The sequence below is a fragment of the Segatella copri DSM 18205 genome (assembly GCF_025151535.1).
GTDB lineage: Bacteria > Bacteroidota > Bacteroidia > Bacteroidales > Bacteroidaceae > Prevotella > Prevotella copri.
Map to the genome: position 1 here is coordinate 2,924,902 of NZ_CP102288.1, position 230,686 is coordinate 3,155,587.

Consider the following 230,686-nt stretch of genomic DNA (forward strand, 5'->3'; position numbering starts at 1 on the left):
ATATGACAGAAGAAATGGCCTACAACTATCTGTTGGCGGCATGTATGGCCGAGGTTGAGTATCGTCATCGTGAATTTATCTACAACGACGAAGTAAAGTCTCAGTTGAATCAGATGGCGCACTGGCTAACGTCCAATGATTCTAAGTTCGGAATACTCCTATGTGGAGAGTGCGGCAACGGTAAGAGTACTATGCTTAAAGCTTTTCAACAACTATTGAATCATTTGGAGATACTAAATCCCGATGACCATAGCAGCTACGGAATACGAATTGTGGATGCCAAATATATTGCCCAGTTGTGCAAGGATAACTATCAAAAGTTTCTGGAACTGGCGAAAACAGATATGCTTGGCATTGACGATTTGGGTACAGAACCCATGGAGGTATTGGCTTATGGTAACGTCTACACGCCCGTGATTGATTTGCTGACCAAGCGTTACGACGAGCAGCTGTTTACCTTTATAACCACGAATCTTACTCCTCAAAAAATCCGTGAACATTACAAAGACCGTATAGCAGACCGTCTCAATGAGATGGTTGAGAAAATTATCTACACTAATGACTCTTATCGAACAATTTAATCATTAACTTGGCGAAAGCCATATACTATCTGATTTTGCAGAGGGATTCAGTGAAGAGGACAATATGGACTCTGTACATGCTGTTGACAATGTAGTCTTTGTGGACAATGTGGACTTGACAAACGGGATTCGATCATCCATTGAAAAAGTACACAAAGTAAACAAGGTGGACAAAGAATACAAGCTTTACAGAAGAAACATTAACCACTTCTGATAACGGAGGTAAGAAACAGAGTTATAGACTGCCTTTTTGAACAACAGACAACGGCACAAGGCGCCAAGCCCTTTGAATGGACATTCATCTGGTCAGTCTCACTCTTTTTCCCTTTTGTTAAGTTCTGGTTATTCACTCCCCTCTTAACATGGCAGACAAAAGTCCTCTGTCTGCTTATTATTAACATTAAAAATGTATTTGATATGAATACTACTTCAAACCGAAATGGTGAGCATTTGCCAGTGGTAAGACTCACCAACCGCGACATCCAACGCATTGCTAAGGCTGTCGGTAGCGAGATTGGAAAACAGGTCATTGCAGCAATGCGTATGGACGTAGAGCCTTCTAGCATCTCGTCTGATGAAGCAACCCTTCAGGAGCGTCTGATGAAAATTCACGACCTCCGCATGGAGAACGAGCGTTTGAAAGAGCGTATTGATTCTTGCATGGCACGCATCGCTTCTACTAACGAATCTTGTGCCAGTGATTTTACATCTGGCGAGGATTTCTCCCCTTCTGATGAAGCCCTCAGCATCTTGAACTTTGCTTTTGGCTGTGATGAAAGAACAGGAACTTGGCGTCGTCTCCGTCGCTAAACGAGCAGTCTGTCATCAGAAATAAAGGCCTGACGACGGCTCTGCCGAGCTGTATATGTGACTAAGTAGGTAGGGACTGTTTTGAGGGTGGCGAGTTTAGTTTATTGTGCCACAATAAACGCCCCAAATGGATGCCTCCCAAGACAATGAAGAGATTACCTTCAATAAAGTCAAACTCTTTCATTGGCCAGAAGACCACCCATTACTCGTACCCCTCAAAACGATGAAGACTATCCATCTACCAAGGCTGACGGAAAATCTTCTGTCCTTACCTTTTTCTACTAATATATAACAAAAAAGACTATTGCATGTCGAAGTATAAGAACAAGGATCCCGATTCGGGAGAATACGTAAAGAGGTCTGCAGGAAGACCGAAACTGTCCGAAGGTTCTGTTCGCACCATCGTGAAGAAGTTCCGAGTTAACCCGATGGAGAATCTGAATATCCAGACCAGTTTTGGAAAATCTCGTAAGAAGAAAGAAAGTGACTACCTGAGAGACGTGACTCAGTTTGGCAAGATTTTCGCTATTGCCTCACCTGAGGAGCTGCAACTGGGACGTGAGTATGCTGGTGCCCTGAATAACCTGAGCCAATTTGTTGCCATGGGGCATAAATACGGTATGTCCAAGTTCATCGAAGACCAGGTCATGGAAGTGGTCAGTCTTCTTAAAACAGGACTGGAAAAGCTCTACCATCCACACCGCTTCATAAAGCGTGAGGAACTGGAGGGCGTTCCGATTGTTGAACCTAACGAAGAGGAGATTACATCATGATGGCGAAAATCAAGGATAACATTGCATCCTTTGGCGGACGTGTCAACTATGTCAACAACCCCAAGGAGAAGAACAGCACCATCCTTGCCAGCAATGGATTATTGCTTGAAAGTAATCGCACGATTACTGAGAGTTTCAATTTCCAGGCGGCAGCAAATCCAAGAGTCACGAATCCTTCTGGGCATATTGCCATTGGCTTTGCTCTTCAGGACAAGTCAAAAATGACTGATGAACTTATGACTACCATCTGTCTTGACTATATGGCACGAATGGGTATTACTGAAACTCAGTTTCTTCTTGTCAGACATAGGGACAAAGACCATGACCATGCTCACCTTTTATACAATAGGGTTAACTACGATAGGAAGACTATCAATGCTAATAACTTCAAGAAGAACATGAAGGTGTGTCGTGAACTTAGTCAGAAGTACGGACTTTATATTTCAAGCGGAAACGAGCAGATGAATCTTGATCATCTTCGAGGTAAGGAGAAGCATAGGTACGAACTTATGGCTAAAGTCACCGAGGCCCTGGAGGAAAGCCATAGCTGGGACGACTTCAAGGAGGCTCTTCTTTCTGAGGGTGTCACTGTTGAGTTCCGCTTTGACAAGGTGATTGGCGAGCGTGTTGGTATCAGTTTCAAAGATGGCGAGTACAAGTTCAAAGGTTCTGCCCTGGGCAAGGATAAGTTCTCTCTCCCTGCTCTCGACAGATACTTCAAATACGAGGAAGCCAAGAACAAGGTGTACACAGACGAGTACAACCAACGCTACAGAATTGATCCAGAGTTCCCGGATATACGTCAGTACGAATATGTGGAGAATGAGGATGTAACCCTTGTGGACAAAGTACACACCGATGAACCATTTGACATCAACAATGTGTTTGACTTCTCACAGAAATTCTCTGATTCTGGTTCAAGTTCTGCTGATGAAGGTTTTGGCATTGGTCGCAAAATTGCAGCTGCTGCTCTTGAACTGGCCATGGGTGGAACAGAAATAGCCCAGACTTCGGGCGGTGGCGGTAACAGTTCTTCCGGTGGATGGCGTGATGATGACGATGATAAAGAAGAGAACAAGAACAAGTATAAAAGAAAAGGAAGGAGGTGATTTTATATGGCAAACAACGTAACACAACTACAGCAGACTGTTAACAATCTTGGCGCGATTGTGGCAGCCATCAAGAAAAATGAGGACGACATCCTCAAACGTGTAGAGAAGTTAGAGGGTAACTCCAAGATTATCCATGCGCGTGACGAGAAGCGTGAGATCGAGGATGCAAGCAAGCGAACAATGGAGTCGATCCTGTTCCTGCCCAAGGGTGCAGTCTGCCCTGCACCAAGGCTGAGTTGATTGAATGGATTCAGTATGCCGTGCATCAGGAGTTCTTCATTCTTGCAGAGAGTATAACACATGAGGCTTACATCGCTTCTCCAGAGGTGACTTATGCCAAGTGGTGCGAGAACAACAAGGATTTATTGGAGAAGATGGCTTCCATGAAGGAGAAGATGGACACCTTGTCTGGGTCTCTTAGAACCAATGACGAGTCCATGAAGCAACTAAGGACTGATGTCGGCAATTATGGTTTTCTGCTGAACAATCACAACGAGAACCATATCCGTACTGATGAGAAGGTTGACTACATGGCTAAGACGTTCAACAACCAAAGCATTCATCGCAAGCTCATGGAGTGGGTTCATCTAAAATGGTACAAGAGTCCTGTTGCATGGACGATTATATACATTTATGCGATAACTCTCGTTGTGCTGTGCCTTTATTCTGTTAAGGTTGAGAAACTGAGTACGGCTGCGGCAACACACAACATCATGGATGTATATTTCCGTAACGATTCCATCTACAATTCCACCTATCGACAGATTCATGACATAGTGGAGGACGAAGGTGTGGATGCTGTCATAGAGCGCATGAAGAAGAATCAGAGAATGTTGAAGAAGTGATGTATACTGATTTGTTAACTTTTAATTGATTTCCGTATGGATAATAAGATTATTCTATTCTCAAACCTGAAGGGTGGGGTCGGAAAAAGTTGCCTGTCGGTGCTTTTCTCTACCTACCTTCATGAGCAGGGCATTCCGGTTATGGTGGTTGATGCTGACATTCAGCAGTCAATCTTCCGTCACCGTCAGCGCGAGTTGTCGGAGAACCCGTATGCCGCTCTACCCTGGCAGCTCCAGCCATTCAATTCTGATGACTTGGAAACTGTCAAGTCTGTGATTGAGTCGCTAAAGCAGGTTCCTGCTTGTATCGTCGTTGATTGCCCTGGCAATATCAATGACCGTGCACTTGGTATGTTCTATCAGGGTGCAGATGTTGCCGTGACTCCTGTTCGTTATGACAGCGACAATCTGGATGCTACCCAGATATTCGCTGAGGTATTCAAGAGTGTGAGCAAGGCGAGGATGTTCTTCATTCCCAACAGCATTGCAGCAGTTGAGGAGCGGAGAAACGAGGTGCAGGAGGCACGTGAGTCCGCCAAGAATCTGCTGGGGCCTTATGGAACGCTGACACCTCGCATCAAGCAAAGCGTTGTTGTGAAGTGCTACAGTACCATACTGCCATTGACCACGTATCAGCGTAATGCCGTGAAGTTTGCATTCGAACCTATCATTGACTATATCAAGAAGTAGGCCTATGTCGGACACAAACAACAATCAGGCATTGGTAGAGTTGCCAAACCTGAGCGATATTGTAAGAAGAAACACAGGTGCTGTTCCTCAGCAGGTTCAGAAACAGCAGGTAGCAGTTACAGAACCTGTTGCAGAAGAGACGAATCAGCTAAAGACTACACCTCCAACAGGTAAAGCTCCTCCAAAGAGGAAAATTTCCAAGGGCTCATCCGACAAATCGTCGGGTCAGCCTTCGGAACACTTTACCTTCATCTGTGATAATGTTATTGTAGAGAAGATAAAAGCTATTGCTAGCCGTGAAGGCTTTACCATCCGTCAGGTAATGGAACTTTTTCTCAACCACGGCATTGATGCCTATGAACGCAAGCATGGTTCTGCCATATTTGTAGGTAAAGACATCAAAGACCTCTTGTAGATGAAACCGATTGGTAATAGGCTAAATACTTATCACCAATCGGTTATATTTTATGAATGTCACACCTAATCACTCATCCTTCCTCTGGAACATCACCCCTGTTCCAAAGTCCAGCACCCACTTGTTCTTGTGCATGAAGTTCGAAGACAACATGCCTGAGATAGGCATGAGGTCATTGCCTTCTGCATCCTTCAAACCGTCCATTATATATTGGCAATTGCTGATGACCTGTACTTTGTCGTTTTGAGTGTATAGCTTAGGGCATTCTGGAGTTCCACCCACGCTGATGATGCTCAACGTGACATCGTACAATGCAGTTTCCAACGTATCTGTGGTAAAACAGGTTACAGTTCCCTCGTTATCCAAATGTCTTACACAGATTCCTGCATCATCCATCAAGTGCTTTGTTATGACCGTATCATTTGCTCCAGAATCTGCCACCATCAGATACTCCTTATCGCCATAGACAAGTCCTACGACAGGAATGTTGTACTGCTTTAATCCGTATGACATCGTGAAGAAGAACGCATAATCCTCTGGATTGCCTTTAATAGATCCTTCTGAAGCATGTAATGTTTCCGTCTCGTAGTCAAGCACCATGTTGTTGCGCCTTAGAAACTCATGCCCAATGATGCCGATGAATGGGCCGTCGAACATCTGATCAAAGTCCATTTCCTTGTTGACATAGAAGGTATCGGAGAACACTCCATTACCTATGCGAAATGACAACGAATAACCTTGACACTCCACACCTCTACCTTGTACAGAATGAATCTTCATCGTTTTCCCCTCTATGGGAGCATCGTCATTGAGATTAGGAAGAACAGACTTGTTCAGAATACAGTTTACCGAACCGGTGTCTATCATCATGACACCGATGTAAATCTGCTCATCCTTTCCCTTGAATGCAGCTTTGACAATTGGGAATTTCGTCTCTTGTATGTCTCTCAGTTTTGCTGTGAATTTCTCCATGTTTATCTTTCCGGTTTGAGAAGAGCCCCCATCATTCCTCGATGGGTTGCTCTTCGTTGAACTCCTGCTTCTTGATTCGGCGAATCAGGTAAGCAATTGCTTTTGGTACTTTCTCGCGACACACCTTCAGTTGGGCAAGGAACTCCTCTTCTGTAGCATCAGAGTTGAAGAGATCCACCAACTCGCAGTTGTTGTCCGACAATTTGTCGAGCTGCAGGCCATGCTTCTGCATCAATGTGCGCAAGGCAAGGATGCCGAGGTCGTACTTTGGCCGTGCTTCCACCAGCTTTCGCATGAGATCAAGACCTGGATCACCAATGTGCATCTCATTGAGCATGGCAATCATGAAGAGTACCTTTGCGTCAGGTGTTGCCATCTCGAACACATTCGCCAACTGGCAGTTCGTTTCGTCAGCTTCCGTGTAGCGTTCAAGCTTTGCCAAAGCGCGCGACTTCACGTACAAAGCCTCCGCACATTGATGACCTTCTAGGACCTCACCGATGAGAGCCAAGGCATCCTCGTACTTCTGAGCGTAGAGACTCAACAAGGCTGCAATGTACTTCGGAGCCCAATGATTTGAGCGGTGAAGACTTTCTGGTACGCCCTCTATTGTCCCATACAGATGTTCGTCACACACCAGTATGTCCAGGAAACGCTTTGCCTGCTGCATCGCCTCCTTGAAGTCGCCATCCTCAGCCTTCTTTGCCACGAGCATCAGGTACTGTTTGGCAGCCTCATCGTAGTCGTTCTGCTGAAGAGCGCCATAGACAGCCTTGCCACTCTCGATCTCGTTGCCAATCTGCTGTTCGTTGTTGTACTCGCTTGCGTAAGTGAGCACTTCACGACTGGTGTGGGCATACTGAGGAATGACGTTCTTCGAGAGGTAAAGACCTTCCAGCGTACGCACACGGCTGAGTGCTACGTAGAGCTGTCCTGCTGCAAACATACCTCGGCTCAGGTCGAGCGAGAGTTTGTCAAAGGTCATGCCTTGGCTCTTGTGTACCGTTATCGCCCATGCCAACTTCAGAGGGTATTGGGTGAAGGTACCTGTTAGTTCCTTCTTCATTTTGCGCTCTTCCTTGTTGTAGTCGTAGCTGTACGATTCCCATGAGCAACAAGGCACAACATACGTCTCGCCATTGTTGAGCGTAACGCTAATCTCGTCCTTGTTGAGCTTAGTCACCTTTCCGAGCGTACCGTTTGCCCAACGTTTCTGCTGGTCGTTGCGTGTAAACATCACCTGAGCACCAACCTTCAGGCGAAGTTTCAACTCTACAGGGAAGCGTTTCTCCTCAAAGGTTCCGTCAACTGTACCTTCGTATACGAACTCCTCTGCGTCAATCTCCTCCAGTCGCTGAAGGTTGATCTTGTCGGCAGTCTTGTTGATGGAAGCTAGGGTAATGACAGCACCATCTTCCTCGCCTGGTGTGTGTACACGACCATTGAGGTGCATGATGTTCTCGGGTGTCACCTTGTTCATGCGGACGTTTTCCAAGATGTGAAGGAAGTGTTCATCATCCTGACGGTACACCTTCTGGAACTCAATCTTCACCAATCGCATGCGCTTGATGGCATCCGACTTGTAGAAGAAAAAGTCATCTGTATGGTACAAGTCCTTCAGCAAGTCTTTTTCTGGACCTTGCTTCACCACAGGAGGCAACTGGAACATGTCGCCCACGAAGATCATCTGCTTGCCTCCGAATGGCATGTTGTTTCTGAGTGCCTTACGCATGGTGTAGTCGATGGCATCCATCACGTCACATCTTACCATCGACACCTCATCGATGATGATGGTATCTGCATGGAGGAGGGTGAGGATTCTTGCTTCGTTCATCTTTCCGCAGGTTCCAGGAGTGCAAACCTCCATCGGAAGACCGAAGAAAGAGTGAATGGTATCACCACCGGCAAGGATAGCTGCCACACCTGTTGGCGCAAGGGTGATGAACTGTTTTCCGACCAACTTCTGCACATTGTGGAGGAAGGTTGTCTTACCGGTACCAGCACGTCCTGTGAGGAAGAAACTGGAGTTTGTATTGGCAACAAGCTCGTATGCAAGTTGCTGCTCGTGGTTCTGTGGGTCTATCTGTGTGTTCTGCATGTCCTACTTCTGTTCGATTTGTGGGAGGATTTGGGTGAGACGTGTGTTGAAGTCGCTGTCGAGGAAGCTCTTGTAGCAACCTTCGACGATACCTTTGGCTTGTGCTTCAAGTTGTTCCTTCGGCATGGATGACCTCTGTGCCTTCAGAACGCCTTCGAAGTAGTTGCGCACCATGGTTTCCGACTCCTGACGGATGAACTCTTCGTTGCGAAACGTCTTGCCGTAGTCGCGCTTTTGTACGAGTTCCAGCCTTTTGCCGTTGAAGGCATAGACTTCGATGCCGTCGATGTAGGTCCAGGTATGGTAGAGTCCCACCTTTTCCACTATGACGATGCGGTCGCAGAATCGTACGCCTTTGTAGTAGCGGTGTCCGTTGCCGCTCTCGTATTCCTCGCAGAGGAACATCTTCTGACCTTCGTCCCACACAGGAACGTGAACTCTTGGGTTGCCGAATGTTGGCAGGATCTTGTCGAACAAGTCTTTGTTGATCGCTTTTGTAAGTGATGCCATCTTCTTGTCTGTTTTTCTTGGTTTGTAACTTTGGTTGTCCTTCTCTCTGTGCCCTAGGCTTATCGGAGCAACTTCTGCTGGGTTTCCTCGATCATGTTTCTGGAGAAGGCGAGCAATTGGCTGTCAGCGATGACGCTTCCCATGGCTTTTGCCTGTCCTGCGAGGAAGTCCTTCAGCATGATGATGCTCTCTTCCTTAGCTGTGCGCTCGTTGAAGCATCTCCAGTTGCAGCCGCCCCAGAACTTCTGTGCGATGATGTTCGCCTTCTGGCCGTTCCATGCGAAGAGCGTGATGCCGTTCAGGAAGGTGTGAGCGTAGCCTTCACCTATGTGGTAGTACACGGCAAGTCGGTCAGAGAGGCGGATTGCCTTGTAGTAGGTGTTGCCAGCAGCGCTGGTGTAACCAAGGGTGAGGTACACGTTCTTCTCAGGATTGTAGGTGAGAGAACTGCCCGAGAGGGCTGGGAGTGCCTTTGCGGCAACGAGTGCGAGTGATGTGTTCATCTTCGTTTCGTTTTGAGTTTGTCTGTTTAGCGGAATAGGCCGCCACCTCTGTTGTTGATAAATAAAATAATGTATAAACAAAACCAACTCTCTCGGAATTGCGGTGCAAATTTACAGACTTTTTATCGTCCTGCCTAAGCTTTTCCCAAGTGTATTGGTTCCTCTCGATTTGGAACCAATACACCGGATGTACGCATTACTTCCTTCCTGCGAAGTAAGCTGTGATTGCAGTACCAATAGCTGAGCAGATAGCAGCAGCTAACATCCAACGATCTTTTTCTGTCATGGGCGTTTCTGTTTTTGTTGTTTCCATTTGTGTATTGTTTTTGTACACCACCAACGATTTGCAGCGTCAACTCCAAGGTGGTGTTGAAGTTTGACGCTGCAAAGGTAATACGTTTTTCGCAAATAAAATCAAGTAGTCGTGTGTATAATGGTTCCTCTCATTTTGGAACCATTCCGCTATTCATTCTTGGGGTATAAAGTTGCTAATTCACGCACCCGTTGTGCCATTTCATCTCTAACAGATTCTGGTGAAATCACCTCCAATCCTGCTCCCATTTGAAGTATGCGTCCGTAGAACTCGTTGTTCGGCTCAACATCAACAGAAAACTCAGCATACTCACCATCTTCATATAGGGCGTATGGCTTAACAACGGTGTAACTCTGATGAAGAGGCTTCGTGTCCATCAACTTATAAATATATAATGATCGCGCACGTATAATAATATGCTCCTTCTCTGCATCTTTCATGTGACTCACGCCAACGATGTCCTCAAAGAACCCATCATAGAAATGCTTTGGTGCTGACACATATTCTATTCTTGACCTCTCACGAGGCTTTGACTGTATTCTGTCAAGAGCAATGTTATAGCCATACTCCGGCTCCCTTCCTTCTGTATGACCGAACAGATGCCATCTGCCGTTATACTCCTTCAGGTAGTGTGGGTGGAACATCAGCGTGACCTCTTCCTCATCGAAAGGTTTGTAGTCAATCTCCAGTACAGTTTTGTTTGTGATGGCTTCATACAACGATGGCAGGTACTCTATGTTGGTCAGAATACGATCAAGACTTGCACTTATTACCTGTTCTCCCTTTTGTCGTTTGGCTTTCATGTCCAGCAAGTCCTGACAATCTTTGAAGAAATACTCCAACCATGATTTAGGGAAGAACCCAGCAGAATCCTGACAGAACTTCCAGTACTGACGCAGATTATTTATAGCCTTAGCGTTTCGCATATCTGCGAGAGGATCATTGTCCTTGCCTACATAACGGAAACGCTTATTTCGGTTATTCCCTTCCTCTTCAAAGCAATCGTTCCCAACCTTCTCGCAGATAGCCTTCTTTACTATGCCAACAGTCTTCTTCAGCTCGCCATAACCTTCGCAGTTGGATAGGTTTGCGGGTAGTTCTTCTGTAGAACATCCCAATCTGTCTGCCATAATATCCGCATAAGTAACCCATCGGCGACTCATAAGCCACCGATAGGTTACTATGGCAAATTCTGCCTTATAACTTTCGCCATCAAAGAGATTCATGCGTTGCATATTTATTCCTCACAGGCAGGTCTAATATTAATCGCGAATCCGAATGGAAGATTTGTTTTCGGATTTATTGTTTCAAAAATATCAAATACAACCTCTTCATTATCACGATAGTCGTATTGCGAAGGATTACAATCTGGAGCAAATCCATTATTTCTATCGACAATATAAGTGAGTGTTCGGGTACTTATACGATCACGTCTATCGTTGATAAAACCATGGAGATTCTTCTTGCCATCTTTATCAATAGTTTTCTCCTTAAATTTAGACAAATCTATAGTACCGACAACTCTTGGCTGCAGTACTGTCGCTTCCTTCGTTTCTATTTCTTCAGCTGTTGGCTCTTCTTCTATTAGAACTTCTGTTGGAACATAAGATTTCTCAAGTTCCTCAAATGTTGTTTCAGTTTCATCCTGTTCGTCATAGATTTCGGAACTATTAACTACATTTTCAGGTCTAAAATCATACAATCCTGGTCCACTATAAGAAAAACCTAACACACCACGTAGGGTTTGACCTTCATCGTGAAGTATTTCGAATCCCTTGGCATTAAATGTTACTTCTACACCGCAAAGCATCTTTAAGATACCTTTATTATTGTGTATATGATGTATAACACCTGTTACCGTGTCAGCATCGGTATCTTTCATGTTCTTGTCTATAATGCAATGAATGTCATCTCTTTCGCCTAAGTAACATTGAGGTAAAACTGTACCTTTGTCAAATCTCTTTGCAAAGTCTTCTGACTTTCTAAAATAAGTCGAAGCTAACGAGGTTAACTCGAGATTAGGAACAGCTCTCTTAATAGATTTAGCGCAATAACAAACTGCTAGATAGAAGCAAGCATTTAAGTACCCCCATCCTAATTGACTATTTTCGTCATATTGACTTTCCCATTCTTTGAGCAAATCGATGGCCTCATCAAGGGAGTATTCTTCGTTGCCATAAAGCTTAAGCATAAACATTGTTTCAAAACTCTTGACATCACCTTTGTTCTTTTGAAACTCCAATATTCCTTCAATTTCTTTGCGCTCTTGTCTAGTCAGATTTCTATATGCCTTGCGAGTGTTTTTTGTAGAAGTTTTACTGTATACAATAGACTTGAGAAGTAAATTACCATAGAATAATTTCTTCTCTTCACTTGCATTGTTATACATTTTGCGATATTTATCTATTGACTCTTTGCTCCTGCCAACAAGATTTTCATGATATGCTCTTACACTTTCATATATGTAGTAAGAATTAAGAATTTGGGTTAATCCGTCATTTTTAAATGCATAGCATATTTGTTCAAACATATCAAGAACAACTCCCAACTTTTCTGTATAATCTGAAAATACATAATCAGTTTCACAGAAAGTATAATCTGTTGCTTGAAGCAATTTTTGGCCAAACTCTATAGCTTCTTTAAACAATTGACTTTCTGCCGCATATCCATAAGGGCTAGCAGGGCTTAATTGGATGCTTTTCTCAAACGCTTCATAAGCTTGCTGAACCCAATCTTCAAGGCAATCGCGAATGCCACGAACATCTATTTCTTCAAACTCTTTCGTTTGAAGATCTCTATGGAACATCTTTGTGAGAGCGTTTATTCTACGGCGAAGTAACATTCCCTGCATATGATACAAATCCGTATCGTCCGGATTAATATCAAACGCTTGGTGAAGTTGGTCTTGTGCATCAATAAACAAACGATCATCGACAGTTATAAATTTACTCATGTTTGCTTTCTCATACAAGAAACGAGCAAAATGTCCTCTAAAGACGGCATCCTCAGGGAAAGCTTCGACTAAAGAATGAAATAAAGATTCAGCTCTTTCAATATCATTAAGATCTTTTACTAACAAAGAGAATTTGTTTCTGATGTTAGCGGCTTTATCTTCGAGGGCTCGATAGTCAGCATTTTTTCTTATGACAAATACACTATAAAGCATATCCTTGTCATCAGAGCCTAATTCGCCTGCGGCTTGGCACAGAGAGATAAATTCCTTCGCAATCTCTGATAGTCCAGCCTCCCAATTTGATTTGTATGCTCCAAGAATAAATGTAGAAAATCTATTATAACGAGGACGCCAAATACCAGTATTAGAACCTTCCACAGTCTCTTCTATCAAAATCTTCTTAATAGCATTTACGACTTCTGGAGGATATGACATTATAGAAAATTTACCTTCAATTTTCCATATTGATTTTAGCAATGTTTGATTTACGCCTAGGTCAGAGTACTTAAATACAAAGCCAACGAATGCACAAAATTTAACTAAATTATCTGGCAAAACGCCCATCCATTCTTGTACGTAAGAACCGAGATTTTGGCTGGTTTTATTATCTCTGAGCATTAATGGGAAATCAACGACCTCTAAATTGTTGTGCTGTCTCTTTTGATTTTCCAGAAGAGACTCATTTAATCCTAGTTGTTTATACTTATCTTCAAATCTCAGAAGTTCATTTGCTTTTAATGATGATTCTAGCAGAACAACATTGTCCTTTGGTGTATGGTATGATCCAGTGAAAGGCTCAATGTAAAAGAAAACAACTTTCTTTCCTGCATCTGACATCCTTTTTACAAGATAGTCAAATTTTTCTCTACCAATATGTTTAGACTCTACCATTGCTAGAATAGGAGTGTTTTCCGTTTTCTCTGAAAGTTGACACAAATACTGGTCGGTTATACGAAGGTTGCTGCAATTCTTTATGTCTACAACAGTACATGACAAGAGTCCACTCTCATCATCCTTTGTTATATCATAGCCAAGCCTTTTTGCTAAAGTTGTAGCGCCACTGCCAGGCCTATGACGAAGAGTAAAAATGGATGTTTTTCGAATTGTACGAATCAAATCTGTTACTTTTGAACGTACGATTCTATACAAGTCTCGTTGAACGTCACATTGTTGTTCCAATTCTTCCCATGTAATCTCAGCGCCAGAATAAAAATCCCATTGTGACTTTTCTGAATTATCCTTCGTAGGGCAATAGAAATCAATACCTGCTGCATGATATCGTTCTTTTGCTTCAGAGATATCTAATGATTTGCCCCTTAATAGTAGTTTGGTCGCGTTGATTTCTTTTTGAGGCTTGATTTCACTTACATGTACTAAAAAATCTGCAAATGTGGCTTCAACAAAGAATACCTGTACACCAGAATACTCCGCCCATTCCTCAAGTTTCTCTTTGTATGCGAGATTACTTGTAAATGAAATGATTTTACAACGGTTAGCCACAGCATCCCAATCTTCAAAAACATCCTCTAACTTCAAGAAAAGTTTTTCTGTAAGACCAAATGCATTATTTGAAAAATCAAAAATAATATAGTCTTTGGTTAATCCTGTCTTGACAAGCTTTGCGAATGTTTTAGAAAATAATTTGGGAGTATTTTTTAAAGTAGTTCTATCGTCCAATCCGCCCAAATCTACACGCCCCTTTGCAAATAACCAATTAGTGAGATTTGAAGCACCTGTTACTTCGCTGATATTATCAGTAATTATGCGTATAGATGATTTTTTGAATGATGGAGCCTGCTCGTAAAGACCATCTGATGTTTTTTTGTTTAAATCAACGATAAAATGCCAATCTAAACGGAATACGTCTTGCAGTCTTCCTGCTTTCAATGTTTGTCCGTAGTTATCTTGTAACGTTTCTGGAAGAAGCGCTACGTAGTAATCATCTGTTGATTGTTCTAGATTATGTGTTATGTTGTCCAGTATTGAAAAATCATTGCTTACGTGAATGGCTTTTTCAATATTAATGTCTGGCTTTATTTCGTTTTTTATAGGCATATCAAGAGATGCAAAGAATACTGCAGCCTCTTCGCTTACCTGCGTTTTTAAATCGTTAAATGCCTTTACGAAAAATGTTGCGCAAGAATCAGCCTGAGTTTTTTCGTCTAAAGAGGAATCTGCTGTATGCATTACTACTTCACTTGATGTATTGTAGTACTCTATCATATAATCCAGGCAGGTGTCTATTTTTACCTTGATTCTTTTTGACTTCGGAAACTGTCCTGGATCAAAAAGAGTCGGGAAAGCATAGTACATGGTCGACTTTGCAAGAGTTATAAAGAAAGAACCTTCTGGCTCTCTTGGTTGGGGTATTTGTACCAAGTTGCATACTTTGTTGCGAAAATCAAGGTCAAAAGAACTATCTCCGGCTATAATTTTTGAAGCCATCTCTTCTTCACCCTTGATTTTCATAGTATCGTATATCAGAAATTTTCCGATTAATTCTATACTTTTTCTTGTATGAAAGAAGTAATGCTCATAGTCTCCCTTGTTATAGAATTCTATGGACATGTTATATTGTTCCTTTAATTGTTCTTGAATATTTTCCATAAACTTAAAAGTTTTGATTTACCAATAGTTCTCGAATGTTAATCTTTAGCATCTCCGAAATCTTTGCCAGCGTCTGCAAATTGGGTTGTGTGGTGTTTGTGCACCACTTGGAAACCGTTACGGGATCCTTCCCTAATTGACCGGCAAGCCAGACACCAGTTTTACCAGCATCAGCCAATGCTCCTTTGATTCTATTCAGATTTTCCATGCAAATTTCTTAATGTTTGATGCAAAGATACTAAAAACCATTGAAAATATTGCTATATTCTTTGCAAATCATGCGTTACAACTTGATTTTTAACAATAATTGCACAAGATTTCGTGTCATAGATGCCATTTCTGGTGTATATATGATGATTATGTTACTCTGTTACTATTTGTTTTATCTTCTCTTATGCTTGGGCTTGGTCTTAAGTTAAGCCTCGGGGTGGTCTTAAGTTCTTGCTTGTGGCAAGCGTCTCCTTTGTCGCAGAGCGAATACAGAAAAGAGGACAAAGAGACACGTGGAAAAGAAGAAGGAATTACATGTAATCCAAAGTGTCATAAATTTAGGTCGTTTTGCGGGTCGTTCGGGTCGTTATTGGGTCGTTTTCTTGATGTGGCAGGTCGTTATTAGGTCGTTTCTGAAATCGAAAGAAACGTAAACTATGGGCTGCTATGTACGACATAAGATGTATCTAAATGACAAAACCATCGAGAGAAATTTGAGCTGCTACAGGAACAATTCACAGAGTAATACATTGAGGAGTATATGGTTTACGATGAAAATGGTAAGCTGGTAGAGATTCTACGTCTAAGTGATGCTTGATAATGCTGAACGAGGTGGTCAGAGAAGGTGGTCAGAGGGTGGTCAGAAAGATGACGTTTACAGAAACTTTACAGGAACCTTACAGAAATAGACAGAAACATGTGACGAGTTGTGTTAACGATTGCTTTGCTCGTTATGGCACCGTATTTCACGGCTCCATCCTATACAAAGCGTTAATTGAAATGTCACTTAATCATCAATTATTTCACGAAATTTCAAAAGGTCACGAAAGATGAGTTTTGGTTCGAAAAGGTCACTTAAAGGTCACCAATAAAAGAAAAAGCAGTTAAGTTTTTGACTTAACTGCTTGATTTTTAGTGTGGACCAGCCTGGGCTTGAACCAGGGACCTCCAGATTATGAGTCTGTTGCTCTAACCAACTGAGCTACAAGTCCGTTGAATTTTTATTAAATACGAGTGCAAAGATACTAGATTTTGGGGAAATAACCAAATAAAATCTTAAAAATTTTCTTAGAATCAGAAAAATAGCGTATCTTTGCACCAAATTATGTGCGCACACGTGCGTATGTACTTATTAATCGTACAAAAAAGAAAAAGTATTTCTATTCAGAAATGAACATAGACAAAAATAAAAGAATCGGTCTTACCGATGAACAAGTTAGACAGAGTAGGGAACAGCATGGCAAGAACGTACTAACCCCTCCTCAACGTACTTCATTATGGAAATTGTATTTGGATAAATATCGCGACCCGATTATCCAGATACTTCTTGTGGCGGCTTTCGTATCCCTCATCCTTGCTTTTATCGAAAAGAATTTCATGGAGACCATCGGTATCTTCGTGGCAGTTTTCCTTGCTACTACCGTGGGCTTCTACTTTGAGCGCGATGCTGCCAAGAAGTTTAATCTGCTTACGGCGCTCAGCGAAGAGCAGCCGGTAAAGGTGCGCCGCAATGGTAAGGTGATGGAGATTCCGCGCCACGATGTGGTGGTGGGAGATGTAGTGCTCGTGGAAGTGGGCGACGAGGTGCCTGCTGATGGCGAACTCATCGTCTGCAACGACCTGCAGATTAACGAATCTGCCCTTACGGGCGAACCTGTTGCCGAGAAATCTCTGGAAGGTGGTGGAGATGGAGCCTATCCTCGCAACGTCATCCTCCGTTCTACCATGGTGATGAATGGCAGGGGTGAGTTCGTGGTTACTGCCGTGGGCGATGCTACCGAGATTGGTAAGGTGGCGAAGAAATCTACCGAACAGACTTCGGTGGAGACACCGCTTCACATGCAGCTCGATAAGTTGGCGAAGAGGATTTCCAAGGTAGGCTCCGTGGTATCTGTGACAGCCTTCTTCATCTTCCTGATTCACGATATCCTCACCAATCCGGCATGGGGCGGCAAGGATTATTTCTATATGGCAGAAATTGTGCTGAAATACTTCATGATGGCTGTTACCCTGATTGTTATGGCGGTGCCTGAGGGATTGCCGATGGCGATTACCCTTTCCTTGGCGCTCAACATGCGAAGAATGCTGAAGTCGAACAATCTGGTGCGCAAGCTCCATGCCTGCGAAACCATGGGTGCCGTTACCGTGATCTGTACCGATAAGACCGGTACGCTTACCCAGAACAAGATGCAGGTGAGCGCCCTGGAACTCAAGCAGGGTGATGAGACGCTGCTCGATACTGCCATCGCCCTTAACTCTACAGCCGAGTTGAATGACGGCAAACCTATCGGAAACCCTACCGAGTCGGCTCTCCTGCTCTGGCTCGATGCCCAGGGCAAGGATTATGAAGAACTCCGCAAGCAGGTGAATGTGCTCAAGCAGTTGCCTTTCTCTACTGAGAGAAAGATGATGGCAACCTTGGCAGAAGTTGATGGCGAGACCTATCTCTTCGTGAAGGGTGCGCCTGAAATCGTGATGAAGAAATGCATCATCGAAGATAGAATGCAGAGACAGTCAGCCGAAGAACTCGATGAGTGGCAGCATAAGGCTATGAGAACCCTGGCGTTCGCCTATAAGAAGATAGAAGCTTCTATCATGAGAACTTCCAGAACCTCTACTGCCGAAGTGGTAGCACTTCTCGATGCCAACGATCTTCAGTTGCAGGCCATTGCAGCCATTGCCGATCCTATTCGTCCGGATGTTCCTGCTGCCGTGCAGGAGTGCCGCCATGCGGGTATCGAGGTGAAGGTGGTTACGGGTGATACGGCTGCCACCGCCTTGGAGATAGGCAAGCAGATAGGTGTCTTCGAAGATGAACCTGAGAATATCGGAGCAGATGGCTCTCTGACCTCGCTCGACCAGCAGATGATTACGGGTGAACAGTGGGAGGCTCTTTCTGACGAAGAGGCTTACGAGCGGGCAAAGGATATCCGTGTGATGAGCCGTGCCCGTCCTACCGATAAGCAGCGACTGGTGGCCATGCTCCAGAAGCGTGGCGAGGTGGTTGCCGTAACAGGCGATGGTACCAACGATGCTCCGGCGCTTCACTATGCTCACGTGGGCTTGTCGCTGGGTTCGGGAACTTCCGTGGCTAAGGAGGCTTCGGATATGACCCTGCTCGATGATTCGTTCAAGTCTATCGCCAACGCCGTGATGTGGGGACGCTCGCTCTATCGCAACCTGCAGCGCTTCCTCTTCTTCCAGTTGGTAGTAAACGTGGCAGCCCTCCTGCTGGTGCTTGGCGGCTCAGTCATCGGAACTGAAATGCCGTTGACGGTAACCCAGATTCTTTGGGTGAACCTTATCATGGATACCTTCGCAGCCTTGGCACTTGCCTCATTGCCTCCATCTCACGAGGTAATGAAGGATAAACCACGCAAGGCATCCGATTTCATCATCAACAAGAGCATCGGTTTCGGCATTCTGTTCTGCGGCATCGTCTTCTTCCTCGTGATGTTTGCCCTGCTGGTTTACTGCGAGCGCAGAGGCAAGGGTGGAGTAGATGTGCATGAACTGACCATGTTCTTCACCACCTTCGTGATGATTCAGTTCTGGAACCTCTTCAATGCCAAGGCGCTGATGAGCCATCACACAGCCTTCCGCCATTTCCTGAAGGATAAGGGAATGATTCTGGTGCTTGTACTGGTATTGGTGGGTCAGTGGATTATTGTAACCTTTGGTGGCGAAATGTTCCGCACCACACCATTGTCGCTCCACGAGTGGCTGCTCATCATCGGCTCAACCTCCGTTGTACTTTGGGCGGGCGAGCTGTGGAGAACTTTTAAGAGAATGATAGCAAAGAGAAGATAATCCATCGGAGTTCTTCTTCTGATATGAATGTTAAAGACAGTCCTTATGAATACAATACATTATAATGATATCGTGCAGTTGCCGCCTTGTGTGGCAACCATCGGTTTCTTCGATGGGGTGCATCGGGGACATCAGTTCCTGATTCATCAACTCGTAGAGACGGCACGAAAGGATGGCTTGCAATCTACCGTCATCACCTTTGATGCGCATCCCCGCAAGGTATTGCTGGCGGATTACCAGCCAGAGATGCTGAGTACGCTTGATTCCAAACTGCTGCTGCTTTCGAAGACGGAAGTGGATAATGCTGTGGTGCTGCATTTCGACAAGGCGATGGCTGCCATGTCGGCAAGAGAGTTCATGCAGCAGGTGCTCCACGACCATCTCAACGTAAGGAAACTCTTCATCGGCTACGACCATCGCTTCGGTCATAACCGCGAGGAGACTTTCGAAGATTACGTGCGCTACGGCAAGGAGATGGGCATCGAGGTAATCAGGAACGAAGCCTTCCAGATAGATGGCATCAACATCTCTTCTTCCGTAATCCGCTCATTCCTGAAAGAGGGAGAAGTGGAGATGGCAGCCCGGAGCCTCGGTTTCCCTTACACCCTCATCGGAAAGGTGGTGAACGGATTCCATGAAGGCAGAAAACTCGGCTTCCCTACAGCCAATCTCGACATCTCTCACTTCGGACAGCTGATTCCTGCCCCTGGTGTCTATGCCGTAAGGGTAAGACTGGAGAATATGGTGGAATGGAAACGGGGAATGATGAATGTGGGCAATCGCCCAACCTTCAATGGCAGACAACTGACGCTAGAGACGCACATCTTCAATTTCGAAGGCGATATTTATGACCAGCTCTTGCTCGTAAGCTTCGTGAAGCGAATAAGGGGCGAACAGAAGTTTGACAGTCCCGAGGAGTTGGCGGCGCAGCTGAAAGAGGATGAGCAGACCGTGCTGGATCTCTTTGAAAAGGAAGCGGAATGATAGCGAGAATGCTATTAACTATAAACGATTAATTATAAACAGTAAAAGCAATGGCAAAGATTAATTTAAAGAGAGGTTTGACGGATATCGTCCTCTACCTTATTATATTTATAGTAGTACAGATTATCGTGATGTATGCTGGCGTAGGAATCTGGGCGGGCATTAAGGGCGAAGGTTACCAGGCAACGCTCCTGGCTATCAGTTCGGGCAGCAATCCTATCCTGACGGCGCTTACCTCAGCGTTCAGCAACGTTATCACCCTCGTCATCTTCCTGAAGACGAAGTGGACACCGCTGACCCGCGATTATCTGCTTTCCAAGCCTTGGGCAACGCTTCTCTGGGTGGCATTGTTCACTCTGGGAACCATCATTCCTCTGGAGTTCATATATGAGCAGATAGGCATCGAGATGGACGAGAATGCCGAGCAGATACTCGCATCGCTCATGAAGGAGCCTTGGGGCTATGTGGCTATCGGCGTTCTGGCGCCTTTTGCTGAGGAGGTTGTGTTCCGTGGAGCCATTCTCCGCACCCTGCTGGGTCTTATGAGCAAGAAGAACCATTGGGTAGCCATCATGATTTCGGCTGCCATCTTCGGTCTGGCTCACGCCAACGTAGCGCAGTTTGTCAATGCCCTCCTGCTGGGCTTACTCCTGGGTTGGATGTATTATCGCACCAAGAGTCTTGTTCCGGGCATCCTGCTCCACTGGGTGAATAATACGATGGCGTATGTCCTGTCCAATATCATGCCTCAGAGCGATGGCAAACTCATCGACCTCTTCCATGGCGATGAGAAAACCATGTATTATGCCGTAGGCTTCTCTCTCTGCATTATGATTCCAAGCTTTATACAGCTGGTTATCAGATTAAAGAAGGTGAAGGCTTAAGAGATAAATAAACGAGTAAAAAGGTTACCTGGATGGGTAGCCTTTTTTCAGATATATAACCGGATAGATAAGTAGATTTTATGAAGATAATAGAAAGCAGTATCAAAGGAAAGAAGAGCCCTGAGGCTTGTGAGGATGGAATGGTAGTTACCGATGATTTCATCGCTGTGATTGATGGCAGTACGAGCAAGACGCCGAAGCATCTCAATCCTGATATGAAGAACGGAAGATACGCCATGATGCTTATCTCGGAATATATTCGTGAGGAGTTGAAAGCGGATGCCTCGGTAGATGAATTCTGCCAAGGCGTAACGGCGTATATATATAATAAGGTGTATGAAAAGCTTGGGGTAGAAGAGCGGTTGAAGGAGCATCCGGAAGAACGGCTTACCGCCTCGGCTATCCTTTATAGCCGGACAAGGAATGAAGTCTGGATGGTGGGCGATTGCCAGGCCATCATCGATGGAAAACTCTATGAGAATGGCAAGCCTTATGAGGAGAAGATTGCCCGTAAGAGGGTAGAACTGATAGAGCAGGGCCTTTCGCCTGCTGAGGCTAGAAAGCAGATAGAGCCTTTATTGATCGAGGCGATGCTTTCGGGGCAGAACCAGACCTATACGGTTATCGATGGATTTCCTATCTATCGGGAGGGAGTGAAGGTTGTTTCTGTTTCAGATTCTAGTTCAGTTCAGGATTCTGTTCCAGCATCAGATTCTGTCCCTTGCTCTGACTCCGCTTCTGCATCAGGTACAATTCCATCTTCTTCCTCCGAGATAGTCTTGGCGAGCGATGGCTATCCGTTTCTGAAGCCAACCTTGGCAGCGAGCGAGGCGGCATTGGCAGAGCAGATTGCCAACGACCCTCAGAACATCCATTCCTTTATCGCCACCAAGGGCATCGTAGAGGGCAATAAAAGCTTTGATGATAGAACTTATATTCGATTTGTTTATTGCCAGTAAATAAAAAGCAGCAGATTTATTTATTGGCAATAAACAAAATGGCTGATTTCGGCTGAAAAATAAAACACGGACAAATTGAATTTGTCCGGCTTGCTTGTCCGGACGCTTGTAACTATCCAATAATCAGTGAATTATGAACGCTCGGACAATTTGTCCGGACAAATTCAATTTGTCCGTGTTATTTTTTTAGCATGAATTTGTAAAGAAAAGCAAGGATTTCCATCCGGTAGGCGATGTATTCCTAAGAAGAAAACTATGAGTTCCAACCCGTGAACCGGTGAGTTCTGGAGGAGAAAACTATGAGTTAGTATTTTTAACAAAAGGGGCAAAGGGTTAACTGTTAACTCTGTTAACCCCCATCTGGAAAAATAACCTCTCAAACGCTCCTTCTTAAACAGGTTAAGTGTCTTATATTGAGCCTGGCAAGAGTCATCTATGATGACCGGCAGAAGGCTTAAATGAAGCCTCGCAGTGGCGATAAATTGAGCCACTTGCGTATCCTTTATCATACGCTTGCGTGCAAAATATATTAAATAAGTAAGGGCTGCCAGTACATCCTGGCAGCCCTATTACGTTAGTATGTTATGAAAAATTTGAGAGAATTGAAACTTCACAGCTTCAGAATTGTTTTACTAAACATGATTTTTTATAGAGAAAGCATAGAAATAATCTACTTTAATAACGTTGGAGACGTTGTTGGATTGCTTACCTGATCGATGCCTGTGCGTTGCATAGAATCAACCGAAGCAGAATCTCCCATGGCTACGGACACGCCCTTGCCACTCTTGATGTATCCTACGTTTTCAACAGAATCAATGTCATTGCTCTGGAAAGGAACCTGAACTGCATTGCCCAATGTCAGGATGATAGCTACCACGGCAGCAGCCTTGAAGAGAGGCTTCAGGCGCTCTGTCAAAGAAATCACCTTTGCCTTGTTAGGCTTCTTGGTGTATTCATCTTCAATCATCGCCATCATCTTCTGGTCGAAGTCATCACCCAGCGCCTCTTGCTTAGCCTCGCCCATCTCGTAAGAGAAGAGCGCTTGGTATGGCTTCAGCTCGGCAGGCAACTCGTCCTGGCTGAAGAATGCACGGAGAATCTCCTCTTCTTCGAGAGAAGTCTCGCCCTTCCAGTAGCGATCCAAAAGTTGGTTGATGTACTTATAATCCATATCTGTCGAATTGTTGAAATCTTTGTTTGACTGTTTGACGAGCCCTGAAGATGTTCACCTTGACCTGGTCTTCCGTGATGCTGAGGATGTCTGCTATTTCCTTGTAGGACTTTCCTTCGATGTCTCGAAGCTGCAGACAGCTGCGCTGCTTTTCAGGCAACTCGTCGATAATATTCTTTACGATGTTCAGTTTGTCTTTCTGAATCATCCTTTCTGAGGGGGTAGAAGTGTTTTCGTCTAACCTTTCTGTATTCTGCTCTTCCAGCGAATCATTCTGATTTTCCATCTTCTTGATGCGGTCGAGCGAAAGGTTGCGAGCGATGGTGAGACTGTATGCCTCGATGGAGTCAAGCTCCTGCCATCTGTCGCGGGCGTTCCAGACTTTAATCAGCGTATCCTGCACAACGTCTTCCGCTTCCTCCCGGTTGAGAGTAATGCGAAGAGCCAGCCTGAAGAGTTTGTTCTTCAGCGGCAAAACATCGTTCTGGAAACTGATTTCTTTCATCCCTCTATAATTAATGACGACTATGTTATAAGAAAGTTACAACCAATCTTGATTTATTTCTATTTTTAACTCTTGTTAAGAAAAAAGGTGATGAATTCTTCACTCTTCACTCTTCGTTCTTCACTTAATCACCGTTCCGTGCTTTCCGTCGATGGCGGTAGCAAGGGTGATAATCACCTCTTTCACACCAGCATCGATGGCTGCAAGGGCATTCTCCAACTTAGGAATCATGCCGCCTGCCACGGTACCATCTGCTTTATATCTCTCAAAATCGGCATGGGTAATCACTGGAATCACGCTGTCATCATCCTCAGGATTACTGAGCACGCCTTTCTTTTCAAAACTATATATCAATGTCACATCGTAGTAAGGCGCCAGAGCCTTGGCAGTCTCGCTGGCTATGGTGTCGGCATTGGTGTTGAGGATATTGCCCTTGCCGTCATGGGTCAATGGAGCCATCACTGGAGTAATACCTTCATTAATCAGGGTTTGGAGCATCTTGCCGTTGGCACGCTCTACATCGCCCACGAATCCGAAGTCGATACCATCCTTCAACGGACGCTTGTGACTGTGGATTACGTCCATATCAGCACCGGTCAGACCGAGGGCATTCACACCGTTAGCCTGGAGCTTGGCAACCAGGTTCTTGTTGACCAGACCGCCATAAACCATTGTTACCACTTCCAGCATGTCTGCATCGGTGATACGGCGGCCGTTCACCATCTTGCTCTCGATGCCGAGGGCTGCGGCTACTTTAGTGGCACGGCGGCCACCGCCATGTACCAATACTTTCTTGCCAGGAATGGCTGCGAAATCCTTCAAGAGCTGTGCCAGCTGCTCGCTGTCTTCAACGATGGCACCGCCTACCTTTACTACTGTTACTTTTTCCATCTTTAAGTTTAGTTTATAGTTTATAGTTAATAGTTTATAGGGCAATCTTGCTGTAAACTATTAACTATCAACTGTTAATTCTTACTGAAGATATGTGTATCCGAAGAGACCATTGCGATAGGTGCCCAGGAATTCCTTGCCCTCATCGAGCGAAATCTTGCCTTCTTTCACACTCTTGGTTACCCACTGCTCCAACTGGCGGACGAGCTTCTTCGGATTGTACTGTACGTAATCCAATACCTCCTCTACAGTCTCGCCGTCGAAAATCTGGTCGATGCAATATTTGCCGTCCTTTACAGAAATGTGGGCAGCATTGGTGTCGCCGAAGAGATTGTGCATGTCGCCCAGAATCTCCTGGTAGGCACCAACGAGGAATACACCGAGATAATATGGCTCGTTCTTCTTCAATGGATGAAGAGGAAGAACGTTGCCGATATGTCCGTCGGTAACGAAGTTGGCAATCTTTCCGTCGCTGTCGCAGGTGATGTCCTGCAAGGTAGCGTTGCGGGTAGGACGCTCGTTCAGACGCTGGATAGGCATGATAGGGAAGAGCTGGTCGATAGCCCAACTGTCTGGTAGGCTCTGGAACAGAGAGAAGTTGCAGAAATACTTGTCGGCAAGAATCTTATCCAATCCTCTGAGCTCCTCAGGTACATGCTTCATGTGCTTAGCAAGATTGTTGATCTCGTGGCACACGCTCCAGTACATTGCCTCAATCTCTGCACGGGTCTTCAGATCTACGATGCCGTGAGAGAAGAGCTGCAAGGCCTCTTCGCGAATCTGCTCGGCATCATGCCAGTCTTCCAGCATATTGCGAGGATTCAGGTTGTCCCATATCTCATAAAGATCCTTCACCAGCTGGTGGTCGGTCTCCTTCGCCTCAAACTCCTCAGGCATCTCTGGCAGGGAAGCGGTTTCCAAGACATCGATGACCAGGACAGAATGATGGGCAGAGAGCGAACGGCCGCTCTCGGTGATGAGGTTAGGGTGCTCGATATTGTTCTTGCTGGCTGCATCTACGAATGTATAGACACAGTCGTTTACATACTCCTGGATAGAGTAGTTTACGGAGCTCTCGCTGCTTGAAGAGCGGGTGCCGTCGTAATCTACACCGAGTCCGCCACCGCAATCTACGAAATCTACATTGTAGCCCATCTTGTGGAGGCTAATATAGAACTGGGCTGCCTCACGGAGAGCTGTCTGAATGCGGCGAATCTTGGTAATCTGACTTCCGATATGGAAGTGGATAAGGCGCAGACAGTCGTGGAATCCCATCTCGTCTATCTTCTTGAGGGCTGTGAGCAGTTCTGCGCTGGTCAAGCCGAACTTAGATGCATCGCCGCCGCTTTCAGCCCATTTACCTGAACCTGAAGAAGCCAGTTTGATGCGGATACCGATGTTTGGCTTTACGTTGAGCTTTTTGGCTACCTTTTCGATGATGTCCAGCTCATTGAGCTTTTCTACTACGATAAAGATGCGCTTGCCCATCTTCTGAGCCAGCAAGGCAAGTTCGATGTAGCTCTCGTCTTTGTAGCCGTTGCAGATGATGAGCGAGTCGCTCTGTGCCTGTACGGCGATGACGGCGTGGAGTTCAGGCTTAGAGCCAACCTCCAGTCCGAGGTTGAACTTCTTGCCGTGAGAGATAATCTCCTCAACGACCGGCTGCATCTGGTTCACCTTAATAGGATAGATGACAAAGTTTTCTCCCTTGTATCCATACTCTTCCTTTGCCTTTTGAAAACAGCTGGCTGTCTTCTCGATGCGGTTGTCGAGGATGTCTGGGAAACGGAGCAGTACGGGAGCGTTGATGTCGCGTAATGCCAACTCGTCCATGATGTCGCGCAGGTCTATCTGCGTGTTGTCCTTGCATGGAGTTACATAGACATCACCCTTGTCGTTGATGCCAAAGTAAGAAGTACCCCAACCACAGATGTTGTAGAGCTCCTTCGAGTCTTCAATAGTCCATTTCTTCATTTTCTAATCTTGCTTGCTGGAAATCAGTTTTGTTTGTTACCTTTATTATATATTACTTTTTAGATACGGCTATATGTTCAGCAGGTCTCTGATCTGCTGAACAATAGCGTTGATTTTATCATAATTGTCCATCACGTTGATATCGATGATGTGTTTTGCCTTCTCGTAGTAAGGCTCGCGAAGTTTCAGCTGCTCATGGATAAACTTGTCTACCTCTTCCGGTGTTTTGTTGAGCAGTAGAGGGCGTACGCCTTTGCCCATCTTCAGATGAGCGTGAAGGGTTTCTGGAGAAGCCTTCAGGTAAAACGTTTCGCCAAGTTGGTTCATGTAGTCCATATTGTCGAAGAAACATGGTGTTCCTCCTCCGCAACTTACCACTACATTTTCAAACTCTGCCACTTCGTGTAGCATATTGTGCTCTATCTTGCGAAATCCCTCTTCTCCAACTTCGTCGAAGATCTGTTTAACGGTCTTGCGCATTCGGCTCTCGATATACCAGTCGAGATCGTAGAACATAACGCCAAGGTCTTTGGCGAGGGCTTTGCCGACCGTTGTCTTGCCGGCGCCCATGTATCCTATGATGATGATTGACTTCATTTTCTTCTGTTTCTATGTCAATGAGGCATGTTTATGATTTCTTTCTGCCTCTAGCCTTTGGTTCTGGAGCAGCTTTGATAATTTCCATACACTCCTCGTATGTAAGCTCCTCTGCACTCTCATGTTTTGCCTTTGGAATGCGGTAATTCTTGCCGTCGTAAGCAATGTATGGACCATACTTGCCATTGAGAATTTCCATCTTATCGTCCTCATCGAAAACTTTGAGATGGCGCTTCTCTTCGGCTTCGCGCTTTTCCTTGATCAGTTCGATGGCTCTATCCAGGGTGATGGTCAGCGGATCATCCTCCTTAGGAATAGAAACATACTTGCGGTTATGGAGGATGTAAGGGCCGTAGCGACCAGAGCTAACTGTTACAGTAATGCCTTCATAATCACCGAGTTCTCTTGGCAGCTTGAAGAGTTCCAAAGCTTCTTCCAGGGTGATGGTTTCTATGCTCTTGTCTGATGGCAACTGGGCAAACTGAGGCTTGTCCTTATCCTCAGCAGAACCAATCTGTACCACTGGTCCAAAACGGCCAATCTTGACGAATACTGGCTTTCCTGTCTTTGGATCATTTCCGAGATTGCGCTCGCCGGCTTTGTGCTGGTTGCGTGCTTCCAGAACTTCCTTCACTTCAGGCTCAAAGCCCTTGTCGAAATCCTTCATCCAGTTGGTCCATTCGGTCTTTCCTTCTGCAATATCATCAAACTTCTTCTCTACGTCTGCCGTAAAGTTGTAGTTCATGATGTTCGGGAAGTTCTCCATCAGGAAATCGTTTACTACGATGCCGATATCAGTAGGCAGAAGCTTACCCTTTTCAGAGCCTGCCATCTCTTTCTTCAACTTCTGGGTTATCTTGATGCCCTTCAGGGAATCTATGGTAAATGTGCGCTCTTCGCCCGTCTTGTCACCCTTTACCACGTATTGACGCTGCTGGATGGTACTGATAGTTGGAGCATAGGTAGATGGACGGCCGATGCCGAGATCTTCCAGTTTCTTCACCAGACTGGCCTCTGTGTATCTTGCAGGAGCCAGAGAATACTTCTCTGTAGCAAGGATTTCTCTGCGCTGCAATTCATCGCCTTCTTTCAGGGCTGGAAGAATGTGGGAAGAATCCTCAGCATGCTCTTCATCGTCGGTTGACTCAAGATAAACCTTGAGGAAACCATCGAATGAAACAACCTCGCCGGTAGCAACAAACTTTTCGCTTGTGTTGCCGATATTGATGTTGATGGTTGTCTTTTCGAGTTGTGCGTCAGCCATCTGAGATGCGATGGTACGCTTCCAGATGAGTTCGTAAAGGCGCTTCTCCTGAGCGGTTCCTTCGATGGTTGGTTCATTCATATATGTAGGACGGATAGCCTCGTGCGCTTCCTGTGCACCCTTTGAACTGGTGTGGTAGGCACGAGTCTGGCTGTATTCCTTGCCATATTCTCTGATAATCTCTTCTTTGCTGGCGTTGGAACAGAGCGTAGAGAGGTTTACGCTATCGGTTCGCATGTAAGTGATGCGTCCGCTTTCGTAAAGTTTCTGGGCTATCATCATGGTCTGTACAACGGTGAAACCAAGCTTGCGTGCTGCCTCCTGTTGCAGAGTAGAAGTAGTGAAAGGTGGTGCAGGAGAACGCTTTAAAGGCTTTTTGGTTACAGATTCAACCATAAACTTAGCGTCTTTACACTTCTCAAGGAAAGCTTCAACCTCTTCGTGGGTATTGAAACGCTGGTCCAGTTCTGTCTTTACCTCTGTTGCATTGCCGCTGTCGCTGATCAGGGCGAAAATAGCGGTAACGCGATAGTATGGAACACTCTGGAACTTCTGGATTTCACGCTCACGTTCTACTATCAGACGGACAGCAACACTCTGTACACGACCTGCAGAAAGGGCTGGCTTAACCTTTCTCCACAAGATAGGAGAAAGCTTGAAACCTACTAGTCGGTCGAGTACACGACGTGCCTGCTGGGCATTCACCAGGTTCATGTCCAGATGGCGTGGGTTCTTGATTGCGTCAAGAATAGCCTGTTTGGTAATCTCGTGGAAGACAATACGGTTTGTCTTCTCCTCATCCAATCCCAGTACTTCGCAAAGGTGCCAGCTGATGGCTTCTCCCTCGCGGTCCTCATCGGATGCTAACCAGATTTTCTTGGCTTTCTTCGCATTCGTTTTCAATTCTGTAACGAGTTTTTTCTTTTCCTCTGGAATCTCATAATCAGGTTCCATGGTTTTCTCGTTTATACTAAGTTCCTTCTTCTTCAGGTCACGGATATGACCGTAAGAAGACATAACCTTATAGTCCTTACCTAAAAACTCTTCGATCTTTTTAGCCTTCGCAGGGCTCTCGACGATTACTAAATTCTCTTGCATAAGCTTATACACAATTTTTTTCGGTTGGCAAAAGTAAGTAAACTTTTTGCTTATACCTTATTATATGGTGTTTTTTTTGGTTTTTTTAATGTTTGGGAGCCATATTTGGCTGTATTGAACCCTTTTTACCCCAATTTTGTTTCCAAATAACGATGGAGCCCCTTGCGTATGGAATCGAATGCAAACTCATCAGGATTGAGTCTGCTCAATGGTATCCAGAATGATTCTTCTGCATCGTCCATTGCTTCTATATGAGTGTCGTCTTTCACCTTCACTTCATAGAACATATCGAGGGTATGAACCATGAAACCTGAGTAAAGGTAGAGATTTGGGTAGCTGAACTGATACTTAACCTCAGTTGCATCCAGTCCGGTTTCCTCTTTTACCTCTCTTGCCATACCTTCTTCACCTGTTTCATCCATGTCAACAAAACCGCCTGGCAAATCGAGTGCCCCCTTGGCTGGGTCTTTCTTGCGCCTTACTGCCAGGAGCTCTTCCTTACTGTTGAGTATGAGAGCTACCGTAGCACTGCTTGGATTGAGGTAATAAGAGAATCCGCAGTCCTTACACTTCTTGCTCTTGATGTTGTTGATTTCGAAATGATTAGAGCCGCAAACCGGGCAAAACTGAAACTTATCTAATACGTGACTCATATTATGATTAATGTATAATGATTGATGTTTAATGGAAAAGAATTTATCATCATGTTATAATTGAAAAGCGGCCGGTCTTTGACTGCTGAACAAAGATCGGCCGCTAGTTATCTGATATTTACCAATTATCTGTACGGAATGGGAAGAGAGGCAGGTTGCCTGCATTTGCCATATTGCCGAGCTGGAAGTTGCGGAAACAGTAGCGAAGGGCTACTGGTTTCTTTACCTCAGGACTGGTTACGATGACGCACTCATTCCAAGGATCGTTGCCTGCCTGCCAGAAGTGCTTGGCTGTAGCCTTATGGAATACCTTATCTTCGCCTGCAACTTCGAAACCTTCGATACCTTCAAAGCGGTTGTAGGCTCCGTAGGTGTTGTCGAAATGCACCTTTACAGTATCACCTACAATCTTCATCTCCTTGAAGGTCATGCACTCGCTGAAGAGTCCCTTCATGCCATAGGTCTTGCTGAGTGCCTGGAGTGCAAGACGTTCGCCTACAGGCTGTTTCTGACATGGATGAATCTGCTCAACCTCGTATGGGTAAACCAGGTCTTCGGTACAGACGATGCCGCTGTTTGGAATCACCTTGGCTGCATTGAACTGCTGTTCACGGAGCTTAGGTCCCCAATCGCCATTTACGTCGCCATTATGATAAGGTGCAATCTGTACGAAATAGAATGGCAGTTCGCCCTGCTTGAAGTCTCTGCGCCACTGGGCAACGAGGTCGGCAAGACGTTTGGTATACTGGCCGTCCGGGTCGCCCACGTTAGAACATCCCTGATAGAAGAGGATACCTCTTACGCTATAGTTGAGGATAGGGTGGAAAGTTCCGTTACCCCAGAGAAGAGGGTAGAGGAAATCCCACTTAAACTTAGGGTTCTTGGTCATCTTTACAGAGTCGAGATCTTCCTTGGTGTTCTTCTTCAGGTAGTCGCGGTCGAGCCAGCTTTCTACACGACTTCCACCCTTGTTTGCCATGATCAGACCTACCGGAATATCAAGAGTCTTGTTTATTACCTGTGCAAAGAAGTATCCTGTAGCAGATGCATCGCCTACGGTTTCCGGGTTAACCTCCTTCCATTCGCAGTTGGCATCATCTAACGGCTTGCTGCTCATTACGCTAGGAATCTTTACGTAATGTACGCCTTTGTACTGGTTTGCTTCGAGCACCGCCTTGTTGTAACCTTCTACAGGGCAGTTGCCGAATCCTTTTACAGGCATCTCCATGTTGCTCTGACCTGCACAAACCCATACTTCTCCTGACAGCACATTGTTGAGAGTGGTCTTTTCGCCATCATCGAAAGTGATGGAGAGTGGGGTGTAGCTCGCCTTCGGAGTTTGTACTTTGATAGCCCATTTACCATCCTTTCCGGTCTTGGCAGAATATTTCTTCCCAGACCATGAGGTGGTTACCTCTACTGTGGTTCCTGGTTTGTCCCATCCCCAGAGGCTAGCCTCTGTGTTTTGCTGTAAAATCATGTTGTCACCCAAGATGTGTGGCAACTTTACTTTAGCCTGCGCTCCTGTTGTGATAAGTGCCAAGGCTGCCATTGCTAAAAATTTCTTATTCATTTTTTAGGGTTTAAAAGTTTATCGTTTTTTGTTCTTAAGTTCCTTGTATGGTTCGTATTCTGATATTGCCATCTATGTTATCATGAAAGCAGATACAGAACTGACGTTAAAGAATAAGAGTTAGAAGCTGAAAGATGAAAAGCCGAAACTGTTCTCTCCAAACTTCTAACTCCTGGTTATATTAAAGAAGGTTCTTGATGGCTGCCTCTATGTCCTTAATCTGTGCATCACGTGCCTGCAGGGTGTTGGTGCGGTCGATCAGGAAGAAGGTAGGAATGCTCTGGACATTGTAGAGAGTCAGACTCTTGCCCTGAATGCCATCTTCATCGCGTACGCAAATCCAAGGGATAGCAGCGGTAGAGGTTTTCCAGAAGTGCTCATCAGGGTCTACTGATACTTGATAAATCTCCAGTCCGGCAGCATGATACTTGTTGTAGAGTTCACGCAACATCATGATGCGCTTGGTGCTCTCTTTGCTGGCGAAGAGATGGAAGTCGAGCAGTACCACCTTGCCCTTGAGGTCGGAGAGACGGCGTACCTGTCCCTTGTTGTCCTGAAGTGCAAGTTCGATGCATCCGTTTACGCTCACCTTGCTGGCTTCAATCTGCTGCTGTGCCATCTGGTTCTCGATGATGCGGATGTCCTTCATTCCCTCGATGGCGATATTGTGGAGGTTCTTGCCACGCTCAGCGCCAGGATAGTAGGTATCCCAACTGGTTGCTACGGCAGCAAATACCTTCACGTCGTCTTTGTTGTTGCGAGGGTTGAAGATAAGTGTATTCACATTGCCCAACTGTACCGTTTGGAAGAGCGCATAGTAAGCGTATGCCTTCATTGGCTCCTTGAAGATGTAGTTGGTTTTGATGTCCTGTTTGTAAGCCTGGAGCATGCGGCCTACGATGGATTCGATAGAATCGTTGCCGATGTTAGGATCTTTCACGAGCCCGTTGATATTGCTCTGGAGAGTCATCTGCTTAAGAGACAACTCCTTGATCTTGTTGCAGTTTTCAGAACCTTCCACTTCGTATTTGAAACTCATCTGCGGATAAGCCGCCTTTACCTTGACAGTTTCTGTAGAATCGATGGAAAGATTGATGGTTTGGTTGGCGATGCGTAAGCGGTAGAACTCTGGGGTAACAGAGTCCATGGCAGCCTCGTCGAAGGCAAAGGCGCCATCCTCGTCCAGTTTCACAGAGTCGATTTTCACAGGACCGTTCAGGCTGATGTTCTCCAGATAGAGCATAGAGTCCTGAGCCTCTGTGATATTGCCGTTGATGTGGAATTTCTTGTTGTTACAAGAAGTCAAAGCCAGTGCAGCTACCATAATCGCTGCCACTGAAAAGAGTCTAGTTATCTTCATGAATTTTATTATTTTGCAAAATTATCGAGTGCAAAGATAGTAATAAAATTGCGAATAATGCACCTTCTATAGATAAATTATTTAAAAAAGTGGAAAATAATTGCTGATTTATTTGTTTATTAATAATTAAAGAGGTATCTTTGCAGCGTTTTAGATATTTTAGATGTTAGACAAAACAATAAGTTTTTAAATTTAGATGAACGTAATTACAAAAAGTGTTCAGTTGCCTGATGGAAGAACCATCACAATTGAGACCGGAAAAGTTGCAAAACAGGCTGATGGTGCTGCGGTTCTCCGCATGGGTAACACAGTGCTTCTCGCAACTGTTTGTGCAGCAAAGGATGCCGTTCCGGGTACAGATTTTATGCCTTTGCAAGTAGATTATCGTGAGCAGTACAGTGCTGCAGGTCGTTTCCCTGGTGGTTTCACCAAGCGCGAAGGCAAAGCCAGCGATGAGGAAATCCTTACCTCTCGTCTTGTGGACCGTGCTTTGCGTCCACTTTTCCCTTCTAACTACCATGCAGAAGTTTACGTACAGGTAATGTTGCTCTCAGCCGATGGTGTTGACCAGCCAGATGCCCTCGCAGGTTTCGCTGCTTCAGCTGCCATGGCTTGTTCAGATATTCCTTTCGAGTACTATATCTCTGAGGTTCGTGTAGCTCGTATCAATGGTGAGTATGTTGTAAACCCTACATTCCAGCAGATGGAAGAGGCAGACATGGATATCATGGTTGGTGCTACCAAGGACAATATCATGATGGTAGAAGGTGAAATGAAGGAAGTTTCTGAGCAGGATCTTATTGGTGCCCTCAAGGTGGCTGCTGAGGCTATCAAGCCTATGTGCGAACTTCAGTATGAGTTGGCTAAGGAGAAGGGTACTGACGTGAAGCGTGAGTACGACCATGAGATCAACGATGAGGAACTCCGTGAGCAGATTAAGTCTGAGCTTTACAAGCCAGCTTATGATATCAACCACCAGGCTTTGGAGAAGCATGCACGTCAGGATGCTTTCGACAAGGTTTTGGCTGATTTCCTCGAGAAGTATGACGCTGCTCATACCGATCTTTCTGAGGAAGACTTGGAGGAGAAACACGCTGAGGCTACCCGTTACTATGATGACGTAATGCGCGATGCTATGCGCCGTTGCATCCTCGATGAGGGCTTGCGCCTTGATGGTCGTGCTACTACAGATATCCGTCCTATCTGGTGCGAGGTATCTCCACTCCCAATGCCTCACGGAAGCGCTATCTTCCAGCGTGGTGAGACTATGTCTCTCTCTACATGTACGCTCGGTACCAAGATGGACGAGAAGCTTATCGACGGTGTGCTTGAGAAGAGCTACCAGCGCTTCCTCCTTCACTATAACTTCCCTCCATTCTCAACAGGTGAGGCTAAGGCTCAGCGCGGTGTAGGCCGTCGTGAGATTGGTCACGGTCACTTGGCATGGCGTGGTTTGAAGGGCCAGATTCCTACTGACTTCCCTTACACAGTACGTTTGGTAAGCCAGATCTTGGAGTCTAACGGTTCTTCTTCTATGGCTACTGTTTGTGCCGGTACTCTCGCCCTGATGGATGCAGGTGTTCCTATGAAGAAGCCAGTTTCTGGTATCGCTATGGGTCTTATCAAGAACCCAGGTGAGGACAAGTACGCTATCCTTAGTGATATCCTCGGTGATGAGGACCACTTGGGTGATATGGACTTCAAGACCACAGGTACCCGCGATGGTTTGACCGCTACACAGATGGATATCAAGTGCGATGGTTTGAGCTTCGAGATTCTTGAGGAGGCTTTGATGCAGGCTAAGGCTGGTCGTGAGCACATCCTCAACTGCATGATGGAGACAATCTCTGAGCCACGTGCTGAGATGAAGCCACAGGTTCCACGTATCGTAGCATTCGATATCCCTAAGGAGTTCATCGGTGCTGTTATCGGCCCTGGTGGCAAGATTATCCAGCAGATGCAGGAGGATACTGGTGCGACAATCACTATCGAGGAGACTGATGGTCAGGGTCACGTCCAGGTATCTGCTCCTAACAAGGATTCTATCGATGCAGCTTTGGCTAAGATTAAGGCTATCGTAGCTGTTCCTGAGGTTGGTGAGGTTTACGAGGGTACTGTTCGCTCTATCATGCCTTACGGTTGCTTCGTAGAGATTCTCCCTGGTAAGGATGGTTTGCTCCACATCTCTGAGATTGATTGGAAGCGTCTTGAGACAGTTGAAGAGGCTGGCATCAAGGAAGGCGACAAGATCAAGGTGAAGTTGATGGAGATTGATCCTAAGACTGGCAAGTACAAACTTTCTCATCGTGTGTTGATGGAGAAGCCAGAGGGTTATGTAGAGCGTGAGCGTCGTCCACGTCCTGAGCGCGGTGAGCGTCGCGGTCGTCGTGATGATCGTCATGAAGGTCGTGGTGAGCGTCCAGCTCGTCAGCCACGTCGTTACGAGCATCGTAATGATGAGCAGGCTCCTAAGGAGTTCAACGACTCTTTGGATCACAACAATGATGTAGAATAATCTGCGTATTAGACACATTATTATATATAAAGGCACATTCCGCATAGGAATGTGCCTTTTTGATATTGCTTTCTCTGGTTATTGCCGGATATAGTATTTGTAAATGGGAATGGAGAATGCAAAGTGGGATAAAATGTGGATAAACAAAAAGAGTCACAAGTTTTACTTGTGACTCTTTTCTGCGCTTCAAGATGGGCTTGAACCAACGACCCCCTGATTAACAGTCAGGTGCTCTAACCAACTGAGCTATTGAAGCAATTTGCTATGAAAGAAGATGAGTTACGAGGCTAACCTGAAACTCTCTTGCGCTTCAAGATGGGCTTGAACCAACGACCCCCTGATTAACAGTCAGGTGCTCTAACCAACTGAGCTATTGAAGCGTTTTTTTTCTGTAAAGAACATGACGTTCCTTATTTGCGTGTGCAAAAGTACTAACTTTTCTTCATTCTGCCAAATTTTTTGCTGACTTTTTTCGCTTTTTCTCTAAAAAAGTGTATTTTTTCTTATCTTTGTGCCACTTTTTGCCTATTTTATGGTGTTTTTCGCAAAGAAATGAGTACTTTTGTGGTCGAAATCTTCTCCCGAGGGCGAATGCCGTGAAGAGGGGGAGAAAATAACCAATAAGTTGAATCATATACAATTAAATAAGGTAACAATGAAAAGAATACTGTTCTCCTTGCTTATGGTGCTCCTGGCAGTTCCTACTTTTGCCCAGGTTGACAAAGATCATGACTTCAAAGCCGCAAAGAATATGGAAATATTCAATGCCATCTACAAAAATCTCGATTTAATGTATGTTGATACGCTCGATGCTGAAGTTGTGGTCGGAAATGGAATCAATGCCATGTTGCGTAGTCTCGACCCTTATACTACCTATTATCCTGAGCAGAAGATGAAGGAACTCAAGAACCTGCTCACCGGCAAGTATGCGGGTGTAGGTGCGGTGATACGCTACAATTTCCAGTTGCAGCGCGTCTGTATCAGCGAGCCTTACGAGAATATGCCTGCTGCAGAAGTGGGACTGAAGAAGGGTGACATCATCCTGAGTATTGATGATGAGGATATGACCAATAAGGAGGTGAGCTATGTCAGCGATCATCTTCGTGGTGACCCAGGTTCTTCTTTCATGCTGAAAGTTAAACGTCCAAGTACAGGCAAGACGATGAAGGTGAAGGTAACACGCCGTACCATCCAGTTGCCGTTCTTGCCTTATTATGGCATGTTGGAGGGTAACATCGGTTACATCAACTTCAATTCCTTTACCGAGCAGTCAGCCAAGGAAGTGCGTCGTGCTTTCATCGATTTGAGAAAGCAAGGAGCCAAGAGTTTTGTCTTCGATCTGCGTAATAATGGTGGTGGTTCTGTTACCGAAGCGGTCAGCATCATCAATATGTTCTTGCCTAAAGGTAAGACAGTCTTGGAGATGAAGGGAAAGTTGCAGCGTTCTAATCATGTTTATAAGACCACGGTTGAACCGATAGATTCCGTTATGCCGATGGTGGTATTGGTGAACGAGAATTCTGCCAGTGCCAGTGAAATCATGAGTGGCAGTCTGCAGGATTATGACCGTGCTGTAATATTAGGTACGCGCACGTATGGAAAGGGATTGGTGCAGACTACCATGGATTTACCTTATAACGGACAGGTGAAACTTACTACTGCTAAATATTTCATTCCTAGCGGTCGATGCGTTCAGGCACTCAACTATAAGCACGATAAGGGTGGTTATGTGGAGCATGTTCCCGACTCTCTTACCAAGGTGTTCTATACCGCAGGTGGCAGAGAAGTGAGAGATGGAGGTGGCGTGAAGCCGGATGTTGAAGTAAAGCCTGATTCTTTGCCAAACATCGCCTTCTATCTGGCTGGTGCCCGCGACAGTAATGAGGTGATGCTTAATTATGAGGTTGATTATATCGCCAAGCATCCTACTATTGCTCCTGCGAAGGAATTCTCGCTGACCGATGCCGACTATGATGAATTCAAGACACGCGTGTTGAAGGCTAACTTCCAGTACGACCGTGAAACAGAAAAGTATCTCAAGGACTTGGAAAAACTCGCTAAGTTTGAAGGCTACTACGATGATGCCAAGGCTGAGTTTGAGGCTTTGAAGAAAAAACTGAGCCATAATGTGGCAAAGGATCTGGATTATAACAAGGATTACATCAAGCATCTGTTGGAAAATGACATCGTTTCTGCCTATTATTTCCAGCGCGGTGCCATCCAGAATTCCATGCGTTATGACAAGCAGATTAAGGAAGCAGTAAAAATGCTGAATTCTCCATCAGAATACGAAAAAATACTGCATCCTGTGAAGAAATAAGTACAAAAACGTGCACAATCGATTAAAAATGTGCACGTTGCGAATAAAAAGTTGCATTTTTTTTGGCTAATCACAAAAATATTTGTAATTTTGCAACGTTCAGTGGAATGAGGGGCTCACAAGAGTTCCTCATTTTATTTTAATAAGGTATATATGATTGATAAAAACGTCGTAAAAAAATTAGTTGAAGAATGGCTCCAAGATAAGGAATATTTCTTGGTAAGCATTGAAATCAGTCCCGACGATAGAATCGTTGTTGAGATTGACCATGCCGATGGAGTATGGATTGAGGATTGTGTTGCCTTGAGTAAGTATATTGAGGATCATTTGAACCGTGACGAGGAAGACTATGAGCTCGAAGTTGGCTCTGCAGGCTTGGGTCAACCGTTCAAAGTTCCGCAGCAGTATATCAATTTCATTGGCAAGGAGGTAGAGGTGCTTGATGCCGACGGCAAGAAGGTGAAGGGTATCTTGAAAGCTGTTGAAGGAAATGACTTCACAGTTGGCGTTGAAGAAAAGGTAAAGGTTGAAGGTAAAAAACGTCCGGTTAAGCAGGAGGTTGATCACGTTTACCAGATGGATAAAGTAAAATATACAAAATACATAATTAGTTTCAATTAAGTTATGGCTAAAAAAGAGCAAGAATTGACAGCGAGTATGGTTGATACATTCCGCGAGTTTAAAGAAACAAAGAATATCGACCGTACTACATTGGTAAGTGTATTGGAGGAGAGCTTCCGTAATGTACTTGCCAAGATTTTTGGTAGTGACGAAAACTTTGATGTCATCGTGAACCCTGACAAGGGTGACTTCGAAATTTATCGCAACCGTATAGTTGTTGCTGATGGCGAAGTTGAAGATGAAAATAAGGAAATTACACTTTCTGAGGCTCGTAAGATTGAGCCGGATTACGAGGTTGGTGAGGATGTAAGTGAGACGGTTGACTTCAATAAGTTTGGTCGTCGTGCCATCTTGACTCTTCGTCAGACTTTGGCTTCCAAGATTCTTGAGTTGGAGCATGATTCACTCTACAACAAATACAAGGATCGCGTAGGTCAGGTTATCTCTGGTGAGGTTTATCAGGTTTGGAAGCGCGAGGTTCTGATTGTAGATGATGAGAACAACGAGCTCATGTTGCCTAAGACTGAGCAGATTCCTGGTGATACTTACCGCAAGGGTGAGACTGTTCGTGCGGTCATCCTTCGTGTAGACAACGAGAACAATAATCCAAAGATTATCTTGAGCCGTACTGCTCCAATCTTCCTGCAGCGCCTGTTGGAGGCTGAGGTTCCTGAGATTGCAGACGGTCTGATTGCAATCCGCCGTATCGCCCGTCTTCCGGGAGAGCGTGCTAAGATTGCTGTTGAAACATTCGATGAGCGTATCGACCCGGTTGGCGCATGTGTAGGTGTTAAGGGTAGCCGCGTTCACGGTATCGTTCGCGAACTTTGCAACGAGAATCTCGATGTCATCAACTACTCAAGCAATACCAAACTCTTCATTCAGCGTGCGTTGGCTCCAGCCAAGGTTTCTTCAATCAATGTTGATGATGAGAACAAAAAAGCAGAGGTTTACTTGCAGCCTGAGGAAGTTAGTTTGGCTATCGGCCGTGGCGGTATGAACATCAAACTGGCTTCTATGCTTACAGAATATACCATCGACGTATTCCGTGAGGTAGACGAGAATGAGGCCGATGAGGATATCTACTTGGATGAGTTCTCTGATGAGATTGACCAGTGGGTTATCGATGCAATCAAGGGCATCGGTCTTGATACTGCCAAGCAGGTACTCAATGCACCTCGCAACTTGCTGATTGAGAAGGCCGACCTCGAAGAGGAGACCGTTGATCATGTACTCAGCGTGTTGCGCGCCGAATTCGAACAATAATTCCCTTGCCAGCGAGTGCTTGCAGGGAATCTAACTTTAAAAATAGGAGAATAAATAATTTATGAGCATCAGATTAAATAAAGCACTACGTGAATTAAATATAGGACTTCAGACGGCAGTTGAATTCCTAGAGAAAAGAAAAGACCTGGGAGATGTCAAGGCAGAACCGAGCTTCAAACTCACCGACCAGCAATACAAGGCATTGAATGATGCCTTCAGTCAGGACAGAGAGGTTCGTGATCAGGCTGAGAAACTCTTTACCAAAAAAGCAAAAGATAAGAAGCGTGCGCCAGAGCAGAAGGACAATCGCGCTGAAAGCTTGTTGGAGTCTAATGGACAGCAGCAGTATAAGCCGCTGGGAAAGATTGACTTGGACAATATCGGTAAGAAGCCTGCTGCAGAGTCTGTTGCGGAAAAGCCTGAGACTGCTGCCGTCAGTCCTGAGCAGAAGAAAGACGCTCCTAAGGCTGAGCAAAAGAAGGAACAGAAGCCACAACAGGCTTCTCAGCATAAACAGCAAATGAAACAGGAAAATCATCAGAAATCACAGCAGTCAAACGCTCAGATGAATAAGCAGAATGCTCCTCAGGGAAAGAAAGAGCATCATCATGCTAAGAATGAAACTGCACAGCATTCTGCTGGCGCAGCAGACAACAGCGTGTTTACTCTCAAGAGTGAGAAGAAGTTTACTGCTAATGAGCCTAAGGTGTTGGGCAAGATAGATTTGTCTTCCCTCAACCAGAGTACTCGTCCTAAGAAGAAAACCAAGGAGGAGCGCCGCAAGGAACGTGAGGAGAAAATGGCTCAACAGCACAATGAGCGCAAAAAGCGTGTTCGTATCAACAAAGAACGTGTTGACATCAATGCCGAAGCTAAGAATAATGGCGGAGGTAATGGCAACAACGGCGGTAATAACAAGAAGAACAAAAACCGCAACAGAAATAATAACAATAATAATCGCGGCAATAACAACAACCGCGGTAACCAGCGCCAAATCGAGGTTGATGACGAGGCTGTAGCACGCCAGGTTAAGGAGACTCTTGCACGTTTGACCAGCAAGAGTCAGAACAAGAAGGGTGCTAAGTACCGTAAGGAGAAGCGTGAGGCTGTTCAGGAGAAGTTGCAGGATCAGGCTCGTCAGGAGCAGAAGGAAAGCAAGATCCTGAAACTTACTGAGTTCGTTACCGTTAGCGAGTTGGCTACGATGATGGATATCAGCGTTACTCAGGTTATCTCTACGCTGATGGGCGTAGGTATCATGGTTTCTATCAACCAGCGCCTGGATGCAGAGACCATCAACATGGTAGCTGAGGAGTTCGGTTTCAAGACCGAATACGTGAGTGCCGAGGTTCAGGAGGCCGTGAGCGAGGAAGAGGATGATGAGAACGACTTGGTTCCACGTGCTCCAATCGTAACCGTCATGGGTCACGTAGACCACGGTAAGACCTCTTTGCTCGACTATATTCGCAATACCAATGTGATTGCCGGTGAGGCAGGTGGTATTACCCAGCATATCGGTGCATACAGTGTTACGCTGAACAGTGGCCGCAAGGTTACCTTCCTGGATACTCCAGGTCACGAGGCGTTTACCGCCATGCGTGCCCGTGGTGCCCAGGCTACCGATATCGCCATCATCATTATCGCAGCCGATGACTCTGTGATGCCTACTACCAAGGAGGCTATCGCTCATGCCCAGGCTGCCGGTGTGCCTATGGTATTCGCAATCAACAAGATTGATAAGCCAGGTGCTAACCCAGACCGTATCCGTGAGGACTTGGCTAATATGAACCTGCTCGTTGAGGAGTGGGGTGGTAAGTATCAGTGCCAGGAAATCAGTGCCAAGAAGGGTATCGGTGTTCACGATTTGCTCGACAAAGTGCTCCTCGAGGCTGACATGCTCGACTTGAAGGCTAACCCTAACCGTCGTGCAACAGGTACCATCATCGAGTCTTCTCTCGACAAGGGTCGTGGATATGTTTCTACCGTATTGGTTGCCAACGGTACCTTGAAGGTAGGCGACATCGTACTCGCTGGTACTTCTTGGGGTCGTGTCAAGGCGATGTTCAATGAGCGTAATGCCAACATCAAGTCAGCAGCTCCTGCTGAGCCAGCTATCATCCTCGGTTTGAATGGTGCGCCTACTGCAGGTGACCAGTTCCACGTAATCGAGACTGAGCAGGAGGCTCGCGAAATCGCCAACAAGCGTGAGCAGTTGCAGCGTGAGCAGGGCTTGCGTACTCAGAAGCGCTTGACCCTGGGTGATATCTCTCACCGTATCGCACGTGGTGAGTTCCATGAGTTGAACGTTATCGTGAAGGGTGATACCGATGGTTCTGTTGAGGCTTTGAGCGACTCATTCATCAAGCTTTCTACCGAGAAGGTTCAGGTGAACGTGGTGAACAAGGCTGTGGGTCAGATTTCAGAGAACGACGTGATGCTGGCATCTGCTTCAGATGCAGTCATCGTTGGTTTCCAGGTTCGTCCATCTGCCGATGCTCGTAAGGCTGCCGACCGTGAGGGTGTTGAAATCAACACATACTCTATCATCTACGATGCTATCGACGATATCAAGAGTGCGATGGTTGGTATGCTCGACAAGGTGAAGAAGGAAATCGTTACCGGTCAGGTTGAGGTTAAGCAGACCTTCAAGATTTCTAAGGTGGGTACTATTGCCGGTGGTCTCGTTACCGAGGGTAAGGTGCACGCTAAGGATAAGGCTCGCGTCATCCGTGACGGTATCGTGATCCGTACTGCTGAAATCGGTGCCTTGAAGCGTTACAAGGACGATGTCAAGGAGGTGGTTACCGGTATGGAATGCGGTTTGAGCCTCGTCAACTACAACGATATCCAGGAGGGCGACGTTATCGAGACCTTCACTGAGATCGAGGTAGAGCAGAAGCTTTAATAAAGTGAAGAGTGAAGAACGAAAAGTGAAGAATTCATTTGTTTTTCGCTCTATCATATATATAATAAGGTAGGGATGAGTCCGCAGCGGCTTATCCCTATTTAGGGTTAAAATAACGAAAGGTTATTCTAAATAACAATGGCAGAGAAAGAGAAAGAACAGAATCAGGTTGTCAAGGATGTGATAGACCAGAAATACGAGTATGGTTTTACCACCGATGTACATACTGAAATCATAGAAAAGGGTCTCAACGAGGATGTTGTGCGCCTGATCTCGCAGAAGAAGGGAGAGCCAGACTGGATGCTCGAATTTCGTCTGAAAGCCTACAATTACTGGAAGACGCTCAAGGAGCCAAAGTGGGGACACGTTCACGTGCCACCTATTGACTACCAGGAAATTTCATACTATGCCGACCCTTTGGCAAAGAAGCCGAAGAACAAGGAGATTGATCCTGAGTTGGAGAAGACATTCGACAAACTCGGTATTCCTCTGGAGGAGCGTCTGGCTTTGAGCGGTACCGCCGTAGATGCCATCATGGACTCTGTGTCGGTGAAGACTACTTTCAAGGAGAAACTCCGTGAGAAGGGCGTCATCTTCTGCAGTATCGGAGAAGCTGTGAAGGAGCATCCTGATTTGGTAAGAGAGTATCTGGGAACTGTAGTTCCTTATCGTGATAACTTTTATGCAGCCTTGAACAGTTGCGTATTCAGTGATGGCTCATTCGTTTATATTCCTAAGGGCGTCCGCTGTCCGATGGAATTGAGCAGTTACTTCCGCATCAATGCCCGTAACACCGGTCAGTTTGAGCGTACATTGATTATCGCTGATGATGATGCTTATGTTTCTTATCTGGAGGGATGTACAGCGCCGATGCGTGATGAGAACCAGCTCCATGCGGCTATCGTAGAGATTATCGTCAAGGATAATGCTGAGGTGAAATACTCTACCGTTCAGAACTGGTATCCTGGTGATGAGCATGGTAAGGGTGGTGTGCTGAACCTGGTAACCAAGCGAGGCGACTTGCGCGGTGTGAACTCTAAGTTGAGCTGGACTCAGGTAGAGACGGGTTCTGCGATTACCTGGAAGTATCCTTCCTGTATCTTGCGTGGCGACAACTCTGTAGCTGAGTTCTACAGCGTAGCTGTTACCAACAACTATCAGGAGGCTGATACCGGTACCAAGATGATTCACATGGGTAAGAACACCAAGAGTACCATCATCTCGAAGGGTATTTCGGCAGGTCATAGCCAGAACTCCTATCGTGGTCTGGTTCGTGCCACATCCAATGCCGATAATGCGCGCAACTACAGTTCCTGCGACTCTTTGTTGCTGGGCAGCGATTGTGGAGCGCATACCTTCCCATATATGGATGCCCATAACGACACAGCCGTGTTCGAGCATGAGGCAACTACCTCGAAGATTTCAGAAGACCAGCTCTTCTATTGCAATCAGCGAGGTATTCCTACCGAGGAGGCTGTCGGCTTGATCGTAAACGGTTATGCCAAGGATGTGCTTAACAAGTTGCCTATGGAGTTTGCCGTTGAGGCACAGAAACTCCTGAGTGTTTCACTCGAAGGAACCGTAGGATAGTTATCATAATTCTCGATGAAATCGATAAAAAATGACTAAAATTATGTTAGAGGTAAAGAATCTGCATGCAACTATTGCAGGCAAAGAAATATTGAAAGGTATCAACCTGACTATCAACGATGGTGAGATACATGCTATCATGGGACCTAACGGTTCCGGTAAGTCAACCTTGAGCGCTGTGCTTACAGGTAACCCTCTCTATACCGTAACCGAGGGCGAGGCTATCTTCAACGGCAAGAACCTTCTGGATATGAAGCCAGAGGACCGTGCCCGTGAAGGCTTGTTCCTCTCTTTCCAGTATCCGGTGGAGATTCCTGGCGTATCCATGACCAACTTCATGCGTGCGGCTATCAATGCCAAGCGTGAGTATCAGGGGTTGGAACCATTGAACACAAGCGAATTCATGAAGCTGATGCGTGAGAAGCGCGAGTTGGTGGAATTGGACAGCAAGTTGGCTCGCCGTTCAGTAAACGAAGGTTTCTCGGGTGGTGAGAAGAAGCGCAACGAGATTTTCCAGATGGCTATGCTGGAGCCAAAGCTTTCTATTCTCGATGAAACCGACTCTGGTCTCGACGTGGATGCGATGCGTATTGTAGCAGATGGTGTGAACAAGATGCATACCGACAAGACATCTGCCATCGTCATCACTCACTACGAGCGTCTGCTCGATATGATTAAGCCAAGTGTGGTTCACGTACTCTATAAGGGTAGAATCGTGAAGACTGCCGGTCCTGAACTTGCCAAGGAGATTGAGGCTCGTGGCTACGACTGGATCAAGGCTGAAGTAGATGAGAAATAATTAGGAGGATGGCTATGCATTCAGAAAAACAATATTTAGACTTGTATCAGTCTTCTTCGAGAATAATCAAGAAGAACAGTGCTGAGGTGCTCAATGCGGTGCGCGATGCAGCATTCGAGGACTTCCGTCGCTTGGGCTTCCCTTCCCGAAAGATAGAAAGATACAAGTACACAGATATGAGCGCCATCTTCGAGCCAGACTATGGCTTGAACTTGAACCGTCTGGAAATTCCGGTAGATCCATACGAGGCTTTCCGCTGCGATGTGCCTAATCTGAGCACTTCGCTCTACTTCGTTGTAAACGATGCTTTTTATAACAAAGCATTGCCAAAGGTAGAGTTGCCAGAGGGTGTTATCGTGGATTCTTTGAACAAGATTGCTGCAGAAAACCCTGAATTCATCGGGAAATACTATGCCAAGATTGCCAAAACCGATGAAGATGGCATCACCGCATTGAATACATTCCTGGCACAGGATGGTTTGCTGATTTATGTTCCAAAGAATGTAAAGGTGGAGCGAACCATTCAGGTCATCAATATTCTCCGTTCGGATGTAGATTTGATGGTGAACCGCCGTGTTCTCATCGTGATGGAACCGGGTGCTGAGGCTAAGTTCCTCTTCTGCGACCATGCAGCCGATGACAAGAACTTCCTCGCTACTCAGGTTATCGAGGCATTTGTAGGCGAGAATGCCAGTCTCGACCTCTATTGCCTGGAGGAGACTCATTACAAGAACAGCCGTGTCAGCAACGTTTATATCGAGCAGCAGGCTAACAGCCGTGTAAACCATAACGTCATCACGCTTCATAACGGTATTACCCGCAACCGTCTTGACCTCGTATTCAAGGGCGAGGGAGCTGAGTGCTTCTGCAATGGTTGTGTGATTGCCGACAAGAACCAGGTGGTTGACAACAATACGCTCATCGATCATCAGGTGGGTCATTGTACCAGCAACGAGCTTTATAAGTATGTACTCGATGGTGAGGCACGTGGTGCTTTTGCCGGTAGAGTGCTGGTTCGTCATGGTGCCCAGAAGACTATTTCTCAGGAAACCAACCAGAACCTCTGTGCTACGAAGACTGCCCGCATGTTCACCCAACCGATGCTGGAGATTTATGCCGATGATGTGAAGTGTGCGCACGGTAGTACTGTAGGTCAGCTCAACGATGCCGCATTGTTCTATATGCAGCAGCGTGGTGTGAGCCGCGAGGAGGCTAAGTTGCTCCTTCAGTTTGCATTTATCAACGAAGTCATCGACAAGATGGAGCTGGAGCCATTGCGCGATCGCCTGCATCATCTCGTAGAGAAGCGATTCCGTGGTGAACTCAATAAGTGCGAGGGCTGCAAGCTTTGCAAGTAGATAATTATGTAGTTAAAGGAGTTAAGAAGTTAAAGGAGTTAAGACAATTGTTATATTGTTTGAGATTCCTTTTGAAGACAGATTTACCGATGTCTTAACTTCTTTAACTCCTTAACTTCTTAACTTCTTAAAATTATGTATGATATCAATCAAGTAAGAGCAGATTTCCCGATTTTATCGAGAAAGGTCTATGATAAGCCATTGGTGTATCTGGATAATGCGGCAACCACGCAGAAGCCATTGTGCGTGCTCGATGCCATGCGCGACGAGTATCTCAATGTAAATGCGAATGTGCATCGTGGTGTTCACTATCTCTCTCAGCAGGCCACCGACCTACATGAGGCAGCCCGCGAAACTGTGCGCAAGTTTATCAATGCGCCTAAGGTTGAGGAAGTCATCTTTACCCGCGGTACTACCGAGAGTCTGAATCTCGTGGTTTCATCGTTCTGCGATGCCTTTATGAGCGAGGGCGACGAGGTGATTATCTCTACCATGGAACATCATTCCAATATTGTGCCTTGGCAGTTGCAGGCTGCCAAGAAGGGAATCGCCATCCGTGTAATCCCTATTAACGATAAAGGTGAGATTAACCTCGATGAATTCGCCAATTTATTTACCGAACGCACCAAAATCGTGAGCATTGCCCAGGTGAGCAACGTGCTCGGTACGGTGAATCCGGTAAAAGAGATGATTAAGATAGCTCATGAGCATGATGTGCCTGTCATGGTGGATGGCGCTCAGAGTACTCCTCACTTCGCAGTGGATGTACAGGATATGGATTGCGATTTCTTCGCTTTCAGCGGACATAAGATTTATGGTCCTACCGGTATCGGTGTGCTTTACGGCAAGGAGAAATGGCTCGACAAGTTGCCTCCTTATCAGGGCGGTGGCGAAATGATTGAGAGTGTAAGTTTCGAAAAGACTACTTTCGAGAAGTTGCCTTTCAAGTTCGAGGCTGGTACTCCTGATTATGTAGCTACCCACGGTCTGGCAAAAGCCATCGATTATGTTTCTGTGCTCGGCATGGATAACATTGCCAAGCACGAGCAGGAACTCACCCGCTACTGTATGGAGCAGATGCGAACCATCGATGGAATCAGACTTTTTGGTGAACAGGAGGGCAAAGATGCCGTTGTCAGCTTCTTGGTTGGTGATATTCATCACATGGATATGGGCACCTTGCTCGACCGTCTGGGCATCGCTGTACGTACCGGTCATCATTGCGCTCAGCCTTTGATGGACCGCTATGGTATTCTCGGCACCGTTCGTGCCAGCTTTGCCCTATATAATACAAAGGAAGAAATAGATGCGCTTGTAGCGGGCGTAAAACGAGTGGCTATGATGTTCTAAGAAAAAAACATTTTAGCCGTTTACAGCGCACGTAAAAGCCTTATTTAGCCAACTGGCGAGCGAAAGACAACCCACTGGCAAGCAAAGAACAGCCAACTGGCGCTACTGCGGACAGTTGGCTGTTTGCGTTTGGCAGTTATCAGAAACTGAAGTTTCGCATGTGGTTTAAGTACGGGCTGAAGGCCCAAAAGCTCCTAGCCCAGGGCAGCGCCCTGGGTATAATAGCAATCAGCAAGGCGCCCTGTAAGGGCAAAAGCTTTATGTTTTGTCTGGAGTTTTAAAGCTTTTGCCCTTACAGGGCGACAGGTTTGCGTCCATAATAACCCAGGGCGATGCCCTGGGCTAGGAGCTTCTGCCCTTTCAGGGCGTGTGGAGCAAAACTTGAGTTAGAAAGTAAAGGTTGGAATGCCCAAATACTCTTCACTCTTCACCCTTTTGTTGTAACGTGTTGCTATACTGGTACTTATGCGCTGAAGAGACGCTCTGACTCTTCATCCACTCTTCACCCTCTCTTCACCGCCTGGTGCTATGAGGGTGAAGAGTAGGTGAAGAGTAGGTGAAGAGTAGGTGAAGAGTTGGTGAAGAGTTGAAATGCTCTTATCTTTGTAACTGCCCTATAATTAGGCGGCTACAGAATAGAGGTGAAGAGTGAAGAGATAAACGTAAAATTCATCATAATTATGTTAGAAAGTCATTATTATAAGGATATGGTAGAGGCTGGCTGCGATGAGGCTGGCAGAGGATGTCTGGCAGGCAGCGTATATGCAGCAGCCGTTATCCTTCCGCCCGGTTATCAGAATGCCGAATTGAACGACAGTAAGAAGCTCACAGATAAGAAGCGCAAGGCGCTCCGCGAGCAGATAGAGCGTGATGCTGTAGCTTGGGCCGTGGGCATTGTTACTCCCGAAGAAATCGATAAAATCAATATCCTCAACGCCAGTTTTCTGGCTATGCACCGTGCCCTGGACCAGCTCAAGGTTCGTCCGGAAGCAGTTATCGTGGATGGCAACCGTTTCAAACCCTATAAGGATTTGCCTTATACAACCATCGTAAAAGGCGACGGCAAGTATATGGCGATAGCTGCGGCAAGCATCCTTGCCAAGACCTATCGTGATGATTACATGGATGCGCTGGCAGAAGAATACCCACAATACGATTGGAAAGGCAACAAGGGCTATCCTACCAAGAAGCATCGTGCTGCCATCAGGGAATTTGGTGTTACGCCTTATCATCGTATGAGCTATAATCTTTTAGGCACTGGAGAATTGAGTATAGATTTCAAGGATTAGAGCCTGCAGATATGCCCCTTTTTATGAAACAGGCTTCGATGGCTAATGAAACAGGCTTCGATGGTCAATGAAACAGGCTTCGTTTGCCATCGAAGCCTGCTTCATTTTTTAGGGCAGTTTTGATAAAAAAGTAAGAGGACGAACCTTCACAGGCTCGCCCTCTTTGTTTTTTATTAAATATGTATATCTGATAATATAATTACTTGATGTTAGTTCTCCATTTAGAAGCACCGATACCCAATTTGTAAATCTTTGAGTTCTTAACTTTATCGGTATTCTTATAGTAGAGTCCATCCATATTGTCATGCCAGTGACGTTTTGTAGGATCAGCTCCATTCTCATAGTTCTTTGGATTAGGATCCATCATCAGTTCAGTAGCTGAAATGTCATCTGGAGTAACCATAGCTGCCTCTGCACCATTTACAAGCATGCTTGGCCACTTACCGGCAGAGTTCTTCTTTGCATTGAATGCACCACCAGTGAACACCTGACCGGCAGTCAGATTGTTATTGGTAGACCAGTTGTTCTCAATGTCAAAGATGGCAATACCAGAACCATTGATAGTACGGATATCCATACCACCCTGATAGAGGTTACGGGTATCAGCCTCTTCCTTGGTCAAGATGAACAAGTTGTTCTTGACAGTAATCTTAGAACCACCTGGCAAGTATCTCAAGTCAAAGAGCTGACGGCCAGAACTACGTGTAGAGAAGTTTACGAATGTATTGTTCTCGAGCGTAATATTGTATGTGATATTATCGTTCCAAGCCAGATTCTTACCATTATCTGTGAAGAGGCAGGTACGAGGACTGTCATAGAATGTGTTGTTGCGGAATGTCATATTGTTGAAGATATTTGACTTAGGCTGCTTTCCGTCACCTGCAACCCATGCATATCCACGACCGTTGTTATCGTAGTAACCGCAGTTGTAGAAGTCGCAACCCTCAACGATTACCTTCTCGAACTTCTTGATCTTAGAACCCTGTACACGGATGAAACCACGAACCATGTGCTGGAAGCTACAGTTTCTAACCTCAAATGACTGCAAGGTAATTGCCATACCGTTAGAGTACATGTTGATGAAGTAGTTACCTGTACCATTTACACCTCCATTGAAGAATTCTGCCAAAGGACAGTCGAAATCAATGTCTTCGAAAATCAGAGATTTTACGAAGAGAGTAAATGCTTCACCGCTTTGTGGCTGGCGTCCAAACATGAAGTTGTTGCTCTTAGGAGCATTGTTTTCTGTCCACAAACCACCCATGTAAACCTTTGCGCGTCCCTTGCCAGCAGCAATATCTTCAGGCTTTGTACGGAGAGTGAAGCCCTTAGAGAGACTCATGTTGTCTCTGAAGTAGTAAGTCTTACCACCTTCAAGCTCGAAAACAGTACCTTCGGCAAGTTTGTTGTTCTTGACATAGTCAGTAAAGACTTCATCAAGGCGCATGGCATTCCACTTAGATACGTCTACAGTTTTACTCTTGTCACTCAATGTATCAACAGCAGTAACTTCGTGCTTGATAAGAACAGGTTCTCCTACCTCGCCATCTGTACGTACAGAGAGTGTGTTGTAAACAGCATCTACCTTTACAGGCACGTTCTCATTCTCAACATTGATGATGTATACGCTACTTTCGTCCAATCCTTCAATATCAAAGTAACCGCGTTCGATGTCTTCATCTGTAATCTCATGGTTAGCCCATTCTGCTGGTACCTTTGCTTGTGGATTTTCTGATGATGCAGCTACTGTCAGTTTCTGCATAACGAATTTATCATCTTCAACCTGGAAGTTTTTGGTAAACTCATCAGGATCACTTTCACTGGCTTTCCAGTCGGCTACAGCATCTGTATATGATTTATTCAGATAGATGCGCACTGAGTTCTTGGTAGGAGCACTCTGGGTAATAACCTCTGGTACAGGATAACGGTTACCGGTAGTTAGTCCGAAATATTCTGCCCAATGGCGACCATCTCCATAACCATACCACTTAGAGTTGTAGGCTTCACCTTTCTTGGAAAGTGTACGGATGGCAAAGCGGTAATCTGTAGAGTATTCCAGATTGTTGAAGATAATGTCGAGTTTGTCAGGACCTACGATTGTATCGAAAACGATTTTTTCAGGATTTTCCCAATCTTCTGCCAGACCTGATGAAACATTTGGCTGGAGTGCATATTTAATCTCGTAGCCTTTGCAGTCATCTACTCCATACCAGTATAGGTGGACACTGTTGTTGTGACCATTTACTGTAATAGTCTGAGAATTGTAAGGATCGCTATCTCCACGACCTGTATTGTCGTCCTTACGGAACATGGTCATGAACTCACGCTGGTCCTCTGCGCTTACGGTGTCATCATCTTTGCAGGAATCGAATGACAACGCACTCAGAAGCATGATAGTATATAATAAATATTTTTTCATTGTTATGTCCTGTTTAATCATTAATTAGCGTAACCATAATAATTCTTGTAAGTGCCACCACTACGCTGGATTGCGGCATTTGGAATAGGTAGGATGTAACGTACAACAGGCAGTTTGTCTGATGTCATTTCTGCGTTGGCAGAACCGATTGGGCTCAGCTGACCATTGTTCTGTACCAATGCAGGCTGTCCTTGTGCGTCACCACGCATGAAGCCATACAGAGAGTAGAGGCACTGGTTAGTTGGAGTACCATCGCCTTCGCTCCACCATCCAAAGTTATTTTCCTTTTTCTGCCACTTGTATTCATCGTTTGTGATGTCTTCAGGGTCAATTGGTTTACGCTCAAGCGTATTATATGGATTGGCAATTTCCAGAATTTCCATCGCTGTGTTAGGGAAGATGGAAGTATTCTTTGGGTTTGCTATGCGGCGGTAATACAAGTCTACAGGGAGATCATTGTATCTGCCAGCTTCTACGCCGAAGTCGTACATCTCAACAGCATCGAGATATTGGCTGGTACCACCTGCATTTTCTCCAACACCATAATAGCGGAGGAAAGTGTAGTAAAGAACCTCTGAGTACATGTTGTTGCGAACCAGGTCCTTCCAGCGCATGTTCTCACCGGCGAATTCCCATTTGCGCTCATTCAATACCGCACGCAAGAATGCCTTCTTGGCTGTATTGTATCTTTCACCAACACCAGCCTGGCTTACAGAATCTACGTATGCATCAACTTCCTTACTCCAGTCTGTTGATTCAAAAGCACGGCGACGAACAGTCTTGAGGGCTTCCTTGGCTGCATCAGTAGGACCATCGTTCAGTTCATTGTCTGCTTCAGCAAACATCAGTAGAACATCGGCGTAGCGAAGGTAAGGGTAATTGATACCGGTGTTACCGCCACTATAGTTGGTGAAGTTTCCGCTGTTTGACCAGAGTTTAGACCACTTGTTGTTATACAGAGTATAATCGGCTCTGATAGCTGGAACACAGAGGGTATCACCTTGGTTAGAATAACTCCACATACCAATAACGTAATCACGGCGCAGGTCTTTCTCGTTGAAAGAGTAGCCATAGAATGCACTTACCTGAGCACTTCCCTTGGTTTCACCCCATACGTTTGGAGCAATGGAATAACCGGAACTTAAACTGGCTGCTGGACCTTGTATATAACCGATAGAGCCTGAGTTTTCCTTGGTAAAAGGAATCTCAAAGATTGGGTCGTCTGAATTGTCTACAACAAAGTTACATTCGTCGATGAATACATTTCTGTATGACTTTGTCAAATGATGGGTATTTGACTTGATAACAGAGTCTGCATAGTTTCTGGCAATTGTATAGAACTCCTTGTAGTTTTCAGGGCGCTGCATCACACCATGATTTGTTGCATCTTGCTTGTCAGGACGCAAAGAGTAGCCTCCTGCAGAAAGAGCCAAACGAGCAATCATAGCCCAACATGCTTCCTTGGAAACATGCTCGATGGTATTGTCAAGCTTGCGGGCATAGCTCATCTTAGGAGCAGCCTCACGCAAATCTTCTATCAACTTTGTGCGAATCTCGTCACGGCTGACAATAGGAGTTACGTAATCCTTCTTTTCTGAAGTAGGAGTGAAGGTAAATGGAACATCGCCCCACAAGTCTACCAGGTCGTTGTAGAACATGGCACGAATCACCTTAGCTTCTCCTAGCATCTGCTCGCAGTTAGCATTGCCTGCTTTATAAACAGGACTGTTCTCTAACTGGTAGATGAAGTTGTTGGCATACTCAATACCCATATAGGCAGCATCCCAGGTCTTCTTGAGCTGGCTGGCATCACTTGTACAGTCAAAACGACGGAAAGCACCACTTGCTGGAGTTTCTGATGAGTTGGTTGAAAAATCAACGTCACTGTTAAAGCAGAAATTGGTCAGGAAATTCTCACCATACAAATTGCTGTTGAGCAACTGCGCATATACGCCGTTGAGCGCACGATTAATTTCTGTTTCTGTTCCGAAGACATATTTGTCATCGTACTTAGACGGGGTATCTACATCAAGATAATCGTTACAAGATGCAAATGTGGCGCAAGCCAATCCCGCCATTAATATATATTTTAATTTCATATATCTCAATTTTTTAGATACTAGAAGTTCACATTAACACCGAATACGAAACTGCGGTTACGTGGGTAACGGTTGTAGTCCATACCACAAGTCAAACTTGTCATAAGGTCAACTTCAGGGTCATAGCCTGAGTAACCTGTAATGATGAAGAGGTTTGAGCAGCTGGCATAGAAGCGTAACTTAGACATACCCCATTTTGCAGTCAGCTTGTGAGGAAGAGTATAACCGATAGTTATATCCTGACAACGCAGGAAAGAACCATCCTCTACGAAATATGAGTGCAATACGTTGTTGGTTACGTCTGCAGGGTTCCAGAGTGTTGCACCGGCATTCTGTGCCAGATACTCTTCTGTAGCTCCATCCAGATAATAGTTCTTGTACAGGTTCTCATGATCAGATGGGCGTGTGTAGCGCCAACTGTTGCTGGCGAACTTGCTGAGAACATTATTGAATGTCTTGCTGTCCTTTACAGAAGAAGACAATGCGTAAGAAGTTGCATTGACAATATCGAAGTCGAGCATGTAGTTGAAGTTTGCTGCGAAGTCGAAGTTCTTCCATTGTCCGCTTAAACCGAAACCACCCTGTACGCGAGGAGTAGTATGGCCAATCTGGGTACGGTCTTTCTCATCAATAACGCCATCGTCATTCAGATCCTTGAACTTGATCTTACCTGGCAAGGTAGCAGTACCGCTCTGGCTGTCATTGAATACGCCATCCATGCTTACGGTTTTCTTATGCTGTACGCCATTCTCATCGGTCCATGGCTCACTCTTAGGAATAGCCAGGAAGTTCTGGTTTGGATCGTATGTGAATTCATCGCCAGAGTACAAGCCGTCATATACATAGCCATAGATGATACCTACTTCGTCGCCTACCTTGATGCAGTAGTCATTGGTTGAAACGAGGTTAGAAGAAGACCAGCGGCTATTGTTACTCCAGATAACATTGTCGGTTTCGTTCAGCTTGATGACTTTCATCTTGTTGGAACCCAAAGACAAGTTTCCTGTCAGGACATAGTCTTTGCCACGAAGAATGTCATAACTTACGCTCAGCTCAACACCCTTGTTGGTAACCTTACCGATGTTGCGCATCTGGGTGTTGTAACCTGTTGTTGTAGCAACCTCTGATTTGTAAAGCAAATCGCGGGTTGTGTTCCAGTAAACCTCAGGAGTAATGGTCAGACGGTTGTCAAACAGAGTGATGTCTGCTGCTAAGTTTCGGGTGATAACAGTTTCCCACTTAATCTTTTCGTTGGTCAGCTTGTTGCCGTTACCAAAAGCGTAATATTGGTCACCATTCTCTGTTGATTCGCCAAATCCAGGTCCGCCAGTAGAGCTTACGGCATAGAGATAACGCCACATGTCGTCATCAATGCTATTGTTACCGGTTAAGCCGAATGCGGCACGAATCTTCAGGTTGTTGATCCATTTGATATTCTTCATCCAAGACTCTTCAGACAATACCCAGGCACCTGAGATAGAAGGGAAGTAACCCCACTGGCTTCCTGGTGCAAACTTGGTAGAACCATCGGCACGGAATGTGAATGATGCCAAGTAGCGATGCTTGAAGTTGTATCCCAACTGACCAAAGAACGAAGCTGTTCTGTTTGGAGTAGACAAACTGGATGAAGACTCATAAGGAGTACCTAAGCCCATGTTATTGAAAGCCTTCTCTGCAGCTATTTCGCGAGGGAAGTAACGGTTAGCCTGATAGGTTTCCTTGGTCTGGGAATTCTGGATTTCCTGACCAATCAGAGCGTTGAAGTTGTGCTCCTTGTTGAAAGACCAGTCATAGCTCAAAGTATTATTCCATGTGTATGACTCTTTATGAGTATTGGTAATCTGAGCAACAGGCAATTTGTTATTACCAAGTCCGGTCTTGGTCAATGGACCGAAGAAACGGTTCTTGTCGCTAAATGAGAACGAGTATGAAACATTTGATTGGAAAGTCAATCCCTTGATAGGAGTCCAGATGATGGCAGCCTGGTTAGAAACGCTGTAGCTATGTTTCTTCTGGACATTGGTCATGATGTCGTTCTTAGGATTGGTATATGAGAAGTTTGCCTCTTCATCAGGATCTACAGTTGTAGGGTCCCAGAAAGCAAATTCGCGCAAACCATTCATCGGACGGTATTTCAATACGTCAATAATACCACCGGAACCGATGTTGTCACCACCGGCACCTGTATCACGGCGATAAGAAATCTTAGGGTTGAACTTAAGAGTCAACTTCTTTGAGATGTTGACATCCAACTTCATGTTCAAGTTGGTACGGCGAACACCTGAACCAAGGATAATACCCTTATCTTCACTCTGGGTTAAAGATGTGTTGAAACGGATTTTGTCGCTACCACCTCCAACTGTTACGTTGGCAGAGTAATTGAGAGGAGTTTCACCCATCACCTCGTCTTGCCAATCATGTGTAGTTGCTCGCTTGTAAAGATCGAGGTCGGCAGGGTTACCAAAGTTGTTGCGGAAGTATTTTGCCGCAGAACCACGGGTAGAACCAGCAGCAGCGCGGTCCCACTGATAGTTTGCAAACTCTTCTGCATTCATCAAATCCAGTTTCTTAGAAAGCTTGCTGACAGAAAGACGGCCGTTGAATCCTACAGTAACCTTACCGGCAGCAGCACTCTTGGTGGTGACAATCACAACACCACGTCCACCCTTAGCACCATAGATAGCTGTAAGGGAAGCATCTTTTAAAACGTCGATAGAAGCGATATCTGATGGAGGGATATCATTGATGTTTGGAGCCTCGAATCCATCAACAATATAAAGAGGCTCATTGCTCTGTGTTACAGAACCGGCACCACGGATACGGATGTTGACATCTGCACCTGGGTCACCATCGGCTGTGGTAACCTGCACACCGGCAATTTTACCCTGAAGTGCTACCGCTGCAGAAGTTACAGGAACTACAGACAGTTTTGCTCCAGAAATAGAACCTACAGAACCGGTGAGGTCCTTGCGGGCTTTACTTGTATAACCGACAACGACAACTTCGTTGAGCTGACTGTTGTCATCCTTCAATACGATGGTTTGGGCTTGCCCCCCCCAGACCGTCCGAAAACCTTGATTTTCTGCTGTTTATCACTGTTTTGAGGGCATATAAAGCCCTCTAAGCTAGTCTGGGGACCAGCTCTAAAATTTCGATTTCTAATAAAATTCATAATTGATGTGCTCAAATCGAGCGAAAATAAGTGATAGGAGGTCTAAAAATTAAGTTGTGGGGACCTCCTTCTTCCCCTTATGCCATCTTTGCGATCAATTGTGGAACGCCAAGCATAGAGATGGCTCTACGCATGTTATAGGAGAGGCAGATGAGGGCCATTTCGGCCTCCACCTTAACCTTCGTTTTCAATAAAAAATAATACGCCCCTAAGGTTCTCTTCATCGTTCCAAAAGGATGTTCTGAGAGACACATTCTTTGCGCCATCTTCTTCTTGTCTAAATGAAGTTTGTATGTCACAATCTTGTGTTCTTTAACTTCTCGTTTCATCTTAGTCTTAGGAGGTTCCTGGTCTTCCTGATGATTACTGGAGTCTACCTTGTAATTCTGAGCTTTCATCACGAGAGTATCCTTGTTGAAGTCTGCTTCTTTAAATGCTGCTTTAGTACACTTATGCGAGCATTTTTTGCAAGCCAACTTATTGCAATAACGGATACGACCATCCTTCTTTAAGGACTTCTGACGTAATATAGAGCCCTGCGGACAATACACTAAATTCTTAGCAGCATCTCTAACAAAGTAGCCTTGCAGCGCAAGCTGTTTGAGTTCCTCATCAGACATTTCCTTTATATTACTTGATGCCGTACATTCGTAGGATTTACGAACACCAATTTGGGGAGAGTCAAGGATGCCTGCATAGGCAGTCGGTATTTTGCCAGCCTTAAGGCAAGTTTCGAGATTCTCGGGCTTTTTGCTGTTTAGCATATCATCTGTTACGGTAGCTTCTACATATTCAAACTCTACTTCAGCAACATCATCGCCATCTCGCTGTATTACATTAGGGATGATTCCTGCAGCCAAAGCGTTTGCCATGTCTTTTGGATCCTGATAACCCTTGTCGGCAACAACTTCTACTATTTCATGTTCCAAATCATTCTTGGCCTCAGTCAGTGTTTCCGTAATTTCGCCATGATCAGTAGGATTGGTGGTAACATTGTAGGTGGCTATCAGATGACTGTCTGCCTCGACGGCTGTCTGTACATTATAGCCAACGTTAAAACCGTCATTGAACTTCATCAACTTAGAATCAGGATCTGTGAGTGAAAGTTGTTTCTCTCCACTTTCCTCCAGTTGATTACGATATTCTTTGTAATCCGCCTGACGCTTCTGAACCACCTCCAGATTAAGCTCGGTTTCATCCCTGCCAAACTTACGTTCATCATCGAAGTCGTTCTTTTCCAAATCCTCCAAGTACTGACGCTCATGCGCTTCAAGACGGGCAATACGATCATCAAGCTTATTGAGAGTAAAGTTGTTATCCTTTGAATTTACAGCCTTGAACTTACTACCATCAATAGATAAGTAAGAATGGCTGAAGAGTCCAAAGGAATCCAACTGCTTATTCAATGATTTAAAAACTTTCTTGATAGGCTTCAAATTATCCTTTCGGAAATCAGAAACTGTACGAAAGTCAGGGGTTACCTTGCTTAAAAGCCACATAACCTCGATATTGACAACGCACGCTTTGGCCAACTTTCGAGAAGAACGGATAGAATTGAAATAACCATAAATGAGTAGTTTCAATATGTCTGAAGGGTCATATGAAGGTCGTCCACCATTTCCAGGAGCCTCACGTTTAGTATGATTGAAGCCGAGTTCTTCTAAATCCTGGCTATCTACAAACGCATCAATGTAGCGAACGGGATTATCCTGCTCGATGTACTCGTCCAGACAAGCCGGAAACAATACGTATTGTCTTCTATCTTCACCTTTAATGTACTTCATAAGCGATAAATGTTTGATAGCTACAAAGTTACGAAAATATTTCGAGAAAACCAAAGATAAAGTGTTAACAATAAGAAATATTAGGAGACATTTTGGCTGCTATGGGTTTTCAGACAATCTCCCCCACTTTTACCTCTTGTGCCACCATACCGATGTAAGAGATAACGGCAGTCTTGCCTGCTTTCAGGTTGAGCGTAAAATTACCATCGAGGTCAGTAACTGTGCCATTCTTAGGGTTGCCCTTTTCAATGACAGATGCTCCGATCACTGGCTCGTTGTTTGCGTCCAGCACGGTACCTTTCACGACATTCTGTGCGAGGACAGAAGATGGTGTTAACACCATTGTCGTTACTAGGCAGACTTTACACAATTTTTTGATTGCGTTCACCATGTAACTAACTTTTAAAATTTTACTATTTGTTTTTGTTTATGTAAATTAGGCCTTTAAGCATGCTACACATTATTATATAATATATAGGAGCCTATTACCAGAATTTTCTTAAATTATTTATTGCATCTTCTAACATCAGGGAAAAACTTCGGCTGAATCTATATAAAAGAATCCAAGAGGAAAGTTTCTTAAGTTTAAATTTCTAGGTTGCATCTTTATTTATCGCCTACAAAGGTATAAAAAAGATTTAAGACTTCCAAGAAAAATCTGAATTATTTTAAGGAAAAGCGTGATTTTTTTCTCTTTTGGTTAAAAAGTGTAGCCTCGTAAGGAAATATTGCTGATAAAACTAAAAACAGACTGTCGGAACTTTGTGCTCCAACAGCCTGTTTCTTCTTTGTTGCTTCTGACAGATACGGCGATATTCTTATCTGTCTTTTCTTGTCAGAACGAGATTAGAAATCGAGGGTAATACCCTTCTCGTCAATCTTCTTATATGTCTTGTCGTTGACAGTTACATTCTTTGAGTTCTTGGCATCGAAGGTGTGGGTCTTTGCACTTACCTTGATGTTCTCAAGTTTCACGCCATCGGTACGGTTGATGACAATACCCTGCTGGGCATTGTTTACCTCCATATCCTTGATGTGGATATTGCTTACCGGCATCTCTGGGAGACCGTTGAAGTAAGCTGCACGACGGGCTGTGCGGCAGATGACATGATTGATGTCGATATTGCGGAAGCAAGGTGTTGTCTCGTCTACCTTGAACTTCTGTACCTTCTGGCTCTTAGCCTCATCGCCATCGTTGAGAACCTCAACGGCAGACTTGCCACCGTAGTAAAGGTCGAAGGTGATGACATCTGTCTGAATATCAAACATAGACATGTTGTCGATGTAGATATTCTCTACTATACCACCACGACCGCGGGTACTCTTGAAACGGAGACCTACATCGGTGCCGAGGAACTGGCAGTCGCTCACCTTGATATTCTTTACACCACCGCTCATCTCGCTACCAACAACGAAACCGCCATGACCCTTGAATACGGTACAGCCGTTTACGATGACATTCTCGCAAGGAATGCCGCGCTTTCTTCCGTCAGCATCCTTACCGCTCTTGATACAGATACCGTCATCGCCTACATCGAAAGTAGAGTTGACGATAAGTGCATTCTTGCAGCTCTCCAGGTCAAGACCGTCACCATTCTGAGCGTATGAAGGGTTGCGAACCAATACATCTTCTATAAGAACGTTCTCGCACATCAGCGGATGGATGTTCCATGCAGGTGAATTCTGGAAGATGACACCATTAAGCCAAACGTTCTTGCAGTTTACGAGACTGATCATTACAGGGCGGAGGAAACGCTTGATCTCATTCCATTCTTCTTCTGAAGCTGGAGTTTTAGGCACATTCATGTTGGCACTGTTGTCTGCCTTCAATGCACCTTCTGATGGGAACCAGTAATCGGCTCTCTTGAATGCACCGCCACGTGAAGTAATCTGCTTCCACTGTGCAGCGGTAACCTTCTGCTTCTTCAATGGGCGCCAGTATTCTCCGTTTCCGTCAATGCAACCTTGACCGGTAATTGCCACGTTGGTAAGATGATGACCTGAGATAGGCGACTGGCAGCGGCGTGTATCCAGACCCTCGAACGATGTTTCTATAAAAGGGTAGAGGGCATCGTCTGGTGAGAAAAGGATAACAGCACCTTTTTCGAGATGCAGGTTGATGTTGCTCTTCAATACGATAGGACCTGTGAACCATACGCCCTGTGGAACGATGAGTTTACCGCCGCCTTTCTGAGTCAGCGCATCGATAGCCTTGGCAAAGGCTGTGGTACAGAGAGAAGAGCCATCGCCAATAGCACCAAAGTCTTTGAGATTTACCTCATTGGCTGGGAATTGCGGACGAGTCACCTTCTCCATCTGGAATGGTAGATTTTCGTAAAGAGCATCATACTTCTTGATGTCTGTTGCCTGGGCACTTAGCGCCAACAAGCAAGCACATACCATGCTAAAAAATTTCTTCATCTATTTTTTCGGTTTGTTGGGTTATTATATATAAGTTATTTCTTCTGCAAAGATAAGTATTATCTTTTGAAAAGCCAAAAATAGAAAGACTTATTCTAAAGAAATCGCTGTAAACGTTTTCGTGAAGTGGGGGGTATGATAAGATATAAGCGGATATATAATGATGTTATAAGTGCATATATAATAATAAGGTATATAAACGAAAAAAGGAGAGAAGTGAACTTCTCTCCATCTTGGTACCCAGACCCGGGATCGAACCGGGATGGATTGCTCCACTGGTGTTTGAGACCAGCGCGTCTACCGATTCCGCCATCTGGGCAAATACCACTTAGCTTATTTGCGGTTGCAAAGGTACTAATAATTTTTGAACTGACAAACTTTTTGGGAACTTTTTTTTCGAAAAATGCATTTTTGATGCAGAAACATTAAATTTTTGTTGTTTTTATAGTCCACTTTATTAAATTTCAAGAAAATCTTTGGCACTTTCACGGATAATCACTAACTTTACAGATGAATTTAGAAAACCAACAAAATATTAGACTCAAGATATGAAGAGTAACGGAAATAATTATTGTGTGATATTGGCAGGAGGTAAGGGCCGCAGACTTTGGCCTTGCAGCCGCAGCAACTATCCGAAGCAGTTTGTCGACTTCTTTGGAGTGGGGCGCACCCAGCTTCAGCAAACCTTTGACCGTATGGCAAAGATCGTGCCTGCCGACCATATATTTATCAACACAAATGAAGAATATGTTCAACTGGTAAAGGAACAGTTGCCTGAGGTTCCTGCAGAACGAATATTGGCGGAACCTATTCATCGCAATACGGCACCTAGCATGGCATGGGCCAATCATCGCATCTCGATGCTCAATCCTGATGCCTGCATCATCGCCACTCCTTCGGATCAGGCTATCTTCAATGAAGATGCTTTCCGGGAAAACGTATTGGAAGGTCTGGCTTTTGTGGCAGAACATGACCGTTTCCTGACGATGGGTGTGAAACCAACCCGTCCTGAACCTGGATATGGATATATTCAGATGGGTGAAGCTATCGGCAACGGATTGTACAAGGTGCAGTCGTTTACAGAGAAACCGGAAAGAGAGTTTGCCAAGATTTTTGTAGAAAGTGGAGAGTTCTATTGGAATACGGGTTTATTCCTTTCTAATGTGAAGTATCTGCGTGAGTGTTTCTGCAAGATTCTGCCCCCTGTACTCCGTGATTACGATAAACAGTATCCCGAATTCAGTGTGGAGACTGAGAATGCATACATGAAAGAGAGCTTCTCTTCTTATCCTAATATATCAGTAGATTTCGGGATTCTTGACAAGCCTAGCAATGTCTATATGATGAAGTGTGACTTCGGATGGGCTGATTTGGGTACCTGGCACAGTATCTACGAGGCGATGCAGAAGAGCAGCGATGACAACGTGGTGATTGACAGCGATGTGATGATGGAGAATTGTCACAACAATGTAATCAAGTTGCCTAAAGGAAAGCTGGCTGTATTGAACGGACTGGAAGGTTTCATAGTAGCCGAGAATGACAATGTATTGTTGATATGCAAGAAAGAAGATTCTTCTGCCCTGGTGCGTAAATATGTAAACGAGGTGCAGATGAAGAAAGGCGATGAGTTCGTCTAAGCAAGAGCTTATGAAATAAAGATATAAAAAGAGCTGCGAAGCATATTCGCAGCTCTTTTTCTGTTTGAAACTTCTTGCTTTTAAAGTTTCTTGAATTCTGTATAAATCTTATCAGCAATTTCCTTGAACTCTTCCTCTGTGAGTTTGAGATGCTCCTTGCAGAAGTTTACATCAGCTTCGCTGTTCATTGGGATGAGGTGGATATGGGCATGAGGAACCTCCAGACCCAAAACAACCTGCGCCACTTTCTTGCATGGGAAGGATGCCTTGATAGCCTTGGCTACCTTCTTGGCGAAAACCTCAAACTCAGCCAGGTCTTCGTCTTCCATATCGAAGATGTAATCCACCTCCTTGCGGGGAATCACCAAAGTATGACCTTTGCCGATAGGGCTAATGTCGAGGAAAGCATAGAACTTGTCGCTTTCTGCACACTTGTAGCTAGGAATCTCTCCTGCTGCAATCTTTGAAAAAATGCTTGCCATAATCGCTAATCAATTTATAATTAATAATTTATAATTTACAATTCATATTATCTTATTCTCTTTTTGATGTCGTTGCATCGGCTACTTTCATTTTCTATAGAGTATATCGGGTAGGCTTACATATAACATAAAAGGAACCGTCATACGGGCATTGCTGCCGATATGATAGTTCCTTTTATTCCGTTTTATTCAAATGAAATCTTGTCGATGCGAAGGTTGATGGTGCCGCGAGGAATCTTGATTTCTGCAACCTCACCTACCTTCTTGTTGAGCAATCCCTGTGCGATAGGAGTCTTGATGGAAATCTTGCCTTCCTTCAAGTTTGCCTCGCTCTCGCTCACGATGGTATAAGTCATCTTTGCCTTGTTAGCCATGTTGGTCATCTCTACCTTCGACATAATCTGCACGCTGTCGGTGCTGAGCTGCTTGGTATCGATAATCTTGGCCTCGGCAATGGTGAGCTTCAGGCGATTGATCTTATCTTCCAGATGAGCCTGTGCCTCTTTAGCGGCATCATACTCAGAATTCTCACTTAAATCACCCTTGTCGCGGGCTTCAGCAATTGCGGCTGATGCCTTAGGGCGCTCTACAGATACGAGCTGTTTCAGCTCAGCTACGAGTTTGTCGTAGCCTTCTTGTGACATGTAAGCCATAATTTTCTTGTTGTTTTAATGTTATTAATAATCGGTTGGCAAGTAGCATAAAAAATAAAGAATTCCAGTGCCAGTGAAGCACCGGAATCCTATATCTGTATTTATGTCTCTTGTTTATCCTTTTGTGTATAATCCGAATGCAAAGATAGGACTTTATTTTCGTATCACCAAACTTTTTGGGGGAAATTTTAAAAATATCCTCCTTTTTCCTTCACATAGTTCATTAATTCGCTAAAAATCTGATTATTGCGCAATATCTCCGGGTTGCCTGTCATAATCATCTGCTTTCGGGCACGGGTGATGGCTACGTTCAGCTTGCGGTCGATGATGGCGCCGTCTTCTACGAAACTGTTGCCGGCAAGGAAGTCGAGCTGCCAGATGTTCTGGATGGTGAAACTGTAGATGATGACATCTCGCTGGCTGCCCTGGTACCGCTCTACGGTATCGATACTGATTTTCTCCAGTTCCGGAATGCCGAGCTTTTCGATGCCTTTGCGCACCATGGCTATCTGGTTGCGGTAAGGAACGATGACGCCTACCGTCTTCTTGGCATCGAAACGCTCTCCATAGAAGCGGTGGATGCGGCGAAGCAGGTCTACCACGATTGCTGCCTCGTTGGCATTGATCTTATCGGATACATTCGGTTCCTTGCAGAATTTGGATGGGAGGAATATCATGCGGTGCTCCTTCAGCAGGTCGTCGAGCGCATCTTCTGACGGGAGAGTATATGCCAGCTCCGTCTCCAACTGGTGTGGACATGGCACGGGTTCCAGTTTCTCCCGACGGTAGAACATCCGGTTAGGAAACTCTGCAATCTCGGGATGCATTCTGCCTTGGCGGCGCAGAATGCCGATGAATTCGCTGCGCTCTTCGTGATCTTCCCAATGAATCAGACGTTCGAAGAGGGAGTTGCGGCAGTTGGTAAGACAGATGTCCTGCAGGATGCTCATGTCGATGATGCCACCTTTCTGACTGTCGTTGATGGTAGGAATGCCTGAATCCTGCTCGCTCTGCTGCACCACGGCTGGCAACTGCTTGTAGTCGCCAATGAGGATGAACTTATCCACGGCAGACAGGAGACCGATGAGATTTGGCTCCAGTATCTGGCTCGACTCGTCGATGATGGCAAGCTTGAAGTGCTTCAGCGAGAAGATGAACGGCTTGGAGGTCATCATCGAAGTGGTGCCCACGATTACTCGCGTTCCTATTATATATTGTTTGATGGCTTCGAGCTTCGGACAGTCGCTGATGGCTTTCTCTATCAGATAAGGGCGGAACCGCTCGTCGCAGGAGTACTCGCTGCCGAGGCGAAGGAATGGAATGCCCGAATCTACCAGCATCTCGCAGATTTCATCTACGGCTCGGTTGGTATAGCTCATCAGGAGGATGGAGGATGCAGGCTGCTGAGCCGTCTTGCCTCCCGAGGCGATGCTTTCTGCTGTCGGCATTCCCGTTCCGTCGTTCAATGCTTCTTCTAACATAAACTTCAGGGCACGACTGGTCTTTCCTGTTCCCGGAGGTCCCACGAGCAGGAAGTAATCCTGTGCCTGCTTGGCACGGAGAATGATGTCGTCCAGTACATCATCGTAATGTCTGGTTAATGACAGCGAGGCGTTTCTTTGCGGGGCACGCTGCCCTAACAGCAGGTTGCGTTTCTCCTTGGGTGCACAGATAAACTGGTGCAGGTTACGTATGCTTCCGCCTGTCGATGCATCGCTCGTTCCATGTTCTATGGCGTAAGGCAGATTCATCTCGAAGATATCGGCATTCTGCTGTCCGTCGGTGAGATGCACCACAATCTCATCGCTGTGAATCTCCTGCAGTACACCTTTATATAATATAGCCTTTCTTACGTCGGGTTCTTCCTTCAGCCTGTAGGTATAGAGATACACCATGTCGCCGATACGGAAGTTGGGCAGGAAGTCCTTTCCCTGGTCGGGCACGCTCAGGGTGATGGTATCATATCCGCTTCCTGCGCTGCTCTGTTCCTTTCGGATGATGTGCAGGTCGGTATAGATATTGCCGGCATCTTTCTTTTCGGCGAGTGGCATGGTCCAGAGGTCGGAACTGGATGTGTTCGTTCCTTCCTGTGCGCCCACCTTGCTGATCATCTGTTCCCGTAACACGAAGGTCATCATGCGGCAGAAGTAAGCCTCCTCTAATGGGGTGAGGTTGTGGAGCGGACTGGTGATGGCTTCTATCTGCGGCTTCAGATACTTGTTGTAGAAGAAGTCCTGTGTGCCTGCTACATTGAGTACATCGGGTGTAAACTCGTTGAGTGCATGTTCAAAACCTTCCTTGGCTATTTCGAAAGAAGCGGCTACCAGCTGGTTGCGGTAAGTGATGGCTTCCTGGAAGAGCTTGTGGTAATACGCCACTACCATCAGTCCGTCTTGCGGCTGATACTTGGAGTAGAGCAGACGGATATTCACGCGGTCGTTGCTCAGCTTGAAGTTGTGCTGCAATACGCCATAGTAGAGCAGCAGCTGTACATAGTGGGGCTCCAGCTGATAACTGTGATAACCCGGATCTACCTGATGGGTTTCAATATTCATGTTGCGTCCCGATTTCTGCTCCACCAGCAGTTTGCAGTCGGTGGTCATCAGGTCCACACGTCCCTGTATGCCGAGTGCTTCGCAGACGAACGAAGGTTCGAGGATGGCTTTCTTCCTGTCGTAAAGACTTTCACCGCGGAAGGCTGACATCTGTGCCTGCGATGCGGTGCGGGGAAAGAGGATATCCACTACCTGCTGCAGATTGAATGCCTGCTGGTTGGCATCGGTATAGAATTTCTTGGCATCAAACCAGGGACAGGTGCAGAACTCCAGTGCTTTCTCCCTGAAATTCGTCTTTATGGTTTCGTTCATCTGGTATTTGCCGTTTGTATTGATGATGTCATCCAGCGCTGCACCGGCAAAGTTACCGAGCAGGGTAGCCTGGGTGTTGGCGCGGGGTTTCATCTGGTTCAGCAGATAGAGCAGGGAATGATGACCGAAAGCCGTGAAGCAGGTGGCGATACTACTGATATCTACCAGATAATCGGGTTCCACCACGATGAGTCGGGGGGTGATGACGGGCTGCTTTACCTGACAGTCGAGCAGGTTGAGCTGCATACCTTCCTTCAGGATATCCCAGAGGTAGGTATGGTCGATATGGTTCTCTTCATCTTTCAGTTGAACGAGATATTCCTCTTCGTCAGCATCCTGGTCAATATCCACGCGGATGAAATCGCTGTCCCAGTTCTTCACGATGCAGCGGATGCGGCGGTTGTTGATTTCCAGTCCTTTCTGATAAGGGCGGTTGGTATGGGGAATGAGCACGTTCAGCTCGTGGGGAACATCCACTCCGAATACGGCAGAGATGAAGATGGCTAGGGCACGTGCATCATATTTCAAATCTTCGCTTGAGAGTGGTTCCTGCGAATTACTGTGCCGGCGCATGGTCTGGATGGCAATCTTGTCTGCCACCTTGATGCCGTGAGCCTTACAGAGATAATCCACCTGGGAGAAAAGGTTACCGAAAGCCTGTTTGGTATCCTTCACTCCTTCGTGGCAGCAGAGGATGAGCGTATCGTGCATCATCTTGTTGCGTGTCTTCGGCTCCAGTTCGGGGAGTATCAAAAGTTCTCTTACCCTAAGGAAGAGTTCTGCGGCGCTGATATTGTTTTGATTCATGAAATATTGCTTAATCTTGAGAGATGTTTACCTCATCTCTTTCCTCGAAAATGCGATTATTGGTTGCTTTTATTCCCATTATGGTAAAATGTTGTATTCTCTCTTCAGCCAAAGTTCGAAGACAGGATCGACGAATGAGAAATCTTGAAGATGTTTCTCAACGAGATCTTTCTCTACTAATACTTTCTTGTTACGTGTGATGCTCTGTGGCTGCCCCAGACCATACGTCTCTACGACATCCTTGGCATTGAAGTGCTTTTCGCCAGAAGCGATGGCTTTCAACATGCCGATTTGGGTGGGAGTGAGCTCGTCCATCTCTGTCAAGAACAAGTCTTCGTTGGTGTCCAAAACCAGTTGGAGCTGGTTGTCGAGGAGTTCTTGCGTCACCTCTTTGTCTGTGTGTGACCATAGGAAGAAGCAATATTGCTGTACGTACCAAGAGTTATACTTCACTCTTTCGCATAGACATTCTGCTTGGCTCTCAGAGATAGTTTTTCCTGTCTTCTTAAAATTGTTCATGATGTATGGAATCCAATATTCCTTGGCTATTCTCTTCAGGTTCATCAGTTGTCCGAACTTAAAGAAAGGACTGTTCGCCTTGTTGAAAATATCTTTCATCATGTGCATCTTGCTGCCGTAGAGACAGTAGGTGGTATGGTGCTGCAACTGCCATTCAGCCCTCAGCATAGCTTCAAGGTTCTTCCATTTTGGCAGGTTGGCGAGTTGCTGAAACTCATCGATGCAGACGATAATCTTGATGCCTTTAGCCTCGGCTATCCTTTCGGGGAGTTGCAGAATGTTTTCAGGACTTTCCTTTACAGGATTCACCTTTAGGTTGACCTCTACACTATTCATTGGGTCGGAAGTTATCGTAATGCTTGGGGTAAAACGATTGATAAATTTCACCAGGTCAGATAATTTCTGTTCCAATGTGGAAGAAACTCCTTGTATCACGATGGAGGCAAATTTGTTGTAGAATTCCTCCTCCGTATGAATCTTGGAGGCATCCATAAAGCAAACCTTTGTTTTGGATTCTTCCTGCATTAATTCTTCCATAGAGGTTCTGACAAGCGAAGATTTTCCCCATCTTCTTGGAGATACCAAGATGACGTTGATGCCGTGGCGAAGGAAATTCTTCAGTTCCCTTCGGTCTTCTATTCTGTCGATAAAACTCTCTTTCTCAGCGAGTCTTCCATAAATAAAGGGTATATCCATAATCAATTTTTTATAAGTGATGGCGCAAAGTTACAAAAATTATAAATACTCTTATAATAAATGTATTTATAATTATGGATAATTAACGAGGTGATGGTGAAAAAGTATTCCATTAAGCATTTTTTCGTATGAAATGCTTGCCGTATCATTTCTTTTTTGTATATTTGTAGCCCCCAATTGAAAAGAAGGGGGTATTATTAATCTAAAAATATTAAACAATGACAAAAGAAGAATTGATGCATAGAGCCATTGAGCTCTCAAAGAATAGCGTGAAGACGGGGGGCGGACCTTTTGGTGCTGTGATTGCCAAGGATGGTATTATCATCGCTGAGGCTTCCAACAGTGTAACCATCGACCTCGACCCTACGGCTCATGCCGAAGTGAACTGCATCCGACAGGCCACCCGCAAGCTGAAGACCTTCAATCTGGAAGGTTGCGAAATCTATACCTCCTGCGAGCCTTGCCCGATGTGCCTGGGTGCCATCTATTGGGCACATCTCGACCGTATCTATTATGCCAACGACCGGAAGGATGCGGCAAAGATAGGTTTCGATGATGAGTTTATCTACGAGGAGATAGACCGCAAGATAGAAGACCGCCACAAGCCGATGATTGCCCTGATGCGCGATGAGGCGCTCGGTGCTTTCCGCATGTGGGAGGAAAATGCGGAAAAGACGGAGTATTAACCCACATTGCAGTCACCCGTCATGTAACTCCCTGATTTCCAATATCCAGATTTTTTGAGGTATGATTTGGGTGTAGCATGGATTTTCTTTTCCCGAGCGGTTTGGGGTTAATGTAGAGCAAATCATAGATGGCGGAGAGTTTACTCTCTGCCTCTGTGCTCTGTCTTATACTAATGACCTGCCCATCTACGGTTTCAACTTTTGCAGTAACCACAACCTGTGTGCTGGCAATGCGCATGATTTCATCCCATCTCACATTCTCATGCTTCTTCAATTTCAGGCGATACTTGGTGACGCTGACCACCCAATATGCCAGTATGGCAAGGTTGAGATGAGCCTTGATTCCATTGTCGCTCTTATGATAGACAGGACGGATATCCAAGTCTGTCTTCAACACATGGAAAGTCTCCTCTACGGTTCTGATTACATTATAAAATTTCCAGATGTTCAATTCCTGGCTTTCATCAAGGCTCGTCAGCAAGACATATTTTCCATGGAACTTTCTTCTCTGAGCAGCCTTGTCCTCTCTGCATTCCCAGGTCATGGAAGTAGCAACCTCGTTCTTTCCTGTACCCTCATAGGTAAAGGTAACGTTGTATGACAGGCGAATGGCTCCATATTGCTTGTCCAATTTGCCCAATCGCTTGTTCACGGCGTCACGTTTCTTGGTTCCGCCCTTGGTAAGAATACCCTTTTTGATTGCTTCCAATCCCTCCTCATAGCGTTTGCATGCCTGCTCATACATGGAGCGTTCCTTGGCCCCCTTTGCGTCACTATCCACCATGAGAGCCTTGACGGATTCTCCATCCATGTCAACCTTACCCATCTGCAAGCGTATCTGCTGTCCCTTTTTGTCGGTATGATTGATGATTTCTGAACTTGTAGACTCGAACTTGCTATCGCCGGAAGGGAGTACGGTAATGTAGTCGAATCCATTGGCTTTTAACCAATTGACATTCGGCTTGGAGTAGAAGCCTGCATCCATCACTACGACACGTTTGGCTTCCTGAGTGGTGGTCTTGGCCAAAGTGCCAACGACTTCCTCAACGGTAGTAGAATCATGACGGTTTCCCTCGTATATCATTGTGCGGACGAGTAATCCCTCTGTGTTTACTACAGCAGCAAGGACAACAATCCTGCAGTCGTCCCTTTTCTCTTTGGAACGACCATACTGACAGAGTTCACTGTTCTCCATTTTCCCCTCAAAGTAGGAGTTTGTGATGTCAAACAGAAGGATTTTCTCCTCGATGCCGAACATGCTGCATACCCTGTCATGGAGCCAGTCCTCAAGACCATGGTGCTCGTCCCACAGACGCTTGGCACTTTCGTACAAGGCATCTTTGGTTATTTTCTCCTTAGGAATGCCGAACATCTCTGCAAGTGCAGTGTTCTCACGAAGATAGCGGACGGTCTTCAATTCTGAATATGGATAGATGGCACGTGCGATAATCTGCATGAGGGCAAAGTTTATATGGTCACGCTTCCATCCCCTGGAGGTCAGATATTTACGAATATCAAGCATACGCATGGTAGAGTTGCAGAGGTTCTCGCAACCGATGATGCGAGCTTCATGCTGGGTGAGCGTTTCAAGCTTAACGGCAACTGCTTTCTTGCGCTCCTCTTCTTCGCGAACCTTGCGCTCGGCGATGAGACGGGGATCGTTTTCCTGGGCATACTTGCTGCTGCGGTACTTCACGTATTGAGACATGGCTTCCTCGTAGAGCTTTTTGTTATCACACATCACGCTTTGTCCATCCTCAATCATAGTGGTAAGCATGGCTGCCAGTCGGTTACGTTCATCCTTGTCAAAGCCGGGAAGTTCTCCAAGGCAAAGAACACTACGATGCTTAGTCTTGCCATCTTTGTCGATGTAAGACTTCGTGAGACGATAGTAATCATATGCGATTGCTGTACCATCTCCCTGATCGCGATATTTCTTTGCCTTGGATATATACATTTCGGGGGCAAAGGTACACACAATTTTTTAACTGGCAAAACGGGCGGGTGTAGCATTTTGGGGATTTTCCCGAACATTCGCCGCAAATTAGGATTCTTTATGCAAAATCAGCTAGGTAATTGGCTGAAAACTGCCAAAATCTAGGATTTCGTTAGGAATCTTTAAGTTTTTCATCAAAGACTGCTGCAATGTGGGTTAATGAGATAAGATAAAAAGGGAAGGTTGCACGGAATATGAACCGCAGCCTTCCTTTTTTCGTAGATTCTTCTTGTATTCTATCATGCGGGATAGAGAAAAATGGAGAAAAGGAACGATTTCTCAGATTTTCTTTGTAATTTTGTCGCCAAATTCAGAAAAGACACTGAATTGATGGATAATGGAAATTCTCTAATTATTATAACGACAATGGAACAGTCAATAGAAAACCTCTACAAATTAGACGGCAGAGTGCCCGTAGGTAAAGCACTCCCATTTGGTCTTCAGCATGTGCTGGCGATGTTTGTCAGCAATATTGCGCCAATCATGATTCTCGCTGGTGCGATAGGTCTGGACAGTTCGGTGAGCGCCGTGCTTATCCAGAACTGTATGGTCATCGCTGGTATCGGTACCTTGGTGCAGCTTTATCCGGTATGGCGCATCGGTTCACGCCTTCCTATCGTGATGGGTATCTCCTTCACCTTCCTTTCGCTCGCCATCGCCATTGCCGGTGCTCATGGTATGGGTACTTTGATAGGCGCTGTCATCATTGGTGGTCTGGTAGAAGGAACACTCGGACTTTTCGCCAAGTATTGGATCAAGCTCATTCCGCCTGTAGTAGCCGCTACCGTGGTAACAGCCATCGGTTTCTCGCTCCTTCCTGTTGGTGCCAACTCTTTTGCGGGTGGTCAGGGTGCTGCTGATTTCGGTAGCATGAACAACTGGGTTGTGGGTTCTGTCACTTTGCTGGCTTGTCTGCTTTGTCAGATTTTCGCCAAGGGTTTCTTGCGTTCTCTCTCTGTATTGGTAGGATTGCTGGTAGGTTACATCCTGGCTCTGTTTATGGGAATGATAGATTTCAGCGGACTTTCTGGTCTCTCTATCGTAGCTTTGCCAAAGCTTCTTCCATTTACACCTGAGTTTAATATTGGTGCTATTCTCTCGGTGGTAGCAGTATATCTGGTTTCTGCCACAGAGACGATTGGTGATACTTCTGCGCTCTGCAACAGTGCGTTGAAGCGTGATCCTAAGACTAAGGAGATGGGTGCGGCAGTCTGCTGCGATGGCTTCGTCAGTTCGGTTTCCGGTCTTTTCGGTTGTACTCCTATCACTTCTTTCAGTCAGAACGTAGGTTTGGCAGCGATGTCGGGAGTGGTGAACCGCTTTACTATTGCCATGGGTGCCATCATCATGATTATCGGTGGTATCTTCCCAGCTATCGGTTATGTACTTACTACGATTCCTCAGGCAGTATTGGGTGGCTGTACCATCATGATGTTCGGTAGCATCCTCTTTGCCGGTTTCGGCATGATGGCGCGTACCGGCTTCTCTCAGCGCAACATGGTCATCGTGAGCCTCTCGCTCAGCGTAGGTCTCGGATTCACATCTGCAACAGGTATGTTCAACATCTTCCCAGAGATTGTGCGCACCGTTTTTGCTGATAACTGTGTGGCAGTAGTCTTCCTGCTCGCCGTTATCCTGAACCTCGTGTTGCCGAAGAATCTGGATAAGGCATAAGAATCAAAGATATTTATAGATAAAAAGGTGCAACTCACAAGTAAGGAAAGTGAGTTGCACCTTTTTTGCTATAAACTGTTAACTATAAACTATTAACTAAATCACTGTCCTCCCAGTCTTTCGAAGAAGGTGATGATTTCTTCGAAGGTCTTGAATTCATCGCTGCCGTATTCTATCGTCGTACCCATGAAACCATCGCATGGGCTAGGGTCGATGAAGTAATCGCCGTAGAGCAGGTTCTTCTGGTTGCAGAAGATGATGTGGTTGTAGGCTGGGGTAGAGAGATATTCCTCCACCCAAGTCTGTACCTTCGCCATGTATTCATGGTCGTTGGTTGGCGCTGGGGCTACGATATATACGTTGTAATGCTCTATCAGCATCTCGTAAGCCTTGTGCATCGAACTGGTTGCCTTCATGTAACTGTCGTGCAGAGCATCGAAGTCGATGTATACGATAGGGCGCTCCTTGCCGTTCTGCTTGTCGTCTATCCATCGGATTACCGGACAGAGATAGTGGAATGCTACCTTGTCGATAAGTCGGTGCTCGCCGTGGAATGGGATGGCGAGCGGATAGTGCTCATGGAAGAGGTCGAAGGTATGGACCAACGGATCAGCATCTCCGAAGAGACCGTAAACACGTTGCTGCTCCTCGGGAGTAATGTCCTGGAAGCAACGCTCGGTAAAGTCACGGTATTCCTTGATGAGGCCTTTGGTAACCATCAGTTCGTTCACTCCGTCCTTTCTCGGGTTCTGGAATTCCTGCTTGCCGGTCATGCTGCTCATAGTATCGCCCATCTTGAAGGCAGGGTTTACGAGGATGCGGTCGAATCCTTTCAGCAGTTCGGTATACATGCCTCCCATCGAGGTACCGATGATGAGGTCGGGCTTCTCAGTCTCCGCCATCTTCTGCAGCATTTCTATGCCCTCTTCCGGATGTACCGGGATGTCTTCAGCCACGAGGGTGGCATTCGGCATCAGTTCCTGCAACATCTTTACGGTGCCGCTCTGTGCAGAAGAGAGGAAACCGTGAACATACATGATTTTCTTGCCCGCCATGAGGTCGGGGAATTGTTTGATATATGGATTCATATTCTTATAGTTTTATAGGGGGCATCATATCATGCTCCCTGAACAACTTATTCATTTCTGCTGCAAAATTACGCTAAATTGCAGACAAAACAAAATTATTGGGCGATAAACTTCCTTGTTTGCGAAAAAAGTAGTAAATTTGCACCCAATAACCATATTAAAGTTCAAGTCATAATGGATTTACTGAAAGAAAGAATTATGCAGGAGGGCAGATGCTTTCCTGGTGGAATCTTAAAAGTAGACAGCTTTGTGAACCATCAGATGGACCCTATTCTGATGATGGACTTAGCTAAGGAATTCGTGCGCCTTTTCAAGGACATCAAGTACAACAAGATTATTACTATCGAGGCTTCGGGCATCGCGCCTGCCATCATGGTAGGTTATCTGACCAATCTTCCTGTTGTATTTGTGAAGAAAAAGCAGCCTAAGACTATGGAGGGTATGATTACCTCTGTGGTTCACTCTTTTACAAAGGACCGCGATTATACGGTTTGTGTGAGCAACAGTTATCTTACTCCTGAGGACCATGTTATCTTTATCGATGATTTCCTTGCCAATGGTAATGCGTCTAAGGGCGTGATGGACCTTTGCGAGAAGGCTGGTGCCAAGATTGAGGCGATGGGTTTCATCATCGAGAAGGCTTTCCAGCATGGTGGTGACTTCCTGCGCAAGGAGGGAATCCGTTATGAGGCGCTCGCTACCGTAGAGAGCCTGGATGATTGCAAGATTGTCTTGAAGTAAAATCTTTTATATATATTAAAAGCCGCCTGTAATAGGGCGGCTTTTTTCTTACTTGACGATATCAGCGGCATAGATTCCCATCGCCTTGTAGCCTGCCGGATTCGGGTGGAGCCAGTCGTTGCTGGCATATTCCCGTTTCATCCTTCTGTCATCATTCGGGTCTTGAAGCAGCTTGGCGAAGTCTAAAATGCCATCTGCGTTCTTTGCCTGACTTCGAATCCAGTCGTTTACATAGAGTCGGGCTGCTTCGTGGAAATGGCTGTAGTAGCCGGCACCCTTGAAAGGCGTGATGGTGCCCAGATAAACTTTCATCTTCCGGGCCTTCGCCTTCTTCATCATTCCCTGTATGCTCTCTATAATCTGGCGGGCTACCGTTTCGCTGTTGCCGCTCTTGGCTGCACCTATGTCGTTGATGCCTTCAAAGATAATTACCTTCTTTACGCCGCTCTGCATCAGAATATCTCGGTCGAAGCGTTCCTTGGCGAGTGCCCCGAAACCGCCCGGCACGGTTACCCGGTTGTTGCCGATGCCCAGGTTCAATACGCCCTGGTTGGTTATCTTATGCTTCAGCTGCAGCATCTCCGACATAACATCCGGCCACCGGTTCTGGGCATTATCCGTAGAACATTTGCCGTCGGTAATAGAGTTGCCCATGATGGCGATGGCACTCATGTTGTTGCTCATCGTATACACATCGATGCCGCTGATGTTGTACCAGTGGTTCTCGCGGAAAGCCTTTTCGAAGTTGGAGTGGGCATTGGTTACTCCCTTCATGATATAAGAGGTGGTACGTGAGCCCATGTGAACGGTAGGCACATCGGGAGCCGAGGTATAGTTGATGGTGATGGCAACGCGCTCCAGGTTCTTGAGATTGAACTTCAGCGCATCGCTCACTATCTGCCTGCCGGCAGGAATGGTAGCTTTGTAGCTGTTGCCGAACTTGAAGTATTGAGCCGATTTGGCATCAATCTTGAAAGAGTCTTTGGCGTGGGCGATATAGATGGAGCGTATCACTACGGGTTGCATCGAGTAGATATTGCTCAGTTTCAGTCTTATCACGTCGCCTCCCACGCTTACTTTTACTATCTGGCGAACCGAACGGTTTGTCATGTTGTTATTATAGGGCATAAACGCTTTCACCACAGTCTGTGGTGCCGTAGCCCAAGTTCCAATCCATGTTTGTGCCGCCATCTGTAGTGTGTATGTGCAGATGAAGCATAGTATCATTATAAATCTTTTCACCTTGTTGTATTTTAAAAGTATATATTTGTATGTTAATGAGGTGTTGTCACTAGGCTCGGCAGCTCTGCTGACTGCAGTCGGCAGAGCTGCTGACTAGGCTCAGCAGAGCTGCCGAGCCTAGTGGGAATCTTCAAGAAGCAGTCTGCTTGAACCTCAGATACAGTCTGCTTGAACCTCAGATACAGTCTCTCTGAACCTCAGATACCGACTGTTTGAACCTCCTAATCTATATCTTTGACCCAGTGCAGTCGTATCCTTGCGCCAGATGAGCCGTCTCGTTACGCTTATTCAGCCGCATTGTTATGCTTGATAATAAATAGTATCTTCTGCATTTGACGGTTTGTATATGCCAGCATCTGCGAACAGTCCTTCAAAGCATAAATCTTCGTCTAATTCAGGCCAATGGATACCATATCTGCTCAATACGAAAGCCTTACGCTGGGCAGGTGTGGCGTTAGCAAGACGGCTCCAACGGCTGAAAGGATAGTTAGCCTTCCAGCCATTTTGGGTTTCTGCCCAAATATGGGCATCGTCAACCCAAACGCGATTTACTCTATATTGCTCCATAATATCTTATTTTTGATTAAAATACTCTTTCCATCTATCTATAATGACCGCCTCATTCTCAGAAATAATAGATTCAATCAAGGCAATATCATGCTTTTTGAATCCATGATTATAAATCTGGGTCAGAGGGGATACATTGTATTTTGCTTCATTTCCATCCTTGATAACATGGACATGAATTGGTTCATGATCATTAGAATAAAACATGAATCTGAATCCGAAAAATATAAATATTGTTGGCATCGTTTCTTTTTTTTGCAAAGATACGCTTTTCTTCTGAAAGATGCAAGGAATTTTTGGAAAATGTTTGAGGATGAGTGAGATAACAAGAAAAATGTATATCCTCGCTTGCCCGATGTGTTGGGCAAGAAGGATATACATTCGTAAGCGTCTCCGCGTTTATACCTTGCATAATTCAAAAAAAGCAGTAACAGCTGATTAAACTAATGCTGTTACTACTTTTTCCATCGGTCAGGAAGTAAGTTTCTATATTTTTCCAATGGGGTATTGGGTTGCCATTCTGCACTCCATCGCTGAAACTGCTATGAAGAACGGAAATTCGAAATTCAATGCAATTCTTGCTGTAGTACAACAGTAAGACGATTACTCATGCCCATAGGGGTGCTGAGTAGTTACCTACTTATTGATAACGTTCAAAATATCCTGACGTATCTTCTCATTGGTACCATTCACCATATAACGTATCAAGCCATCCTCACCTAGGACGATAAAGAGAGGAAAACCGCCTGAGCCAACAAATTTCACGAAATAATTATCACCATAAAGATGAGTCCAATTGAAGCCACGTGCCTCCGTTATCTTCCTTACCTTATCAGCTTTCTCGAAGTTTACAGAGAGAAATATCACATTAGGATACTTATTCTTCCACTCCGAAAGGATAGGCATTTCTCGCAAACAAGGTCCACAGCCTGAATACCATGCGTTGATTACTACCTTATGTCCCTTGAGCGACTGTTCTGTCCAAAGTTTTCCGTTCAAATCCTTGACATAGAAATGTCGATTCACCACTATACTAGGAGACAGCAAACTATCTACTTGTTCCTGTACGACATGAGTTTCCTGTGCGCTTGCTGCAAGAGGCATCATCGCCAAAAGCAACGCCATCATCATTTGTTTTATCATTTGCTATTAAATAAATCTATATACTACCTCCTTGTCTAAATTATTCTCCACGATAAAAGCCATTATTGCTCATTTCCGACCATTTCAAGAACATTTCCTGATAATTGTCTTTTACGAACTCACGAATGATTCTCAATTCTTTATTGGTCAGAACACCTTGTTCTTTTACGACAGTATCGCCATTTCCCATTACAAACAACTTGGCAGAACCTGATTCTGTTAAGTGCCGGTCACTAGCATGTACATGCATAGCTTCCACGATACAATGGGAAGTAAAATAGAGGTAATACCCACATATCATAAAGTCGTAATATTTAGGCATAAGCTTGCTCCATTAATTTTTTGTTTCGTTTCCAATACTTTTGAACGATGCTGATTTCTATATCATCCATATTGGTTTCTGTTACTTCACCCTCGCTTGTCATTACAAGAGCATGATATGGGGAGTGTAGATACACTACACGTATAAAACCTTCTTCGGTTTGCGAAAATGCATATCCGCAAACTATCATCATGGCTTTTTCTGCTACGGCTTTAATTTCTTCTTCCTTCATGATAATCTATTTTTACTGTCTTGATTGGTTTGAGAAAAGTCTCAGGATTAATATACAGATTCTTCAATATGGGCAAAAGATCAATGTACTCTTCGGTTTCTCCCATACCTTCGTAGTCGGCCATGACAACAATATATCCATTATCCCATTCCTTAACCTCTGTGTATCGTTTGAGGCATTTTGGAGTACGAAATCGGATATTACTATTGCCATATCTAAATGAAGTCATATCTCCCTGATTGGAGAGTAATGCTTCTGATGAAAGATTCACGTTGTCCATATTCTACCTCCTTATTTTAATGATTTACCTTTCATGCTGCAAAGATAAGAATAAAAATGGAATATACCAAAGATCTTTTCGAAAAATTACGTCCGGACGCGTCTGTCGCTACGTCGTGACGTAATTTTTGCTGCATCATGGTAGAAGTTTTTTGGGAAAAGTTTTGGAGATTAGGAGATAAAGTATTATCTTTGCCATCAGATTCAAAAACGAATAATCAAACTGAGTTATGATAGTAAGACCAAAGCGCATTTATCGCAAGCGCATACCATACGGCATGCAGAATTTTGAGGATGTCATAAAAGAGGATTGTTACTATGTGGACAAGACTCCTTTCATAGAGCAAATAGAAGAATCCAACAAGTATTTCTTCTTCATTCGCCCTCGCCGTTTCGGCAAGACACTTACCCTCTCCATGCTTGAGAATTACTATGACATCAACAAGAAAGACAAGTTTGATGAAATCTTTGGCAAGCTATACATCGGGCAGAATCCTACACCAGAGCATAATACATATCTCATCATCCACCTCAATTTTGCCGAGGTGGCAGCAGGATTGGATGATTATAAGGATGGACTGGACAACCATTGCCGCCTTGTATTCAATTTCTTCTGTGACATCTATGCACATATTCTTCCTGCTGGTACCAAGGAAGGATTGCAACAGGAGACTGATGCGGTATCCAAATTGAGGTTTCTTTGCCAGAAATGCCAGGAGGTGGGAAAGAAGATTTATCTCTTCATCGATGAGTACGACAACTTCACCAACATGATTCTCGCCCATGAGGAGCATCTCGTGAGGTATCGCAACCAGACCCACGGAGAGGGATACTTGCGCCAGTTCTTCAACACCATCAAGGGTGCGGCTGGCAATACTCTGGGCAGAGTGTTCGTCACGGGAGTAAGCCCTGTGACCATGGACGACCTGACCAGCGGATTCAACATCGGAACCAACTACTCGCTCTCACCTGACTTCAATGAGATGACGGGATTTACCGAGGAGGAAGTGAGAAAAATGCTGGATTATTACGGCAGCGTCCTGCCATTCAATCACACTACCGATGAGCTGATTAAGGTGATGAAGCCTTGGTACGACAACTATTGCTTCGCCGAGGAGAGATATGGTGAGACCACCATGTACAACTCGGTAATGGTGCTCAACTTCGTAGATAATTACATCCGAAGCAATTACCAAATCCCTAAGAAGATGGTAGAGACCAACATCCGTATCGACTATGACAAGTTGCGAATGCTCATCCGCCACGACAAGGAGTTCGCCCACGATGCCAGCATCATCCAGCAGTTGGTAACCCAGGGATTCGTGATAGGCACGCTCAACGAGAACTTCCCTGCCGAGCGAATCAACGACCCAGACAACTTCCTCAGCCTGCTGTTCTATTTCGGCATGGTAACGATAGACGGAACTTATGATGGTGAGACCAAGTTCATCATCCCGAATGAGGTGGTGCGTGACCAGATGTACACCTACCTGCTCGACACCTACAAGGAGAACGACTTGGTATATGATAGATATAGCAAGGGTAAACTGGAGAGCAAACTGGCTTATCATGGAGAATACAAGCCATACTTTGAATATATCGCCGACTGCCTGAAGAAGTACTCCTCCCAGCGAGACAAGCAGAAGGGAGAGGCTTTTGTGCATGGCTTCACCTTGGCGATGACAAGCCAGAACAAGTTCTATCGCCCTATCTCTGAGCTGGACAATGACGGCGGCTATGCCGACATCTTCCTCTCTCCGCTCTGTGACATCTACAAGGACATGGTAGATTCATATATCATCGAGTTGAAATATTGCAAGAGCCAAACCACAGATGAGCAAGTGAAAAAGCTCTTCGAGGAGGCTTCAGCTCAAATCTCTCGCTATGCGGACAGTGATATGGTCAGAGAGGCAGTAAAGACTACAAAGCTCCACAAGCTGGTGGTTATCTACCGCGGAGCGGAAATGGTGGCTTGCGAGGAGATATAAAACTATTTCAACCATCAGGTTGAAAATGTTTGAGAGAGATAAAAAGAAAATTTTTGGTTAGAACTCTACTTTCGCATATCTTTCCACTTAAAAAAAGTGGCACATGTGCCATAAATTTTAAGTAGAGGAATCTATTCGAGCCCACACGCATTTGCAGGTGATCCTTTTTTTGCAAAGATATGCTTTTCTTCTGAAAGAAGCAAGGATTTATTGGAAAATGTTTGAGGGTGAAGGAGATAAAAATAAAAAAGGTGTATCCTCGCTTGCCCGATGTATGGGGCAAGAAGGATACACCTTTTTATATTATGGGTTAGGATAATCTTGATTGATTTCTCTTGGGAGGAAATAACCCTTGATGCAATTAGGATTGCAGACACAAATCTGAATATGATTCTTTTCTCTGAATCCTGCATTAGGATATAGTTCCTGTCCTTCCCAAAATACTCCTTTTACAGAATCGTAAGAATGGGCATTGGCATCCTGATTGTATGTTAAAGCAGTTTGTACAACTGCACAATCCAATTTTCTAATCAATAAATCTGTAGAATTTCCGATAGATGTATTCTTCGGTAATTCAATCCCTGATTCTTTATAAACAGTAACCATAGACTCATAAGCAGCCTTTAATTCCTGAAGATATGTGCTATCTGTTAAGTCAAAACAATACCCCAAGTCTATAATTGCACCAACAACTGCAGGCTCTTTGATTTGTGAGTTCTTTCTTTTGGCTAAATCTTTAGCCCATTGCCAAGCTCGTTCCTCATTATTTTCCCAAAAATAGATGCCGTTTCCTAACCAGTCATAGTCATTAGTGCTGGAAAGAAGATCGGTCTTACCAGCAACTACGGCATCAACAACAGACTTGTCGCAGCCATGAAATCCTATTACTAGGTTGGAGCGCCTTGAATATAAAGACTTATCCATAATTATCTCAAATGTGGTGCAACTTCTCCATTAGGTAAAAGAATTCCTGCCCTAATTAAAAAGGCACGTGCTGCTTCTTTACTGGCAGTAGAAGCCTTTCTTGCAGCCTCTAATCTTTCTTGTCTTTTGCTATCAAATAAATCCATATTCTACCTCCTTGTTTTAAAAGTGAACATTTCTTCTGCAAAGATTATGCAAACGAGCGCAATGTAAGCTTGCTTACAAATTGCCGAGCGCCGCTAATCTTCTGCAAAGATTATGCCAGCGAGTGCAATGAAAGTTTACTTTCAGATTGCCGAGCGCCACTAATCTTCTGCAAAGATACGCTTTTCTTCTGAAAGATGCAAAGAATTATTGAAAAATGTTTGAGGATGAGGGAAATAATCAGAAGAATTAAAACCCCGGGGACATCACCAGCATCGAATAATCTGGGAGAGGGCCTTGCCGGGACTGCGCTGCAAAGATAATAATTAAAATGGAATATACCAAAGATCTTTTCGAAAAATTACGTCCGGACGTATCTGTAGCTACGTCGTGACGCGTCTGTCGCTACGTCGGGACGTAGGAAATACTACGTCGGGGCGTAATTTTTGCTGCATCGTGGGAGGTTTTTCGATAAAAAGCATAGAAAAACACTAAAAATTGAATAGAAAATAAGCGTTTTTGCTCAATATTTTCAACCTTTTAGCTCCAAAAACACCTCTAAAACGCCCGAAAAACGCTGTTTTTTGCAAAACGTGGCAATAGGTGACAATAAGGTGATAATAAAAAAGCCCCTTGTTGCCACCCGTTATTCTCTTATTATCAGCTACTTATAATAAGCGTGGCAAATGTGGCAATAAATTTGAGAAAAACATGTTCCTATGCGTAGAGGATCTTTGTTTCTCAAGCATCCTATCAAAATCCGATAGGTATAAATACTATTGCCATCGTTTCTTCTTGTGAAAATGTTTGAGAGTGACGAAAAGTGGTAAAACTACCACTTTTCGCTTGTAAATCATGGTGAAAGCCTTCGTTAGAGCCTTTGCAGTGACGAAAAACGGTAAGTTTACCACTTTTTGATAATACAGTATAATTATGGATATTAAAAGACAACAATATTTAGACCAACTAATCGCAAGCCAAAGGAATGGCTTGATTAAGATTATTACAGGTATCAGAAGATGTGGGTATGGTGGAAGTCAGAGAGCCAGACAAAAGTGGCAAGTTGATAAGAAAGCAGTTGGAGGTGGATTTTGTGGTGAATCAAGGAAGTCAGCGATATTACATTCAGTCAGCTTTCGCCATGCCAACATTAGAAAAAGAGGCGCAGGAATCTGCATCACTATTGAGAATTAAGGACTCTTTCAAGAAAATAATCATTGTGAAAGATGACATCAAGCCCAAGAGAAATGAAGATGGCATCCTTACAATTGGGCTGAAAGACTTCTTGTTAGACAAAAACAGTTTAAATTATTAATGCTTAAAATATGGAAAAGTGCCATTCAGCAGGAATGAACTAATTATAAATACCACATACATTATCTTTCTATTATAACCATATCTCTGCAAAAGAAGGTGGTACACAAAGTCAGCCGTGAGAAAAATTCTTGTGGCTGATTTTGTATTACGATTGTTCTACAGGATAGTCGCAAGAACGAAAGTATATAAATCAAAAAGCGATTATCAAGAATGGAAAGAAAAGGCTCAGGGGAGATTGTCCGTGGATAAGACAATCTCCCCTGAGCCAGTATTTACCTCAGTTCGGGATAAAAAATGTTGTCATGTATTGATGATCTTTGTTTCTCAAACATTCCATCAAAATCCGATAGGTATAAATACCTATTGCCATCGTTTCTTCTTGGGAAAATGTTTGAGAGAGGGGGAGATAAATAAAAAGAAAAAGGTGTATCCCTTTGCTCATTGTGTTGAGCAATAAGGATACACCTTTATTATATAATTTGTTACTTGGTGCTTGGAACAAATCTTTCAACACCTGACGCGAAAGTACCTGCTTTAACATAATATACCATAGCGATATAGACCTTACCATTTGGCAATATTGCACTCGGCATATTAGCTAATTTATTAGTTATAGCATCAGCCATGAAAAGGGCTCCGTTGCTTCCTAGTGTAAATGGTGTTGTCTGTGCAGGAACTATAATGACCTTGCCTCCATCACCATATTTACTGGTAGTGTCATCTGTTATAGAGAATGTAACATGTTTGCCTATGCCCCAGAAATCCTTAAAGCGATATGTTGTAGGATCATCATCCTTGTATTGAAGTGTTGTCGCTTTAGATTCACCAAAACTTTTTGCTGCGCCCTCGCAGAAATAATATGTTCCTGCGCTTACAGTAGTCCATGTATATCCTGTAAAGTCAGTTGAGACTAGTGATAAAGAACCATTACCTTTTGCAACAACAGTAATAGTATTATCACCTATCAAATTCTTTACGGTATAATCAGTATTGGCAGCACCAGTTGCACCTTCGACTTTCTGTCCTTTTTCAACAACATAATTTTTATAACCATCTTCACCCATTTCTTTTATATGGGCATTATAGTTTTCTGTTTTTTCTGCAAGAAGATAAACTTCTTGTGTTGCTGAATTTGTTGCAATTCGAAGCTGAGTATCAACATCTGGATCATTTGGAGCAGAAGCTACATATTGATATAAAGTTACACGAGCACTGCCATCATTTCCTTCATCTGTTCCCTCATCTGCAGAACATGCTGTAAACATTGCTACTGAGATAAGAGCAAAGAACAAACCATAAATATATTTTTTCATATTCTTCTTTCTTTATTTAATTATACAATGTTTACCAAACATACTCTTCTGAGTTTTCTGTAGGAGTAACTGGTGTAGGATTGTTAACCAAAGCATGGTTTACATCAGCTTCTGAACCAACGATACAGAGTGTCATCCAATCTGGAACCTTAGTTGTGTTCCATTTGTCACCATCGAAATGGTTAGAGTTAGCATAACTGCGGATGATACCCTTGTTAAGACGCTTGATGTCGAATGTTGCAAATCCCTCACCCCAGAGTTCAACACGACGCTGCCACCATACTTCGTTCTGGAATTTAGATGTTGAAGTATTACCATATGCCTCATTGTGCTTACCATACTCATATTGTGGGTCACGCTTCTTTGCAAATTCCGTAAGCATCTCAATACCTTTGCTTTCATTCTGCATACCAGCTGCTTCGATTTCGATGAGCTTCATTTCCTCAACACGCATCAATGGTACGTCTACTGCACCAGCAGTTGCTAATGGCTGATCGCATGCACCATTTACTGGACGGAACTTTACAGAAAGACCACCTACATTGCCACCATATGTAGCAGCAGCGGCACCAGCTTTTAAGATATAGCTTGGTTCATTGCTATATTTTGCCAATGCTTTGAGTTTTTCTGCGTTTGTTGCTAAATTGTCGATATTGAAGTCAACAAAGCAGTTCTTGCGGAAGTCAGTTGCTGGAATTGTCTCATAAAGATGACGATCCACAACGAGAGGAAAACCATAGTTTGCGGCATAACCACAATCTCCCTTCTTACCACCGATTTCGATAATCATCTGTGAAGCCCAAGATGTATCACCATCATTGTCACGCAAGTTTGGATCATCAGACTTGAAGTGAGTAGCAAACATCCATGAGCTGTTGGCTGTATTGAAACCTGTGGTCTTGCTTGTATATTCTTCACCTGTCATCTCGGTATAGCCTTGCTGAGCCAATTTGGCATATTTCTCAGCGTTAGCCCAATCTTCCATTGTGAGATATGCACGAGCCTTCAAACCATATACAACAGAGAGATCAGGAGTATATTTGTTCTCACGCTTATAACCTGCAAGGTATTCTTCTGCCTTATTCAAGTCAGAAAGAATAAACTCAAACATCTTCTCATTGGTCAGACGAGGGTTGTTATACATGTCTTCAGTACCCTTTTCTGTTATCAATGGAACAGTTAATGCTTCTTTATTCTTGCCATAAGTTTCAGGTGCATACATACGAGCCAAGTCCATGTAGAACATAGCACGCATTGCATATGCGATACCTTCACCAGCCTTAAATTTCTCATCAGGGTTTTCACCACCAAGTGAAAGAACAGTATTACAGTTCTTAATCCAACCATAGTAATATGTCCATGGCAACTGGCATGCCGCATAGCGTGGTCCTAAACCGATACCAGATGCATACCAAGTCTGGTACCAGCTACCATCATTTGCCAAGGCAATATCTTGTCCCATGACATCACGCTGCAAGAAGAATGATGTGTAACCAAAATCCCATGGACGCATGTCGCTGCCACTATAAGTAAATTGACCACTCAAAGAAGAGGTGATGTTATTGACAAAGTTATCGAAAGCTCCTGGAGCTTGTGATGCTTGGTCTGTTGTGACATAGTTGCCATAACCTTCTGGCTCATATTCTTCTATACAGCCAGTAAGAGAAGAAAGTGTAAATGTGGCAATAGCCAAAGAAACTATATATTTTTTCATATTGAAGTTCTTTTTATTATTAAATAACAACTTAGAATGTTACTTGGATACCTCCAGAGATGTTTCGTGTTGGAGAGTAAACGCTAGTATAACCACTTCCTTCGTATGAGTAACGTGGGTCAAGACCCTTACGTGCTGACCAGAAACAGAGATTCTCACCTGCGCAATAAACACGAATCTTGGAAACCATTGGGATAAGACCCTTTGGTAATGTATAACCTACGGTGAATGACTGGAAGTTGAAGTAGCCGGCATTCGTCAAGAAACGATCTGATGTAGCTGTGCTATACAGGTCGCCATACTGCCAACGAGGAATGTTGCTTGATGTGTTGTTAGGACTCCAAGACTTAATGTAATCCTTATGTATAGCGTGACCTGCATCATTTCCACTCTGGGCTGGTGCCATCAATGTTGCATACTGGACATCATATACCTTACCGCCAATCTGATAATCGAATGTTGCAGCGAGGTCGAATCCCTTATAACGGAAACTTGTAGACAAACCACCGAACACCTTAGGGAGCAAAGATCCCTGCTCATAGTAAGATGCCTTGTTGATGTTAGTTGTAGTATAGTCCTTAGACTTACCTGGCTGTGCACCTGTTGTAGTTGCATTGCCGTCAATCTTTTCATCTACCCAGTAGAGAGCTTCACCCTTCTCGTTTACACCAGCGTATGAAGGAAGGTATGCGTTATACATAGGACCACCCTCACGATACCAATACTGGTATGTTTTACCAGTGTTTGACTCACTAAAACCACCATATTGTTCTGTCTTCATTGTTGGCAACTTCAATACCTTTGTTGCGTTATGTGACATATTTGCAGTGATTGACCAGTCGATGTCCTTTGTACGTACCAATACTCCTGTGAGTACCAATTCGATACCTGTATTACGCATATTGCCAATATTGGTGTAGTAGCCACGGGAACCCTGTGACTCAGGAATTGACAACCAGAAGAGCAAGTCTGTGGTCTTCTTTGAATAGAAGTCAAAACTACCCATCAAACGATGCTTGAGGAAACTGAACTCAACACCAAGGTTCAAATTGGTAGTTGTCTCCCAAGTAATGTCTTTGTTACCCATACGATAGAAGGTTGGTGACATTAATGTATTGGAAGCCTTAGAAACCGTATAGAGGTCTGTATATGCCCAGTTTCCGATGTTATCATTACCTTGCTGACCGATAGATGCCTTAACCTTCAACTCATCAACGAAAGGAGCATTAAACCACTTCTCTTTGTTGATAAGCCAAGCACCACCGAGCGACCAGAAGTTACCCCAACGATTTTCCTTGGCGAAACGTGAAGATGCATCACGACGGTAAGAAGCAGAAGCGAAATACTTGTCATCATAGTTGTATTGTGCACGGCCAAAGAAACCTTCAACGTTGTAATTCAACTTATATGAACCATTGTCCTTCTTGTTAGCGAAAGCATTCAACTCTGTAATTGAAGGTGAAAAACCACCCTCACCCTGCGCATTCAGGTATTTGCGAGTCAATTTATAATACTCATGACCGAGGAGAACATCAACATTATGCTTGCCGAAGTTCTTCATGAAAGTCAAAGTTTGAGTATTATTGGTGCGAAGATCTGCTAAGTTGTACTTAGTTAACTGACCATTAACACCTGCCTTAGGTCCCTCGTATGCATTCTCGTAATCAGAGAAGTCTTCCATGCCATAAATAACGGTACTTGTGGCATTAAATTTCAACCAATCTGTAATTTTAATATCAGCGAAAACGGAACCATTAATTTGGTTGATACCTTTTTCTACCTTGTTGTAACGATTGCTACCCAATGGGTTACCAGTAGAAAGGAAAGGACGAGTTACACCATAATTCTTAGGCAAACCATAATCATACATATCGTGACCATATGAATCTTTCTTGATTGCTACATTTCCGTTAGCATCAATTGTACGCACGTAGATAGGGTAGATTGGTGCAATTGAAGAAACGAAATACATCAAGTTGGTTGAGTTGGTCTCATCACTCAGATTAGGGTTTGACTGGGTTGTAGAATGAACGTACTGAGCGTTGACACCTACCTTCAGCCATTTCTTAGCTTGATAATCAGCCTTCAAACGAGCGCTGATACGCTCATAGCTACTGTTGGCAATAACACCGTCATCGCTCAAATAGCCTAAACTTGTATAATAAGATGAACGGTCTGTTGCACCTTTGATGCTAATATTATAGTCCTGACGGAGAGCATCCTTATAGGCAGCTTTGTTCCAGTCGTCAGCAGTCATATAATACTTTTCACCATTCAATTCGTATGTACGTCCAAGTGTAGCATTTGGATTCAACTTACCATTAATACCGATAAGCTGTTCGTTCTCAGGTACAGTATATGCGTTATAAGCCAACTGTGAAAGCATAGAAGAATTTGCCTTCAAGTTTGCATTGGCAGCGCTCATACCCTGACCATAGTAATAGTTGTTGTACAACTGAGCATAATATGCCTCATAATACTGACCTGGATCTTTAATTACATCATACTCAGGAACGGCACGAGAGTTAGAACCCCACTTCATGTCAATAGAAACCTCAGCTTCCTTGTTTTTACCATTCTTTGTTGTAATCAGAATAACACCAGCAGCACCACGAGCACCATAAAGTGCAGCAGATGCAGCATCTTTCAATACGGTTACAGATTCAATATCATCTGTTGGGATAGAAGAAAGGTTTCCTGGATAAGGAGCACCATCAACGATTACCAATGGGTCAGTAGCTGCATACATAGAAGCAATACCACGAATATTGACACCATTGTTGTCTGAACCAGGCTGTCCTGATGCACCCCGCAACTGAAGACCAGGTACAGAACCTACCAAAGCGTCTGTTACGTTGGTAGAAATCTTCTTTGAAAGTTCTTCAGAACCTACTACGGCTGCAGAACCGGTAAATGCACTCTTCTTAGCAGTACCGAAAGCTACAACCATGACTTCATCCAATGCATGATTGTCTGGGTCAAGAACAATTTTCATGTTCTTGGCAGCCTTTACAGTCTTGCTGATCATGCCGATGTAAGAAATCTCCAACTTGGCATTTGCTGGAGCAGCCAGTGAGAAATTACCGTCAACATCGGTAATAGTACCGGTTTGTGTACCAACAACTTTGATAGAGGCACCAATGACTGGGCTTCCATCCTCAGAAGAGGTAATAGTACCGGAAACTTGAGTTTGCGCCAACGCCATTCCTAAACTAAGGAAGAGGCAGGCAATAAACGTCATGAGTCTTTTTTCCATAAATCTCTCTCGTTTAATTAATTAATAAATATATAATGTTTTATATTTCTTTCTCACTACATATCCTCCCAACTTTTATTGAGCGTGGGGACTCATTTCTTGTCTCCAACTCTTATCCCGAACTGGTGGGGGTGGGTATGTTGCCATACCTTATAATATAGGGAAGCATCTCAAACTTCACTAAATTTTAATAATATTTTTAATCGGCTGCAAAAATAAGCATTTTTTAGGAAATCACCAAACTTTTTTCTAGAAAAGTTGCACTTTGCCTGATATTTTATTATAAATATGCGGTTTTTATACACTTTTGCTTATGAAAAACAAGCGAAAGCGGCAGTTTTGTCAAAAACTGCCGCTTTCGCTGAAATACTAACTTTCTGCCTTTAATTCTTTGTCTAGAACAAAGAGCATATAGAGGGGGATGTTGATGGTTTTTGAACTGTTGTTTCTCTCGTATGGCAAGAGACTGGTGCGAACCGACCATTTGGGTGAATATCTTTCCCGATACAGTTTCAAACTCTTGGCATTCATGGTTACTCCTGCCTTTGCTTCCAGTGGATATACATCCAAACCGTCGGAAATAAGGAAGTCAACCTCTGCAGTGGCTGAAGAAGACCAATAATAATTGGTTTCCAAAGTTTCTGTAAAGTTCTGAAGTTCCTGACAGACATACTGTTCTGTCAACGCTCCCTTAAATTCTTCAAAGATTCTGCTTCCTTCTAATATTACTTTCGGCGAAATCTTGCTCATTGCCCTCAACAGACCTACATCTAGTAAGAATACCTTAAACGATTTGAGATCAGCATAGGCTGAAATCGGGATGTCGGGCTTGCTGACATTGTTGGTTCTGATGATTTCACCTGCATCAGAAAGCCACATGATGGCATCCTCATATTCCCGTGCTCTGGCTCCCTCTCTCACCAGTCCATAGACAAACTTCTTGTTTTCCTTCGCCAGTTGCGAAGGGATGCTGTTCCATACATAACGGATTTTCTCGACCATATTCTTTGGAGCATGTTTGGAGAAGTCTTTCTGGTAGGCTGCTATCAGTTCCTGCTGGATGCGGTTTACCTTGTTGTAGTCTTTGCTGCCCAGCCACTCTGCTACAACAGCAGGCATACCTCCTATTATCATGTATTTTTTCAGATAATCTGTAAGGCGAGCCTCGAATGCTCCCAGGTTTCTGTTTCCTTTATCGATATAGTCTATCAGCATGTTCTCTCCGTTTGCTATCAGAAACTCTTTAAAGGACATGGGATATAGATGCAGGAAATCTGTCTTTCCTACAGGGAAGGATGTGCCTTCGTGCAGGGCTATGCCTAGCAATGAGCCTGCGCAGCAGATGGCATACTCTGGTGCCTCTTCGCAGAAATACTTCAAAGAGGTGAGTGCTCTTGGCATTTCTTGTACTTCATCGAAGATAATAAGAGTTTCCTCGGGTATTATCATCTTACCATTATATATAGAGAGCTGTTCTATAATGCGTTGTGGTGATAAGTCGCCAGCAAATATCTCTTCGAGTACATCACTCTGTTCGAAGTTGATGTAACATACGTCTTTGAAGTACTTGCGCCCAAATTCTTTCAGTAGCCAAGTCTTGCCAACTTGTCTTGCACCTTCCAGTATGAGTGGCTTCCTTCCGTGAATGTCTTTCCATTTTAACAATTGGGATATAAGTAGTCTTTCCATACGCTAAAAATTATGTTTTGGCAAAGATACTAATAAACAGTGATTTACGCAAGAAAAATCACATTTTCCTAAGGACTTTTAAGTATATTTATCACATTTTCCTAAGGACTTTTCTGTTAAATCATCACATTTTCCTAAGGACTTTTAGGGACTTAAATCGAGAATTCTGTCGTAATCTCAGAAAAAAAGCAAGATTACGACAACTTTTAAACGAGAAATCTGTCGTAATCTCGATAAAAAAGTGAGATTACGGCAGATTTTCATGATTTTTCTCTTTAATTACTTGTCTACGGTAGAAGAAACATTGTTCTTCTCATAGAAAGCTTTGTATTCTTCACCACCATACTTCAGACCAAGATCTTCACCGGCGATACCATCGCAGAAGCCCTTGTAAGCCCACTTGCGCTTGTAGTCCTTGTCGAAGAGGTTAGGCACCTGACCCTTGAGCCAGTATTCGTGTTCAGCCTCGTTGTCTGACAGACTCCAGATGGTGATACCGCTCTGCTGAGCCTCTGGCACATTTGCCTTGTAGCTCTCCACAATCATGCGGTTGGTATCCTCAGGGGTAGGAGTGAAGGTGAATTCGCATTTTACCCAGTCGGTACCTACGTTGAAGGTATTGTAACCACCCTGAGAAGCGTATGTAGTTCCATTCTGATACTGGAACTGCAACGAACATAAACAATAATGACAGGTACTTTAAAGCATTACCTGCATGTCTCATGATTAATTGGTTTTTGTGATTTAATTGGTTTAAAACTCGTTCGTTGGTTTATATACGAATTTTGTTTTTATTGATTTTCTGCTGCAAAGATAGTCTCTTATCTGTTAAGTGCCGTTAACTAACAAAGCAAAAAAGAAAGTGTACCATGATTCCATGGCACACCCTCTTCTAGTATTGCTTAGTTACGATAAGCTGGATTTTGATAAGCTTCCTTTTCCGTATCGCTCATCATCAATGCATCTATCTGTCCCTGTGGAATAGGGCGGAGATAGAAACCATCAGGAATATTGCGAGTGAAGGTCTCTGGTGTATGGTCTTCTGCTTTATCACCACAAATCGTGTATTTCCCTGCACGATCTTTCCATGTCTGTGTTCTAACAAGGTCAAACCAACGATGTCCCTCACCGAAATACTCACGACCTAACTCGTCGAGAATGTAGTCAATAGTGATTACTTGTGGAGTGGCTGCAGTCATTTCTGCACTGTGGTCTTCAATCTTCTGCTTGTTACCATTGTTGTCCCAACGCCATTTTCCTGCACGAGCACGAATTACGTTGATTAATTCACGAGCAGAAAAACCTGTTTGTGTTGTGGCGCCCTTTACAGCTGCTTCTGCTGCAGCAAAGTAGAGCTCTGAGAACTTGCAGATAGGGAACGGACGTGTACTACCTGCATTAGGTTGTCCGACAGTTCCATTGTTGTCAGTACGATAAGGACCAAGTTTCCAAAGGATAGGATATTTGAAACGACTAATGCCGGATGGACCTACTACATAATCTGCACGACCAGCGGTTGTACCTGCGCCTACACCTGCGCCATTTCCATTGTAAGAGATGTTGTTATCGTTATCAACGAAAGTGAGGACAGCGTCACCCACCTTGATGTCCATACCATTGGCACCAATACCTTTTTCTGTGTTATTGCCGCCTAAGTCCCAGTTCGCACGGAATGTGTAGGTGAATGTGCCATCATAACGAGAGTCATTGGTCTTGTCAGCAAAAGTCTCTTTGAAAACATTCTGCGTAGGTGCCATACGAGTCCAAGGACGTCCTAAGGCTTGAACAGCAGCACGCAATACTGGATTGAACTTAGAACCATCAGCCTTATCGATTACCATGTTAGGGTAGTTCCAGCATACCATCCAAGAGGCGAAGTTGTCTGGTGCGCCACCACCGCCATAACTAAGTGAGCCACCATTGTATTCCTCGCTTTTCTCTGTATGGTCAGCGTAAAGCAACATCTCCTTGTTGCGGTCGTTTTCTGCGAGGTTTACGTCATAATAGGTGTCCATCAAGCCAAAATCAGCTGGGTTCTTGATGCCTTCAATGGCGATATCGTATGCCTGCTGGAAATACCAAGTAGCATCGTGCCCGTCAAGATCTTTACGTTCGCACTCTGGGTAAGTTGGAATGTTATTAGGATTCTCCAACCACCAAGCGTAGGTGAGATATGCTTGTGATAAGATAAGGCGTGCCAATGTTTTGGTGACGCCACCTGTTACACGTCCTTTTTCAGGTAAGTTCTCTACTGCTTTCTTCAAGTCAGGGAAGATGGCCTTAGTGTAAACTTCTGGTACAGTATTACGTGCAGAGGTGCGAGTTGGAGAGGTGTTGAATTTCAATTCGCCAGCACCTAAGTCCAAAGGTACACCGCCAAATGTCTGTACAAGACGGAAGTAGTCGAATGCTCTGAAAAAACGAGCTTCGCTAAGAAGAGATTCGTTAATACCTGCTTGTTCACCGTTTTCAATAACGCCACTGGCTGTATTGATGTATGTGAAAGCGTTGCCCCACAAGACGTCAGAACGTGATGACAGAGAGGTCAGAGTTCCTACGCCAGAAAGGTCTGCGTCCTTAAAGTTGCCATCGGCTGACTGTGCCCAGGTATATTCATCCGTACCTGTCTCGCAGTTGTTGTAGTAGTATGCTTGACCGTATGTGTCACGGAGATGTGAGTAAAGTGCTGTAAGACCTCCCTTGATACCATTTTCTGTCTTGAAGAAGGTTGGGTCGTATTGGCTGCGTGGTTGCTCGTCTAGTATGTCTGAGCATGAACCCAGCATTAAAAGTGCGATAGACGCAATGCCAAGGCCTTTTATATTTTTGCTTAATATCTTATTCATAATAGTATATCTTTAGAATGTTGCATTAATACCGAAGATAAAGTTACGTGTAGATGGGGTGTTGTAACCTACTACAGGTATCTTATGAGCGTTGGTGTAACCATCCATGGTTACTGCCATTGTACTACCATTGTTACTCAATGTGTTGGTCTCTGGGTCAAGACCACATTCATTCTTGAATGGAGAGAAGAATACAAATGGGTTTTGTACTGAGCAATATACACGGAGTTTGCTTATACCAAGATTCTTGATGGCATTCAACTTGTCGAAGTTATAACCCAATGTGATGGTGCGAATCTTGAGATAGCCTGCGTCGAAGTAACCCAATGTAGAACCATATTTTGGATTGTCGCCAGACATGATGCCACCAGGTTTTGGATATTTGGCATTCGTGTTGTCTTCTGTCCAATAATCTACCTTGATGTTGTTGCGGCGACCAGACAATAGGTTAAGATAACCGTTGGAAGAATGGAGTGCACTGACCAACTTGCCACCAATCTGGAATGAACCGATGACAGTCAAGTCGAAGTTCTTATAACCCACTGTTGTGTTAAAACCACCCATTAAGTCTGGATCCATATCCATGATTTGCATATCATCGCTGTTGATTTGACGAGTAGGTGTTCCGTCTTCATTGTAATCACCGGTGTATTCAACCTTGATCATACCCACATTTCCACCTGGCTCAAGAATGTCGAGATATTTGTCGTCTTTTTGCCACAAACCAATCTTCTTGTAGTCGTAAATGACATCAATAGGATGACCTACGAACCAGCGGTTGCCCAGATCACGATCTGCACCTGATGCCAATGCTACCAACTTGTTTTTGTTGGCATACAAATTGATACCAGCGTCCCAAGTCCAGCCGTTTTTGCCATCAAGAATGGTACCGTTTAAAGAGAACTCAATACCTTTGTTACGTGTCTTTCCGACATTTGCTGTATAGCTGTTCACGCCAGAGGTAGATGGGAGAGATACGCCTAGCAACAAATCCTTGGTGTCCTGAATATAGTACTCCAAAGTACCACTCAGACGACCTTGGAAGAGACTGAAATCAACACCGAAGTTCCAGGTAGATGAGTATTCCCAACCCAATTCTGTGTTAGGTAATGTGCTTACATAGAATCCACGGTCATAAGTAGTTGGACCAAAGTTGTATGGACGTGTACTGAGTGCACCGAGGGTAGAGTAAGGATTGATACTCTGGTTTGAGGTTTCACCATAACCAATGCGGAGCTTCAAGTTGTCAAGCCATGTCAAGTTTTGCATGAAATTCTCACGTGCGATATTCCAACCTACAGAAACTGCAGGGTAGGTGTGCCACTGGTGTCCTTTTGCCAGACGAGAGGATGCGTCAGCACGGAATGTTACAGAAGCCATGTATTTATTGTCGTATGAATACATAAGACGTCCCATCCAAGACATCAAGCCGCTCTGCCAGTAATTTTGGTTGCTTGGGTTGACGGATAGATTCTTTGTGGCTGCACCTATATTATAATACTGGAAGTATTCTGCAGGTATAGCTTGACCAGACATTTGTGTCTGTTCATAAGTCGTCTGCTCGGCAGAATACATACCAACAACATTGACATGATGCTTTTCTGCAAAAGTGCGATCGTAAGTAATCAAATTCTCGACAGCCCAGTTTTTGTAAACTGATTCTTGTACCGATGCACTGTTTGGAGAATCTGCGTTGTCACTACCAATGCCTGTACCTGTGAAAGCACCTTGTTTGTTGGAACGGTAGTTCAGACCCACGTTGATACGGTATGACAAACCTTGTATCCAAGGGCATTTTACCTCCGCGAACAAGGTGTTGTAAGAACCGATACCCTTGCTCTCATTGAGCCAAGAGTCTTCGAGGCTTTCTGCTACGTCCTTGGTCAATACCCATGTGTTGTCCAGAGGCATCTTGATGACTCTCTTTAAGTTGCCTTCCTCATCGTATGGATTTGCAAGAGGACTCATGGTCAAAACATTGTAGAGGCCAACGTTGCCACCTTTGATTTCACGATAACTATTGTTGGTTGACAAGCCGAAATGGAAGAACTTACCGACATTTTGGTCAAAGTTACCTCTTACAGAGATACGATTGAATCCCTGTGTAGGAACGACAGACTCGTCATGGTAGTAACCTGCGCCGAAGCTATAGCTTCCGCCCTTAGTTCCGCCTGCTACGCTGACATCGTGACTTGTGGTGATACCTGTTTTGAAGAACATATCTTGCCAGTCGGTATCTGTGTCATCGCTTTCGTCCAAGGTGTTTTCGTATTTACCAGCAGCCTTGCGTAAAGCTGCGAATTCCTTACCATTCATCATAGGGAACTTATGGAATGTTTTCTTGAAACCAAAGTAACCATTGTAACTTACTTTGGCTGGAGTTCCTTCGGCACCCTTGTTGGTGGTGATGATGATGACACCATTGGCACCACGGGAACCATAAATGGCCGTTGCGGAAGCATCCTTGAGAATGTCCATAGACTTGATGTCTGTCGGATTGATGTCGGAGAGATTGCCCATAAATGGAATTCCATCAAGGACAATCAATGGGTCATTACTGGCTGTCAATGAGCGCTGGCCACGGATGCGAATTTGCATCTCTGCGCCAGGTTGTGAGGAGGTTTGGGTCATCAATACACCTGCAACACGACCTTGGAGGGCTTGTGCGGCATTTGATGAAGCAATTTGGTTCAACTTGTCACCACCCACATTGGCTACAGAGCCTGTGATGGCTTCCTTGCGCTGGGTACCATAACCGATAACGACAACATCGTTGAGGCTATGACCTTCTTCCTCCATTGAAACCTTAATGTTTGTCTGATTGCCTACTACAATTTCCTTGGTGTTGTAACCAACATAAGAAATCACGAGCGTAGCACCAGGCTTTACATTAATAGAGAAATTACCTTCCAAGTCGGTTACTACACCGTTACTTGTTCCTTTCTCCTTGATTGTTGCACCAATCAGCGGACCCATAGAGTCGCTGATATTACCTGTAACCTTTTTGGTTTGTTGTACTGAAGTTGCTATCAGAGAATTTGCTTCTCCATTGCTAGCTTGTACCTCTGGAGCATACATTCCAAGTGCGGAACACATACCCATTAAGATTGTTGTTTGTTTTAAATATAACTTCATAGTTTAACAGTTTGTAGGTATATTAAACGTTTGTTACTCACTATTTTGTTAATTGTTTACGGCTGCAAAGATATGTCCTTTTTCGTAAAGTGCAGTTAAAATTTGTATCTTGCGTGTTTTAAAATGTTTCATGTACAATAAAACAGACATGTTTAGGTGAAAAAAAAGGGGATATGCAACTGCAAATCCCCTTTATACCTTATTATATATAGACATTTTAGTATTCGTATAGCTTGATGTGGAGTATTTTATTGTCTCCACATGAGATGCGGGCATGGCGCCCCTGGTGGTCCTGATCGCCATTATCACGACGGATAAACTGTAATTTGCCGTTTTTGTTTACTTCAACCTGGTCTACATATCCGATACCGATACGCTTACCTTTGAAGGTTGTGGCTTGTTTCTTTGTTTCGGTTCCACCGTTGTCTACAAATCCGTCCTCACCGAGTTTCTTTTCTTCAGCTTGCGCTTTTTCAGTCTTGCTTTGGAAGACTACGACGATTCCATTACCTGCTATGATGTATTCGTTCTTGGCTAGTTTCACAATCAAGCCACCGCCTTCAGGCCATTTACTTCCATCTGTAGCGCGAGGATCCCATGGTAGCGTGAAGAAATGACGGCAGGTCATGGTGATATCTCCATCTTCGATGATTCGCTCTTTATCTTCCTGATCGAAGAGCAATCCCCAGTTTTTACCCTTTCCCTGATGCTGAAGCAGGATAGGAGAGAGTTGGTTGATAACCTTATATGAACGTCTGATACTGTTCTTCACCTTGTAGTTAGCTTCATCGAGAGCAAAGGGACTGAAACTGATAGCATCTGTTTCGCCGAAGGTATAATATGCCTTTACGCCGCTATTGATATCGCATTTCACTTCTGGAGTGAAGAAAGGATTGTCGGCACGCTTGTATTTCTCTACCCATCCCTTGTAACCGGTATCATAGATATCTGGTGCAAAAATATCGATACTTGGTGCACCACATTTCCAGATGTCAATCAGATGAGCAAGTGGTCCGGCAGAAGGATATTCGCCTGGTTTTCTGCCACGACTGTTCATAGCTGCATTTACATACATCGGAATATTGTAGATGGCTTTGCCTGCTGAGGCTAGCTGCTCTACATACTTGGCATAATAATATGCTTGGAATTTCTCGTCAGCATAACGGTCTGTTCCGAAAACTTCTGCCCATGTACCTTTTTTCTTGAGCTTGAGCGCCTTGAGTAATGGGGCAGGAACGGGTTGTCTGTAAGCTTTTTCGGCAAGAGGAGAGTGGTCGCGGGCAGATTCGAGCATGCCGATTTCGTTTTCTACCTGCATCATGATAACGGTATTCTCCTGACTGTCTACTGCTTTAATGTGTTTCATCAGTTCGCAGAAAGCTCGCTTGTCTGCTTGAAGCAGGTTATCGCTGAAGGCTGTGCATATCTCTAATGGCTTGCTGTTCTCTGTGAGTGAACGAGGGAAACGTTTGGTGTTTTCCTTTACCCATAGTGGAGCATAGCAGCTCATGGAGTTCTTCCAGGCACCGAACCATAGGAAGACAATCTTCAAGTCATGCTTACGGGCAGTTGTGATGACGCTGTCTACAAGTGCAAAATCATATTTGCCCTCATTAGGTTCTACAAATTCCCAATATGCAGGAACGAAGACAGAGTTGACTCCGCTATTCTTCATCTGTTTCAATGCTTTCCTGATGTCGGCAGGACTCGTTGCGGCAGAGTTGCTCAACTCACCAGCCAGGAGAAGCATCGGCTTGTCATTGACAACAAGCTGGGTTGCAGAGCCTTGCTTCTGCAGTTTTACTCCAGCTTGTATGTTGATGCAGCATAATAATGTTAGAAAAGATAATACAATCTTATTCATAAATCTTCATTTTTGAAAAGGTTTGAAAATACTTGAGACAGGTATTGCGCCATTCCTTTGCATTCTCCAACTGTACATTGAGCAGAGAGTCTGTATGTTGCCATTCCTGCTCATGCCCCTTCATAAACTGCTTGGCTGAGGTATGCCAGAAGTCGCGGTATACTTCTACCATCGCCACACCCATGTTGTACTTCATGCAGAGTTCCTGCCAGAGGGTGCTGCCTGATTTCATCTTGTAAGTCCAAGGCACATGGTGGAACCAGAGAAGATATTCCTCAGGACAGGTCTCGATGTTATCATACAGATTGCGATATGGTTCTGGGTACTGACCGACAGCATCTGTTCCCTTGGATGAACGGTCGAAACCTACACCCTGAGCATCAGCCTTGTGATAGTAGACCGGACACCATTCCAAAGGATAACTTGCGATGAAACCATCTGGCTCCGGACCGTAGTGGTGGTCGAACTTGAAGATGTGGTGCAAACCCAAAGGCATCATATAGTTGACGCAAGCTTCGCGCGAAGTCATCATCATCATCTCTACAGGTTTAGTGAATCGCTCGTCCTGGTTTTCGTAGGTCTGTACGAGCCATTCGTGAGCAATCTCTTCAGCTGTAAGTGAAGGATTCCATGCCAATCGGCCAAAAGCATACCAGTTAGCCTGTGAGAACGGATGACCGCACCAGTTGGCATCATCACCGATATTGGCTACACCTGAGATTCCAACCAGTCTGTCTGGATTAACAAAGCCAAAGAATTCCTTCCACATAGGAGCGAGATAGGTGAGGTGCTTAGACTGACCAAGATATTCCTGGGTAATCTGAAGTTCTGCTATCTGTGGAGTCTGTTTGATGTTGTCGAAGATAGGAGCGTATGGCTCACGAGGCTGGAAGTCGAGCGGACCATTCTTTGACTGCAAGATGACGTTGTCACGGAACTTGCCATCCATACCTTTGAATTCGCTGACAGCTTGCTTTACACGGTCTTCTCCCTTATGGTTAGCACCATATACAAAGCTTCGCCACATGATGATGCCTCCGTATGGTTTGACGGCATCGGCAAGCATGTTGGCTCCATCGGCATGTGTGCGGTGGTAGTCGCCAGGACCAGGCTGTCCTTCAGAATTGGCTTTTACGAGGAATCCGCCAAAGTCTGGGATGGTAGCATATATCTCTTTTGCCTTCTTCTTCCACCACTGCTGTACCTTCTTATCCAGTGGGTCGGCAGTCTTGGTGTAGCCTAAAGCCATAGGCGAAGCGAAGTTGATGCTGAGGTATACCCGGATACCATAAGGACGCAGGATGTTGGCGATGATCTTCACCTTATTAATATATTCTGCAGTCATCATCTTTGGCGATGCATTCACATTGTTGAGCACGCTGCCGTTGATGCCCAAAGAGGCGTTGGCACGGGCGTAGGTGATGAGTCGGTCGTGCAGACTCTTACTGATGCTGCCGCCCTTACCGTTTTTGCCGAGTTTGATTTCTTCCCATTTGAAGATGCTCTTTCCGGCATAGCCACGTTCGATGCTGCCATCGAGATTGTCCCAATGGTTGAGAATGCGGAGACCCACCTGAGGTTTCTCGGTTTCATCGATGGTCTTGCTGAAGTTCTGCTGCTTGCCGCTACCTGTGTTGTAGGCATCGGTGTTCTGAAGTCGAATCAACTCGTAGGCACCGTAGAGCAAACCGATAGGATTGCTGGCGGTGATAGTTGCCTCGTACTGAATGTTGTCGCCTTGCTGTGCAGGACGGGCGTAGATGTTATAGCCCTCGCCAAGATTCAGAGCCTTGTCTATCTTGAGCTCAACATTCTTGCCACGCCAGTTGTTTTCCAACTCCTGCTTGGCAATCTTGGCTGTTGCATCATCAGGCAACTGTGAAATGACTTGGCATGAGTTAGCATACTGCTTTCCGAGCCATAACTGTGAACCGTCACTCTGTGCAGAAACATGGAGTGATGTAAGTACCGTAAATAATAAAATGAGGTATTTCTTCATATCTTTGCAGACCGTTAGTTTATATTGTTATTGTTTCTGCTGCAAAGATACGAAAAAATACCTTATTCTCTTCTATTTGTTGTTTATTTCTCATTTCTCTTTGTTTCAGCATACTCGCTAGGCGACATGCCATAGTGTTTTTTGAACACGGTAGAGAAGTGGGTCTGGTTGTTGAAACCTACAGAGTAGGCTACCTGCGTGATATTGATCTGTCCCTCTTCGATGAGTCGTGCCGCCTGTTCCAGACGGAGGTTACGGATAAATTCTCCGGCAGAAACACCAGCAATCTCCTTCAGTTTACGGTGGAGCTGTGCACGGCTGATACCTACCTCCTCGGTAAGTTTCTCTACATTGAGGTCCGGGTCGGCAAGATGGGCGTTGATATATTTCATCACGCGTTCCATCAGGGCATCGTTGTTGCCCTTTACCTGAATCTGCTCAATCTTTGCCTTCTGACCTTGTGCTCCGCTGTATTTGCCGCGGATGCGTCGCACATTATCCACCAGGTTGTCGATAAGGATATGCAGCTCTTCCATGTCGAAAGGCTTTGCCAGAAAAGCATCGGCTCCTCTGCGAAGTCCCTCCAACCGGTTTTCAACCTCGCTCTTCGAGGTGAGCAGGATGACAGGAATATCGCTGATGTTGCTGTTACTCTTGATGTTCTTGAGCATGGTGATTCCATCCATCTCCGGCATCATCACATCGCTTATCACGAGGTCGTACTTGCCGGTGAGCAGCATCTTCAAACCCTCCTTGCCGTTGCAGGCATGCTCAAAGCGGTACCAGTCGCTCAGTTCTGTCTTGATGTATTGGGCAATCTCGTTGTCATCGTCAACTATCAGGATATTGAAGTTGCGGTTGGCCTGTACTTTCTTTTTGGTAATCTCCTGCTCCTTCTTGTCTTCTTCTTCCAGTATCTCGCCTGGCTGCAGATGGCTGTTGCCCAGCGGGATACTTACTTCGAAGCAGGAACCCTTGATGCCGTCGGTACGGTTGTAGGCCTTAATCTTGCCTCCGTGCATTTCTACAAACGCCTTACAGAGGTTGAGTCCGATACCGGTTCCTTCGATATGGAGTCCGCTGCTGTTGTTCCCCTGATAGAAACGTTCGAAGAGGCGGTCGGTCTTTTCTTCCTTCAGTCCGATGCCTGTATCTTCTACCCTGATGATGGCATTCTTTTCGTCTTTACCTATGATAACAGTAATCTCGCCGCCATCAAAGGTATACTTCATGGCATTGGAGAGCAGGTTGGAGATAACCTTGTCAAAGTTGATGCGGTCTATCCAAACCTTCAGCTTGCCTTTGTCGCTGCTGAGGCTTTCGTCTTCTTTGAGCGAAAGGGTGATGTTGCGCTCCTGTGCATTGAAGCGGTAGAGCGATATGATGCCATGCAGGAAATCCTTGAGCGGAGTCTCCTGACAGTGGAGATGCATCTGGTTCTTGTCTATCTTTCGCTCATCAAGTATCTGGTTTACCAGAAGCAGGAGGCGCTGGGCATTGCGGTCGATAGTATCGATATCCTGTTTGCTTTCGGCATCTGTTAATCTGGTTTTCAGCTTGTTGAGCGGCCCCATGATTAATGTCAGCGGCGAGCGGATATCGTGGGTGGCATTGATGAGGAACTGCATCTTGGTCTCTTCCAGGTCTGCCTTGCGGCGGCGCTCGTATGTATAGATAACATACAGGATGACGCTTGCTATGATCAGGATATAGAGGAGATATGCCTCGGGTGATGCATACCAAGGATCGCATACCTTGATGTTGATGATGGTAGGATTCTTGGAATATCTGCCATTGCTGGTAGCTCTTACTTCCAGCGTATAGTCGCCCGGTTTCAACTTGTTGAATGCTACGGCATTGGCTCCCTCATTGGTACTGTTCCATTTGCCGTCGTTGATGCGGTATTGGAAACTGATATTATCGGTATTCCTGTAGTTGAGCAGCGAGAACTCCAGAGTGAATGAATTCTGGGAGTAAGGAATGCTGAAGTCTTTTGCCATGCAGTTGATTGGCTTTCCGTCGATGATGAAGTTGGTGAGATGTACATCTCCCAGTTCCATCTTCTTGGCCCTGACAACGTCAGGATAGAAGGTTGTGATACCATCACTGGTTCCGAAGGCGATAAGGTCGTTGGCGGTATGCATGGAAGAGCCCAGCACGTACTCACGGGTAGTAAGTCCGTTGCCGTTGATGTGGCCGATAAACTGTCTGTTCTTCTGTTCATACTGCCAGATGCCCATGGTTGTACTTACCCACAAGTCACCCTTCCGGTCTTTGATGATACTGCAAACCTGCTTGCCTTTCAACGCTTCGGCATGAGGAAAGTTCATCGTCTTGTTGTTCTTTCTGTCAAACAGATAGAGTCCTTCTTCGGTACCGATGATTATATCGCCGTTCTTACTTTCGCAGATACCATTCGCCTGTCTGTCTTTCAGAATATTGTTCCATCCGAAATCCTTGAAACTGAGCGTTCGGGTATTGAGACAGGAAACTCCATTAGAGGTTCCTATCCATAAATGTCCTGTATGGTCGAGCGCCATGCTTCGTACCCAGTCGTTGCAGAGGAATCCTTTATCGCCTCTTTGCTGCATATTCAGAACGGTAACCTTGCCGCTTTCCACATTATATATATATAGGCCTTTGCTGTATACAGAAATGTAAAGGTTGCCCTGTGCATCGTCAGTCATACAATAGATGCCGGCGCTGGTAAAGGTGAGTTTCTGCTGGTATGTACCTGTATGAGGGTTGTAGCTGTAGAGTGCGCTGCCATTGCTGATCCAGTAATCGCCACGTCGGTCTTTATAGATGATGCAGGTACCTGCAGGTGACTGAGGGTGGGCGATAATCTTGCCTGAAGCGTCAAAACAGAACACACCACTGTTCTGTACCGTACACCATGTTTCACCATTTTCGCCTTGTGCTATAGATGAAACGCTGCCGCCGATGATGTAGTTCTGTGCAGAGAAACTCCAGCTGTTGAAAGCCTGCTGGCGCTGGTTGATCAGGTACAGACCTTTCTTGTAACAGCCTATCCAGAGATTGTTGTCCTTATCTTCGATGATATCGTTGACGAAGGCGGTAGCCAGATTGAAACTGCTGTTGCTGTTCTCCAACTGTTCTACCCTGTTGCTTCCCTTTCTGATCATGAGAACACCATGCTCGGAGGTACTGATATAAAGGTTGCCTTCGTGGTCGAAGGTAGCATTGTTGATGGTTACATTATTCTGATAACCGCCAAAGTCGTAGCCGGCATCAGCGATGCGGCCTGTGCGGTAATCATAATAGACGATGCCATACATACAGGCGATGAGCATGGTCTGCGGACGATGTTGGATGAAAGCCACAGGTGCTCCGCATGGCGATTTGAAGTCTTTGCGCTGCACCTTGCCATGTTTCTTGATGAAACGGGTGAAGATAGAAAGGTGGCTACTCTGCCAGAGATAATGATGCTTATCTTCGTAGATATGGGTAAAGAATACATCAGAATCGCGCTCAGCGTATTGCCTTTCCTGTCTGATAGTGAAAAGGTCGTCTGTTCCTTTCTGGGTATTTCTGTCTTTTACAGAATAGAGACCATATCCTGCTGTACCCAGCAGGATATCGCCATTGTGACTTTCTACCATAGAATAGATACGTGGCTTTCTGCCATCAGGAAACTGGAGACGGGCGAAATCGTTCGTCTCATAATTATAGCGCATCAGTCCCTTGGCACTACCTATCCACAGGTTACCTTTCTTATCTACCAGCAGGTCGGAGATAATGTTGTCAGTAATGGAGGTTGTGTCTTCTTCGTTGTGCAGATAGTTGGTAAAGCGGTAGCCGTCAAACTTGCTGAGTCCGTATTCGGTTCCCACCCAGATATATCCGTATTTATCCTGCACCATGCAGTTGATGAGCGAACTTGACAGTTTGCCCGATGTGAAAAGTTCACCACTGTCTGCCCATACCATGAGCGAGATGGTGATAGCGAAGAGTGCCGTGAGGCAATGTCTGATATGCTTCATATTTTCTGTCCGTTTTCTTGTTTAAATTAGGTTGTTACGGCTGCAAAAGTAACAAAAAACAATGAAAGAAACAAATTCTAATGCAATAAAATGTTTCGTTTCTTTTTGTTTCTTTATCTTTTTGTGCCCTTTTTGTAAGTATGAAACAAATAGAAAAGTAATGGTAACTATTAAATACCTGTTATTTCATTACTTATTAGTAAATTTGCATCGTCAACAACAATAGAAACATTAAAAGCATCATAATAACAATGAATAAACAAGCAATAAGAATCTTATCTTTGGCGCTCGTATTGGCTGCGTCAAGTCCTGTAGTTTTTGCCCAGAAGGTATGGAAAGGATCTTGGGCTACAGCAGTGGAATGGACTGGTAAAGGAGATATGCCTAAGGAAAGCTTAAGCAATCGCTCTTGCCGACAGGTGGTTCATGTATCTTTTGGCGGAGAGGAACTCAGAGTGAAGCTCAGCAACGAGCAGAGTAAGGAGCCGGTAGAAATCAAATCGGTGTATATTGCAGATACTGATGTTCCAAGCAATTGGGGAATCAATGCCAAGACGGTGAAGTATCTTAAATTCAATGGCAAGAAGAATGTAACCATCGCTCCTGGCAAGGCTATCTTCTCAGATGATTTGAAATATGCCTTGAAGACTGGACAGCGCCTCACGATTACCATCGATTATGGCAAGCAGACTCCAGTGAATGCAACATCCCATCGTGGTTCACGTACCACATCTTATATAGTAAGTAATGTGAAGGGCAAGGCGGTGAAACCTGCAGATGCAGCTTTCGATAAGCAGGAAAAGGCTGACCACTGGTACAATCTTTCTGCCATTGATGTGAAGACCGATAAAGCTACCCCTGTGGTAGCTATCCTCGGAAACTCTATTACCGATGGCCGCGGAAGTACTACCAACCATCAGAACCGCTGGACCGATTTCCTCTCGGATGCCTTGAATGCAGAGAAGCCATACGGCGTATTGAATCTTGGAATCGGTGGCAACTGCGTGGTGCAAGGTGGATTGAGCGAACCAGCCATGAAACGTTTCGATCGTGATATCCTGGGACAAGCAGGTGTGGATAAGCTCATCATCTTTGAGGGAACCAACGATATCGGTTGCTGCGGAGGAAATTATGAACATGTAACAGATACCCTGATTGCCTGCTATAAGGTGCTGATAGCGAAAGCCAAGGCAAAGGGAATCAAGGTGTATGGCGGAACCATCACCCCAACCAAGGGAAACGGCTGGTATTCTTATTGGCATGAGGCGATGCGACAGACCGTGAACGAATGGATCAGGAAAAGTGGTGCCTTCGACGAGGTCATCGATTTCGATGAGCTGACCCGCGATCCGAAAGACCCTCAGCGTCTGAAGGCTGAGTATTCTGACGACTGGCTGCATCTCAATCCGAAGGGATATGAGGCAATGGGCAAGTTTGCCGCAGAGAAATTGAAGTAAATATATTATATGCATCTTTTATGTTATATATATAATAAGGTGTAAACTTAATGACTGAATAAAATATGGAACAGACAACTGTATCACAAGAATCTAAGGGATTCTACAAACTGAATTGGCTACAACGCATCGGATTCGGATCTGGCGACTTGGCGCAAAACCTCATCTATCAGACCATCTGCATGTATCTGTTGTTCTTCTACACCGACATCTATGGACTTAATCCTGGTGTTGCTGCCACCATGTTCTTGGTGGTTCGCTTGGTCGATGTACTCTGGGACCCGTTGGTGGGAACTTATGTAGATAAGCATAATCCACGTTGGGGTAAGTATCGCTCTTATCTCGTCCTGGCGGGTTTGCCACTCACCGTACTTGCCATCCTCTGTTTTTGGAATGGTATGGAAGGACAGACAGAAACCATCAAGCTCATCTATGCTTACGTAACATACGTAGGCTTGTCAATGCTCTATACATTGATTAATGTACCTTACGGAGCCTTGAACTCTTCGCTGACTCGCGATACAGACGAAATAACCATTCTCACCTCTGTACGTATGTTTATGGCAAATGTGGGTGGACTCTGTGTATCAGCAGGTGTTCCAATCCTGGTAGCCATGCTTGCAGCAGCCAAGGATCTTCCTTTCGAAATGGCGCTCTTCATGGGTTTGGGTTCTCTGCCATCCTTCATCTTTATGCCGCTGGTGCCTGCCATCAAGAAAAAGGTAGGCAAGAAGAATATGTTCTACATCTTCCTTACTGTGGCTATCGTGGGTATGGCGATGCTTTATATCATCAGCAAGATGGGACCTGTAAAGGATCATATCACGCTGGTTTATATCGCTCAGTTCATCAAATCAACAGGCGTAATCGTAGCTACAGGATATATGTGGGCTCTGATTCCAGAGGTCATCTCTTTTGCAGAATATACCAGCGGCAAGCGTATTGCGGGTATTGTCAATGCTCTGACCGGTATCTTCTACAAGGCTGGTATGGCTTTGGGTGGTGTTGTTCCAGGTGCAGTCCTTGCATGGACCGGTTATCAGGCTGCGGCAGCTCAAGAGAGCAACTCGCTTCCGATTGATGGTAATGCCTGGTTTGTTGCCATGCTGATCTATGCTCTGGTAGGTTTCGCCCTTTTGGTATTCTGCTTTACCCAGACCAAAGAGCGTGTGGTGATGGACGAGAAGGAAACCAAGAATGTTAAGGTGAGCGATCTGTGGACAGAATTTTTCCATAACCGTCCTCTCCGTATCGTGGCTCTCTTCTTTATCACCGCCTTCGCCATGATGTCGGTTGGTAATGCTGCCGGTGCTTACTTCATGAACGATTTGGAGCAGCAGACTCCTTTGGCACAGGAAGGTATCCGCTGGCTGGTATGCGTAATCCCTGCCATCTTGCTGGGCTTGGCGATGTTCATCATCTCTAAATATGAGTTGACCGATGAGGTTATTGACGACATCAACAAGAAGATTGAGGCCCGACACAAGGAAGAAAACTAGAGACTATAATTATTAACGAGAAAAATAGATATAAGATATGAAAAAGATCACAACTCTGGCACTGGGGCTGATGCTTGCTTCAACAGCTTTCGCTCAAAAAGCGAACTCTGCAGCTCAAATCCCAACATTCCAGGAAACTATGGGTAAGTACTTCCTGGTAGGTGCTGCCATTAATACCGATTTGCCTAATGGACAAGACCCTGCAGGTGAGGAAGTAGTGAAGAAACAGTTTAACCAGGTGGTTGCCGAGAACTGTATGAAGGGCGAGAAGAATCATCCGGAGGTGAATCGCTTTGATTTCACTGATGGCGATAAACTCGCTGACTGGGCAGAGAAGAACGGCAAGACCTTGATCGGTCATTGTCTGGTTTGGCATTCTCAGCCACCTAAGTGGATGTTTACCGATGATAAGGGTAATCTGGTAAGCCGTGAAGTGCTTATCGGCAGAATGTATAACCATATTATGAATGTGGTTACTCATTATAAAGGTAGAGTAAAGGGTTGGGACGTTGTGAACGAGGCTTTCGAGGATGATGGCTCTTACCGCAAGTCTTTATATTATAAGATTATCGGTCCGGAGTTCATCGAGTTGGCTTTCCGCTTTGCGCATGAGGCTGATCCAAACGTAGAACTCTACTACAATGATTATTCTACTTCGAAGCCAGCCAAGCGAGAGGCTATCTGCAAACTGGTTCGCGATTTGAAGGCGAAGGGTCTCCGCATCGATGCAGTAGGTATGCAGAGCCATAATGGTTTTGATTATCCTGACTATGCTGAGTATGAGAAGAGCATCGAGGCTTTTGCTGGTGAAGGAGTGAAGGTGATGCTGACGGAGTTGGATATGAACATGCTTCCTAATCCGGAAGGATTCGGCGGAGCGGAAATCAGCCAAAGGTTTGAACTTCAGAAGAAGTACAATCCATACGTGAAGGGACTTGACAAGAAGGCACAGAAACTCTTCAACCAGCGTTATCTCGATCTCTTTAAGATTGTAGAGCGTCACAAGGATGTCATCAGTCGTGTTACCTTCTGGGGTGTCAACGATGGTCACTCTTGGTTGAATGGCTGGCCTATCCCTGGCAGAACCAACTATCCACTGCTCATCGACCGCAACAACGAGGTGAAGCCAGTGGTGAAGGAAATCGTCAATCTCTTTAAGTAAAATCTCTTTAGATAATATTGTACATCTCTTAAAATAATAAACAACAATGAAAGCAAGATATTTGTTCCCAAAGGATTATATGGCAGATCCATCTGCCAATGTGTTTAACGGTCGCCTGTATGTTTACCCATCTCATGACTGGGATAGCGGCGAAAGCTTCGACGATGATGGCGGTCACTTCCAGATGAAAGACTATCATGTTCTCTCTATGGACGATGTGATGGATGGTGAGGTAACCGATCATGGTGTGATTCTCGATGTGAAGGATGTGCCATGGGCTGAGAAGCAGATGTGGGACAACGATGTTGTAGAGAAGGATGGCAAGTACTATCTCATCTTCTCTGCCAAGGATTATAATGGCGTGTTCCATCTCGGTGTGGCTGTGGCTGATAAGCCAGAAGGTCCTTTCATTCCGAATGCCGACCCAATCCGCAAGTCATACAGCATCGACCCTTGCGTGTTCAAGGATGATGATGGCAAGATTTACTGCTACTTCGGTGGTATCTGGGGCGGTCAGCTTCAGTGGTACAAGGACAACAAGGCACTGAAGGATGAGCATCTTCCAGAGGGCAAGGAGAACCCATTGCCATCTCGTGTAGCCATGATGACTGATGATGTGCAGCAGTTTGCTGAAATGCCAAAGCCTGTTGTCATCGTTGACGAAGAGGGTAATGTATTGCCAGCTGATGATCCACATCGCTTCTTCGAGGCCAGCTGGATGCATAAGTATAAGGGCAAGTATTACTTCAGCTACTCTACCGGTGATACTCATTATCTCTGCTATGCTGTAGGTGATAATCCTTATGGTCCGTTCACTTACAAGGGCGTCATACTGGAACCGGTAGTAGGTTGGACAACCCATCACAGTATCTGTGAGTACAAGGGACAGTGGTATCTGTTCCATCACGACTGCGTACCATCAAATGATACAACCTGGCTTCGCAGCGTAAAGGTGGCTCCTCTCTTCTATGATGAGGATGATAACATCTTGCCGGTTCAGCCTGAATAAGAGTATTATAAGTTTTAGATGACATACGTTTAGGTTGACTTTTAGGTTTATAATAGTTTTGATGAATAGTTGATATATAAGTTAATGTTAGTTTGGAAGAAACGGCATCTTCGTGAGGAGATGCCGTTTTTGCGTATGTTCCTATTCTTTCTTTTCTTCTCTTTCCGTTTTCTCTTACTTTTCATTTAATGTTATTTTTAAGTTATTTCTATCATTTTGTAGGAGATTTCGGATATTTTTGTTTACCTTTGTGCCCGTAAATCATAAAAAGAATAATTTATGTTGAGATTACTTTTAAGGCTTTGGTGGTTGCAGCAGCGCCGTAACTTCCACAAGCGAGATGCCTTCGTGGCGTGCTACATCATCTTCCTGTATGTGGTGATGGGCGTGAGTTTCTTTCTCAGCTTCACCGAGAATGGGGGAGAACTTGGGGGCGAAGACATGCCTGCCCTGTTGGGAGCCGGTATCGTTGTCGGTATGCTGATTCCAGACATCATCATGAAGATGGTGATGAAGCGGGATATTACGGCGATGGATGATTACGTGAAGTCGCGCCCTGTGCCAGAGAAAATCTGGAACAAGTACCTGCTCACTACCAATCTCGTGAGCTTCTGGAACTATGTGCTTCCGGTGCTTACGCTTCCGGTATTTATCTATTTCCTGCCTGTAGGTCAGGTTATTGCCAGCTTCTTTCTGTTCCTGGCATTTTCTTATATTGACGGCATCTACATCACCTGCTACCGCAAGGCTACGGAGTGGATTCTGAAATGGCCTTTGATATTGGGATGGATGGGAATGTTTGCCGTGCTCATAGGGTATATGTTTGCGGCTTCTTTCTTCCCGGTATATATGGGATGGATAGGTCTCTTCTTCCTTGCCGGAGCGGTATTCGCCGGACTTACCATCTATCTCTATCACGAAAAGATTTATAACGAGCAGAAACAGAAGGTTTCCAAGTTCCGTGGATTCAGCCATATCAACCTCTTCTGTCTGCAATATATCGGCACGTTGAGAGCAAAGCGTGTCCGTAAGATGGTGATTATGATTCCCGCCATCTTCCTTTTCAACGCCTATCTCTTCGCCCTGATGCCTTTAGAGCCGGGACAGGAAATGGGGGATAAGGTGGCTATGACTACCCTCTATGTAGTGGGTGCCATCCTGTTGCCATCGGTGGTGTTGTCGCAATGGACCTTTGGTATTGAGGCAAACTTCTTCCATGGTTTGATGACCAAGCCGGTAAAGGTGAAGCAGATGCTGCAGAATTGCTTCTATTATTATATGGTGGTGAGTGCAGTCGCTTTGTTGCTTACCCTTCCGTTCCTTTTCTTGCAGGTAGGAATCGGAATCCAGGTGCTTATCAGCGGTTTCTGTCTGGCAGTATTCATCAATCTCTTCAATCTGCCTACGGCACTCTTCTCTTCCCGTCTGGAGATATTCCAGACTTCCATGTTCAGCATGCAGGGAGCTAATCTGAAGATTAATCTTTATGCTATCGCCTTCCTCTTCCCGCTGGCTGGCGTCTGTGCTGTCTATTATTTCTTCGGTGAGACGGCATGGTTTATCACCTGCGTAGCGCTGTCAGTCTTCAGCATCGCCATCCACAAATGGTTCATCGCCAAGATAGCTGCCATCTTCGAGAAGAACAAGTATAAGCGCATGGAGAAGTTCATGGAAAGCTAAGTAAACATTAAACACTACACATTAAACATTAGAATAATGGATATCAAGATTCAGAATCTCAAGAAGATATATAATGGCAATACCGTACTCGATATTGATAATCTGGGTGTTGCAAAGGGCGAGCTGATAGGACTCGTAGGTAATAATGGTGCGGGCAAGACCACCTTGCTCCGTCTGATTCTCGACCTGATTCAGGCTGATGATGGTTTCGTGGAAAGCAATGGACAGAAGGTGAACGAGAGTGAGACCTGGAAGGAATATACCGGCAGTTACATCGACGGCAGATTCCTCATCGACTTCCTCACCCCTGAGGAATACTTCGATTTCATCGCTGATGTTTATCACATTGACGATGAAACTCTGCAGGAACGGTTGGCGCAGTTTGAGGGCTTTATGCACGATGAAATCATGGGAACCAAAAAGTATCTCCGCGATTTTTCTCAGGGCAACCGCCAGAAGATTGGTATCATCGGAGCAATGATTATTCATCCGAAGGTTCTTCTCCTGGATGAGCCGTTCAACTATCTCGACCCATCTTCTCAGATGACTATCGCCCACATGATTCAGCGCATCTGTAAGGAGCAGGGCACCACGGTCATCATCTCCAGCCATAACCTCAACTTCGTTGCCGACATATCCTCCCGCATCCTCCTGCTGGAGAAAGGCAAGTTGGTGAAGGATCTTCCGAATGCTGATGGCGCTGCCATCGCTGAACTCAACGAGTACTTCGGTATTCAGGCGGAATAAACTTTTTCCGTTAATATTATACAAATTCCATGATATGATTTGTATAATTATCGTTAAATGCTTACCTTTGCACTCAAACGAAGAAAAAAAGAATCAATGAGCAAAGGAAAATTAGCTAAGTTTGCGGATATGGAGCGTTTCGAGAACGTGTTCCAGTATCCATATAGTGTTGTAGATGACGTGCCTTTCGATATGAAGGGCAAGTGGCGTGAGATGTATTTCCACAATGATAACCCTATCGTGCTGGAGTTGGGATGCGGCAAGGGTGAATATACCGTGGAACTTGCCAAGCTCTATCCTGAAATGAACTTCATCGGTGTGGATATCAAGGGCGCACGAATGTGGACCGGTGCCAAGAAGGCGATAGAGGAAGGACAGAAGAACGTGGCTTTCCTCCGTACCAACATCGAGATTATCGACCGCTTCTTTGCTGCGGATGAGGTGCAGGAAATCTGGCTCACCTTCTCTGACCCGCAGATGAAGAATCCTCGCAAGCGTCTTACATCTACTTATTTCATGAACCGTTATCGCCATTTCCTCGTGGATGGCGGCATCATCCATCTGAAGACGGACTCCAACTTCCTCTTCACCTATACCACTTATATGGTGGATGGCAACCATCTGCCTGTGCTCTTCCGCACCGAGGACCTCTATCATCAGGAGGGTATCGATGAGGAAACCCGTAAGATTCTCTCTATCCAGACCTATTATGAGAGTATGTGGATAGAGCGTGGCTTGAACATCAAGTATCAGAAGTTCGCCTTGCCACGTGAGGGTGAGTTGGTGGAACCTGATATTGAGATTCCGCTGGATGATTATCGCAGTTATCGCCGTGATAAGCGAAGCTCAAAGGATACAGCGAAGTAGATTTCTACAATGATTTGAATAAGCTTCCGTAATGCTTTGAATGTCTTTCCTCAAGCGTTATTGGCGTTTGAAGAATGCGTCATAAGTATCTGAAAGAAGTAACTGAAGTTGTTCGGAGATACAATAGAAGTTGTTGGAACAGTAAGTATCTCGAAGCGCACAACAGTTGATATGCGGTCGCACATCAGCTGTTGTGCGCTTGTCTTTCAGCTGTTGTGCATGCGTAGAACAGCTGTTGTGCGGCTTTTTAATGGCAATTCTATTGATTGTCTTTGTTAATCAGGTTGACGACTACTTTTACCATTACATCTTTTTCCTCAGTTCTGCTTTCTGCAATCATCAGAGTCAGGGCAACGAGTGTGTTGTCGGCAATTCTCTTATGTCCATTTTCAGCATACAGAATGCCATTCTTCTCCATAAACCAAAGAAAAAGCATGGCCGCAATTCTCTTGTTGCCATCGCTGAATGAATGGTTTTTTACGACAAGGTAGAGCAGCATGGCTGCTTTTTCTTCTACCGAAGCGTAGAGTTCTTCACCACCGAAGGTTTGGTAAATCTGACCTATGCTGCTCTTGAATGAATCATCCTTCTCATTGGCAAACCATTTACTGCCTCCAAACTTTTCTTTCAAAGCATTGATGGCTTCCATTGCATTTTCGTAGGTGGCATGGAACGGCTCGGCTTGAGTCGTCTTGTCTATGAGTAATGTCTGATAATCATATTTGTCGAGAGTATCCAGGGCATAAACATAGTCGCTGATGACATTGAACAACCCGTTGTATTCGCCTTCTGAAACCTGATCTTGTAATGTAATTGCACGTGACATCAAACGAACCACTTCTTTCAGTTCGTTGTAATTGTCTAGGCGTTTCTGGTTGATGGCGTAACCCTTGATAATGTATTGCTTCAAGATAGAGGTTGCCCAACGGCGGAAAGAGGTCGCATTCTTGCTATTCACTCTGTACCCTACCGAAATAATCATGTCAAGATTATAATAAGGAATATCACGAATGATTTGTCTCTTACCCTCAAAACGAACCTGTGCATTTTTTGCACAAGTTGACTTTTCGTCTAGTTCTTGACTCTTGTAAATGTTGCGAATGTGTCGTGTAACAGATGTTCTGTCAACAGCAAACAACTCTGCCATTTGGCTTTGTGTAAGCCAAACGGTATCATTCTCTAATTTTACATTCAGCTCTATGTTTCCCTCTGGGGAACGATAGATTTCGATGGAAGATTTTCTCTGCTCCATACCTTTCATTATTTAAATGTCCTTACTCTAGTACCCAACTTTTGGATAATTTGGCAAAGATACGATTATTATATGATACCTACAAGGTTTTCGACTATTTTTTTCTTCTTTTTGACGAAATTTGCGAAAGATTGAAATGGAAGGAATGTTTTGTTTTTGATTACTTCCAGATTAAATATCAGGACTAGTCTTAGGTTAGGGATATGTATAGTATGTTATGTTCTTCCTATACCTTTGTTAAATCCGGGAATAATCTTGTTGAATTCAAGAAAAAAAGGTGGAAATGCTTGGCGTTTCCACCTTATTTTATTATATTTGCAGCAAGTTTTTGAAGAAATGCAGTATTCTCAGGGACTGCATGGAACTGCCGAAACGACTAAAAGAACAGAAAAGTAATAACTAACGAAATAAACGACAAAATGATGAACTACAAGAAATTGGCTCTTACCGTTGCGGCTGGAGCGATGGCAACTACAATGATGGCGCAATCAGCACCCAAACTGAATGCCAATAACATCTACGAAGTGATCAAGGCGATGACCTTGGAAGAAAAAGCCCAGATGCTGGTGGGCGGTGGTAACGATGGATTCGTGGGCAGTGGCGCTATGCTCGGACATCAGAAGAAGTTCGTGCCGGGTGCTGCGGGTATTACTGTAGCCATCCCTCGCCTCGGCATTCCTACTACCGTTCAGTGTGATGGTCCTGCCGGTGTTCATATCGATGCTCATCGAGAAGGTGACAACCGTAGCTACTTTGCCACCGGTTTCCCTATCGGAACCTGTCTGGCTTCTACCTGGAACACCGACCTGGTGCGCAAGGTGGGTGAGGCAATCGGTAATGAAACCCTGGAGTATGGCTGTGATGTTGTGCTCGGACCGGGTATGAACCTGCATCGCAATCCGCTCTGTGGCCGTAACTTTGAGTATTATTCAGAAGACCCAATCGTAACTGGTCTTATTGGAACCGCCTTTGTACAGGGTGTACAGAGTCAGGGCGTGGGTGTAAGTGCCAAGCACTTTGCTGTAAACTCTCAGGAAACTGACCGTACCAAGGTGGATGAGCGATTGAGCCAGCGTGCTCTCCGTGAGTTGTATCTGAAGGGTTTCGAGATGATGGTTCGCAAGAGCAATCCTTGGACTATCATGTCTGCCTATAATAAGATTAACGGTGTCTATGCCCAGGGCAACAAGGAACTCTTGACCGATATTCTCCGCAACGACTGGGGATATAAGGGAATCGTGGAGACCGACTGGATTGGTAAGCGTGCCGACCTTCCTCTGGAACAGGAAGTTGAGGCAGGCAACGACCTGATGATGCCGGGTTATCCAGCTCAGGTGCAGGATATTGTTGATGCAGTAAAGAATGGCAAGTTGGATATCAAGGATGTGGATCGCAATGTTCGCCGTATGCTCGAATATATCGTGAAGACTCCTCGATTCAAGGGATATAAATATAGTGGTGAGCCAGACTTGAAGGCTCATGCTGCCATCACCCGTCAGAGTTCTACCGAGGGTATGGTGCTCCTGAAGAATGATGCCGCTCTTCCTATCCAGGGCTTGAAGACCGTGGCGCTCTTCGGTGTCAACTCTTACGACTTCATGTCGGGTGGTCTTGGCAGTGGAGCCGTTAATGTAGGCTATTCTGTAGATATGGTTACCGGTTTGAAGAATATCGGCGTGGCAACTACTCCTCAGCTTACGGAAATCTATCAGAATTATGTGAAGTATGCCAAGGCTAAGTTGAAGGCAGACAAGAATCCGATGATGTGGTTCCTGGATCAGGGTCAGCCAAAGCTCGATGAAATCGAGATTACCGAGCGTTGTGTGGCAAGCGAGGAGCCAAAGGCTGACGCTGCCATCATCACCATCGGCCGTCAGGCAGGTGAGGGTATGGATCGTCAGATCAATGGTGAGTTCAACCTCAGTCAGATAGAGCAGGATATGATTTTCCGTGTATCTGATGCTTTTCATGCCAAGGGTAAGAAGGTGATTGTCATCATCAACTCTGGTTCTGTGATGGAGACTGCCAGTTGGAGAGACCGTGTGGATGCTATTCTCGTAGCTTGGCAGCCAGGTATCGAGGGTGGTAACTCTGTAGCTGATATCCTGACCGGTAAGGTGAATCCATCGGGTAAGTTGACCATGACCTGGCCTATCGCTGCTACTGATCATCCTTCTACTGCCAACTTTGCCAAGGATTACGATATGTACACCTACAAGAATCTGTTGGATTGGAGCAAGGGTAACATCAAGGGTTACGACTATAGCAACCACGAGGAGGATATCTACGTAGGTTATCGCTACTTTGATACCTTCAAGAAGAATGTGGCTTATCCTTTCGGTTATGGTTTGAGCTATACTACCTTCGAGTTTGGCAAACCATCTGTTAAGGCAAAAGGCAATAACATTGAGGTTAGCGTAACCATCAAGAATACCGGTAAGGTTGCCGGCAAGGAAGTTGCTGAGGTTTATGTCACCGCTCCAAAGAGCGCTTATGAGAAGCCAGCCAAGGAACTCAAGACCTTCGGCAAGACCAAGTTGCTGAATCCAGGTGAGAGCCAGACTTTGAAGATGACCCTCGAAAAGCGCGATCTTGCCAGCTTCGATGAGGCCAACAGCCAGTGGAAGGTAGATGCAGGTAACTATCTCTTCAAGGTAGGTAGTGATGTAGAGAACATCAAGGGTACTGCTACTTTGAAGGTGACAGAATATACCGAGAAGACAAGCAATGCTTGCGCTCCTAAGGTTCAGTTGAACTATCTTCGCAAAAAGTAATTGTCAAGTGAATAAAGCAAAATGACTTGATTGGAAAAAGAAAGTATAATCAACTCTCATCTTTTTAGAAAGGTGGGAGTTTTTTTATCTTAATTTATTTTGTCCTTCACCTATTTTGTTGTAACTTTGCAGTCGAAATTCGAATTTAAATCATTTTATGTAATTATGGCAAAAAAAGCTCTTTTAATGATTCTCGACGGATGGGGAATCGGTAAGCATGATAAGGGTGATGTTATCTACAAGACTCCAACTCCTTATCTCGATTATTTGACAGCAGTTTCAGCACATTCTACTCTCCAGACTTGTGGCGAGGACGTAGGTCTTCCTAACGGTCAGATGGGTAATTCAGAGGTTGGTCACCTCAACATCGGTGCTGGTCGTGTGGTATATCAGGACCTCGTTAAGATCAACAAGGCTTGCGAGAGCGGTGACATCTTGAAGAATCAGGAGATCATCAACGCTTACAGCTATGCTCAGAAGACAGGTAAGAAACTCCACTTGATGGGCTTGACTTCTACCGGTGGTGTTCACTCTTCTTTGGATCACCTCTTCAAGTTGATTGAGATTGGTAAGGAATATGGTTTGAAGGAGACATACGTTCACTGCTTCATGGATGGCCGTGATACAGACCCTAAGAGCGGTAAGGGCTTCATCGAGGAGGTTCAGGCTTGCTGCGACAAGAATGGTGCACACATCGCAAGCATCGTAGGTCGTTTCTATGCTATGGACCGTGACAAGCGCTGGAACCGTGTGAAGGAAGCATACGACTTGCTCGTTGAGGGTAAGGGTAAGCAGGCTGACGATATGGTGAAGGCAATGCAGGAGAGCTATGATGAGGACGTAACTGACGAGTTCATCAAGCCAATCAATAACTCAAAGGTTGACGGTACTATCCAGGAGGGTGATGTTGTTATCTTCATCAACTACCGTAACGACCGTGCCAAGGAGTTGACCCAGGTATTGACTCAGCAGGATATGCCAGAGGAAGGCATGCACACCATCAAGGACTTGCAGTACTACTGCATGACTCCATACGATGCAAGCTTCCAGGGCGTTCACATCCTCTTCCCTAAGGAGAACGTAATGAATACTCTCGGCGAGTACTTGAGCGCTCAGGGCAAGAAGCAGCTCCACACTGCAGAGACAGAGAAGTATGCTCACGTAACATTCTTCTTCAATGGTGGTCGTGAGACTCCATACGAGGGCGAGGACCGTATCCTGGTTCCTTCTCCAAAGGTAGCTACATACGACTTGAAGCCAGAGATGAGCGCTTACGAGGTAAAGGATAAGTTGGTTGGTGCTATCAACACTCAGGAGTACGACTTCATCGTTGTAAACTTCGCTAATGGTGATATGGTAGGTCACACAGGTATCTACAACGCTATCGCTAAGGCTGTTCACGCTGTTGACAACTGTGTAAAGGACGTTATCGAGGCTGCCAAGGCTAACGATTATGAGGCTATCATCATCGCTGACCACGGTAATGCAGACCACGCTATCAACGAGGACGGTACACCAAACACCGCTCACTCTTTGAACCCAGTTCCATTCATCTACGTAACTGACAACAACTCAGCTACCGTTAAGGATGGCCGTTTGGCAGACGTTGCTCCTTCTATCCTCCACATCATGGGCTTGGAGAAGCCTGCAGATATGACAGGTGAGAACTTGATTTCTGACAACAAGTAAAAACGATTTTATATACCTCAAAAAAGTATCCTAAGATACTTGGCCAAGTATCTTAGGATACTTGCATAAGTATCTTAAGATACTTTTGAATTTATATTAAGTATGAACGTAAAGATAGAAGAAAGTTGGAAACAGCATATAGGAGAAGAGTTCGACAAGCAGTATTTTGTTGACCTCACCAACTTCGTGAAAGAGGAATACCTGCGTACGCCCTGTTATCCTCCTGGCCGCTTGATTTTCAATGCCTTCAATCTCTGTCCTTTTGATGATGTGAAGGTAGTGATTATCGGACAGGATCCATACCATGAGCCGGGTCAGGCGATGGGACTGAGTTTCTCTGTGCCGGATGGAATCACTTTTCCACCATCATTGATTAATATATTCAAGGAGATTCAGATGGATCTCGGTACTCCGATGCCAGCCACGGGCGATTTAACCCGCTGGGCAAAGCAGGGAGTATTGTTGCTCAACGCCACGTTGACCGTTCGTGCCCATCAGGCAGCGAGTCATCAGCGCAAAGGCTGGGAGGAGTTTACCGATGCAGCCATCCAGGCGCTCAGCAAGGATAAGGAGCACCTGGTGTTTATCCTTTGGGGCGGTTATGCCCGGAGCAAGGCGAAACTCATCGATACAAGCAAGCATCTGATATTGGAAAGCGTTCATCCTTCGCCATTATCAGCCAACAGAGGCGGATGGTTTGGCAATCATCATTTCTCACGCTGCAATGCGTATCTGCAGCAGAACGGAATTGCGCCTATCCAATGGTAGGTACACCTATTAATATATAGCTATCCACTCATGGGTAGCTATCATTATTTTTATTATCCACTCAAAGAAATTTATTCATCTCAAAAAACATTATGAAGAAAGACGAACTGCGTATTCTGCAGGTGGGCAACGTGTTGGTTTCACCTGATATTATCACCGAAAAATTCTGTTGCGACCTTGATGCCTGCAAGGGCGAATGCTGCATTGAAGGCGATGCGGGAGCTCCTGTTACCCTGGATGAGATCATGGAGATAGAGAATGCGCTGGATGTGGTTTGGGATGATCTCTCGGCTTCTGCCCAGGCTATCATAGATAAGCAGGGCGTGGCTTATACCGATATTGAAGGCGATTTGGTGACGAGCATCGTGAATGGTAAGGATTGCGTGTTTACCTGCTACCAGGATTTGAAAGACCTGGGCGATGGACATACGATTCCGAATTGTTGTCTCTGTGCCTTGGAGCGTGCTTATCGCGAAGGAAAGTCGAAGTTCAAGAAGCCTATCTCCTGTGCTTTGTATCCAATCCGTGCCAAGGATTTCGGCAACGAGGTGTATGGCATCAACTATAACAAGTGGCGCATCTGCAAGGATGCCATCAAGAAAGGTGAGGAGTTGAACCTTCCTGTTTATAAGTTCCTGGAGGGTCCGCTGGTAGAGAAGTTCGGCAAGGAATGGTATGATGAGCTTTGCGAAGTGGCAGAGCAAGTGCTTGCCGAATTAGAAGACTAAATTCAGTTAGAGACTTTGGAAGATAATAGTTCCGAAGTCTTTTTTGTTTTATAAAAAAAGAGATTTCGAAACGCTGTTGAGCTTATTCCGAAATCTCTAATCCTTCTATATTTGTGATATTACTTCTTCTAAAACCTTTATCCCAAGTTATCACGAAATCTTTTTGATGCTCAGCATGGAAACGGTAATAGGCTTGCTCGTCCATTTCGCCACTGCATACATATTGGTTTCCGTTAATATGAAGTGTTGTTCCTTTGCTGGCATTGCGTATCGTGAGCCGGATGGTTCCACGGAACGGACGTCCGAAGTCTATACGGCATCCCTGATGATCGAATTCCTCCTGGTATGGTTCTAATACCATTTGAAGTTTGTTCTGGGTGAGGTATGGCAGCTGGTCAACAAAGATATAGTTTGTTGAATCTTTGAAAGCACCTGTCGGATGAACCCATCCTGAAGATTGGTATTCAGCCGATTTCCACTCAGTAGTGTATATTCTATTGTCAAAGTGTTCCTTTTCGTTGTAACTGCCGCCTTTCAGGGGTTTGCACCACCATGTTTCGTCTGCTTTATGATAAAAAGGAACAGAGTCTGTATACCAGCCATGAAGTTCCAGCGAGAGTTGTTTGCTCTTATTTCTTATTCTTCCTGGTGCATACCAGACCGCAATAATATTTTCACCCTTTTTCAGATATCTGGAGATATCTATTGTTTGCATCAGAAGGATGCTGTCTCTGGCTCCTTCGTTGAAAATGCTTGGCGTAGCATTTCTTTCGTTGATGTATAGACGGGTATTTCCTCCACTTGCTATGTTTATCTCAGCCTTTAAAGGCTTTTGATCAAGATGATAGATTTTCCTGTATAATATCTCAGAAGAATCGTTGGGGAATGGGTATGATACCCAATGGGTACCGAATTCCTGTGCATAGGAATTCAGCACCCAGAGAGTTGTAAAGATGAGAATTGTAAAATATCTCATAGATTATTATTTGTCTATTTTATGAGTTTTGTTTCGCCAGCCTTGAAATTTAATGCTTTCTGCTTACCGTTATACTTGACGGTCAGGTTTCCGGCATTCTTGCTGGTGATGGAAGCTTTGCTGACCTTTCCATTGTTCCATACGAGATTAATCTCGTAGTTTCCACGTGCTTTGATACCCTTAATTTCGCCTGCAGGCCATTCTTTAGGTAGAGCAGGAAGAAGATGCATAGTCTCGCCATCGCATTGCATCAGCATCTCACATACGCCTGCTGTGCCTCCGAAGTTGCCATCTATCTGGAAAGGTGGGTGAGCATCGAAGAGATTTGGATAAGTTCCTCCTGAAGGGCGATTCTTCGGATTGTTGTAATTGCCCGGATGTACATAGTTAAGCAATTTCCTGATCATAGAATATGACTTGTCTGCTCTGTGCAGGCGAGCCCATAAACTGATACGCCATCCTGTGCTCCAACCGGTAGAGAAGTCTCCTTTTATCTCAAGAGTCTTGGCAGCAGCTGCTGCTAAATCTGGAGTCTTATCTAATGAAATCTGATAGAATGGGTGTAAACCGAGAAGGTGTGACTGGTGGCGATGATGCCAATCCTGGTCATCCCAATCGTAATACCATTCCTGCAGATTACCGCGCTTTCCTATCTGATAAGGGTGCAGACGATTGATAGCATCCTGTAACTTTGCCTGATATGCTTGATCTATATCGAGAATCTGAGCACCTTTGAGTGTGTTTTTAAACAATTCTCTCAATATGGTAAGATCGGCAGTACCTCCATAGAAACTGCAGCCTTGATAGCCCTTGTCGGTGATATATTCTGCCTCAGGTGAAGTGCAAGGGGCAGTAAGCAGTTCGCCCGGTTTCTTCGGGTTCTCTATTATCCAGTCAAGCATGAAGTCTGCTGCACCTTTCATCAATGGATAGGCTGTCTGGCGTAGATATTCCTTATCGCGGGTGTAATCGTAGTGATCCCATAAGGTTTGTACAAGCCAGGCACCTCCCATGTTCCAGTTGCTCCACTTAGGACTCTCTTTCTTAGTTCCAACAGGATTGGTCATTGCCCATGCGTCTGTGTTGTGTCCACCGCACCAGCCATTTTCAATTCCATAATAGTGCTTTGCTGTATATTTTCCTGTTACAGACATGGCTTTCACCAGTCCGTCTACAGGCATTACAAGCTCAGACATGTTGGTTACCTCTGCTGGCCAATAGTTTTCTTCCAGGTTGATGTTGATGGTGTAGTTTCCACGCCAAGGAGATTTTCGTGCCGGAGCCCAAAGTCCCTGGAGATTGGCAGGAATGCCTGGAGTTCTCGAACAGCTGATAAGAAGATATCTTCCATATTGGAAATAGAGCATTTCCAGGTAAGGGTTTTGCTCTTCTTTCTCAGTGTAATCAAAGAGTTGCTGGTCGGTGGTTCGCTTGTTGTCGAACTTTGCTCCCTTGAGTGCAAACTTGGCACGGTTGAAGATGTTCTGATAATCGGTTATATGACGCTGTTTTAACTCTGGATAGGTATAGTTGACCAAGTGCCAGGCATTGTCGTTAACCTTTTCAATATATGGAGCCCCTTCTTTTACCGGATGCTTGTCGAATCCGTTGTAGCTGGTTTCATTCACTAAATAGATAACAGCTTCGCTTACGCCCTGCAGATGGAGGATAGAATCAGAGGCAGTAATGGTTCCGTCCTGGTTTTTGATGCTGAGGATGGAGCAGAAGTGGATACTGTTCTCAGGCTTTCCCATAGCATGGCCCGTGATGGTGAGTTGCTTATTGGAAGCTTTTACCTGATGAGGAATCAGAGAGGTGAGAGAGATGTCGCAGTTGATAGCTTTCTTCTGTGTAGCTGTCAGGTGAATGGCAATCATCTTGTCCGGATGTGATGCGAAATATTCTCGCTGGTATTGTATTCCCCCTCTTGTATAACTCAATGCTGCCGTAGCGTTGTCAAGGCTCAATTCACGCTTGTAGTTACTGAATTGTCCTTTATTTGCATCTTTGATATTGATGATGGCAAGTGGCTGATAGTATTCTGAATTGTGTCCTTGTACATGCAGTTGTAAAGAGTCGGCTGCCTTGTAATCTTCTTTGAACAGAGCCTCGCGAATCTTTGGTATCCATTTGTAGGCATCCCCTCCTTCCTCGCGATTGACAGGCTTTCCTGTCCACAAGGTGATGTCGTTGAGATAGATAGAGTCATTGTTGGCTCCACCATAGATCAATGCACCTAACTTACCGTTACCGATAGGTAATGATTCTTCAAAGGCTGTAGCTGGCTTATTGTACCAAAGCTTCAGCGGTGGAATATTACTCTTTGGGACAGCCTGGAGTGTGCTTGCTGCAGAGAGTAATAGGCAAGAGATAAGTAAATGTTTCATAAGTTGGTTTGTTGGGTTTTATATAAGCAGAGGCTGTGTCATTTATTGGCAAATGGCACAGCCCCTTATGTAAATTAGTTGAATTGTCTTAAGCGTCGATGTTTGCGTATGTGGCATTCTGCTCGATAAATTCGCGGCGTGGTTCTACATCATCACCCATCAACATAGAGAAAATCTCATCAGCCTGGGCTGCGTTTTCAATAGTAACCTGCTTGAGCAAGCGTGTAGATGGGTCCATAGTAGTTTCCCAAAGCTGCTCTGGATTCATCTCACCCAAACCTTTGTATCGCTGGGTGTGGATATTCTTGTCTTCTACTCCATCTCCATACTTGTCGATGAATGCCTGGCGCTGCTGCTCTGTATAGCAATACTCGCTTACCTTGCTGCGATAAGTACACTTGTAGAGTGGTGGGGTAGCGATATACAGATGGCCTTCTTCAATAACCTTTGGCATGAAACGATAGAAGAGAGTCATAATCAATGTGTCGATGTGAGAACCATCGACGTCGGCATCGGTCATGATGATAATCTTGTCGTAACGCAACTTGTCGGTATTAGCCTCCTTGCTGTCTTCGCCATCTACACCGAAGCGGACACCGATACTTTGGATGATGTTCATGACAGACTCAGCTTCGAATACCTTGTGCCACTGTACCTTTTCTACATTCAGAATCTTACCACGCAATGGGAGAATAGCCTGACGGAAACGGTCGCGACCCTGCTTGGCAGAACCACCGGCGGAATCACCCTCGACGAGGAAGATCTCGCATTCTTTAGGATCCTTCATTGAGCAATCGGCAAGTTTACCAGGAAGACCACCACCTGTCATGAAGTTCTTGCGCTGTACACTCTCACGTGCCTTGCGGGCAGCTATGCGGGCCGTAGCAGCCAGGACAACCTTTTCGCAGATTCGCTTTGCCTCGTCTGGATGTTCTTCCAGATAATCAGACAAAGCCTCGTTTACAGCCTGCTGAACGGCACCTTGTACCTCGCTGTTACCGAGCTTGGTCTTGGTCTGTCCCTCAAACTGAGGTTCAGCTACCTTGATGGAGATAACGGCAGTAAGACCCTCGCGGAAGTCTTCTGGTGCAATCTCTACCTTTGCCTTCTCAATCTGCTTAGAGATGGTTGGGTCAGCTTCTGCGTAAGCCTTCAAGGTGCGGGTCAACGCCATACGGAAACCAGTCAGGTGGGTACCACCCTCAATAGTGTTGATGTTATTGACGTATGAGTGGATATTCTCAGAGTAATCTGTGTTGTACATCACGGCAATCTCGATAGGAATACCCTGCTTTTCTGTCTTCAGATAGATAACATCATCGAAGAGATGAGTGCGGTGACGGTCTACGTAACGGACGAATTCCTTCAAACCATCCTTAGCGTGGAAAACCTGCTCCTTGGTCTTACCTTCCTCGTCAGGGCGCAAATCTCTCAAGGTAATCTTGATACCTGCATTGAGGAATGCTAACTCGCGCATACGGTTGGCAATGATGTCCCACTTATAGACAGTGTGAGTAAAGATGGTTGGATCTGGCCAGAACTGCTGGCGTGTACCGCGCTTGTTGGTTTCACCTACCACCTTAACCGGATAGAGAGGCTTACCCTTCTCATATTCCTGCTGGTAGATTTTGCCGCCACGGAATACCTGTGATAACATGTGGGTAGAAAGTGCATTCACACAACTTACACCCACACCATGTAAACCGCCAGATACCTTGTAAGAACCCTTGTCGAACTTACCACCTGCGTGAAGCACGGTCATAACGACTTCGAGGGCTGATTTATGTAGTTTCTCGTGCATATCCACAGGGATACCACGACCATTATCTTCTACGGTGATAGAGTTGTCTTCGTTGATGGTAACTTCGATGTCGGTACAGTAGCCCGCCATTGCTTCGTCAATAGAGTTGTCTACAGTTTCGTTTACCAAGTGGTGAAGACCCTTTTCGGAGATGTCACCAATATACATCGCCGGACGTTTGCGAACAGCTTCCAGGCCTTCCAGAACCTGAATGTTACTCGCAGAGTAATTATTTGCGTTGTTTTGATTTTCTGCCATTTTAGTATTGTCTTATTTCCGTGCAAAGATACTAAAAAAAGCTGAGAAACAGGAACTTTTGTTTGTGAAAAATCACCAAAAAGTGAAGAAAAAACGTAGAATGTGAACTTTGGCGGCAAAAGTGTCTTGAAAAAGCTGTTTTATAATCGTTTTGCGCGTTTTTATAGGGTATGTTGTAGTATAAAACCGGTTGTGATGGGAAGATTTTATGATGCAGGAAATGGATAGTCGGATTCATAGAAAAGAATAAGGCTGCGACCCTATAAAGGATTGCAGCCTTATTTATTTTTTTGCTTTGACTTATAAGTTAGGCCAACTTAGCGATGTGCTTTGTAAGACCAGACTTCAAGTTTGCAGCCTTGTTGTCGTGGATAACGTTGATCTTAGCCAACTTGTCTAAAAGCTTCTGAACAGTAGGATAGAGCTTTGCAGCCTCTTCCTTGTCAGACATGTTGCGCAACTTGCGGACAGCATTGCGCATAGTCTTTGCATAATACTTGTTGTGCAAAGCCTTCTTCTTGTCCTGACGGATTCTCTTGATTGATGATTTGTGATTTGCCATCTTCTTTATGTTATTTTTTTTATTTCTTAAATGTTTGTAGTCCCTAGCAGAGTCGAACTGCTCTTTAGAGAATGAAAATCTCTCGTCCTAACCGATAGACGAAGGGACCATTGCTTATTTGCGGGTGCAAAGTTACTACTTTTATTTGAATCTAGCAAATTTTTCATGGAAAATTTTCGCTAAATGCGCATTTTTTTGTATTTTTGCCCTGTTTTTTACTAATATTAGGCAAAATGGAGATAAAAACTAGTGCTATCGTATTGCAAGCCATCAAGTATGGAGACTCTCAACTTATCGTGGATTTCTTCACAGAAAAGTTGGGAAGACTCTCCTTTATGGTACGTGTGCCTAAGTCATCTAAGGGGAAGATGAAACGGCAGCTTTTCCAACCGCTCATGGTCTTGAATTTAGAATTTGATTATCGTCCCAAGTCAAATCTGCAGCGCCTTAGGGATGTTTCGATTCAGATTCCATTCTCTGATATCCCTTTTTCTCCATACAAACTTGGCATTTCCATGTTCTTGGCAGAACTGCTTTCATATGCTACCCGTCATGAGCAGGCTAATGGTGCGCTCTATCTTTTCATACAGGACAGTATCGAATGGTTAGACCATGCTAAAGGTGCTATTGCCAATTTCCATATAGTCTTTATGATTCAGCTCTCTTTTCATTTGGGTTTTATGCCCAATATAGAGAGCGGTATGTCTGGCGATTATTTTGATTTGGTAGATGGATGTTTTGCAGCTCATGTTCCTTCGCATGTACATTATTTAAATAAGGAAGATTCTATGCGGCTTGTGTCTTTGTTCCGTTTAGACTATAAAACAATGCACCTCTACACAATGTCTCGTATGGAACGAAACAGGTGTGTAGAGGTGATACTGGAGTATTATAAACTTCATTTGCCAGGTTTCCCGGAAATGAAGAGTTTTGCTGTTCTTCAGGAACTGTTTGCTTAGTCTTTTCAGGTTTCCTCGCTTGCTTGATTAAACGGGAAACAGACGTTGGCTATGTCCTCTTTTTAGGCAAAACTGATAACGCCCTGTACTGTAGCATCATCATTATTGTCTTCTTTCGGTTCTGTATTACCGGAAGCTATATTACGGATTTCTTCCAGAGTCTGTCGGGTACGCTTATAGGTAGGCGTGTTTTCTACCTGAAGGATGACATCCTCGTTATCCAAATCTTCCTGGCGGAACAGGAATATGTGTGGATGACGCTTATACTGTGTCGTATTGCCATCGCTGCCATAATAGCGCTTGCGGCGGTCTTCTCTTTCAGCACGTTTCTCCTCTTCTTCAGCGAGACGGCGAGATTCTTCCTCAGTATGTTTCTTGAGGTGGCGGTTCATTCCCTCTACATCCTCGAGTCCGAAACCTGTTGCGAGAACGGTTACCTTAACGCGGCTTCCCAATTCAGGGTCAATGGCAAGACCCCATTTCAGTTCGAAGTCCTCACCGAATTTCTCCATAAAGTCGTTGACATCATTCATCTCGTCCATGGTCAAGCCAGGATTATCTTTCTTCTCGCTTGCAAATGCGATGCTGAGCAGAATCTTCTTAGAGTTGAATACGTCATTATCGTTAAGGAGAGGTGAGTTCAAGGCATCTTCTATCGCTTTCTTTACTCTTCCTTCTCCCTCACCGTAACCTGTACTCATGATAGCCACACCGCCATCTTTCAGTACGGTCTTTACATCATTGAAGTCGAGGTTGATGAGACCATGTACGGTAATGATTTCAGCGATACTCTTGGCAGCTACACTCAAGGTGTCGTCAGCTTTGCCGAAGGCATCGAGAACGGCAAGGTCTGGATAAATCTGGCGAAGACGTTCATTGTTGATTACCAGTAAGGCATCTACATGCTTCGACATTTCCTCTACACCATCCAATGCCTGGTCAATCTTCTTAGGACCTTCAAAACGGAATGGGATGGTTACAATACCAACGGTAAGAATGCCTAACTCCTTACTTACTCTGGCGATGACAGGTGCTGCACCCGTACCGGTACCGCCACCCATACCCGCTGTGATGAATGCCATTTTTGTTCCATCGTTGAGCATGTTCTTGATATCTTCAAGAGTCTCTTCGGCAGCCTGGCGTGCCTTTGCAGGTTTGTTTCCTGCACCCAGTCCTTCCTTGCCTAGCTGCAGGTGTACAGGCACAGGTGAGTCGTTAAGTGCCTGGTTGTCTGTGTTGCAGAGTACGAATGTTACATCGTGTATACCTTCGCGGTACATGTGGTTGACGGCATTTCCACCGCCACCACCAACACCAATCACCTTGATGATGCTATTTTCTTTTTCAGGTTCCCCAAAGTCAAGAATATGAGGAGCGTTTCCATTATCTAGCATAGTCGTATAATCTTTATAGGGTTTATCTATCTGATTTTTTATTTAACCTGTTGTGAAATCTGTTTTCTGATAGCCTGGTCTTTGGCATCTTATTCTTCTTCAGAAATGGTATCTTTCACAAACTTCTTGAAACCTCTCATCATTTTATGGATGAGACTGTTTTCTTTGCGTCTCTTTTCTTCTTCTTCGGCTTCTTTTTCTGCCAGAAGTCTTGCCTCAGCTTCTTCCAGTTCTTTTTGCTTGCGGGCAGCCTCGTCTGCAGCCGCTTTTTCTGCCGCAGTAAGAACAACGCCCTTGCCGGCAGTCTCGTTAGGGTTTCTAGGAGCCTTGTGCTGCTCGGCTGCTACTGGCTTTTCGGCAGAATTACTGAAGAGATCAGTGCCGATTTCGTCACCTGCACAGTTCATGTCTCCCTTTGCCAGGAGTCCTAATACGGTATTCATTGTACCATCGTGATTGGTAATCTTAGGATCCTTGGAGTTGACTGTTTGAGAAACAAACTTGGCAATGCGTACTTTGTCGATGTGGGTATGTGTTTTGAAAACCTTATCGATTTCAGGCATGTTGCTGCCGCCACCTGTAAGGATGATACCACCCAACAGCTTATCTGAGAATTCTACAGGAATCTGGAACCATGCGTTTTCTACGATTTCCTCTACGCGTGCTTCTACGATTTCGATGAACTTCTTGCTTTCAACCACTCTATCCTTGTCGATAGGGTAGTTCAGGGTCAGGTCGATATTGTTGATATCGGTATAAGCCTTGGCATACTTGAGTTTCATCTTTTCAGCATCAGGCTCTTCAATCTGAAGACAAGTTAAGTCTTTGGTCACGTTGCCGCCGCCCAATGGGATGACAGAGAGATGACGAAGTATACCTTTATAATATACAGAAACGGTTGTCGTATCGGCACCCAAGTCAACAAGCATACAGCCTGCACGCTTTTCTGAGTCTGTCAAAACGCTGTCAGCCATAGCTAAAGGAGCCAGGTACATTTCTGCAATAGGAATGTTGGCATTTTCAAAACAGGTATTGATATTGTTATAGAAGTTCTTGCGCCAAAGTATATTCAGGAAGATGCCTTCCAGATGGTTACACTGTATTCCTACAGGGTCTATCTGGTATTGGTTGTCTATCTTGTATTCCTGAGTTGCAGCATCCAGGATTTCCTGGTCCGGATAGGTCATGTTGCGGTTGATATCCATCAGTTCATTGATCATCTCTTGTGAGATGATGGTGTTACCTGGGAGATCCTTGACAATGACGTTCTTGATACTGCGTATAGAGCGACCGCCCACGCCTACATAGACCTGGGTGATATCCTGTTTCAGTATATTCTTCAACTTCTTGATGATGTTGGTCAAGCATTGACAGGTTTTGTCAATGTTATAGATCACACCCTTTCTGATGCAAGAAGATGAATCTTCCTCTACGGTGGCAAGTACGGTGATGCTGCCGTCCAAATTCTTCTGACCTGCTATACCTGTCATCTTAGATGAGCCAAGTTCGATAGCTACAATAAATTCCTTTGGCATAGTTCTTATATGTTATCTTAATCTGTTTCTATTTTCTAATTAGCTATTTTGATGCTTTTTACATATGATCTGGTTGTCGAATTCGATATTGATATACGAATACTTGTTCCAGCCAGCTTGTGAGAGTCCATACTTATAGAATTTCTCTAATCGATTCATCTTCTTGTTGACGAAATCGTTGATGGCTTGCTCTCGTTTGTCGCTGAGGTTGGTCTCTGGCAGGTTACCTATATATATAATGTGGTTGCCTACTCGTGGTACCAGTTCTATTCCTCTATCAGGCAGGACATGGATCTGTTCTATCTGGTTTCGCCAGAGTTCATTCGTCATCAGCGCTTTGCTTAGTAATGAGATGTATTTTTTAGCATACCACTTGTTGATGTAGCCCGTTGCGATGATAATGTCGCATGTATAGTTCGTGTTGGGCATGATCTGATTGTGGTCATCAATATAATAGTCCTCGTTGCTGATGTTTTTGATTCTGACGATTGGCATGCGTTGGGTGAGGTAGATGTCAACAAGACCATCCTGAGTCTTTGAACATTCTGCCGTCTTGACGAAAGGACTGGTCTTCAAGGTTTCTTCTATCATGCGGGCGTTCACCTCTTTGAGCGGTTCCCCCAGCGGATAGAGTTTCCTGGCTTCCAGTCGTTTCTTGATTTCCTTCGCATTCAGAAAGCCATTCGTCATCTCATCTTGAATGTTGATGTTCACCTTGGTGCATACCAACTTCGTTTCATCAGGTTTGTTAAATCTGGTGAAAGCGAATACCAGATAAGTACCGAGTACTAAATCCAGTGCGATGATGATGGTTTTCTTCCAATTGATATGCATTTATTTCTCTTCAAGTATTTTGGTAATTTGTGGAACATAGTTGTCCAAATCGCCCGCTCCTAAGATGACTAGAACATCGAAGTCTCGATTCTTTACCAGGTCAAGAACGTCTTCTTTGTGAATCATGCTCTTTTCTACACCTGGTTTCAGATTGTCATAGATAAGCTTGGAGGTTACTCCTGGAATAGGCTGCTCGCGAGCTGGATAGATGTCGCAGAGGATAACCTCGTCCAAGAGACTCAAACTGTTGGCGAAATCTTTATAGAAATCGCGGGTTCTAGTATACAAGTGAGGCTGGAAGATGGCTGTTATCTTACGGTCCTTGTATAACTCTCTGATACTCTTGGCACTCTGATATATCTCCTTTGGATGATGAGCATAATCAGACAGGAATACCAGTTTGTTATTCTTGATCTTAAAGTCGAAACGGCGGTCAACTCCTCCGTAGGTCTTCATGCCGTTACGGAGTTCATCGGCTGTACAACCATTCAACTGTGCCATTGCCATTGCTGCCACACCATTTGTGATGTTGATAGGCACAGGCTGTCCGAGTTCTACGCCCGTTACGTTCTCGATAGGAGAGATGAAATCAAAGGTGATACCTCCATTCTCTATCTTGATGTTCTCAGCGTGGAAGTCGCCCTCGTCCTGGCTGTATTCGTATATCTTGACACCGTCTTGTACGTGTTGCTTCATCTCCAGACCTTTGTGGATGATGAGTGCACCGCCCGGTTGGATCAGTTCTGTATAGTGACGGAAACTCTCCAGATAAGCCTCCTTGGTGCCGTAGATGTCGAGATGGTCTGGGTCTGTAGCCGTGATGACGCTCATCCATGGGCGCAACCAGTGGAAACTGCGGTCAAACTCATCTGCTTCAATGACAACATAGTCGCTCTTGTCGGAGAGGATATAGTTGGTGCCATAGTTCTTTGAGATACCTCCCAGGAAGGCATTACAGTCAATATGGCTTTGGTGCATGATGTGAGCACACATGGTAGATGTTGATGTCTTTCCGTGTGTACCCGCTACGCACAGTCCCTTATGTGTACGGGTTAATGTACCCAGAACCTGAGCTCGCTTCTCGATGGTGAAGCCATTCTCATGGAAGAAAACCAGTTCCTTGTGTTCAGCAGGAATTGCCGGTGTGTAGACTACCAATGTTGTCTTGGCGTCCTTGCAGGCTTCTGGTATGAGGTCTACATTCTCCTCATAGTGGATAAGCATACCTTCTTTCTCCAACTCATGAGTTAGATTGGATGGAGTCTTGTCATATCCGGCTACAACCAACTTCTTGCTGAGGAAGTATCTGGCGATGGCGCTCATTCCGATGCCTCCCGCTCCTACAAAATAAACTGCTTTAATATCTTTTATTTCCATTACTTTGTTGCTAATTTGATTACTTCGTCGGCGATGACGTCGGCAGAGTTCTTTAATCCTAATTTCTTGATATTCTCACAGAGCGAAACAAGCTTAGCCTCGTCTTTTACCGTGTCAACTGCTTTCTTGAGCAATACCTCTGGTGCATCGGCATCCTTTACGTAGATGGCAGCATCTTTGTTGACTAATGCCATGGCGTTCTTGGTCTGGTGGTCTTCTGCCACATTAGGGCTTGGAACCAGGATAACCGGTTTGCCGATGAGGCAGAACTCGCTGATACTGCTGGCACCTGCGCGGCTGATAACCAGGTCGGCTGCCTTGTAAGCTGCACCCATGTCGCTGATGAAATCAGTAACTTTGAGCATTGGCAGCTCCTGACCTTTCAGTTGCTCCATGATGGCAGCATTATAGTATTTACCTGTTTGCCAGATAAACTGTACGCCGCTTTCTTTCACCAGGTCGAGGTGCTGGAGTACACTCTCGTTGATGGTTCTTGCGCCAAGGCTGCCACCTACGAGCAAGATGGTCTTCTTTTCAGGGTCGAGACCGAACTGCTTGCGTGCTTCTTCCTGGGTGATGGTAGTTTCCAATACATTCTGGCGAACAGGATTACCGGTCATTATAATCTTGTCTGCAGGGAAGAAACGCTCCATTCCTTCGTAAGCCACACAGATTTTTTCAGCCTTCTTGGCCAAGAGTTTATTGGTTACACCAGCGTATGAATTCTGCTCCTGGATGAGGCAAGGTATTCCTTTGCTGGCACAAACATTGAGAGTCGGACCGCTAGCATAGCCACCTACGCCCACAGCCGCCATAGGCTTGAAGTTTTTGATGATGCTCTTTGCCATGTGCTGGCTCTTCCATATCTTGAAGAGTACGGCGATGTTCTTGAGCAGATGCTTTCTGTCGAAGCCGCAGATAGGCAAGCCCTTGATTTCATAACCTGCAGCAGGTACACGCTGCATTTCCATTCTGCCGAGTGCACCTACAAACAAAATCTTAGCATCAGGGCGCTTTGCCTTGATGGCGTTTGCAATGGATACGGCAGGGAAGATGTGACCACCTGTGCCGCCTCCGCTTATGATAATTCTTAATTCATTATTCATATCCGTTCATGTTTATAACGCAAAGGTATAAAAAAATATCGATTTAACGGCATTTTCTGCCATTTTTTCACCTTAATTTATAAAACTCTTGTCAGGCAGCCACCATTTTGCTGTCGTCGAGCTCATTTTGAGGTATCTCTTTCTTCTTGGCTGTTCTACTGATACTCAGGATGATGCCCAGGTACAGACAGTTGATGATGGTAGATGTACCACCTCTACTGATGAGTGGTAATGGCTGTCCTGTAACAGGAGCCAAACCTACTGCTACTGCCATATTGAAGAGTGCCTGGGTAACCAGCATGATGGCGAGTCCCATGCAGAGGAAGGCAGGGAAATTGTTCTCACACCGGTTGGCTATTCTGCCAGCTCTGAACAGGAGGATGATGTAGAGAAATGCAACCAGTGCGGCTCCCCATATACCCATCTCTTCGATGATGATGGCATAGATGAAGTCTGAGAACGCCTGTGAGAGGAAGTCTCTTTCTACTGAGTTTCCAGGCCCTTTGCCTACGATGTTGGAAGAGGCGATGGCGATGTTGGCATGTGCCACTTGGGCATCTTTGTCGAGATCGACATCTTGTGGGGCTACAGGCTTTGAGTTCATAAACTTGTCAATACGGGCTTTCCAGGTATCGGCTCTATGGAACATCTTTTCTGCCATGTTAGGCTTGTTCTGTTCCTGCTCAACCTTTTCGGTCAGCGTATTTTCCGGTTTATTGCCCTCTTCGCCCTTGTCCTGTCCTACTATCATGATACCTGCAAAGGCTGTGACGATGACAATCATGCACAGTCCCACCAGCTTGCCAATCTGGTTCATCGGCACTCGTCCGATGAGCATCATGGCTAAGATTGTGATACTGAGGAGCATGGCTGTGGATAAGTTTTCCAGTCCGATGAGAATTACAAATGGAGCAGTTGCTACAAGTATGAACTTGAATGCCTTTCTGTTGGCTCCCTGAGTTGTTTGCATAGCACTAAGAATCTGAGCAACAGCCAGTACTACTGCTCCCTTCGCTATCTCAGAAGGCTGGAACTGTATGCCCATCAGAGAGAACCATCGGGAGGCTCCGTTGGTAGATTGACCGGTAGCCAAGACCAGGACGAGCAACAATAATGAGATGCCCATTACGACGGGGGTAACAATCTTGAAGTACTTGCATTTCACCTTGAGCATGCAAATCATGGTGAACAGACCGCCTCCCAAGAGCAAGATGTGGCGGATGACAGGTGCCATGTAGTTTCCTGTCTTGTACGACAAGGAGCTGGAGGCAGAATATACCTCCACGATGCTTATCATACAGAGAAAGAAGAAGACCATCCAGATCACCTTGTCTCCCTTAAAAATATTACCAATGCTCTTGTTATTCATTTCTTTATAGTTCTATCTGTTCTATTTGTTGAAAACTGTTATTCTCCGATAGCTCTTGCCAGCGTCTTAAACTGCTCGCCTCTATCTTCCATGTTCTTGAAGAGGTCGAAACTTGCGCAGCATGGGCTGAGGAGTACGGTATCGCCCGGCTTTGCCAATTCCTGGCAGGCTGCCACGCAATCCTTCATGCTGTGAGTGTCGCGTACAGGGATGCCGAGTGCGTCAAAGTTGTCGTGCAACTTCTGGTTGTCGGCTCCGAGATATACGATACCAGCACATTTCTCCTTTACCAGGTCCTTGATCTGGTTATAGTCATTTCCCTTATCCTTACCGCCGATGATGAGGATGGTAGGGGTGGTCATACTCTCCAGCGCATACCAGCAGGCATCTACGTTGGTAGCCTTTGAATCGTTCACATAGTAAACGCCCTGGAACTTGCCCACTTTCTCCAGACGGTGCTCTACACCTGGGAAGTCGCTCAAGCCTTTGTGCAGGGTCTCGTGGTCGATGCCTACGATGTTACATGCCAGACCTGCAGCCAGACTGTTATAGATGTTGTGCTTGCCGCGTAGACTCATGTCTGCCTGTGGCATTTCGAAGTCTGAAGGGAAGTTGAGTTTGTATTTGCCGTCTTCGATAAAGCCAACGCAACCTTCCTCCTTGAACTCAGAGAATGGGCAGAGATGTGACTTGAGGTTGTACTTAGCCAGCTCCTTTGTAACGATAGGATCATCGTTCCAGAAGATGAAACTGTCTTCTTCTGTCTGGTTCTGGGTAATGCGCATCTTGGCATCGGTATAGTTCTGCATCTTAAACTCATAGCGGTCCAGATGGTCTGGAGTGATGTTGAGCAGAATGGCCACATTGGCACGGAACTTATACATATTGTCGAGCTGGAAACTGCTCAGCTCGATGACGTAGTACTTATGAGGAGTTTCTGCCACCTGAAGGGCCAGACTCTTTCCGATGTTGCCTGCCAGACCTACATCATAGCCAGCCGACTTGATGATGTGGTAAATCAGCGAGGTAGTGGTTGTCTTACCGTTACTTCCCGTGATACAGATCATCTTGGCATCAGTATATCTGCCCGCAAATTCTATTTCGCTGATGATAGGTGTACCCTTAGCCATCAGTTTCTGTATCATAGGTGCTTCCTTAGGAATACCCGGACTCTTGATGACTTCATCTGCATCTAAAATCTTTTCTTCTGTATGGTGACCTTCTTCCCATTCGATGTTGTGGTCATCCATCAACTTCTTGTAGTTATCCTTGATCTTTGACATGTCTGAAACAAAGACCTCGAATCCCTCTTTCTTTGCCAGCACGGCTGCACCTGCGCCACTTTCGCCAGCTCCTAAAATTACAATTTTGCTCATTGTCTTGTTCTCTATACTTGTCGGGCTGATAAAAGCCTGTATTTTATCTGATCTTCAATGTGATGATGGTCAATGCTGCCAGAATGATGGTTACAATCCAGAAACGGATGGTAATCTTTGATTCATGGAAGCAGTTGCGAGGCTTCTTCCACAGATACTTGCAGTCAGGATCCAGCTGACTGTCCTGTGTGCGGAAGTTGTCGTGGATAGGTGTGCGCTTGAAGATACGCTGCTTCACACCTCTCCGCTTTCCTATCTTGTAATAGTAAACCTGCATCATCACGCTGAGGCTTTCTACGAAGAAAATACCGCAGAGGATAGGCAGCATCAGCTCCTTGTGGATGATGATGGCACCTACTGCGATGATACCGCCGATGGTCAGCGAACCCGTATCGCCCATGAATACCTGGGCAGGGTAGGCGTTGTACCAGAGGAAACCGATGAGGGCTCCGATGAAGGCACAGAAGAATACTACCAGTTCCTCAGAACCAGGAATATACATGATATTGAGGTAGGCGGCAAACTCGATGTGCGACGACACATACGCAAGTATGCCTAGCGCCACACCTATGATGGCGGAGTTTCCGGCACACATTCCGTCCATACCATCGTTGAGGTTGGCACCGTTTGATACGGCTGTTACAACGAAGATGGTCATGATGACGAAGAGAATCCAGCCTGCTGCTACCTTGTACTTACCGCAGAAACTGGTGATGCTGGAATAGTCGAGGTTGTGTCCCTTGACGAATGGAATGGTGGTCTTCAGCGATTTTCTTGCTTCCGTACGATGCTTTACCACCGTTTCCTGTCCCTGTCGATCGATGGCGAGGTTCTCGTTCATCTTTACATCAGGCGAAGACCAGAGTACCAGTCCCACGATCAGGCCGATGCCAATCTGTCCTATAATCTTATATTTGCCCTTCAATCCCTCCTTGTCGCGCTTGAATATCTTGATGAAGTCGTCCATTCCACCGAGAAAGCCGAGCCATACGGTGGTGATGATCATCAGGATCAGATAGATGTTGCGCAAACGTCCGAGTAACAGTACCGGTACGAGGATAGCCAGGATGATGATGACACCACCCATAGAAGGAACGCCAATCTTCTTGACACCGAACGGGTCGATGCTGGCATCGCGCTGTGTCTCTGTAATTTGCTTGCTCTTGAGATACTTGATGAATTTCTCGCCGAACCAGGCAGAGATTACCAATGATAAAATCAGCGCAAGCAGGGCACGGAATGAGATGTAGCCCCACATGTGAGAACCTGAGATGCCCCACTGCTCCAGAAATCTAAAGAGATAGTATAACATTTTTCTTTCTTTTCTTGATTGCTTTTACTTCTGTGAAATTCCGAAGATGTCGCGAATCACCTCCTTATCGTCAAAGTGGTGCTTTACGCCCTTGATCTCCTGGTAATCTTCGTGTCCCTTACCGGCTACGAGAATCACGTCGCCCTTCTTTGCCAGCATGCAGGCTGTGCGGATAGCTTCCTTGCGGTCTACGATGCTGATTACCTTCTTCATCTGCTGGGCATTGAGTCCGGCAAGCATGTCGTTGATGATGTCCTGTGGCTCTTCGAAACGTGGGTTGTCGCTGGTGATGATTACCTTATCGCTCTGCTTTACAGCCTCCTGTGCCATCAATGGGCGCTTGCCCTTGTCACGGTTGCCACCGGCACCGCAAACGGTGATGACTTCTCCGCCCTTGCCTTCTAGCACTTCGTGGATGGCGTTCAATACGTTCTCCAGTGCATCTGGTGTATGGGCATAGTCAACAATGGCGGTATAACCTTCTGGCGACTGGATTGGTTCCAGTCTTCCGCTTACGCTGTGAAGGGTACTCATCACTACGAGTACATCCTCTGGCTTCTTGCCGAGCATAATGGCTGCACCATATACGGCGAGCAGGTTGCTCACGTTGAACTTACCGATGAACTGTACGCCCACTTCTCTGCCGTCAATCTCCAGATACATGCCGCCGAAGTGACACTCCAGGATCCTGGCTCTGAAGTCTGCCATGCTGCGGGTAGAGTAGGTTTTCACGGTAGCCTTGGTGTTCTGTACCATAATCATGCCGTTCTTGTCGTCGGCATTGGTAATGGCAAAGGCAGTCTTAGACAGTCCGTCGAAGAAAGCCTTCTTGGCGTTACGGTAGTTCTCGAATGTCTTGTGGTAATCGAGGTGGTCGCGGGTGAGGTTGGTGAACAAGCCTCCGGCAAACTGTAGGCCTCCTATACGCTTCTGTGCGATGGCGTGAGAAGAGCACTCCATGAAGGCATATTCGCAGCCTGCCTCTACCATCTTGCCCAGGAGCATGTTCAGTTCGATAGGGTCTGGGGTGGTATGGTCGGCAGGGATAGCCTCGTCCTCAATGTAGTTGCAGACGGTAGAGAGCAAACCACACTTATGGCCGAACTTGCGGAACATATTATATAATAAGGTGGCAATGGTGGTCTTACCATTGGTACCTGTTACGCCTACCAGTTTGAGCTTTCTTGAAGGGTCGCCGTAGAAAAGGGTTGCTACCTTGCCGACAGCATCCTCGGTCGAAGCGACCTGAATGTAAGTTACGCCCTCAACTTTCTCTTCAGGCATGTCTTCGCACAAAACCGACTTTGCGCCCAGTTCCAATGCCTTTGGAATAAACTTGTGACCGTCAACCTGCGTTCCCTTCATGGCAACGAAGAGATGACCTTCCTTAATCTTGCGAGAGTCGATGTTTACTCCCGTAACCTCTACATCAGCATCGCCGATTATCTGAACCGGCTCGATGTTTTTGAGTAATTCTTGTAACTTCATATCCTGTTTCTGTTTTATATTCTATATATTTCTTTATCTACACCTTATTATATATAGGGTTTCAGATAACTGTTTCTGAGTTTTATTCGAGCACAATGCTACATACGGCACCTTTCTTGATGACCGTTCCCGGCACCAGGCTCTGCTTTACTACCTTTCCTCTACCTGTAATCTGGGTCTTGATGCCCCGGCTCTCCATATTGTAGATAGCGTCTCGGGCTCCCATTCCGGTAACGTCGGGTACGATCGTCTTGCCGTATTGCTTCTCCCTGATGAGTTTGATGCTGTGGTTACCCACGCGCTCTGCCTTGCCCCAGATAGGGTTGCCGTCGGCATAGCTGCCACTCCAGTTGGCATTGGTCTTGATGCCGAGGTGGCTGAGCACATAGTTGGCAGCAAGGATATTGCCTGCCTTTACGTCAGGAACGAAGACGGATGCTGAGTCGCGGGCGTCCTTTACGTCAACTTTCAGACTCTGCGCCATGATGCCTTCTGAAATCTCATGGAAGACCTTACCGCACATCGTACCGCCCGAAGCAGGCAAACCGGATTTCTGTATGCAGACGATACAGCTGTAGCGTGGCGCATCGGCAGGGAAGTAGCCTGCGAAACTGATGAGATAGCTGGTTCCGCCACTCTTATATCCACCGGCACCTTTTGAAATCTGGGCTGTACCGGTCTTTCCTGCCACTTTGAAGTTAGGCGAACCGGCTTTCTTTCCCAGTCCCAAGCTTACCACCTGTTCCAGGATGGTTTGCAGTTCCTTGATGCTCTTCTCCTTGGCTATCTGCTGGCGCATCACTTCAGGAGGAAATTCCATGATGGTTTCTCCGTTCTTCATTACCTTGCTCACGAATCTTGGTCGCATCATCTTGCCGTTGTTGGCGATGGTGTTGTAGAAGGTGAGGGTAGAGATAGGCGGTATCTGGGTCTCATATCCGATACTCATCCATGGCAAACTGGTCTTTGCCCAGTTGTCATACTGTCCGTTCTTGTTTCTGTGCGGCATGCGGATTCTGGCTGGCGTTGCTCCTACCAGCGGAATCTTCAGGTCGTCGTGCAGACCGGTACGGTAGATTCCATTTACGAATTTCTCCGGGTTGTTGCGGTAATGGTCGTCTATGATGCGGCTCACACCGATGTTCGAACTGTACCACAGGGTCTGTGCGAGGGTCAGCATTCCGTATCCGCCTTTTCGCCAGTTGTGGTCTTTCATTTCTCTGCCGTACATCGGCCATATACCGCCACCGGTTTCTACGTGACAGGTCGTGTCAACCACTCCGTCGTCCAGTGCTACGAGGATAGAGGCTGGTTTGAACACCGAACCTGGCTCCAGAAGGTCGCTCACGGCATGGTTGTGGATTTCTCTGTATTCGCCGTCGAAACATTTCTCCATGTTTACGATGGCCTTGATGTCGCCCGTAGGTACATCCATCACGATGGCTACACCCACATTGGCGTTGATTTCCTTCAGCTCGTCGATGAGTGAGCGTTCGGCAAGGTCTTGTATGCTCACATCGATGGTGGTCACGATATCGGCTCCGTCAATAGGAGGGGTATCGGTAATGTCGAGGAACTTGTTGCGCACCTTGCGGCGATGCACGATACCGTTGGTGCCTCGCAGGATGGAGTCGTAACTCAGCTCCAGACCGAAACGGGCGGTATCCTTGGCGCCATACATGGCTCCGATGGTACGGCCTGCCAGCGAACCGTAAGTTCTGGTTCGGGCATTATATTCTTCCCAGTGGAAACCGCTCTGGTAGGGTTTCAGGCGGAATACAGGGATGTCCTTTATCTCGGTGAAGGTGTTATAGTCTACACGCTTCGGATAAACCGGCCAGTGGCGGCTCATCTTGGCGCGACCTTCGGTGAGGTGCTTCTTGAAATCAGACTCGCTCAGATTCGGGAATATCTGGTGCAGGCAAAGACAGATGGAGTCTTGCTTGGCATCCCACAGCGAGTCGTTTTCTGCATCTTTCAGCGCCTTGAAGTCCATGAAAACCTTAAACTCCGGCAGCGAACTTGCCATCAGCTGTCCTGTGCAGCTCAATATGTTGCCTCGGTTTGGCTTTACGGTCACGGAATCCTTCTTCTGCCGTTCTGCCACCTTCATCCAGTAATCATGCTTGGCGGTCATGATGTAGAGCGCTTTACCCACTACGGCTATGGCGAAAATCGTCATGATGATAGCGATGGCGCTGTAGCGGGGCATTACTTTCTTGTGATCAAATTTGCTGCTCATTCTTCGGGTACGTTTATGATGTATGGAGGTTGGGTAGCGATGTGCAGCACGCTGTCTTTGTTGTTTTTCAGCATGTCGAGCACATTACTTTCACGACTCTTCTCTGTTATCTGGCTGCTTGTAGACAGCGCTTTGTATTTGGTGTCTTGCAGTTCTTTCTGCAGTTTGTCCAACTCGATGATATCGTTCTGGATATTGTATCGGTTGGATATGTAGATAATGACAAAAAACACGATGAGGATAACGAGCCATATCTGCCGGCGTATGATTTGTGCGGTAAGAATGTCTCCACCCAGAATCTTTCGCAGCGTAAAGCTCGATGATCCTGAAGCCTCTTCCTCAATGGCTTGCTTGGCAATCACTTCCTTTAGCGAAGCCTGTGGAGCCTCCTGATGCTGTGGCTCCTGCTGCGGAGTTTCCTGCTTCGGCGGTTCCTGTGATGCCTGTGCCTTTTCTTCGGCTATAGGCTTCTCGCTGATGTTTATGTCTTTATCGTTTATCATTTCTTTTCTGCTATTCTTAGTTTGGCGCTTCTGCTCCTAGGGTTTCTTTCCTGCTCGTCGGCATCGGGAACGATAACCTTGTTGTTCACGAGTTTGAAAGGGGTTTCTATTCTTCCGAAGAAGTCCTGCTCTATCTTGCCTTCTGCATTGCCCGCTTTCATCATGTTCTTTACGATTCTGTCTTCCAGCGAGTGATAGGTGATGACGCTGAGTCGGCCTCCCGGTTTCAGAAGTGCCGTGGCTGAGCGGAGCATCTCTTTCAGGGCGTCCATCTCGTGGTTCACTTCTATGCGCAGCGCCTGAAAGAGTTTTGCCATGTCTTTCTTCTCGCGTTCCCGCTTGAAGAGGGGCTCTACGGCTGCCATGAAGTCTTTGGTGGTGAGGATGGGCTTCTCGGCTCTTGCCTTGACGAGTGCCGAGGCGATACGGCGCGAGTTCTTCAGCTCACCGTATAGGTAGAAGATGTCGGCAAGGGCACCTTCGTCATATTCGTTTACGATGTCGGCAGCAGTCTTGCCCGCACGTTTGTTCATGCGCATGTCGAGTGGGGAGTCGAAACGGAAGGAGAAACCGCGGGTCTCGTCATCGAAGTGGTGGCTCGATACGCCCAGGTCGGCTAACAGTCCGTCGAGTCCGTCTACCCCGTAGTAGCGCATCCAGTTTTTCAGGAATCTGAAGTTGGAGCATACGAAGGTGAAGTTCTCGTTTGCCACCACGTTGCGTTCTGCATCGGCGTCCTGGTCGAAACTGTACAGGTGCGCTCCCTCCGTCAGGCGCGACAGAATCTCTCTGGAATGTCCGCCGCCACCGAAGGTTACGTCTACATAGATGCCTCCTGGCTGTATGTTCAACCCGTCAACGCTCTCCTTGAGGAGCACCGGTACGTGATATGTTTCTGCTGTCTTTATCATATATCTTTTTGCTGTCTTATCGCGTTATAATATTGCGTGCGTACTTATTAGTGTATAAATTTGGGTTCAAAGGTACATAAAAATCTCCATATAGCCTTACATTTTCCCACAAAATTTATAAAACTTAATGAAAAAGTTGTTTTTGGTCAACTTCACCTTCCAGTTTCGGGCATCGCCTTTTTGTTCTCATCAAGTGTGATGTTTTTGCAAAAATACGTGCAAAATGGGCTCGATTTGTCGTGATAGTTTAAAAAAACTAATAAATTTTCGCTTTTTTGCTATTTTTTTTGAAAAAATGGCACGTATTTGAAAAAGTTGAGTTACTTTTGCACTAACTTATATAAGTTTTAGCAAACATGAGTGAATCAATAGAGAAAACGATAGACATAGATAAGATTCTTAAGAGCAAGATGGGAAACAAGGTGAAATTCGTACCGCGCTTCCTGGTTTCCTGGCTCAAGAAGATTATTCACGAGGACGAGGTGAACAGGTTCTTGTGGGAGAGCCGTGGCCTTTCGGGTACTGAATGGCTCACCGAATGTGTGCGCTATCTGAAGATGGATGTTGAAATCGTAGGCTTGGAAAACCTGCCTGACAAGAACGACGGCAAACTCTATACCTTTGTTTCCAATCATCCTCTGGGCGGACAGGACGGTGTATGTCTCGGTTCCATCATCGGCAAGCACTATGATGGCAAGTTCCGCTATCTGGTGAATGATCTTCTGCTCAACTTGCCGGGGTTGAAACCTGTAAGTATCGGCATCAACAAGACGGGTCGCCAGAGCCGCGATTTCCCACGTATGGTGGAGGCGGGCTTCAAGAGTGACAACCACATGCTGATGTTTCCGGCAGGCTTGAACAGCCGCAAGCGCAAGGATGGAACTATTCACGACCTGCCTTGGAAGAAGACGTTTATCTCTAAGAGTGTAGAATATCAGCGCGATGTAGTGCCTATCCATTTCGGAGGGCGCAACTCTGAGCGTTTCTACCGCATCGCCCGATTTAGCGACAAGTATCTGCCGTTCAATCTCGCCATGCTGTTCCTGGTTGACGAGATGTACAGGAATGTGGGCAAGCATTTCCGCATCTCCATCGGCAAACCGATTCCTTGGCAGACTTTTGATAAGAGCAAGTCGGCTACCGAATGGGCGCAGTATGTTGAAGACAGGGTTTATGAACTTTAATGGTTTGCAAAACCCGTGAACATTGTTTTATATTAACGAAATCGTAGAATCATAGCATAGAAGAAGAGTAATATGGAAGAAGAAATCATCCAACCGATTGATCGTGAGCTCCTAAAGAGCGAGCTTACACCCGACAAACAACTGAGAATGACCAATAAGAGCCATAACGAGATTTACATCGTTACGGCAAATGATTCGCCTAATGTGCTGAAAGAGATTGGTCGACTTCGTGAAATCGCTTTCCGTGAGGCGGGAGGCGGAACGGGCAAATCTATGGATCTTGATGAGTTCGACTTTGGTGACAACTGTTACAAGCAGCTGATTGTCTGGAATCCTGAAGCCGGTGAGATTATCGGCGGTTACCGTTATCTCCTGGGTAAGGACTGGCTGCTCGATGAGAAGGGACAGCCTAAGCTGGCAACCAGCCACATGTTCCATTTTTCCGACAAGTTTCTCAAGGAGTATATGCCTTATACCGTAGAGTTGGGCCGTTCCTTCGTTTCGCTCGAATATCAGAATGTGCGTACCAACACCAAGAGCATCTTTGCTCTCGACAATCTCTGGGATGGTTTGGGTGCTTTGACGGTTCTCTATCCGGATGTAAAATATTTCTTCGGCAAGATGACGATGTATCCGTCTTACATCCGTCGTGGCCGCGACATGATTCTCTATTTCCTCAAGAAGCATTTTGATGACAAGGAGAACCTCGTAATCCCGATGAAACCGCTGAAATTGGATACTCCAGAGAGTGATTTGGCTGCTATCTTTACAGAAGATGACTTCAAGGCAGACTATCGTATCCTGAACCGTGAAGTTCGCAAGTTGGGTTATAATATCCCTCCTCTTGTTAATGCCTACATGAGTCTGAGTCCTACGATGAAGCTTTTCGGTACTGCCATCAACTATGGTTTTGGTGATGTGGAGGAGACCGGTATCCTTATCGCCATCGATGAGATTTTGGAAGAGAAGCGAGTTCGCCACATCAATAGTTTTATTAAGGAACATCCTGAGGCTCTGAAGATTACGAGCGGAGCCAATAATTTGATTTATAAGGAAAAAAATATTTAATTCAAGTTTCGCATGTAAGCTTACACGCCCTGAAAGGGCAGAAACTCCTAGCCCAGGGCATCGCCCTGGGTATAAAAGCAATCAGCAAGGCGCCCTGTAAGGGCAAAAGCCTTATGTTTACCTTGGAGTTTTAAAGCTTTTGCCCTTACAGGGCGACAGATTTGCGTCCGTAATAACCCAGGGCGATGCCCTGGGTTAGGGGCTTCTGCCCTTTCAGGGTGTTTGGGGCTTACTTGCGAAACTTCAGTTGAATTATTAAACAGAATTAATCAAGATGGCATTTCGGTGTTTCAGCCATTAAAACAACGAGGGCGTTCCCTTATACAATAGGCAGACTGATTCCGTTGATCTTCTGATAGATGTCGAGCGCATAGATGTCGGTCATGCCGCTGATGTAATCAATTACCGCCATGATGCGCTCCTCCAGATTCTCGTTCTCTATATCGTACTGGCTGCTTACCCGGCGCAAGAGCTGCTTGGAGTAGAAGCGCGATGGGTTGACGGCTGCCTCGATGAAAACCTCCATCAGAGTTGCCATGATTTTATAACCCGACAGTTCTATGTCAAGTACCGGCTTGCTTTGGTAAATCTTAGAGTAGGAGATCTTCTCACATTCCTTGTATGCCTTTTTCTGGCGCTCGGAAATATGGTCGATGAGACTGCCCTCGAAAGTTCCGGCAAGGATTTCCTCCTCGTGAGCCAGGAAGGCTGCCACACATTCGTTCTCCAGTTTGCCGATGACGCTGGCTCTCATGTAAACCACTTTCTCGTTTTCGTCAGTCAGTTCTTCGTCGATAATGCGCTGGCGTATCTTCTGCTGGATATCTTCATCGAAGAAACTCAGCAGCAAGTGCTCCGTCTCGGCAAAGGAAAGAATCTTGAGCTTATGGGAGTCTTCGATGTCCATGATTTCGTAGCAGATATCGTCGGCTGCTTCTACCATATATACAAGTGGATGGCGGGCGTATTTGAGAGGCTCACCCGGTGCAGATTTGCAAAAAATGCCCAATTCATCGGCAATTTTCCTATAAGAATCTGCATCTGAAGCAAAGAAGCCGAATTTGCCGTGGTCGCCGGCAAGACAGCTTGCAAACGGGTATTTTACGATGGAAGCAAGCATGGAATAGGTCATGACGAAACCACCCTGACGGCGCCCCTTGAACCGGTGGGTCAGGATTCTGAAGGCATTTGCGTTGCCTTCGAAATGCGTAATATCATCCCAAAACTCCGATGAAACCATTGATTTTATCTTCTGACCCGGTCCTTCAGAGAAGAAAGTCTGGATGGCTTTCTCGCCGGAATGACCGAAAGGCGGATTGCCCAAATCATGTGCCAGACAGGCTGCACTTACGATGGTACCTATCTCCTCGACGAGCGTATCCTTCAGTTCAGGCCGCTTCTGGATGACGTGTCGGGAAATGTCGTTACCTATCGACATGCCCACACTCGCCACCTCCAGACTGTGGGTGAGGCGGTTGTGAACGAAGATGCTGCCCGGCAAAGGGAAAACCTGCGTCTTGTTCTGCAGGCGGCGGAATGCCGATGAAAAGATAAGACGGTCGTAATCGCGCTTGAATTCAGAGCGATCATCATGGCGCTCGGCATGCTTATGCTCCTGTCCGAAACGCTTGTTGGATATAAGTTGTTTCCATTCCATATTATTGTATTACTTGATTCTGTAGCGCAAAAATACACTAAAGTAAGCACAAATCAAAATAAAATATGATAAATTACATGTTTTTATCCTCAAAAATTCATTTATTCCATCAAAATTGCTTATTTTTGCAGATTATTAAACTCAGACACAGATAAAAAAGAAGAAGTCATGATAAAAGTACAGATTATCAACAAGGGGCATCAGCCTCTACCTGCGTTTGCCACACCTCAGAGTGCCGGCATGGATTTGCGTGCAAACATCGATGAGTCAATCGTGCTTCATCCTATGGAGCGACGACTGGTGCCAACCGGTCTTTATATGGCTTTGCCTGCAGGTTATGAAGCGCAGATCCGTCCTCGCAGCGGTCTGGCTTTGAAACATGGCATTACCGTGCTGAATACGCCTGGAACCATCGATGCCGATTATCGCGGTGAAATCATGGTTCTGCTCATCAATTTCTCTACAGAGGATTTCGTTATCAACGATGGCGAACGTATAGCCCAGATGGTCCTGGCTAAGCACGAACAATGCGATTTCATCGAGGTTAATGAACTCGATGAAACCGAACGTGGAGCCGGCGGATACGGTCATACGGGAGTAAAATAACAGATTATTAAAGATAGAATAGAAAGGATTAGAATCGTGAAGATGAATCTTAGAAATATCAGTTGGGCAATGGGGCTGGTCTTGCTGGGTTCGGTAGCCATGCCGTCGCTTGCCCGTAAGAAGAATGTGCAGCCGGTTCAGAAGCCGGCGGTTCAGGAGGATCATCTCTCTCCGACCGACCGCCAGCGCTACAACTATTTCTTCCTGGAGGGAGCGCGCCAGCAGGCTGCCGGCAATTATTCGGCAGCTTTCGATCTCTTTGAGCATGCCCGGAAGATTGACCCGAAGGCGTCTGAAACCTATTTCTATGAGTCGCTTTTCTATTCTCAGCTCAAGCAGGATTCCCTGGCACTTGCCTATATGCAGAAGGCAATAGAACTGAATCCCGAAAACCAGACCTATGCAGAGCAGTTGGGCAGATATTATATAGGTAGCCTGAAATACGATCTTGCCATCGATGCCTATGAGAATCTGTATGCCAAAAAACACGATAATACCGATGCCCTCCGCATCCTGGTTCAGCTTTATTCCCAGAATAAGGATTATAAATCAGTACTCAAAACAATTTCGCGTCTCGAGGTGGAAGAAGGTGAAAGCGAACAGTTTACCCTCTCTAAAATGAGAGTTTATGAACTGATGAACGACAAGAAGGCTGCCTATCAGGAACTGAAGTCGCTGGTAGACCAGCATCCGCTGGATATGCAGTACAAGACGATGCTGGGCAACTGGCTCGTACAGCACGACCGCCAGAAGGAAGCCTACAAGTGCTTTACCGATGTGCTGAAGGAAGAACCTGACAACTCCTATGCCCAGATGTCGCTTTACGACTATTATAATGCTACCCATAAGGAGCAGCTTGCCGGGCAGATGCTCGATAAGATATTGATGAGTCCGAAATCGGATCTGGAGACCAAGGTGATGATGTACCGCTCTTTCATTCAGAAGAACGAGAGCGAAGGTGGCGATTCTACCAAGGTGATTGCGCTGTTTGACAAGGCGCTCAACGTGGCTCATCCGTCAGCCGAAGTGGCAGAGATGAGAGCTGCTTATATGAGTTTGAAGAAGATGCCGGCCGACTCTGTTTGCCATGCCTTCGAAAAGGTGCTTACCATAGCTCCGGATAACGTGAATGCCAGAATGCAACTCGTACAGATGCTCTGGAACGAGAAGAAATATGACCTGGTTTCCCAGCAATGTAAGGCGGCTCAGGAGTATAATCCCGAAGAAATGGTGTTCTATTACTTCGGTGGAATGGCGTATTATCAGAAAGATAAGGAAGACGAGGCGCTCCGTGAGTTCCGTCTCGGATTGGCGCAGGTGAATGCACAGTCGCCGGCTGACCTGGTATCCGACCTCTATGCCGTAACCGGCGATATCCTTCATAAGAAAGGTGAAGAGCAGGAAGCCTTTGCGGCTTACGACTCCTGCCTGCAATGGAAAGATGACAACGTGATGGCGCTGAACAACTATGCCTACTATCTGAGCGAGAAGGGCGTTGACCTGCATAAGGCTGAGTCGATGAGCTACAAGACCATCAAGGCAGAGCCGAACAACGGTACTTATCTGGATACCTATGCTTGGATTCTCTTTATGGAGGAACGCTATGCTGATGCCAAGATCTATATAGACCAGGCACTCAAAAACCGCGATTCTACCGCAGATAACAGTACGGTTATTGAGCATGCCGGCGATATCTATTATATGAATGGTATGGCCGATGAATCCGTAGATTTCTGGAAGAAAGCCTATACCGGCGAGAACCAGACTGAGGTGCTGGCATGGAAGATTAAGAACAGACAATATATTACCGAAGAAGAACTGAAGAAGCGTAATGCGCCAAAGCAGAAACCTGCCGCTACGCAGAAGTCAGTTAGAAAAGGTAAGAAGAAATAAACGGATAGTAGAAAAATCAGTAAAGATGAAATATACAATGAAGAAGAATAAGATGATGCTGCTTGCCGCAGCCTGCAGCATCCTGCTCCTCGGTTCTTGCGGAACCAGCAAGAATGTACAGGGCTCTGGCTCCTCATCAGCCAGTCATCAGAAAGAGAATGCCACCAAGGGTTCTGGCTCTCGTCAGAGTGAGACGCTCAGAAAGTTGGCTTTCGTACAGAAAGTTTCAGACAATCAGGTGTATACCAAGAATATTGTAGGCAACATGTCGTTTACTCTTCAGGCTGGTGATAAGGACATTACTGTGCCGGGCAAACTGAGCATGCGTAAGGATGAAATCATCCGCATCCAGCTCTTTATTCCTATCTTGGGTACAGAGGTGGGCCGTCTGGAGTTTACTCCCGACCATGTACTTATCATCGACCGTCTGCACAAGGAATATATCAAGGCAGATTATACCCAGGTAGACTTCCTCAAGAAGCAGGGCATCTCCTTCTATTCTCTGCAGGCTCTCTTCTGGAACCAGCTGCTCCTGCCGGGCGAAAGGACTGTAAAGGAATCAGACCTGAAGAAGTTTGATGCCAGACTGGATGTGGCAGGAGATGCTGTGCCGGTTAGTTTCAGGAACGGCAATATGACCTATGCCTGGACAGCCAACCGCACTACCGGCCGTATCACAGCTGCAGATGTTGTCTATAAGAGTGCTCAGAACGGCACCTTCAATCTCCACGTCGACTACGGCAACTTCAAGAGTGTAGGCGTCAAGATGTTCCCTGCCTCCCTGAATCTGGCGATGACCACTACTGCTACCAGGAAAAAGCAGGAGGCTAAGATCAGTCTGGAATTGAATCAGGTGAAGACCGACAGCAAATGGAGCACTCAGACCGAGATTTCGGGCAAATACAAGCAGATATCTCCAACAGATGTGCTCAACAAGATATTGAGTATGTAGATGCTCATCAAGAGTTTGAAATTATAGAACATGGGTTTTTAATATAAGAAATGAAGCGAATCTTATTATTCATCATGGCAATCACCTTCTCGCTCGCACCTTTTGCGCAGAAGCATTCTGCCCAGAAGAAGCCGATGAGAAAGACTGCCGTAACTGCGAAAAAGAAGGCTGCTACTCCTGCCAGAAAGACGAACAGCAGAAGTCATGCGGTCAGAAAGACATACAAACCAGCTGCGCCAACCAGAGCAGAACGCAAGGCGGCAACCTATAGCAATGCCTCTATCCGAGGTTTGCAGGGACAGCGCGCTTCTATCCGGAAGAAGATCAGAGAACAGGAGCAGGCTTTGCAGAGAAATAAGGCGGATGTGAAGAAACGTCTTGAAGACCTGATGGTGCTGAACGGAGAAATAGACCAGCGTCAGAAGAAGATTGACGGTATCCAGAAGGATATTCATCATATTGACGGCAATATCGGCATTCTGCAGGCACAGTTGAAAACGCTTCAGCAACAGTTGCAGGACCGCAAGAACAAGTATATCCGTTCCATGCGCTATATGAGCCGTCATCATACGGTTCAGGACAAGCTGATGTTCATCTTCAGTGCCAAGAATCTGACACAGATGTATCGCCGTCTTTCCTTCATCCGCCAGTATTCTTCCTATCAGAAGGTGCAGGGCGAGGCTGTAAAGGCTAAGCAGAAGCAGGTGAACGAGAAGCACCAGCAGTTGCAGCATGTAAAGGGACATAAGAACACCTTATTATATAAGGGTAAGCAGGAGAAGACGGCATTGGAAGGTAAGCAGACCCAGCAGCAGGAGATGGTGCAGGGACTGCAGAAACAGCAGAAGACCATTCAGGCTGTCATTGCCGACCAGCGTCAGAAAGATGCGGCAATCAACGCTCAGATTGACCGCTTGATTGCTCAGGAAGTAGCCAAGGCTCGTGCCCGTGCTGCTGCCGAGGCTAAGAAGAAGGCCGCTGCCGCTGCTGCCGCCAAGAAACGTGCCGAGGAACTGGCTCGCAAGAAAGCTGCTGCCGAGGCTGCTGCCAGGGAGAATGCCCGTCGTATAGCCGAAGCCAAGGCGCGTGAGGCTGCTGCCGAAGCTGCCCGCAGAAAGGCGGCTGAAGAAGCAAGACTGGCTGCCGAGGCTGCAAGAAAGGCTCAGGAGGAGGCTGCTGCCCAGGCTGCTGCTCAGGCGAAGGCAAAAGCCCAGGCTAGGGCGCGTGCTGCTGCCGAGGCTGCCAAGCGTGCCGCTGCAGAACAGGCTGCCCGTGAGGCTGCTGCCGAACAGGCTGCAAGAAAGGCGGAGGCAGAAAGACAGGCTGCCGAGTTGAAGGCGAAGATGGATGCGGAACGCAGTACCCTTGAGATTGCCGCTGCCAAGAAGGAGGCACAGGAGGCTTCTACCTTGAGTTCGGTAGACCGCATGCTGAGCGGTGGATTCGAGGCTAACCGTGGTAGATTGCCGATGCCTATCAGCGGCAGTTACCGTGTGGTGAGTCATTTCGGTCAGTATCATGTGGAAGGCTTGAAGGGTGTAACGCTCGACAATAAGGGTATCAATATCCAGGGCAAGCCGGGTTGTGTGGCTCGCAGCATCTACGATGGTGAGGTGAGTGCCGTCTTCGGTTATGGTGGCATGTGGAATGTACTGGTCCGTCATGGTGCCTACATCTCTGTTTACTGTAATCTGAAATCGGTCAGCGTTCATAAGGGTCAGAAGGTATATACCCGTCAGGCTTTGGGTAGTGTTGGCTCTGATAACATCCTCCAGTTCCAGCTTCGCAAGGAGACTGCCAAGCTCAATCCGGAGGCTTGGCTGAGCCGATAATGTATGAATGAGCCGATAAAGTATGAATAGTTGCAGCTGAAAGTTTTGCCCCACACGCCCTGAACCAATGGTCACCGGCCGAAGGGAAAGGTAAAGGGCAGAGAGGGTGTGTCATAAGTCACATCCAATACGCCCTTACAGGGCGTCTTGCTGATTGCTATTATATCCAGGGCGATACCTTGGGCTAGGAGTTTTTGGGCTTTCAGCCCGACCTTGCTGCCATTATCTGGACTTATGACACACCTTCTTTCCTTTATGCCCCCGGCTCGCCCAGGTATTCGAAGATGGTGGATACCTGGCGGGGAGGAAAATACTGGCTATGCTCCTGGTAGCCTAAGCGTTGCAGCTCGTTCCAGAGGGGCTCTCAACGCTTAATCCATACCATGATATGACGGCGCGCTGTTGCCCCGTCGGTTGTATCGGGAAAATAGAGCAGACCCAGCTCGGTCTTGCTGTACATACGTTGGGGATAATTCATAAGCTTTATATTTTTTAATGGGGTGAAACGTAAGATTGAGTGATAGGAAAACCGGTTTTACAGCCCTTCTACACCATGATCCTTAAAGAAACCTACCATGGCTGTGGTCATATAGCCACCCATGTTCATCTTCTTGTTCGAACGCTTGCAGTTGGCTATGTAATAATCCTTTCGCAGGAAGAAGTCCTCCAGGTCGCCAATCATATATAACCTGAGATAGCCGCTCAGCCTTCTTCTCGCTCACATCATAATTGCATTGCAGCCGGAGTTTCAGTTTGCTCCGCTGTCCTCTCAGTTCGCTGCTCACTTCTGTACCCTCCGCAGTTTCGTCAGAAGTGCAACGGTCGTGCAGGGTAAAGGTGATGTGCTCGGGCAGGTGATGCTTCTCTTTTTTACCCTCCTCCAGAAAGAAAGGCTTATAGGTAAGATACTGGTCGATGATGCGGTTCCGGTAAAGGCGCGAGGTCTTTGCAGGCAAAAGTCAGACATTTGTTGTCTAGTGCCGACCAGGTCTTGTAGTAATCTTCCCTGCCATGCATCAGTTGCTGGATATGTGCCGTTTTGCTGATGGTGAATCCCTTTACAGCCCAGCAGTTCATGATGAGATATAACTTGATGCTCGATGCGCTGCGGCATTGGTTGATGGCATTGAGGTCGATACGGCTGACTCCCTTGTCGAAATTGTAGAAAAACCGCATCACGTTGTTGTCGAAGCGGAATTTTACCATCCAGTTCTTGTGCCGGTCTTGGTATAGCTCACTCTTAAACAGGCATGCAAATTTCCGGTAGTAGGTTTGGTCGCCCTGCTGCTGTTGATTTACTTGTTCCATTGTTGGTTTTCTCTTTAAATTGTTAGTGGCCTACCGATTGGGGCAAGTCTTTGTTGTTGTTTATTGAAAACCGGCATGGAATTAGAGTAAGGTAAACATGGCAAGATAAAAATTCTCAATCCGTGATGGAAGGAGTTTCAGCCTTTTCTCTTGTTATCAAACATATGTCCTTACTCTGCATCCATGCCGATAAATTTTCATCAAATTTATCAGGCATAGAATGCCCTGTAAGGATTACAGTTTGATTACTCACCTTTTGGGGCTGAATCCTACTCAATGAGCTATGTTCTAATCCTTAACCGAAAGCATTTCCCGGTGTCCTTCATCAGGAGGAGAATCACATTCTCCGCGCTTTCATGTTGCAAAAGAATTAGCTTTTGACTGTTACCATCAGAGCCAATAATAGATACCATCAGGGAGAATAATGCTTCTTCAGAATATGCCCGAATCACTACCAGGGAGAATCTTAAAAATACAAGATATTGAATATCAGACAGCTAGGTATAGTTTTTCTTCCCTACACTATACCAAGTATATGATATATATACATTTACATCTTTTACACTATTCGTAATACGGGAGGAAAAAGATTTTTTTTCAACACTGAAATAAATATTACCGCGAGTTCAACAAACAAGTGCCAAAAATACAGGAATTGTTGAAAATTGTAGGTTGTGAATAGGTATTCTTATTTGCAGCCGATTTGACTTCTTATGAAGAGCTGATTCGCTATTATTCTGTTCAGTTGAAGTTTGAAAAAACAGACGAACATCGTGTTGTTATTTCGATGTATGATTTTCCCAGTCAATTTATGAGTTAGAAGACTTACGTATTAGAGGGAAAAAGAAAACAATTCTTAGAAGAATTTAATGAGTAATAGCCCCATCTTCGAGGTGATAGTCATGCAGTAAGCTTTCCCCTAGTGGTCCTATCCAACAATCTGGCGTAGACCTTTGATGGCTTTCCTCCTGCAAATCGCAGTGATTCCGAGCACTAAATGGTTGTTATATGAGGGTGCGTCATGGTCTTATGACACACCCTCTATTTCCAACCAAAATCGCTTTCCTAGTATTAATCATCATCAACTACTTGTAGTTTTCATCATCGTAAGTGATGATGTCCAGATCTTCTGCAATTTTCTTCAGCCCATTTTTGATTCTTCCACCTAATGTCCATGACTTTGGCTTGGCGATAGGCGTTTCAACAGGAACTTCTCTTGAATCTTCGGTTGTAGAAGGATTGTCTTCCACTAAAACCTTAGCTGGCTCTTCTCCAGACTCATTTCCTGACATTTCTTCTCGATGGACAATAGTAGCTTCCTTCTCTGTAGCATCTGGATTGATGTTATCTATAGATTCTGCTTCTTGCTTTTGCTCGGTTTTATTTGCTAGCGTCTGGAAGTTGTCTCTGATAGGATGATAGAGCTTGTCGATGATTCTCTGATAGTCTTCCTCATCCTTCAATACAGAAGAACTTTCAGGAATATCCTCAGCCAACTCATTGTTCAGACCAGTTGCCAGAATGGTGACTTTGGCATCCTCATCCAGACTGTCATCATCAGAAAGACCCCAAATCACCTTGATATCAGGGTTCAGTTCATCAAAGAAGGCATCAATTTCTCTCATCTCCCTCACAAAGATAGGGTGCTTGCTGGAAGTGTAGATATTGAAAAGGATGCGCTGGGCATTACTGATATCGCTGCCATAGAGCAGAGGAGAGTCTAACGCATTCTTGATGGCACTTTGAACCCTTCCCTCACCACTGGCTCTACCCATGGCCATGATAGCACCGCCACCGCTCTTGATGGTAGTCTCGATGTCTCGGAAGTCAAGATTGATGGTTCCCTCCACAGTGATGAGTTCCGATATACTCTTGGTGGCATCACTCAGTACCTTGTCTGCCAGTTTGAAGGCATCCTTTACGGTAATCTCGGAGTCGGCATAAACATCGCAGAGACGCTCGTTGTTGACGATAAGCAAGGCATCCACGTTCTTGCGCATTTCTTCTACACCCTGCAGAGCCTTGACAATTTTCTTTCGCTTCTCGAAGTAGAAAGGTATGGTGATGATGCCAACGGTAAGGATGCCCATCCCTTTGGCAATACCGGCAATGACAGGTGCGGCACCCGTACCCGTTCCACCACCCATTCCGGCAGTAACAAAAACCATCTTGGTTCCGTCGTCCAGCAGTTTCTTGATGTCTTCCTGGGTATTCTGAGCCTCACTTCTTCCCACTTCGGGATTTGCCCCTGCACCCAAACCACTCTTTCCGAGCATGATCTTGACCGGCACAGGCGACTTGGATAGTGATTGACTATCCGTATTGCAGACGGCGAAACTCATGTTTACTATACCCTCTGCATACATATTCTTAACGGCATTGCATCCGCCACCACCCACACCAATCACCTTGATGATGTTCTTGGTAGTATCTTCTGTCTGTCCGAAATCTATAGGAGTCCAATCTTCTTTCATCATTTCTATATTTCAATTTGGATGCAAAGATACATACAAAGAATCAGATTCCCTATGAAAAATCAAACGCAAGCCTTGCAAAAGAAGTTTTTTTCTAGATGAGAAACGATTTTTCCCATTCTTTTTGTACTTTTGCAACCAGTATGCAAGAAGAAACAAGAAATATGACCCCAGAGGAGAAAGCCGCTCAGGTAAAGACGCTTTCCACCCAGCTTTTAGCAGAAGGTAGAACCGATCTTTTGTTAAAAGCCATCAGTGTGCCCGTATTGGAACAGCTCCGTATCGAGGCAGCAAGGGCAACCCTCAGTCCTCTGGTCATCACGGAAGATTACCGTTTCTTGCTCCCTGACTATGGAAACAGGGAAGTGCAGCTCAGTCCCATCCACAAGGCCCTCTATCTGCTCTTTCTGAATCACCCGGAAGGAATAGAGTTCAAGAACCTGGTGGATCATCGTGAGGAACTGTTTGCCCTCTACCGAAAAATCGGCAACAGAATCGATCCCGATAAAATCACAGAAACAGTGAATCGCCTGACGAACCCTCTTGATAATGCCATCAACGAGAAGTGTTCGCGCATCAAGGCAGCTTTCTCTGACCTGATGGACGAATACCAGGCCGACTATTATATCATCAATAGCCATGTCAAGCGCCACCAAGGCTCTTCCATGAAGCTCTGGTTCGAGAGGTTGAAGATAATCAATCTCCCAAGAGAACTTGTAGTCTATCAATAATGCTTCTCTTACCGTTTATAACGATGTAAATACTATCATGTATATATCTCTCCGGCTTTTCTTTCCCCATTTGTGAATCGTTCTACTTTTCACATGGCTGTTTTCCTCTGTCGTTATAATATACCTTCTATATAGATATTCTTATAAATAAGGTATGGCAAACTTCACCAGACAATATCCACCTCCAATGAGCCAGCAATAAAGAATGGCAGCCAAGAGGAAAGGCTTAATGCCAGCTTTCTTGAATTTGTCAAAGCTTGTCTCGGCTCCCAATGCTGCCATTGCCATGGTCAGGAGGAAAGTATCCAGTTGGTTAATCCAATCCACTATGCTTTCCGGAAGCAAACCAAGAGAATTGAATCCAATCACTACCAGGAAGAGAATGGCAAACCATGGAATGCTGATTTTAGGCTTGTTGGTATCAGTATTTTCCAGATTATCTCTTTTGGCAACATCCCTTGCAACGGTCCATGCAATCACCAGTAATACCGGTACCAGCATCATCACCCTTATCATCTTCACAATGATGGCATTGTTGCTCACCTCGGCTCCCATGGCATTGGCAGCACCTACCACATGGGCTACTTCATGAACGGTGGAACCCGTAAAGAGTCCCATCATATCTGGTGATAGGTCAAAGATGCCAGCTCTGTAGAGAATAGGGTAGAGGAACATGGATAATGTTCCAAAGATGACTACGGTGGCTACGGCTACTGCCGTCTTGTAAGGCTTTGGACGAATGGCCCCATCCACACCCAAAACTGCTGCAGCTCCACAGATGGCACTTCCGCAAGCGGTTAGCAGTGCGATGCTGCGGTCAATTTTCAGGAGTCTTCCCACCAGGATTCCCAAGCCGATGGTGCCACATACGATGATGGCATCCATTACGATGGCAGAGAAGCCCACAGCCATCACATCCTGGAAGGTGAGCTTGAAACCATAAAGGATGATGCCTGTGCGGAGGATTCGCTTGCTGCAAAACTTGATGCCCGGTACCCAGGTGTCGGGCAGGTTGTTACGTAAACTATTGGCATAGAGCATACCAATGATGATACCCACCACCATGGGGCTAAACGAAAGAGCTTTCACCCAGTCCATGCCACCGATATAGAAAGCAGCGCATGCGAAGAGTGCGATGAGCAATACGCCATGCAGCATACTGCTCCTTTGTTCTGATAATCTCATATTTTTCTTTTTTGTCGGTTATTCGCTTTTGAAAAGCGGGTGCAAAGGTACGAAAAATCATGAGATGTTGTATATATATAATAACTATACGTTATAATCTTTAGTTATGAACCTCTTGAATGTCTGCTGGAGTTTAGCGGTCTCGCCTCTCTTCTCAACAAATAGAAATTCTCGTTCCATCTTCAGATTCTCAATTTCCAGAACCTTGAATACTTGTTCATAGATACTCCTGTAGATGGCTCTTATGCTGATGATACCCATGCTTAAGGAATGTTCCACGAAATGCTTGATGCCCTCTGTGGTTCCCAGATTCATCTCAATGTTCAGATCAGAAAGAGCAATGCCGTTTTCCTGCAGGGCTTTTTGGATGACATCCAAGGTTCCGGAACCTAATTCACGCAGTACAATCGGTGTCTGCCTGAGAAGATTCAAAGAAATCTCATCTTGCTGGGCTAGGGGATTGGAACAATGTACGAACGCCACCAGCTCATCTTTCATGAAAGGAGTGTATTTAAAGGTGGGCTGCCGCTTGATGCCTTCCACCATACCCAGATCTATCCTTCCTGCAGCAAGCGCATCCTCTATCTCATGAGAATTTCCGCTGAGCAGGGTAAGACGAATGTCGGGATATAGTTTCCTGAATTCAGCAATCAGTTCGGGGAGAACATATTGTGAGATGGTGGTACTGGCTCCGATGCGCAGTTCGCCACCAGATTTCTCTGTGAGCTTCTTCATGTCGAAATCGAGATTCTGATAGGCATCGATAATCTTGCAGGCATGGTCAAGCATAAGTTGTCCGGCACGGGTGAGCTGGATGCGATTGCCGATTCTGTCGAACAGTTGCACCCCATATTCCTTTTCAAGCTCTTGTATGTGCTTGCTGATGGCAGGCTGACTGATGAACAGTTCGTTGGCAGCCTTAGTGAAACTCAGGAGTGTAGCCACACTTCTGAAAACTTTCAGTCTTGTATCTATCATTGTATGTTCCTTTGTTATTTCAAAAATCCTCGTCAATATGATGCCGAGTGCAGCAAATCTTCTGCAAAGATAACAAAATTCTAGAAATCACTCACTGGTTTCGCCTAAAAATAGTAACTTTGCATCCAACAAAAAGAAACCAAAGACATTATGAACATTAAGAATATCCATTTGGCCTAAGCCATCATCGTATCAGTCTATGGTAACAGAGCCTACCTCATGAGACTTTTCCAATTGTCAAGAAGGTACATGCCCGCCTTTTAGACATGTTTGATGGGATTGTAGTAAGTGGGGAAGAGAAGATGGTGAAACCGAATCCGGAGATTTATCAGCTATTATTAAATCGCTATCACCTCCAGGCTTCGGAGAGCATTTTCATTGATGATAGGCCAGCGAATGTAGAAGAAGCCAATCATGTGGGTATTCATGGCAACCTTTTCAAGGGAAGCTTGGACTTGAAGCTGCAAGTAGGTGCTTGCCTTTGATTTGATAACTATGATAATGGCTAGCAGGAGAGTAATACCCATCAAGGCACAGCTGGTATCCTGTATGGTAGAAGAACGGTCACCCACATTGATTGGTATGTCAAATAGTTCGGGTGCAATGTAGATGCTCTTGCTTTCTGTCTCTGTTGTCTGGAAGCGTTTGAGCATGGTCCATGGAGCTGGCCGTATCATGAGCCGAACTGAAGCTGTAAAGACACTCAATTTAGCGGAGGAAATCCATAAGCTGGACCACTAGTGTCCCGTTAAAACGAGACGATTATTAAATAAATTATTAATACTCAAAAGTTTACGGACTTTTTATAGCGTACTCAGTATTGTAGTCAGAACGAATGTCTCTTTCAGATGCTGGCTCTATCCAAGAGTTCCCGGTATTTAGCTACAGCATCCGAAATCTCGCTTATTTTGATAAATTCATCGGCAGAATGGGAGCGGGAAGATTCGCCAGGACCCAGTTTGAACGAAGGGAAGTGCATCAGAGCCTGGTCGCTGAGGGTAGGACTGCCGAATGGCTTCATGCCCATGGCTACACATTTCCTGATAAGAGGATGCGCTGGGTCGATGCGGGATGACTTCAGACGGAAACTGTGGGCCTTCACCTCGCTCTTCAGGTGCTGGCAGATAAACTTGTAAACCTCCTCGTTGTCATAGAACTCGTTGGTGCGGATATCCACAAGCATCGTACACTTATCCGGAATCACATTGTGCTGGGTTCCGGCATTCACTACGGTAAGCGTCATCTTGGTAGGTCCCAGGAACTCGCTTACCTTCTCAAACTTATAGTCACGAATCCATCGCATATCATCCAATGCCTCGTAGATAGCGTTTACTCCCTCGTTGCGGGCAGCATGACCGCTCTTTCCGTGAGCAATCACATCCAGCACCATCAGTCCCTTTTCGGCAACAGCCGGGTTCATGCCGGTAGGTTCACCTACGATGGCAAGGTCGATATGCGGAAGCAAAGGCAGGGCACGGGTGATGCCATCCTTTCCCGACACCTCTTCTTCGGCGGATGCCAGATAGATAAGATTATACTGCTGAGGCTTTGCGGTCAGCATTCTGAATATCTGGAGGAGCGAACAGAGTCCGCCGCCGCAATCGTTGCTGCCCAAGCCGTAAAGTACACCCTCTTCAACATCCGGTGAAAACGGGTTGCGTGTCCATGAAGCTACAGGCTTCACGGTATCGATGTGAGCGTTGAGCAGCAGGGTAGGTCGGCTCTCATCGTAATGAGGGTCGATAATCCAGATGTTGTTCGCCTCACGATGAGGTTCGAACCCATATTTGCGGATGGTCTGCTCCATGATGTCGGCAGCCTCCTTCTCGTTTCTGCTTACAGATGGGGTGGCGATGAGCTTTTTCAGCAAATCCACGGCATCGCTAACATATTCTTCTTGTGTCATCATAATCTCTCTATTTTTTGATTTTGGGGCAAAGATACGAAAAAAAGAGCAGATAAAGTGGAAAAAATATCTTTTTATTTTGTGTTCTTGACAAATTCTATTATCTTTGCATCAGAATATAAATATAAGCTTATGCAGATTAATAGTCATCTTTCGGTACTGGTACATGATCTCGCCAAGAAATGGGGAGAGAAAACTGCTTTAACTTTCAGAAAGTTTGGCAGCGACCAGTGGCAATCGGTTTCATTCAACCTCTTTTCCTTAAGAGTGAAACAAGTGAGCAATGCCCTCCTGAATCTTGGGGCTAAACCTCTTGACAAAATCGCTGTCTTCTCGCAGAACTGTGTGCATTATCTGTACACCGACTTCGGTGCGTACGGTATCAGGGTAACCTCTGTGCCTTTCTATGCCAACAGTAGCGAGCAGCAGATTCAATATATGATTAATGATGCGCAGATTCGCTTCCTCTTTGTTGGCGAACAGGAGCAGTATGACAAGGCTCACCGTATCTTTGCCCTCTGTCCTTCTCTGGAACGTATCATCATCTTCGATTCCAGCGTGCGCATCAGTACACACGATCCTGCTGCCCTCTATTTCAAGGACTTCCTGAAGTTGGGAGAGAATCTTCCTCGCCAGACGGAGGTAGAGGAACTCTACAAGCAGGCAAGTATGGATGATTTGGCTAATATCCTCTATACCAGTGGAACAACTGGAGATAGCAAGGGCGTGATGCTGACTTATAGCCAGTATTATGCTGCTTTGAAGGCAAACGATGAGTGCATTCCTGTTACCGAAAAGGACCGTGTCATCGACTTCCTTCCATTCACCCATATCTTTGAGCGTGGATGGGCATATCTCTGCTTGAGCGAAGGTGCCGAACTCATCATCAATACTTATCCTCATGAAATTCAGGAGAGTATGAGAGAGATGCATCCTACCTGTATGTGTAGTGTGCCACGTTTCTGGGAGAAGGTGTATATCGCCGTAAAGGCAAAGATGGATGATGCCGGTCCTATCCAGAAGAAACTCTTCTACCATGCCTTGGCGGTAGGAAAGAAGCGGAATATAGAATATCTGGCAAACTGCAAGCGCCCTCCTCTGGCATTGGAGTTGGAATATAAGATTATCAACAAGACTGTTTTGAGCATGGTTCGCAAGCAGTTGGGTTTGGAAAAACCGAATATCTTCCCTACAGCGGGTGCTTATGTAAGTCCGGAAGTAGAGGAGTTTGTACATGCCATCGGTATCAATATGGTGGTGGGTTATGGTCTGACCGAGAGTCTTGCCACCGTATCTTGTGATCATCTCGACAAGAAACGCAGTCTGGGTTCTGTAGGTCGCCCTATCTCCTGCATTCAGGTAAAGATAGGTGAGGATAATGAGGTGCTCCTCAAGGGTCCTACCATCACTCCGGGCTATTATCATCGTGATACCACCAATGCGAAGGCATTCGACAAGGATGGATTCTTCCATACCGGTGATGCCGGCTACTTGAAGGATGGCGAGCTTTATCTCACCGAGCGTATCAAGGACCTGTTCAAGACATCCAACGGTAAGTATATCGCTCCGCAGCAGGTAGAATCGTTGCTCCTGGTAGATAAGTTTATCGATCAGGTGGCTGTTATTGCCGACCAGCGCAAGTTCGTATCAGCCCTCGTCGTTCCAGAGTTCCGTCTCGTGGAGGACTGGGCACGTGAGCATCATATCGCCTTCACCTGCCGTGAAGACCTGTGTGCTAACGAGAAGGTGCAGAAGATGCTGATGGACCGTATCCAGATTCTCCAGCAAAATCTGGCTTATTATGAGCAGATTAAGCGCATTACCCTCCTGGCTCACCACTTCTCTATGGAGTCGGGTGAGTTGACCAATACCTTGAAGATTCGCCGCCCTATCATCAACAAGAACTACAAGGCGGAGATTGACAAGATGTATGAGGAGTAATCATAAAGTTTAAAGTTTAAAGTTCAAAGTTAATGATTACAGCTGACCAGTTGAAGGATGTGATGGACAGAGCTGATGCTCTGCATCACTATCTCAATATAGACCAGAAGAAAGTAGAATTCGAAGAGGAGCAGCTCCGCACCCAGGCTCCTGACTTTTGGGAAGACCCGAAGTATGCTCAGGAGCAGATGAAGAAGGTGAAGGGCATCCAGAAATGGCTCGACGGTTATAAGACCGTACGTCTTTATGCCGATGAACTGCAGCTTGCCTTCGATTTCTATAAAGATGAAATGGTGACTGAGGAAGAGGTGGATGCCGATTATGCCAAGGCGATCAAAGCCATCGAAGACCTGGAGTTGAAGAACATGCTTCGTCAGAAGGAAGATCCGATGGACTGCGTGCTCAAGATTAATTCCGGTGCTGGTGGTACAGAAAGTCAGGACTGGGCACAGATGCTGATGCGTATGTATATGCGCTGGTCAGAGGCTCATGGCTACAAGGTTACCATCACCGATATGCAGGAAGGCGATGAGGCTGGTATCAAGAGCGTGACCATGACCATTGAGGGTGGCGAGTACGCTTATGGTTATCTGAAGAGCGAGAACGGTGTGCACCGACTGGTGCGTGTTTCTCCTTTCAATGCCCAGGGCAAGCGAATGACCAGTTTCGCCAGTGTCTTCGTAACTCCGCTGGTAGATGATACCATCGAGGTATATGTCGACCCAGCCAAGCTCTCTTGGGATACCTTCCGTTCGAGTGGTGCCGGTGGTCAGAATGTGAATAAGGTGGAATCCGGTGTTCGTCTGCGTTATTGGTATACTGATCCTGATACCGGCGAGGAAGAAGAAATCCTCATCGAGAACACCGAGACCCGTGACCAGCCAAAGAACCGTGCCAAAGCCCTGTTGCTCTTGAAGAGCCAACTCTACGACCGCGCCATGAAGAAGCGTCTGGAGGCCAAGGCTAAGATTGAGGCCGGTAAGAAGAAGATAGAGTGGGGAAGCCAGATTAGAAGTTATGTCTTCGACGACCGTCGTGTGAAAGACCACCGTACCAACTATCAGACATCGGATGTAGATGGCGTGATGGACGGCAAGATAGATGATTTCATCAAGGCATACCTGATGGAGTTCCCAACGAATGATGACGAACAACAATAATAATCTAAAAAATATACGACTATGAGTGGAAATAAAGACTTAAGAAGAGCCAAACATGAGGCTTATCAGAAGAAACAGGCTGCAAAAGGCGAGAAAATAATCAAGTGGATATTCGGTGGATTGATAGTCCTCGGTATTCTTTTTGCCATCTATGCAACATCATTAGTATAAAACAATGAGTGGATTAGAGATAGAAAGAAAATTCCTCGTTAAGAAGGGCGACGCTTATAAAAGCGCCGCCTTTTCTTCTAGTCATATCCAGCAGGGATATATTCCTGCCGAGGGGGCTACGGTGCGGGTTCGCACACGGGATGAGAAGGCTTACCTTACTATTAAGGGCAAGTCGGTAAATGGCGGCATGACCCGCTATGAGTTTGAAAAGGAGATAACGATGGACGAGGCGCAGCATCTTCTGCAACTTTGTCAGGGTGGCGTCATCGATAAGCGTCGCTATCTTGTGAAAAGTGGCAGTCATACCTTCGAGGTAGATGAGTTCTATGGCGATAATGAAGGTCTGGTCATGGCAGAGGTGGAGTTGGCTAGCGAGACCGAAGCCTATGAGAAACCTGATTTCATCGGTATGGAGGTAACAGGCGACAAGCGATTCTACAATTCGCATCTCTTGGGCAATCCTTTCTCGAAGTGGCGTGATACCTTGCCGGCTGAATATCGTTAGAAAATGTATCGAAAAAATCATTTCTGCGTCCTAAAACAGACTAAATTGCATAAATATTACTAAATTTGTGTTTTTGCTTTCAAATAATTCATTTATTTCAGAATTATTTTATAATTTTGCATGAAGAAAAATTAAAAAATAAGAAATTAGTAATAGAAAGATAGAAATGACTGATTCAAATAGAGGAAGTTTTGGTAGCAAGATTGGATTGATTCTTGCTACAGCAGGTGGCGCCGTAGGTTTGGGTAACGTATGGCGCTTTCCTTATATGGCTGGTCAGGAAGGTGGCGCAGCCTTTATTCTGGTATACATCGGAAGTGTGCTCCTGTTGGGCATTCCATGTATGATTTCTGAGTTTATCATCGGCCGTCATGGTGCCTCAAATACCGCACGTGCCTATACCAAGCTCTCTAATGGTACGGCATGGAAGTGGGTAGGCTACCTGGAGGTGCTTACCGGTTTCCTGATTACGGGCTATTATGCGGTGGTTTCGGGCTGGTGTCTGCAGTATGTTTATGCCAGCATCATGGGCGAACTGCATGGTGACCCTACCTTTGTGGCGAATTACTTCAAGGAGTTTTCTTCTGATCCTGTGCGTCCGGTTATGTGGACGGTAGCGATATTCCTGATTTGTCATTTCGTGATTATTCATGGTGTGCGCGGCGGTATAGAGAAGGCTTCTAAGGTGATGATGCCTCTCCTGTTCATCCTGCTTTTGATCATTGTGGTAGCAGCTTGTCTGTTGCCGGATGCAGGTAAGGGCGTGGAGTTCCTGTTGAAGCCTGATTTCGGAAAGGTAGACAGAAACGTGTTCCTGAATGCCTTGGGACAGTCGTTCTATTCTATGAGTATCGGTATGGGCTGTATCTGTACCTATGCCTCTTACTTCAGCCGTCAGACCAATCTCTTCAAGAGTGCTTTGCAGATTTCCATCATCGATTTGCTGGTAGCAGTACTGGCTGGTCTGATGATTTTCCCTGCAGCCTTCTCTGTAGGAGTATCACCGGATAGTGGTCCTTCGCTCATCTTTATCACTTTGCCGAATGTCTTTAATCAGGCGTTTGCATCGTTACCTGTACTGGGTTGGATTATCTCGCTGCTCTTCTACGTATTGCTGTCGGTAGCTGCCTTGACTTCGCTGATGTCACTTCATGAGGTGAATACTTCTTTCTTCTACGAGGAGTTGAAGATCGACCGCAAGAAGGGTGCTACCATCGTTACGGTTTCCTGTGCCATCATCGGAGCCTTCTGTTCGCTCTCTTTGGGTGCAACAGATAAGCTTTCGTTTTTCGGAAAGGCGCTGTTCGATTGGTTCGACTTTGTTACGGGTCAGATATTCCTTCCTCTGGCAGGATTCCTTACCTGCCTGTTCCTGGGCTGGTATGTACCTAAGCAGATCGTACAGGATGAGTTTACTAACTGGGGAACCTTGAAGGGCCGTCTCTTCGGTATCTATCTTTTCCTGATTAAGTTCGTTTGTCCTGTCCTCATCTTCCTGGTATTCCTGAACCAGTTTGGTGTCTTCGGATAAAGTATTTGTAATCGGATATAACTATATATAATAAGGTGTAGCATCTGCCGTTTCGTCGGAAGAAATAAACACTACACATTAAAGATTTAGATAATGGAAACAAGAGGAAATTTTGGTAGTAAGTTGGGCGTTATTCTTGCCACAGCCGGCTCGGCAGTCGGTTTGGGTAATGTGTGGCGTTTCCCTTATATGGCAGGTCAGAATGGTGGTGCTGCCTTCATTCTCATCTATTTGGTATGTATCATCCTGCTCGGATTGCCTGGCATGATGAGCGAATTCATCATCGGCCGTCATTCCGCTTCTAATGCAGCCCGAGCTTATTCCAATCTGGGAAAGCATAAGGCTTGGGGTGCTTTGGGCTTGATGGGGGTCATCACTTCTATGATTATCCTGGGTTTCTATGCCGTGGTGGCTGGCTGGTGCCTGCAGTATCTCTATGCCAGTATCATGGGCGGTGTTCATGGCGACGCAGAGTATGTGAAGACCTATTTCCAGACCTTTGCAGCCGATCCTATCCGTCCTACCTTATGGGCAGTAGGTTTTATCCTGCTTACCCACATGGTGGTAGTACGCGGTGTGCGCAATGGTATAGAGAAAGCATCCAAGATACTGATGCCTATGCTTTTCTTCCTGTTGATTGTGATTGTGATAGCTTCCTGCTCTCTGCCGGGAGCGGTGAAGGGAGTGGAGTTCCTGCTGAAGCCGGATTTCTCTAAGGTAGATGAAAACGTGTTGCTCGAAGCGCTGGGACAGGCGTTCTTCTCTTTGAGTATGGGTACGGCATGTCTGTGTACTTATGCCTCTTACTTCAACAGACAGACCAATCTCTTGAAGTCTGCTACTCAGATTGTGACCATTGATACGGTAATCGCCGTATTGGCAGGTTTGATGATCTTCCCTGCAGCCTTCTCGGTAGGTGTGCAGCCAGACAGCGGTCCTTCGCTCATCTTCATTACCTTGCCAAACGTATTCCAGCAGGCTTTCGGTAACATGCCGGTTGTCGGTTATGTGATTTCGGTGTTGTTCTATGCTTTGCTTGTATTGGCAGCCCTGACTTCTACCATCTCGATGCACGAGATAGGTACCGCCTTTATTTATGAGGAGGGTAAGATAAGCCGTGCCAAGGGAGCCTGGTTCGAGACCATCGTTTGCAGCATCATAGCTGTATTCTGTTCGCTCTCTCAGGGTGCCGTACCTGATTTGGGCTTCTTCGGCAAGGATTTCCTGAGCAATTGTGACAACTTTACTGCCCAGCTGCTCATGCCGTTGAGTTCATTCATCACCTGTCTGTTCCTGGGATGGTATGTGCCAAAGAAGATTGTGCGTGATGAGTTTACTAACTGGGGAACCCTGAAGGGAACTCTCTTCCCGGTCTTCCTGTTCACCATCCGTTTTATCTGTCCAGTCTGTATTTTCCTTATCTTCCTGCACCAGTTTGGTGTCATTTAGTAAAACCGGCAAACTTGCAGACAGGCTATCTTGCCCCTAATAGGCAAGATACGGCTTGATTCTTTCTATTTCGGCAGGTGGAAAGTCTTTGAGGAGACGCAGCTCTTCAGCACTTTTCAGCGGACCATGGGTTCTGCGGTAGTTTACGATTTCCTTTGCCTGGTAAAAGTCCAGGTAAGGATGTTTGCGCAGTTCGGCTAAACTGAGCTGGTTGACATTCATTTTCCGGATATGTTTTGCATCAATATTCATATAGTGGAGGGCTGTCTCGGGCACGCCTTCCACTTCTTGTATCTGGCTCATGGAAACAAAACCGCCTAACCGCTCTCTGTAACGGATGATGCTTCTGGCATAGTAAGAGCCTATGCCGGGAATTTTCTGCAGTTCGGTCGTATCAGCAGAATTGATGTTGACATACTGACCTTCTTTCAGTTTTCGTGGATAACTGTATTGGGTAGAGTCTTTCTTCCTTTCTTCTCTAGTTCTTATAGCCGTCTCTTGATAGCCGTAGTTGTATCTTTCTCTTGGGTAAAAGTTGGCAGCCGGCTGGTAGTCTTTACCAATTCTGATAAAGGGCAGCAGTTTTTCGAATTGCTTCTTGGTTAGTCCGTAAACCCGTGCAAAGTCTCTAGGTGTCCTGAAGATACCTCCTTTATTTCGATATTTGATGATGTTTCTGGCTTGCCATGATTCCAGTCCCAGCCGTTGGAAATCAGAATGGCTTGCCGTATTGGGGTCAAAGGCGAATACTTCGCTCGACTGAAGTCCTTCGTCATAATAGCCTGGCTGTTGCCGCGTGGCATGTCTGATGATACTATCGTTATGGGCTTGTTGCTTTTCTGAGGGCATAGTTTCTTTAGAACCTACAATGAAAATCATTGTGGTACTGACAACGAGCAGGGTCAGGATTACGAGTAATGCTCGCCGTTCATGGTAATTGATATAAAAAAAATCCTTTAAAAACTTCATAGGCTTACGGATTTTAAGTCTATATGATTGTTTGGTCGGGATTACTGGACTCGAACCAGCGACCTCATCGTCCCGAACGACGTGCGCTACCAACTGCGCTAAATCCCGATATCTGCTGCAAAGGTACATTAAATAATGGACAATACCAACAAAAATAGACTTTTTTATCTTTTTTTGAAAGAAATTTCCCGAAAAATTTGCAGGAACCAGAAAAAAGTATTACCTTTGCACCCGCAAATGATAAATCGCGATTTGTGAAAGTTGGTGCCATAGCTCAGTTGGTAGAGCAAAGGACTGAAAATCCTTGTGTCCCCGGTTCGATTCCTGGTGGTACCACTTCTTTATGAGACTGAATCTTCGTAACAGGATTCAGTCTTTTTTTATGCTCTTTTTTATAATACTCCATTTTACACTTATGAAAACGTTTGCGTAAGAAAAATGTGCCAGGATGTTTTAGAATAGATATTTTTTCACTACTTTTGCATTGTAAAATTCAAAAACAAACCAAAAAATTAATCTAGCAAACATTCATTAAAATGAAAAAAGCTTATTTATTATTGTTGGCTGGAATGTTGTCTACGGCAGTATTTGCCGGCAGCAAACAGACGGTTAAGATTGATGGTCAGCTCATAGAAAAGACTGTCTCAGAGATTACCTTCGATGGTGACAATGTTGTTCTTCAGTATTCAGATAATACATCTAATCAGGCAGACATGTCGCTCGTAACCCTTTCTTTCACTTATCAAACTACCGGCATCAGCCAGATAGAAGATATAAAGAAAGCATTGCAAGGTAAGGTTTATAACCTTCAGGGCCAGTATGTAGGTTCTTCCCCTAAGGGCTTATCTAAGGGCGTTTATATGATTAATGGTAAGAAAGTAATTATCAAATAAAAAAGGAGGATTGAACAATGAAGAAAATGGTATTTACTTTGGCACTCCTCTTGATGAGTTTGAGTGCAGCTTTGGCACAGACTTCGACATTTAAGATTACCCATGCCGTGGCTCGTAACAGCAAGGTGAACCAGATGTATGTTACCACCAAGTCGGGTGATGTAAAGTATTATAATACTGCAGACTTGACAAGTGTGAAGTTCGAAGGTGATAAGGCAATCATCACACCTAAATCAGGTTCAGAGAATGATGAGTACAATGCTTCAGTTCAAGCCATCAGATTTGCTAAGAAGGCCGATCAGGGCGAAAGTGGTGATATTGACAATCCTGCAGGTGTGATTCAGATTACTGAGGCAAAGGGCTGGCAGGAGTCTGCCTACCTGAAGTGGGCTCCATTCGAGGGTGCTTCTTCTTATAATGTATATGTAGATGACAAGAAGATTGATGCTCAACTGGTTCGTCAGTATAAATCTTACTATCGTGCTGATGTTCTCGGTTTGAAGGAAGGCACTTATTCTGTAAAGGTTGTTCCTGTAAATGCTGACGGTAAAGAGATTGCTGGTGCCAATACTGCTTCTAACTTGGTTGTAAAGAGCTACAACCGTGAGGGCTTTGCTCATTTCAAGTATGATGGTGTAGGTGCTTATAATAATGATGGTACTTTGAAGGCTGGTGCTAAGGTTCTGTATATTACAGCCAAGACAGCTAAGACCGTTTCTACAACCGTTAATACGGGTAAGCTTGAGACGATTACAGGTCTTCAGTCTATTATTGATGCTTATTCTAAGGGCAAGGATACTACTCCTATCGCCTTCCGTATCATCGGTAAGGTAAATCTTTCTGATTTGGATCACATTTCAAGTTCTGCTGAAGGATTGCAGATTAAGGGAGCTATGATGAATATGACATTCGAAGGTGTCGGTGATGATGCTACCGTATATGGCTTCGGCTTCTTGCTTAGAGAGGCTGAGAGTGTAGAGTTCCGTAACTTTGCTATCATGCGTTGTCTGGATGATGCCATGTCTCTTGATACCAATAACTCTCATGTATGGATTCACAACATGGATCTCTTCTATGGTAAAAAGGGTAGTGCTGCCGACCAGGCTAAGGGTGACGGTACTGTAGACATCAAGGGCGATTCTAAGTATGTTACTGTAGCTTACAACCGCTTCTGGGATAATGGTAAGGCTTCTATGTGTGGTATGAAGAGTGAAACTGGTGAAAACTGGATTACTTATCATCACAACTGGTTCGACCATTCAGACTCTCGTATGGCTCGCGTTCGTACCATGAGTGTTCACATGTACAACAACTACTATCAGCATTGTGATGTTTATGGTATTGGTGCAACCAGTGGTTCAAGTATATTCATGGAGTCTAACTACTTTGATGCTGTTAAGCGTCCTATCATGAGCTCTTTGCAGGGTACTGATGCCAAGGGTGATGGTACTTTCTCTGGTGAGAAAGGTGGTTTGATTAAGGCATACGGCAATGTATTTACCAACAAGCCAGCAAACTTCAGCTATATCCCATACGCAGAAAACAATACAAGTTTTGATGCCTACGAGGTTTCTCATCCAAGTGAGCAGGTTCCTGCAAGCGTAAAGACTTTGGTTGGTGGTACTTCTTACGACAATTTCGATACGAACCCAAGCCTCATGTATGCATACGCTGCAGATAAGGCAGAAGATGTTCCTTCTATCGTAGAAGGTTTCTATGGTGCAGGTCGTTTGAATCATGGTGACATTGATTTCGTTATTCCTGATGAGACGGTAGTAACCAATGGCCACCAGCAGCCATGGCCTGCTTTGGCAAGTATTCTTGACGCTTATACTTCTGGTGTTGTTAAGGTATTCGGTGAGAGCAATGCTTCTGGCGAAGGTGGTTCTGCTGAAGGTGGCAGCACTGGTGGTTCTGGCGAAGGTGGTAGCACTGGTGGTACAGAAGGTGGCAGTATTATAACTCCTATCGAGGGTACTGTTTTGGTAACATTCACAGATTCTAAGCCTTCAAGTAGCATAGTAACAGTTTCAGGTAACTATGCTACAAATAAGGGAACTGCTACTATTGACGGCACTTCATATTCTACTTGTGTAAAGATGGAGTCTGCAACTAATATCTCAGTAACGGTTGATAAGAAAGTCACAATGACCCTTTATTTCAGTTCTGCAGATACCAAGACGAACGCCAAAATTGATGGAAAGAAGCCTGCTGAAGTAAATGCAGTTATTGATTCAACAGCTAAGACAATGACTGTAACATTGGATGCAGGTTCTCATACTATTACAAAGCAGGATACATGCAACCTCTTCGGTATTAAACTTGTACCTGTAACAGAGTAAAGGTATAGAACTGATTTAAAGATTCCTGCCTCTTTAATGAAAAAACGGACAAAAGCTAGATAAATATTTGCTTTTGTCCGTTTTTTCTTTATTTTTGTCTTAAATCTATCTGCTGTTTTCTTCTTTTTTCTCTACTTTTGCAACTGAAAACAATTTTAAACGTAATATTTAAACGTAAAACGCAACCTAAAAGTAAAACAATGAACGCAATCCAGAATTTAGCAAAGAGAAGTTTGCTTCTCGTGGCATTGTTCGTCATCGGATGTCTGCAACTCATGGCGCAGACAAGAACCATCAAAGGTGAGGTGACTGATGCGCAGAATGGTGAGGCTCTGATTGGCGCCACTGTCATGGTGGAAGGCGAAAAGGGCGGTACAGTTACTGATTTTGACGGTAACTTCAGTCTTCAGGTATCTTCTTCAGCCAAGAAGATCAAGGTATCTTATATCGGTTATATTGATAAGGTACTTTCTGTCTCAGACAATATGAAGGTGAAACTCGAATCTGACAGCAAGGCGCTGGCTGATGTCGTGGTCATCGGATATGGTACGGCAAGAAAGAGTGACCTGACTGGTTCCGTAGCTACCGTGAAATCGAAGGACTTTAATAAAGGTCTCGTTTCTTCTCCAGAACAGTTGATCAACGGTAAGGTTTCGGGTGTACAGATTATGTCCAACAGTGGTTCTGCCTCTGCCGGTAGTACCATCCGTGTGCGTGGTGGTGCATCTCTTAATGCCAGCAACGACCCTCTTATCGTGCTCGATGGTGTGCCATTGGAGCAGGGGGGTATCTCGGGTAACAGCAGCAACTTCCTCAGCATGATCAACCCTTCTGATATCGAGAGCATGACTGTATTGAAGGATGCTTCTTCTACAGCCATCTATGGTTCCCGTGCATCTAACGGTGTCATCATTATTACTACCAAGAAGGGACAGCAGGGTGCTGTAAAGGTGAACTTCAATACCACCAACAGTTTGCAGACCCGTGCGCAGATGGTAGATATGCTCAGCCGTGATGAATTTGTGAATGTCATCAACCAGTTTGGTGACGCTAATCAGAAATCATTGCTCGGTACTGCCAATACCGACTGGAATGATGTGGTTTACCGTACTGCCTTCGGTACAGATAATAACCTCAGCGTGAGCGGCAGCATCGACAAGTGGTTGCCATTCCGCGTGTCTGTAGGCTATTACAACCAGAGCGGTCTGGTTCGCAAGGACAATGTAGAGCGTTGGACAGGTAACGTGGTATTGACTCCTAGCTTCTTCCAGGATCACCTGAAGTTGACCATCAATGCCAAGGGAACGCTCAATAACAACTCATTCAATAATGGTGGTGCCGTATGGGCAGCTGCCACATTCAACCCAACCATCCCGGTTTATTCCGGTAACGACAAGTATGGTGGCTATAATGAGGCACTCGATGCTGATGGCGTTCCAGTGAATGCCGGTGTAAGAAACCCTCGCGGTCTGGTTGATCTGTATGATTCAAAGAGTAAGGTAAGCCGCTTCATCGGTTCTATGGATGTAGATTACAAGGTTCATTTCCTGCCAGACCTCAAGCTCCATGCTACCGTGGGTGCTGACTATGCCAAGGGCGACGGAACCATCTATGTTCCTGCCTACGCAGCACAGAGCTACAACAAGGATGAGTCTTTGGGCGGTAGCGATTACAAGTATGGTCCTCAGAAGAACGAGAACCGCTTGCTTACCCTCTATGCCAACTATGCAAAGTATTTCGAAGATATCAAGAGTAATGTAGATCTGACAGCCGGTTACGACTACCAGTACTGGAAGAGTACTACACCTCTTTATTATACCAAAAGTGCGGCAGGCACAAACCTGTCAACCGTAAAGGCATCAGATTACCGTCATGTAATGTTGTCATATTACGGACGTATCAACTATTCATTCGATGGAAAGTATCTCCTGACGGCAACCGTTCGTCGAGACGCATCTTCCCGTTTCTCTAAGGATACCCGTTGGGGTACTTTCCCATCTGTTGCTTTGGGCTGGACTTTGACAGAAGAGCCTTGGTTGAAGAACCAGAAGGTACTTTCTAACTTGAAACTCCGTGCCAGCTATGGTGTTACCGGTCAGCAGGAAGGTATCGGCAACTACAACTATCTGCCGGTTTATACCTACAGCGTGACAGGTGCCGAAGCATTCATCAACGGACAGTATATCAATACTTACCGTCCTGAGGCATACGTATCAGACTTAAAGTGGGAGACTACAACCTCCTGGAACTTCGGTCTCGATTTCGGATTCCTGGATGGTCGTATCGGTGGTGCCATCGATTTCTATACCCGTAAGACCAAGGACCTGTTGGCATCTGTACCAACAGCAGCTGGTACCAACTTCTCAAAGACTATCCTTACCAACGTAGGTAATGTGGACAGCAAGGGTATTGAGGTTTCTCTGAATGCAACCCCTATCCAAACCAAGGACTGGGAGTGGAATCTGAGCTACAACTTCACCTGGCAGGACATGAAGGTGAAGAACCTCTCACTCACAAAGGGTGGAAGCCAGACCAACGTGAAGGTAGGTCCATCTATCGATGCTTACCAGTTTCAGGTACTCTCAGAGGGATATGAGCCATACATGTTCTATGTATATCATCAGCTCTACGACTCTAAGACAGGCAAGCCAATCGAGGGTGCTTATGCTGATCTCAACAACGATGGCGAAATCAATGAGTCTGATCTCTACCGCTATCATTCTCCAGCCCCTAAGTACATCATGGGATTGAGTACATCATTGAGATACAAGCAGCTGACACTCGGTATGAGTTTCCGTGCCAACATCGACAACTATGTATACAACGGTATGGGTATGAGTACAGGTGCTTTTGAGACAGTAAGCTACAACAACTCACAGCTCAATAATCTCAACACCAGTTTCCTGAAGACAGGTTTCAAGACCCGTCAGTATCTCTCAGATTACTATGTAGAGAATGCTTCGTTCCTGAAACTCGACAACCTGAGTTTGAGTTACAACGTAGGTAAGATCAACAAGTGGGCTTCACTTACCGTATCTGCGATGGTACAGAATGTATTCACCATCACCGGTTACTCAGGTACAGACCCTGAGGTGCCAAACGGAATGGACAACTCATTCTATCCACGTCCTCGCACTTACTCAGTAAGCCTCGGACTTCAGTTCTAACAATCAAAACAGATAACAATGAAACTTAAGAATATATTATATAGTATGATGATGGGAACAGCGGTGCTGACAGGCACAACCAGCTGTGTTTCCGATCTCGACCAATATCCTCATACAGAGACAACCTCTAAGGATGTTTATACCTCGCTTGCCAATTATGAGGCTGTGCTGGGTAAGATTTATGCTGCCATGGTGACCAGTGGTCAGGGCAAGGGCGGCGATAATAAGGATATGGAATCCGTATTGAACAAAGGAGCAGGTTTCGACTACATGCGTATGTTTATCAATATGCAGGAGTGTGGTACCGATGAATTTGCCTCTACCTGGCTGACTGGTGAGCAGACTACGGGGCTTACTTATCTTTCCTGGGATGCCAACGATGCGTGGGTATCAGATATGTATTATCGTATCTACTACAACATCGCCCTCTGCAACGAGTTCCTGCGCAATGCCAACAGTGCCAATTTCTCGGGTGCTGATGCTGAGAAGATGAAGGAGTATAAGGCAGAAGTCCGTTTTATGCGCGCTCTGTTCTATTACCATGCCCTCGATTTCTATCGCAACATTCCGATGGTGACAGAGAATGACCCTGTTGGCAGCTACATTCCTCCTCGTTATACTCCTCAGCAGACATTCGATTATATTGAGAGCGAGTTGAAGGATTGTGTAGGTGATATGCTTCCTGCTTCTACCTGTCCTTACGGTCAGGCTTCTCAGGGTGCTGCCTATACCTTGCTTGCCAAGCTTTATCTGAACAGCGAGGTTTATACTGGCGTTGACAAATATGCTGAGTGCAAGGAGGCTTGTGAGAAGGTGATGGATATGGGCTACTCTTTGGAGTCTGATTACAGCAAGCTCTTCAATGCTGATAACGACAAACGTACCAACGAGATTATCTTCGCCTTGCCGGTAAGTGCTGAGCATATTGTAAGCTGGGGTTCTTCTACCTATCTGGTTTGCGGACAGGTGAGTCTGTCGAATGCTAACCAGAATGTAGCCGATTATGGTGTAACTGCCGGTTGGAGTGAATTCCGTCTTCGTCCTGAGTTCGTGGATAAGTTTACCCAGACCGATATTGATGGCGGCGACGACGGTGACAAGCGTTGCAAGTTCTTCACCAATGGTCAGAGCAAGGATATTTCCAGCATGACTACAGAAACCGCCGGTTATCTTTCTGAGAAGTGGAGCAACCTGAAGGATGATGGCATTACTGCAGCATCTAATACTGCCGATGCAGGTGTAGAAACCGATTTCCCTCTCTTCCGTTTGGCAGATGTCTATCTGATGTATGCCGAGTGCGTGGTTCGTTGTAAAGATGCTAATGATAAACCACTGGATTGGGATCCTTGGAATGGAGGTATCAATATTAACGATCAAACTGTAATTGAAAGCCGTAAGAAGGGCGCTATCTATTGGATTAACCTTCTCCGCGAGCGTGCATATGGAAAAGATGAAAATGGAAATCCTAGAGGACAAGTATGGAAAGAGAACTTCTCATCAAAAGAAGCCTTCCTCCAGTTCATCCTCGATGAGCGTGCCCGTGAGCTTTATCATGAAGGTTATCGCCGTACCGACCTGATTCGCTATGGTCAGTTCACAACCAACAAGTACATCTGGCAGTGGAAGGGTGGAACTCACGACGGACAGGCAGTGGATAGCAAGTACAACATCTATCCAATCCCTAACACCGAGCTTACCGCCAATCCAAATCTTCATAACGACAACTATTAATAGGATAAAAGAATGAAAAAGATATTTAGAAACCTGATGATGCTTCTCTGCGCACTCACCGCCCTGGTGAGTTGCGACGAGAGTGGCGACAAGATATATCTGGATGGCTTCAAGGCATCCGATCTGATGGCATCGGCATCCGATGTGAAGCTGTCTGTAGATAACAGTAAGGACGTTGTCCTCTCGTTAGCTTGGCAGAATCCTACCTTGCTTTCGAGCGATGAAACCAAGCCTGCGGGCAGTGGAGTGCTGAAAACTTATCTGCAGGTATCAGCCTCAGAGAACTTTACTTCAGAAAAGGAATACACCGTAACCGACCTTTCCAAGGCTTTCACCGGTGCAGACCTCAATGCTGCAGCCAAGGATCTCGGCTTGTCTCCTGATGTGAGTTCACCTCTTTATTTCCGTATCAAGAGTCAGATGGGTGCCAATCTTGATGCCGCTTACAGCAATGTCTGCCAGGTAAAGGTTACTCCATACCTCATTGATATGAGCTACATCAATATCCTGAATGAGAATAAGGAACAAGTTCTGACAAAACTCTATTCTCCTAATTCTGATGGAGTTTATTCTGGCTATATGAATGCCTCTTCTTGGTTCCATATCTGGGGTAAGGAAAATGATGGTACCATTTGGGGTAATGTAGGACAAGATGGTCATGTGTACGAAATGGATAATACTGAGTCTGCATGGAACATCTGGTTCCCAGGTCAGACAGGTATTTATTATACAGTTCTTGATACAAAAGCTAAGGAACTTAAGCCAACTTACATCAAGTCGATGCAGTTGAATGGTGAAGATATGACCTATGATGCTCCTAACTATGCTTGGACCAAGGTGATTACAACCACAGCCGATAATACTCCAGTCAGCATTGTAGCTACAGGTGCAGAGTACAGCAAGGCTACTGGTACAGAAGATGCTGCAGCCGTTGAGAAGACATTGAACTATACTTTGGCTGATGGCAAGATGACAGATTCAGAGAACGCTGGTAGCGTGAATATACCTACGGCGGGTACTTATACCATAACCGTGAAGGTTGGAGATAAGAGTGATTTGACTTATTCTATCGTATCGGGAGATCAGACAACTCCGAAACCAACCATCAGTAATACTATCGGTATGTTCTCGAAAGATGGCAGTACTTTGTATGCAACCTTTACCAAGGTGAGTGAAGGCGTATATACATGTACCTACGATTTGTCGAATCTATATGATATGCGTTTCTATTTTATAGGAGATGATATAGATGACAAACGAGTATGTTATGGTTCTGTTCCTAACAGCCAATTCTCTCTTTATAAGGAGGAAGATGATAGCAATCGCCAAGGTTGGGACATCTGGTTTAATGATGATGCTAAAAGCATGGAATCGGCAACGATTACAGTTGACCTCAACACCATGACATGGAAGTATGAATAATTAATAAGAAAAATAGCAATGAAGAATATATTTGGAAAAGCCATATTGCTGGCTTCAGCACTCTTGTTTTCTATCACGGGCACGAGTTGCAGCAATGATGATAATACCACTTCTGAAAAGGAGAAGATATACGATATGAGTGGCTTCGCCAAGGGCGCCGATGTAAGTTGGCTCACAGAAATGGAGAAGGATGGTGTGAAATTCTATAATCAGAATGGCAAGGCTACAGAATGCATGAAGCTCCTCCGCGAAGAGGGAACCAATTCCATCCGTCTGCGTGTCTGGGTAAATCCGGAAGGTGGCTGGTGTGGCAAGGATGATGTCATCGCCAAGGCTTGGCGAGCTCAGCAGCTCGGCTTCCGTCTGATGATTGACTTCCACTATTCTGATACCTGGGCTGACCCGGGCAACCAGAAAGTTCCTGCTGCATGGCAGGGCTATACTGCCGAACAGATGAAACAGGCTGTGGCTGATCATACCAAGGATGTGTTGAAAGCCTTGAAGGATAGAGGTGTAACCAACGTAGAGTGGGTACAGGTGGGTAATGAAACCCGCGACGGTATGCTCTGGAATAGCGATGAGGCTGTAACCGGTCAGGTATCTAAGAATGCAGCCAACTTTGCTGCTTATATCAACGTCGGATATGATGCTGTAAAGGAAGTTTATCCTAATGCAAAGGTCATCGTGCATGTAGATCAAGGACAGGACCTCGGTGGTCTTACCTGGCTCTACGATAAGCTGAAGGAAAATGGTGGAAAATGGGATGTCATCGGACTGTCTCTTTATCCGGAAGATGATAACTGGCAGAGTTATGCAGAGAGTTGTCTCTCTAACATCCAGACTCTTTCTTCCATGTATGGCAAGGACGTCATCATCTCTGAAATCGGTATGTGGTGGGGCTCTGACCAGGCTGCGCCATTGATGAAGAAGATGGTGGATGGCTGTAAGAAGATTTCTACCTGCGAAGGTGTCTTCTATTGGGAACCAGAAGTTTACAACAACTGGAAGCCAGCCAACTATATCACTCTGGGTTGGTCTGCATATACCAAGGGAGCGTTCGACAACAGCGGCAAACCAACTGCCGTATTTGATGCATATAAAAATATTAAATAGCAATATGATCAAGAGAAGCATTACTTTCATGACTCTTGCCCTGGCACTCACTACGCTGTGCCAGGCGCAGAGCCGAAAAATAATAAACCTGCCTTCATGGGACTTCTCCCGTGATGGCAAGGCGTGGCAGCAGGTAGCTGTTCCGCACGATTGGGCTATCTCGGGACCTTTTGATAAGAAATGGGACCTGCAGATGGTGGCCATCGAGCAGAATGGCGAAACCGAAAAGACCGAGAAGTCGGGACGTTCTGGTGCGCTGCCTTGGATAGGTGAGGGTATGTATAAGATGAACTGGACGGCCCCTAAGGGCTATAAGCGTGCCGTACTCGTCTTCGACGGTGCCATGAGCCAGCCTGTTGTCAGCGTCAATGGCAAGGAGGCAGGCAGATGGGCTTACGGCTACAATGCCTTCCGCATCGACATCACACCTTTCATCCAGTTTGGTAAGAGTAATCTCATCGAGGTACATCTTAATAATGTAGAGGAGAGCAGCCGATGGTATCCGGGAGGCGGTCTTTACCGTCCGGTTTCCGTAGAACTCTATGGCAACGAGAACTTCTCTACCTGGGATACCTTCGTGCGTACCCTGAAAGCTGATAAGCAGGAAGCTGAAGTAGAAGTAAATGCGCTGCTTGAAGGAAAGACTGGTAAGTCGGGCAAGACCGTCATCGCCCTGTTGGATGAGGCTGGCAAGAAGGTTGCCGAGCAGATCGTCACAGGTGCCAATCCTGAAATCAAGACTACTCTGAAGGTGGCGAATCCTCAGCTCTGGTCTCCGGAATCTCCTTACCTCTATCAGGTAAAGCTTACCCGATATGAAGGAAAGAAGGTGGCTGATGTGCAGACCCTGAAGACCGGTATCCGCACCATTGCCGTATCCAAGAATAATGGTTTCCAGCTCAATGGCATCACCCGCAAACTGAAGGGTGTCTGTCTGCACCACGACCTCGGTCCATTGGGCGCAGCAGAGAACAAGGCTGCCCTCATCCGCCAGATCAAGATGATGAAGCAGATGGGTTGCGACGCCATCCGTACTGCCCACAACATGCCTTCTACCATGCAGATGGAACTCTGCGATTCCCTTGGTATGATGGTAATGGCAGAGAGTTTCGATATGTGGATTTATCCTAAATGCAAGAATGGCTATGCCAAGTTCTTCAAGGAGTGGAGCGATAAAGATATCACAAATCTGGTAAAGCACCACCGCAACCATCCTAGCATCGTGATGTGGAGCATCGGTAACGAGATTCCTGAACAGTGGAGCAAGGAGGGTATGGAGATAGCCAAGCATCTGCAGGATATCTGTCATCAGTACGACCCTTCCCGTCCTGTTACCCAGGGTATGGACAAGGCTGAGGATGCCTTGAAGAGCGGATTTGCCCAGGTAATGGATGTACCGGGCTTCAATTATCGCGTACATAAATATTTTAAGAATATAGAGCAGTTGCCTCAGGGCTTCCTCCTCGGTTCTGAAACCGCCTCTACGGTCAGCTCCCGTGGCGTATACAAGTTCCCAGTAGTGGTAAGTGATAAGGCTACCTATCCTGATGGTCAGTGCTCAAGCTATGACACCGAATATTGTTCCTGGAGTAATCTTCCGGATGATGACTGGAAGATGCAGGATGACTACAGTTGGGTAATCGGTGAGTTTGTATGGACCGGTTACGACTATCTGGGCGAGCCGACTCCTTACGATACCTACTGGCCAAGCCGTAGCAGCTACTTCGGCATCTGCGACCTTGCCGGACTTCCAAAGGACCGCTACTATATGTATCGTGCCCGCTGGAACGAGCAGCAGCATACCACCCATCTTCTCCCTCACTGGAACTGGAAGGGCAGGGAAGGACAGGTTACCCCTGTATATTGCTACACCGATGGTGTGGAAGGCGAGCTTTTTGTAAACGGCAAGAGCCAGGGCAGAGTTCGCAAGGACAAGTCAAGCCGTCTGGACCGCTATCGCCTCCGCTGGAACAACGTGAAGTATGAACCGGGTGAGATTCGCGTGGTTACCTACAACCAGTATGGCGATAAGATAGGTGAGGACGTGAAGCGTACTGCCGGCGAGCCTGCACAGATGAAGTTCAGTGTAGAAACTCCTGATCATGAGCCTATTGCCTGCATGGTAGAAGGCTGTACCGATGAGCACAATGTGCTTCTGAATGCCGATGGCAACGACCTTGCTTTCATCACCGTGAGTCTGCAGGATAAGGACGGCAATGAATGTCCGCTTGCCGATGACGAACTGACCTTCGAGGTGAGTGGTGCCGGCACTTTCAAGGCAGCCTGCAATGGCGATGCCACATCGCTCGAACCGTTCACCCAGCCTCAGATGAAACTCTTCTCCGGCAAACTCGTTGTCATCGTACAGAGTAGCAAGCAGAAGGGCGACATCATCCTGAAGGTAAAAGACAGCAAGCGAAATATCGAACAGTCGATTACGCTCCAGGCAATATAAGATGATAGGCACGGATTACACTCGTAATCCGTGCCTTATTTATACTCTTGGCATGATACTTATGACACTCCCTCTTCTTTTTTTTATAAATTTTCTCCGATATTTTTTGGCGTTATCATGAATATTGTGTAAATTTGCACACATGAAAAAGTCAAAAGAACCTATATCTCGCATCAGCATGGCAATTGCTATGCTCTTTGTTTCGCTCGCCATCCATGCGCAGCGTTTCGTAAACACCTCCCTTGAAGGTGCTCAGACAGTTTGTGCCATTACCCAGAACAGTGATGGAATGATATGGCTCGGAACCGACAACGGTCTTTACAGCTATGATGGTTATCATGGCTACCGCCATTTTCAGGAACATACATTCAGCAATACGCGTGTCAATGCGCTCGGTTTCGAGGGCAGGATGCTCTATCTGGCTACTGGCAACGGCATCCTGAAATTCGATACGCAATCTTATCAATATGCCGAAACACCAGCCATGAAGGCTTTTGCCGATAAGGCGAAGCGCAAGCAGCTGAAGGAACTCCGTGTGCTCGATATCAAGGGTGGTAAGACTGACTTCGGTGGCGATGTCTATGCCTTGCTCTCTACTCCGCGAGGCTTGCTCGTAGGTTCGCTCGCTGGTCTGCATCTCGGCAGCAGACTGATTCCGCTCCGTGCCGGAGAACAGCCGCTGGTCAATGCGCTCGCCTATGATGCCAAGCGCCGATGCTACTGGATTGGTACCGAGGGCGCTCTCTATTGTGCCGATCTGCAACTCAGGAACTTCTCACAGATTCCAGCTCTGAACGGCAATTCCATCAAATGTCTTTCTACAGATGCTGCCGGCAATCTCTATATCGGAACAGATAACGGACTCTATCAGATGGCACTCTCCAATGCCATCACCCATTATATCCACGATTCCCGCGATGATACTTCTATTCCTAACAACATCGTCTGGGCTTGCTTTGTAGATAAATGGCAGAATGTATGGGTGGGTACTGACAATGGACTCTCCCGTCTCACTACCCATACCTATTACCGCTATGTATCGCTCGATAAGATTACGATGTCGGGTGAGGGCAACTGTCTCCATGCCATGCTCCAGACCCGTAACGGCGAATGGTGGATGGGCGGTACCAACGGTCTGATTCATTTCACCCGGAATGCTGAAGGCTATCAGAATGTGGCATGGTACAAGCAGAACAGCTCTGCCTTCCCGCTGAGTCATAACCGTGTACGCAAGATTTATGAAGACCATGACGGCGATGTATGGATCTGTACCGACCATGGCATCAACTTCTATGACCGCAGTTCCCGTCAGATGCGCAACTTCATCGTCTACGATAAGAGTGGCAAGTATTCTACTGCCTGGGCTTACGATATTCTCCAGGACAAGAAGGGCAGAATATGGATGGGTTCTTATCAGGGCGGTGTCTTCGTGATGGATAAGGCGGCTCTTCTGAGCGGCAAGACCATAGCCGACTGGCATTACTCGGACAAGGGAAAGAATGCGCTCTCTGGTCTGCATGTAGGTCAGATGGTGATGGATGGAAAGGGTAGGATTTGGGTTTCTACCTATACCCGTCTCGACTGCATCAATCCGAACGATATGAAGGTGGTGCAGGTAGCTAACTCAGATGTTGTCAACTATCTGATGGCAGACAGCAAGGGCAATATCTGGATGGGTGATAACAATTCGGTAACCTGTTATTATGTAGCCGGTACTGTGCTGGGTAACAGCTTTTCTTCCAAGACATGGCAGATTGGTGGCAAGGTAAGTACCATGTGCGATGTGGAAGGCAAGATATGGGTGGTATCGGGCAATGAATGCTGCGTAATCAATCCTGAGGGCGAGAGCCAGCGCTTCATGATTCCTTCTGTTGTGCCGCTCAACATCTGTTACAGCAGACAGACTCATGAGGTAATGATGGGCGGTAATGACGGCTATGTAGCAATCAGTTCCGATGTAGCACAGAAGCCTAAGCTGTTTACCCGCCTGATGCTGGCAGGAATCATCGTAAACGGACAGGCTTGTGAGGAGCGTGGAGAAATCCTGAAACTGAAGAGTGATGAGAATAACTTCACCCTGCAGCTCACCGACCTTCCTTTTGCTGATCATCCTTCAGCCGTTTATGCTTACAAACTCGAAGGCAGCGACCACGACTGGCATTATCTGAACTCAGGCAATATCGATATCACCTACAATGGTTTGTCGTATGGCGATTATCATCTTACGGTTCATGCCGTGGATGGTGAAGGCAAGATAGCTGCCGAGGTTTATTCGCTCGACATCTCCGTCCTGCCGCCTTGGTATCTCTCCTTCTGGTGCAAGCTCTTCTATATCACGGCACTCATCGTGTTTGTGGCATGGCTGGTAAGCTGGTATTTTCTGCGCAAGGAACTGGCTGATGCCCAGAAGCAGAAGGCTGAGGTGTTGGAGCAGGTACAGATGCGTATTGACTTCTTCAACCGTCTGACGGAAGATTTGAAGGCTGCCGTAGCTCATCGTTCATTTGATGAGGTGACAGCTCTGATGGTCCGCTACCTGAATGTGAAGATGCCAGAGGAGCCATCAGCTGTTGCTACTGGCTTATCCGCTTCGCCTGAATCTGAGCCTGAGTCATCATCCTCAGAACCAGTTCCTGCACGCTCTGAATCTTCTGAAGAGGAAAAGAAGGAAGTAGATGTCAGCGAGTTGGATGTGTCAGACAAGCGTCTGCTCGAAGAGATCAATGAAGCGATAGAGAAGCACATGATCGATTCTGACTTCAATGTTTCGATGTTGCAGGATGTGATAGGCATAGGTGGCAAACAGCTGTATCGCAAGATGAAGGCGATAACGGGCCGTACGCCTGTAGAGTATATCCGTGAGATGCGTATGAACCGTGCTGCCGAGCTCCTGAGCCAGGGCAAGTTCAGTGTTTCCGAGGTGATGTATACCGTTGGTTTTTCCAACAGCAGTTATTTCTCCAAATGCTTCTCCAAGGAGTATGGCATGACTCCTACGGAATACATGAAGGTGAAGAGGTAAATAAATGATGTGCTTCCGTTTGCCTATAGATATGGCTGTGTGGGGTTAAGAATATGGCTGTGTGGGGTTACGGATACGACTCCGTTGGGTTACGGATACGACTCCGTAGGCTAATGGAGACGTATCCTTCGGCTTGTCGAGATATCTGCGTCAGCTGACGGAGCTACTTGATTCAGCTGATTGAGCTACTTGCGTCAGCAGACAGAACCACTTATGTTAGCTGACTGAACTATATCAGTATTCAGTTGTATTACATGTGTATATTTTCTCTAACTTAATACCACATCTGCCACACTTATACTTAACTCTTTGATTATAAGCGAATAACGAGTGGCAATAAGGGGTGTTTCTGTTGTCACCTTATTGCCACCTGTTGCCACATTTTGCCTAAAACCAGCAAAATATCGGTGTTTTAGATGGATTTTGGGGTGAAAACTAAGATGATATTGAGCAAAAACGCTGATTTTTCGGTTCAATATTAGGCTTTTTCAATCGTTTTTTGCAATTTTACTTGGCAACAAAGGAAGAAAAATACGTTCCGATGCAGTAAAAAATGCGTCCCGATGTAGCATTTGCTACGTCCCGACGCAGCAAAAGATACGTCCGGACGTAGTACAAGATACGTCGGGACGTAATTTCAGCATTATGAAAACGGCTGCATAGAAACAAAAAAAAGTGTGTATTGAACTTGTTTTTGCAAACTGTAATCGGATGTGACAAAAAACCAACAATTAACTAAATTTATGAGCAAATATGCTAAAAAAGATAGATATTTCGTGTTAATTATTTAAATTTTAAGCGATTATCTTGGGCAAATAAGAAAATATTCGTAATTTTGCACCGATTTAAGTTAAATAGGTATTTCCATGCGTGCATTTTAGTGAAAGAATGTATAAATGGAGGGGCGAAGTGTTGCCCTGAGTGCTTTCGGCTTTTACCAAACGAGAAAAAAATGAGAAAAAATGATAATTATTAATTAATAAACTTGAAACAAACAAGGATGAGAAGATTAACTCTTTTACTTGTCTCACTTGTATTGTTGTCTATCCAATCGGTCTTGGCGCAGAGTTTCAGCGTCAAGGGTACAGTCGTGTCTGCTGAAGACAACGAACCGATGATTGGTGTGACCATTATGCAAGAGGGAACATCAAATGGCGTAGTGACCGATATTGACGGTAACTATACCATCGAAATTAAGGGTGCTTCGAAGGCTACGCTTGCCTACTCTTATGTGGGTTGCGTTACGCAGAAGCACGTTGTGAAAGCGCAGACTAATACGCTCAACATCACCCTTGCTTCGGATTCCAAGATGATGGATGAAGTGGTTGTGGTGGCGTATGGCGTGAGAAAGAAGGGAACCATTGCGGGTTCCGTGTCTGCCGTAAAGTCTGAAAAGATAGAAAATGTGCCGGCGGCAAGCTTCGACCAAGCTTTGCAGGGACAGAGTACTGGTTTGCAGGTCATCTCTTCTTCGGGTGAACCTAGCAAGGCGGCTACCTTCCAGATCCGTGGTACCAACTCTATCAACTCCGGCAAGTCGCCACTCTTTATCCTCGACGGCGTGCCAATCTCAAGTTCTGATTTCAATACCTTGAGTCCTAACGATATCGAAAGTATCTCTGTATTGAAGGATGCCTCTTCTACCTCAATCTATGGTGCACGTGCTGCCAATGGTGTGGTTGTCATCACTTCCAAGCGAGGCTTGTCAATGGACAAGGCGAAGATTACGCTCCGTGCACAGTATGGTTTCTCTGAGTTGGCACAGACCAACTGGAAAATGATGAATACCGACGAGCGTATCCAGTTTGAGAAAGAAGTAGGTCTGGATACAGGTAAGGATTACAATCTCCTTTCAAGAGTAAACGTAAACTGGCTGGACGAGGTGTTCAACGACCGCGCTCCGCTGCAGAGCTACGAACTCTCTATCAACCGTGCTACCGACCGCTTGAACTACTATGTTTCTGGTGGTTTCTACGATCAGGATGGTATCGCACAGAATTCAACCTTCCGCCGTTACAACATCCGCACCAATGCTGATGTAAAGGCTGGCAAGTGGTTGAAGGTAGGTACCAACACCATGGCTGCCTATGAAGAGGCTCAGCAGGCTGACGACGGTAGCTATACTACCGTTACTCCTATCTCAGCATGCCGATTCATGCAGCCTTACTGGAATCCTTATGCCAAGGATGGCAGTCTGGCTTCACTTTCAGCAGGCAACTGGGCTGGAACCAGCGAGAACCCTATCGTTTACATGGGCTTGAATCCTATCAAGAACAAGAAATATAAGGTGCTCTCTACCATGTATGCTGAAATCTATCCGATAGAGAATCTGACTATCCGTACTCAGTTCGGTGCCGATTTCACCCATTCTACAGCGTTCCTCCAGTCGTTCCCAAGTCTCTCTTCAAATAACGGACAGGGTACTGCGGCACGCCAGAGCAGCGATGCCATCAACCTGACAGAGACTACTACGGCTAACTACCGTTTCACCCTGAACGATATCCATTCGTTCAACGTGATGCTGGGTCAGGAGGCTGTCAATTTCCACTCAGAGGGTTTCCAGGTATATTCCAAGGGTCAGACCAGCGATCTCCTGACCAACGTATCATCTGGTACACGTGCCAGCCGCTGGGCAGATTCATCTTCTGACTACTCTTACCTGTCATTCTTCATGCGTGGCGAGTATAACTATAAGGAGCTCTACTATGCCGACTTCTCTCTGCGTACCGATGCTTCTTCACGTTTCGGTAAGGATCATCGCTGGGGTACATTCTGGTCGCTCGGTTTCATGTATAACGTGAAGTCAACCGACTGGCTGAAGGATATGAAGTGGCTCAGCACAGCCCAGATTGCCGTAAGTACCGGTACATCGGGTAATTCTGAGATTCCTAACTATTATCATCTGGCTCTGGTATCGGGTGGTGCCAACTACGATAATACTGCCGGTTTCTCTCCATCACAGAGTGGTAACGAGGAATTGGGTTGGGAGTCAACATGGGCAAACAACTTCGCCCTCCGTTTGGGCTTCCTCGACAGAATCAACTTCAGCTTCGAGGCTTACTACAAGCGTACCTCTAATATGCTGATGCGCGTTCCTGAGTCTTATACCGTAACCGGCGAGGGCTATCGCTGGAAGAACGTAGGTGTGATGGCTAACAAGGGTATCGAGCTGAGTGCTGACGGTGATGTTATCCGCACACGCGACTTTACCTGGAATGTAAGTGCCAACGTATCTTACAACCAGAACCGATTGAAGGAACTCTATAACGGTGTAACCGAGTATGTAAACTCAACCACCGGTTTGAAGTATGTGGTAGGTCACTCAGTAAGCGAGTTCTTCCTGAACCGTTATGCCGGTGTGAATCCAGCGAATGGTGAGCAGCTCTGGTATGATAAGGATGGCAACGTGACCAACGAGTTCCGTGAGAGCGACAAGGTGATGACAGGCAAGACCTATGATGCACCTTGGATGGGCGGTTTCGGTACAAGCTTCCGTTGGAAGGGCTTGCAGCTTTCTGCCCAGTTCAGCTGGATCGGTACACGCTACGTGATTAACAACGACCGTTACTTCGAGGAGAGCGGTGTAACCTTCGGTACTGCTTACAACCAGTCAAACCGTCTGTTGTACGACCGCTGGAAGCAGCCAGGCGATATTACCGACATCCCACGTTGGGGCGAGGTAACCCAGCTCGACGACCGCTTCTTGGAGAATGCATCGTTCCTCCGTCTGAAGAATCTCAGTCTGTCCTATTCATTGCCACAGAGTCTGTTGCGCAAGACCAACTTCTTCTCTATGGTCAGAATCTACGGTCAGGCACAGAACCTCTTCACCGTAACCGGTTTCAACGGTCTGGATCCTGAGGTTTCATCCAATATTTACCAGGCACAGTATCCGGCATCACGCCAGTTTACTCTGGGTGTTGAATTGCAATTCTAACCAAGAAAGGAGAAAAAAATGAATATCAAAAATATAAAGACATACATCCTGTCGGGAATCCTAGCCCTCTCGATGTCTTCCTGTCTTGATAAGTATCCAGAGGATTCTATCCGCATGGACCAGGCTATCAACACGGTGGGCGACATAGACAAGCTGGTGTACGGTATCTACGACAGTTTCAAGAGCAGCGCCCTCTATTCGGGCAATCTGACAATCCTGCCAGATCTGCAGGCAGACTTCGTGTACTGCGTGAAGGGCTACTCTAATGCCTATGGCGATATCTACCGTTGGAAAGATATCAAGGCTACCAACACCGACATCGAGGCGGTATATGCCGACCTTTATGGTGTTATCAACAATGCCAACTTCCTGCTCGACAATGTAGATAAGGTAAAGGCAAACACCAACAGTGATAAGGAGCTCGACAAGTTGGAGCAGTGTGAGGGCGAGGCTTATTTCGCTCGTGCCCTGGCTTACTCAGAGTTGATCAAGTGTTTCTGCAAGGCTTACGATAGCGATGAGCAGGCAGAGAAGGAACTCGGCGTGGTACTCACAGAGCACTATTACGGCAATGAGCCACAGAAGAGAGCCAGTCTGAAGGAATCATACGAATTCGTATTGAGAGACCTTGACAAGGCTACTGGGTATCTGAAGGTAGACGAAGACTTCACAGGAAGTCTCTACAACGAGATTTACTTCAACGAGTATACCTGTCATGCCTTGCGTGCGCGCGTATCCTTATATATGCATAAGTATGATGATGCCATCAAGTATGCATCTAAGGTAATCGGCAGTAAGTATTATACATTGGAGAAGGCTTCTTCCAACACCTATTCAAACCAGGTGAACGATTATAAGTATATCTGGACCTATGGTGATTCGCGTGAGGCTATCTGGAAGGTAGGCTTCACCGTGAACAGCTATGGCGGTGCACTGGGTACCATCTTCGATAACTACAACTTCGTAACTTATCGCCCTGACTATGTGCCTGAGACATGGGTCATCAACTCATTCGACAGCAATGACCTCCGTGCTGCAGCCATCTTCACAACCCGTGTAACAGGTTATGAGCACGGTTTGCAGTGGCCTTTGCTGAGCAAGTATTTCGGCGATGCAGAATTCCTGAACAACAATATCCTGCATGTTCATCAGCCAATGGTATTCCGTCTGTCAGAGCAGTATCTGATACGTGCTGAGGCTTACGCCATGAAGGGGGACTATAGTAAGGCAGGTAAGGACATCTCTACCTTGCGTACAGCCCGCTACTCATCTTATGGTGGTAACACCTCGATGAGCGAGAGCAACGCCATGAAGATAATCGAGGCAGAGCGCGTGAAGGAACTCTATATGGAAGGCTTCCGTCTGAACGACCTCAAGCGCTGGCACAAGGGATTTGAGCGTAAGGCTGCCGACCAGCCTGCTGCCAACTTCGTGCAGAGCAGTCTGAAGGTTGAAAAGGATGACCCTCTCTTTGTCTGGCCAATTCCTCAGCATGAGCTTGAGGCACCAGGTTCTGAGATTCAGCCTAATGAAAGTAACAAATAAAATAAGGAGACGATCATGAAGAAAATAATGATGGGATGTTTGGCAGCCGTAGCTGCACTCATCGCTCTTGTGAGTTGTTCACAGGATTATACCACTTATGCTGGTCCAAGTCATATCATGTTCTCTGATACGCTCTATCAGTATGCTGTACAGGAAAGCAATGAGGTTTTCAATGTGCCTGTATCTGCAACCGAAAAAGCTGACTACGACCGCACCTTCGGCGTGGAGGTAGTAGACAAGCAGAGCAATGCCATCGAGGGTAAGCATTACCGCATCCTCAACAACACCGTTACAATCAAGGCGGGCGAGATGGTAGGAAATGTGAAGGTTCAGGGTATCTATGATAACATCGGCAAGACCGATTCGCTCGGCTTCACCCTGAAACTGGTGATTCCGGAGAAGTATAACTGGACAGATCTCTATAAGGACTATGCCCACGTGGTAATGCAGAAGTCTTGTCCTTTCGATATCCACAACTTCTCTGGCTGGTGCATGGTAACATCTACCTTCTACAGCAAGTATCTGAACAACGTAAACAACCGTCTGATCAAGACCGAGGTGGTGGAAGGTGAGGAGAATACCGTTCTGCTGAAGGATGTTTACTATAAGGGCTACAACCTGAAGTTGAAGTTCAATACCAAGAACATGCTTGAGCCAAAGGTAGAGATGGACGACCAGATAGCCGGTGAGACCGGCGAGGCGTTCGGTACCATCTATGGAGACGGCAAGTTGCGCATCAGCCAGCCTTCTCTCTATACCTCTTATTATAACACCTGCCAGAACTATGTATTGCAGTATGTTGTTATGAGTGTAAACAACAAGGATGGTTCATTATTCGGTAATGTAGGTACCTTTATCACCGTATTTGAATGGATCGACGATGCAGAGGCAGAGAAATTGAAAGAACAAGGATATTAATCGTAGAATAAAAAGAAAATGAAAACATTGATTTCAAAATATTGGCTCGTATTGATGGCGCTGGTATCAGTGACTCTGTTCACAGCTTGTTCCAGCGATGACGATGCCGTAACTCCTGTATTCCCACAGGTACAGCCTATCGCCGGTGAAGCTGGCGAAGTGAAAGAGTTTACTTTCGAAGCTAACGAGAGCTGGAGCCTTTCTTCAGACAAAATCTGGTGTAAACTGGTGCAGGGCGAGAAAACAGACGCCTTCGTACTCAATGGTACTGCAGGCAAGCAGACCATCAAGGTTAAGATTACTGATGATGATGCCAGCAAGGATATGAGCGTGGCTCAGCTCTTCCTGAATATGAGTGGTCAGAAGGTTGCCATAGCTGAGGTTAAGCGTTCGGCTGCCGGCTATAAGTTGCAGGTATTCGATGCGGCTGGCAATGATATCACCGAGACAGGTATCACTGTAGGTTACAATGTATACACCAAGTTTACCGTAAAGTCAAACTACCGTTTTGCTGTTACCAATACTCCAGCTTGGGTAGACTTGGAAGGCGGCTTCCTGGTAGGTACACCTAACAAGGATGCTGTAGGCGGAGTTTCCTTCAAGGAGAATCAGGGCGTAAGTGCTAAGTATGCCATCGCTAAGGACGGCAACTACACCATCACCTTTACTTCTGAGGATGGCAAGGCTGCTGTAACCGTACCTGTTATCTATAATGGTATGACCACCAGCACCATGGATGTTACTTATCCAACCTCTTCACAGTGGGCAGTATGGAATGTATCTCTCGATGGTAAGGTGTTCACTCAGAATGGTTCTAGCCTGACTGGTGGTGATACCAATGATTTCACTTTCTACAACTTCGTTCCTTTCACCCTCAAGACCTTGGGTGATGCTTACCAGCTGGTAGTCTTCGAAAACACGGAGAATGGTTTGTTTGAGGATGGAACTGGTGCTGTGAAGCTGCAGGGTGAGAAGGGTGATGTGAAGCTCACAGTCGCTCCATTAGGCAGCGGAAGCCGTGAGTTCTTGGTTTATGCATTGCCAAAGAGCGTATTCGAGAGTCTGGAGAATGGACTCGACGGAATGCTGGAGGAAGACTTCATGACTGTGAAGAGCGATTACGACCGTTACTTCCTGATGGATGTTGTACAGAAGGAGGCCAACTCTTCTGCTGATGATCAGTCTGCAGCACCGACAATCTTGAAGATGAACTACTTGCCAGTAGAGTGCAAGAAGGATAAATCAATGTATGGTTCTGTCATATCAGAAGTATTTGGCTACAATGGTGACGAAATATATGTCGCTCAGTCAGAAGTAGGAAGCTCTCTTACAGTTAATCCTAATATCAAGGATTGGGATCCTACCACTATGATGGAGACAGGCTATCTTACAGTTATGGATAGCAACGGAAATGATGTTCCTGCAGAGCCTAGTATGGATACGAATAATAACTGGGTATTCTTCGTAAAGGTTCCTGCTGCTACTCCGATATTTATGGTATTCGAGGACAACGGAACTCCTGTAAAGGTTCTTGTTGTTGAATCTCCTGGTGAGGGAATGAGTAAGAAACATACTTCTATCAGAAAAATTAGAAAGTAATGAACAGAATGAAAATATTTTCAAAGGCACTCTTGTTGCTCTTGGTCTCTCTCCTGACCTTTGCAGCAACAAGTTGCTCGGATGATGAAACCGGAGGCTGGGACGGCACATACGGATATGTGCAGTTCACGCTCAGCAAGAAGGTTTCTTCTAGAGCTACCCGTGCTACTGCCCTTGACAAACTTGAGAAACTGGATGATGCCAAGAAAATCAAGGTGGTCATGGAGCACAACGGTACAACTGTCTCTCAGACACTGGTGCTCAATTCTTATAATTCAGAGAATGCAGAGTATGGTCTGAGAAGTGAAAAACTGCAACTCGCTTCGGGTACTTACACCGTCATCGGTTTCTATCTCTATGATGCTGTAGACGAGGAGTTGCTGGCTTCTTCTGCCGGCGAAACATTCACTGTAGTAGGTGGCGGTCTGGAAGTACAGAACCTCATGGTGGAGACTGTGGAGCGTGGTAAGGTGAAGTTCAATCTCGTGAAGGAGTGGGAGAAGACCCGTGCCGGTGGTGCCGAGTATCTCTTCTCTAACATCCGTCTCGTTGATGTCAGCGTAACTAATCTCTTTACCCGTGAGACCTATACTTTCCCTGAACTGAAGGTGAAATACAAGGAGGGAAGCAAGGAGAATCAGAATCCTGACAATGAGAACGATAAGTATATGGACACAGGTACAGCTTACTGCGATTCTACCGTATGGCTGCCTGCCGGTACCTATCAGGTTACCTCATATACCACCTACGGCAAGACAGGTGCGGTGAAGACCAAGTATGAGACCCAGCCTGTAAAGGGTGAGACTTTCATTATAGAGGACAATCAACTCAATGATAAAGCTCAGGTGCCTATCCTCCTTTCCAAGACCAAGGAGTATATCAAGGACTATGAGGCGTTGAAGGCTATCTGGGAATCTCTCCAGGGTAAGGAGTGGAGCTTCTATGGTGATGCTACCTTCAAGGGAGCTAACTGGAACTTCAACAAGGAACTCGATATGTGGGGCGAACAGCCGGGCGTAACGCTCAACAGCAACGGCCGTGTCATCGGTCTTATCATCGCCGGTTTCGGAGCAAAGGGAATCGTACCTGATGCCATCGGACAGCTGACAGAACTCCAGGTGCTCAACCTCGGTTCTCACGATGAGAAGATTGGTGCCAACATCTTCAATGATTATGATGCAAACAGTCTGACTGCAGCAAAGAAGAGCAGCATGCGTCACGACTATGAGAACAAGTTCCTGAAGTATGACCCACGTGCCAATATGTCGGATATGATTGTAGAAAGCTACAACTCTGATCCTAAGGTGGCACCGAAGAACAGAATCAAGAAGGACAGCCGCATCAACCTGAAGGATGCACAGATCGGTACATTGACCAACAAGATTACAGGTGTATCTAAGGCCATCTATCGTCTGACTAAGTTGCAGCAGTTCTATATCGGTAACTCTTCTATCACATCCGATGAGGTTTGTGCGAAGTTCTACAATGCTGACGATCCTGTTTATGGTAAGTTTGCACAGGAATTCAAGGATGAGGATTGGGACAAGATGGAAAACCTGACCGATATCGAACTTTACAACTGTCCGAAGATCAGTCGCATTCCAGACTTCTACTATAATCTCCCTAAATTGCAGGCGATGAACCTGGCACGATGCAAGGGAATCTCAGCCAACCAGTTGAGAAGCGACTGGACCCGCTTAGCTGAGGAGAAGACCGGTAAGACACTCCAGATTCTCTATATGAGTTACAACAACCTGGAGGAGTTCCCAGAGTCATCTGCCTTGAGCAAGATGGTGAATCTCGGTCTGCTCGACCTGGCTTACAACAACATCAAGAAGTTGCATCCGTTCGGTTCTGAGGTAGCACTTACTTCTCTCTATCTGAACAACAACCAGATTGAGGAGGTTCCTGCTAATCTCTGTGCCTTTACAGAAGATGTAGAGAGTCTGACCTTCGCTCACAACAAACTGAAGAAGATTCCGAATATCTTCGATGCAAGTTCTGTTCGCGAGATGGGTTCTGTAGACTTCTCTTACAACGAGATTACAGGTGTAGATAATAGTCATGGTACCTACAAGGGTATCAATGCAGCTTCAGTCAGTCTGTCAAACAATAAGATAGAGAAGTTCCCTTCTGAGTTGTTTACAGCCGGTTCGCCAATCACAACCATCGATTTGAGCGGCAACCAGATGCGCACCATCCCTAAGGGTTCCATCAAGGGCAAGAAGGCTTATCTGCTGCAGGTCATCGACTTCCGATTCAACAAGTTGACATCCCTCTCTGATGACTTCCGCTCAACCACATTGCCATACATTACCAATATGGACTTGAGCTACAACTGCTTCACCGAGGTGCCAACCCAGCCATTGAACAGTGCCGTGCTCCGTGCCTTTGCCATCAACCACCAGCGTGATGGGAAGGACCAGCGTTGTCTGCGTACATGGCCTACAGGAATCACAACCTGTCCGAGCCTGATCCAGTTCCAGATTGGTTCCAATGATATCCGTAAGGTAGAAGAGACACTGACCTCTCACCTTTATATCCTGAATATCGCAGACAACCCTAACATCTCTATCGATGTAACCAGCGTCTGCCCATACATCAAGGCAGGTAGGTATATGCTGTTCTACGACAAAAATCAGGACATCCGCGGTTGCGATGCTTTGGATCTCGAAAATTAAACCCTATAAGAAAGTAGTAATATGAAATATATGAATAAACTGACATTAGGTATCGTTCTCGCTGCCGGGCTTTTCACAGCCTGCAGCGATAAGGATGATGTCGATATCCCAGGAGGACTGGCGCTCGATAAAGAGGAGATAGCCATAGGCCCTCAGGGTGGAACGGAGCAGATTGCCATCGCTGCCTCACAGGACTGGGTGGCAAATACCTCTGAGCCTTGGCTGATGCTTTCGCCTGCCAACGGTGTGGGTTCTGTTGAGGGTACCATCACGGTGGATTCTACTCTTTCCAACACGCTTCGCAGCACAGAACTCAGTTTCCAGGGTGCCAACGGACAGAGTCGCAAGCTTACCATCACCCAGTTCGGTTATGGCAAGCAGATCTTCCTGAAGGATCCTGTTGTAGAAATCGAAAACTCCGGTTCTTACGATAATCGTGCTTTCGAGAGTCTGATTTCCGCCAACGTGGAATGCAAGATTGGTAAGATAGAGTATTCTTTCGAGGGGGATCTGACCGATGCTGAGAAGGCAGAGAACGAGAGCGAGCGTGAGGGCTGGCTTCTGAACAGCAAGGATGAAGATAAGCTGACAGGTACTAACCTGGGTATCAAGCTGGACAGAAAGTACCGTCCTCGCACCGTGAACTTCAAGTTCCGCTGGGCGATGAACGTGGTTCCTGCCGTTCGTGTGGCTAAGGTTCATCTCGTGCCAGTCAAGGCTGAAGACCAGCTGGTAGATGCAGATGGTAATCCTACCGATGATGTTATCCTGACCGTTCGTCAGAAGGCAGCACCAAAGATTGAGGACAACCGTGCCGGTGACTCTCTCTCTGTCATCATGATCCACCAGAAACTGGGTAGCATTGCTACCTTCGATTCCAGCGAGAACATGCGCAACTGGAGCGGCGTAACGCTCTGGGAAGCTACTGATGATTTCGTGAAGGATCATCCTGAGGCTTTAGGACGTGTACGTTCTGTCAAGTTCAGCATGTTCAACCTCAAGAGTGGCGAAACTCTTCCTAAGGAAGTGGGTAATCTCAAGTTCCTGGAGTCATTCTCTGTTGCTGCCAACGAGAACAACCAGATTCGTGAGGTGAAGCTCGGTGATGAAATCTGCTCGCTGAAGTATCTGAAGAATCTTACCGTTCAGGCTTACGGTCTGACTCAGTTGCCTGCTAGCTTTGTTAAGCTGGGCAAGAGTCTTGAATCGCTCAACCTGGTAAATAACAACTTCAACAAGTTGTCGGATATCACCGATATCGTCAACGAGAAGAACTTCCCTAAGTTGCGTAACCTCATTCTCTATGCACAGCGCCGTACGGATGTTGTCATCAACATCGCTTCGCTGGGCGAAAAGAATGCATCAGGCGTCTATGTTTATAATAACTATCCTATCGGACTGTATGGTAAGGTAAATGCCGGATCTGCAGACCGTCAGGCGCTTCTCAAGCTCCTGACATGGGATAAGTTGAATACACTGAAGTTGTCTTACTGCTTCCTGGAGGGTGAACTTCCTACCGATGAAGAGATGGATGCAGCTCTGGAGGCTGCCGGCAAGGCCACCCGATACAGCAAGTCTGACTTCTCTACTAACAAGGAAGATTATCTCGACAAGCTGGTAGGCGATACCTGCAAGTGGTTGCTCTCAGGCTGGAATAATCCTGTAACCTGCAAACACAAGGATGGTTCTGTAGTTTGCGAGGATGTTTATGCTAGCGAGGTGCCACGTGTATTGCCAAACTGCCGTCAGTTGTCACTCAACCTGAACTTCTTTACAGGTGAGGTGCCAAACTGGATTCTCTTCCATCCACACCTGGTAGAATGGAATGCACCTACGTTGATCTTCAACCAGCAGCCTAAGGGTAAGAACAGCGATGGCGCTGCCGTTGGTTTCTCTAATATGACAGAAGACAGCTACAGCTACGACTACTATTACGGAACCAGCGACCCAGGCAGCAAGTGGGAGATTCCGGGTGTAGCTTATCCGCTCTACTACCGCACATACGTGGCAGCAGGCGATATTAATGAAGCTGCGCTGATGGCTAAGTACAGGAGAACTAAGAAAAAGTAAGATAAACATAAAAACAATATAGAAGCAAACAATGAAGAAAAAGTTTTTCTATATAGCAATGGTCGCATTGGCATTGACGGGCTGTTCTGACAGCCTGTCAACCATCGGCTCTTCTGACGGCAATTCTGAAATCACCATCCCTGCAGATGCTGAGGCGGGTGAGTTGCTGATAAAGTTCAGTCCGGAGATGAGCGATATCCTCGACCAGGCACAACTGAGCAAGACTCGCGCCGGAAAGGCTACCCGTTCGGGTATTCCTTCTACTGACGAGGTGCTCGACATCCTGGGAAGCTACAGCTTTGAGCGTGTGTTCCCGGTAGATGCAAATACTGAGGCAAGAACCCGCGAGGCGGGACTCCACCTCTGGTATACGGTGAAGTTTAATAAGGGAACCGACCTGAAGGCGGCTGCCGATCGCCTGAAGCAGTTGGGTGAAATCTCAAAGGTTCAGACTAACGGTCGCATCAAGCGTGCTTACAATACAGACAGCAAGCGCATCTATCTCAGCGATAAGGCACTTCAGCAGAAGTCTACCCGCTCAGCAGCCGAGGGCGAGCCAAACGACCCAGGCTTTGCCAGCCAGTGGCATTACCGTAACCTGGGTGAGGACCACTATGACTTTGAGAAGCTCAACAATAATCAGGTGGGTGCTAAGGCAGGATGTGACGTGAATGCACTTGAGGCATGGAAGACCTGTACAGGCGATCCTTCTATCATCGTGGCTATTCTTGATGAGGGCGTGATGTATACGCACCCTGATCTGGCAGCCAACATGTGGTGCAACCCGGGCGAAAGCGTTCAGGGTGCCAAGACTGACGGCGACGGTAATGGTTATGAGGGCGACCTTCATGGCTACAACTTCGTTACTGAGAGTGGCGATATTACCTGGACTGATGCCAATGACACCGGTCATGGTACTCACGTAGCTGGTACTATTGCAGCCGTTAATAATAATGGTAAAGGTGTTTGTGGTGTAGCTGGTGGTGACGGTACTCCTAACTCTGGTGTCAAGATCATGTCATGCCAGGTATTCTCCGGCCAGAACAGTGTAACCTTGGCAGGCGAGGCGAGAGCCATCAAGTATGCTGCCGATAATGGTGCTGTCATCCTGCAGTGCAGTTGGGGTTACAACTCTTCAGAGTCTAGCATCATCAATGGTTATACTCCGGGTCCTGCTACCGAGAAGGAATGGGCTGAGACCTATCCGCTGGAGAAGGAAGCTCTGGATTACTTCATCAACAATGCCGGTTCGCCTAATGGTGTCATCGACGGCGGTATTCCAGTCTTCGCAGCCGGTAACGAGTATGCTGGCAATCCTGCTTTCCCAGGTGCTTACTCTAAGTGCGTCAGCGTATCTTCATTAGCTGCCGACTATACTCCAGCCTGCTACACTGATTACGGTTCGCTCGTAACCCTGAGCGCTCCTGGTGGCGACTTGGATTATTACAGCAAGATTGGCGAGCAGGAAGATGAATACTGGGCAGAGACAACCGAGCAGAAAGGTGCTGTGCTCTCTACGATGATCAAGAACGGTCAGCCTGCTTACGGCTACATGGAGGGTACCTCTATGGCTTGTCCTCATGTTTCGGGTGTGGCTGCCTTGGGTCTCGCTTATGCAAGCAAGACGAACCGTCATTATCGTGCTGCCGACTTCGTAGCCCTGATGAAGAAATCTGTGAAGGAATTGGATAGTCATTATCAGAATGGTGCAACCAAGACCTACTACATGAACCATTCTACCGTAGGTGCTTCGCCAGAGATTGTACAGCTCTCTAAGTACATCGGCAAGATGGGTGCTGGTCTGATTGATGCAGCTCAGCTCTTGAACAACATCAAGAACAAGAAACTCAGTTCTGATATGAAGTTGCCTAACGTGTATGTGGGCATCGAGAAGACTGTTTCTCTCAACCTCGCTGCATATTTCGCAGGTCAGACAGAGGGATTCTCTTGCTCTGTAGCGAATAGCAGCGTAGCTTCTGCTTCGGTAGATGGCAAGACGCTCACCGTGAAAGGACTCGCTTCCGGAAGCACATCGCTCACCGTAACAGCTGCCGATGGTACCAGCCAGACCGTAGTTGTGACTGTTAGAAAGAGTGCCGGTAACAATGGTTGGATGTAAGTGGATATAATATGAAGATATTTGCTTTCCTATCGCTTTTCTTCCTGGCTTTGCCTGTTACGGTGAATGCGCAGAAGGAACTGCTGAAGTTTGAGCATCCGCTTATCGATGCAGGTACGATGACCGAGGACGATGCGCCTCGCACCTTCACCTTCGTAGGTAAGAATGTGAGCAAGAAGATACTGCACATCACACAGGTGAGAACCACCTGTGGATGTACCAGTTCTTATGTTAGGGGGGATGTGATGAAGCCTGGCGATACCTGTCAGGTGCAGATCACCTTCACGCCTAACCGCTATCCGGGCACCATCAATACGGGTGCTTATCTCTATCTGAAAGAGGTAGAGGGACAGCCTGCCGTTAAGCTTGCCTTAACGGGAAAGGTGCTGCCGGGTGCTGACCAGTGGGCACGCTATCCGCACAAGATGGGAGCACTCAGACTGAAACAGGCGAAGGCAAGTATCACAGAGGTAAAGCCGGGCACAGAGCCTGAGGCACGTATCCTCTGCGGAAACAGCGGTGACAAGCCGCTCCGTATATCCAGCCTCCTTCTTCCTCCTTATGCCCGTCTTACGACAGAGCCTGAGGTGATAGAACCGGGTGATGAGGCTGACCTCGTCATCACCATCATAGCCGATAAGATTCCGGCTACGATGCCCGAATCCTTCACCTTCCCTGTTATTCTGGAGGGCTTGGACGCCCGCCCGTCTGACAGAACGATACAGGTCGTTGTAAAGGTAAAAAGGTAAAAGGGAAAAAAAGTAAAAAAGAAAAAATACCAAGACAATGAAATATTTGAAAAAACTCTTCACCCTCCTGGTGATTGCTTTGTTTGCCTGCGGCTTTGCAGCCTGCAGCAGCGATGATGAAGAACCGGAGGAGCCTTCTCTGGAAGTTACACCTGCCAATCTTCATGGCACATGGGAGTTGGCTGAGTGGAACGGTGAACCTCTTGCTGAGGGCACATACTGCTACATCGTTTTCAACCGCAAGGACCAGACTTTCGAGATGTATCAGAAGTTTGACAGTATGTATGGTCGCCATATCACCGGTTCGTTCGCTATCAAGAACGATCCATACCAGGGCTACATTATCAGCGGAAGCTATGATAACGGTAAGGGCGACTGGAACCAGAGTTATCTCGTAACCCGTCTCCTGGCATCGGGTTCCATGATATGGACCGCCAAGGACGATGTTACCGACATCAGCCGCTACAAGCGTTGCGATGAGGTACCTGCCGAGATACTCAAGGAATGTAAAGATCTCACTGAAGAATAAAAAAAAGAGCGAATTATCTGCAAATTCTGCGGATTATTCGCTCTTTTTTTGTATCTTTGCCCTCAAACTTATCATCGGGTTCAAAGTTTAAGAATATGATATTAACGATTACAGGTTCAGACAGCACCGGAGGCTCTGGTGTGCAGGCGGACATCAGGACGATTTCCGAGTTGGGCGGTTATGCTGTTTCGGCGATAACCAGCATCACTGTGCAGAATACGCTCGGTATTCAGGAGTTCTTTGATATTCCTGCCGAGATTGTTTCGGGGCAGATTGAGGCTATCATGAACGATATGCAGCCTGATATTGTGAAGATTGGTATGATACGCAGGGTGGAAACGCTGAATGTGGTCATCGATGCGTTGACCAGGTACCGTCCTGCCCATATCATCTATGCCCCTGCCATCTGGTCGAGCCAGGGCGATGCGCTGATGACGGAAGATGTGGTGAGCCAGATCAAATACCGTCTGCTGCCGCTCTGTTCTGTCGTCGTGTCACGCAAGAAGGAGAGCGACATCATTCTTCAGAATTCCAAACTACTGAGCCTTGCCGAGAAGCAGGGACTCCGGATCTATCGCCTCGACAATGCCAATTCGCATGGTCTCATCAACCGTTTCTCTTCAGCTCTTGCCGTCTATCTGAATCAGGGCAAGAAGATGGAGGAGGCGCTGGCGATGGCGCAGGATTTCATCAATGTAGAACTCGTGCGCCAGAGCAATCTGCAGGGCAGGAGTTCCGAGCTTTACAACCAGTTTATATCGCAGGTTAATAACTTCTGCCGCACTTACAGCGATGTTCATTTCTATGCCGACCAGTTGAATGTGAGTGGCCGTTATCTGGCTCAGGTTACCCGCCGCATCTCCGGCAAGACGCCGAAGGCAATCATCGATGAATACATAGTGAAGGAGATAGAGCGCGAGCTTTCTACCACCACGCATACGGTTCAGGAGATAGCCAATACCTTCGGTTTCTCCTCGCAGGCGCATCTCACCAAATTCTTCAAGAAGATGAGAGGGGTAACGCCTTCTGCTTTCAGGCAACCAAAACCTGTTAATTAAAATGAGTCCGGCCAATTAAGGAAATAAAATACGGTCAACTGAGGAAATGAAATACGGTCAACTGAGGAAATGAAATACGGCCAACTGAGGAAACGAAATCCAGCCAACTGAGGAAATAAAATCCAGCCAACTGAGGAAATAAAATCCAGCCAACTGAGGAAATATCAAAAAAAAGTAGTATCTTTGCACACGTAATCAAATATTTGAAAATATGGAATACAAATATAGAATCGCAGACCAAATGCTGGCAAAGAAACTGGCAAGCAAGGGGGCTATCTTGATAGAAGGTCCAAAATGGTGTGGGAAAACTACCACCGCCGAACAGCAGGCTAATAGTATCCTGTATATGGATAATCCTGCCTCATTGGAAACAAATCTACAGATGGCAGAGATTGATGCTTCTTTCTTGCTGGAGGGTGATACGCCAAGACTTATTGATGAATGGCAGTTGGCACCCAAACTTTGGGATGCCATCAGATTTGAGGTTGACCATCGGCATGATGTGGGACAGTTTGTCTTGACAGGCTCTGCTGTACCTGCAGATGAAAAAGATATGCACCATTCTGGAACAGGACGGTTCAGTTGGCTAACGATGAGACCAATGAGTCTCTATGAATCAGGCGAATCAAACGGAAAGGTGAGTTTGGCACATTTATTTGAAACACCAGAAAAGATAGTTGCCATTAACAAACTGAAGATAGATGACCTGGCATATCTGATTTGCCGTGGCGGTTGGCCTTTTGCTTGTGGATTACAAGGCGAAGCAGCTTTGGAACAAGCATTCGACTATGTGGATGCTGTTATTAAGAAAGATATTTCGCGGGTGGATGGAGTAAATCGTAACGCAACGACTACAAGATTGCTATTGCGTTCATACGCCCGGAATCAAGGTTCGCAAGCAACCATCGGAACGATAGTGGCTGATATGATGACAAATGATGAAAATGAAATTAGCGTGAAGACAGCAGGTAGCTATCTGGAAGCCTTGCGCAAGATTTTTGTCATAGAGGATTCCGAAGCCTGGAATCCTAACCTACGCTCCAAGACGGCTATCCGTACTGCAAATACCCGTTACTTTATAGACCCGTCTATCGGAACGGCAGTATTGGGACTGGGGCCTAAAGATCTTATCAACGACCTCAATACGATGGGGCTCTTTTTTGAAACCCTTTGTATTCGTGATTTGCGAGTCTTTGCAGATGCATTAGATGGAGAGGTGTATCATTATCGCGATAAAAATGGATTGGAATGTGATGCTGTTGTGCATCTGCGTAATGGTAAATATGGACTTGTTGAAGTAAAGTTAGGTGGCGACAAGCTCATTAACGAGGGTGCAGAAAACCTGCTAACTCTTGCCGGTAAAATAAATACAGAAAAAATGAATGATCCATCTTTCATGATGGTACTTACGGGAACAGGCGATTTCGCTTATCGAAGAAAAGATGGTGTTTATGTTGTTCCTATCGGGTGCTTGAAAGATTAAAATAAGGTTCATTTTACTTCTTGCCTGGTAACGGTACTAAGTTGCATCAGCGCTTCTTGATTTTCAATCAAAGTCCAATTTAGAGCGAGTTAGTATTTTTAACAGCTTTCCTCCTCTTTATATATTCAGGAATATCTCTTATATATTTGCGAATCTCTCTTTATACAAAATGACTCAATGTTTGCAGAAAATGGAACATTTTTTTCTGTTTTCAGTGAAAAATGTTTCCTTTGCAGCCGTAATTGAATAAAAATATAAGAATTATGGCAGAAAATAGACAAGAATTGAACCGCAACTTGGCTCAGATGCTCAAGGGTGGTGTGATTATGGACGTAACAACTCCAGAACAGGCAAAAATCGCAGAGGCAGCAGGTGCATGCGCAGTAATGGCTTTGGAACGTATTCCAGCTGACATCCGTGCAGCAGGTGGTGTTTCACGTATGAGCGACCCTAAGATGATCAAGGGTATTCAGGAGGCTGTTTCTATCCCTGTAATGGCTAAGTGCCGCATCGGTCACTTCGCTGAGGCTCAGATTCTTCAGGCTATCGAAATCGACTATATTGACGAGAGCGAGGTGCTCTCTCCAGCTGATAATGTTTATCACATTGACAAGACTCAGTTTGACGTACCATTCGTTTGTGGTGCCAAGAACCTGGGTGAGGCGCTCCGCCGTATTGCTGAGGGTGCTACGATGATCCGTACCAAGGGTGAGCCAGGAACAGGTGATGTGGTTCAGGCTGTTACCCACATGCGTATGATGCAGAGCGAAATCCGCCGCCTGGTTTCTATGAGCGAGGATGAACTTTACGAGGCAGCCAAGCAGTTGCAGGCTCCTTACGACCTGGTGAAGTATGTTCACGAGAACGGCAAGTTGCCAGTGGTTAACTTCGCTGCCGGTGGTGTGGCTACTCCAGCTGATGCTGCCCTGATGATGCAGCTCGGTGCCGAGGGTGTATTCGTAGGCTCTGGAATCTTCAAGAGCGGTAACCCAGCTAAGCGTGCCCAGGCTATCGTGAAGGCAGTTACCAACTACAACGACCCTAAGATGCTGGCTGAGTTGAGCGAGGACCTCGGTGAGGCAATGGTAGGTATCAATGAGCAGGAGATAGCTTTGCTCATGGCTGAAAGAGGTAAGTAATGAGAATAGCAGTATTAGCTTTACAAGGCGCTTTTGCTGAGCACAGACAGAAGTTGGCTCAGTTGGGCGTGGATAGTTTCGAGGTTCGCCAGTTGAAGGATTGGAACCAGCCAAAGGATGGCTTGATTATTCCGGGCGGTGAGAGTACTACCCAGGCGAAACTCTTGAATGAATTGGGATTGATGGATCCAGTGAAGGTGGCGATTGCTGCCGGCTTGCCAGTTTATGGTACCTGTGCCGGTTTGATTCTTCTTGCCAAGAAGATTGAGGGCGAGCCTAGCCAGCGCATTGCTTCGATGGACATCACGGCTTTGAGAAATGCCTACGGTCGCCAGTTGGGCAGTTTCTACATCGAGGCTCCGATGAAGGGCATCGAGGGAAATATCCCAATGACTTTCATCCGTGCCCCTTATATTAAAGAGGTGTGGGGAGATGCTGAGGTTCTTGCTGAGGTAGATGGCAAGATTGTGGCTGCCCGCCAGGGTAACCAGCTCGTTACCGCCTTTCATCCTGAACTGAACGAAAGTCTGGAGATTCATAAGTATTTTCTGGGGATGTGCAGCAAGTAGGCTTCATCCAGAGATGAAACTTATTTCGTTGCCCGATGAAACAGGCTTCATGGGCACATGAAGCTACATAGCAAAGTATCTTAGGATACATTGCCAAGTATCTTAAGATACATGAGCAAGTATCCTAAGATACTTTTTTATTGAATGTCTGATACTTTTTTCCGATAAATGTTTGCCGTTTACAAATATTCATCGTATCTTTGCATTATGAAATCTTCGTTACGTAAAACTCATAATGATGTAAATGCTTATGGTACAGTTAAATCCTTTTATTATTGAAGGCTATCTTTCGCCGGAATATTTCTGTGATAGGGTAGAGGAAACAGCTCTTCTTACCCGCCATTTGACCAATCGGTGCAATGTCGCATTGATTGCACCAAGACGTCTGGGTAAGTCGGGACTGATTTATAATTGTTTTCAGAAGGAAAACATCCGTGAGCAGTATCATTGCATCTATATTGATATTTATGATACGAAGAATTTGAACGAATTCGTCTATGCGCTGGGCAAGGGAATCCTGACGGCACTCAAGCCAAAGGGCAGGAAAGTATGGGAATTTTTCCTGAATATGCTCCAGTCTCTGAAGTCAACTATCACTTTTGACATCAATGGAAATCCGGAGTGGAGTGTTGGTTTGGGAGATATTCAGGCTCCGGATATTACGCTGGATGAGATCTTCGCTTATCTCGAACAGGCAGATAAACCTTGTCTGGTGGCGATAGATGAGTTTCAGACAGTTGCAAACTATCCAGAGAAAACCGTTGAGGCAACCTTGCGTAAGCGAATACAGAATTGCCACAATGCAAACTTTGTCTTTTCTGGCTCCAAGCGCCACATGATGGCATTGATGTTTACTTCCCAGTCACGCCCGTTCTATCATAGTTCGAGTATCATGGGGTTGGAGGCAATCAATGAGCAGACTTACCTGGATTTTGCCAATCACCATCTTGCCAGGAACAATAAAGAGATAAGTGCAGCGGCTTTTACCTATTTATATCATCATTTCGATGGCATTACCTGGTATATTCAGTATGTACTCAATATGCTTTATACTTCAATTTCTGATAGGTCTTTGTTGCAGGAGGATGATGTCAGGATGGCGATAGATAGCATCCTTTCCCAGCAACGCTTTGCCTATCAGGCCTTGCTGTATCAGCTTACAGCCAAGCAGAAACAGCTTCTCATAGCCATTGCTCAGGAAGGTAAGCCTTCTTCCCTGATGTCGCAAGAGTTCTTGCAGAAGTATCATCTTGGTGCAAGCACCGTGCAGGGAGCTGTCAAGACCTTACTGGACAGAGACTTTATCACGCAAGATGAAGGCGTTTACCAATTATGTGACAAGTTTTTGGAGCTGAGCCTGCGAGCTGGTTGAGTAAGTAAAAGATACGTCTGAGTAAGCGAAATGAAGCGGCAGAGTGAGCCTACTGATATATCTGAATAAGCCTACAGATATGACTGAGCAAGCACAAGGATATGACTGAACAAGCACAAGGATTCGACTGAGCAAGTGAAAGAATACGTTTGCTCAGGTTCAAGAAGTTTGAATATCAGGTTAAAGGAGTATGTATCTAAGAGATTCCCCACTAGGCTCAGCAGCTCTGCTGAGCCTAGTCAGCAGGTCTGCCGACTGCAGTCAGCACATCTGCCGAGCCTAGTGGCAACACCCTATAATCGTACAACCACACACCTTTTAGCTGTACGATAATAACCGTTTATAACAACTCCGGAAGCTGGAAGAGCTTCACGCTGTTGCTGCCTTTGATGAGGATGTAATGGTCATGAGGCTGGTTCGCCTTGAGCGCTTCCTTCACCTCCTCTACATTCTGGAACTTGCGGTAGCTGCATGGAATATCCTTGAATTCATCGCCCACCAGCCATACATTCTCCAGACCAGCTGTCTGCAATTGGTCTACTACCTTCTGGTGCTCCTCATGGCTCACTTCGCCGAGTTCGCCCATCTGTCCGAGAATCGCCATCTTATGAGGCACATCCATCATGCGGAAGTTCTCGATGGCGGCTGCCATGCTCGAAGGGTTGGCATTGTAGGCATCCACCACCAGCTTGTTGTGCGCCGTCTCTTCCAACTGCGAACGGTTGTTGCTTGGGATGTAGTTCTCCAGGGCATGATCTATCTGCTGAGGCTTCACATCGAAATGAAGACCGATGGTGATGGCAGCAAGCATGTTGTCGATATTGTAAGAGCCGATGAGATGGGTTTGAACCTCATGCCAGTCGAAACTCTCGGTGCGCCAGCGGAACTTCAGGAAAGGAGCGCAGGAGATGACTTCTCCCCATACATCGCAGTTTTCATCCTTGCCGTATGTGATGAGGCGGTTGATGTTGCGCTGCTCAGCCATCTGCATCAGATGCTCGTTGTCTGCATTGATGAAGACGAGGGCATCGTTGGCTGCGAGGTAATCATAGAGCTCTCCCTTGGTCTTCTTTACGCCTTCGAAGCTTCCGAATCCCTGCAGATGGGCACGGCCCACGTTGGTAATCATACCGCAGGTTGGTTCCACGTATTCCACGAGTTTTCGAATGTCACCAGGATGGGAAGCACCCATCTCTACAACGGCAATCTCATTCTCTGGTGAGAGACGGAAGAGGGTCTTTGGTACGCCTACATCATTATTGAAGTTACCCTGGGTGAACATCACGTTGAACTTCTCGCCGAGAACAGCAGAGACGAGTTCCTTGGTGGTGGTCTTGCCGTTGGTTCCGGTGATGCCTACCACAGGAATATCGAAGTGGCGGCGATGCTCACGGGCTAGTTCCTTGAAGGTGGTGAGGCAGTCCTCTACGAGGATGTAGCGTTCCTCGCCTTCCTTGGCATACTCTTTTTCATCTACAATCACATAGGCACAGCCTTTCTCCAAAGCCATGTCGGCAAACTTGTTGCCATCAAACGATGCACCCTTCAAAGCCAGGAAGATGCTGCCCTCTGGGCAGTCGCGGCTGTCAGTGGTAATCACTGGGTGCGCTTGGTAAATCTGATAGAGTTCTGAAATATCCATAGTCTATAACTGTTATTTTGGGTGCAAAAGTAATCTAAATTATGGACATAACAAACAATTTTCCCAAAAAATGATGGTAATCTCGAATATTCTTTCTATTTTTGCAGAAATATTCGATGAATCTTTAGAAAGTGAGGCTCTTTATGGGTAGTAGAGATGAAAAAGATAAAACGAAAGTAAGGAAGGAAAAGCTGGCAGGCTATTTCTATAATCTATCCCAGTTGATATTTACGGGGACTGGGGTAGGAGGTTTCTTGCCGTTGCTGAAAGGTGAAGCTACGGTCGGTGATGTCTCTGTATTAATTTTTGGTGTTTTGGCTACAGCTGTTTTTGCAGGTATAGCTAATAAAATTTTAAAATATTGATTATATGAGTTATTTAGCATTATTTTTTCTGATTTGCTGTATCGTCGGTGGAAGTTTTTTAGCTTGGTTATATACAAAACCAGGCGAGAAATGGTTGAAAGATTTGTAAAATATTAAGTTATGGAAGTTTACAATGGACTATTGTTTTTCTTTGTGGTTGGAACAATCATAGGTGGGAGCTTTCTTGCCTGGACTTATACTAAGCCCGGTAAAAAATGGCTTAAGGAATTGTAGTGTTATGAGCTATTTGGCATTGTTCTTTTTAGTATGCTCGATTTTCGGTCTTGGTTTTATAGCTTGGACTTATACTAAATCGGGTGAAAAGTGGCTTAAGGAATTGTAGAATTATGAGCTATTTGGCATTGTTCTTTTTAGTTTGCTCAATTTTTAGCCTAAGTTTTATTGCCTGGACTTACACAAAGCCAGGTAAAAAGTGGCTTAAGGAGTTATAATCCGATGGAATATACGATCAATATCAAGGGGCGCTTGATGGATTTGAGTATCCCTCAGGTGATGGGCATCCTGAACGTTACGCCCGACAGTTTCTACTCTGGCAGTAGAAAACAGACTGAAATGGAGATAGCTCAGAGAGCTAATCAGATTATAGAAGAAGGTGGAAGCATCATTGATGTGGGCGCTTTCTCCACCCGTCCCGGTGCCGATGAAGTATCGGAAGAGGAGGAGGGAAGACGCCTGAAGTTTGCTCTCGACATCGTTCGCAGGGAGCAACCGGATGCTGCCGTCTCCGTAGATACCTATCGCCCAACCTTGGCACGTAAGTGTATCGAGGAGTGGGGAGCCGATATCATCAACGATGTATCAGAAGGTGGAATTACTGGTATCGCCAATGTACCGCTGGAGCAGAGACAGGAGGAATATCCTGAAATGTTCCGTGTGGTGGGCGAGCTGAAGGTACCTTATATATTAATGTCGGTGCAGCCTACGCTCGAAACGATGATGAAGGGCTTTGCCAGAGAGGTACAGCAGTTGCGCGACCTGGGAGCCAAGGACATCATCCTCGACCCAGGCTTCGGCTTCGGCAAGAATCTCATCCAGAATTATCAGATTTATAATGAGATGGAGAAGTTGAACGTGATGGAACTTCCGGTTCTGGTAGGCATCTCCCGCAAGAGTATGATATACAAGCTGCTGGGTGGAGATGCTACGACATCGCTCAATGGAACTTCCGTGCTCGACACCATCGCCCTGATGAAGGGCGCCAGCATCCTCAGAGTGCACGATGTGAAAGAAGCTGCTGAGGCTGTGAAGATAATAGAAGCAATGAAGGAGGGACGCACATGATAGAATTTGGCATCAAAGACTTTCTCGATATTCTCCTGGTAGCCTCGCTGCTGTTCTATGTTTATCGTCTGATGAAGGAATCGCGCTCCCTGAACATCTTCGTGGGCATCATGCTCTTCGTGCTTATCTGGCTCTTTGTGAGTCAGATACTGGAAATGCGTCTGCTGGGTTCTATCCTGGATAAACTGGTGAGCGTGGGAGTCATCGCCCTCATCGTCATCTTCCAGGAGGATATCCGTAGATTCCTTTATGAAATCGGTTCGCAGAAAGGTATGCGCCGGCTGGTTCGCTTCTTCCACTCCAGCAAGGAGAGCCAGAAGGAGGCTAACAAGGAGACCATCATGCCGATTGTGATGGCGTGTATGAGTATGGCGAAGAAATACGTAGGTGCTCTTATCGTTATAGAGCGAGGCGTTCCACTGAAGGACATCATGGATACGGGTGAGGAGATAGACGCCAAGATTAACCAGCGGCTGATAGAGAATATTTTCTTCAAGAATTCGCCGCTTCATGATGGAGCCATGGTAGTGAGCAATAAGCGCATCATGGCAGCCGGATGTATTCTGCCTGTGAGTCATAACCTCGATATTCCGAAGGAACTGGGACTCCGCCATCGTGCCGCTCTCGGAATATCACAGAGCAGTGATGCCATCGCCGTCATTGTATCCGAGGAGACCGGACGAATCAGCGTGGCCATCAAGGGCGAGTTCAAACTCAGACTCTCGGCCGAGGAACTGGAAAGCATCCTTACTCTGGAAATGATATAAGTTAAGTGAAGAGTGAAGAACGAAGAGTGAAGAATTCATCACTTTTCCTACTACGTAAACCTTTACGATATGAATAATCTCCCGATTTAGCTTTTTTTACACATTTTAATCGCTGCTATTTCAAAGAAAATGTGTACTTTTGCAAAGTCGATGTGGCAAAAAGGTGAAAAACAAGATAACATCACCTAACACTTTGACAGATCTACTTAGGAAACAACAAAATATATAAAATATTAAAAAGTAAAATGGATTTATTACAGCAAATCGTAGCTCGCGCTAAAGCTGACAAGCAGCGCATCGTGCTCCCTGAAGCAGAAGAGGAGCGTACATTGAAAGCAGCCGATAAAGTTTTGGCTGATGATCTCGCAGACATCATCCTCATCGGTAACCCTGCCAATATTAAGAATCTCGCTGCTCAGTGGGGTCTTAACAACATCGACAAGGCTACTATCGTTGATCCACAAAACAACCCTAAGACTGAGGAGTATGCTGAGAAGCTCGCTGAACTTCGCAAGAAGAAGGGCATGACCGTAGAGCAGGCTCGTGAACTCGTAACTAAGAACAACCTCTACCTCGGTTGTATGATTATCAAGACTGAGGGCGCTGATGGTCAGATTTCTGGTGCATTGAGCACTACTGGTGATACTCTCCGTCCAGCTCTTCAGATCATCAAGTGTACTCCAGGTATCACTTGCGTAAGTGGTGCTATGTTGCTCATCTCAGACCAGAAGCAGTATGGTCAGGATGGCGTTGTAGTAATGGGTGACGTTGCTGTAACTCCAAACCCTACAGCAGACCAGCTTGCTCAGATTGCCTATACTACAGCTCATACAGCTCAGTCAGTGGCAGGTATTACTGATCCACAGATTGCCATGTTGAGCTTCTCTACAAAGGGTAGCGCAAAGGATGCTATCAACAAGGAGACTGGCAAGAGTGTTTATATTATTGACAAGGTAAAGGATGCCGTAGCTATTGCTAAGGAGAAGTTCCCAGAGCTTCATCTCGATGGTGAACTTCAGGCAGATGCAGCCCTCGTTCCTGAGGTAGCTGCCAAGAAGGCTCCAGGTTCTGACGTAGCTGGTAAGGCTAACGTTTTGGTAGTTCCTAACCTCGAGGTTGGTAACATCGGCTACAAGCTCGTTCAGCGTTTGGGTGGTGCCATCGCTATCGGTCCTATCCTCCAGGGTATTGCCCGTCCTGTAAACGATCTTTCTCGTGGTTGCTCTGTTGATGACATCTACTACATGGTAGCCATCACAGCTTGCCAGGCACAGGATGCTAAGAAGGCGTAATTGAGACTAACTTTATTCAATCAATAACATTACAAAATTAACATTATGAAAATATTGGTTCTGAACTGCGGTAGTTCATCTATCAAGTACAAGTTATATAATATGGACGATGAGTCTGTATTGGCACAGGGTGGTGTAGAGCGTATCGGTCTTGATAACGCTTTCATCAAGGTGAAATTGCCTAACGGCGAGAAGAAGCAGATCATGCACGACATGCCTGACCACAAGGAAGGTGTGAACTTCGTGTTCAAGTGTCTGCTCGACCCGGAAATCGGTGCTATCAAGGACTTAAAGGAAATCGACGCAGTAGGACACCGTGTCGTACAGGGTGGTGACAAGTTCAACGAGAGTGTTATCGTTGACAAGAGCGTAGAGGATGGTATCGAGGAACTTTGCGACCTCGCTCCTGTTCACAACGCAGGTCACCTGAAGGGTATCCGTGCCGTTGACTCTTTGATGCCTGGCACTCCTCAGGTTTGCGTATTCGACAACGCATTCCACAGCACAATGCCAGACTACGCTTATCTCTATGCAATTCCTTACGAGTTGTACGAGAAGTATCACGTACGCCGTTATGGTTTCCACGGAACATCTCACCGCTATGTTTCTAAGCGTGTTTGCGAGATTCTCGGTCTCGACCAGAACAACTCCAAGATCATTACTTGCCACATCGGTAACGGTGGCTCTGTAGCTGCTGTATTGAACGGTAAGGTATTGGATACTTCAATGGGCTTGACCCCATTGGCTGGTCTGATGATGGGCTCACGTTGTGGTGACATCGATGCTTCTGCCGTTACCTACTTGATGGAGAAGTTGAACATGAAGCCACAGGAGATGGCTGACTTCCTGAACAAGAAGAGTGGTGTGCTCGGTATTACAGGTATTTCTTCTGATATGCGCGACATCGAGAACGCTGCCAACGAGGGTAACGAGAAGGCTCAGCTGGCTCTCCGCATGTACGAGTATCGCATCAAGAAGTACATTGGTGCTTACACAGCAGCTATGGGTGGCGTTGACGCTGTCGTATTTACAGCTGGTGTTGGTGAGAACCAGACCGACCTGCGCGAGGAAGCTTGCAAGAACCTGGAGTATCTTGGCATCAAGATTAACAAGGAAGTGAACGATAAGGTTCGTGGCGAGGAAGCTATCATCTCTACTGACGACAGTAAGGTGAAGGTAGTTGTAGTTCCTACCGACGAGGAGATTGTTATCGCTCGCGATACAATGGAATTGGTTGCTAACAAGTAATCATACGCTATATATAATAAGGTGAAGACTAGAAACATAAGTGAATGGTCTTCACCTTTTTAATTTTTTGAGATTTTTGAGAATTATGAAAACAAAGATTGTAACTTTCGGAGAAATATTGCTTAGGATTTCTAAGCCTGGTTATCAACGTTTATTTCAGGGACATCATATGTTTGGCAATTATGGTGGCAGTGAGGCTAATGCAGCCATCTCTTTGGCTTATTTAGGCGATAATGTAGAGTATGTAACCCGTGTGCCATATGGTGAGATGGGTGAGGCAGCGTTGATGCATCTCAGAGAGTACGGTCTGAATGTTTCTCATGTTGTGCGTGGCGGCGAACGTCTCGGAACTTATTATTTCGAAGAAGCAGTAGCTATGCGCAATTCCCGTGTGGTTTACGACCGCAAGAATTCTTCTTTCTATACGCTGAAGCGCGGAATGGTGAAATGGGAAAAGGTGCTGGCTGATGCTGCCGTATTCCATTGCTCCGGCATTACCTGTGCTATCAGCCGCGATGCGATGGAATCAACTATGGATGCCATCAAACTTGCTGTTTCTGACGGGTTGACCATTTCCTGCGATATTAATTACCGTAAGAATCTCTGGGGATATGGTCTGGAGCCTCATGATGTGCTATTCCAGATGATGCAGTATAGCGACATCATCTTTGGTGACCAGAATGAGTGGGAGATAGCCAGCGGTGTGCCTCATATTCCTTTCGAGGCTTTGGATGCAGACTATGAGATTGACAAGGAGGCTTATCAGGAGTATTTCCGCAAGATGCATCAGCTCTTCCCTAAGTGTAAGAAGATGGTGATGGCGGTAAGAAATCAGATTGCCAGCAGTCATCATACCTTGAGCGGCTTGCTCTATGATGCTGTAGAAGATCAGCTCTATACTACAAGAATCTATGATATTGAGCCGATTGTTGATCCGATGGGTGTAGGTGATGCCTTTATTGCTGCCTATATTCATGCCCATCAGAAGTGGGGCGACAAGAACCAGTATTGCCTGGATTTCTCTCTGTCAGCAAGCGCGATAAAAAATACGGTTCCGGGTGATCAGAATCTGGTTACAGAAGAAGAAATCATCAATAACATGACTTCTTCGGGAGGACGCATACAGAGATAGTTTATAGTTGATAGGTTATAGTTAATAGGGCAATCTTGCTCTGAGATAGTTATAGTTGATAGTTAATAGTTTATAGCAGGAACCTCTTTAAGTAAGATAGTCCTATAAACTCTATTAACTATCAACTATAAACTGTTTATTACGGTTGGCTTTCGCCTTCCACATATTCTTCCATAAACATGTGTTCGCCATCAAACACGGCATAGGTGAACTGCCATATCCAGTCGCCCAGAATCATCAGTCGGGTCTTTTTGCTCAACATCAGATCCAGTTCAATGTGGCGATGGCCGAACATGAAGTAATCTATATCCTTGTGACCTTGCATATACTGTTTGGCAAAGCGTACCAGGAACTCCTTCTTTTCGCCCATATAAGGCTCTTCCTTTCCGTCAGCACGTTTCAGTCGGCTATGCTTAGCCCAGTTCAAGCCCAAAGCCATTCCCCAGCGAGGATGAATCGCATTAAGGAGGCGTTGGCAGGTCTGGTTCTGGAACATTCTTTTCAGAAACTTGAATTTCTTGTCTGGGTCACCCAGTCCGTCTCCATGTGCCAGATAGAATACTTTATCGTATATCTCTATGGTCTGAGGCTTGTAATGTACGGTAACGCCACACTCTTCCTCCAGGTAGCCATAGGTCCAGAGGTCGTGGTTACCCGTAAAGAAATGTACTTCCACTCCCATATCGGTCAACTCCGAGAGTTTACCTAAGAAGCGTGTATAGCCTTTTGGTACAACATATTTATATTCGTTCCAGAAGTCAAACATGTCACCCAGGAGATAAACTGCCGCAGCCTTCGTCTTGATGCTGTCCAGGAAACGGACCAGGCGGCGTTCTTGCATGCGGGCATGCGGAATGGCTAATGAGCCAAGGTGCGCATCTGAGAGGAAATATACATTTTTCATAAGCGATTCTTTTTAAATGAAGAGTGAAGAATGAAGAGTGAAGAATTCAACGGCTTTGTCTTTATTCAAAACCGAGTTCTACGCGAGCTTCCTCGCTCATCATACTCTGATCCCAAGCCGGTTCGAATACAAGGTTCACATTGGCAGATTTTACGCCTTCCACGCTGTCTACCTTGCTTCTTACATCCTCCAGGATGAAGTCGGCAGCAGGGCATGAAGGGGCTGTGAAGGTCATGTCGAGATCTACGGTGGCATCGTCTTTCACATCTATTTTGTAAATCATACCGAGGTCCCAGATATTGACAGGAATCTCTGGGTCGTAAACGGTCTTAAGCACATCTACGATCTTTTCTTCTATCTTTGTCTTTTCTTCTTGTGTCATAATAATCTTTGTTTTTGCCTACAAAGATAATAATTATTGCAGACAAAACAAAAAGAAAAGCTGTTTTTTTCTTGCAGAAGGACTAATATGCACCAAATAGACTACAATTTACCTTTATCGTGATATGAATAAAAGGCACCGTCGGTTATGATGACATGGTCCATAAAGAAGAGGCGCATGATTTCGCAGGCTTTGGCAATCTTTTGGGTAAGTACATCATCGGCTTTGCTTGGCTGAGGATTGTTACTGGGATGATTGTGGCAGAAGGCGATAATGGTAGCGTTGTTGAGCACCGCTTCTTTGATGATAAGACGGATGTCGGTTGCCGTTTCTGTAATGCCGCCTTTTGAGATGCAGCTCGCTTTGATGAGCTTGAAGTTCTGGTTCATCATCAGGAGCCATGCTTCCTCTGTATCTAAATCCTGCATCTTCGGAAGCATATAGTTGTAGATGGCAAGGGATGAGCCTAAGTCGGGACGTGTGCCAATCTTATCGAGAGCACGGCGCTTGCCCAGTTCGCAGGCTGCAAGAATGGTGATGGCTTTGGCGGGTCCCATTCCTTTATATTGCGTCAGTTCTCTGATGGACTTCTTTCCTAGCTGGTTCAGGTTGTTGTCGCAATCCTTCAGAATGCGTTTCATCAGGTCTACGGCACTTTCGTCAGTAGATCCCGAACCAATCAGAATACCTAAGAGCTCGGCATTGGATAATGCTGAGGCTCCCAAACGCTCCAGTTTCTCGCGAGGCTTGTCTTCTTCTGCCCAATTGGCAATGGTTAGTTTCTCTGCCATAATAATAACTGATAAGTAGATTATTATTGGCTTCTCTTTTTGCGGGGAAGTCTTATTTGTAGAAAGTCTTGTTGTATGCGCAGAATTCGCTCTGTCCCAGTACGCATCTCTTCCACCATGCAGAAAGAAATCCGCATCCGTAACCCATCAGCTGTGTGAAGGCAGCGCGAATACTCAGCAAGCCTATCTTCACGCTGTGATTCTCTCTGCTGCTGTCGATAAACAGTGCGATGGTATAGAGAATGATGCCGGCGAGACCGATGCAGCCCAATGCTGCCATCGCATTGCCCAAGGTTGGGAATACGTGAGCGGTGCCAAGCATGTATGGCAGGAAGCCGAAGAAGAGCAGAAGCAGCGTGCCTATTACACCCACGGTGAAGACCATAGGAAGGAGATGCACGAGTTTGAGACTCTCTGGATATTTCTTGTAGAGATTGATGCGGGCGATGCCACTGTTGTAGACCTGTCGCCAGAACTTGCGGAAGTCGGTGCGGCGCTTATGCCATACCCATGCTTCAGGGAACAGACGGCAACGGCAGCCTGCCTTGAAGATACGGATAGAGAAATCAATGTCCTCACCGAAACGCATATTGGAAAAGCCATTCAACCTGAGATAAACATCCCTGCGGATGCCCATGTTGAATGAACGGGGATAGAACTTATCCATCTTCTTCTTTCCGCCACGGATACCACCGGTGGTAAAGAAAGAAGTCATGGAATAAGAAATGGCTTTCTGAGTATCTGTAAATGATGAGTGTGCCTTGTCGGGACCGCCGAAAGCATCGGCTGGCTCACGGCTCAACTCATCACTTACAGCCTTCAGATAACCTTCTGGCAAGACCACGTCGCTATCGAGTATCAGAAGATACTCACCCTTGGCGCGCTCGGCACCATAGTTGCGACTCTGGCCCGGACCAGAGTTCTCCTTATAGTAATAATGTATATCCATCATGTGCTCATATCGCTTGCACACCTCCTCGCAGGGAGTCTGTGAGCCATCCTCAACGATGACAACTTCGAAGTCTTTCTCTGATTGATGAGTCAGACTCTCTAAAAGTTCGTCCACTTCGTCAGGACGATTAAATACAGGTACTATGATGGAATATTTCATTCTTCTTACTATTAAGGGTTAGTTTTACTCAATAAGAGCACAATCTTCCTGTTGGAGGATGTATTACTCGCTTACACGACCGAGGTAGCTACCGTCACGGGTGTCGATCTGGATAGTCTCGCCTTCGTTGATGAACAAAGGAACACGAACCTCAGCACCAGTCTCCAATGTAGCAGGCTTTGTAGCGTTGGTAGCAGTATTACCCTTTACACCTGGCTCAGAGTGAGTAATCTTCAAAGTAGTCTTCACTGGCATTTCAGCCAAGAGGATAGTACCATCAGTTGTATCAGTAACCACCTCAACAACGTCACCCTCCTTCATGTACTGGCCACCAGTAACGTTCTCCTTAGCGATAGGCACCTGCTCGAAAGTCTCCTGGTTCATGAAGATGCAACCAGTAGCGTCCTCGTAGAGGTACTGGTAAGGACGGCGCTCAACGCGAACATCCTCCAATTTGAAACCTACCTGGAATGTACGTTCCAATACACGACCGTCGGCAACATTCTTCAATTTTGTGTTCATTACGGTGTTACCTTTACCTGGCTTTCTGTGCTGAAAGTCGATGCAAACCCATACTTTGCCATCCATGCGGATGCAAGTACCAATCTTAATTTCCTGTGAATTAATCATTTCTTGTTTATCTTGAATGTTATTATAATAATCTCAAAATCGAGTGCAAAGTTACGGCAAAAACATGAAAAATCAAAGGAAATATCGAAAAAAACATAAATATTTAAGCTAAATTTGGTAGTTTTCTTGGTTATTTCAGAAAATATGCGTAATTTTGCAGCCCAAAAAGGGCGTGTTTTGCACTTTTGTGAAGAATATTAATTAAAAAATAAATAAGAAAAATGAAAAGAACATTTCAGCCTCACAATCGTCGTCGCGTAAACAAGCATGGTTTCCGTGAGCGTATGGCAACTAAGAATGGTCGTCGCGTATTGGCTTCTCGCCGTGCTCATGGCCGTAAGAAGTTAACTGTATCTGACGAGCACCACGGAAAGTAATTCCGAGGAAAGATTCGTCTGTTGACGATGACATTAAAAGCAGCAAGGATGTATTCTTTGCTGCTTTTTGTTGTTTATAACGCCCCTTCCTTTTCTGAGATTGCTCTTTTGGGAACAAAGATGTTTTGTTTTTATATCATAAAATTAGGTGGTGAGAGTGCAAAAACTTTCCTTTTTATTTTGTTCTTCCCCCAAATACTTGTATCTTTGCACCAAAAAATAATATATGACTTCATCAGAGTTTATAAATAAGTTTAAGAGTAAGTACCTTTGGGGGAATATCGGTGCCATGATTCTGGTACTGGTGTTGCTCTGTGTCGGTGTCAAGTATGGCATCGATATCTATACCCATCATGGTGAGGCCATCCGTGTGCCGGATATTCGATATAAGAACATCGATGATGCTACACATATCCTCGACGATGCGGGATTGGAAATTGTTGTAACGGATACGGGATATGTCCGCTCTTTGCCGCCTGATGTCATTCTGGAGCAGACTCCGGTTTTCGGAGAAGTGGTAAAGTCGGGACATGTTATCTATGTTACCATCAATTCTGATCATTCTCCACGTATCACCATTCCTGATGTCATTGACAACAGTTCGTTGCGAGAGGCAATGGCTAAACTTACTGCTATGGGATTCAAACTGGGTACACCTGAATATATTCCTGGCGAAGAGGATTGGGTTTATGGTATCCTCGTTAAGGGTAAGCATGTTGTAGCTGGTGATAAGGTTTCTATCGATGATGTGCTTGTCATACAGGTTGGCAATGGTAAACGGAGCGTTGATGATTCTATCGATGTGGTAGATCCGGTTTATCACGGCGAAGAAGATGTGATGGAAGGCGAAGGTGACATGAGCGGAGAAACTCATGAAGACAACTTCGAGGTGGTTCCTGGTACGGAAGCCACAGAGCCTGCTCCTTCGCATGAACACCATCAGAAGGAAGTGGTGGAGTAGGAGAAATGAAAAGTGAAGAGTGAAGAATTCAATAGTAATACGAATGATATTTTTAGAATATATATGTAATAAGGTATATGCTCCTGTAGAGGATGACTTCGGGTTTGATGATGCAGGAGATATGGACGAACTGGATGATGAACTCCAGATGGAGGAAGGAACCGCTGCTTCTGGTGAAGGAGGAGATGAACTCTATGAGCACTGGAAGGTTCAGGTGGATGCCAACCAGGATCCGGTGCGTATTGATAAGTACCTGGCTGATAAGATGGCCTATCAGAGCCGTAACCGTATTCAGCAGGCTGCTGATGCCGGATTCATCCATGTCAATGGTAAACCGGTAAAGAGCAACTATAAGGTGCGCCCTAATGATCTGGTTACTCTGATGCTCGACCGTCCTCGTCATGAAACGAGTATCAAACCTGAAGAAATCGCTATCAATGTGGTTTATGAAGACGATCAGCTGATGGTGGTCAACAAGGAAGCAGGTATGGTGGTGCATCCGGGTGCGGGCAACTTTCATGGAACCTTGATTCAGGCGGTAGCCTGGCATTTAAGGGATATGCCTGAGTTTGATGCCAATGATCCGGAAGTGGGCTTGGTGCATCGAATCGATAAAGATACCAGCGGACTGCTCGTTGTGGCAAAGACTCCTACGGCAAAGAACGCACTGGGTAAGCAGTTCTTCAACAAGACTACCCATCGCAGTTACAATGCGCTCGTTTGGGGCAACATTGTAGAAGATGAAGGTCGCATAGAAGGCAATATCGGCCGTGATCCGAAGAACCGCCTCCGTATGAAGGTCTTCGATCCGGATAGCGGAATAGGCAAGACGGCGGTTACGCATTACAAGGTGTTGGAGCGTTTCGGTTATACCACCTTGGTGCAGTGTGTGCTTGAAACAGGCCGTACCCATCAGATTCGTGCTCACATGAAGCATATCGGTCATCCGCTCTTTATGGACGAAACGTATGGCGGAACAGAGATTCTGAGAGGTCAGCGCAGTAGCAGCTACAAGGCATTTATCCAGAACTGCTTCAAACTCTGTCCGCGTCAGGCTCTCCATGCCAAGACACTCGGCTTCGTGCATCCTACAACCAAGCAGCAGATGGATTTTGACAGTGAGTGGCCAAATGATTTTAGACAATTAATAGAAAAGTGGCGCGGCTTCATCGCTGGCACCACACAAGATACATTCAAAAATATTTAGTAATTATGGAAAATAGCAAGAGAACGATAGCCATCGTATGTGGTGGTGATTCTTCTGAGCACGACGTATCATTGCGCTCAGGACAGGGTTTGTACTCTTTCTTTGATAAAGAGCGCTACAATATTTATCTCGTCGATGTGAAGGGCACCGACTGGCATGTTGCTTTGGATAATGGTGAGACTATCGAGATTGACAAGAACGATTTTTCTTTCGTTATGAACGGCAAGCATGTCTATTTCGATTATGCTTATATCACCATCCACGGACAGCCTGGTGAGAATGGTGTGATGCAGGGCTACTTCGACCTCATCCATCTGCCATACTCTACAAGCGGTGTTCTGGTAGAGGCAATGACTTTTGATAAGTATGTGCTCAATAATTATCTGCGCGGTTTCGGTATAAACGTAGCAGACAGTATCTTGCTCCGTCGCGGTGAAGCTTATGATGAAGAAGAGATTGCCAAGCGCATCGGTATGCCTTGTTTCGTAAAGCCTGCTGCTGACGGCAGTAGCTTTGGTGTGAGCAAGGTGAAGAATGCTGACCAGCTGGCTCCAGCCCTCCGTGTGGCTTTCATGGAGAGCAATGAGGTAATGATCGAGGGCTTCCTTGATGGTACAGAGATTTCACAGGGTATCTACAAGACAGCCGAGAAGACTGTTGTACTGCCAGCTACAGAGGTGGTTACTACCAACGAGTTCTTCGATTACGATGCCAAGTATAACGGTCAGGTACAGGAAATCACTCCAGCCCGTCTCTCTCCAGAGACTGCAGAAGAGGTTGCCAAGACTACATCCCGCATCTACGACATTCTTCATGCCAACGGTATCATCCGTATCGACTATATCATCTCTAAGGATAAGGATGGTAAAGACAAGGTGAACATGCTGGAGATCAATACCACTCCAGGTATGACCGTTACCAGTTTCATTCCTCAGCAGGTTCGTGCAGCAGGTCTTGATATCAAGGATGTGCTCAGCGAAATTGTGGAGAATCAGTTCTAATAATTGGGGAATTTATAGAAGTTAAGGGAATTTATAGAAGTTAAGGGACAATAGTTTTGAAGCCTATAGGTGTGGTAAAAAGCATTTGTCCCTTAACTTCCCAAACGACCATAGGGAGTGATAACTTCTCTTTACTTCTCTAACTTCCCATAAAAATATAAAGTTATGAAGATCCCTCAAGAATTTGATACCATCCGTCCTTGGGAGCCTGAAGATCTCCCAGAGGTATTCGACCGTTTGCTTTCAAACGATCAGTTTAAACAAGTGCTTGCCTATCTCTATCCACAAGTACCTTTCGAGATGATTGCCCAGAAGTTGAAGGCATGTAAGACCAATCTGGATTTCCAGCTGGCTTTTGCTTACGATTTTGTTCATGGCATTCTGAAGAAGGCAGCAACAGGCTGCGAGATGGATTGCACATCGCTCGATAATACCCGTAATTATACTTTCATCAGTAATCACCGTGATATCGTGCTCGATTCAGCCATTCTCGATGTCCTTCTTGTCGATAATGGTTTTAAGACCACCTGTGAGATAGCTATCGGCGATAATCTCCTTTCTCTTCCTTGGGTCAAGGGCCTGGTACGTGTCAACAAGGCGTTTATCGTAGAGCGTGCCCTGAGCATGCGACAGATGCTGATGTCGAGCAAGCGCCTCTCTGACTATATGCATTTCGCCATCAAGGAGAAGAACGAGAACATCTGGATAGCCCAGCGCGAGGGTAGGGCCAAGGACAGTAATGACCGCACCCAGAAGAGTATCCTCCAGATGATGTCGATGGGAGGCGAGGGTAGCATTATCGACCGCCTGAAACAACTTCATCTCGTACCGCTCTCTATCAGTTACGAATATGATCCATGCGATTTCCTGAAGGCAAAGGAGTTCCAGCAGAAGCGCGATAATGCCGATTGGAAGAAGGGACCAATGGATGACCTGGTAAGCATGCAGACCGGTATCTTCGGTTATAAGGGTCATGTGCATTATCATGCAGCTCCATGTCTTGATGATTATCTGGACAGTCTTGATCCTGATATGCCTAAGCAGGATATATATAATAAGGTAGCCGCCTACATGGATGAGCAGATATTCAAGAACTACCGCCTCTATCCGGGCAACTATGTGGCTCTTGATTTGCTTGAAAACTCAACTGCTCATCAGGCTGAATATACTGCCGAAGATAAGGCAAAATTTGAAAAATATATGGCTGGTCAGCTTGCGAAAATTGACCTTCCAAATAAGGATGAAGCTTACTTGAGAGAGAAATTTCTCGAGATGTATGCTAATCCTGTACGTAATTACCTTGCTGCTCAATAGCGGCACGGTAATACTTTTTCTGTTTGATGATGTTGGAAACTGTTATTATCTGCCTGTTTTAATCAGACTCCTAATTGGTAATTCATAAGCTGTTTAAGGCAGACTGTTAACTGGCAAACCACAGACAGCCTACTGGCGCTATAGCCGCTAGTGGACTGTTCGCCTAGAACAGCCTTCCCCTTTGCCTTTGTTTCGTTTTTATGCGAAGCTTACGAAGAAATACTCTTCACTCTTCACCTTTCGCTCGGAATCCCCTGTGTTTATCGGCATTCCGGGCGGTGAAGAGTATTCGGGCACTCTTCACCTACTCTTCACCACTCTTCACCTCTCTGTTTCGGCGGATTTGCGTATCTTCTTACGCCTCGATGCCTCGTGCCTTGGTGAAGAGTGGTGAAGAGTGGGTGAAGAGTCGCTGATAACTCTTCACCCCTTGAAACGCCCTGTTTATGGGCGTTTCAGAGCATAAGGTGAAGAGTGAAGAGTTTCTGACGGAATAGGTCTAAGCCCCGACTGCCGTCCAGCAGTCGGGGCTTTTCGTAGCATTATGTTAGCAGGATTTGACTTTTATTGCTTTTCTTCTGTACTATCTTGTTGAATGTATGTTTTTGTTTGGAAGTTACAATATTTTATTGTAACTTTGTACGGGTATAAGGAAAGTTCTAAATCGTCCACGGGTGTTGTGGAAAGAACATGAATTTAAAATATAATCTCATGAAGAATTTGATGATAAAAACTTGGAAACCGCTGCTGTCGCTGCTCTTCGGTGTGGCGGTCGTGATATTCTGGGCAGTGCCATCGATAGCTGGCACAACTGGAGCAGGGATTCCCATTGGTTTGTCTTTACATCCCGCCGCGGTGACGGCCTCTATACCCGTCTTTATCTCGCCTGCATCGATGACAAGGGCAATGTAAGCAAGCCGTTCCTGTTGCCACAGCGCAATCCGAAGAAGTACTACGATGAGTTGCTGGATTCCTATAATACCCCTGATTTCACATCCAAGCCAGTAGAGCTGGATGCCCGTGCGGCAGGAAATGAAATCATGAGTGATAAGAGGATTCCGACAAAGGTTAGATAACGGAATCTTTATAATTCCTTATTCTGTAGAACATAATTCCTTCCCTGCAATGCATTCCATTTCTATCAACCAGCCGGGGCGGCATACTTTTGCCTCCACGATGATGCGGGGTATTTGTGGATAAAACTGCTGCATCAATTTGGCAACCGTATGATAGTCGGAGATGTCGCGCAGATAGATGATGAAGTATTGGATATCATTCATCGTGGCATCGCCATCTTTCAGCAGGGCGCCGATGTTCTCAAGCAGTCTGCCGGTCTGGCGCACGATGTCTCCTTCATAGACCACATCTCCATGCTTGTCGATACTGGCTGTACCGGAGATGAAGTATTGTTGCTTGAACTGCTGGCTTACTTCTGGATGGAGAGTATGGGTAGGTAGCGTAAGCCGGGTTCCTCGTTCGAAGGCTACTCCATATTCATGGGTAGGATTCAGATGTTCGAGTGCCTGAAGATACTTCTTGTCCTCTTCCTTGATATGGGGGATGGTGAGGAAGTCGATGGCTACAGCTGCATGGCGTACCGGAGTGGCGCCACCGATACTTGTGCTGGCGATGTAGTGGGTGTCTGCTGTCAATCCCTCTTTATCGAAGATGTCATTACGGGCTTCTACTACGCCTTGATAGTTTACATCGATGTTGGTGACGTATATCCAGGTGCGAATCAGGTTGCGTTCCATTGTCATATCCGTACCTTCGATAGTCTTCAGGTATTTATTGAAGAGAAGACGGGTCTGTTCGTACGAATCCTTTCCCTTAGCCTCCTCCTCTGTAAGGCGAAGACTGTGAAAGAGAATGGAAGTCTGGGAGTCCGTTGTCTTGATTAGCAGACTCACCTTGCTGCCATTCAGTGGAGTCTGTTCCACGATAGTGAGGTTTGCGCCTTTCAGAAACTCCTGATAAAGGAGAGATTCTTCTAACTCTTTTATCTGGTTCTGGGCGTCGCTGAGGAATACCTTACAATATTGCAAGGTACGGTTTTCCAGTTTCTCTGTATCGAGAAAGTTACCTAGTTTTAGATACAGAAAGTTAAGGCGATCATTGAATGAACCCTTAGCTTCTGGTGAAAGTATTATGTATTTGTCCATCTCGTTTTTCTTTTTTTCGGCAGCAAAGGTACGGATAATATCTGAGATATAAGAATATAGACAGGATGAAATGATAAAAATACCGAGATATGGGGATAGGAACAGGCTGGATAGAACGGAAAAGAGGGAAATAAAGGCTTGTTTTCCTTCACTTCCCCCTATCTTTTTCTTATTTCCTGCTTTAGAGTGATTCGAGCATACGCTTGATGACCACCTCGGCTGAAATCTCACGGTTGGCTGCCTCTGGAATCACCAGACTGTTCTTGCTTTCAATGACATCATCGGTTACAATCAAGCCACGGCGAACTGGCAGGCAGTGCATGAAGCAACCATCGTTGGTCCAGCTCATGTGCTCCTCGTCGATGGTCCAGCTCATATCCTTGCTCAGAATTTCGCCATACTGTGCTGGGTCTTTCACGCCCGGACAGCTCCAGTTCTTGGCATAAACGAAGTCTGCACCTTCCAGAGCCTTCTTCTGGTTGTACTCTACCTTGGCATTGCCTACGAACTTAGGATCGAGTTCGTATCCCTCAGGGTGAGTAACCACGAAATCTACATCGGCTGCATTCATCCACTGGGCGAATGAGTTTGGCACAGCCTGAGGCAAGGCACGGCAATGAGGAGCCCAGGTCAGGACTACCTTAGGACGAGCCACCTTCTTATGCTCCTCGATGGTGATGAGGTCGGCAAATGCCTGGAGTGGATGAACGGTAGCTGTCTCCATAGCGAAGACTGGGCGGCCGCTGTACTTTACAAACTGGTTGACGATGGTCTCGGCATAATCGTAGTCACGGTCTTTCAAACCGGCAAAGCTACGAACACCGATAAGGTCGCAGAAGCTACCCATCACAGGGATTGCCTCCAGCAGGTGCTCGCTCTTGTCGCCATCCATGATAACGCCACGCTCTGTCTCCAGTTTCCATGCACCGGCATTCACATCAAGCACGATAACATTCATGCCCAGGTTCATCGCAGCCTTCTGTGTACTCAGTCGGGTACGGAGACTGTTATTGAAGAATATCATCAGCAAGGTTTTGTTCTTGCCCAACTCCTGATAACCGAAACGGTTTGCTTTCACTTCCTGTGCCTCGGCGAGCGCTGCTTTCAGGTCGCCAAGGTCTTCAACATTAAAGAATGTCTTCATTGTTATTTCGTTTTTTATTTGTTATTTCTGATATATATTGCTCTTGAATCTTTCTTCTTGAATCTTGATGTTTGCAAAGTTTGCATGCAAACCTTGCAAACATGGCAGAAACTAAGACTTGGTACGGAGAGGGTACGGAGCAGGTACGGAGCGGGTCTTGTTAGGCTCTTGTCTGTCCCTGACCTGTAATCAACCACTTGTAGGTGGTAATCTCTTCTAGCGCCATTGGTCCGCGGGCTCCAAGCTTTTGGGTACTGATGCCAATCTCTGCGCCCAATCCGAACTGTGCGCCATCGGTGAAACTGGTTGGAGCATTCACATAAACGCAGGCTGCATCTACCATCGCCTGGAACTTCTTCTGGGCAGTTTCATTGTTGGAAACAATGCTCTCGCTATGTCCGCTTCCGTAAGTGGCGATATGGTCGAGTGCTTCATCTTCTGAAACAACGGTTTTGATGCCCATCTGCATGCTGAGCCATTCGGTGTTCCAGATACTCTTCACGTTGGCATCAGCCTCTTTCATCTTCGCTTCGCTTTCCTCTGCCTTATATAATAAGGTGTCAGGATAGTGTCCCTTTAAGGCTTCGTAAGCCTTGGCATCTGCATGAATCTTGGTCTGTTTCTCGGCGAGTCCCTCGCAGAGAGCAGGGAGGTCGCTTAATCTGTTTTCGTGAATCAGCAGACAGTCGAGCGCATTGCATACGCTCACTCTTCGGCACTTGGCATTGGTGATGATGCGCTTGCCCATCTCCAGGTCGCCATCCTTGTCGAAGTAACAATGTACCACGCCGGCTCCGGTTTCGATAACCGGAACTTTGGCAGTATCACGGACGAAGTTGATGAGCTTCTTTCCTCCACGAGGAATACAGAGGTCAATATAGCCCACGGCATTCAGCATTTCGCCGGTAGCTTCATGGGTAGCAGGGAGCAGTGTAACAACATTCGGATCAATACCAAAAGTTATCAACACCCTGTGGATAAGTTCGACACCCGCTGAGTTTGAGGCGTTTGCATCCTTACCACCTTTCAGTACGCACGCATTTCCACTCTTGAAACAGAGTGAGAAAACATCGTAAGTCACATTAGGACGGGCTTCATAAATCATGCCGATAACTCCGAATGGAACGGCTACTCGCTGCAGATGCAAACCATTTTCGAGTGTTTTGTCTTTGAGAACTCTTCCGAGCGGTGAGGGCAGGGTACTTACGTGTCGCATATCCGAAGCAATATCCTGGAGTCGCTGCTCTGTGAGTTGCAATCGGTCGTAGAGCGGGTTCGCCTTGTCCATCTTCGCCAGGTCTTCTGCGTTCGCTGCAAGGAGCGCAGGAGTCTCTGCGATGATAGCGTCAGCCACCGCCTTTAGCACTTCATTACGTTGTTCGTCGCTGAGCAAGCCCAGTGTCTTGCTAGCTGCCTTCACTTTTTGGAAAGTCTCTTTCAGTTCCATTTGCTATTTCCTTTCTTATTTTTATGATAAGATATTTTGTAATGTGTTACGAGTTCCCTCTTAACAACGGCAAAGGTAAGCATAAATATCGGAAATTGCAAACTTTATGCAAGAAAAAGTGATGATTTTATAGATAAATGGATAGTTATACGGAAAATGAGATTTAAAAAGGTCAGGCAGCGCCTGACCTTTTGGGGGTAGCAAAGAAGATTCAGCAGACAGTGTCTGCTGTTTTTGCTTTTTGAATTCTTCAGACAGTGTCTGAAGAATTGTTAACTCTTTGAATTTCAGGTAGAACTTCTTGAAATTCATGATGTTTGTCTCCGAGAATCCTTTTCCGAATTCTATCGCAGAAATACTCAGAACTTTCATATCCTTTGGTAAATGAAAAGATTTTCTAATTTCTTGTTACTTAGTTTTATACGCCATTACATCTTTTGTGTTACAGCCTTATTGTAAAGGCAAAGGTACAACTGTTTCTTGAATATGCAAAAGAAAATGGCAGAAAGTTGAGGTACATACTCAACTTTCTGCCATTTATGATGTAATCTTTTGATTATTTAATCTTCTTGAATGTGATAGTACTAGGATATGAGGCGTTGCCATCCAGATTGTATTTTAAAACCATAGTTGTCGAATTAATACTCTGTATGGTATACACATCTAAAACGTTGATGCCATCTTCTTCGTATGTAGTTAATTTGTTGCCTGAGATAGTATAGGCTTCTCCGGAACAATCTATTTTCCATTTGTTTCCAGTCCAAAAATACTCATTGAAAGTGCCACCTTGCTTGAATTCGAAAGAGATAGCATCATCAATGTCTATGTCCTGATCTACTTTAGCAGGCTTGTCATTTTCATCCCAGTCATAGCCTGTTACATGTGTAGGTTGCCACATTCCAATGATGTATGTCTGGACATCTTCTGGGGAAGGCGTGTCTTCGTCATCTGAAGAACAAGCAGTGAAAGACACCATTGCAAACAAGGCGAAAAGAATCGCCAAAAGAGAAAAATGTAACTTTTTCATAAAATTTGCCCGTTATGCCGATAGCTATGCTTTTAATGTTATTAAATTAGTGAACTGGATAGATTGCGAAGCCATCGTTCTACATAACCTACGGATACAAACACGTGGACGAAACTTGTCCAAATTGCAGCCGTAGGAAAAGCTGATTAGAACAACAAGTAACGCCCACGATATAGCGGACGTTCACTATCTGTCGTTTCTAATGCTCTTTTTGAAATTTCCTACGTTCCAATTTGCATGACCGAATAGCAAACGCTAATTTAACCATCAAAAATATGGAAGTCCTCACAATAGTGTGATTCGATTCCAACTGCAAAGGTAAGGATAATTCTTGAAATAGCAAAATTAAACCCAGAAATTTAAAGGAAAAATTTTCTTTTTGCCTTGCTTCTGTGCTTTTTAAGTTTGTCTGCACAGCCCTCTTGCTTATCTTTAAAAGTCAAAGGATAGTTCTATGAAGAACGTTCCTTATTCTCTTATATATTGTTGATGATGTTGTATCACAAGAGAATTGTATTCGTACGATTATAGGTGTTGTCCCTATAGTCAGCAGATGTGCTGACTGCAGTCGGCAGACCTGCTGACTAGGCTCAGCAGAGCTGCTGAGCCTAGCGGCAAACTCCGAGAAGCAGTATTCTCTTACCCAAGAAACTGTCTCCGCTAACTCAAGAAACTATCTCCGTTAACCCGAGATTCTGTGTCCGTAAGCTTAAGCAACCACATTCTCTTACTTAAGCAACCATATTCTCTGGCTTGTTAAAGCAGTTAGGGAATCTACATATCCATAGTGTAGTTGTGAAGATATTCCCAAGCATCGTTCAAATCACGTAAAGGGAGGCGCTCTTTTACGAGCTTTATCTTTAATGCCTTGCAGAATGCTTTCAGAACAGATTCTGTTGCCATCTCCTCCAACTTAATATAGTTAGGACGTTTAGAGAACAAACAAGTCATCCATTGTTACTACCGACTGAACATCCCAGGCATAAGGATTGTCGGATAATCCCATGGTCGTAATCATTGTAAGATGCACGGCTTTTTCGGTACCAGTCTCTTGGATGAAGCGCTCTCGCTTGTTTTGTAAACTCGCATCTATCGTATTAGTTATCTGAAAAGGAGCCTTGGAGTATTTGATTTCACAGAGATTAATGACATCATCGCTCCTGTCTACCAGCAAGTCGATCTGTGCTCCCGGCTTTTCCTTGCTCCCGCCTACACTCCAAGAATAAACCGTGGTGATAACTCCTTGAATGCCAAGCTTCGCCTTGATCTGCCCCACATGCTGCAGGCATACTCGTTCAAAAGCCAAACCGCACCACGTATTGTACTCGGGTTTGCCGGTAATCTTTGTCCAATATTGTGCATCATTGATATAGCTGTCCTTGATAAACTTATAATAAAATAAGGTGTAATTGTCCATTAGCTGGAATAAGGCATTCTTGGCTTTCATTCCGATGCAATTATATTTTCGGATAAATCCGCAGTATTCCAAGTTCTCTAAGTATTCCGTCAACTTTCCATTGTCGGTCAATTTGGTAGTTCGTAAGATTTCTGTTCGGGTCATTCCGACTTTCTTGGTTGCCAAAGCATCTACTATCGAGAGATAAGGCTTAGGCTGTTTGAACAAAGAGTCGTATAAGTCATCAAACTCGTGACGAAGATTGCCATCTTCTGAGAAAAATAACTGGTTGATGTTCTGTGCCAGACTCATTCCCGGTTTCAGTTGAGACCAATAAAACGGAACACCTCCCATGATCATATAGCCTTCCAAAACCTGTCGGCGATTAAAGCGCAGTCCCATTTCTTCAGAATAGAGTTCGCATTCCCTTAAGCAAAACGGTTTCAGGTGAATACGGATAGACACACGGTTGTGCAATCCACCATGATTTTTAATTACCTTATTGATAATCCATGAGGTAGCACTGCCGCAAACGATGAGGAGAATATCCTTGCGGGCGGAAGCCCATCCATTCCAGAAATGTTCCAAAGCCGAAAGAAAATTGGAGCGTGGAGAATCCATCCATGGCATCTCGTCGATGAACACAACTTTCTTGGGGATAGTAGATTGCACCAACAGTTGCCCCAACCTGTCAAAAGCATCATACCAATCTTTTAACTTCGACTGTTTCTGTTTGCTATATGATGTGAGTGAACGGTTGAACTCTGCCAATTGTATGCGATTGGTCTCATTTGCCAATCCT

At 45.6% G+C, this 230,686-nt stretch carries 173 protein-coding genes, 6 tRNA genes and 4 pseudogenes (1 of these 183 cut by a window edge); 92 read left to right on the forward strand and 91 right to left on the reverse strand.

Going from position 1 to position 230,686, the window contains the following annotated elements; all coding sequences use genetic code 11:
• The first annotated feature begins 2 nt into the window (after positions 1–2).
• The 8 genes from NQ544_RS12280 (at position 3) to NQ544_RS12315 (ending at position 5,226) form a co-directional block, all read left to right on the forward strand.
• Positions 3–581 carry a P-loop NTPase family protein gene (locus NQ544_RS12280; RefSeq protein WP_006849228.1) on the forward strand — a complete coding sequence of 193 codons (579 nt, stop codon included), beginning with the start codon at positions 3–5 and terminating at the stop codon, positions 579–581.
• 417 nt (positions 582–998) lie between these two features.
• A complete protein-coding gene (locus NQ544_RS12285; protein ID WP_006849226.1) occupies positions 999–1,391 on the forward strand; it encodes a hypothetical protein in 393 nt (130 codons plus the stop codon).
• Between the two features lie 308 nt (positions 1,392–1,699).
• The gene (locus tag NQ544_RS12290; RefSeq protein WP_006849224.1) at positions 1,700–2,164 is read left to right on the forward strand and encodes a hypothetical protein; all 465 of its coding nucleotides are present in this window, start codon (positions 1,700–1,702) and stop codon (positions 2,162–2,164) included.
• A complete protein-coding gene (locus tag NQ544_RS12295; protein ID WP_006849223.1) occupies positions 2,161–3,273 on the forward strand; it encodes a relaxase/mobilization nuclease domain-containing protein in 1,113 nt (370 codons plus the stop codon). The genes NQ544_RS12290 and NQ544_RS12295 overlap by 4 nt, the downstream gene beginning before the upstream one ends.
• A gap of 6 nt (positions 3,274–3,279) precedes the next feature.
• On the forward strand, positions 3,280–3,516 hold the full coding sequence (locus NQ544_RS12300; protein WP_006849222.1) for a hypothetical protein: 237 nt from the start codon (positions 3,280–3,282) through the stop codon (positions 3,514–3,516).
• Positions 3,513–4,121 (forward strand): hypothetical protein, encoded by a 609-nt coding sequence (locus tag NQ544_RS12305; protein ID WP_006849221.1) that lies wholly within the window; start codon positions 3,513–3,515, stop codon positions 4,119–4,121. Before NQ544_RS12300 ends, NQ544_RS12305 begins: the two co-directional genes overlap by 4 nt.
• A 36-nt stretch (positions 4,122–4,157) precedes the next feature.
• Positions 4,158–4,811, forward strand: coding sequence for a ParA family protein (locus tag NQ544_RS12310; protein WP_006849220.1), 654 nt, complete (start codon positions 4,158–4,160; stop codon positions 4,809–4,811).
• A 4-nt stretch (positions 4,812–4,815) separates the two neighbouring features.
• Positions 4,816–5,226 carry a hypothetical protein gene (locus NQ544_RS12315; RefSeq protein ID WP_006849219.1) on the forward strand — a complete coding sequence of 137 codons (411 nt, stop codon included), beginning with the start codon at positions 4,816–4,818 and terminating at the stop codon, positions 5,224–5,226.
• Positions 5,227–5,295: 69 nt separating this feature from the next.
• Here NQ544_RS12315 and NQ544_RS12320 read toward each other — a convergent pair whose 3' ends face one another.
• The 8 genes from NQ544_RS12320 to NQ544_RS12355 form a co-directional block, all read right to left on the reverse strand.
• Positions 5,296–6,198: a pepsin/retropepsin-like aspartic protease family protein gene (locus NQ544_RS12320; RefSeq protein ID WP_006849218.1), complete on the reverse strand. Its 903-nt coding sequence runs from the start codon at positions 6,196–6,198 to the stop codon at positions 5,296–5,298.
• A gap of 31 nt (positions 6,199–6,229) precedes the next feature.
• On the reverse strand, positions 6,230–8,296 hold the full coding sequence (locus NQ544_RS12325) for an AAA family ATPase (protein ID WP_006849217.1): 2,067 nt from the start codon (positions 8,294–8,296) through the stop codon (positions 6,230–6,232).
• Positions 8,297–8,299: 3 nt separating this feature from the next.
• On the reverse strand, positions 8,300–8,806 hold the full coding sequence (locus tag NQ544_RS12330; RefSeq protein ID WP_006849216.1) for a hypothetical protein: 507 nt from the start codon (positions 8,804–8,806) through the stop codon (positions 8,300–8,302).
• Between the two features lie 59 nt (positions 8,807–8,865).
• Positions 8,866–9,309, reverse strand: a complete 444-nt coding sequence (locus NQ544_RS12335; protein ID WP_006849215.1) for a hypothetical protein — start codon at positions 9,307–9,309, stop codon at positions 8,866–8,868.
• 462 nt (positions 9,310–9,771) lie between these two features.
• On the reverse strand, positions 9,772–10,857 hold the full coding sequence (locus NQ544_RS12340; RefSeq protein WP_006849213.1) for a helix-turn-helix transcriptional regulator: 1,086 nt from the start codon (positions 10,855–10,857) through the stop codon (positions 9,772–9,774).
• A gap of 2 nt (positions 10,858–10,859) precedes the next feature.
• On the reverse strand, positions 10,860–15,182 hold the full coding sequence (locus NQ544_RS12345) for a tetratricopeptide repeat protein (RefSeq protein WP_006849212.1): 4,323 nt from the start codon (positions 15,180–15,182) through the stop codon (positions 10,860–10,862).
• A gap of 4 nt (positions 15,183–15,186) precedes the next feature.
• A complete protein-coding gene (locus NQ544_RS12350; RefSeq protein ID WP_006849211.1) occupies positions 15,187–15,390 on the reverse strand; it encodes a helix-turn-helix transcriptional regulator in 204 nt (67 codons plus the stop codon).
• A 920-nt stretch (positions 15,391–16,310) separates the two neighbouring features.
• Positions 16,311–16,384, reverse strand: a tRNA-Ile gene (locus NQ544_RS12355).
• A gap of 178 nt (positions 16,385–16,562) precedes the next feature.
• Here NQ544_RS12355 and NQ544_RS12360 point away from each other — a divergent pair.
• The 4 genes from NQ544_RS12360 to NQ544_RS12375 all read left to right on the forward strand — a co-directional run bounded on the left by NQ544_RS12360 (position 16,563) and on the right by NQ544_RS12375 (position 22,029).
• The gene (locus NQ544_RS12360; protein WP_006849208.1) at positions 16,563–19,202 is read left to right on the forward strand and encodes a calcium-translocating P-type ATPase, PMCA-type; all 2,640 of its coding nucleotides are present in this window, start codon (positions 16,563–16,565) and stop codon (positions 19,200–19,202) included.
• 45 nt (positions 19,203–19,247) lie between these two features.
• Positions 19,248–20,186: a bifunctional riboflavin kinase/FAD synthetase gene (locus NQ544_RS12365; protein ID WP_040553775.1), complete on the forward strand. Its 939-nt coding sequence runs from the start codon at positions 19,248–19,250 to the stop codon at positions 20,184–20,186.
• Between the two features lie 50 nt (positions 20,187–20,236).
• Entirely contained in the window at positions 20,237–21,070 is an 834-nt protein-coding gene (locus tag NQ544_RS12370) for a CPBP family intramembrane glutamic endopeptidase (RefSeq protein ID WP_006849206.1), read from the forward strand.
• A gap of 80 nt (positions 21,071–21,150) precedes the next feature.
• Positions 21,151–22,029 carry a hypothetical protein gene (locus NQ544_RS12375; RefSeq protein WP_006849205.1) on the forward strand — a complete coding sequence of 293 codons (879 nt, stop codon included), beginning with the start codon at positions 21,151–21,153 and terminating at the stop codon, positions 22,027–22,029.
• A gap of 670 nt (positions 22,030–22,699) precedes the next feature.
• On the opposite strand, the gene NQ544_RS12380 is transcribed toward NQ544_RS12375, so the two are convergent.
• The 9 genes from NQ544_RS12380 to NQ544_RS12420 all read right to left on the reverse strand — a co-directional run bounded on the left by NQ544_RS12380 (position 22,700) and on the right by NQ544_RS12420 (position 33,115).
• Complete coding sequence (locus NQ544_RS12380) at positions 22,700–23,200, reverse strand: PG0215 family putative anti-sigma factor (protein ID WP_006849203.1); 501 nt, start codon at positions 23,198–23,200, stop codon at positions 22,700–22,702.
• Entirely contained in the window at positions 23,190–23,705 is a 516-nt protein-coding gene (locus NQ544_RS12385) for a GFO_1088 family ECF-type sigma factor (protein WP_006849202.1), read from the reverse strand. Before NQ544_RS12385 ends, NQ544_RS12380 begins: the two co-directional genes overlap by 11 nt.
• Before the next feature lie 120 nt (positions 23,706–23,825).
• On the reverse strand, positions 23,826–24,596 hold the full coding sequence (gene argB, locus NQ544_RS12390; protein WP_006849201.1) for an acetylglutamate kinase: 771 nt from the start codon (positions 24,594–24,596) through the stop codon (positions 23,826–23,828).
• An 81-nt stretch (positions 24,597–24,677) separates the two neighbouring features.
• The gene (gene speA, locus NQ544_RS12395; protein WP_006849200.1) at positions 24,678–26,570 is read right to left on the reverse strand and encodes a biosynthetic arginine decarboxylase; all 1,893 of its coding nucleotides are present in this window, start codon (positions 26,568–26,570) and stop codon (positions 24,678–24,680) included.
• A gap of 69 nt (positions 26,571–26,639) precedes the next feature.
• The gene (locus NQ544_RS12400) at positions 26,640–27,167 is read right to left on the reverse strand and encodes a shikimate kinase (protein WP_006849199.1); all 528 of its coding nucleotides are present in this window, start codon (positions 27,165–27,167) and stop codon (positions 26,640–26,642) included.
• Positions 27,168–27,198: 31 nt separating this feature from the next.
• A complete protein-coding gene (gene topA, locus NQ544_RS12405) occupies positions 27,199–29,529 on the reverse strand; it encodes a type I DNA topoisomerase (protein WP_006849198.1) in 2,331 nt (776 codons plus the stop codon).
• Positions 29,530–29,654: 125 nt separating this feature from the next.
• On the reverse strand, positions 29,655–30,182 hold the full coding sequence (locus NQ544_RS12410; protein WP_006849196.1) for an NUDIX hydrolase: 528 nt from the start codon (positions 30,180–30,182) through the stop codon (positions 29,655–29,657).
• A gap of 118 nt (positions 30,183–30,300) precedes the next feature.
• Positions 30,301–31,755: a sialate O-acetylesterase gene (locus NQ544_RS12415; protein WP_006849195.1), complete on the reverse strand. Its 1,455-nt coding sequence runs from the start codon at positions 31,753–31,755 to the stop codon at positions 30,301–30,303.
• A 181-nt stretch (positions 31,756–31,936) separates the two neighbouring features.
• Positions 31,937–33,115, reverse strand: a complete 1,179-nt coding sequence (locus NQ544_RS12420; RefSeq protein ID WP_006849194.1) for a TlpA disulfide reductase family protein — start codon at positions 33,113–33,115, stop codon at positions 31,937–31,939.
• Positions 33,116–33,311: 196 nt separating this feature from the next.
• Here NQ544_RS12420 and pnp point away from each other — a divergent pair, with 196 nt between their 5' ends.
• A complete protein-coding gene (pnp, locus tag NQ544_RS12425) occupies positions 33,312–35,630 on the forward strand; it encodes a polyribonucleotide nucleotidyltransferase (RefSeq protein WP_006849193.1) in 2,319 nt (772 codons plus the stop codon).
• A gap of 182 nt (positions 35,631–35,812) precedes the next feature.
• On the opposite strand, the gene NQ544_RS12430 is transcribed toward pnp, so the two are convergent.
• Positions 35,813–35,886 (reverse strand) — tRNA-Asn (locus NQ544_RS12430).
• 50 nt (positions 35,887–35,936) lie between these two features.
• Positions 35,937–36,010, reverse strand: a tRNA-Asn gene (locus NQ544_RS12435).
• Between the two features lie 275 nt (positions 36,011–36,285).
• On the opposite strand from NQ544_RS12435, the gene NQ544_RS12440 reads away from it, so the two are divergent.
• The 8 genes from NQ544_RS12440 to NQ544_RS12475 all read left to right on the forward strand — a co-directional run bounded on the left by NQ544_RS12440 (position 36,286) and on the right by NQ544_RS12475 (position 47,839).
• Positions 36,286–37,950 (forward strand): S41 family peptidase, encoded by a 1,665-nt coding sequence (locus NQ544_RS12440; protein WP_006849191.1) that lies wholly within the window; start codon positions 36,286–36,288, stop codon positions 37,948–37,950.
• Positions 37,951–38,103: 153 nt separating this feature from the next.
• Positions 38,104–38,571 (forward strand): ribosome assembly cofactor RimP, encoded by a 468-nt coding sequence (gene rimP / locus NQ544_RS12445; protein ID WP_006849190.1) that lies wholly within the window; start codon positions 38,104–38,106, stop codon positions 38,569–38,571.
• Between the two features lie 3 nt (positions 38,572–38,574).
• Positions 38,575–39,837: a transcription termination factor NusA gene (gene nusA, locus NQ544_RS12450; protein WP_006849189.1), complete on the forward strand. Its 1,263-nt coding sequence runs from the start codon at positions 38,575–38,577 to the stop codon at positions 39,835–39,837.
• 61 nt (positions 39,838–39,898) lie between these two features.
• On the forward strand, positions 39,899–42,742 hold the full coding sequence (infB, locus tag NQ544_RS12455) for a translation initiation factor IF-2 (protein ID WP_006849188.1): 2,844 nt from the start codon (positions 39,899–39,901) through the stop codon (positions 42,740–42,742).
• A gap of 138 nt (positions 42,743–42,880) precedes the next feature.
• Positions 42,881–44,332 carry a Fe-S cluster assembly protein SufB gene (gene sufB, locus NQ544_RS12460; RefSeq protein WP_006849187.1) on the forward strand — a complete coding sequence of 484 codons (1,452 nt, stop codon included), beginning with the start codon at positions 42,881–42,883 and terminating at the stop codon, positions 44,330–44,332.
• 43 nt (positions 44,333–44,375) lie between these two features.
• On the forward strand, positions 44,376–45,131 hold the full coding sequence (gene sufC, locus NQ544_RS12465; protein WP_022120772.1) for a Fe-S cluster assembly ATPase SufC: 756 nt from the start codon (positions 44,376–44,378) through the stop codon (positions 45,129–45,131).
• Between the two features lie 14 nt (positions 45,132–45,145).
• Positions 45,146–46,489 (forward strand): Fe-S cluster assembly protein SufD, encoded by a 1,344-nt coding sequence (gene sufD / locus NQ544_RS12470; RefSeq protein ID WP_040553786.1) that lies wholly within the window; start codon positions 45,146–45,148, stop codon positions 46,487–46,489.
• A gap of 135 nt (positions 46,490–46,624) precedes the next feature.
• Positions 46,625–47,839 (forward strand): aminotransferase class V-fold PLP-dependent enzyme, encoded by a 1,215-nt coding sequence (locus tag NQ544_RS12475; RefSeq protein ID WP_006849184.1) that lies wholly within the window; start codon positions 46,625–46,627, stop codon positions 47,837–47,839.
• 292 nt (positions 47,840–48,131) lie between these two features.
• Here NQ544_RS12475 and NQ544_RS12480 read toward each other — a convergent pair whose 3' ends face one another.
• On the reverse strand, positions 48,132–48,263 hold the full coding sequence (locus tag NQ544_RS12480; protein ID WP_006849182.1) for a hypothetical protein: 132 nt from the start codon (positions 48,261–48,263) through the stop codon (positions 48,132–48,134).
• A 256-nt stretch (positions 48,264–48,519) separates the two neighbouring features.
• Between NQ544_RS12480 and rnhB the strand changes: the two genes are divergently transcribed.
• Complete coding sequence (gene rnhB, locus NQ544_RS12485; RefSeq protein WP_040553784.1) at positions 48,520–49,128, forward strand: ribonuclease HII; 609 nt, start codon at positions 48,520–48,522, stop codon at positions 49,126–49,128.
• Between the two features lie 199 nt (positions 49,129–49,327).
• Here the strand turns inward: rnhB and NQ544_RS12490 are convergent, their stop codons facing one another.
• From NQ544_RS12490 to NQ544_RS12520, 7 genes are all read right to left on the reverse strand, one after another.
• On the reverse strand, positions 49,328–51,547 hold the full coding sequence (locus NQ544_RS12490; RefSeq protein WP_040553782.1) for a hypothetical protein: 2,220 nt from the start codon (positions 51,545–51,547) through the stop codon (positions 49,328–49,330).
• Positions 51,548–51,567: 20 nt separating this feature from the next.
• Complete coding sequence (locus NQ544_RS12495; RefSeq protein ID WP_006849179.1) at positions 51,568–53,646, reverse strand: RagB/SusD family nutrient uptake outer membrane protein; 2,079 nt, start codon at positions 53,644–53,646, stop codon at positions 51,568–51,570.
• 20 nt (positions 53,647–53,666) lie between these two features.
• A complete protein-coding gene (locus NQ544_RS12500; RefSeq protein WP_006849178.1) occupies positions 53,667–56,678 on the reverse strand; it encodes a SusC/RagA family TonB-linked outer membrane protein in 3,012 nt (1,003 codons plus the stop codon).
• Positions 56,679–56,895: 217 nt separating this feature from the next.
• The gene (locus NQ544_RS12505; protein ID WP_006847703.1) at positions 56,896–58,602 is read right to left on the reverse strand and encodes a transposase; all 1,707 of its coding nucleotides are present in this window, start codon (positions 58,600–58,602) and stop codon (positions 56,896–56,898) included.
• A 109-nt stretch (positions 58,603–58,711) separates the two neighbouring features.
• Positions 58,712–58,945 carry a carboxypeptidase-like regulatory domain-containing protein gene (locus NQ544_RS12510; protein WP_228023640.1) on the reverse strand — a complete coding sequence of 78 codons (234 nt, stop codon included), beginning with the start codon at positions 58,943–58,945 and terminating at the stop codon, positions 58,712–58,714.
• A gap of 503 nt (positions 58,946–59,448) precedes the next feature.
• The gene (locus NQ544_RS12515; RefSeq protein ID WP_006847700.1) at positions 59,449–61,023 is read right to left on the reverse strand and encodes a glycoside hydrolase family 28 protein; all 1,575 of its coding nucleotides are present in this window, start codon (positions 61,021–61,023) and stop codon (positions 59,449–59,451) included.
• A gap of 234 nt (positions 61,024–61,257) precedes the next feature.
• Positions 61,258–61,342 (reverse strand) — tRNA-Leu (locus NQ544_RS12520).
• A 229-nt stretch (positions 61,343–61,571) separates the two neighbouring features.
• Here NQ544_RS12520 and NQ544_RS12525 point away from each other — a divergent pair.
• Positions 61,572–62,660, forward strand: a complete 1,089-nt coding sequence (locus tag NQ544_RS12525) for a mannose-1-phosphate guanylyltransferase (protein WP_006847699.1) — start codon at positions 61,572–61,574, stop codon at positions 62,658–62,660.
• Between the two features lie 80 nt (positions 62,661–62,740).
• Here the strand turns inward: NQ544_RS12525 and NQ544_RS12530 are convergent, their stop codons facing one another.
• The 4 genes from NQ544_RS12530 to NQ544_RS12545 all read right to left on the reverse strand — a co-directional run bounded on the left by NQ544_RS12530 (position 62,741) and on the right by NQ544_RS12545 (position 68,684).
• A complete protein-coding gene (locus NQ544_RS12530) occupies positions 62,741–63,142 on the reverse strand; it encodes an HIT family protein (protein ID WP_006847698.1) in 402 nt (133 codons plus the stop codon).
• Between the two features lie 185 nt (positions 63,143–63,327).
• On the reverse strand, positions 63,328–63,795 hold the full coding sequence (gene greA / locus NQ544_RS12535; RefSeq protein WP_006847697.1) for a transcription elongation factor GreA: 468 nt from the start codon (positions 63,793–63,795) through the stop codon (positions 63,328–63,330).
• A gap of 188 nt (positions 63,796–63,983) precedes the next feature.
• Positions 63,984–67,469, reverse strand: coding sequence for a DEAD/DEAH box helicase (locus NQ544_RS12540; RefSeq protein ID WP_006847696.1), 3,486 nt, complete (start codon positions 67,467–67,469; stop codon positions 63,984–63,986).
• Positions 67,470–67,547: 78 nt separating this feature from the next.
• A complete protein-coding gene (locus NQ544_RS12545; protein WP_006847695.1) occupies positions 67,548–68,684 on the reverse strand; it encodes an AAA family ATPase in 1,137 nt (378 codons plus the stop codon).
• A 218-nt stretch (positions 68,685–68,902) separates the two neighbouring features.
• On the opposite strand from NQ544_RS12545, the gene NQ544_RS12550 reads away from it, so the two are divergent.
• Complete coding sequence (locus tag NQ544_RS12550) at positions 68,903–69,370, forward strand: nucleoside deaminase (RefSeq protein ID WP_006847694.1); 468 nt, start codon at positions 68,903–68,905, stop codon at positions 69,368–69,370.
• Between the two features lie 19 nt (positions 69,371–69,389).
• On the opposite strand, the gene NQ544_RS12555 is transcribed toward NQ544_RS12550, so the two are convergent.
• Entirely contained in the window at positions 69,390–71,327 is a 1,938-nt protein-coding gene (locus NQ544_RS12555) for an IS1634 family transposase (protein ID WP_006848056.1), read from the reverse strand.
• Positions 71,328–71,732: 405 nt separating this feature from the next.
• On the opposite strand from NQ544_RS12555, the gene NQ544_RS12560 reads away from it, so the two are divergent.
• The gene (locus tag NQ544_RS12560) at positions 71,733–73,040 is read left to right on the forward strand and encodes a nucleobase:cation symporter-2 family protein (protein ID WP_040553121.1); all 1,308 of its coding nucleotides are present in this window, start codon (positions 71,733–71,735) and stop codon (positions 73,038–73,040) included.
• Between the two features lie 101 nt (positions 73,041–73,141).
• Here the strand turns inward: NQ544_RS12560 and NQ544_RS12565 are convergent, their stop codons facing one another.
• On the reverse strand, positions 73,142–74,128 hold the full coding sequence (locus NQ544_RS12565) for a YqiA/YcfP family alpha/beta fold hydrolase (protein ID WP_006847691.1): 987 nt from the start codon (positions 74,126–74,128) through the stop codon (positions 73,142–73,144).
• A gap of 174 nt (positions 74,129–74,302) precedes the next feature.
• On the opposite strand from NQ544_RS12565, the gene xpt reads away from it, so the two are divergent.
• On the forward strand, positions 74,303–74,869 hold the full coding sequence (gene xpt / locus NQ544_RS12570) for a xanthine phosphoribosyltransferase (RefSeq protein ID WP_022120760.1): 567 nt from the start codon (positions 74,303–74,305) through the stop codon (positions 74,867–74,869).
• Between the two features lie 48 nt (positions 74,870–74,917).
• Here xpt and NQ544_RS12575 read toward each other — a convergent pair whose 3' ends face one another.
• The 7 genes from NQ544_RS12575 to NQ544_RS12605 form a co-directional block, all read right to left on the reverse strand.
• Positions 74,918–76,111 (reverse strand): GDSL-type esterase/lipase family protein, encoded by a 1,194-nt coding sequence (locus NQ544_RS12575; RefSeq protein ID WP_040553119.1) that lies wholly within the window; start codon positions 76,109–76,111, stop codon positions 74,918–74,920.
• Positions 76,112–76,411: 300 nt separating this feature from the next.
• Entirely contained in the window at positions 76,412–76,678 is a 267-nt protein-coding gene (locus NQ544_RS12580) for a DUF2442 domain-containing protein (RefSeq protein ID WP_006847687.1), read from the reverse strand.
• A 6-nt stretch (positions 76,679–76,684) separates the two neighbouring features.
• Positions 76,685–76,921 (reverse strand): DUF4160 domain-containing protein, encoded by a 237-nt coding sequence (locus NQ544_RS12585; protein WP_040553191.1) that lies wholly within the window; start codon positions 76,919–76,921, stop codon positions 76,685–76,687.
• A 393-nt stretch (positions 76,922–77,314) separates the two neighbouring features.
• Positions 77,315–77,821 carry a TlpA family protein disulfide reductase gene (locus NQ544_RS12590; protein WP_006847685.1) on the reverse strand — a complete coding sequence of 169 codons (507 nt, stop codon included), beginning with the start codon at positions 77,819–77,821 and terminating at the stop codon, positions 77,315–77,317.
• A 40-nt stretch (positions 77,822–77,861) separates the two neighbouring features.
• Entirely contained in the window at positions 77,862–78,122 is a 261-nt protein-coding gene (locus NQ544_RS12595) for a DUF4160 domain-containing protein (RefSeq protein WP_208855000.1), read from the reverse strand.
• A 13-nt stretch (positions 78,123–78,135) separates the two neighbouring features.
• The gene (locus tag NQ544_RS12600; protein WP_006847683.1) at positions 78,136–78,375 is read right to left on the reverse strand and encodes a DUF7723 family protein; all 240 of its coding nucleotides are present in this window, start codon (positions 78,373–78,375) and stop codon (positions 78,136–78,138) included.
• Positions 78,356–78,655, reverse strand: a complete 300-nt coding sequence (locus tag NQ544_RS12605) for a DUF7724 family protein (RefSeq protein ID WP_006847682.1) — start codon at positions 78,653–78,655, stop codon at positions 78,356–78,358. The genes NQ544_RS12600 and NQ544_RS12605 overlap by 20 nt, the downstream gene beginning before the upstream one ends.
• A gap of 229 nt (positions 78,656–78,884) precedes the next feature.
• On the opposite strand from NQ544_RS12605, the gene NQ544_RS12610 reads away from it, so the two are divergent.
• Positions 78,885–80,642 carry an ATP-binding protein gene (locus NQ544_RS12610; protein ID WP_228023638.1) on the forward strand — a complete coding sequence of 586 codons (1,758 nt, stop codon included), beginning with the start codon at positions 78,885–78,887 and terminating at the stop codon, positions 80,640–80,642.
• Positions 80,643–80,945: 303 nt separating this feature from the next.
• On the opposite strand, the gene NQ544_RS12615 is transcribed toward NQ544_RS12610, so the two are convergent.
• Both NQ544_RS12615 and NQ544_RS12620 read right to left on the reverse strand, forming a co-directional pair.
• Positions 80,946–81,566, reverse strand: a complete 621-nt coding sequence (locus NQ544_RS12615) for a hypothetical protein (protein WP_006847678.1) — start codon at positions 81,564–81,566, stop codon at positions 80,946–80,948.
• A gap of 2 nt (positions 81,567–81,568) precedes the next feature.
• Entirely contained in the window at positions 81,569–81,712 is a 144-nt protein-coding gene (locus NQ544_RS12620; protein ID WP_006847677.1) for a hypothetical protein, read from the reverse strand.
• A 1,013-nt stretch (positions 81,713–82,725) separates the two neighbouring features.
• Here NQ544_RS12620 and NQ544_RS12625 point away from each other — a divergent pair.
• A pseudogene (locus NQ544_RS12625) lies at positions 82,726–83,025 on the forward strand (ATP-binding protein); the annotation flags it as partial.
• 132 nt (positions 83,026–83,157) lie between these two features.
• Positions 83,158–83,484 (forward strand): hypothetical protein, encoded by a 327-nt coding sequence (locus NQ544_RS12630; protein WP_153134031.1) that lies wholly within the window; start codon positions 83,158–83,160, stop codon positions 83,482–83,484.
• A gap of 25 nt (positions 83,485–83,509) precedes the next feature.
• On the opposite strand, the gene NQ544_RS12635 is transcribed toward NQ544_RS12630, so the two are convergent.
• From NQ544_RS12635 to NQ544_RS12680, 10 genes are all read right to left on the reverse strand, one after another.
• Positions 83,510–84,340 (reverse strand): hypothetical protein, encoded by an 831-nt coding sequence (locus NQ544_RS12635; RefSeq protein ID WP_006847673.1) that lies wholly within the window; start codon positions 84,338–84,340, stop codon positions 83,510–83,512.
• 31 nt (positions 84,341–84,371) lie between these two features.
• Positions 84,372–86,054 (reverse strand): RagB/SusD family nutrient uptake outer membrane protein, encoded by a 1,683-nt coding sequence (locus tag NQ544_RS12640; RefSeq protein WP_006847672.1) that lies wholly within the window; start codon positions 86,052–86,054, stop codon positions 84,372–84,374.
• Positions 86,055–86,085: 31 nt separating this feature from the next.
• Complete coding sequence (locus tag NQ544_RS12645; protein WP_006847671.1) at positions 86,086–89,310, reverse strand: SusC/RagA family TonB-linked outer membrane protein; 3,225 nt, start codon at positions 89,308–89,310, stop codon at positions 86,086–86,088.
• A 369-nt stretch (positions 89,311–89,679) separates the two neighbouring features.
• Positions 89,680–90,999: an ATP-binding protein gene (locus NQ544_RS12650; protein ID WP_006847669.1), complete on the reverse strand. Its 1,320-nt coding sequence runs from the start codon at positions 90,997–90,999 to the stop codon at positions 89,680–89,682.
• Between the two features lie 279 nt (positions 91,000–91,278).
• Positions 91,279–91,671 (reverse strand): endo-1,4-beta-xylanase, encoded by a 393-nt coding sequence (locus tag NQ544_RS12655; protein WP_006847668.1) that lies wholly within the window; start codon positions 91,669–91,671, stop codon positions 91,279–91,281.
• Positions 91,672–91,901: 230 nt separating this feature from the next.
• On the reverse strand, positions 91,902–93,845 hold the full coding sequence (locus tag NQ544_RS12660; protein ID WP_006847667.1) for a RagB/SusD family nutrient uptake outer membrane protein: 1,944 nt from the start codon (positions 93,843–93,845) through the stop codon (positions 91,902–91,904).
• A gap of 12 nt (positions 93,846–93,857) precedes the next feature.
• Positions 93,858–96,821, reverse strand: a complete 2,964-nt coding sequence (locus NQ544_RS12665) for a SusC/RagA family TonB-linked outer membrane protein (protein ID WP_244263571.1) — start codon at positions 96,819–96,821, stop codon at positions 93,858–93,860.
• 376 nt (positions 96,822–97,197) lie between these two features.
• Positions 97,198–98,844, reverse strand: a complete 1,647-nt coding sequence (locus tag NQ544_RS12670; RefSeq protein ID WP_006847665.1) for a GH35 family beta-galactosidase — start codon at positions 98,842–98,844, stop codon at positions 97,198–97,200.
• Positions 98,837–100,843: an alpha-glucuronidase gene (locus tag NQ544_RS12675; RefSeq protein ID WP_006847664.1), complete on the reverse strand. Its 2,007-nt coding sequence runs from the start codon at positions 100,841–100,843 to the stop codon at positions 98,837–98,839. Before NQ544_RS12675 ends, NQ544_RS12670 begins: the two co-directional genes overlap by 8 nt.
• 83 nt (positions 100,844–100,926) lie before the next feature.
• Positions 100,927–104,847 (reverse strand): hybrid sensor histidine kinase/response regulator transcription factor, encoded by a 3,921-nt coding sequence (locus NQ544_RS12680; protein WP_006847663.1) that lies wholly within the window; start codon positions 104,845–104,847, stop codon positions 100,927–100,929.
• 251 nt (positions 104,848–105,098) lie between these two features.
• On the opposite strand from NQ544_RS12680, the gene NQ544_RS12685 reads away from it, so the two are divergent.
• The 8 genes and pseudogenes from NQ544_RS12685 (at position 105,099) to trmB (ending at position 113,268) form a co-directional block, all read left to right on the forward strand.
• Positions 105,099–106,304, forward strand: a complete 1,206-nt coding sequence (locus tag NQ544_RS12685; protein WP_006847662.1) for an SGNH/GDSL hydrolase family protein — start codon at positions 105,099–105,101, stop codon at positions 106,302–106,304.
• Between the two features lie 65 nt (positions 106,305–106,369).
• Positions 106,370–107,413, forward strand: a pseudogene (locus NQ544_RS12690) (MFS transporter); the annotation flags it as partial.
• Positions 107,408–107,803 carry an MFS transporter gene (locus NQ544_RS14060; RefSeq protein WP_497007937.1) on the forward strand — a complete coding sequence of 132 codons (396 nt, stop codon included), beginning with the start codon at positions 107,408–107,410 and terminating at the stop codon, positions 107,801–107,803. The pseudogene NQ544_RS12690 and the gene NQ544_RS14060, both read left to right, overlap by 6 nt.
• 37 nt (positions 107,804–107,840) lie before the next feature.
• Positions 107,841–108,965 (forward strand): endo-1,4-beta-xylanase, encoded by a 1,125-nt coding sequence (locus NQ544_RS12695; protein ID WP_006847660.1) that lies wholly within the window; start codon positions 107,841–107,843, stop codon positions 108,963–108,965.
• 46 nt (positions 108,966–109,011) lie between these two features.
• Entirely contained in the window at positions 109,012–109,974 is a 963-nt protein-coding gene (locus NQ544_RS12700; RefSeq protein WP_006847659.1) for a glycoside hydrolase family 43 protein, read from the forward strand.
• 279 nt (positions 109,975–110,253) lie between these two features.
• On the forward strand, positions 110,254–111,654 hold the full coding sequence (locus tag NQ544_RS12705; protein ID WP_006847658.1) for a DUF5687 family protein: 1,401 nt from the start codon (positions 110,254–110,256) through the stop codon (positions 111,652–111,654).
• Between the two features lie 36 nt (positions 111,655–111,690).
• Positions 111,691–112,401, forward strand: a complete 711-nt coding sequence (locus tag NQ544_RS12710) for an ABC transporter ATP-binding protein (protein ID WP_006847657.1) — start codon at positions 111,691–111,693, stop codon at positions 112,399–112,401.
• Positions 112,402–112,497: 96 nt separating this feature from the next.
• Positions 112,498–113,268, forward strand: a complete 771-nt coding sequence (gene trmB / locus NQ544_RS12715) for a tRNA (guanosine(46)-N7)-methyltransferase TrmB (RefSeq protein ID WP_040553112.1) — start codon at positions 112,498–112,500, stop codon at positions 113,266–113,268.
• A gap of 259 nt (positions 113,269–113,527) precedes the next feature.
• Here trmB and NQ544_RS12720 read toward each other — a convergent pair whose 3' ends face one another.
• Complete coding sequence (locus tag NQ544_RS12720) at positions 113,528–114,529, reverse strand: virulence RhuM family protein/type II toxin-antitoxin system death-on-curing family toxin (protein WP_006847655.1); 1,002 nt, start codon at positions 114,527–114,529, stop codon at positions 113,528–113,530.
• Between the two features lie 413 nt (positions 114,530–114,942).
• Between NQ544_RS12720 and NQ544_RS12725 the strand changes: the two genes are divergently transcribed.
• The 4 genes from NQ544_RS12725 to NQ544_RS12740 all read left to right on the forward strand — a co-directional run bounded on the left by NQ544_RS12725 (position 114,943) and on the right by NQ544_RS12740 (position 120,479).
• Positions 114,943–117,294 (forward strand): beta-glucosidase, encoded by a 2,352-nt coding sequence (locus NQ544_RS12725; protein WP_040553183.1) that lies wholly within the window; start codon positions 114,943–114,945, stop codon positions 117,292–117,294.
• Positions 117,295–117,459: 165 nt separating this feature from the next.
• The gene (gene gpmI / locus NQ544_RS12730; protein ID WP_006847651.1) at positions 117,460–118,983 is read left to right on the forward strand and encodes a 2,3-bisphosphoglycerate-independent phosphoglycerate mutase; all 1,524 of its coding nucleotides are present in this window, start codon (positions 117,460–117,462) and stop codon (positions 118,981–118,983) included.
• 102 nt (positions 118,984–119,085) lie between these two features.
• The gene (locus NQ544_RS12735; protein ID WP_006847650.1) at positions 119,086–119,751 is read left to right on the forward strand and encodes a uracil-DNA glycosylase; all 666 of its coding nucleotides are present in this window, start codon (positions 119,086–119,088) and stop codon (positions 119,749–119,751) included.
• Positions 119,752–119,843: 92 nt separating this feature from the next.
• Entirely contained in the window at positions 119,844–120,479 is a 636-nt protein-coding gene (locus NQ544_RS12740; RefSeq protein WP_006847649.1) for a DUF3109 family protein, read from the forward strand.
• 82 nt (positions 120,480–120,561) lie between these two features.
• Here the strand turns inward: NQ544_RS12740 and NQ544_RS12745 are convergent, their stop codons facing one another.
• The 4 genes from NQ544_RS12745 to rpsT all read right to left on the reverse strand — a co-directional run bounded on the left by NQ544_RS12745 (position 120,562) and on the right by rpsT (position 126,463).
• A complete protein-coding gene (locus tag NQ544_RS12745) occupies positions 120,562–121,455 on the reverse strand; it encodes an alpha-L-rhamnosidase N-terminal domain-containing protein (RefSeq protein ID WP_006847648.1) in 894 nt (297 codons plus the stop codon).
• A 14-nt stretch (positions 121,456–121,469) separates the two neighbouring features.
• Positions 121,470–123,842, reverse strand: a complete 2,373-nt coding sequence (locus NQ544_RS12750) for a glycoside hydrolase family 95 protein (RefSeq protein ID WP_006847647.1) — start codon at positions 123,840–123,842, stop codon at positions 121,470–121,472.
• An 88-nt stretch (positions 123,843–123,930) separates the two neighbouring features.
• Positions 123,931–125,901, reverse strand: a complete 1,971-nt coding sequence (gene gyrB / locus NQ544_RS12755) for a DNA topoisomerase (ATP-hydrolyzing) subunit B (protein ID WP_006847646.1) — start codon at positions 125,899–125,901, stop codon at positions 123,931–123,933.
• A 307-nt stretch (positions 125,902–126,208) separates the two neighbouring features.
• The gene (gene rpsT / locus NQ544_RS12760) at positions 126,209–126,463 is read right to left on the reverse strand and encodes a 30S ribosomal protein S20 (protein ID WP_006847644.1); all 255 of its coding nucleotides are present in this window, start codon (positions 126,461–126,463) and stop codon (positions 126,209–126,211) included.
• Positions 126,464–126,696: 233 nt separating this feature from the next.
• Here rpsT and recO point away from each other — a divergent pair, with 233 nt between their 5' ends.
• Positions 126,697–127,422 carry a DNA repair protein RecO gene (gene recO / locus NQ544_RS12765; RefSeq protein ID WP_006847643.1) on the forward strand — a complete coding sequence of 242 codons (726 nt, stop codon included), beginning with the start codon at positions 126,697–126,699 and terminating at the stop codon, positions 127,420–127,422.
• Positions 127,423–127,484: 62 nt separating this feature from the next.
• Here the strand turns inward: recO and ftsZ (NQ544_RS12770) are convergent, their stop codons facing one another.
• The 12 genes from ftsZ (NQ544_RS12770) to rsmH all read right to left on the reverse strand — a co-directional run bounded on the left by ftsZ (NQ544_RS12770) (position 127,485) and on the right by rsmH (position 142,869).
• Entirely contained in the window at positions 127,485–128,816 is a 1,332-nt protein-coding gene (ftsZ, locus tag NQ544_RS12770) for a cell division protein FtsZ (protein WP_006847642.1), read from the reverse strand.
• A gap of 89 nt (positions 128,817–128,905) precedes the next feature.
• A complete protein-coding gene (ftsA, locus tag NQ544_RS12775; protein WP_006847641.1) occupies positions 128,906–130,351 on the reverse strand; it encodes a cell division protein FtsA in 1,446 nt (481 codons plus the stop codon).
• A 39-nt stretch (positions 130,352–130,390) separates the two neighbouring features.
• A complete protein-coding gene (locus NQ544_RS12780; protein ID WP_006847640.1) occupies positions 130,391–131,185 on the reverse strand; it encodes a POTRA-like domain-containing protein in 795 nt (264 codons plus the stop codon).
• Positions 131,186–132,562 (reverse strand): UDP-N-acetylmuramate--L-alanine ligase, encoded by a 1,377-nt coding sequence (gene murC, locus NQ544_RS12785; protein ID WP_006847639.1) that lies wholly within the window; start codon positions 132,560–132,562, stop codon positions 131,186–131,188.
• Positions 132,562–133,668, reverse strand: a complete 1,107-nt coding sequence (gene murG, locus NQ544_RS12790; protein ID WP_006847638.1) for an undecaprenyldiphospho-muramoylpentapeptide beta-N-acetylglucosaminyltransferase — start codon at positions 133,666–133,668, stop codon at positions 132,562–132,564. The genes murC and murG overlap by 1 nt, the downstream gene beginning before the upstream one ends.
• Positions 133,669–133,759: 91 nt before the next feature.
• On the reverse strand, positions 133,760–135,037 hold the full coding sequence (locus NQ544_RS12795) for an FtsW/RodA/SpoVE family cell cycle protein (RefSeq protein ID WP_006847637.1): 1,278 nt from the start codon (positions 135,035–135,037) through the stop codon (positions 133,760–133,762).
• A gap of 38 nt (positions 135,038–135,075) precedes the next feature.
• Positions 135,076–136,413 (reverse strand): UDP-N-acetylmuramoyl-L-alanine--D-glutamate ligase, encoded by a 1,338-nt coding sequence (murD, locus tag NQ544_RS12800; RefSeq protein WP_006847636.1) that lies wholly within the window; start codon positions 136,411–136,413, stop codon positions 135,076–135,078.
• Positions 136,414–136,456: 43 nt separating this feature from the next.
• Positions 136,457–137,725 carry a phospho-N-acetylmuramoyl-pentapeptide-transferase gene (mraY, locus tag NQ544_RS12805; protein ID WP_006847635.1) on the reverse strand — a complete coding sequence of 423 codons (1,269 nt, stop codon included), beginning with the start codon at positions 137,723–137,725 and terminating at the stop codon, positions 136,457–136,459.
• 24 nt (positions 137,726–137,749) lie between these two features.
• On the reverse strand, positions 137,750–139,213 hold the full coding sequence (locus tag NQ544_RS12810; RefSeq protein WP_006847634.1) for a UDP-N-acetylmuramoyl-L-alanyl-D-glutamate--2,6-diaminopimelate ligase: 1,464 nt from the start codon (positions 139,211–139,213) through the stop codon (positions 137,750–137,752).
• A gap of 82 nt (positions 139,214–139,295) precedes the next feature.
• On the reverse strand, positions 139,296–141,455 hold the full coding sequence (locus tag NQ544_RS12815) for a penicillin-binding protein (RefSeq protein ID WP_006847633.1): 2,160 nt from the start codon (positions 141,453–141,455) through the stop codon (positions 139,296–139,298).
• Positions 141,452–141,958: an FtsL-like putative cell division protein gene (locus NQ544_RS12820; RefSeq protein WP_006847632.1), complete on the reverse strand. Its 507-nt coding sequence runs from the start codon at positions 141,956–141,958 to the stop codon at positions 141,452–141,454. Before NQ544_RS12820 ends, NQ544_RS12815 begins: the two co-directional genes overlap by 4 nt.
• Positions 141,955–142,869 (reverse strand): 16S rRNA (cytosine(1402)-N(4))-methyltransferase RsmH, encoded by a 915-nt coding sequence (rsmH, locus tag NQ544_RS12825; RefSeq protein WP_006847631.1) that lies wholly within the window; start codon positions 142,867–142,869, stop codon positions 141,955–141,957. The genes NQ544_RS12820 and rsmH overlap by 4 nt, the downstream gene beginning before the upstream one ends.
• Positions 142,870–143,225: 356 nt before the next feature.
• Between rsmH and glsA the strand changes: the two genes are divergently transcribed.
• Positions 143,226–144,053, forward strand: a complete 828-nt coding sequence (gene glsA, locus NQ544_RS12830) for a lyso-glycine lipid O-acyltransferase GlsA (RefSeq protein WP_006847629.1) — start codon at positions 143,226–143,228, stop codon at positions 144,051–144,053.
• A gap of 72 nt (positions 144,054–144,125) precedes the next feature.
• Positions 144,126–145,121 carry a glycine N(alpha)-acyltransferase GlsB gene (gene glsB / locus NQ544_RS12835; protein WP_006847628.1) on the forward strand — a complete coding sequence of 332 codons (996 nt, stop codon included), beginning with the start codon at positions 144,126–144,128 and terminating at the stop codon, positions 145,119–145,121.
• A gap of 319 nt (positions 145,122–145,440) precedes the next feature.
• On the opposite strand, the gene NQ544_RS12840 is transcribed toward glsB, so the two are convergent.
• Entirely contained in the window at positions 145,441–146,778 is a 1,338-nt protein-coding gene (locus tag NQ544_RS12840) for a deoxyguanosinetriphosphate triphosphohydrolase (RefSeq protein ID WP_006847627.1), read from the reverse strand.
• Positions 146,779–146,946: 168 nt separating this feature from the next.
• Between NQ544_RS12840 and dut the strand changes: the two genes are divergently transcribed.
• Genes dut through NQ544_RS12860 form a run of 4 tightly spaced genes read left to right on the forward strand, consistent with a single transcriptional unit; the run spans position 146,947 to position 152,061 of the window.
• Positions 146,947–147,384 carry a dUTP diphosphatase gene (gene dut / locus NQ544_RS12845; RefSeq protein WP_006847626.1) on the forward strand — a complete coding sequence of 146 codons (438 nt, stop codon included), beginning with the start codon at positions 146,947–146,949 and terminating at the stop codon, positions 147,382–147,384.
• Positions 147,385–147,426: 42 nt separating this feature from the next.
• A complete protein-coding gene (locus NQ544_RS12850; protein ID WP_006847625.1) occupies positions 147,427–149,277 on the forward strand; it encodes a tetratricopeptide repeat protein in 1,851 nt (616 codons plus the stop codon).
• 25 nt (positions 149,278–149,302) lie between these two features.
• On the forward strand, positions 149,303–150,229 hold the full coding sequence (gene lolB1 / locus NQ544_RS12855; RefSeq protein WP_006847624.1) for a lipoprotein insertase outer membrane protein LolB1: 927 nt from the start codon (positions 149,303–149,305) through the stop codon (positions 150,227–150,229).
• Positions 150,230–150,279: 50 nt separating this feature from the next.
• Positions 150,280–152,061 (forward strand): murein hydrolase activator EnvC family protein, encoded by a 1,782-nt coding sequence (locus tag NQ544_RS12860; RefSeq protein WP_006847623.1) that lies wholly within the window; start codon positions 150,280–150,282, stop codon positions 152,059–152,061.
• A gap of 253 nt (positions 152,062–152,314) precedes the next feature.
• Here the strand turns inward: NQ544_RS12860 and NQ544_RS12865 are convergent.
• The 4 genes and pseudogenes from NQ544_RS12865 to ftsZ (NQ544_RS12880) form a co-directional block, all read right to left on the reverse strand.
• Positions 152,315–152,539, reverse strand: a pseudogene (locus NQ544_RS12865) (DUF4248 domain-containing protein).
• An 82-nt stretch (positions 152,540–152,621) separates the two neighbouring features.
• Positions 152,622–153,017 carry a hypothetical protein gene (locus NQ544_RS12870; protein WP_153134032.1) on the reverse strand — a complete coding sequence of 132 codons (396 nt, stop codon included), beginning with the start codon at positions 153,015–153,017 and terminating at the stop codon, positions 152,622–152,624.
• Complete coding sequence (locus tag NQ544_RS12875; protein WP_006847620.1) at positions 152,956–153,369, reverse strand: replication initiation protein; 414 nt, start codon at positions 153,367–153,369, stop codon at positions 152,956–152,958. The genes NQ544_RS12870 and NQ544_RS12875 overlap by 62 nt, the downstream gene beginning before the upstream one ends.
• Positions 153,370–154,454: 1,085 nt before the next feature.
• Positions 154,455–155,846, reverse strand: a complete 1,392-nt coding sequence (gene ftsZ, locus NQ544_RS12880; protein ID WP_006847617.1) for a cell division protein FtsZ — start codon at positions 155,844–155,846, stop codon at positions 154,455–154,457.
• A 140-nt stretch (positions 155,847–155,986) separates the two neighbouring features.
• On the opposite strand from ftsZ (NQ544_RS12880), the gene NQ544_RS12885 reads away from it, so the two are divergent.
• Positions 155,987–156,574: a hypothetical protein gene (locus NQ544_RS12885; RefSeq protein WP_006847616.1), complete on the forward strand. Its 588-nt coding sequence runs from the start codon at positions 155,987–155,989 to the stop codon at positions 156,572–156,574.
• A gap of 141 nt (positions 156,575–156,715) precedes the next feature.
• Here NQ544_RS12885 and NQ544_RS12890 read toward each other — a convergent pair whose 3' ends face one another.
• Together NQ544_RS12890 and NQ544_RS12895 are read right to left on the reverse strand one after the other, a co-directional pair.
• Entirely contained in the window at positions 156,716–157,759 is a 1,044-nt protein-coding gene (locus tag NQ544_RS12890) for a YeiH family protein (RefSeq protein ID WP_040553108.1), read from the reverse strand.
• 84 nt (positions 157,760–157,843) lie between these two features.
• Entirely contained in the window at positions 157,844–158,737 is an 894-nt protein-coding gene (locus NQ544_RS12895; RefSeq protein WP_006847614.1) for a LysR substrate-binding domain-containing protein, read from the reverse strand.
• 302 nt (positions 158,738–159,039) lie between these two features.
• Between NQ544_RS12895 and NQ544_RS12900 the strand changes: the two genes are divergently transcribed.
• Positions 159,040–159,222: an HAD-IA family hydrolase gene (locus NQ544_RS12900; protein ID WP_244263570.1), complete on the forward strand. Its 183-nt coding sequence runs from the start codon at positions 159,040–159,042 to the stop codon at positions 159,220–159,222.
• A gap of 359 nt (positions 159,223–159,581) precedes the next feature.
• Here the strand turns inward: NQ544_RS12900 and NQ544_RS12905 are convergent, their stop codons facing one another.
• A complete protein-coding gene (locus tag NQ544_RS12905; protein ID WP_006847612.1) occupies positions 159,582–160,646 on the reverse strand; it encodes a M20 family metallo-hydrolase in 1,065 nt (354 codons plus the stop codon).
• Between the two features lie 129 nt (positions 160,647–160,775).
• On the opposite strand from NQ544_RS12905, the gene NQ544_RS12910 reads away from it, so the two are divergent.
• The 6 genes from NQ544_RS12910 (at position 160,776) to NQ544_RS12935 (ending at position 167,400) form a co-directional block, all read left to right on the forward strand.
• Positions 160,776–162,584: an AMP-dependent synthetase/ligase gene (locus tag NQ544_RS12910; RefSeq protein ID WP_040553105.1), complete on the forward strand. Its 1,809-nt coding sequence runs from the start codon at positions 160,776–160,778 to the stop codon at positions 162,582–162,584.
• A 32-nt stretch (positions 162,585–162,616) separates the two neighbouring features.
• Positions 162,617–163,744, forward strand: a complete 1,128-nt coding sequence (gene prfB / locus NQ544_RS12915) for a peptide chain release factor 2 (RefSeq protein WP_006847610.1) — start codon at positions 162,617–162,619, stop codon at positions 163,742–163,744.
• Positions 163,745–163,765: 21 nt separating this feature from the next.
• Positions 163,766–163,915 (forward strand): hypothetical protein, encoded by a 150-nt coding sequence (locus NQ544_RS12920; protein WP_006847609.1) that lies wholly within the window; start codon positions 163,766–163,768, stop codon positions 163,913–163,915.
• A 4-nt stretch (positions 163,916–163,919) separates the two neighbouring features.
• Positions 163,920–164,420 carry a CYTH domain-containing protein gene (locus NQ544_RS12925; protein ID WP_006847608.1) on the forward strand — a complete coding sequence of 167 codons (501 nt, stop codon included), beginning with the start codon at positions 163,920–163,922 and terminating at the stop codon, positions 164,418–164,420.
• Between the two features lie 166 nt (positions 164,421–164,586).
• Positions 164,587–165,951 (forward strand): sodium-dependent transporter, encoded by a 1,365-nt coding sequence (locus NQ544_RS12930; RefSeq protein WP_006847607.1) that lies wholly within the window; start codon positions 164,587–164,589, stop codon positions 165,949–165,951.
• 93 nt (positions 165,952–166,044) lie between these two features.
• Complete coding sequence (locus NQ544_RS12935; RefSeq protein WP_006847606.1) at positions 166,045–167,400, forward strand: sodium-dependent transporter; 1,356 nt, start codon at positions 166,045–166,047, stop codon at positions 167,398–167,400.
• Positions 167,401–167,436: 36 nt separating this feature from the next.
• On the opposite strand, the gene NQ544_RS12940 is transcribed toward NQ544_RS12935, so the two are convergent.
• Both NQ544_RS12940 and NQ544_RS12945 read right to left on the reverse strand, forming a co-directional pair.
• Complete coding sequence (locus tag NQ544_RS12940; protein WP_167529927.1) at positions 167,437–168,279, reverse strand: ComEA family DNA-binding protein; 843 nt, start codon at positions 168,277–168,279, stop codon at positions 167,437–167,439.
• A gap of 122 nt (positions 168,280–168,401) precedes the next feature.
• Positions 168,402–168,477: transfer RNA gene (locus NQ544_RS12945), tRNA-Pro, on the reverse strand.
• Between the two features lie 155 nt (positions 168,478–168,632).
• Between NQ544_RS12945 and NQ544_RS12950 the strand changes: the two genes are divergently transcribed.
• The 23 genes from NQ544_RS12950 (at position 168,633) to NQ544_RS13060 (ending at position 206,282) form a co-directional block, all read left to right on the forward strand.
• A tRNA-Phe gene (locus tag NQ544_RS12950) sits at positions 168,633–168,705 on the forward strand.
• A 200-nt stretch (positions 168,706–168,905) separates the two neighbouring features.
• Positions 168,906–169,262, forward strand: a complete 357-nt coding sequence (locus tag NQ544_RS12955; protein ID WP_006847603.1) for a hypothetical protein — start codon at positions 168,906–168,908, stop codon at positions 169,260–169,262.
• A gap of 17 nt (positions 169,263–169,279) precedes the next feature.
• A complete protein-coding gene (locus NQ544_RS12960) occupies positions 169,280–171,604 on the forward strand; it encodes a pectate lyase family protein (protein WP_006847602.1) in 2,325 nt (774 codons plus the stop codon).
• Positions 171,605–171,804: 200 nt separating this feature from the next.
• Positions 171,805–174,771: a SusC/RagA family TonB-linked outer membrane protein gene (locus tag NQ544_RS12965; RefSeq protein ID WP_006847601.1), complete on the forward strand. Its 2,967-nt coding sequence runs from the start codon at positions 171,805–171,807 to the stop codon at positions 174,769–174,771.
• An 18-nt stretch (positions 174,772–174,789) separates the two neighbouring features.
• A complete protein-coding gene (locus NQ544_RS12970; protein WP_006847600.1) occupies positions 174,790–176,502 on the forward strand; it encodes a RagB/SusD family nutrient uptake outer membrane protein in 1,713 nt (570 codons plus the stop codon).
• A gap of 12 nt (positions 176,503–176,514) precedes the next feature.
• A complete protein-coding gene (locus NQ544_RS12975) occupies positions 176,515–177,924 on the forward strand; it encodes a DUF5111 domain-containing protein (RefSeq protein ID WP_006847599.1) in 1,410 nt (469 codons plus the stop codon).
• 18 nt (positions 177,925–177,942) lie between these two features.
• Positions 177,943–179,037 carry a glycoside hydrolase family 53 protein gene (locus tag NQ544_RS12980; RefSeq protein ID WP_006847598.1) on the forward strand — a complete coding sequence of 365 codons (1,095 nt, stop codon included), beginning with the start codon at positions 177,943–177,945 and terminating at the stop codon, positions 179,035–179,037.
• Positions 179,038–179,041: 4 nt separating this feature from the next.
• Positions 179,042–181,492: a glycoside hydrolase family 2 TIM barrel-domain containing protein gene (locus tag NQ544_RS12985; RefSeq protein WP_228023633.1), complete on the forward strand. Its 2,451-nt coding sequence runs from the start codon at positions 179,042–179,044 to the stop codon at positions 181,490–181,492.
• Positions 181,493–181,634: 142 nt separating this feature from the next.
• Complete coding sequence (locus tag NQ544_RS12990; protein WP_006847595.1) at positions 181,635–184,514, forward strand: two-component regulator propeller domain-containing protein; 2,880 nt, start codon at positions 181,635–181,637, stop codon at positions 184,512–184,514.
• Positions 184,515–185,514: 1,000 nt separating this feature from the next.
• Positions 185,515–188,451, forward strand: coding sequence for a SusC/RagA family TonB-linked outer membrane protein (locus tag NQ544_RS12995; protein ID WP_006847594.1), 2,937 nt, complete (start codon positions 185,515–185,517; stop codon positions 188,449–188,451).
• An 18-nt stretch (positions 188,452–188,469) separates the two neighbouring features.
• On the forward strand, positions 188,470–189,996 hold the full coding sequence (locus tag NQ544_RS13000) for a RagB/SusD family nutrient uptake outer membrane protein (protein WP_006847593.1): 1,527 nt from the start codon (positions 188,470–188,472) through the stop codon (positions 189,994–189,996).
• 15 nt (positions 189,997–190,011) lie between these two features.
• Positions 190,012–190,914 (forward strand): DUF4984 domain-containing protein, encoded by a 903-nt coding sequence (locus NQ544_RS13005; protein WP_006847592.1) that lies wholly within the window; start codon positions 190,012–190,014, stop codon positions 190,912–190,914.
• A gap of 18 nt (positions 190,915–190,932) precedes the next feature.
• Positions 190,933–192,513, forward strand: a complete 1,581-nt coding sequence (locus NQ544_RS13010; protein WP_006847591.1) for a DUF8477 domain-containing protein — start codon at positions 190,933–190,935, stop codon at positions 192,511–192,513.
• Positions 192,513–195,194 carry a DUF4458 domain-containing protein gene (locus tag NQ544_RS13015; RefSeq protein WP_006847590.1) on the forward strand — a complete coding sequence of 894 codons (2,682 nt, stop codon included), beginning with the start codon at positions 192,513–192,515 and terminating at the stop codon, positions 195,192–195,194. Before NQ544_RS13010 ends, NQ544_RS13015 begins: the two co-directional genes overlap by 1 nt.
• Positions 195,195–195,215: 21 nt before the next feature.
• Complete coding sequence (locus tag NQ544_RS13020) at positions 195,216–197,264, forward strand: BACON domain-containing protein (protein WP_006847589.1); 2,049 nt, start codon at positions 195,216–195,218, stop codon at positions 197,262–197,264.
• Between the two features lie 31 nt (positions 197,265–197,295).
• On the forward strand, positions 197,296–199,383 hold the full coding sequence (locus tag NQ544_RS13025; protein WP_006847588.1) for a S8 family serine peptidase: 2,088 nt from the start codon (positions 197,296–197,298) through the stop codon (positions 199,381–199,383).
• 11 nt (positions 199,384–199,394) lie between these two features.
• Positions 199,395–200,132, forward strand: a complete 738-nt coding sequence (locus NQ544_RS13030) for a DUF1573 domain-containing protein (RefSeq protein ID WP_006847587.1) — start codon at positions 199,395–199,397, stop codon at positions 200,130–200,132.
• 46 nt (positions 200,133–200,178) lie between these two features.
• Entirely contained in the window at positions 200,179–200,661 is a 483-nt protein-coding gene (locus NQ544_RS13035; protein ID WP_040553164.1) for a lipocalin family protein, read from the forward strand.
• Between the two features lie 95 nt (positions 200,662–200,756).
• Entirely contained in the window at positions 200,757–201,719 is a 963-nt protein-coding gene (locus NQ544_RS13040) for a hydroxymethylpyrimidine/phosphomethylpyrimidine kinase (protein ID WP_006847585.1), read from the forward strand.
• Between the two features lie 211 nt (positions 201,720–201,930).
• Entirely contained in the window at positions 201,931–203,202 is a 1,272-nt protein-coding gene (locus tag NQ544_RS13045) for an ATP-binding protein (protein ID WP_006847584.1), read from the forward strand.
• Between the two features lie 263 nt (positions 203,203–203,465).
• Entirely contained in the window at positions 203,466–204,341 is an 876-nt protein-coding gene (pdxS, locus tag NQ544_RS13050; RefSeq protein ID WP_006847583.1) for a pyridoxal 5'-phosphate synthase lyase subunit PdxS, read from the forward strand.
• Positions 204,341–204,910 carry a pyridoxal 5'-phosphate synthase glutaminase subunit PdxT gene (gene pdxT, locus NQ544_RS13055; protein WP_006847582.1) on the forward strand — a complete coding sequence of 190 codons (570 nt, stop codon included), beginning with the start codon at positions 204,341–204,343 and terminating at the stop codon, positions 204,908–204,910. Before pdxS ends, pdxT begins: the two co-directional genes overlap by 1 nt.
• A 250-nt stretch (positions 204,911–205,160) precedes the next feature.
• Positions 205,161–206,282: an AAA family ATPase gene (locus NQ544_RS13060; protein WP_040553162.1), complete on the forward strand. Its 1,122-nt coding sequence runs from the start codon at positions 205,161–205,163 to the stop codon at positions 206,280–206,282.
• Positions 206,283–206,622: 340 nt separating this feature from the next.
• Here NQ544_RS13060 and NQ544_RS13065 read toward each other — a convergent pair whose 3' ends face one another.
• Positions 206,623–207,924 carry a UDP-N-acetylmuramoyl-tripeptide--D-alanyl-D-alanine ligase gene (locus NQ544_RS13065; protein WP_006847580.1) on the reverse strand — a complete coding sequence of 434 codons (1,302 nt, stop codon included), beginning with the start codon at positions 207,922–207,924 and terminating at the stop codon, positions 206,623–206,625.
• 143 nt (positions 207,925–208,067) lie between these two features.
• Here NQ544_RS13065 and NQ544_RS13070 point away from each other — a divergent pair, with 143 nt between their 5' ends.
• The 6 genes from NQ544_RS13070 to NQ544_RS13095 all read left to right on the forward strand — a co-directional run bounded on the left by NQ544_RS13070 (position 208,068) and on the right by NQ544_RS13095 (position 214,030).
• Complete coding sequence (locus tag NQ544_RS13070; RefSeq protein ID WP_006847579.1) at positions 208,068–208,289, forward strand: DUF6722 family protein; 222 nt, start codon at positions 208,068–208,070, stop codon at positions 208,287–208,289.
• 456 nt (positions 208,290–208,745) lie between these two features.
• Positions 208,746–209,591, forward strand: coding sequence for a dihydropteroate synthase (gene folP, locus NQ544_RS13075; RefSeq protein WP_006847578.1), 846 nt, complete (start codon positions 208,746–208,748; stop codon positions 209,589–209,591).
• The gene (cdaA, locus tag NQ544_RS13080; RefSeq protein WP_006847577.1) at positions 209,588–210,358 is read left to right on the forward strand and encodes a diadenylate cyclase CdaA; all 771 of its coding nucleotides are present in this window, start codon (positions 209,588–209,590) and stop codon (positions 210,356–210,358) included. Before folP ends, cdaA begins: the two co-directional genes overlap by 4 nt.
• 245 nt (positions 210,359–210,603) lie before the next feature.
• Positions 210,604–211,650, forward strand: coding sequence for a phosphate acetyltransferase (gene pta / locus NQ544_RS13085; protein ID WP_006847576.1), 1,047 nt, complete (start codon positions 210,604–210,606; stop codon positions 211,648–211,650).
• A 45-nt stretch (positions 211,651–211,695) separates the two neighbouring features.
• Complete coding sequence (locus tag NQ544_RS13090; RefSeq protein WP_006847575.1) at positions 211,696–212,898, forward strand: acetate kinase; 1,203 nt, start codon at positions 211,696–211,698, stop codon at positions 212,896–212,898.
• A gap of 85 nt (positions 212,899–212,983) precedes the next feature.
• Positions 212,984–214,030, forward strand: coding sequence for a sugar kinase (locus NQ544_RS13095; protein WP_006847574.1), 1,047 nt, complete (start codon positions 212,984–212,986; stop codon positions 214,028–214,030).
• A gap of 139 nt (positions 214,031–214,169) precedes the next feature.
• On the opposite strand, the gene NQ544_RS13100 is transcribed toward NQ544_RS13095, so the two are convergent.
• The 5 genes from NQ544_RS13100 to efp form a co-directional block, all read right to left on the reverse strand.
• On the reverse strand, positions 214,170–214,934 hold the full coding sequence (locus tag NQ544_RS13100) for a UDP-2,3-diacylglucosamine diphosphatase (protein ID WP_006847573.1): 765 nt from the start codon (positions 214,932–214,934) through the stop codon (positions 214,170–214,172).
• Between the two features lie 61 nt (positions 214,935–214,995).
• Positions 214,996–215,316 (reverse strand): metal-sulfur cluster assembly factor, encoded by a 321-nt coding sequence (locus NQ544_RS13105; RefSeq protein ID WP_006847572.1) that lies wholly within the window; start codon positions 215,314–215,316, stop codon positions 214,996–214,998.
• Positions 215,317–215,417: 101 nt separating this feature from the next.
• Complete coding sequence (radC, locus tag NQ544_RS13110) at positions 215,418–216,107, reverse strand: RadC family protein (protein WP_006847571.1); 690 nt, start codon at positions 216,105–216,107, stop codon at positions 215,418–215,420.
• 52 nt (positions 216,108–216,159) lie between these two features.
• Positions 216,160–217,218 carry a glycosyltransferase family 2 protein gene (locus NQ544_RS13115; protein WP_006847570.1) on the reverse strand — a complete coding sequence of 353 codons (1,059 nt, stop codon included), beginning with the start codon at positions 217,216–217,218 and terminating at the stop codon, positions 216,160–216,162.
• A gap of 63 nt (positions 217,219–217,281) precedes the next feature.
• Positions 217,282–217,848, reverse strand: a complete 567-nt coding sequence (gene efp, locus NQ544_RS13120; protein ID WP_006847569.1) for an elongation factor P — start codon at positions 217,846–217,848, stop codon at positions 217,282–217,284.
• Positions 217,849–218,069: 221 nt separating this feature from the next.
• Between efp and rpmH the strand changes: the two genes are divergently transcribed.
• The 7 genes and pseudogenes from rpmH to NQ544_RS13155 form a co-directional block, all read left to right on the forward strand.
• Positions 218,070–218,225: a 50S ribosomal protein L34 gene (rpmH, locus tag NQ544_RS13125; RefSeq protein ID WP_004351099.1), complete on the forward strand. Its 156-nt coding sequence runs from the start codon at positions 218,070–218,072 to the stop codon at positions 218,223–218,225.
• A 226-nt stretch (positions 218,226–218,451) separates the two neighbouring features.
• The gene (locus tag NQ544_RS13130) at positions 218,452–219,186 is read left to right on the forward strand and encodes a PASTA domain-containing protein (protein ID WP_006847567.1); all 735 of its coding nucleotides are present in this window, start codon (positions 218,452–218,454) and stop codon (positions 219,184–219,186) included.
• A 148-nt stretch (positions 219,187–219,334) separates the two neighbouring features.
• Positions 219,335–220,393, forward strand: coding sequence for an RluA family pseudouridine synthase (locus tag NQ544_RS13135; RefSeq protein WP_228023697.1), 1,059 nt, complete (start codon positions 219,335–219,337; stop codon positions 220,391–220,393).
• Between the two features lie 5 nt (positions 220,394–220,398).
• Positions 220,399–221,394, forward strand: a complete 996-nt coding sequence (locus NQ544_RS13140) for a D-alanine--D-alanine ligase (RefSeq protein ID WP_006847565.1) — start codon at positions 220,399–220,401, stop codon at positions 221,392–221,394.
• 165 nt (positions 221,395–221,559) lie between these two features.
• Entirely contained in the window at positions 221,560–222,708 is a 1,149-nt protein-coding gene (locus NQ544_RS13145; protein WP_153134034.1) for a 1-acyl-sn-glycerol-3-phosphate acyltransferase, read from the forward strand.
• Positions 222,709–222,986: 278 nt separating this feature from the next.
• The gene (locus NQ544_RS13150; RefSeq protein WP_006847562.1) at positions 222,987–223,124 is read left to right on the forward strand and encodes a hypothetical protein; all 138 of its coding nucleotides are present in this window, start codon (positions 222,987–222,989) and stop codon (positions 223,122–223,124) included.
• Positions 223,125–223,505: 381 nt separating this feature from the next.
• Positions 223,506–223,784: pseudogene (locus tag NQ544_RS13155) on the forward strand (hypothetical protein); the annotation flags it as partial.
• Positions 223,785–223,802: 18 nt separating this feature from the next.
• Here the strand turns inward: NQ544_RS13155 and NQ544_RS13160 are convergent.
• The 6 genes from NQ544_RS13160 to NQ544_RS13185 form a co-directional block, all read right to left on the reverse strand.
• The gene (locus NQ544_RS13160) at positions 223,803–224,870 is read right to left on the reverse strand and encodes a Rid family hydrolase (RefSeq protein ID WP_006847560.1); all 1,068 of its coding nucleotides are present in this window, start codon (positions 224,868–224,870) and stop codon (positions 223,803–223,805) included.
• Positions 224,871–225,051: 181 nt separating this feature from the next.
• Positions 225,052–226,014 carry a Rossmann-fold NAD(P)-binding domain-containing protein gene (locus NQ544_RS13165; protein ID WP_006847559.1) on the reverse strand — a complete coding sequence of 321 codons (963 nt, stop codon included), beginning with the start codon at positions 226,012–226,014 and terminating at the stop codon, positions 225,052–225,054.
• A 160-nt stretch (positions 226,015–226,174) separates the two neighbouring features.
• Complete coding sequence (locus NQ544_RS13170; protein ID WP_006847557.1) at positions 226,175–227,461, reverse strand: glutamate-5-semialdehyde dehydrogenase; 1,287 nt, start codon at positions 227,459–227,461, stop codon at positions 226,175–226,177.
• Positions 227,462–228,017: 556 nt separating this feature from the next.
• Positions 228,018–228,488, reverse strand: a complete 471-nt coding sequence (locus tag NQ544_RS13175; RefSeq protein ID WP_006847555.1) for a lipocalin-like domain-containing protein — start codon at positions 228,486–228,488, stop codon at positions 228,018–228,020.
• A 774-nt stretch (positions 228,489–229,262) separates the two neighbouring features.
• The gene (locus NQ544_RS13180) at positions 229,263–229,391 is read right to left on the reverse strand and encodes a hypothetical protein (protein WP_254949479.1); all 129 of its coding nucleotides are present in this window, start codon (positions 229,389–229,391) and stop codon (positions 229,263–229,265) included.
• A 28-nt stretch (positions 229,392–229,419) separates the two neighbouring features.
• A protein-coding gene (locus NQ544_RS13185) for an AAA family ATPase (RefSeq protein WP_006847553.1) crosses the window boundary here: on the reverse strand, positions 229,420–230,686 show its 3' portion. 152 nt of this gene lie beyond the right edge of the window; the window shows 1,267 of its 1,419 coding nt (coding positions 153–1,419); its start codon lies beyond the right edge, outside the window — the gene reads right to left on this strand; the stop codon is at positions 229,420–229,422.

Coding starts and splice junctions, on each gene's coding strand:
- NQ544_RS12280 (WP_006849228.1), top strand. CDS start 3: ATGACAGAAGAAATGGCCTACAACTATCTGTTGGCGGCATGTATGGCC.
- NQ544_RS12285 (WP_006849226.1), top strand. CDS start 999: ATGAATACTACTTCAAACCGAAATGGTGAGCATTTGCCAGTGGTAAGA.
- NQ544_RS12290 (WP_006849224.1), top strand. CDS start 1,700: ATGTCGAAGTATAAGAACAAGGATCCCGATTCGGGAGAATACGTAAAG.
- NQ544_RS12295 (WP_006849223.1), top strand. CDS start 2,161: ATGATGGCGAAAATCAAGGATAACATTGCATCCTTTGGCGGACGTGTC.
- NQ544_RS12300 (WP_006849222.1), top strand. CDS start 3,280: ATGGCAAACAACGTAACACAACTACAGCAGACTGTTAACAATCTTGGC.
- NQ544_RS12310 (WP_006849220.1), top strand. CDS start 4,158: ATGGATAATAAGATTATTCTATTCTCAAACCTGAAGGGTGGGGTCGGA.
- NQ544_RS12315 (WP_006849219.1), top strand. CDS start 4,816: ATGTCGGACACAAACAACAATCAGGCATTGGTAGAGTTGCCAAACCTG.
- NQ544_RS12320 (WP_006849218.1), bottom strand. CDS start 6,198: ATGGAGAAATTCACAGCAAAACTGAGAGACATACAAGAGACGAAATTC.
- NQ544_RS12325 (WP_006849217.1), bottom strand. CDS start 8,296: ATGCAGAACACACAGATAGACCCACAGAACCACGAGCAGCAACTTGCA.
- NQ544_RS12330 (WP_006849216.1), bottom strand. CDS start 8,806: ATGGCATCACTTACAAAAGCGATCAACAAAGACTTGTTCGACAAGATC.
- NQ544_RS12335 (WP_006849215.1), bottom strand. CDS start 9,309: ATGAACACATCACTCGCACTCGTTGCCGCAAAGGCACTCCCAGCCCTC.
- NQ544_RS12340 (WP_006849213.1), bottom strand. CDS start 10,857: ATGCAACGCATGAATCTCTTTGATGGCGAAAGTTATAAGGCAGAATTT.
- NQ544_RS12345 (WP_006849212.1), bottom strand. CDS start 15,182: ATGGAAAATATTCAAGAACAATTAAAGGAACAATATAACATGTCCATA.
- NQ544_RS12350 (WP_006849211.1), bottom strand. CDS start 15,390: ATGGAAAATCTGAATAGAATCAAAGGAGCATTGGCTGATGCTGGTAAA.
- NQ544_RS12360 (WP_006849208.1), top strand. CDS start 16,563: ATGAACATAGACAAAAATAAAAGAATCGGTCTTACCGATGAACAAGTT.
- NQ544_RS12365 (WP_040553775.1), top strand. CDS start 19,248: ATGAATACAATACATTATAATGATATCGTGCAGTTGCCGCCTTGTGTG.
- NQ544_RS12370 (WP_006849206.1), top strand. CDS start 20,237: ATGGCAAAGATTAATTTAAAGAGAGGTTTGACGGATATCGTCCTCTAC.
- NQ544_RS12375 (WP_006849205.1), top strand. CDS start 21,151: ATGAAGATAATAGAAAGCAGTATCAAAGGAAAGAAGAGCCCTGAGGCT.
- NQ544_RS12380 (WP_006849203.1), bottom strand. CDS start 23,200: ATGGATTATAAGTACATCAACCAACTTTTGGATCGCTACTGGAAGGGC.
- NQ544_RS12385 (WP_006849202.1), bottom strand. CDS start 23,705: ATGAAAGAAATCAGTTTCCAGAACGATGTTTTGCCGCTGAAGAACAAA.
- argB (WP_006849201.1), bottom strand. CDS start 24,596: ATGGAAAAAGTAACAGTAGTAAAGGTAGGCGGTGCCATCGTTGAAGAC.
- speA (WP_006849200.1), bottom strand. CDS start 26,570: ATGAAGAAATGGACTATTGAAGACTCGAAGGAGCTCTACAACATCTGT.
- NQ544_RS12400 (WP_006849199.1), bottom strand. CDS start 27,167: ATGAAGTCAATCATCATCATAGGATACATGGGCGCCGGCAAGACAACG.
- topA (WP_006849198.1), bottom strand. CDS start 29,529: ATGCAAGAGAATTTAGTAATCGTCGAGAGCCCTGCGAAGGCTAAAAAG.
- NQ544_RS12410 (WP_006849196.1), bottom strand. CDS start 30,182: ATGAGTCACGTATTAGATAAGTTTCAGTTTTGCCCGGTTTGCGGCTCT.
- NQ544_RS12415 (WP_006849195.1), bottom strand. CDS start 31,755: ATGAATAAGAAATTTTTAGCAATGGCAGCCTTGGCACTTATCACAACA.
- NQ544_RS12420 (WP_006849194.1), bottom strand. CDS start 33,115: ATGAAGATAACTAGACTCTTTTCAGTGGCAGCGATTATGGTAGCTGCA.
- pnp (WP_006849193.1), top strand. CDS start 33,312: ATGAACGTAATTACAAAAAGTGTTCAGTTGCCTGATGGAAGAACCATC.
- NQ544_RS12440 (WP_006849191.1), top strand. CDS start 36,286: ATGAAAAGAATACTGTTCTCCTTGCTTATGGTGCTCCTGGCAGTTCCT.
- rimP (WP_006849190.1), top strand. CDS start 38,104: ATGATTGATAAAAACGTCGTAAAAAAATTAGTTGAAGAATGGCTCCAA.
- nusA (WP_006849189.1), top strand. CDS start 38,575: ATGGCTAAAAAAGAGCAAGAATTGACAGCGAGTATGGTTGATACATTC.
- infB (WP_006849188.1), top strand. CDS start 39,899: ATGAGCATCAGATTAAATAAAGCACTACGTGAATTAAATATAGGACTT.
- sufB (WP_006849187.1), top strand. CDS start 42,881: ATGGCAGAGAAAGAGAAAGAACAGAATCAGGTTGTCAAGGATGTGATA.
- sufC (WP_022120772.1), top strand. CDS start 44,376: ATGTTAGAGGTAAAGAATCTGCATGCAACTATTGCAGGCAAAGAAATA.
- sufD (WP_040553786.1), top strand. CDS start 45,146: ATGCATTCAGAAAAACAATATTTAGACTTGTATCAGTCTTCTTCGAGA.
- NQ544_RS12475 (WP_006849184.1), top strand. CDS start 46,625: ATGTATGATATCAATCAAGTAAGAGCAGATTTCCCGATTTTATCGAGA.
- rnhB (WP_040553784.1), top strand. CDS start 48,520: ATGTTAGAAAGTCATTATTATAAGGATATGGTAGAGGCTGGCTGCGAT.
- NQ544_RS12490 (WP_040553782.1), bottom strand. CDS start 51,547: ATGAAAAAATATTTATTATATACTATCATGCTTCTGAGTGCGTTGTCA.
- NQ544_RS12495 (WP_006849179.1), bottom strand. CDS start 53,646: ATGAAATTAAAATATATATTAATGGCGGGATTGGCTTGCGCCACATTT.
- NQ544_RS12505 (WP_006847703.1), bottom strand. CDS start 58,602: ATGAAGTACATTAAAGGTGAAGATAGAAGACAATACGTATTGTTTCCG.
- NQ544_RS12510 (WP_228023640.1), bottom strand. CDS start 58,945: ATGGTGTTAACACCATCTTCTGTCCTCGCACAGAATGTCGTGAAAGGT.
- NQ544_RS12515 (WP_006847700.1), bottom strand. CDS start 61,023: ATGAAGAAATTTTTTAGCATGGTATGTGCTTGCTTGTTGGCGCTAAGT.
- NQ544_RS12525 (WP_006847699.1), top strand. CDS start 61,572: ATGAAGAGTAACGGAAATAATTATTGTGTGATATTGGCAGGAGGTAAG.
- NQ544_RS12530 (WP_006847698.1), bottom strand. CDS start 63,142: ATGGCAAGCATTTTTTCAAAGATTGCAGCAGGAGAGATTCCTAGCTAC.
- greA (WP_006847697.1), bottom strand. CDS start 63,795: ATGGCTTACATGTCACAAGAAGGCTACGACAAACTCGTAGCTGAGCTG.
- NQ544_RS12540 (WP_006847696.1), bottom strand. CDS start 67,469: ATGAATCAAAACAATATCAGCGCCGCAGAACTCTTCCTTAGGGTAAGA.
- NQ544_RS12545 (WP_006847695.1), bottom strand. CDS start 68,684: ATGGATATACCCTTTATTTATGGAAGACTCGCTGAGAAAGAGAGTTTT.
- NQ544_RS12550 (WP_006847694.1), top strand. CDS start 68,903: ATGACAAAAGAAGAATTGATGCATAGAGCCATTGAGCTCTCAAAGAAT.
- NQ544_RS12555 (WP_006848056.1), bottom strand. CDS start 71,327: ATGTATATATCCAAGGCAAAGAAATATCGCGATCAGGGAGATGGTACA.
- NQ544_RS12560 (WP_040553121.1), top strand. CDS start 71,733: ATGGAACAGTCAATAGAAAACCTCTACAAATTAGACGGCAGAGTGCCC.
- NQ544_RS12565 (WP_006847691.1), bottom strand. CDS start 74,128: ATGAATCCATATATCAAACAATTCCCCGACCTCATGGCGGGCAAGAAA.
- xpt (WP_022120760.1), top strand. CDS start 74,303: ATGGATTTACTGAAAGAAAGAATTATGCAGGAGGGCAGATGCTTTCCT.
- NQ544_RS12580 (WP_006847687.1), bottom strand. CDS start 76,678: ATGGAGCAATATAGAGTAAATCGCGTTTGGGTTGACGATGCCCATATT.
- NQ544_RS12585 (WP_040553191.1), bottom strand. CDS start 76,921: ATGCCAACAATATTTATATTTTTCGGATTCAGATTCATGTTTTATTCT.
- NQ544_RS12590 (WP_006847685.1), bottom strand. CDS start 77,821: ATGATAAAACAAATGATGATGGCGTTGCTTTTGGCGATGATGCCTCTT.
- NQ544_RS12595 (WP_208855000.1), bottom strand. CDS start 78,122: ATGATATGTGGGTATTACCTCTATTTTACTTCCCATTGTATCGTGGAA.
- NQ544_RS12600 (WP_006847683.1), bottom strand. CDS start 78,375: ATGAAGGAAGAAGAAATTAAAGCCGTAGCAGAAAAAGCCATGATGATA.
- NQ544_RS12605 (WP_006847682.1), bottom strand. CDS start 78,655: ATGGACAACGTGAATCTTTCATCAGAAGCATTACTCTCCAATCAGGGA.
- NQ544_RS12610 (WP_228023638.1), top strand. CDS start 78,885: ATGATAGTAAGACCAAAGCGCATTTATCGCAAGCGCATACCATACGGC.
- NQ544_RS12615 (WP_006847678.1), bottom strand. CDS start 81,566: ATGGATAAGTCTTTATATTCAAGGCGCTCCAACCTAGTAATAGGATTT.
- NQ544_RS12620 (WP_006847677.1), bottom strand. CDS start 81,712: ATGGATTTATTTGATAGCAAAAGACAAGAAAGATTAGAGGCTGCAAGA.
- NQ544_RS12635 (WP_006847673.1), bottom strand. CDS start 84,340: ATGAAAAAATATATTTATGGTTTGTTCTTTGCTCTTATCTCAGTAGCA.
- NQ544_RS12640 (WP_006847672.1), bottom strand. CDS start 86,054: ATGAAAAAATATATAGTTTCTTTGGCTATTGCCACATTTACACTTTCT.
- NQ544_RS12645 (WP_006847671.1), bottom strand. CDS start 89,310: ATGGAAAAAAGACTCATGACGTTTATTGCCTGCCTCTTCCTTAGTTTA.
- NQ544_RS12650 (WP_006847669.1), bottom strand. CDS start 90,999: ATGGAAAGACTACTTATATCCCAATTGTTAAAATGGAAAGACATTCAC.
- NQ544_RS12660 (WP_006847667.1), bottom strand. CDS start 93,845: ATGAATAAGATATTAAGCAAAAATATAAAAGGCCTTGGCATTGCGTCT.
- NQ544_RS12665 (WP_244263571.1), bottom strand. CDS start 96,821: ATGGGTCCGCTGATTGGTGCAACAATCAAGGAGAAAGGAACAAGTAAC.
- NQ544_RS12670 (WP_006847665.1), bottom strand. CDS start 98,844: ATGAATAAGATTGTATTATCTTTTCTAACATTATTATGCTGCATCAAC.
- NQ544_RS12675 (WP_006847664.1), bottom strand. CDS start 100,843: ATGAAGAAATACCTCATTTTATTATTTACGGTACTTACATCACTCCAT.
- NQ544_RS12680 (WP_006847663.1), bottom strand. CDS start 104,847: ATGAAGCATATCAGACATTGCCTCACGGCACTCTTCGCTATCACCATC.
- NQ544_RS12685 (WP_006847662.1), top strand. CDS start 105,099: ATGAATAAACAAGCAATAAGAATCTTATCTTTGGCGCTCGTATTGGCT.
- NQ544_RS14060 (WP_497007937.1), top strand. CDS start 107,408: ATGCTGATCTATGCTCTGGTAGGTTTCGCCCTTTTGGTATTCTGCTTT.
- NQ544_RS12695 (WP_006847660.1), top strand. CDS start 107,841: ATGAAAAAGATCACAACTCTGGCACTGGGGCTGATGCTTGCTTCAACA.
- NQ544_RS12700 (WP_006847659.1), top strand. CDS start 109,012: ATGAAAGCAAGATATTTGTTCCCAAAGGATTATATGGCAGATCCATCT.
- NQ544_RS12705 (WP_006847658.1), top strand. CDS start 110,254: ATGTTGAGATTACTTTTAAGGCTTTGGTGGTTGCAGCAGCGCCGTAAC.
- NQ544_RS12710 (WP_006847657.1), top strand. CDS start 111,691: ATGGATATCAAGATTCAGAATCTCAAGAAGATATATAATGGCAATACC.
- trmB (WP_040553112.1), top strand. CDS start 112,498: ATGAGCAAAGGAAAATTAGCTAAGTTTGCGGATATGGAGCGTTTCGAG.
- NQ544_RS12720 (WP_006847655.1), bottom strand. CDS start 114,529: ATGAAAGGTATGGAGCAGAGAAAATCTTCCATCGAAATCTATCGTTCC.
- NQ544_RS12725 (WP_040553183.1), top strand. CDS start 114,943: ATGAACTACAAGAAATTGGCTCTTACCGTTGCGGCTGGAGCGATGGCA.
- gpmI (WP_006847651.1), top strand. CDS start 117,460: ATGGCAAAAAAAGCTCTTTTAATGATTCTCGACGGATGGGGAATCGGT.
- NQ544_RS12735 (WP_006847650.1), top strand. CDS start 119,086: ATGAACGTAAAGATAGAAGAAAGTTGGAAACAGCATATAGGAGAAGAG.
- NQ544_RS12740 (WP_006847649.1), top strand. CDS start 119,844: ATGAAGAAAGACGAACTGCGTATTCTGCAGGTGGGCAACGTGTTGGTT.
- NQ544_RS12745 (WP_006847648.1), bottom strand. CDS start 121,455: ATGAGATATTTTACAATTCTCATCTTTACAACTCTCTGGGTGCTGAAT.
- NQ544_RS12750 (WP_006847647.1), bottom strand. CDS start 123,842: ATGAAACATTTACTTATCTCTTGCCTATTACTCTCTGCAGCAAGCACA.
- gyrB (WP_006847646.1), bottom strand. CDS start 125,901: ATGGCAGAAAATCAAAACAACGCAAATAATTACTCTGCGAGTAACATT.
- rpsT (WP_006847644.1), bottom strand. CDS start 126,463: ATGGCAAATCACAAATCATCAATCAAGAGAATCCGTCAGGACAAGAAG.
- recO (WP_006847643.1), top strand. CDS start 126,697: ATGGAGATAAAAACTAGTGCTATCGTATTGCAAGCCATCAAGTATGGA.
- ftsZ (WP_006847642.1), bottom strand. CDS start 128,816: ATGCTAGATAATGGAAACGCTCCTCATATTCTTGACTTTGGGGAACCT.
- ftsA (WP_006847641.1), bottom strand. CDS start 130,351: ATGCCAAAGGAATTTATTGTAGCTATCGAACTTGGCTCATCTAAGATG.
- NQ544_RS12780 (WP_006847640.1), bottom strand. CDS start 131,185: ATGCATATCAATTGGAAGAAAACCATCATCATCGCACTGGATTTAGTA.
- murC (WP_006847639.1), bottom strand. CDS start 132,562: ATGGAAATAAAAGATATTAAAGCAGTTTATTTTGTAGGAGCGGGAGGC.
- murG (WP_006847638.1), bottom strand. CDS start 133,668: ATGAATAATGAATTAAGAATTATCATAAGCGGAGGCGGCACAGGTGGT.
- NQ544_RS12795 (WP_006847637.1), bottom strand. CDS start 135,037: ATGAATAACAAGAGCATTGGTAATATTTTTAAGGGAGACAAGGTGATC.
- murD (WP_006847636.1), bottom strand. CDS start 136,413: ATGAGCAAAATTGTAATTTTAGGAGCTGGCGAAAGTGGCGCAGGTGCA.
- mraY (WP_006847635.1), bottom strand. CDS start 137,725: ATGTTATACTATCTCTTTAGATTTCTGGAGCAGTGGGGCATCTCAGGT.
- NQ544_RS12810 (WP_006847634.1), bottom strand. CDS start 139,213: ATGAAGTTACAAGAATTACTCAAAAACATCGAGCCGGTTCAGATAATC.
- NQ544_RS12815 (WP_006847633.1), bottom strand. CDS start 141,455: ATGAGCAGCAAATTTGATCACAAGAAAGTAATGCCCCGCTACAGCGCC.
- NQ544_RS12820 (WP_006847632.1), bottom strand. CDS start 141,958: ATGATAAACGATAAAGACATAAACATCAGCGAGAAGCCTATAGCCGAA.
- rsmH (WP_006847631.1), bottom strand. CDS start 142,869: ATGATAAAGACAGCAGAAACATATCACGTACCGGTGCTCCTCAAGGAG.
- glsA (WP_006847629.1), top strand. CDS start 143,226: ATGAGTGAATCAATAGAGAAAACGATAGACATAGATAAGATTCTTAAG.
- glsB (WP_006847628.1), top strand. CDS start 144,126: ATGGAAGAAGAAATCATCCAACCGATTGATCGTGAGCTCCTAAAGAGC.
- NQ544_RS12840 (WP_006847627.1), bottom strand. CDS start 146,778: ATGGAATGGAAACAACTTATATCCAACAAGCGTTTCGGACAGGAGCAT.
- dut (WP_006847626.1), top strand. CDS start 146,947: ATGATAAAAGTACAGATTATCAACAAGGGGCATCAGCCTCTACCTGCG.
- NQ544_RS12850 (WP_006847625.1), top strand. CDS start 147,427: ATGAATCTTAGAAATATCAGTTGGGCAATGGGGCTGGTCTTGCTGGGT.
- lolB1 (WP_006847624.1), top strand. CDS start 149,303: ATGAAATATACAATGAAGAAGAATAAGATGATGCTGCTTGCCGCAGCC.
- NQ544_RS12860 (WP_006847623.1), top strand. CDS start 150,280: ATGAAGCGAATCTTATTATTCATCATGGCAATCACCTTCTCGCTCGCA.
- NQ544_RS12875 (WP_006847620.1), bottom strand. CDS start 153,369: ATGGAACAAGTAAATCAACAGCAGCAGGGCGACCAAACCTACTACCGG.
- ftsZ (WP_006847617.1), bottom strand. CDS start 155,846: ATGATGAAAGAAGATTGGACTCCTATAGATTTCGGACAGACAGAAGAT.
- NQ544_RS12885 (WP_006847616.1), top strand. CDS start 155,987: ATGCAAGAAGAAACAAGAAATATGACCCCAGAGGAGAAAGCCGCTCAG.
- NQ544_RS12890 (WP_040553108.1), bottom strand. CDS start 157,759: ATGAGATTATCAGAACAAAGGAGCAGTATGCTGCATGGCGTATTGCTC.
- NQ544_RS12895 (WP_006847614.1), bottom strand. CDS start 158,737: ATGATAGATACAAGACTGAAAGTTTTCAGAAGTGTGGCTACACTCCTG.
- NQ544_RS12900 (WP_244263570.1), top strand. CDS start 159,040: ATGGTGAAACCGAATCCGGAGATTTATCAGCTATTATTAAATCGCTAT.
- NQ544_RS12905 (WP_006847612.1), bottom strand. CDS start 160,646: ATGATGACACAAGAAGAATATGTTAGCGATGCCGTGGATTTGCTGAAA.
- NQ544_RS12910 (WP_040553105.1), top strand. CDS start 160,776: ATGCAGATTAATAGTCATCTTTCGGTACTGGTACATGATCTCGCCAAG.
- prfB (WP_006847610.1), top strand. CDS start 162,617: ATGATTACAGCTGACCAGTTGAAGGATGTGATGGACAGAGCTGATGCT.
- NQ544_RS12920 (WP_006847609.1), top strand. CDS start 163,766: ATGAGTGGAAATAAAGACTTAAGAAGAGCCAAACATGAGGCTTATCAG.
- NQ544_RS12925 (WP_006847608.1), top strand. CDS start 163,920: ATGAGTGGATTAGAGATAGAAAGAAAATTCCTCGTTAAGAAGGGCGAC.
- NQ544_RS12930 (WP_006847607.1), top strand. CDS start 164,587: ATGACTGATTCAAATAGAGGAAGTTTTGGTAGCAAGATTGGATTGATT.
- NQ544_RS12935 (WP_006847606.1), top strand. CDS start 166,045: ATGGAAACAAGAGGAAATTTTGGTAGTAAGTTGGGCGTTATTCTTGCC.
- NQ544_RS12940 (WP_167529927.1), bottom strand. CDS start 168,279: ATGATTTTCATTGTAGGTTCTAAAGAAACTATGCCCTCAGAAAAGCAA.
- NQ544_RS12955 (WP_006847603.1), top strand. CDS start 168,906: ATGAAAAAAGCTTATTTATTATTGTTGGCTGGAATGTTGTCTACGGCA.
- NQ544_RS12960 (WP_006847602.1), top strand. CDS start 169,280: ATGAAGAAAATGGTATTTACTTTGGCACTCCTCTTGATGAGTTTGAGT.
- NQ544_RS12965 (WP_006847601.1), top strand. CDS start 171,805: ATGAACGCAATCCAGAATTTAGCAAAGAGAAGTTTGCTTCTCGTGGCA.
- NQ544_RS12970 (WP_006847600.1), top strand. CDS start 174,790: ATGAAACTTAAGAATATATTATATAGTATGATGATGGGAACAGCGGTG.
- NQ544_RS12975 (WP_006847599.1), top strand. CDS start 176,515: ATGAAAAAGATATTTAGAAACCTGATGATGCTTCTCTGCGCACTCACC.
- NQ544_RS12980 (WP_006847598.1), top strand. CDS start 177,943: ATGAAGAATATATTTGGAAAAGCCATATTGCTGGCTTCAGCACTCTTG.
- NQ544_RS12985 (WP_228023633.1), top strand. CDS start 179,042: ATGATCAAGAGAAGCATTACTTTCATGACTCTTGCCCTGGCACTCACT.
- NQ544_RS12990 (WP_006847595.1), top strand. CDS start 181,635: ATGAAAAAGTCAAAAGAACCTATATCTCGCATCAGCATGGCAATTGCT.
- NQ544_RS12995 (WP_006847594.1), top strand. CDS start 185,515: ATGAGAAGATTAACTCTTTTACTTGTCTCACTTGTATTGTTGTCTATC.
- NQ544_RS13000 (WP_006847593.1), top strand. CDS start 188,470: ATGAATATCAAAAATATAAAGACATACATCCTGTCGGGAATCCTAGCC.
- NQ544_RS13005 (WP_006847592.1), top strand. CDS start 190,012: ATGAAGAAAATAATGATGGGATGTTTGGCAGCCGTAGCTGCACTCATC.
- NQ544_RS13010 (WP_006847591.1), top strand. CDS start 190,933: ATGAAAACATTGATTTCAAAATATTGGCTCGTATTGATGGCGCTGGTA.
- NQ544_RS13015 (WP_006847590.1), top strand. CDS start 192,513: ATGAACAGAATGAAAATATTTTCAAAGGCACTCTTGTTGCTCTTGGTC.
- NQ544_RS13020 (WP_006847589.1), top strand. CDS start 195,216: ATGAAATATATGAATAAACTGACATTAGGTATCGTTCTCGCTGCCGGG.
- NQ544_RS13025 (WP_006847588.1), top strand. CDS start 197,296: ATGAAGAAAAAGTTTTTCTATATAGCAATGGTCGCATTGGCATTGACG.
- NQ544_RS13030 (WP_006847587.1), top strand. CDS start 199,395: ATGAAGATATTTGCTTTCCTATCGCTTTTCTTCCTGGCTTTGCCTGTT.
- NQ544_RS13040 (WP_006847585.1), top strand. CDS start 200,757: ATGATATTAACGATTACAGGTTCAGACAGCACCGGAGGCTCTGGTGTG.
- NQ544_RS13045 (WP_006847584.1), top strand. CDS start 201,931: ATGGAATACAAATATAGAATCGCAGACCAAATGCTGGCAAAGAAACTG.
- pdxS (WP_006847583.1), top strand. CDS start 203,466: ATGGCAGAAAATAGACAAGAATTGAACCGCAACTTGGCTCAGATGCTC.
- pdxT (WP_006847582.1), top strand. CDS start 204,341: ATGAGAATAGCAGTATTAGCTTTACAAGGCGCTTTTGCTGAGCACAGA.
- NQ544_RS13060 (WP_040553162.1), top strand. CDS start 205,161: ATGGTACAGTTAAATCCTTTTATTATTGAAGGCTATCTTTCGCCGGAA.
- NQ544_RS13065 (WP_006847580.1), bottom strand. CDS start 207,924: ATGGATATTTCAGAACTCTATCAGATTTACCAAGCGCACCCAGTGATT.
- NQ544_RS13070 (WP_006847579.1), top strand. CDS start 208,068: ATGGGTAGTAGAGATGAAAAAGATAAAACGAAAGTAAGGAAGGAAAAG.
- folP (WP_006847578.1), top strand. CDS start 208,746: ATGGAATATACGATCAATATCAAGGGGCGCTTGATGGATTTGAGTATC.
- cdaA (WP_006847577.1), top strand. CDS start 209,588: ATGATAGAATTTGGCATCAAAGACTTTCTCGATATTCTCCTGGTAGCC.
- pta (WP_006847576.1), top strand. CDS start 210,604: ATGGATTTATTACAGCAAATCGTAGCTCGCGCTAAAGCTGACAAGCAG.
- NQ544_RS13090 (WP_006847575.1), top strand. CDS start 211,696: ATGAAAATATTGGTTCTGAACTGCGGTAGTTCATCTATCAAGTACAAG.
- NQ544_RS13095 (WP_006847574.1), top strand. CDS start 212,984: ATGAAAACAAAGATTGTAACTTTCGGAGAAATATTGCTTAGGATTTCT.
- NQ544_RS13100 (WP_006847573.1), bottom strand. CDS start 214,934: ATGAAAAATGTATATTTCCTCTCAGATGCGCACCTTGGCTCATTAGCC.
- NQ544_RS13105 (WP_006847572.1), bottom strand. CDS start 215,316: ATGACACAAGAAGAAAAGACAAAGATAGAAGAAAAGATCGTAGATGTG.
- radC (WP_006847571.1), bottom strand. CDS start 216,107: ATGGCAGAGAAACTAACCATTGCCAATTGGGCAGAAGAAGACAAGCCT.
- NQ544_RS13115 (WP_006847570.1), bottom strand. CDS start 217,218: ATGAAATATTCCATCATAGTACCTGTATTTAATCGTCCTGACGAAGTG.
- efp (WP_006847569.1), bottom strand. CDS start 217,848: ATGATTAATTCACAGGAAATTAAGATTGGTACTTGCATCCGCATGGAT.
- rpmH (WP_004351099.1), top strand. CDS start 218,070: ATGAAAAGAACATTTCAGCCTCACAATCGTCGTCGCGTAAACAAGCAT.
- NQ544_RS13130 (WP_006847567.1), top strand. CDS start 218,452: ATGACTTCATCAGAGTTTATAAATAAGTTTAAGAGTAAGTACCTTTGG.
- NQ544_RS13135 (WP_228023697.1), top strand. CDS start 219,335: ATGGAGGAAGGAACCGCTGCTTCTGGTGAAGGAGGAGATGAACTCTAT.
- NQ544_RS13140 (WP_006847565.1), top strand. CDS start 220,399: ATGGAAAATAGCAAGAGAACGATAGCCATCGTATGTGGTGGTGATTCT.
- NQ544_RS13145 (WP_153134034.1), top strand. CDS start 221,560: ATGAAGATCCCTCAAGAATTTGATACCATCCGTCCTTGGGAGCCTGAA.
- NQ544_RS13160 (WP_006847560.1), bottom strand. CDS start 224,870: ATGGACAAATACATAATACTTTCACCAGAAGCTAAGGGTTCATTCAAT.
- NQ544_RS13165 (WP_006847559.1), bottom strand. CDS start 226,014: ATGAAGACATTCTTTAATGTTGAAGACCTTGGCGACCTGAAAGCAGCG.
- NQ544_RS13170 (WP_006847557.1), bottom strand. CDS start 227,461: ATGGAACTGAAAGAGACTTTCCAAAAAGTGAAGGCAGCTAGCAAGACA.
- NQ544_RS13175 (WP_006847555.1), bottom strand. CDS start 228,488: ATGAAAAAGTTACATTTTTCTCTTTTGGCGATTCTTTTCGCCTTGTTT.
- NQ544_RS13180 (WP_254949479.1), bottom strand. CDS start 229,391: ATGGCAACAGAATCTGTTCTGAAAGCATTCTGCAAGGCATTAAAGATA.